At 40.1% G+C, this 230,686-nt stretch carries 185 protein-coding genes, 2 tRNA genes, 1 pseudogene and 2 riboswitches (1 of these 190 cut by a window edge); of the genes and pseudogenes, 59 read left to right on the top strand and 129 right to left on the bottom strand.

Annotated features, from left to right (window positions below; all coding sequences use genetic code 11):
• On the bottom strand, nucleotides 1-176 hold the 5' portion of the coding sequence (gene aspS, locus J8L86_RS14405) for an aspartate--tRNA ligase (protein WP_211030881.1). It extends 1,606 nt beyond the left edge of the window; the window shows 176 of its 1,782 coding nt (coding positions 1-176); it begins with the start codon at nucleotides 174-176; its stop codon lies beyond the left edge, outside the window.
• 261 nt (nucleotides 177-437) lie between these two features.
• Nucleotides 438-3,263 carry a transporter substrate-binding domain-containing protein gene (locus tag J8L86_RS14400; protein WP_211030880.1) on the bottom strand — a complete coding sequence of 942 codons (2,826 nt, stop codon included), beginning with the start codon at nucleotides 3,261-3,263 and terminating at the stop codon, nucleotides 438-440.
• A gap of 292 nt (nucleotides 3,264-3,555) precedes the next feature.
• Here J8L86_RS14400 and cmoA point away from each other — a divergent pair, with 292 nt between their 5' ends.
• The 8 genes from cmoA to J8L86_RS14360 all read left to right on the top strand — a co-directional run bounded on the left by cmoA (nucleotide 3,556) and on the right by J8L86_RS14360 (nucleotide 12,443).
• Nucleotides 3,556-4,287, top strand: coding sequence for a carboxy-S-adenosyl-L-methionine synthase CmoA (cmoA, locus tag J8L86_RS14395; protein WP_055025903.1), 732 nt, complete (start codon nucleotides 3,556-3,558; stop codon nucleotides 4,285-4,287).
• Nucleotides 4,284-5,276 (top strand): tRNA 5-methoxyuridine(34)/uridine 5-oxyacetic acid(34) synthase CmoB, encoded by a 993-nt coding sequence (gene cmoB, locus J8L86_RS14390; protein ID WP_055025902.1) that lies wholly within the window; start codon nucleotides 4,284-4,286, stop codon nucleotides 5,274-5,276. The genes cmoA and cmoB overlap by 4 nt, the downstream gene beginning before the upstream one ends.
• A 69-nt stretch (nucleotides 5,277-5,345) precedes the next feature.
• A complete protein-coding gene (locus tag J8L86_RS14385) occupies nucleotides 5,346-6,110 on the top strand; it encodes an ATP-dependent zinc protease (protein WP_055025901.1) in 765 nt (254 codons plus the stop codon).
• An 8-nt stretch (nucleotides 6,111-6,118) separates the two neighbouring features.
• On the top strand, nucleotides 6,119-7,624 hold the full coding sequence (locus tag J8L86_RS14380) for an inactive transglutaminase family protein (protein WP_065108205.1): 1,506 nt from the start codon (nucleotides 6,119-6,121) through the stop codon (nucleotides 7,622-7,624).
• Nucleotides 7,624-8,580, top strand: a complete 957-nt coding sequence (locus J8L86_RS14375; protein ID WP_055025899.1) for an alpha-L-glutamate ligase-like protein — start codon at nucleotides 7,624-7,626, stop codon at nucleotides 8,578-8,580. The genes J8L86_RS14380 and J8L86_RS14375 overlap by 1 nt, the downstream gene beginning before the upstream one ends.
• A gap of 4 nt (nucleotides 8,581-8,584) precedes the next feature.
• Complete coding sequence (locus J8L86_RS14370; protein ID WP_211030879.1) at nucleotides 8,585-10,369, top strand: hypothetical protein; 1,785 nt, start codon at nucleotides 8,585-8,587, stop codon at nucleotides 10,367-10,369.
• Entirely contained in the window at nucleotides 10,347-11,471 is a 1,125-nt protein-coding gene (locus J8L86_RS14365; RefSeq protein ID WP_211030878.1) for a DUF3541 domain-containing protein, read from the top strand. The genes J8L86_RS14370 and J8L86_RS14365 overlap by 23 nt, the downstream gene beginning before the upstream one ends.
• Before the next feature lie 75 nt (nucleotides 11,472-11,546).
• Complete coding sequence (locus J8L86_RS14360; RefSeq protein ID WP_211030877.1) at nucleotides 11,547-12,443, top strand: LysR family transcriptional regulator; 897 nt, start codon at nucleotides 11,547-11,549, stop codon at nucleotides 12,441-12,443.
• A gap of 48 nt (nucleotides 12,444-12,491) precedes the next feature.
• On the opposite strand, the gene J8L86_RS14355 is transcribed toward J8L86_RS14360, so the two are convergent.
• From J8L86_RS14355 to J8L86_RS14315, 9 genes are all read right to left on the bottom strand, one after another.
• Nucleotides 12,492-13,739, bottom strand: coding sequence for a putative metalloprotease CJM1_0395 family protein (locus J8L86_RS14355; RefSeq protein ID WP_211030876.1), 1,248 nt, complete (start codon nucleotides 13,737-13,739; stop codon nucleotides 12,492-12,494).
• Between the two features lie 38 nt (nucleotides 13,740-13,777).
• Nucleotides 13,778-14,062: a chemotaxis protein gene (locus tag J8L86_RS14350; protein ID WP_211030875.1), complete on the bottom strand. Its 285-nt coding sequence runs from the start codon at nucleotides 14,060-14,062 to the stop codon at nucleotides 13,778-13,780.
• A gap of 130 nt (nucleotides 14,063-14,192) precedes the next feature.
• Complete coding sequence (gene thiH / locus J8L86_RS14345; protein WP_211030874.1) at nucleotides 14,193-15,302, bottom strand: 2-iminoacetate synthase ThiH; 1,110 nt, start codon at nucleotides 15,300-15,302, stop codon at nucleotides 14,193-14,195.
• Nucleotides 15,303-15,374: 72 nt separating this feature from the next.
• Nucleotides 15,375-16,139 carry a thiazole synthase gene (locus tag J8L86_RS14340; RefSeq protein ID WP_065108212.1) on the bottom strand — a complete coding sequence of 255 codons (765 nt, stop codon included), beginning with the start codon at nucleotides 16,137-16,139 and terminating at the stop codon, nucleotides 15,375-15,377.
• A 1-nt stretch (nucleotide 16,140) separates the two neighbouring features.
• Entirely contained in the window at nucleotides 16,141-16,344 is a 204-nt protein-coding gene (thiS, locus tag J8L86_RS14335) for a sulfur carrier protein ThiS (RefSeq protein ID WP_065108213.1), read from the bottom strand.
• A 29-nt stretch (nucleotides 16,345-16,373) separates the two neighbouring features.
• On the bottom strand, nucleotides 16,374-17,243 hold the full coding sequence (locus tag J8L86_RS14330) for a HesA/MoeB/ThiF family protein (RefSeq protein ID WP_211030873.1): 870 nt from the start codon (nucleotides 17,241-17,243) through the stop codon (nucleotides 16,374-16,376).
• Complete coding sequence (gene thiD, locus J8L86_RS14325; protein ID WP_211030872.1) at nucleotides 17,236-18,918, bottom strand: bifunctional hydroxymethylpyrimidine kinase/phosphomethylpyrimidine kinase; 1,683 nt, start codon at nucleotides 18,916-18,918, stop codon at nucleotides 17,236-17,238. Before thiD ends, J8L86_RS14330 begins: the two co-directional genes overlap by 8 nt.
• Before the next feature lie 3 nt (nucleotides 18,919-18,921).
• The gene (gene thiC, locus J8L86_RS14320; protein WP_211030871.1) at nucleotides 18,922-20,940 is read right to left on the bottom strand and encodes a phosphomethylpyrimidine synthase ThiC; all 2,019 of its coding nucleotides are present in this window, start codon (nucleotides 20,938-20,940) and stop codon (nucleotides 18,922-18,924) included.
• Between the two features lie 223 nt (nucleotides 20,941-21,163).
• Nucleotides 21,164-21,262, bottom strand: a riboswitch (TPP riboswitch).
• 197 nt (nucleotides 21,263-21,459) lie between these two features.
• On the bottom strand, nucleotides 21,460-22,767 hold the full coding sequence (locus J8L86_RS14315) for a hypothetical protein (RefSeq protein WP_211030870.1): 1,308 nt from the start codon (nucleotides 22,765-22,767) through the stop codon (nucleotides 21,460-21,462).
• A 335-nt stretch (nucleotides 22,768-23,102) separates the two neighbouring features.
• On the opposite strand from J8L86_RS14315, the gene J8L86_RS14310 reads away from it, so the two are divergent.
• The 3 genes from J8L86_RS14310 (at nucleotide 23,103) to J8L86_RS14300 (ending at nucleotide 25,029) form a co-directional block, all read left to right on the top strand.
• On the top strand, nucleotides 23,103-23,783 hold the full coding sequence (locus tag J8L86_RS14310) for a hemolysin III family protein (protein WP_211030869.1): 681 nt from the start codon (nucleotides 23,103-23,105) through the stop codon (nucleotides 23,781-23,783).
• Nucleotides 23,784-23,881: 98 nt separating this feature from the next.
• Complete coding sequence (locus J8L86_RS14305) at nucleotides 23,882-24,226, top strand: MGMT family protein (protein ID WP_055025886.1); 345 nt, start codon at nucleotides 23,882-23,884, stop codon at nucleotides 24,224-24,226.
• A 20-nt stretch (nucleotides 24,227-24,246) separates the two neighbouring features.
• The gene (locus J8L86_RS14300; protein ID WP_231919039.1) at nucleotides 24,247-25,029 is read left to right on the top strand and encodes a DUF3108 domain-containing protein; all 783 of its coding nucleotides are present in this window, start codon (nucleotides 24,247-24,249) and stop codon (nucleotides 25,027-25,029) included.
• Between the two features lie 193 nt (nucleotides 25,030-25,222).
• Here J8L86_RS14300 and J8L86_RS14295 read toward each other — a convergent pair whose 3' ends face one another.
• Nucleotides 25,223-25,999: a class II glutamine amidotransferase gene (locus tag J8L86_RS14295; protein WP_055025884.1), complete on the bottom strand. Its 777-nt coding sequence runs from the start codon at nucleotides 25,997-25,999 to the stop codon at nucleotides 25,223-25,225.
• A gap of 241 nt (nucleotides 26,000-26,240) precedes the next feature.
• Between J8L86_RS14295 and fadE the strand changes: the two genes are divergently transcribed.
• The gene (gene fadE, locus J8L86_RS14290) at nucleotides 26,241-28,688 is read left to right on the top strand and encodes an acyl-CoA dehydrogenase FadE (protein WP_065108220.1); all 2,448 of its coding nucleotides are present in this window, start codon (nucleotides 26,241-26,243) and stop codon (nucleotides 28,686-28,688) included.
• A 304-nt stretch (nucleotides 28,689-28,992) separates the two neighbouring features.
• Nucleotides 28,993-29,973, top strand: coding sequence for a DUF1254 domain-containing protein (locus J8L86_RS14285; RefSeq protein ID WP_211030868.1), 981 nt, complete (start codon nucleotides 28,993-28,995; stop codon nucleotides 29,971-29,973).
• Nucleotides 29,974-30,028: 55 nt separating this feature from the next.
• Here J8L86_RS14285 and J8L86_RS14280 read toward each other — a convergent pair whose 3' ends face one another.
• The 5 genes from J8L86_RS14280 to dapA all read right to left on the bottom strand — a co-directional run bounded on the left by J8L86_RS14280 (nucleotide 30,029) and on the right by dapA (nucleotide 36,980).
• Nucleotides 30,029-30,364, bottom strand: a complete 336-nt coding sequence (locus J8L86_RS14280) for a Fis family transcriptional regulator (protein WP_211030867.1) — start codon at nucleotides 30,362-30,364, stop codon at nucleotides 30,029-30,031.
• A 133-nt stretch (nucleotides 30,365-30,497) separates the two neighbouring features.
• A complete protein-coding gene (locus tag J8L86_RS14275; protein WP_055025880.1) occupies nucleotides 30,498-33,590 on the bottom strand; it encodes an efflux RND transporter permease subunit in 3,093 nt (1,030 codons plus the stop codon).
• Entirely contained in the window at nucleotides 33,587-34,669 is a 1,083-nt protein-coding gene (locus J8L86_RS14270) for an efflux RND transporter periplasmic adaptor subunit (protein WP_065108224.1), read from the bottom strand. Before J8L86_RS14270 ends, J8L86_RS14275 begins: the two co-directional genes overlap by 4 nt.
• A gap of 322 nt (nucleotides 34,670-34,991) precedes the next feature.
• Nucleotides 34,992-36,092, bottom strand: a complete 1,101-nt coding sequence (gene bamC, locus J8L86_RS14265; RefSeq protein ID WP_055025878.1) for an outer membrane protein assembly factor BamC — start codon at nucleotides 36,090-36,092, stop codon at nucleotides 34,992-34,994.
• Complete coding sequence (gene dapA, locus J8L86_RS14260) at nucleotides 36,093-36,980, bottom strand: 4-hydroxy-tetrahydrodipicolinate synthase (protein ID WP_211030866.1); 888 nt, start codon at nucleotides 36,978-36,980, stop codon at nucleotides 36,093-36,095.
• 355 nt (nucleotides 36,981-37,335) lie between these two features.
• Here dapA and J8L86_RS14255 point away from each other — a divergent pair, with 355 nt between their 5' ends.
• Both J8L86_RS14255 and bcp read left to right on the top strand, forming a co-directional pair.
• Nucleotides 37,336-37,863 (top strand): ACT domain-containing protein, encoded by a 528-nt coding sequence (locus J8L86_RS14255; RefSeq protein WP_055025876.1) that lies wholly within the window; start codon nucleotides 37,336-37,338, stop codon nucleotides 37,861-37,863.
• A gap of 22 nt (nucleotides 37,864-37,885) precedes the next feature.
• Nucleotides 37,886-38,356 (top strand): thioredoxin-dependent thiol peroxidase, encoded by a 471-nt coding sequence (gene bcp / locus J8L86_RS14250; protein ID WP_065108226.1) that lies wholly within the window; start codon nucleotides 37,886-37,888, stop codon nucleotides 38,354-38,356.
• Nucleotides 38,357-38,445: 89 nt separating this feature from the next.
• On the opposite strand, the gene J8L86_RS14245 is transcribed toward bcp, so the two are convergent.
• From J8L86_RS14245 to dnaQ, 5 genes are all read right to left on the bottom strand, one after another.
• Entirely contained in the window at nucleotides 38,446-40,452 is a 2,007-nt protein-coding gene (locus J8L86_RS14245; RefSeq protein ID WP_211030865.1) for a sodium:proton antiporter, read from the bottom strand.
• A gap of 236 nt (nucleotides 40,453-40,688) precedes the next feature.
• Nucleotides 40,689-40,765: transfer RNA gene (locus tag J8L86_RS14240), tRNA-Asp, on the bottom strand.
• Between the two features lie 50 nt (nucleotides 40,766-40,815).
• A tRNA-Asp gene (locus J8L86_RS14235) sits at nucleotides 40,816-40,892 on the bottom strand.
• A 430-nt stretch (nucleotides 40,893-41,322) separates the two neighbouring features.
• Nucleotides 41,323-42,618, bottom strand: a complete 1,296-nt coding sequence (locus J8L86_RS14230; RefSeq protein WP_211030864.1) for a TIGR03503 family protein — start codon at nucleotides 42,616-42,618, stop codon at nucleotides 41,323-41,325.
• Nucleotides 42,619-42,621: 3 nt separating this feature from the next.
• Complete coding sequence (gene dnaQ / locus J8L86_RS14225) at nucleotides 42,622-43,356, bottom strand: DNA polymerase III subunit epsilon (protein ID WP_211030863.1); 735 nt, start codon at nucleotides 43,354-43,356, stop codon at nucleotides 42,622-42,624.
• A 68-nt stretch (nucleotides 43,357-43,424) separates the two neighbouring features.
• On the opposite strand from dnaQ, the gene rnhA reads away from it, so the two are divergent.
• Nucleotides 43,425-43,898 (top strand): ribonuclease HI, encoded by a 474-nt coding sequence (gene rnhA / locus J8L86_RS14220; RefSeq protein ID WP_080915567.1) that lies wholly within the window; start codon nucleotides 43,425-43,427, stop codon nucleotides 43,896-43,898.
• A gap of 5 nt (nucleotides 43,899-43,903) precedes the next feature.
• Here rnhA and J8L86_RS14215 read toward each other — a convergent pair whose 3' ends face one another.
• Nucleotides 43,904-44,629, bottom strand: a complete 726-nt coding sequence (locus J8L86_RS14215) for a class I SAM-dependent methyltransferase (RefSeq protein WP_211030862.1) — start codon at nucleotides 44,627-44,629, stop codon at nucleotides 43,904-43,906.
• A 315-nt stretch (nucleotides 44,630-44,944) separates the two neighbouring features.
• On the opposite strand from J8L86_RS14215, the gene gloB reads away from it, so the two are divergent.
• Nucleotides 44,945-45,721 (top strand): hydroxyacylglutathione hydrolase, encoded by a 777-nt coding sequence (gloB, locus tag J8L86_RS14210; RefSeq protein WP_211030861.1) that lies wholly within the window; start codon nucleotides 44,945-44,947, stop codon nucleotides 45,719-45,721.
• A 143-nt stretch (nucleotides 45,722-45,864) separates the two neighbouring features.
• Nucleotides 45,865-47,382: a LysM peptidoglycan-binding domain-containing protein gene (locus J8L86_RS14205; protein ID WP_065108231.1), complete on the top strand. Its 1,518-nt coding sequence runs from the start codon at nucleotides 45,865-45,867 to the stop codon at nucleotides 47,380-47,382.
• A gap of 177 nt (nucleotides 47,383-47,559) precedes the next feature.
• Here the strand turns inward: J8L86_RS14205 and J8L86_RS14200 are convergent, their stop codons facing one another.
• From J8L86_RS14200 to J8L86_RS14190, 3 genes are all read right to left on the bottom strand, one after another.
• The gene (locus tag J8L86_RS14200) at nucleotides 47,560-48,105 is read right to left on the bottom strand and encodes a BsuPI-related putative proteinase inhibitor (RefSeq protein ID WP_055024484.1); all 546 of its coding nucleotides are present in this window, start codon (nucleotides 48,103-48,105) and stop codon (nucleotides 47,560-47,562) included.
• On the bottom strand, nucleotides 48,105-49,925 hold the full coding sequence (locus J8L86_RS14195) for an AsmA family protein (protein WP_211030860.1): 1,821 nt from the start codon (nucleotides 49,923-49,925) through the stop codon (nucleotides 48,105-48,107). The genes J8L86_RS14200 and J8L86_RS14195 overlap by 1 nt, the downstream gene beginning before the upstream one ends.
• A 62-nt stretch (nucleotides 49,926-49,987) precedes the next feature.
• Complete coding sequence (locus J8L86_RS14190) at nucleotides 49,988-50,482, bottom strand: putative 4-hydroxy-4-methyl-2-oxoglutarate aldolase (protein WP_065108233.1); 495 nt, start codon at nucleotides 50,480-50,482, stop codon at nucleotides 49,988-49,990.
• A gap of 184 nt (nucleotides 50,483-50,666) precedes the next feature.
• Here J8L86_RS14190 and J8L86_RS14185 point away from each other — a divergent pair, with 184 nt between their 5' ends.
• Nucleotides 50,667-50,981, top strand: a complete 315-nt coding sequence (locus J8L86_RS14185; protein WP_055024481.1) for a hypothetical protein — start codon at nucleotides 50,667-50,669, stop codon at nucleotides 50,979-50,981.
• 363 nt (nucleotides 50,982-51,344) lie between these two features.
• Here J8L86_RS14185 and J8L86_RS14180 read toward each other — a convergent pair whose 3' ends face one another.
• The 21 genes from J8L86_RS14180 to J8L86_RS14080 form a co-directional block, all read right to left on the bottom strand.
• Complete coding sequence (locus J8L86_RS14180; RefSeq protein ID WP_065108234.1) at nucleotides 51,345-52,991, bottom strand: methyl-accepting chemotaxis protein; 1,647 nt, start codon at nucleotides 52,989-52,991, stop codon at nucleotides 51,345-51,347.
• Between the two features lie 367 nt (nucleotides 52,992-53,358).
• On the bottom strand, nucleotides 53,359-54,507 hold the full coding sequence (locus J8L86_RS14175) for a GGDEF domain-containing protein (RefSeq protein ID WP_211030859.1): 1,149 nt from the start codon (nucleotides 54,505-54,507) through the stop codon (nucleotides 53,359-53,361).
• Nucleotides 54,508-54,735: 228 nt separating this feature from the next.
• Nucleotides 54,736-56,343 (bottom strand): glycoside hydrolase family 43 protein, encoded by a 1,608-nt coding sequence (locus J8L86_RS14170; protein WP_211030858.1) that lies wholly within the window; start codon nucleotides 56,341-56,343, stop codon nucleotides 54,736-54,738.
• Between the two features lie 260 nt (nucleotides 56,344-56,603).
• Entirely contained in the window at nucleotides 56,604-57,662 is a 1,059-nt protein-coding gene (locus J8L86_RS14165; RefSeq protein ID WP_065108237.1) for a LacI family DNA-binding transcriptional regulator, read from the bottom strand.
• Between the two features lie 269 nt (nucleotides 57,663-57,931).
• The gene (locus J8L86_RS14160) at nucleotides 57,932-58,414 is read right to left on the bottom strand and encodes a GNAT family N-acetyltransferase (protein ID WP_065108238.1); all 483 of its coding nucleotides are present in this window, start codon (nucleotides 58,412-58,414) and stop codon (nucleotides 57,932-57,934) included.
• Between the two features lie 64 nt (nucleotides 58,415-58,478).
• The gene (locus J8L86_RS14155; RefSeq protein ID WP_247663409.1) at nucleotides 58,479-59,462 is read right to left on the bottom strand and encodes a Gfo/Idh/MocA family oxidoreductase; all 984 of its coding nucleotides are present in this window, start codon (nucleotides 59,460-59,462) and stop codon (nucleotides 58,479-58,481) included.
• Between the two features lie 339 nt (nucleotides 59,463-59,801).
• The gene (gene xylA, locus J8L86_RS14150; RefSeq protein WP_211030857.1) at nucleotides 59,802-61,118 is read right to left on the bottom strand and encodes a xylose isomerase; all 1,317 of its coding nucleotides are present in this window, start codon (nucleotides 61,116-61,118) and stop codon (nucleotides 59,802-59,804) included.
• A gap of 72 nt (nucleotides 61,119-61,190) precedes the next feature.
• The gene (gene xylB / locus J8L86_RS14145; RefSeq protein ID WP_211030856.1) at nucleotides 61,191-62,645 is read right to left on the bottom strand and encodes a xylulokinase; all 1,455 of its coding nucleotides are present in this window, start codon (nucleotides 62,643-62,645) and stop codon (nucleotides 61,191-61,193) included.
• A 1,073-nt stretch (nucleotides 62,646-63,718) separates the two neighbouring features.
• Complete coding sequence (locus J8L86_RS14140) at nucleotides 63,719-64,252, bottom strand: cell division protein ZapC (RefSeq protein ID WP_065108241.1); 534 nt, start codon at nucleotides 64,250-64,252, stop codon at nucleotides 63,719-63,721.
• A gap of 187 nt (nucleotides 64,253-64,439) precedes the next feature.
• Complete coding sequence (gene pyrD / locus J8L86_RS14135; RefSeq protein WP_055024472.1) at nucleotides 64,440-65,462, bottom strand: quinone-dependent dihydroorotate dehydrogenase; 1,023 nt, start codon at nucleotides 65,460-65,462, stop codon at nucleotides 64,440-64,442.
• Between the two features lie 65 nt (nucleotides 65,463-65,527).
• Nucleotides 65,528-70,372, bottom strand: a complete 4,845-nt coding sequence (locus J8L86_RS14130; protein ID WP_211030855.1) for an NAD-glutamate dehydrogenase — start codon at nucleotides 70,370-70,372, stop codon at nucleotides 65,528-65,530.
• Nucleotides 70,373-70,640: 268 nt separating this feature from the next.
• Nucleotides 70,641-72,995 carry an MMPL family transporter gene (locus tag J8L86_RS14125; protein ID WP_211030854.1) on the bottom strand — a complete coding sequence of 785 codons (2,355 nt, stop codon included), beginning with the start codon at nucleotides 72,993-72,995 and terminating at the stop codon, nucleotides 70,641-70,643.
• Nucleotides 72,996-73,127: 132 nt separating this feature from the next.
• Nucleotides 73,128-74,138 carry a YCF48-related protein gene (locus tag J8L86_RS14120; RefSeq protein ID WP_211030853.1) on the bottom strand — a complete coding sequence of 337 codons (1,011 nt, stop codon included), beginning with the start codon at nucleotides 74,136-74,138 and terminating at the stop codon, nucleotides 73,128-73,130.
• Nucleotides 74,139-74,186: 48 nt separating this feature from the next.
• Nucleotides 74,187-75,551: a DUF1329 domain-containing protein gene (locus J8L86_RS14115; RefSeq protein WP_211030852.1), complete on the bottom strand. Its 1,365-nt coding sequence runs from the start codon at nucleotides 75,549-75,551 to the stop codon at nucleotides 74,187-74,189.
• Between the two features lie 13 nt (nucleotides 75,552-75,564).
• A complete protein-coding gene (locus J8L86_RS14110) occupies nucleotides 75,565-77,616 on the bottom strand; it encodes a DUF1302 domain-containing protein (protein WP_055024467.1) in 2,052 nt (683 codons plus the stop codon).
• A gap of 315 nt (nucleotides 77,617-77,931) precedes the next feature.
• The gene (locus J8L86_RS14105) at nucleotides 77,932-78,147 is read right to left on the bottom strand and encodes a DUF2835 family protein (RefSeq protein WP_065108246.1); all 216 of its coding nucleotides are present in this window, start codon (nucleotides 78,145-78,147) and stop codon (nucleotides 77,932-77,934) included.
• A gap of 140 nt (nucleotides 78,148-78,287) precedes the next feature.
• Complete coding sequence (gene pepN / locus J8L86_RS14100) at nucleotides 78,288-80,843, bottom strand: aminopeptidase N (protein WP_211030851.1); 2,556 nt, start codon at nucleotides 80,841-80,843, stop codon at nucleotides 78,288-78,290.
• A 94-nt stretch (nucleotides 80,844-80,937) separates the two neighbouring features.
• On the bottom strand, nucleotides 80,938-83,052 hold the full coding sequence (gene prc, locus J8L86_RS14095; RefSeq protein ID WP_192022583.1) for a carboxy terminal-processing peptidase: 2,115 nt from the start codon (nucleotides 83,050-83,052) through the stop codon (nucleotides 80,938-80,940).
• Between the two features lie 22 nt (nucleotides 83,053-83,074).
• Nucleotides 83,075-83,710, bottom strand: coding sequence for an RNA chaperone ProQ (gene proQ / locus J8L86_RS14090; RefSeq protein WP_055024463.1), 636 nt, complete (start codon nucleotides 83,708-83,710; stop codon nucleotides 83,075-83,077).
• A gap of 268 nt (nucleotides 83,711-83,978) precedes the next feature.
• A complete protein-coding gene (locus tag J8L86_RS14085) occupies nucleotides 83,979-84,437 on the bottom strand; it encodes a GAF domain-containing protein (RefSeq protein ID WP_211030850.1) in 459 nt (152 codons plus the stop codon).
• Nucleotides 84,438-84,455: 18 nt separating this feature from the next.
• Nucleotides 84,456-84,749 (bottom strand): YebG family protein, encoded by a 294-nt coding sequence (locus tag J8L86_RS14080; protein WP_065108251.1) that lies wholly within the window; start codon nucleotides 84,747-84,749, stop codon nucleotides 84,456-84,458.
• 214 nt (nucleotides 84,750-84,963) lie between these two features.
• Here J8L86_RS14080 and J8L86_RS14075 point away from each other — a divergent pair, with 214 nt between their 5' ends.
• The 3 genes from J8L86_RS14075 to J8L86_RS14065 are packed head-to-tail and all read left to right on the top strand — an operon-like array spanning nucleotide 84,964 to nucleotide 88,859.
• Nucleotides 84,964-85,593, top strand: a complete 630-nt coding sequence (locus tag J8L86_RS14075; protein ID WP_211030849.1) for a paraquat-inducible protein A — start codon at nucleotides 84,964-84,966, stop codon at nucleotides 85,591-85,593.
• Nucleotides 85,583-86,233, top strand: a complete 651-nt coding sequence (locus tag J8L86_RS14070) for a paraquat-inducible protein A (RefSeq protein ID WP_055024459.1) — start codon at nucleotides 85,583-85,585, stop codon at nucleotides 86,231-86,233. Before J8L86_RS14075 ends, J8L86_RS14070 begins: the two co-directional genes overlap by 11 nt.
• Complete coding sequence (locus J8L86_RS14065) at nucleotides 86,220-88,859, top strand: MlaD family protein (RefSeq protein ID WP_211030848.1); 2,640 nt, start codon at nucleotides 86,220-86,222, stop codon at nucleotides 88,857-88,859. Before J8L86_RS14070 ends, J8L86_RS14065 begins: the two co-directional genes overlap by 14 nt.
• A 191-nt stretch (nucleotides 88,860-89,050) precedes the next feature.
• Here J8L86_RS14065 and J8L86_RS14060 read toward each other — a convergent pair whose 3' ends face one another.
• Entirely contained in the window at nucleotides 89,051-90,277 is a 1,227-nt protein-coding gene (locus J8L86_RS14060) for a spore maturation protein (RefSeq protein WP_211030847.1), read from the bottom strand.
• Nucleotides 90,278-90,375: 98 nt separating this feature from the next.
• Here J8L86_RS14060 and rsmF point away from each other — a divergent pair, with 98 nt between their 5' ends.
• Nucleotides 90,376-91,818: a 16S rRNA (cytosine(1407)-C(5))-methyltransferase RsmF gene (rsmF, locus tag J8L86_RS14055; RefSeq protein ID WP_211030846.1), complete on the top strand. Its 1,443-nt coding sequence runs from the start codon at nucleotides 90,376-90,378 to the stop codon at nucleotides 91,816-91,818.
• A gap of 329 nt (nucleotides 91,819-92,147) precedes the next feature.
• Here the strand turns inward: rsmF and J8L86_RS14050 are convergent, their stop codons facing one another.
• From J8L86_RS14050 to apbC, 8 genes are all read right to left on the bottom strand, one after another.
• Entirely contained in the window at nucleotides 92,148-92,936 is a 789-nt protein-coding gene (locus J8L86_RS14050) for a YchF/TatD family DNA exonuclease (RefSeq protein WP_211030845.1), read from the bottom strand.
• Nucleotides 92,937-92,980: 44 nt separating this feature from the next.
• Nucleotides 92,981-93,307, bottom strand: coding sequence for a PilZ domain-containing protein (locus J8L86_RS14045; RefSeq protein WP_055024454.1), 327 nt, complete (start codon nucleotides 93,305-93,307; stop codon nucleotides 92,981-92,983).
• Nucleotides 93,308-93,319: 12 nt separating this feature from the next.
• Nucleotides 93,320-94,279 carry a DNA polymerase III subunit delta' gene (gene holB / locus J8L86_RS14040; protein ID WP_055024453.1) on the bottom strand — a complete coding sequence of 320 codons (960 nt, stop codon included), beginning with the start codon at nucleotides 94,277-94,279 and terminating at the stop codon, nucleotides 93,320-93,322.
• A 34-nt stretch (nucleotides 94,280-94,313) separates the two neighbouring features.
• Nucleotides 94,314-94,943 carry a dTMP kinase gene (gene tmk / locus J8L86_RS14035; protein ID WP_080915550.1) on the bottom strand — a complete coding sequence of 210 codons (630 nt, stop codon included), beginning with the start codon at nucleotides 94,941-94,943 and terminating at the stop codon, nucleotides 94,314-94,316.
• On the bottom strand, nucleotides 94,940-95,950 hold the full coding sequence (mltG, locus tag J8L86_RS14030) for an endolytic transglycosylase MltG (protein ID WP_065108258.1): 1,011 nt from the start codon (nucleotides 95,948-95,950) through the stop codon (nucleotides 94,940-94,942). Before mltG ends, tmk begins: the two co-directional genes overlap by 4 nt.
• Nucleotides 95,951-95,956: 6 nt before the next feature.
• The gene (gene pabC / locus J8L86_RS14025) at nucleotides 95,957-96,802 is read right to left on the bottom strand and encodes an aminodeoxychorismate lyase (RefSeq protein WP_065108259.1); all 846 of its coding nucleotides are present in this window, start codon (nucleotides 96,800-96,802) and stop codon (nucleotides 95,957-95,959) included.
• A 247-nt stretch (nucleotides 96,803-97,049) separates the two neighbouring features.
• Entirely contained in the window at nucleotides 97,050-97,688 is a 639-nt protein-coding gene (gene udk / locus J8L86_RS14020) for a uridine kinase (protein ID WP_055024449.1), read from the bottom strand.
• Between the two features lie 9 nt (nucleotides 97,689-97,697).
• Nucleotides 97,698-98,813, bottom strand: a complete 1,116-nt coding sequence (gene apbC / locus J8L86_RS14015; RefSeq protein ID WP_055024448.1) for an iron-sulfur cluster carrier protein ApbC — start codon at nucleotides 98,811-98,813, stop codon at nucleotides 97,698-97,700.
• 155 nt (nucleotides 98,814-98,968) lie between these two features.
• On the opposite strand from apbC, the gene metG reads away from it, so the two are divergent.
• Entirely contained in the window at nucleotides 98,969-101,011 is a 2,043-nt protein-coding gene (gene metG / locus J8L86_RS14010) for a methionine--tRNA ligase (RefSeq protein ID WP_211030844.1), read from the top strand.
• 83 nt (nucleotides 101,012-101,094) lie between these two features.
• Here the strand turns inward: metG and J8L86_RS14005 are convergent, their stop codons facing one another.
• Entirely contained in the window at nucleotides 101,095-103,032 is a 1,938-nt protein-coding gene (locus tag J8L86_RS14005; RefSeq protein WP_211030843.1) for a monovalent cation:proton antiporter-2 (CPA2) family protein, read from the bottom strand.
• Nucleotides 103,033-103,059: 27 nt separating this feature from the next.
• The gene (locus J8L86_RS14000; protein WP_211030842.1) at nucleotides 103,060-103,827 is read right to left on the bottom strand and encodes a Nif3-like dinuclear metal center hexameric protein; all 768 of its coding nucleotides are present in this window, start codon (nucleotides 103,825-103,827) and stop codon (nucleotides 103,060-103,062) included.
• A 198-nt stretch (nucleotides 103,828-104,025) separates the two neighbouring features.
• On the opposite strand from J8L86_RS14000, the gene J8L86_RS13995 reads away from it, so the two are divergent.
• On the top strand, nucleotides 104,026-104,388 hold the full coding sequence (locus J8L86_RS13995) for a hypothetical protein (RefSeq protein WP_065108262.1): 363 nt from the start codon (nucleotides 104,026-104,028) through the stop codon (nucleotides 104,386-104,388).
• 106 nt (nucleotides 104,389-104,494) lie between these two features.
• Here J8L86_RS13995 and J8L86_RS13990 read toward each other — a convergent pair whose 3' ends face one another.
• Nucleotides 104,495-104,920 (bottom strand): glycine zipper 2TM domain-containing protein, encoded by a 426-nt coding sequence (locus J8L86_RS13990; protein ID WP_225442266.1) that lies wholly within the window; start codon nucleotides 104,918-104,920, stop codon nucleotides 104,495-104,497.
• Between the two features lie 119 nt (nucleotides 104,921-105,039).
• Between J8L86_RS13990 and aat the strand changes: the two genes are divergently transcribed.
• From aat to infA, 3 genes are all read left to right on the top strand, one after another.
• Nucleotides 105,040-105,747, top strand: a complete 708-nt coding sequence (gene aat / locus J8L86_RS13985) for a leucyl/phenylalanyl-tRNA--protein transferase (protein ID WP_065108263.1) — start codon at nucleotides 105,040-105,042, stop codon at nucleotides 105,745-105,747.
• The gene (locus tag J8L86_RS13980) at nucleotides 105,737-106,450 is read left to right on the top strand and encodes an arginyltransferase (RefSeq protein WP_211030841.1); all 714 of its coding nucleotides are present in this window, start codon (nucleotides 105,737-105,739) and stop codon (nucleotides 106,448-106,450) included. The genes aat and J8L86_RS13980 overlap by 11 nt, the downstream gene beginning before the upstream one ends.
• Before the next feature lie 85 nt (nucleotides 106,451-106,535).
• Entirely contained in the window at nucleotides 106,536-106,754 is a 219-nt protein-coding gene (gene infA, locus J8L86_RS13975) for a translation initiation factor IF-1 (RefSeq protein WP_011496276.1), read from the top strand.
• Nucleotides 106,755-106,887: 133 nt separating this feature from the next.
• Here the strand turns inward: infA and clpA are convergent, their stop codons facing one another.
• Complete coding sequence (gene clpA, locus J8L86_RS13970) at nucleotides 106,888-109,146, bottom strand: ATP-dependent Clp protease ATP-binding subunit ClpA (RefSeq protein ID WP_055024441.1); 2,259 nt, start codon at nucleotides 109,144-109,146, stop codon at nucleotides 106,888-106,890.
• Nucleotides 109,147-109,205: 59 nt separating this feature from the next.
• The gene (gene clpS / locus J8L86_RS13965) at nucleotides 109,206-109,514 is read right to left on the bottom strand and encodes an ATP-dependent Clp protease adapter ClpS (RefSeq protein WP_055024440.1); all 309 of its coding nucleotides are present in this window, start codon (nucleotides 109,512-109,514) and stop codon (nucleotides 109,206-109,208) included.
• A gap of 196 nt (nucleotides 109,515-109,710) precedes the next feature.
• On the opposite strand from clpS, the gene cspD reads away from it, so the two are divergent.
• Complete coding sequence (gene cspD / locus J8L86_RS13960) at nucleotides 109,711-109,917, top strand: cold shock domain-containing protein CspD (RefSeq protein WP_055024439.1); 207 nt, start codon at nucleotides 109,711-109,713, stop codon at nucleotides 109,915-109,917.
• A gap of 247 nt (nucleotides 109,918-110,164) precedes the next feature.
• On the opposite strand, the gene J8L86_RS13955 is transcribed toward cspD, so the two are convergent.
• Complete coding sequence (locus J8L86_RS13955) at nucleotides 110,165-112,390, bottom strand: NADP-dependent isocitrate dehydrogenase (protein ID WP_211030840.1); 2,226 nt, start codon at nucleotides 112,388-112,390, stop codon at nucleotides 110,165-110,167.
• A gap of 284 nt (nucleotides 112,391-112,674) precedes the next feature.
• Between J8L86_RS13955 and J8L86_RS13950 the strand changes: the two genes are divergently transcribed.
• The 6 genes from J8L86_RS13950 (at nucleotide 112,675) to J8L86_RS13925 (ending at nucleotide 118,333) form a co-directional block, all read left to right on the top strand.
• Nucleotides 112,675-113,322 carry an rRNA large subunit pseudouridine synthase E gene (locus J8L86_RS13950; RefSeq protein ID WP_065108266.1) on the top strand — a complete coding sequence of 216 codons (648 nt, stop codon included), beginning with the start codon at nucleotides 112,675-112,677 and terminating at the stop codon, nucleotides 113,320-113,322.
• A gap of 35 nt (nucleotides 113,323-113,357) precedes the next feature.
• On the top strand, nucleotides 113,358-113,837 hold the full coding sequence (locus J8L86_RS13945; RefSeq protein ID WP_065108267.1) for an NUDIX hydrolase: 480 nt from the start codon (nucleotides 113,358-113,360) through the stop codon (nucleotides 113,835-113,837).
• Between the two features lie 140 nt (nucleotides 113,838-113,977).
• Nucleotides 113,978-115,096, top strand: coding sequence for a tRNA 2-thiouridine(34) synthase MnmA (gene mnmA / locus J8L86_RS13940; protein ID WP_211030839.1), 1,119 nt, complete (start codon nucleotides 113,978-113,980; stop codon nucleotides 115,094-115,096).
• 3 nt (nucleotides 115,097-115,099) lie between these two features.
• Entirely contained in the window at nucleotides 115,100-115,720 is a 621-nt protein-coding gene (gene hflD / locus J8L86_RS13935) for a high frequency lysogenization protein HflD (protein ID WP_055024434.1), read from the top strand.
• A gap of 40 nt (nucleotides 115,721-115,760) precedes the next feature.
• A complete protein-coding gene (purB, locus tag J8L86_RS13930; RefSeq protein WP_065108269.1) occupies nucleotides 115,761-117,131 on the top strand; it encodes an adenylosuccinate lyase in 1,371 nt (456 codons plus the stop codon).
• 71 nt (nucleotides 117,132-117,202) lie between these two features.
• Nucleotides 117,203-118,333 carry a cupin domain-containing protein gene (locus J8L86_RS13925; protein WP_065108270.1) on the top strand — a complete coding sequence of 377 codons (1,131 nt, stop codon included), beginning with the start codon at nucleotides 117,203-117,205 and terminating at the stop codon, nucleotides 118,331-118,333.
• 84 nt (nucleotides 118,334-118,417) lie between these two features.
• On the opposite strand, the gene lpxM is transcribed toward J8L86_RS13925, so the two are convergent.
• The 4 genes from lpxM to pheS form a co-directional block, all read right to left on the bottom strand.
• Nucleotides 118,418-119,353 (bottom strand): lauroyl-Kdo(2)-lipid IV(A) myristoyltransferase, encoded by a 936-nt coding sequence (gene lpxM / locus J8L86_RS13920; protein WP_080915538.1) that lies wholly within the window; start codon nucleotides 119,351-119,353, stop codon nucleotides 118,418-118,420.
• Between the two features lie 194 nt (nucleotides 119,354-119,547).
• The gene (gene ihfA / locus J8L86_RS13915) at nucleotides 119,548-119,847 is read right to left on the bottom strand and encodes an integration host factor subunit alpha (protein ID WP_055024430.1); all 300 of its coding nucleotides are present in this window, start codon (nucleotides 119,845-119,847) and stop codon (nucleotides 119,548-119,550) included.
• A 4-nt stretch (nucleotides 119,848-119,851) separates the two neighbouring features.
• Nucleotides 119,852-122,239 (bottom strand): phenylalanine--tRNA ligase subunit beta, encoded by a 2,388-nt coding sequence (gene pheT / locus J8L86_RS13910; RefSeq protein ID WP_211030838.1) that lies wholly within the window; start codon nucleotides 122,237-122,239, stop codon nucleotides 119,852-119,854.
• 15 nt (nucleotides 122,240-122,254) lie between these two features.
• Nucleotides 122,255-123,238: a phenylalanine--tRNA ligase subunit alpha gene (gene pheS, locus J8L86_RS13905; protein WP_055024428.1), complete on the bottom strand. Its 984-nt coding sequence runs from the start codon at nucleotides 123,236-123,238 to the stop codon at nucleotides 122,255-122,257.
• Nucleotides 123,239-123,638: 400 nt separating this feature from the next.
• Here pheS and J8L86_RS13900 point away from each other — a divergent pair, with 400 nt between their 5' ends.
• Nucleotides 123,639-125,147, top strand: a complete 1,509-nt coding sequence (locus J8L86_RS13900) for a methyl-accepting chemotaxis protein (protein WP_211030837.1) — start codon at nucleotides 123,639-123,641, stop codon at nucleotides 125,145-125,147.
• 132 nt (nucleotides 125,148-125,279) lie between these two features.
• Here J8L86_RS13900 and J8L86_RS13895 read toward each other — a convergent pair whose 3' ends face one another.
• The 10 genes from J8L86_RS13895 to yceD all read right to left on the bottom strand — a co-directional run bounded on the left by J8L86_RS13895 (nucleotide 125,280) and on the right by yceD (nucleotide 133,339).
• The gene (locus J8L86_RS13895; RefSeq protein WP_065108274.1) at nucleotides 125,280-126,152 is read right to left on the bottom strand and encodes an NAD(P)-dependent oxidoreductase; all 873 of its coding nucleotides are present in this window, start codon (nucleotides 126,150-126,152) and stop codon (nucleotides 125,280-125,282) included.
• A gap of 53 nt (nucleotides 126,153-126,205) precedes the next feature.
• Nucleotides 126,206-126,691, bottom strand: coding sequence for an acyl-CoA thioesterase (locus tag J8L86_RS13890; RefSeq protein ID WP_055024425.1), 486 nt, complete (start codon nucleotides 126,689-126,691; stop codon nucleotides 126,206-126,208).
• Nucleotides 126,692-126,971: 280 nt separating this feature from the next.
• Nucleotides 126,972-128,216: a beta-ketoacyl-ACP synthase II gene (fabF, locus tag J8L86_RS13885; RefSeq protein ID WP_055024424.1), complete on the bottom strand. Its 1,245-nt coding sequence runs from the start codon at nucleotides 128,214-128,216 to the stop codon at nucleotides 126,972-126,974.
• Between the two features lie 197 nt (nucleotides 128,217-128,413).
• Nucleotides 128,414-128,647, bottom strand: coding sequence for an acyl carrier protein (gene acpP / locus J8L86_RS13880; RefSeq protein WP_011496723.1), 234 nt, complete (start codon nucleotides 128,645-128,647; stop codon nucleotides 128,414-128,416).
• Nucleotides 128,648-128,806: 159 nt separating this feature from the next.
• The gene (gene fabG / locus J8L86_RS13875; RefSeq protein WP_065108276.1) at nucleotides 128,807-129,553 is read right to left on the bottom strand and encodes a 3-oxoacyl-ACP reductase FabG; all 747 of its coding nucleotides are present in this window, start codon (nucleotides 129,551-129,553) and stop codon (nucleotides 128,807-128,809) included.
• Between the two features lie 9 nt (nucleotides 129,554-129,562).
• Nucleotides 129,563-130,489: an ACP S-malonyltransferase gene (fabD, locus tag J8L86_RS13870; protein WP_211030836.1), complete on the bottom strand. Its 927-nt coding sequence runs from the start codon at nucleotides 130,487-130,489 to the stop codon at nucleotides 129,563-129,565.
• Nucleotides 130,490-130,613: 124 nt separating this feature from the next.
• Nucleotides 130,614-131,573, bottom strand: a complete 960-nt coding sequence (locus J8L86_RS13865) for a beta-ketoacyl-ACP synthase III (protein WP_055024421.1) — start codon at nucleotides 131,571-131,573, stop codon at nucleotides 130,614-130,616.
• Between the two features lie 9 nt (nucleotides 131,574-131,582).
• Complete coding sequence (gene plsX / locus J8L86_RS13860) at nucleotides 131,583-132,611, bottom strand: phosphate acyltransferase PlsX (RefSeq protein ID WP_055024420.1); 1,029 nt, start codon at nucleotides 132,609-132,611, stop codon at nucleotides 131,583-131,585.
• Between the two features lie 15 nt (nucleotides 132,612-132,626).
• On the bottom strand, nucleotides 132,627-132,797 hold the full coding sequence (gene rpmF / locus J8L86_RS13855; protein WP_011496728.1) for a 50S ribosomal protein L32: 171 nt from the start codon (nucleotides 132,795-132,797) through the stop codon (nucleotides 132,627-132,629).
• A gap of 17 nt (nucleotides 132,798-132,814) precedes the next feature.
• A complete protein-coding gene (gene yceD / locus J8L86_RS13850) occupies nucleotides 132,815-133,339 on the bottom strand; it encodes a 23S rRNA accumulation protein YceD (protein WP_055024419.1) in 525 nt (174 codons plus the stop codon).
• A 240-nt stretch (nucleotides 133,340-133,579) separates the two neighbouring features.
• Here yceD and J8L86_RS13845 point away from each other — a divergent pair, with 240 nt between their 5' ends.
• On the top strand, nucleotides 133,580-134,191 hold the full coding sequence (locus tag J8L86_RS13845) for a nucleoside triphosphate pyrophosphatase (protein ID WP_211030835.1): 612 nt from the start codon (nucleotides 133,580-133,582) through the stop codon (nucleotides 134,189-134,191).
• Nucleotides 134,192-134,359: 168 nt separating this feature from the next.
• Here J8L86_RS13845 and J8L86_RS13840 read toward each other — a convergent pair whose 3' ends face one another.
• Both J8L86_RS13840 and rluC read right to left on the bottom strand, forming a co-directional pair.
• Nucleotides 134,360-135,016, bottom strand: coding sequence for an HAD-IA family hydrolase (locus tag J8L86_RS13840; RefSeq protein WP_065108278.1), 657 nt, complete (start codon nucleotides 135,014-135,016; stop codon nucleotides 134,360-134,362).
• The gene (rluC, locus tag J8L86_RS13835; protein ID WP_055024417.1) at nucleotides 135,013-135,969 is read right to left on the bottom strand and encodes a 23S rRNA pseudouridine(955/2504/2580) synthase RluC; all 957 of its coding nucleotides are present in this window, start codon (nucleotides 135,967-135,969) and stop codon (nucleotides 135,013-135,015) included. The genes J8L86_RS13840 and rluC overlap by 4 nt, the downstream gene beginning before the upstream one ends.
• 605 nt (nucleotides 135,970-136,574) lie before the next feature.
• Between rluC and rne the strand changes: the two genes are divergently transcribed.
• Both rne and J8L86_RS13825 read left to right on the top strand, forming a co-directional pair.
• Nucleotides 136,575-139,901: a ribonuclease E gene (gene rne / locus J8L86_RS13830; protein ID WP_211030834.1), complete on the top strand. Its 3,327-nt coding sequence runs from the start codon at nucleotides 136,575-136,577 to the stop codon at nucleotides 139,899-139,901.
• 191 nt (nucleotides 139,902-140,092) lie between these two features.
• Nucleotides 140,093-141,652 (top strand): SulP family inorganic anion transporter, encoded by a 1,560-nt coding sequence (locus J8L86_RS13825; protein ID WP_065108281.1) that lies wholly within the window; start codon nucleotides 140,093-140,095, stop codon nucleotides 141,650-141,652.
• 107 nt (nucleotides 141,653-141,759) lie between these two features.
• Here J8L86_RS13825 and J8L86_RS13820 read toward each other — a convergent pair whose 3' ends face one another.
• The gene (locus J8L86_RS13820; RefSeq protein WP_211030833.1) at nucleotides 141,760-142,680 is read right to left on the bottom strand and encodes a bifunctional methionine sulfoxide reductase B/A protein; all 921 of its coding nucleotides are present in this window, start codon (nucleotides 142,678-142,680) and stop codon (nucleotides 141,760-141,762) included.
• Between the two features lie 181 nt (nucleotides 142,681-142,861).
• On the opposite strand from J8L86_RS13820, the gene J8L86_RS13815 reads away from it, so the two are divergent.
• On the top strand, nucleotides 142,862-143,701 hold the full coding sequence (locus J8L86_RS13815) for a 2OG-Fe(II) oxygenase family protein (protein WP_055024413.1): 840 nt from the start codon (nucleotides 142,862-142,864) through the stop codon (nucleotides 143,699-143,701).
• Between the two features lie 118 nt (nucleotides 143,702-143,819).
• Nucleotides 143,820-144,764: a ribosome biogenesis GTPase YlqF gene (ylqF, locus tag J8L86_RS13810; RefSeq protein WP_065108283.1), complete on the top strand. Its 945-nt coding sequence runs from the start codon at nucleotides 143,820-143,822 to the stop codon at nucleotides 144,762-144,764.
• 51 nt (nucleotides 144,765-144,815) lie between these two features.
• Here ylqF and J8L86_RS13805 read toward each other — a convergent pair whose 3' ends face one another.
• Entirely contained in the window at nucleotides 144,816-145,289 is a 474-nt protein-coding gene (locus J8L86_RS13805; RefSeq protein ID WP_211030893.1) for a low molecular weight protein-tyrosine-phosphatase, read from the bottom strand.
• Between the two features lie 145 nt (nucleotides 145,290-145,434).
• On the bottom strand, nucleotides 145,435-146,274 hold the full coding sequence (locus J8L86_RS13800) for a DNA ligase (protein ID WP_211030832.1): 840 nt from the start codon (nucleotides 146,272-146,274) through the stop codon (nucleotides 145,435-145,437).
• A gap of 215 nt (nucleotides 146,275-146,489) precedes the next feature.
• Between J8L86_RS13800 and J8L86_RS13795 the strand changes: the two genes are divergently transcribed.
• The gene (locus J8L86_RS13795; RefSeq protein ID WP_119968301.1) at nucleotides 146,490-146,864 is read left to right on the top strand and encodes a diacylglycerol kinase; all 375 of its coding nucleotides are present in this window, start codon (nucleotides 146,490-146,492) and stop codon (nucleotides 146,862-146,864) included.
• A gap of 43 nt (nucleotides 146,865-146,907) precedes the next feature.
• Here J8L86_RS13795 and J8L86_RS13790 read toward each other — a convergent pair whose 3' ends face one another.
• The gene (locus tag J8L86_RS13790; RefSeq protein WP_211030831.1) at nucleotides 146,908-147,753 is read right to left on the bottom strand and encodes a LysR family transcriptional regulator; all 846 of its coding nucleotides are present in this window, start codon (nucleotides 147,751-147,753) and stop codon (nucleotides 146,908-146,910) included.
• Between the two features lie 545 nt (nucleotides 147,754-148,298).
• On the opposite strand from J8L86_RS13790, the gene J8L86_RS13785 reads away from it, so the two are divergent.
• Nucleotides 148,299-149,186, top strand: coding sequence for a hypothetical protein (locus tag J8L86_RS13785; RefSeq protein ID WP_055024409.1), 888 nt, complete (start codon nucleotides 148,299-148,301; stop codon nucleotides 149,184-149,186).
• A gap of 193 nt (nucleotides 149,187-149,379) precedes the next feature.
• Complete coding sequence (locus tag J8L86_RS13780; protein ID WP_211030830.1) at nucleotides 149,380-150,405, top strand: GGDEF domain-containing protein; 1,026 nt, start codon at nucleotides 149,380-149,382, stop codon at nucleotides 150,403-150,405.
• Here the strand turns inward: J8L86_RS13780 and J8L86_RS13775 are convergent.
• From J8L86_RS13775 to pdsO, 3 genes are all read right to left on the bottom strand, one after another.
• Nucleotides 150,397-151,008, bottom strand: coding sequence for a class GN sortase (locus J8L86_RS13775; protein ID WP_211030829.1), 612 nt, complete (start codon nucleotides 151,006-151,008; stop codon nucleotides 150,397-150,399). The two genes, J8L86_RS13780 and J8L86_RS13775, sit on opposite strands and share 9 nt — an antisense overlap.
• On the bottom strand, nucleotides 151,005-153,512 hold the full coding sequence (locus tag J8L86_RS13770) for a marine proteobacterial sortase target protein (RefSeq protein ID WP_211030828.1): 2,508 nt from the start codon (nucleotides 153,510-153,512) through the stop codon (nucleotides 151,005-151,007). Before J8L86_RS13770 ends, J8L86_RS13775 begins: the two co-directional genes overlap by 4 nt.
• Before the next feature lie 80 nt (nucleotides 153,513-153,592).
• Entirely contained in the window at nucleotides 153,593-154,408 is an 816-nt protein-coding gene (gene pdsO, locus J8L86_RS13765; protein ID WP_211030827.1) for a sortase-associated OmpA-like protein PdsO, read from the bottom strand.
• Between the two features lie 230 nt (nucleotides 154,409-154,638).
• Between pdsO and pdsR the strand changes: the two genes are divergently transcribed.
• The 3 genes from pdsR to J8L86_RS13750 all read left to right on the top strand — a co-directional run bounded on the left by pdsR (nucleotide 154,639) and on the right by J8L86_RS13750 (nucleotide 158,773).
• A complete protein-coding gene (gene pdsR, locus J8L86_RS13760; protein WP_065108291.1) occupies nucleotides 154,639-155,331 on the top strand; it encodes a proteobacterial dedicated sortase system response regulator in 693 nt (230 codons plus the stop codon).
• Nucleotides 155,331-157,496, top strand: a complete 2,166-nt coding sequence (pdsS, locus tag J8L86_RS13755; RefSeq protein WP_211030826.1) for a proteobacterial dedicated sortase system histidine kinase — start codon at nucleotides 155,331-155,333, stop codon at nucleotides 157,494-157,496. Before pdsR ends, pdsS begins: the two co-directional genes overlap by 1 nt.
• 80 nt (nucleotides 157,497-157,576) lie before the next feature.
• Nucleotides 157,577-158,773, top strand: a complete 1,197-nt coding sequence (locus tag J8L86_RS13750; RefSeq protein ID WP_055024402.1) for a cystathionine beta-lyase — start codon at nucleotides 157,577-157,579, stop codon at nucleotides 158,771-158,773.
• A 144-nt stretch (nucleotides 158,774-158,917) separates the two neighbouring features.
• Here J8L86_RS13750 and J8L86_RS13745 read toward each other — a convergent pair whose 3' ends face one another.
• From J8L86_RS13745 to yegD, 4 genes are all read right to left on the bottom strand, one after another.
• The gene (locus J8L86_RS13745; RefSeq protein WP_211030825.1) at nucleotides 158,918-159,562 is read right to left on the bottom strand and encodes a CatB-related O-acetyltransferase; all 645 of its coding nucleotides are present in this window, start codon (nucleotides 159,560-159,562) and stop codon (nucleotides 158,918-158,920) included.
• A gap of 252 nt (nucleotides 159,563-159,814) precedes the next feature.
• Nucleotides 159,815-160,297 (bottom strand): zinc ribbon domain-containing protein, encoded by a 483-nt coding sequence (locus tag J8L86_RS13740; protein ID WP_211030824.1) that lies wholly within the window; start codon nucleotides 160,295-160,297, stop codon nucleotides 159,815-159,817.
• A gap of 260 nt (nucleotides 160,298-160,557) precedes the next feature.
• Nucleotides 160,558-160,980: a CreA family protein gene (locus tag J8L86_RS13735; RefSeq protein ID WP_055024496.1), complete on the bottom strand. Its 423-nt coding sequence runs from the start codon at nucleotides 160,978-160,980 to the stop codon at nucleotides 160,558-160,560.
• Nucleotides 160,981-161,072: 92 nt separating this feature from the next.
• The gene (gene yegD, locus J8L86_RS13730; protein WP_065108296.1) at nucleotides 161,073-162,437 is read right to left on the bottom strand and encodes a molecular chaperone; all 1,365 of its coding nucleotides are present in this window, start codon (nucleotides 162,435-162,437) and stop codon (nucleotides 161,073-161,075) included.
• Nucleotides 162,438-162,765: 328 nt separating this feature from the next.
• Here yegD and ppk1 point away from each other — a divergent pair, with 328 nt between their 5' ends.
• Entirely contained in the window at nucleotides 162,766-164,892 is a 2,127-nt protein-coding gene (ppk1, locus tag J8L86_RS13725) for a polyphosphate kinase 1 (protein ID WP_211030823.1), read from the top strand.
• A gap of 1 nt (nucleotide 164,893) precedes the next feature.
• Nucleotides 164,894-166,408 carry a Ppx/GppA phosphatase family protein gene (locus J8L86_RS13720; RefSeq protein WP_247663407.1) on the top strand — a complete coding sequence of 505 codons (1,515 nt, stop codon included), beginning with the start codon at nucleotides 164,894-164,896 and terminating at the stop codon, nucleotides 166,406-166,408.
• Nucleotides 166,409-166,559: 151 nt separating this feature from the next.
• Here the strand turns inward: J8L86_RS13720 and J8L86_RS13715 are convergent, their stop codons facing one another.
• Nucleotides 166,560-167,537 (bottom strand): rhodanese-related sulfurtransferase, encoded by a 978-nt coding sequence (locus tag J8L86_RS13715; protein ID WP_211030822.1) that lies wholly within the window; start codon nucleotides 167,535-167,537, stop codon nucleotides 166,560-166,562.
• Nucleotides 167,538-167,815: 278 nt separating this feature from the next.
• Here J8L86_RS13715 and J8L86_RS13710 point away from each other — a divergent pair, with 278 nt between their 5' ends.
• Together J8L86_RS13710 and J8L86_RS13705 are read left to right on the top strand one after the other, a co-directional pair.
• Complete coding sequence (locus tag J8L86_RS13710; protein ID WP_065108299.1) at nucleotides 167,816-168,541, top strand: glutathione S-transferase; 726 nt, start codon at nucleotides 167,816-167,818, stop codon at nucleotides 168,539-168,541.
• A 210-nt stretch (nucleotides 168,542-168,751) separates the two neighbouring features.
• A complete protein-coding gene (locus J8L86_RS13705) occupies nucleotides 168,752-168,958 on the top strand; it encodes a hypothetical protein (protein WP_055024395.1) in 207 nt (68 codons plus the stop codon).
• Nucleotides 168,959-169,014: 56 nt separating this feature from the next.
• Here J8L86_RS13705 and J8L86_RS13700 read toward each other — a convergent pair whose 3' ends face one another.
• The 11 genes and pseudogenes from J8L86_RS13700 to hinT all read right to left on the bottom strand — a co-directional run bounded on the left by J8L86_RS13700 (nucleotide 169,015) and on the right by hinT (nucleotide 177,870).
• On the bottom strand, nucleotides 169,015-169,563 hold the full coding sequence (locus J8L86_RS13700) for an NAD(P)H nitroreductase (RefSeq protein WP_055024394.1): 549 nt from the start codon (nucleotides 169,561-169,563) through the stop codon (nucleotides 169,015-169,017).
• A gap of 95 nt (nucleotides 169,564-169,658) precedes the next feature.
• A complete protein-coding gene (locus tag J8L86_RS13695) occupies nucleotides 169,659-170,249 on the bottom strand; it encodes a DoxX family protein (protein ID WP_055024393.1) in 591 nt (196 codons plus the stop codon).
• A 93-nt stretch (nucleotides 170,250-170,342) separates the two neighbouring features.
• Nucleotides 170,343-171,188, bottom strand: a complete 846-nt coding sequence (locus J8L86_RS13690; RefSeq protein ID WP_055024392.1) for a DUF6279 family lipoprotein — start codon at nucleotides 171,186-171,188, stop codon at nucleotides 170,343-170,345.
• A gap of 45 nt (nucleotides 171,189-171,233) precedes the next feature.
• Nucleotides 171,234-172,238, bottom strand: coding sequence for a phosphotransferase (locus J8L86_RS13685; RefSeq protein ID WP_211030821.1), 1,005 nt, complete (start codon nucleotides 172,236-172,238; stop codon nucleotides 171,234-171,236).
• Nucleotides 172,239-172,246: 8 nt separating this feature from the next.
• A complete protein-coding gene (gene pnuC, locus J8L86_RS13680) occupies nucleotides 172,247-172,906 on the bottom strand; it encodes a nicotinamide riboside transporter PnuC (RefSeq protein WP_211030820.1) in 660 nt (219 codons plus the stop codon).
• A 41-nt stretch (nucleotides 172,907-172,947) separates the two neighbouring features.
• Nucleotides 172,948-173,208, bottom strand: coding sequence for a YkoF family thiamine/hydroxymethylpyrimidine-binding protein (locus J8L86_RS13675; RefSeq protein WP_211030819.1), 261 nt, complete (start codon nucleotides 173,206-173,208; stop codon nucleotides 172,948-172,950).
• Nucleotides 173,209-173,340: 132 nt separating this feature from the next.
• Nucleotides 173,341-175,527 carry a TonB-dependent receptor gene (locus J8L86_RS13670; protein WP_055024388.1) on the bottom strand — a complete coding sequence of 729 codons (2,187 nt, stop codon included), beginning with the start codon at nucleotides 175,525-175,527 and terminating at the stop codon, nucleotides 173,341-173,343.
• A 74-nt stretch (nucleotides 175,528-175,601) separates the two neighbouring features.
• A riboswitch (TPP riboswitch) is annotated at nucleotides 175,602-175,711 on the bottom strand.
• Nucleotides 175,712-176,027: 316 nt separating this feature from the next.
• On the bottom strand, nucleotides 176,028-176,420 hold the full coding sequence (locus J8L86_RS13665; RefSeq protein ID WP_080915507.1) for a YcfL family protein: 393 nt from the start codon (nucleotides 176,418-176,420) through the stop codon (nucleotides 176,028-176,030).
• Between the two features lie 60 nt (nucleotides 176,421-176,480).
• The gene (locus J8L86_RS21330) at nucleotides 176,481-176,927 is read right to left on the bottom strand and encodes a PaaI family thioesterase (protein ID WP_055024494.1); all 447 of its coding nucleotides are present in this window, start codon (nucleotides 176,925-176,927) and stop codon (nucleotides 176,481-176,483) included.
• 192 nt (nucleotides 176,928-177,119) lie between these two features.
• Nucleotides 177,120-177,503, bottom strand: a pseudogene (locus J8L86_RS21325) (PaaI family thioesterase); the annotation flags it as partial.
• Nucleotides 177,504-177,513: 10 nt separating this feature from the next.
• Nucleotides 177,514-177,870 (bottom strand): purine nucleoside phosphoramidase, encoded by a 357-nt coding sequence (hinT, locus tag J8L86_RS13655; protein ID WP_055024386.1) that lies wholly within the window; start codon nucleotides 177,868-177,870, stop codon nucleotides 177,514-177,516.
• Between the two features lie 226 nt (nucleotides 177,871-178,096).
• On the opposite strand from hinT, the gene J8L86_RS13650 reads away from it, so the two are divergent.
• Complete coding sequence (locus J8L86_RS13650) at nucleotides 178,097-179,854, top strand: PDZ domain-containing protein (RefSeq protein WP_211030817.1); 1,758 nt, start codon at nucleotides 178,097-178,099, stop codon at nucleotides 179,852-179,854.
• A gap of 73 nt (nucleotides 179,855-179,927) precedes the next feature.
• On the opposite strand, the gene J8L86_RS13645 is transcribed toward J8L86_RS13650, so the two are convergent.
• From J8L86_RS13645 to htpX, 16 genes are all read right to left on the bottom strand, one after another.
• Nucleotides 179,928-180,779 carry a CsgG/HfaB family protein gene (locus J8L86_RS13645; protein ID WP_055024384.1) on the bottom strand — a complete coding sequence of 284 codons (852 nt, stop codon included), beginning with the start codon at nucleotides 180,777-180,779 and terminating at the stop codon, nucleotides 179,928-179,930.
• 1 nt (nucleotide 180,780) lies between these two features.
• Nucleotides 180,781-181,188 (bottom strand): curli assembly protein CsgF, encoded by a 408-nt coding sequence (locus J8L86_RS13640; RefSeq protein WP_055024383.1) that lies wholly within the window; start codon nucleotides 181,186-181,188, stop codon nucleotides 180,781-180,783.
• Nucleotides 181,189-181,203: 15 nt separating this feature from the next.
• Complete coding sequence (locus J8L86_RS13635) at nucleotides 181,204-181,791, bottom strand: curli production assembly/transport protein CsgE (protein ID WP_231919042.1); 588 nt, start codon at nucleotides 181,789-181,791, stop codon at nucleotides 181,204-181,206.
• Nucleotides 181,788-182,420 (bottom strand): LuxR C-terminal-related transcriptional regulator, encoded by a 633-nt coding sequence (locus tag J8L86_RS13630; RefSeq protein WP_055024382.1) that lies wholly within the window; start codon nucleotides 182,418-182,420, stop codon nucleotides 181,788-181,790. The genes J8L86_RS13635 and J8L86_RS13630 overlap by 4 nt, the downstream gene beginning before the upstream one ends.
• 142 nt (nucleotides 182,421-182,562) lie before the next feature.
• Nucleotides 182,563-184,149 carry a hypothetical protein gene (locus tag J8L86_RS13625; protein WP_065108306.1) on the bottom strand — a complete coding sequence of 529 codons (1,587 nt, stop codon included), beginning with the start codon at nucleotides 184,147-184,149 and terminating at the stop codon, nucleotides 182,563-182,565.
• A 46-nt stretch (nucleotides 184,150-184,195) separates the two neighbouring features.
• Nucleotides 184,196-184,735, bottom strand: coding sequence for a hypothetical protein (locus J8L86_RS13620; protein ID WP_055024380.1), 540 nt, complete (start codon nucleotides 184,733-184,735; stop codon nucleotides 184,196-184,198).
• 343 nt (nucleotides 184,736-185,078) lie between these two features.
• Nucleotides 185,079-186,953: a bifunctional protein-serine/threonine kinase/phosphatase gene (locus tag J8L86_RS13615; protein ID WP_211030816.1), complete on the bottom strand. Its 1,875-nt coding sequence runs from the start codon at nucleotides 186,951-186,953 to the stop codon at nucleotides 185,079-185,081.
• 69 nt (nucleotides 186,954-187,022) lie between these two features.
• Nucleotides 187,023-188,489: a NarK family nitrate/nitrite MFS transporter gene (locus tag J8L86_RS13610; protein ID WP_055024379.1), complete on the bottom strand. Its 1,467-nt coding sequence runs from the start codon at nucleotides 188,487-188,489 to the stop codon at nucleotides 187,023-187,025.
• Between the two features lie 11 nt (nucleotides 188,490-188,500).
• Nucleotides 188,501-188,827, bottom strand: coding sequence for a nitrite reductase small subunit NirD (gene nirD / locus J8L86_RS13605; protein ID WP_065108307.1), 327 nt, complete (start codon nucleotides 188,825-188,827; stop codon nucleotides 188,501-188,503).
• Nucleotides 188,824-191,481 carry a nitrite reductase large subunit NirB gene (gene nirB, locus J8L86_RS13600; RefSeq protein WP_211030815.1) on the bottom strand — a complete coding sequence of 886 codons (2,658 nt, stop codon included), beginning with the start codon at nucleotides 191,479-191,481 and terminating at the stop codon, nucleotides 188,824-188,826. The genes nirD and nirB overlap by 4 nt, the downstream gene beginning before the upstream one ends.
• A 329-nt stretch (nucleotides 191,482-191,810) precedes the next feature.
• Complete coding sequence (locus J8L86_RS21320) at nucleotides 191,811-192,440, bottom strand: ANTAR domain-containing protein (RefSeq protein ID WP_055024376.1); 630 nt, start codon at nucleotides 192,438-192,440, stop codon at nucleotides 191,811-191,813.
• Nucleotides 192,441-192,442: 2 nt separating this feature from the next.
• Nucleotides 192,443-193,783, bottom strand: coding sequence for a glycosyl transferase (locus J8L86_RS13590; RefSeq protein ID WP_211030814.1), 1,341 nt, complete (start codon nucleotides 193,781-193,783; stop codon nucleotides 192,443-192,445).
• Complete coding sequence (gene cobA, locus J8L86_RS13585; RefSeq protein WP_211030813.1) at nucleotides 193,776-194,630, bottom strand: uroporphyrinogen-III C-methyltransferase; 855 nt, start codon at nucleotides 194,628-194,630, stop codon at nucleotides 193,776-193,778. Before cobA ends, J8L86_RS13590 begins: the two co-directional genes overlap by 8 nt.
• Nucleotides 194,630-197,512, bottom strand: a complete 2,883-nt coding sequence (locus J8L86_RS13580; protein WP_211030812.1) for a nitrate reductase — start codon at nucleotides 197,510-197,512, stop codon at nucleotides 194,630-194,632. The genes cobA and J8L86_RS13580 overlap by 1 nt, the downstream gene beginning before the upstream one ends.
• A 342-nt stretch (nucleotides 197,513-197,854) precedes the next feature.
• Nucleotides 197,855-198,190: a cytochrome c3 family protein gene (locus tag J8L86_RS13575; protein ID WP_055026312.1), complete on the bottom strand. Its 336-nt coding sequence runs from the start codon at nucleotides 198,188-198,190 to the stop codon at nucleotides 197,855-197,857.
• Nucleotides 198,191-198,502: 312 nt separating this feature from the next.
• On the bottom strand, nucleotides 198,503-199,366 hold the full coding sequence (gene htpX / locus J8L86_RS13570) for a protease HtpX (RefSeq protein WP_055026313.1): 864 nt from the start codon (nucleotides 199,364-199,366) through the stop codon (nucleotides 198,503-198,505).
• Nucleotides 199,367-199,806: 440 nt separating this feature from the next.
• Between htpX and pepE the strand changes: the two genes are divergently transcribed.
• Nucleotides 199,807-200,517: a dipeptidase PepE gene (pepE, locus tag J8L86_RS13565; RefSeq protein WP_065108312.1), complete on the top strand. Its 711-nt coding sequence runs from the start codon at nucleotides 199,807-199,809 to the stop codon at nucleotides 200,515-200,517.
• 175 nt (nucleotides 200,518-200,692) lie between these two features.
• On the opposite strand, the gene J8L86_RS13560 is transcribed toward pepE, so the two are convergent.
• From J8L86_RS13560 to bioB, 9 genes are all read right to left on the bottom strand, one after another.
• Nucleotides 200,693-202,948 carry a TonB-dependent hemoglobin/transferrin/lactoferrin family receptor gene (locus J8L86_RS13560; protein ID WP_211030811.1) on the bottom strand — a complete coding sequence of 752 codons (2,256 nt, stop codon included), beginning with the start codon at nucleotides 202,946-202,948 and terminating at the stop codon, nucleotides 200,693-200,695.
• A 485-nt stretch (nucleotides 202,949-203,433) separates the two neighbouring features.
• Nucleotides 203,434-204,942: an efflux transporter outer membrane subunit gene (locus J8L86_RS13555; RefSeq protein WP_082972176.1), complete on the bottom strand. Its 1,509-nt coding sequence runs from the start codon at nucleotides 204,940-204,942 to the stop codon at nucleotides 203,434-203,436.
• A complete protein-coding gene (locus tag J8L86_RS13550) occupies nucleotides 204,935-208,102 on the bottom strand; it encodes a multidrug efflux RND transporter permease subunit (RefSeq protein ID WP_211030810.1) in 3,168 nt (1,055 codons plus the stop codon). Before J8L86_RS13550 ends, J8L86_RS13555 begins: the two co-directional genes overlap by 8 nt.
• Entirely contained in the window at nucleotides 208,102-209,325 is a 1,224-nt protein-coding gene (locus J8L86_RS13545; protein WP_055026317.1) for an efflux RND transporter periplasmic adaptor subunit, read from the bottom strand. Before J8L86_RS13545 ends, J8L86_RS13550 begins: the two co-directional genes overlap by 1 nt.
• Nucleotides 209,326-209,667: 342 nt before the next feature.
• Nucleotides 209,668-210,177 (bottom strand): AAA family ATPase, encoded by a 510-nt coding sequence (locus J8L86_RS13540; RefSeq protein ID WP_211030809.1) that lies wholly within the window; start codon nucleotides 210,175-210,177, stop codon nucleotides 209,668-209,670.
• A 119-nt stretch (nucleotides 210,178-210,296) separates the two neighbouring features.
• Nucleotides 210,297-210,974: a dethiobiotin synthase gene (gene bioD / locus J8L86_RS13535; RefSeq protein ID WP_211030808.1), complete on the bottom strand. Its 678-nt coding sequence runs from the start codon at nucleotides 210,972-210,974 to the stop codon at nucleotides 210,297-210,299.
• A gap of 11 nt (nucleotides 210,975-210,985) precedes the next feature.
• The gene (locus tag J8L86_RS13530; protein ID WP_065108317.1) at nucleotides 210,986-211,759 is read right to left on the bottom strand and encodes a methyltransferase domain-containing protein; all 774 of its coding nucleotides are present in this window, start codon (nucleotides 211,757-211,759) and stop codon (nucleotides 210,986-210,988) included.
• Nucleotides 211,760-211,812: 53 nt separating this feature from the next.
• Nucleotides 211,813-212,931 carry an 8-amino-7-oxononanoate synthase gene (locus J8L86_RS13525; protein ID WP_211030807.1) on the bottom strand — a complete coding sequence of 373 codons (1,119 nt, stop codon included), beginning with the start codon at nucleotides 212,929-212,931 and terminating at the stop codon, nucleotides 211,813-211,815.
• 43 nt (nucleotides 212,932-212,974) lie between these two features.
• Nucleotides 212,975-214,027, bottom strand: a complete 1,053-nt coding sequence (gene bioB / locus J8L86_RS13520; protein ID WP_055026322.1) for a biotin synthase BioB — start codon at nucleotides 214,025-214,027, stop codon at nucleotides 212,975-212,977.
• A 109-nt stretch (nucleotides 214,028-214,136) separates the two neighbouring features.
• On the opposite strand from bioB, the gene bioA reads away from it, so the two are divergent.
• From bioA to J8L86_RS13505, 3 genes are all read left to right on the top strand, one after another.
• The gene (gene bioA / locus J8L86_RS13515; protein ID WP_211030806.1) at nucleotides 214,137-215,477 is read left to right on the top strand and encodes an adenosylmethionine--8-amino-7-oxononanoate transaminase; all 1,341 of its coding nucleotides are present in this window, start codon (nucleotides 214,137-214,139) and stop codon (nucleotides 215,475-215,477) included.
• A 666-nt stretch (nucleotides 215,478-216,143) separates the two neighbouring features.
• The gene (locus J8L86_RS13510; RefSeq protein WP_055026324.1) at nucleotides 216,144-219,122 is read left to right on the top strand and encodes a TonB-dependent receptor; all 2,979 of its coding nucleotides are present in this window, start codon (nucleotides 216,144-216,146) and stop codon (nucleotides 219,120-219,122) included.
• A 374-nt stretch (nucleotides 219,123-219,496) separates the two neighbouring features.
• Complete coding sequence (locus J8L86_RS13505; RefSeq protein WP_055026325.1) at nucleotides 219,497-220,378, top strand: NAD(P)-dependent oxidoreductase; 882 nt, start codon at nucleotides 219,497-219,499, stop codon at nucleotides 220,376-220,378.
• A gap of 131 nt (nucleotides 220,379-220,509) precedes the next feature.
• Here J8L86_RS13505 and J8L86_RS13500 read toward each other — a convergent pair whose 3' ends face one another.
• A complete protein-coding gene (locus J8L86_RS13500) occupies nucleotides 220,510-221,112 on the bottom strand; it encodes a glutathione S-transferase family protein (protein WP_247663405.1) in 603 nt (200 codons plus the stop codon).
• A gap of 39 nt (nucleotides 221,113-221,151) precedes the next feature.
• Nucleotides 221,152-224,577, bottom strand: a complete 3,426-nt coding sequence (locus J8L86_RS13495; RefSeq protein WP_211030805.1) for a PAS domain-containing hybrid sensor histidine kinase/response regulator — start codon at nucleotides 224,575-224,577, stop codon at nucleotides 221,152-221,154.
• 187 nt (nucleotides 224,578-224,764) lie between these two features.
• Between J8L86_RS13495 and acs the strand changes: the two genes are divergently transcribed.
• From acs to J8L86_RS13480, 3 genes are all read left to right on the top strand, one after another.
• Nucleotides 224,765-226,717 carry an acetate--CoA ligase gene (gene acs, locus J8L86_RS13490; RefSeq protein ID WP_055026328.1) on the top strand — a complete coding sequence of 651 codons (1,953 nt, stop codon included), beginning with the start codon at nucleotides 224,765-224,767 and terminating at the stop codon, nucleotides 226,715-226,717.
• A gap of 222 nt (nucleotides 226,718-226,939) precedes the next feature.
• Entirely contained in the window at nucleotides 226,940-228,697 is a 1,758-nt protein-coding gene (locus J8L86_RS13485) for a DEAD/DEAH box helicase (protein WP_211030804.1), read from the top strand.
• 67 nt (nucleotides 228,698-228,764) lie between these two features.
• Nucleotides 228,765-229,025 carry a GrxA family glutaredoxin gene (locus tag J8L86_RS13480; RefSeq protein WP_211030803.1) on the top strand — a complete coding sequence of 87 codons (261 nt, stop codon included), beginning with the start codon at nucleotides 228,765-228,767 and terminating at the stop codon, nucleotides 229,023-229,025.
• 100 nt (nucleotides 229,026-229,125) lie between these two features.
• On the opposite strand, the gene J8L86_RS13475 is transcribed toward J8L86_RS13480, so the two are convergent.
• Nucleotides 229,126-230,277 carry a DcaP family trimeric outer membrane transporter gene (locus tag J8L86_RS13475; RefSeq protein WP_065108323.1) on the bottom strand — a complete coding sequence of 384 codons (1,152 nt, stop codon included), beginning with the start codon at nucleotides 230,275-230,277 and terminating at the stop codon, nucleotides 229,126-229,128.
• Nucleotides 230,278-230,686 lie beyond the last annotated feature (409 nt).

Here is a 230,686-nt window from a genome sequence, read left to right as displayed (position 1 = left end):
ACCTTGAACACATCTTCTAAGTCAGGATCGTATACAACCTGAACAATCCCTTCTCTGTCACGAAGGTCTAAAAATATAACACCGCCTAAATCACGGCTACGGTTAACCCAACCGACTAAGGTGACTTCTTGACCAAGATGAGACTTATTGACGTCTCCACAATAATGACTGCGCATTTAACTCTACCCTTTATTCGGAAATAGGTGTCTAAAAGAATGTATTTTTGCATTATATTAAAATAATGCTGGCAACTATAGCACTTATAATACGCCAATTTAGCGTTTAATAAATGAGTGCGTAATTTTTGCTAGGAAGTATCAATCAGTTTACTGCAATTGGCTAGAGTTTAGGAAAAACTTAGCAGCATAAGCGTGCAAAAAAGCAGCAAACAATAATGTTTTGGCTGCTTTTGGCCATTTTTGAGCCAATGGCAACGATTAGCTGTGTTTATCACCACCCTGCTTTTTCACTGTATACATTTTTTTATCAGCGAACTGTAACAATGAAATCGGGTCATCACCATCATCTGGATAAACGGCGATGCCAATACTTGCAGATGCGGTTAACGAAATCTCTCCCACCTTAATTGGCTCACTGAGCACGTTTAAAATGTTGTCGGCGACTTTGGCTGCACATTGAGCACTTTCAATTTTATTAAGCAAGATAACGAACTCATCACCGCCAAATCGCGACACGGTATCTGACTTTCTCACCACCGTCTTAAGCAAGTCAGCAATGCCTATCAATAGCGCATCGCCAATATGATGGCCATATTGATCGTTCACCATTTTAAATTTATCTAAATCGATAAATAACAACGCAAACTTCACCTGCTCTCGGTGATGGCTATTAATTGCGCAAGCCAAACGGTCATCTAATAATCCTCTATTAGGTAACTTGGTCACAGGATCATGTTCTGCAATAAATTTTATTTTCTTTTCAGCATTCTTGCGACGAGAAATCTCAAGTTTAAGGCGCTTATTACCTAAGAACACAACAAACGTAATCACACTGATAATCAGCAAGCCAAATAGCACAATGTTGAACCACTTTTGGTACTTGTCAGCTTCTGACCGTAAATCGACTGCGACCCAGTCTTGGTATAATTGCTGCTGTTTAGTTTCATCAATGGTTTCAATTGCTCGATTTAAAATCGGTACCAGTTCTTTTAATTTTGGATAGACACCAATGTGACTTTTTTGCTCAGTTAAATCAGCAACCAAGGCCATTTTCAAATCAGGAAAGCCCCCTTCATTAAGGGCGTAAGCCAGTGTAACAACCTGTTCAATGAACAAGTCTACGTGACCGGAAGACACTGCACTCAAGCCACTTTTCGTGCTTTCTACTTGCACAATTTCAAGGCCTGGAAATTGTTGCCTTAAAATATTTATCACATTGTAATCTTTAACCACAGCAATGCGCTTACCATTATATTGGCTTAGGTTAAACAATGGTTGCTGGGTTAACGTGGTGGCAATTGCCCAAGGTGACGGCCAATAGCCCTCAGTGAATTCAAGATTTGGTTCACGATGGCTATTTTTCGCCATACTCCCGACAAGGTGAATTTTCCCCATTTTTAAATCTTGATTGAGCATGCTCCAGTTCTGATACGCAACTGGAATAATGTCGATACCAAGCTGATGGGTAATAATGTTGACGACATCTTTATTAATACCAGAAAATTCACCTAGTTCATTTTGATATTCCATTGGAGCCCATTCGGTTAAGTAACCTAACTTAATGGCACCTAGTGAAGCTAAGTATTGCTTTTCCTTATTACTGATATAGATTTTTTTATCAATAGTAGAAAACGTCCTATCGGCTTTATTGAGTAGCCATTTTTGCTCTATTTTCGCCATTTCATACTGACTAATCAGCTTAAAACCATTGGCAATTCGCTCTGCAAGCTCAACATCTTCTAAATTTGTGAGGTTATAAATATTGGTATCAAAGTCTACGGCATTAAACTGATAAAACTCAGACCAAGATTTATGGTTAAGTAAATAGTGCGAGGTATACGCGCTCGATGCAACGAATCCAACAATATCGCCGTCGCGACTGGCCTTTATTAATTGGTCGATTGAGTCGTAATAACGAATTTGCGCATTAGGAACTAATTTTCTTAATTCGATGATGTAAGGCGATGTCGCAAATAAACCGATACGCTTTCCATCAACTTCGCTAATGTCTTTTATTTCTTTTTCATAGCTAAAAAATCGACTTTTTACAGAATAGATATGGTTAGCCCTATTAAGCCCCGTATTGATTTGATCGCTTTCCGGGTAGCCAATATGCACATCAGCATGACCTTGCTTAATCAACTCGATGCTGCCGTTCATATCACTTGGAATAAAATCAATAGCAATGCCTGTTTTTTCAGACCATAAACGCCAAAGATCAACAAACAAACCATGGGGTAGACCATCTAATCCAATATCAACGAAAGGTTCGACATTCATCTGCATCGCAATGACAACACCACTTGATTCACGACGATAACCAAACCAACGCTTTTCAATTTCATCAACTAACTGCGTGGGTATTTGCTCAAAACCTTGATTAATCGCAGGTAACCAAGCTGCATTTTTTATCTTTACTGCAGGAGACAAATCAATTTCTTTGATCAGTAATCTTGATGAAATATGAAAGTTATTAGCTAATTCAAAATTGATTGGAATGCCATTGTAATAACCCTGTATAGCAGCAAAAGCATATAACTCACCTGCTACCACAGCATCATATAGCGCTTGTTTGGTTTTAAAATATTTAAAGGTTAATTTAGGTTCTATGGCTAATAAATCGGCTTCGTGAGAAGTGCCTTCAATGATGCCAATTTTAAAAGGCTTAATTTCAGTAATGGATTTTTTATTTGCGATATCTTTATGCAGGTATAAATAGGAATGAAGTGACGAAACTTTATCAGCGTAGGAGAATTGTCGCAGTCGCTCTTCTGTCACCGCCATACCAATATGTAAATCAACATCTCCATCTGTTAAGGCTTGTAAAGACTGATGCCATTGCATGGGTTTAAATGTCACTTTGGTACCTGTGACTATTGACCACTCGCGCCATAAATCAACCATGACCCCTGCAGCGTTACCTTTAGCGTCGACAAATTGATAGGGATAAGCATCCTCACTCATAGATAATGTCATACTACTTGGTAGCGATTCAGCAACAGAAGAAGTGCCTTCATTGGCTGAAACGAAGAAGAAAAAAGGGATAACCAGTACTATTACTAATAATGTTCTAATTAACTTCAAGCGCATTCCTTTGTAAATTGTCCCAACTCTACAATGATTTATAATGAGGTTTACCACTTTATCAGTGATTCCCTTCTGTAAAAAATTTATTAAGAACTTCTACTAACAATGTAAAAGTTTTTACATTTATGTTCATCATACCGATTTATATCGACCATTTGACCTCTTACATTAAAAAATTATGCAAAATTAGCTAAATAAATAAAAAAATACAAAAAATACCAATAGGATACTTGCTGCTATTTGCTAGGATTAGCTAAAATGAAATTACGATTTTTTCAAGTTACTGCAGATGAATTCTCAACAAGACACAATTTATGCTTCCGCTAGCGAACAAATATCAGATTTTCAGTTTGATAATCGTGTAGCAGGTGTTTTTAACGACATGATCCGTCGCTCTGTTCCTGGTTATACCCAAATCATTAGCACCATAGGTGATTTTGCTAATCGTTACGTCACACCAAAATCTAACGTTTACGATTTAGGAAGTTCATTAGGTTCAGCTACGCTAAGTATTCGTCGTCAAATTGAGCAGCGTCAATGCCGTATCATTGCCGTTGATAATAGCGAATCAATGGTGTCTCGTTGCCAAGAGAATCTATCAGCCTACGTTAGCGATACCGAAGTCGAATTAATTTGTGGTGATATAAGAGACATCGAAATATCAAACGCATCAATGGTGGTGCTTAACTTTACATTACAGTTTTTGCCTGTAACGGATAGAGACGCAATCATCGCCAAAATTTATCAAGGACTATTGCCAGGTGGTATATTAGTCATATCAGAAAAATTACGCTTTGAAGATGCTACTATTCAGACATTACTGGATGAGCAACACTTAGACTTTAAACGTGCCAATGGATATAGCGAATTAGAAATTAGCCAAAAGCGCAGTGCATTAGAAAATGTCATGCGCCCTGATAGCTTATCTATGCATCAACAGCGTTTTGCCGATAATGGTTTTAGCCATTCGACAGTGTGGTTTCAATGTTTTAACTTTGCATCTATGGTGGCAATAAAGTGATTAGTTTTAGTTCTTTTTATCAGCAAATAGCAGACTCGAATCTTCAACATTGGTTAGAAGAACTTCCAGCAATATTAGGTAAATGGCAACGTGAACATAAACACGGCAATTTACCTAAATGGGAAAAAGTACTCAATAAGCTACATTACCCAGCGCCAACTACAATAGACCTCTTCAATGGTGTACAAATTGGAGATGGCTCGCAATTAACTACGGGACAAGCTGAAAAGCTAAAGAATTTGCTCGGATTATTTCAACCTTGGCGTAAAGGACCATTTCAAATCCATGGTATCGACATTGACACTGAATGGCGAAGTGATTGGAAATGGGACCGAGTAAAAGAACATATTTCACCACTTGAAAACCGCACGGTTTTAGATGTGGGTTGTGGCAGTGGTTACCATATGTGGCGAATGCTTGGTGCTGGTGCTAAACGTGTGGTTGGTATTGACCCTTCACCACTATTTTTATGCCAGTTTGAAGCGGTTAAACGCCTAGCAGGTAATGAACACCCTGTTCATTTATTACCACTAGGCATTGAAGAGTTACCTCCACTCGACGCCTTTGATACCGTGTTTTCAATGGGAGTCCTTTACCACCGCCGTTCACCTATAGATCACTTGCTTCAATTACGCGACCAATTAAGAATGGGTGGCGAACTTGTGCTTGAAACGTTAGTCATAGATGGTGATGAAAATGCCGTTCTTGTACCAGAAGATAGATATGGCAAGATGAATAACGTGTGGTTTTTACCCTCTGTAGATGCACTCATGCTATGGTTAAAGAAATGCGACTTTACCGATATTAGATGTGTAGACGTAGATATTACATCTATGGCAGAACAACGTTCTACGCAGTGGATGAAGAATGAATCTTTAGTGGATTATCTTGACCCTAATGATGTGAGCTTAACAGTAGAGGGTTACCCTGCTCCTAAAAGAGCCACAATCATAGCAATAAAAAATCAACCCAATCATGATTTAGTCTAACCTTACACTGGTTAGTAATAACAAATAGTAAAAACAATAAATTCAGATGTATTAATAACAGGAATTGTCATGTTAAAGCAGGTAATCGTTTTATCAATCACCGCTACTTTAATGGCCGGTTGTGCAAGTAAAGACAAAATCACGCCAGTTGGAAGTGATGAGTTAAATGCAAATTTAGCTTCGTCTCAAACTGCCATCATTGAAGCCATTAATGCACAATGCGCCCACTCTACCGCCGAGATGCAAAGCTTAAGCGCTGAAGTAAACGATCTAAAATTACAGATTACCGATGCACTAGCAAAACAATCTAAAAAAATGAATGATGATGCAGCAGCACTTGCTCAGCTCAGTGAAGCTCCGCAATGTCCTGAATCTGCAGTGTCTGACAAAATCATGCTTGGTGAAGTTGAACATGTTTATGTCGATGAACTTAAGGCGTCATTTGAAACACGTATTGATACCGGTGCAGAGTCTTCATCATTAGATGCCAGAAATATCGTTCTTTTTGAGCGAAACGGTGTTCAGTGGGTTCGTTTTGATGTGATGACCAATGGAAAAGATCAACCAGGTAATACATTTGAGCATAAAGTTGAGCGATTTGTACGTATTAAACAAGATGCAGATGCGCCAGACGATAGACGCCCAGTAATCCATGCTCATCTAAAAATTGGCAAATATGCAGCTGAAACAGATTTGAACTTAACCGACCGAAGCCATCTTGAATATCCATTACTGCTTGGTCGTAAGTTTATGAAAGACATTGCAGTTGTTGATGTCGGCCAAATTTATATTCACGGTAAAAAACCGCAACAAGCAGCGACTAACAGCCAATAGGACTTAAAATGCATTCTCGTAAACCGTTTTTTATCTTTGTCGCCCTACTTTTTATATTTGGCATTAGTACCAGTATTTATCGAAGTGTTGAGCATAACGTACCGTTTTTTCCGGGCAAACAAGTTCAAAGCTGGTCAGTTGAAGCCAAAGTGATGTTCAATGGCACAGACAAACCTGCTGAAGCATCTTTGTCTTTACCACAAGATCCCGCATTTGACGTGCTTGCTGAAAATGCCACATCTGCGGGTTATGGCCTAAACATCTCTGAAGGTGAAGATCGCCGTGCCGTGTGGTCAATACGTGAAGCTTCAGGCCGCCAATCTCTATACTACCGCGTCACATTAGTGCCTACGGGTCAGTTATCAGTCGATGCAGAAGAAGAACCTGTGACTCCTGAACCATACCTTTGGCAAGTTACAGAGCGCGGTGCTGCTGAACAAATTATCAATGATGTATGGGAACGAAGCGCCAGTAATCTGTCTTACGCGCAACAGCTTATGTCTGTGATTAATGACAGTAATCAATCTCAAAATCTCGCTCTGTTGTTATCGGTAAACACTCGTACCCAACTATTTTTACATATGATGCAATCTAAAGGGGTTCCTGCTAAACAAGTTAGCGGCTTAATGCTTGAAGATCAGCGTCGTCGTCAACAATTAAATCCCTATGTTCAAGTCTACCAAGATGGTGAGTGGGTATTATTTGACGTTGAAAATAATAAACAAGGCCGTCCTGAAAACTTGGTTCTTTGGCAGCACAATGGCTTATCAGTACTCGATGTAACTGGGGGGAGTAATTCACAAGTTAACTTCTCAATGTTACAAGAGACTCGCTCAGCCTTAGCGACTTCTATCGATATGATGATGAATAGCGATAGCTTAGACTTCTCTTTGTATCAATTACCACTTGAAGAGCAAAGCACCTTTAAAGGCATCCTATTAATTCCTATTGGTGTGTTAGTCGTCGTATTCTTACGCGTCATTATCGGGATTAAAACGTCTGGTACGTTTATGCCAGTATTAATCGCCCTCGCCTTTATACAAACTACATTATTGACAGGTCTAATCGGCTTCTTGCTAATTGTGGCGTTTGGTTTGATGATTCGTTCTTACTTATCGCAGCTCAACTTACTGCTAATATCCCGAATATCGGCCGTCATCATTGTGGTTATTTTCATTATTGGCTTATTTACCCTTATCTCTTATAAGGTTGGGCTTAGTGAAGGATTAACTATTACCTTCTTCCCGATGATTATTCTTGCTTGGACGATTGAAAGAATGTCGATTTTATGGGAAGAAGAAGGCCCTAAATCAGTCATGATGGCAGGTGGCGGCAGTCTATTTGTCGCAACCTTAGCTTATTTGGCAATGAGTAACACGCTAATCCAACATTGGGTATTTAACTTCTTAGGTATTCACTTGGTGATTTTAGCCTTAGTTCTTGTGATGGGACAATACACAGGATATCGCTTAACAGAGCTTAAACGCTTTAAGCCTTTGGCTGGAGATAAGTAATGAACTTTGCTTGGCCTTGGGAGTTACGCCGAAATGGCGTGTTAAACATGAATAAGCGCAATATCGATTATATTGGCAAATATAATCCACGTAAGTTTTACAAGCGTGTTGATGATAAATTGATTACAAAGCAGCTTGCGCTAGCTAACGATATTGCGGTGCCTGACTTAATTGGTGTTGTTGAAGAACAACATAAAATTAATGAAATCCCACAAATGGTTTTAGGACGAAGTGGCTTTGTTATCAAACCCGCTAAAGGATCTGGTGGTAAAGGGATTTTAGTTATTACCCATGTAGAAAATGGACGTTACTACAAACCTAATGGTGATGAAGTTACCCCTAATGAAGTCTACCGTCATGTATCAAACATATTGAGTGGCTTATTCTCCTTAGGCGGCAAGCCAGATGTCGGTATTGTTGAAGGCTTAATTCAATTTGACCCGGTTTTTGACGGTTTCAGTTATGAAGGCGTTCCAGATATTCGGTTGATTATTTTCAAAGGCTACCCCGTCATGGGAATGCTTCGATGTTCTACAGCAGCCTCAGACGGCAAAGCTAATTTGCACCAAGGCGCTGTTGGGGTTGGTTTAGATATCGCGACAGGTAAAAGCCTGCATGCTGTTCAATTTGATAAACCAGTACTTAAACACCCAGACACCAACTTTGAATTATCAAAAATTCAAGTACCCAATTGGGACACACTGTTACATACCGCATCAAGCGCTTATGAGATGTGTGAACTGGGTTATTTAGGTACCGATATGGTATTAGATAAAGAACGTGGGCCTTTATTACTTGAGCTCAATGCACGTCCCGGACTTGCGATTCAAACAGCAAATGGAAAAGGGATTGTAGGAAGACTTAAACATGTCGAAGGTCTAAAAGGACCGACGTTATCAGTGGAAGAACGCGTCGCTTATGCAAAAGAACACTTTTGTAGTAATCCTAGTTTTTAGTCTTATGGCAACTGCTCCGGCAGTTGCCAGTCCTTTAAACCTCTTCATTCAGCAATGTTTGCAATTTAAGCCAACATTATCTCAGCTTGATACTCAAGCCAGTGCTTCAACTCAAGCTGTTCAATTTGAGCAGCTCACTCTGGGCTTTAATAACATCAATGATAGGTTAAATTACTATCGTGACTTAGCCCAAGATAATCAACGTGAAAGCATCTTAATGTGTCAGCTACATCTTGCTGATGAATTACAAGCCATGCTCAATTCTCCTAACTTAACGAAGTTGATCAGTAAGCTTGAAAATGATGAGCCTACCTACGCCAAATTATCGTTAAGACTGGCCACATTAAAAGCCACACAGTTAGATATTAACCTCAAGTCGCAACTCCATAATGCGCAAGCAACAATTAGGCGAAACTTACAAAGCCAACATCTCTCAATGGTATTTAATCAATCTGGCTGTGAATTACCTCAACCAATTAACTCAGCGACAGCGGAAATCAAGTCAAAAGAAACGCTCGACATGAGTAACGTAGAAACTAACGCAAGAAATAAGAAAGATTTTGATATCAGTTTAGCAAAATACCTTATTTTACAACCTGATGAACAATGCAGAAAAAGTGCTTGGATTGCTTACCAAACAAGAGCGAAAGACAAAAATAAAACGCCACTTGCTGCAATTAAAACAATTAAAATGGCATCTAAGGCCGCTAAGCCATCAATTTACTCAGCGCAATATTACGACAGCAGTTTAACCTCTGCACAAATCACAAGATTTTTAAACTCTCGAACAAACAACATCAATGTAGCCCCATGGAATATTGGCCAGTATCTCGCAACGCTGCCTCATCAAGCATATCAGGGCACAACGTCAGCGTTAACGTTAATCGAACAAAGCATGGACGTGCTAAGTGACTTTGGCGTTACATTCGACGTGATTAAACCTTATGCTCATAAGCTCGATAATAATCTATCCTCGCAACAAACTAATATTTTAAACGTTACCGGTACAGATAAAGATACAGATACAGAAAATCTCACGTTAAATGCAAATCAAAATACGACTATACGTGTTTGGCATAACAAGCGTTTATTAGGCGAGTTATTTATCCACCCTAGCGAAAAAACAGCGACCCACACCATACGTTACCCGGTGATCGGCCATCAATATGCACAGGTTAGCATCAGTTATCGAGAAAAAATCAAAAATAGAAGACAAGCATTAAACGTTATTGACGCGATAGCGCAAGCTATTTCGGGGCTTGCTAGAGGCAGCCAATTTTACTTAAACAATAAATTTGGTGCTTCAGCGGACCACCATCAACTTGGTCAGCATTGGTTAAGCCAATATATACAACTGCGTGTCCCACACTTGCAAGCCTCGGCGCGTGAGCAAGCAGCTAGCGTTTATCAGCAGCAATTAAGAGTGTTTAGAAGTCAGTTAATAATGCAGTTCTATTCAACATCTCATTTAGACACAGCAAGATTACACAACACTTTTTATAATAGTTTTAATTCACACTGGTATGAAGCGGCAGATTTAACCTATAGTTTTAACGGCATTGCTAACGAAGGCATCGAGTATTATTTACCGCTATGGTATCAAGCACTTGTTAATGTCATTATTCACTCTCGTAAATCGTCAGTAACAGCGCGTCAAGTTTTTGAAATTTTTATTGTTAACGAAGATAATTTAATTCTCAGCGAGCAATTGGCCATTATACTAGCGCCACCCACTGATATTTCATCCATCATCAGGAGAACCATAAATGACGGCAATTCGAAAGATTAAATCATTTGCTTGTTTAGCTAGTTTTTCTTTGTTACTCACCTCTGGTGCAAGTTTCGCTAAAACTGGTGAATCCAACGATCACCAGCTCACACATGAACAAGTACGAAGTGCAATTCAAGTGAACCTAGAACAAAACATGTATTCTTTGCCGCCAAGAATTCAAGGGCATTATGGTTTAAGAATGTATCGAATAACAGGTGATGAAAAGTATTCTAATGCTGCCTTAATTGATCTTATTACCATTACTGAGCGCCAAAACTTCTTTGCTTGTAACGTAGATAAACCTAATTTTATCAATGAACAAAGCCAACAAGCGATTAGCGTGTTAGGTAAAGGCCCTCGAGCTAAAGCTCGTAAAAAAGCACTAGCTCCCTTCCCTGAATTCATTTTCTACAGTGATATTTTATTACGTTATGCAAGTAGAACTGATGAATTAGGCTTTATGGGACCTTGTCATCAGCAAATGGTTAAGGCAGTAAAATCATACGATTTAGCGCCAGCATTAACTGATCCTGCAATGATAAAAGCATGGGCAGCACAACTGGTAAACTATGTCTATTGGGCTAAACAGCTTAATGTTGGCGATTATGCCGCAGAATATAAAAAAGCGTTTATCGAGACTTACCCAAATGAGCAGGATTCTGAATTAGATAAAAAGCAATTTAGAAACAAACTCTACGGTATGACGCACTTTATTTTTGCTGCAAGCGGCTATTATCAACAAGAAGTGAGTCAAAAAGAATTCCAATGGATTTTAGACTATTTCGATAGCAATATTGAACGAATTTTAACTGACGCCACTGACGATATTATTGCCGAAGTAGGTATTAGTTTCTTACTTACAGGCCAGCGAGAGCATCCTGTGGTGAAGAAAACTCAAGATCACATAACCTCATCGTTTAATCCTGAGTATCAGCTTATTCCATCACCAAGAGGAAATCCTGATATGGTCATGGGAGAACATCGAAATGTGCTGGCAATGATGCTATTAGATTGGCCAAAAACGCTGCATAAAGGCCCATACTTAGCAAATATCAAAGCAACTCAAAAGTATTTGCCAGTGCAAGTCACTTCAAAAGAGAAGATTAAACCAAACAAGTAAGCTTAACTTGTTATATGGCGCGTTATACAACGCGCCATTTTTATATAAAATAGTAAAATACAAATAGAGAAAAAAATGAGTAGAGCTAAATCCACCCTAGAACAATGGCGAATAATACAATCAGTTGTGGATTACGGTGGATACGCGCAAGCGGCTGAAAAACTGAATAAAAGTCAATCTTCACTTAATCATGCAGTCGCTAAATTACAATCGCAGCTCGGTATTCAGTTACTTGAAGTTAAAGGCAGAAAAGCCTACCTAACTGAGCAAGGCGAAGTATTACTAAGACGCTCCCGTCATTTAACTCAAACTGTGGATGATTTAGAGTTACTTGCCAGTAATTTAGGACAAGGTTGGGAGCCAAATTTAACCATTGCTCGAGAACTCATCTATCCGATGCACTATTTAGTCGGTGCATTGCAAGCCTTCTTACCACATAGTCGGGGCACTCGAGTCACTATTATCGATTCTGTCATTTCTGGTACTCATGAGTTAATTACGCAACAACAAGCAGATATCGCTATTTGTGGTGTCCCCCCGAAAGGCTTTATTGCAGAATCTATCTGTGAATCAGAAATGATATTAGTATGCGCCCCTGAACACGCATTAGCACAACAATCAGTGATTAATGACGATCAAGAATTAGCGCAACATTTGCAAATCGTTATTAAAGATACTGCGAAAGAAAAAACCATCGAGACAGGTTGGCTCAAGTCAGAACAACGCTGGACGGTAACTAATTTTCATGAGGCCATTACCATTTTAAAAAATGGGTTGGGATTTTGTTGGTTACCCGCTTATTTAGTCAGTGAAGACATTGCTAATAAGTCACTACATAGATTGTCATTAATCGGCAGCACAAGTCGGAAAATCCAACTTTCACTGGTTGTACCCAACCGTGATAGACAAGGTCCTGCTAGCCAATTATTGGAGTCGCTGATTCTACAACAGCATGGGCTTACTCGACTTTAGGCTTTTATTAAATAGACGGTAACGCTGTAGCATATTGCTAATAATTGATTAAACAGCGATATCAATGGCTGATAAACGTGTATTGGTTTCACGTTCTGATTGAGGGTTTGCTTGAAAGTTTGATTGATCAGACAATGTGGAATTAAGCTGTTCAAGCTCTAGTCCACTATTGAGGCTGTCACCATCAACATTGTTAAAAATCTGACCTAAGTCATTAATATGTTGAGTTTCCTCTGTCGACATTACTTTTTCTTGTCGCTCGACTATAAGCTCTTTTTTGGCTTCATTTAATTTTCGAGTTGCTTCTGCAGCGACTTGTAAATCTGCTGATGAAGGCTGAACGGGTGCCATTGCTGCAGCGTAAACTTTCTGCATCTTAGTAACCGTAGCTTGAGCATCCCCTTCTATCACGCCGACATCAATGTTTACCTTACCTTCTACTGCATAACGCTTACCATCCGGACCTTTTTCGTAGGTATATTCAGGAGAGTTAGCATAATTGCCACCGACTGCTGCATGAGCTTGTTCGTGAGTTTTAACTTCAAGATCTCTTGCTGCAAGTGCCTTGATAATTGCTTCATCTTTTTGTTGTTGAACCTTTTCCTGATCAGCTTGTTCTTTTTCTGCCTGCTCTACTTGGTCTTGCTTTTCTAATTTATCTTTCTCTGCAGATTGTTCTTGTTCAGTCGGCTCTTGCTGGCTAGAACTTGTGACCGCTTGTTCTGAGTTCACAGATTGAGAAGTGTCAGCATTAGGATTAATGATGGGATCCTGTTCCGTTGATTTTTCATTCTCTAGCATGACAGTAGCGCCTTGATTGATATCACTCGCTCCCATTAGCCCCGCAACATTGACTGCACCGGTTTTTAAATTGTAGGTCGCGCTATTTTCTGATGAAGTTTGAGAAATAGCAGTCTGTGATGAGGCCCCCGTAGGAATTATCGTTTGAAATGCTAGCTTATCAGCATGGCTTGAACCATCCATCTGACGAATTTGAGAAGGTGATATTTCAGGCGCATGTAACGCTGTAGGTTCACTCTTACTTGACGTCAGTAGTGCAGTCTTTGAAGATGCGACTAGGGTTGATGGTGCAATAAACGTTGGCGTTTTTGGACTTGATGCTTGGATTGTTGATTGAGTTAATACTTGAGCAGATTGACTTGAAGCTTGAGTTGAAACCAGGCTTGATGAGGTCGTGGTCTTTTCGGAATTTGAAACTGCCGTTAACGGCGTTACAGCATTCCTAGCTATAGCTGATTGGCTATATTGAGTGACAGTTTGTTCAGTTTGAATCATTTTAGGATTCAAACTGTGGCTAACCGCATTAATCATAATCAAACAGATAAATCGATAATTGTGCCAACATTTTCATTGGCGACATTAATGACCTCTGCAGATGCTTGACCATGATTAACCGCTTGTTGAGCATCAATTAGTGCTGACACTTTATCTGTCGAATTTGATTGACTGCTCAAGCTAACTGTATCTTCAGCTAAATAGGCCGAAGGTGAAGTTTGAACCGGTTCTGGTTTAGCCACTGTGGTGGTTGCCTGAGCAAGGTCATTCTGAGCCCCTTGAAGGCCTTGAACACCTGAACTCATTGCTGAAGGTATTTGCATACTCGTTGCCCCCTAATTTGTAGACAATCAAACTAACAACAATTATCAAACAAAATTTGCACTTTGTACAGTGAGAGCGAGCTTCAATTTTCTTCCCTTGAACAAAGAATATTGTTTATCAATCTACCTTCTAGCACCAAGCTTTTTCCCAATCTTTCCAAACAGGGTTTAAGCCTATAGTACGCATAGTATTTGCCATTTCACTGGCGCTACGTTCATCGCTTATTTCAAACTGATCCAATTGTGTATTAGGGTTTTGATACCCCCCAGGCTCTGTTGAGCTCCCTGCACTGATATTGGTGACGCCAAGCGGCAATAAATTGTTCCTAAAGCTGGGTTCTTCACGTGTTGACAAGCTAATCTCAAGTTGTGCATTGAATAATCTGAATGCACAAATCATTTGCACTAAGCCTTTATCAGTTAATTCAACTTTCGGGGTCACACCACCAGTACAAGGTCTTAACCTTGGTAGAGAAATACTATAACGAGAACGCCAGAAGCGACGTTCTAAATACGATAAATGATACCCCATTAACAGTGCATCTAAACGCCAATCATCCAAACCAAGTAATACTCCGAGACCAATTTTATCGACACCAGCACTAGCTACACGCTCAGGTGTCGTTAACCGATAGACGAAGTCTTGTTTTTTACCACGCGTATGATGCTTAGCATAGGTTATGGGTTGATACGTTTCTTGATAGACCATAACAGCATCTAAGCCTAATGCTACAAGCGCTTGATACTCTTCTGTTTTCAATGGCTGCACTTCAATAGCAACATAACTAAAATGTTGCTTAACTATTGGTAAAACATGGCTAAAATAGTCAATTCCAACTTTGGTTTCGTGTTCACCTGACACCAATAAGATTGAATCAAAACCACGTTGTTTAATGATCGAAATTTCTGCTAATAACTCATCATCAGACAATGTTTTTCTTTTCAATTTATTACTCATTGAAAAGCCGCAATAATCACACTCGTTAGCACATAAATTAGATAGATATAGAGGTAAGTACATACCAATATTGGCACCAAAGCGTTGTCTTGTTATCTGATATGCTTGCTGCGCCATTTGCTCTAAATATGCAGATGCTGCTGGTGATAGCAGTGCCATTAAGTGGTCGATATCACGCTGCGGGGCAGCAAGTGCACGTTCAACATCATTTGCTGTGCAGGAATATAACTGCATGGACAACTTATCGAGGTCTAATTGTTTAAAATAATCACTAAAACTCATCGTTTCATCCTGATAAAAAATCTACCGTCCATCAAATAACCTCTAAGGTTGATGAAAAACTTCTCAGTTTGATCAGTTCTCTAAAAACTGTGTCAATGGACTGGTATGTTCAGCATGTTTTGTCACACTACCAAGACCTGCAAGATAAGCCATACGCCCAGTGTTAACAGCATCTTTAAAACATGTCGCCATATGTTGAGGATTGGCACTACTCGCAATTGCTGTGTTAACTAACACAGCATCAGCTCCCATTTCCATTGCCCGACACGCTTGTGAAGGCGCACCTATCCCAGCATCGATAACGACTGGAATATTAGCTTGCTCTATGATGATTTCTAAAAATGGTTCTGTCGCTAACCCCTGATTGCTGCCTATTGGGCTACCCAGTGGCATCACAGCAGCGCAGCCAACTTCTTCAAGTCGACGACATAACACTGGATCTGCGTGAACATATGGCAACACCGTAAAGCCTTTTTCACATAACACTGAGGCTGCAGCAAGCGTTTCTATAGCATCAGGCATCAGGTATTTAGGGTCTGGGTGAATTTCAAGTTTAACCCAATTAGTACCAAGCATTTCTCTAGCTAACTCAGCAGCAAAAATGGCTTCTTTCGCTGTACGAGCGCCAGCGGTGTTAGGCAATAGTTTCACCCCCATTTCTTGTAAAGGCGTGAGTAAGTCATCAAAGTTCTTGCTGAGATCGATACGTTTCATGGCTAATGTGACCAGCTGCGATTGCGAAGTCGATAATGCAGCTAACATGGTTTGAGTATCAGAAAACTTGCCAGTTCCGGTAAATAACCGAGATTCAAATTGGTGATCGGCAATAGTTAACATGTCAGCCTCCTGCTACCGCTGAAAAAATATCTATTTTATCGCTATCTTGACACTCAATTTGAGCCCAGCGACTTCTTGGTACCACTTGTTCATTCAGCACTAAAGCCACTGTTTTAGGATTAATTTCCTTCGACTCAATTAACTGCAACAAACTCGGGTTATGACCTACTTCTTCTTGTAATCCATTAAATTTTATCGTAATCATATATTCCAGCCTTACCTAGCTCAGTTAGGTTAACTTGTATAACAAACGGGACATTCAGCATCTTGACTCAGCGTAACTTGACGCCATTGCAAACTGCGAGCATCAAAAAGATGTAGCAGCCCTATTAATGATTGTTTCGCGTCATCGTCACCACTAAGCCATTGCAATCCCATCAGTGTTTGCATTGATGCGACACTAAGCACTGCTGCATTTAATACACCGAGAACAGAACACTTTTGAGCCATTAAGGTATCTTCTGGGAACAGACATTGAAAACAGCCACTACGGTTATTTGGCAGTGCTTTTGCTGACTTAGTTTGTGTTGAATTAGCTTGTGTTGAACTTGCTAGTGACGTGTCATGCATAGATGCGGTTACTGATAAAGGCTCATAAGCCGGCGCAACACACAATAATTGCCCCTGGTAACCACTAATAGCAGCACTGATTAAGGGTATTTGATACTTAACCGCGACTTTATTATTCAGCAATCTAGACTCGAAATTATCAGTACAATCGAAAATGATATCGACACTTTGCAGTACATCAGCATCCTGTTCAGTGAAGCGTTTTTGGCGGGCTGTTATTGTGCAGTCTTCATAAGCTAACGATAGTTTTTGCGCGGCAACGGTTACTTTAGCTTTACCAATATCCGAATCTGTAAATAACAGCTGCCGAGGTAAGTTAGAAAGTTCAACCTTGTCATCATCAAATAATATTAATTCAGCGATACCTGCAGCAGCGAGTTGTTGAGCCACAGCATGGCCTAAGCCACCGACTCCAATGACTACCGCCTTACTCATTTGCAGTGTTTGCTGCCCCAACTCACCAAATTCAGGCAGTAATATTTGCGCAGAAAAGCGCATAAATTGCTGGTCACTCAGTTCATAAGCCTTACTCATCGCACACCTCTTCTAACTGAGGTCTACGAGTGACTAGATCTATAGGGCTATCACTCGCACGATGAGGACTAAACTCTGGTGCTAACCATTGTTTATACAGCTTTAAATAGGCGCTAGCTGGCTCATCTGCGGTTGTTACGGCTCTTACTACAGCAGCACTGTCTACACCTGTGTGCTTAATTTGTGCGAGTACCGATTCATTGATCCCACCTATTGCTACGGTTGGACAAACATGTTTTAACAACTCAGCATAAATCGAAAGCTTTTCTAAACCTTGCGGTTTTGAAGGCATCACTTTGGTTGTGGTGGCAAAGATATGCCCCAGTGCGATATACGAAGGTTTTAATTGATTGGCCAATAAAATTTCGAACACACTGTGGCTAGAAAGACCTAATGCAATGCCTGCACTTTTAAGGGCTGGTAAATCAGCGAGAATCGCATCTTCTTGCCCTAAATGCACCCCGAACGCATTATGTTTTAGAGCCAGTTGCCAATGATCATTGATAAATACTTGCGCATCGTATTGTCTACCTAATGCAATAGCTTGCTTAATATCTCGCTCAAGCTGCTCGCTAGAAACAGGACCGTCGGCTTTAATTCGTAATTGTACGGTCGTGCAATTCGCTTGCAGTAATTGCGCTAGCATCGCTATGTCATCAACAACAGGATAAATGCCGATATCACGTTGCAAACGCACAAACTCATTAGCTTGTGCATCATGGTTTAACTCGCTATCGAGCAATAATGTATTATTGATATAATATGCAATCTTAGGATAAAAACTAATATCACTTGGCCATCCTGTTTTTGCTACAGGACCTGCGCCCTTCCCATAACTAACACTATAGGTTAAGCCTTTTAAAACATATGCTTTTGCCATGACAATCGCATCATGCAAAACAAAACCTTTGGCCATAAAAGCAGCTATTGCACTTGAAAGCGTGCAACCAGTACCATGATTATTCGCTGTTAATACTCTTGGCGCGGTTAGCCAATATCGCTGAAATTGGTGTTCTTCACTGACACCTAAAACTGCCTCACAGACAAATAAATCAATGGCATTATCACCTTGCCAACCATGAGTATCACCACCTTTAGCCAACACATGACAATCTAGATATTCACTTAACCAACATGACGCTTGATAAAAGCCATGCTGAGCATCAATATCAATATTCGATTGGGTTAGCTTTATAAGTTCATGGGCATTGGGGGTAATCAAATCCACTAGCCCTTTGAATGGAGTAAAATCTAACTCAGACTCACTATTGAGGCTGTCTCCAGAGCTTGCGACCATAACCGGATCTAAAACGATAGGGATAGTCTTAAAGGCCAATGAACGACATTTAAATGATTTTATCCAACGGGCTATTAATTCAAGCTGTTTTTGATTGGCAATTAAGCCAATTTTTATTGCTGATGGCGCTAAATCCTCGGCCAAAGCATTTAGCTGGCCGAGTAACATTTCTTGAGAAACAGCGTCAACCAGCGCAACAGTCATGGAATTTTGCGCCGTCAATGCTGTGATAACACTGCAACCAAAGCATGACAAATCATTAATTGTCGCTAAATCGGTTTGTATACCAGCGCCTCCACCACTATCAGAGCCAGCAATCGTCCAAACGATAGGCTTGGCACTTAGTGGTTGTTGACGCTGTTGATGAAATTGGTTCATGAATCACCCCTCAACAGACTCAGATTCCAATTCCATTTCAAGCTTATCGCTCGTCTTATTGAGTGGTTGATAGATTTCTGAGCCTGTGGCTTTAAATTCAGCTGACTTTTGTGCCATTGCCGCTTCAATATGCTGAGGATCATTAACCTGAGAAGCACTAAATGCAGTTGCATCTACCACTGAAATGGTTTGAGAAACCCCAGTATTACCTGCTTCACGTTCTTGTTTGGCAGCGTAATCACGTACTTCTTGCGTGATTTTCATCGAGCAGAATTTAGGGCCACACATTGAGCAAAAGTGCGCAACTTTAGCGGATTCTTGTGGCAATGATTCATCGTGATACGCTCTTGCTGTATCAGGGTCTAAACCTAGGTTATATTGATCTTCCCAACGAAACTCAAAACGGGCTTTAGATAAGGCATTATCACGAATTTGTGCGCCAGGGTGCCCCTTGGCAACATCCGCAGCATGAGCCGCAATTTTATAAGCGATTAACCCTTGCTTAACGTCTTCTTTATTTGGCAGACCTAAATGCTCTTTAGGCGTGACATAACACAGCATTGCAACGCCATACCAGGCCATTTGCGCAGCACCAATACCTGACGTAAAGTGATCATATCCAGGAGCTATATCTGTAGTTTGAGGGCCTAACGTATAAAACGGCGCTTCATCACAGTGAGCCAATTGTTTTTCCATATTCACTTTAATGAGCTGCATTGGTACATGCCCAGGACCTTCGATTATGGTTTGAACATCATACTCCCACGCCACTTTAACCAATTCGCCTAATGTTTCTAATTCTGCAAATTGCGCTTCATCATTGGCATCAGCAATACTGCCTGGGCGCATGCCATCACCTAGTGACAGTGACACGTCATATGCGGCGCAAATCTCACAAATTTCTCTAAAATGCTCGTATAAAAAACTTTCTTTATGATGACTTAAACACCATTTCGCCATGATCGAACCGCCACGAGAAACAATGCCAGTCAGTCGTTTTGCAGTCATTGGCACATAGCGAAGCAATACCCCTGCATGGATCGTGAAATAATCAACCCCTTGCTCTGCTTGCTCAATCAAAGTATCTCTAAACACTTCCCATGTTAAATCTTCAGCAACGCCATTAACTTTTTCAAGCGCTTGATAAATGGGTACAGTTCCAATCGGCACAGGCGAATTACGGATGATCCATTCACGGGTTTCATGAATATAACGACCAGTGGATAAATCCATCACCGTATCGGCGCCCCATCGAGTTGACCAGACAAGTTTTTCTACTTCTTCTTCAATAGACGAGGTCACCGCTGAGTTGCCAATATTGGCATTCACTTTAACCAAAAAATTTCGGCCAATGATCATTGGTTCAGCTTCAGGATGATTGATGTTAAGCGGGATAATTGCTCTACCACGAGCCACTTCTGAACGAACAAATTCAGCAGTTATTGGCTGGCCTATACTTGCCCCAAAGGCTTCACCTTGAGCTTTTTGAGTTAAGATCTTATCGGTAACCTGCTCCCGAGCCATGTTTTCACGAATCGCGATGTATTCCATTTCAGGAGTAATAATCCCCTGTCGAGCATAATGCATCTGCGTAACACACTTGCCCGTTTGGGCGCGTTTAGGAGACACTAAAGCCTCAAAACGTAAATGGTCTAACCCATCGTCAGCTAATCTTTGCTGAGTAAAATTAGAGCTAACCCCTTTAAGCTGCTCAGTATCTTCACGCTCTTCAATCCATGTTTGTCTAAATTTGTTTAAACCTAGACGGACATTAATTTTGGCATCAGGATCTGAATAAGCCCCCGCGCAATCATAAACTTTTATTGGTGGGTTTGACTCGGTAACCGGATTCTCATCATTGCCACCAATAATGGTGTCCGTTTGATGAATTTGGCGCATGCCGACTCGCAAATCATCTCGAGAGCCTGTCAGATAAATTTTCTCAGAGTTAGGATGTTGTAGTGGTTTTAGCGTATCAATAAACGCTTGGGCTTGTTCACGGGTTTGACGACGATTTGACATTAGCAACCTCAAAATTAATTAAATAAATAGAGTTGCTTGTCTGGAGAATGATGTTGATGACGAGCGAGTTATAAAAACTCTGTAATTTGCTGATGACGTTTACTCAAAAATGATCCTTGAGCGTAAACTTTCTATGCTTTTACATTAGAAATAATTTGCTAGAAACAAAGCATAAACGGCTTTATTTTGAAGCGAATCATTTACACGCTAAGCAAAAAAACGAGCAAATTAACTGCTTGTTTCCTTCGCAGGTTTTAACCTGATCAGGTTCAACGGATCCCGAATAAACGGTCTCAGCCATAAGGCACTCCGACAAGATGTCAGCAGTATACTCAGCTTAAATAACAAATTACAAGTGAATTTATATAAAGTTAATTCGCCTTACGTTCAAAAATTACGCTCCATTAATTGACTGATATTATTATTTATATTTCAAAACCAACTTACTAAAGTATAAGTTGAATGAATATTAATGACAGCAAATAACTTAAATAAACCTCCAACAAACGAATAAATCATTTAGGGAAGTCGAATTTTAGCTAACCTTTTCTCAATTGACTTTGAAATGGCTTTCTTCATTTTGGCACTATCACAAGGCTCTGCATAACCTAACCCTTCAGCATGAGGATTTATTTGCGTAGGCAGTTTAACAACACGATAGCAGGTATCACCTTGACGCATAATTCGATTCGGATCTAAACGGTGATCAAATGTTGTTGCTTGACGAGTATCTTCAATAATAATGAGTTCAATATCTTTCATCTCCGGTGTCATTTCACTCACACTTGCACCACTTTTTGATGTTGCATTGTGTGCTTGATTACCGATTAATAAATCCAGCGATTGCTGATTCAAATTTTTTAACATGTCATGGCTCGCTTGATTAATAATGGCGAGCTTGTCATTACTACCAATCCCTATTGCCTTTGATTCGGACGAAAACAAATCACTGTCAAAAAGATGATTATCGCTATTCACTTGCTCAATATCTTGCAAGTACATACTTTCAACGTTATTCCAATTAAACGCTTGTTCTGGCTCACCTTGTTGTAACAGTGAAGATTCCGCTTTAACGGTATCACTTAATTTAACCACCGCTTTGAGTTCAGAGTCCTGTTGTGATTGAATGTGTTGCGTTGTCACTTCAACAACAGGTGCTTTTTCTGGTTCAGGCGCCATTGTTTTTTCTTGACTGGCAGTTGCAGCATTCTCATCTAGCTCAGGTGCTGATTTTTGCAAATCATTTTCTTTTATCGATGCTTCTTCAGCTTTATGTTCTCGCTGCTTATCTGATGCCTCATCAATCGCTGGTAGTTCTGTGGCAACATCTTGAGTATTTTGTTTTGGCGTTTCATCTTCTTGCTGCAAAGATGCCTGTATTGCGGCTAGCTGCTCTGCCGTCATAAAGTAGGCGTTAATTTCTTTTTTACTTGGAGTTTCTGCCACATTTTCCTGTGACTCAACAACCTCGACAAATGCATCAACCGTTTTGTCTGCGACTTGCATTAATAACCAAAAACCTACTATGTGAACGGCTGAAATTCCAATGATCATCAGAGCCATTTTCCAATGATTTATTGGATTAACAGCTTTATTATGACGTTCATGTTGAGATGAAATAACAGGGGGTAATACAGGGGTGACAATCGCGTGCTCATCTTGAGCGAGAGTCAAAGACGACTTAATAGAGTCAGCTTTATTCGAGATAACTGCCAATTCATATTGATTAAACTCAATTGGCACAACCTCTTCACTACGAGACTCTACTTTAAAAGCTTTATCAACATGTGCTTTAGATTCAACAGAGTTGTCTCGAGGTTGTTTCATTAGCGCTTCCTATCGCATTATGATGGTTAACATTTAGCAGGTCACTTACTCTTTATACTGGCAGCATGAATACGGCTTAATGAATATTAGCCCTATGAATTCAATCATAAAATAACCTATATAAATCATTTAACATACTCAGTTAACCTCAGATACTAAAGATTAAATTTAGTTCAATTCTTATCCGCATTTCCGACTATTTCTACTCATAATTATCTAAGCTACTGAAAATAAACGCCATAAATAAGCTTACACGTGTAAGCCAAAATGGTGGTTTTTTCAGATTTAAGCTGTTACTCTAATTTCCTATTTGCTTATCTAGGTCGTATGCAACAATGTCAATTGAGTTAAGAGCGCAACAACAATTAAATCAAACAAGCAGTCATCAGGCTGACTATTGTGCTACTGAAGAAATGGCTAATAGTCTCACTCATGGGCTTGGTGTTGTTGCAGGTATCGCAGCATTTTCCGCAATGTTAATAAAGGGATATGGACAATTAACGACTTTTGAATTACTTGGTGTTGCTATATATGGTTTAAGTATTGTATTGCTGTTTCTTGCATCAACCCTATATCACTCTAGTACCAGTCCAATTTGGCGAAAACGATTCAAAATGGCGGACCATTGTGCAATTTATACCTTGATTGCAGGTACATACACACCTTTAATGCTCATTAGCCTTGATAGTGAACAAGCCAATATTGTTTTAGCATCCATTTGGCTATTAGCGCTAGGGGGTATCATTTTTAAAACCTTGTTTATAGGAAAATTTAAAGCCTTTTCAGTCATTCTATATCTCATCATGGGGTGGTTGTGTGTCACCGTAATGAGTGATTTGATAAAAGGTATGACAGATTTAGGTTTCAATTTGCTCCTTGCAGGTGGTGCATTTTATAGCGTTGGCGTGGTATTTTACGTAAATAAACGTATTCCTTACAATCACGCTATTTGGCATCTCTTTGTCCTTGCTGGTGCGCTATCGCATTTCTTGTGTATTTACTTAACTGTCATTTAATTATCATTTACTTCGCATTAAAAATATAATCATCTGAGGGTTTCCTATAACGAATTGAATGATTTATGCTGTTGTTTTTACTGCTATAGAACATAGTTATGACCACCCTATCCCCGAAACAACGAATTTGGTTTATCGTTAACATGATCCCATCTGGAAATGTGTTAGCCTATGGTAAAGTAGCCGATCTCGCAGGACTTCCAGGTCGTGCCCGATATGTATCTAAAGCATTAAAAGAAGCACCTGAGCATCTTAACCTTCCTTGGCACCGTGTCATCAATAGCCAAGGCAAAATTTCATTTAAACTCAATACCCTTCATTTCCAAAATCAACAAGAACGACTAAGATCAGAAGGAATAGAAGTGAACAAAGGCAAGATTTCATTGTCGAAATTTGAGTGGAAACCAGACATGGCAACCTTGGTTTTGTCCTTACCTTTTTAACATCATGTATAGGTCTAATTTTGATTAAGATATGTTCTGTAATACTCACAGGTATGATGACTTTTTCAAGCCCCGTAATCGCTGCAGAGCCTGCTGAAACAAGTTCACATCAAGACTTTTTGAAGCCATTGACTCCACATAATGCGGAATACAAAGTCTATTATGGCAGTATTGAATTAGGTAAAGCACGCTATCAATTACCTGCAAGTAGTGACGGCTATTATGAATATCGTTTTGATAGTGATGTCAGTTTGTTAATGCTCTCCGATGTACGCAATATTAAAAGTGAATTTCAGTTAGTAGAGGGAAAAATAAAACCCATTCGCTATATGAGTGAACGCTCGGGTACTGGCAGCGACTACAGTGAGCAAACTGCATTTGCAGCGTCACAAGGTGTCATTCATACAATATATAAAGAAGAGAGAGAAAAACTTGAATACGCAGAAAATGTGCTTGATCCATTAACCGCACAACTGCAATTTAGAATGGATATGTACTCAAACCCTAAAACATTACATTACGATATGGTCAAAGAAAAAGAGTTTGATGACTACGAATTTAAAATTGTGGGTAAAGAGCAAGTCATTATTGATAGTGGTACATATCAAACGGTCAAAATTGAAGTGGTTCGTAACAGTAAAAAGCGACAAACGTTTTTTTGGATGGCACCTGATTTAAATTATTTACCTGTTCGATTAAGCCATTTTTCTAAAGGCAGTAAACAACTGGATATCCAATTAGACAATTACCATTTTTTTGAATCACAAAAAATGGAAGCCCCAACGGTACATTCTAAGGAATAAGGATATGCTGACTTAAGAGATAATTGCTTTTCGTCAGTAATATTCACTGAAGCAACTATCTCTTAAAAGCTATCTCTTAAAAGCTATTTCTTAAAACAGCCTCTTAGAAACAATGCTTGTTAAACAATCTCTGTTAAATCATTCGCCCTATATAGCAGACTATTTTAGGTTCAGTATAAAACCATAAGTATTGTTAACAGACTTGTAGTTCACCTTGTCTAAACAACTTCCATTCGCCTGGCGATAATATATGCCATTGCTCGTTATTGGTCAGTGGTCTTGTCGCAATAACCGTAACAACATCATTCGGTGTGGTTTCTTTATCAAAATCGATTACGACGTCTGTATCAATCAAAGTAGCTTTACCAAACGGTGCTCGACGAGTGATATAACATAAGTTGTTGCTGCAATAGGTCATCAAATCAACCCCATCACTTAAAATCATGTTAAATACACCTAAGGCACGTATCTCATCCGCAAGCCCTGAAATGAAACTAAAGACCTTTTTCATGTCTTCTGGTTGCTTATGGCCAAATTCAGCTAACACCTGTTCCATAATCCAACAAAAAGCTAATTCACTGTCGGTATCCCCAACAGGCTGAAAACGTTCAACAACAAACTTATCTTGATAGTCTGAAAGCTGACCATTATGAGCATAAGTCCAATACTTCCCCCATAATTCACGTGTAAAAGGATGGGTATTTTCTAAAGAAACACATCCACGATTTGCTTGACGAATATGGCTTACAACTATTTCACTTTTAATAGGGTATGATTTAATTAACTTCGCAATATGCGACTCGCTACTTGGGCAAGCATCTTTAAAAGTTCGACTGCCCTTACCTTCATAAAAAGTAATTCCCCAGCCATCAACATGTGGGCCAGTCACCCCACCTCTTTCAGCTAAACCTGTGAAACTAAACACAATATCAGTTGGAACATTAGCGCTCATCGCTAGTAATTCACACATGAAACACGCCTTAAAAATGTTTTAAAAGTCAAAAAATTACCTAATGACTATTGTACCTAGTGAAAAACTTTTTGTGGATATTTATTGCTTAAAATATTTTAAACAATTGTTTGAAAAAACTTGTAATCGTGGTCAGTAAGGTTTAATTTTATGTGATACAGGTCTGACCACGTTCAGTTCTGTGAATAGGATCATTAATTTGTAAGTGCTCAATTTTTTGAGGGCTTTAAGGAGAAAGACTTTGACTACCCTTACCTGGATCATCGCCATGATCGCAGTTCTTGGCGCCGCAACTTACATGCGGGTGTCGTTATTAACGGCAACAATCGCTGCAGCTGCTGTCATGTTCATTGGCAGCGTATTAGATATTGTTGGTGGTGTAACATGGATAGTATTTTTAGCCCTCGCATTACCACTGAATATAAAGTCTTTTCGTCAAAACTTTATCTCTCGTCCACTACTTAAAGTTTATCAAGGCATCATGCCTGAAATGTCTTCTACTGAAAAAGAAGCCATCGAAGCGGGAACAACTTGGTGGGAAGCAGATCTGTTTGCGGGTAACCCAAACTGGAACAAGCTTCATAACTACCCTAAAGGACGATTAACCGCAGAAGAGCAAGCCTTCCTCAATGGGCCAGTTGAAACCGTTTGTAAAATGGTTAATCAACATCAAGTTTCACACGAACTTGCTGATTTACCACAAGATGTATGGCAATACCTTAAAGATGAAGGCTTCTTTGCCATGATCATTAAGAAAAAATACGGTGGTCTTGAGTTTTCTGCGTACGCACAATCACGTGTATTACAAAAATTAGCCGGTCTGAGCAGTGAACTTGCGTCAACTGTCGGCGTGCCAAATTCATTAGGGCCTGGTGAGCTATTACAGCACTATGGTACCCCTGAACAACAAGATCATTACTTACCTCGTCTCGCTAAAGGACTGGAAGTTCCTTGTTTTGCATTAACAAGCCCTGAAGCTGGTAGTGATGCGGGTGCAATTCCTGATTTTGGTATTGTATGTAAAGGTGAGTTTGAAGGCGAAGAAGTGTTAGGCATGAAGCTTACATGGAACAAACGCTACATTACCCTAGCCCCTGTTGCCACGGTTCTGGGTTTAGCATTTAAACTTCGAGATCCAGATGGACTATTAGGTGATACTGAAGATCTAGGTATTACCTGTGCGTTAATCCCGACAGATATTCCAGGCGTTGAAACGGGTCGTCGTCACTTCCCACTAAACTGTATGTTCCAAAATGGTCCAACACGCGGTAATGAAGTATTTGTACCACTTAGTTTTATTATTGGTGGTCCAGAAATGGCCGGCCAAGGCTGGCGCATGCTAGTTGAGTGTTTATCTGTAGGTCGTGGTATTACCCTACCATCTAATTCTGCAGGTGGTGTTAAAACTGCAGCGTTAGCAACTGGTGCATATGCACGTATTCGTCGTCAGTTTAAATTACCGATTGGTAAGCTTGAAGGTATTGAAGAGCCAATGGCACGCATTGGTGGTAACGCTTATCTGATGGATGCTGTGAGTTCGTTAACGACTGTTGGTATTGGTTTAGGTGAGAAACCTTCGGTTATTTCAGCCATTGTTAAATACCATTTAACCGACAGAATGCAAAAGTGCGTTATTGACGCTATGGATATCCATGGTGGTAAAGGTGTTTGTCTCGGCCCCAATAACTATTTAGGCCGTGGTTATCAAGCTGCACCCATTGCCATTACCGTTGAAGGTGCAAACATTTTAACCCGCTCAATGATCATTTATGGTCAAGGTGCAATCCGTTGTCATCCATATGTATTAGCTGAAATGGAATCTGCTTTTGATACCACTTCAGGAAAAGGATTAAGTAACTTTGATAATGCCATTTTCGGTCATATTGGGTTTGCTATGTCTAACTTTGTTAGAAGCTTTTGGATGGGGTTAACGTCAAGTCGACTATCTAAATCACCTTATAGCGATAAAACAAAACGTTATTATCAACATATGAACCGCTTTAGTGCCAACCTAGCTTTGCTATCTGATTTAGCGATGGCAACCTTAGGCGGTAACCTGAAACGTAAAGAACGTATTTCTGCTCGATTAGGTGATTTGTTAAGTGAACTATATCTCGCATCTGCAACTTTAAAACGTTATGAAGACGAAGGACGTTTAACTGAAGACTTACCTTTAGTTCAATGGGCAGTAGAAGATTCACTGTATAAACTACAAAGCTCACTTGATGATTTATTAGATAATTTCCCTATGGGTCTTGGCATTGCACTTCGTGCTGTTATCTTCCCATTCGGTCGCCCATTAAAACGTCCTAGCGATGTGCTTGATCATAAAGTTTCTAAGATCATGCAAACGCCATGTGCGAGTCGTGACCGTTTAGGTCAAGGCCAATTCTGGACTCCTTCAGAGCACAACGTTGTGGGCATTCAAGAACAAACCTTACTTGATATCCTGGCTTCTGAGCCAGTGTATGACAAGGTATGTAAAGCAGCTGGCAAACGTCTACCATTTATGTGGTTAGATAAGGTTGCCGCAGAAGGTAAAGCACTAGGCGTGTTAAGCGATGCTGAAGTAGCCTTACTCGAAAGAGCTGAAGTTGGGCGTTTGAAAACCATCAATGTGGATGATTTTGACCCAGAAGAACTTGAAGCAAAAACTGCTGCCGTAGCTAATCAAATACAAGCAGCGTAATGCTAGTTAATTTGTTTTAGTCTATTAAAGCCAAAGGGAAAGCATCTGCTTTCCCTTTTTTATACCTAAAAATGCCCCGCTAACGTACATAAAGTCATTCATTTTGCACCCGAATACAGTGTATTCAATCGAAACCATTCTATTAAGCAGTGCTTTGACAGCACCTGTTAAATTAACTCTATTACAAATAGACAAATTTCCCTTGTTGTCAGCCAATTAGCACTAGCTTAATTGTCATTTGTTATAACTGCGCCAATGAGTTAGCTTAGATTCTAAACAGATCACTTACTCTCAAGGAAGAACTATGAAAATTGTATCCAAACTTGCTGCTATTGCGATATTAACCTCAACCAGCGTGAGCGCTGAACCTATCATCGTCAATCAAGATAACTTCCCTCAGGCTTACACCAACCTTAGATTTGCTGCGATAATTGAAAAAGCGGGTGGCTTAAACACGTTCTTAAAGATGCCAGTTCCAAGTAGTGATCCGACACAGCAATTCGTTGTGAGAATGAACAGAGATACAGCTTATTCAACTTCTGTTTTCGATTTATCTAGCAGGAAGGTTTATATCACCATCCCGAAAACGGATAAATATGTCACCATACAAATCGTCGATGAAAACCATGAAACACAACGAATGATATATGGGCCTGGCAGACACTTAATCACCGCTAAGACAGATCATGCATTCGTCATAGTCCGTACTCTTGATAGTGAATTACGTGACAATATTGTGTTAGAGGCGCCGAAACCAAAGCCATTCAAAACAAAAAACTGGGATAAACCATCTTTCCAAAAAACTGAAGAAGAAGGTAATGCTGATTTCAGTGATGGTTATTACCAAGCTGGTGCTTTTAGTAATGTTGAAAGCGGTCAAACTCCATACATGAACTATGTTGGAGTTGCAGGTGGCTGGGGCGGCGCAATGGTCATGGATAACATTTATCAAACCAGCCCCTATTTTGACGCTAATGGATGTTATGAAACCACATTCGTCAATCCAGAAGCAAAATACTTTTGGTCAGCGACTGTTTATAACGGTGACGGATATATGTTTAATGACGTAGCCAATATATCAAGTGAAATGAACCCAAAGCAAAATAAAGATGGAACTTACACCTTGCGTTTTGGTTGTAAAGGCCAGCCAAATAATATTCCAGTATTAGAAGGAAATACCACTGGCAAATTCAATGTCTTGATGCGCCATTATGGCCCAAGTGACATGGTGAGCAACGGTGAGTATGGCTACAACATGACTCAGTTTATTAGAAAGGCAGATTAATGTTAATTACCTAATCAAAAGATTAATTATTACGAACTGAATTAAGCAAAGAAAATTAATTCAATCGCTTTGCCCAATTGCCATTATGCTGCGCCTCACAACGTGTTTCGCTATCAAACACAATTTGTTTGGTTTGCAGCTTAATGCCCTGCTGCTGTAATTGATGGATAATCAAATTCTGGATATAAACATCTTCCTTGTTTAACACTAAATCTGTCAGTTGAGCATCATTTTCAAAAATACAGACGACTTTTAATGAGGTCGGAAATGCATTGAAATTAACCGTATGAGTTAGCCATTCAAAACCTGGATATAGCTCAAGTAGCCTATCGCAAACTTCTGTCAGTGTTTGAATAATTTGTTTTTCTATTTTCTTATCTGATTTTTTCATATCATCACTTCTCCGTTGGCAACCTTTCCGACAATCATCGAGTAACTTTCCTTTTAGCTTTATGAATTTGCAATAAAAAAGCCAGTTTTATATAACTGGCTTTTACCTAATAAACCGAAAGCTAAATGGCTAATTAATTTTTTAATTCTTCATCTAACAGTTTAGCGATAGCTTCAGGTGAGCTACTGTTTCGAGCAAAAATACTATAAGCTACAGGTATCACCAATAAGGTGAAGAAGGTTGCTAATAAAATGCCTGAAAGCACAACAACACCAATCACAAAACGAGTTTCAGCTCCTGCACCACTTGATAACACCAAAGGAATTGCGCCTGCAGCTGTGGTAATACCCGTCATTAAAATAGGTCTTAGACGCTGCGCCGATGCTTGAACAATCGCTTCATCAAAAGCAATCCCTTTATCTCGCAATTGGTTAGCAAACTCAACAATCAAAATACCATTTTTAGCTGCCAGTCCCACCAGCATAATAATACCAATCTGACTGTAGATATTGATGCTTTGGCCTGTAAACCATAAACCGATTAATGCCCCTAAGGTAGCTAATGGCACAGTTAACATAATCACCATTGGATGCACATAGCTTTCAAATTGCGCCGCTAATACAAGGAACACAATACCGAGTGCTAAAACAAATACAAAGTACATAGAATTACCAGAACTTTGATAATCTAACGATTGTCCTTTGTAGCTGATGACAGCTTCAGCTGGAAGATAAGTATGGGCAATATCGTTTAAGTAATCTAACGCTTCGCCTAAACTGTATCCATCCGCTAAATTCGCTTCAATGGTGATTGCTCGCATTCGGTTATATCGATTTAACGAACTTGCATCAGCATATTCTTCGACCTTAACTAGGTTAGATAACGGCACTAACTCACTGGTTCTATCCGAGCGAACATAGATATTTTCAAGATCAGAGGCTGTATTTTGATTGTCACGATTACCTTCAATAATGACATCATACTCTTCACCGTCACGCATAAAGGTTGTCACCAAACGTGACCCTAGCATTGACTCTAAAGTACGACCAATATGTGAAATAGACACGCCTAAATCTGCAGCACGATCTTTATCTATCGCCACTCTTAACTGCGGTTTGGTTTCTTTATAATCATGGTCAAGCCCAACGAGCATCTGATTTTCAGAGGCTTTTTCTAATAACATATCTCGCCAAAGTGCAAGCTCTTCGTAGCTCGGGCCACCTAATACAAATTGCACAGGTTTACCGACACCACGCCCAAACGCTTGTCTCATGATCGGGAATGCTCTCACCCCAGCTAAATCAGAAATTCGACTACGGATATCGACAATAATTTCATTCGCAGGTCGTCTAACAGACCAATCTTCTAAAACAATAATCGCCATGCCGTTAGAAAAGTCAGCCGCGGTTCCAAAGCCCCTTGGTGCACGAATTAACAGACGCTTAATATCACCAGACTCAACTAAAGGCATCAACCTACCTTCAATTTCATCCATGTACTTTTCAATATACTCAAAACTTGCACCTTGAGGGCCGTTAACGACTAGGAACATTGAGCCCCTATCTTCACTTGGTGCAAATTCTTGCGGAATTTTATTAAGCAAATAACCACTGACAGCAAAGGCAACGACCACAATCAGACCAATTAAATACGGCTGCTTAATCGCGGAGTTAAGGTTCGACTGATAAATTGATGACAGATAATCCATTAAGGCATCAACTTTTTTGACTAACCATGAGCTCTCACCAGCAGGCTTTAATAATTTAGAGCACATCATTGGGCTTAAGGTTAATGCCACTAAGCTCGAGAATATGACCGCTGCGCTCATCGTCACAGCAAACTCTTTAAATAGTTTGCCTAAATCACCGTCCAAAAAACTTATCGGCATAAATACCGCAATCAAAACAAGAGTTGTAGCAACAACGGCAAACGCAACTTCTCGACCACCAAGGTAAGCCGCCTTCAACGGTGAGTCGCCAAGTTCAATACGGCGGTGAATGTTTTCAAGCATCACGATGGCATCATCAACCACCATACCAATCGCAAGGATCATCGCTAACAGCGTTAACAGATTAATTGTGTAGCCAAGACTATAAAGAACAATAAATGTTCCCATGAGCGATACAGGCACGGTTAGCGCTGGAATTAACATCGCCCGCACGCTACCCAAGAACAGATAGATCACGATAATGACCAAGATCATAGCAATAAAGAGTGTCTGATAAACCTCTTTAATTGAAGCTTCGATAAACACTGAGCTATCGTATGAGCGTTTAATTTCCATTCCAGCTGGTAGAGTTGGATTAATTACATCCACTAGTGCATTAGCCGCACGCGCCACTTCTAACGTGTTAGATGTTGACTGCTTAGATACACCGAGTCCAATCATTGATTCAGTGTTACCACGGAACATAATACGCTCTTCTTCAGAGCCGATTGCAACCTTGGCGACATCACCCAACTTGACTAAGTAACCATCGTCACCTTGGGTAATCACTAAATTGGCAAAGTCCTGTTCGGTTCTAAAACTTCTATCAACTCGCACTGTAAAGTGACGCTCTTTTGATTCAATAGAACCAGCAGGCAACTCAACGTTTTCTGAGCGAAGCGCGGATTCAACGTCCGCTACCGTCAAGTTTCGAGATGCCAATGCTTGGCGATCAATCCAAATTCGCATGGCATACACTTTACCGCCACCTAAACGAATATTGGCGACACCGTCTACGACTGAAAAGCGATCAACTAAATAACGACGTGCGTAATCGGTAAGCTGCAACGTTGTCATTTGATCAGAGACAAGGTTTAGCCACATGATCACTTCATCACCACCGTTAGCTTTCTCAACCTCTGGCGGATCGGCTTCTTCAGGTAAATTGTCTAATAATCCAGAGATTCGATCACGTACATCGTTAGCTGCCGCTTCAATATCTCGACCAACATCAAACTCTAACGTCACTGAAGAGCGACCGTCACGGCTTGTTGAGCTAACATGCTTAATCCCTTCAACCCCACTAATCCTATCTTCAATAAGTTGGGTAATACGACTCTCAACTACCGTGGCACTCGCACCACGATAACGGGTATCAATAGACACAACTGGCGGGTCAATATTGGGATATTCTCGTAAGGGTAGCTTTTCAAAAGACACTAAACCCAAAATGATAATCAAAATACTAATTACAGAGGCTAATACCGGTCTTTTTACTGAAATATCAGTTAATATCATGCGGCGTTCTCCGCTCCGGCGACCTTAGCAAAGTTAAATGCTTCAGCTGCTTCTGTTTTTACCTCATCGCCAGGTCTCACCTTTAATAGGCCGCGAATAATCACAGGTTCATCAATCACAAGTCCATCAATGATTTCTACCCAGCCACGATTTCTAATACCTAAAGAAACTTGTTTACGTTCAACAATATTTTCATCATTCACTATGTATACATAGTGCTTTGATTGAATGGGAATAATGGCTGACTCAGGTAATAGCAAGGTTTCACGGTTTTGCTTGATTAGTTTCACCTTCATCAACATACCCGGTAACAATGCAGAATCTGCGTTATCTATAATCGCACGAACAATAACAGCACGGGTTGATGGATTAACTCGGCTATCTATCGATGTGACTTCGCCTTTAAAAATACGATCAGGAAACGCAATCGCTTTTGCCTCAACACTCTTGCCTAACTGTAACTCTTGAATAAATCGCTCAGGTACAGAAAAGTCGAGTTTAATTTTACTGACATCATCTAACGTGGTTATTTGTGTGCCAGGAGAAACTAAACTACCTACGCTCACTTGCTTTAAACCAAGGCGCCCAGAAAATGGGGCATGAATGGCTCTGTCTTCTAATGCCGCTTTAGCTTGTTCAAGTTCCGCTCTGGTGGTGTCAATTAATGTTTGAAGTCTGTCTCTTTCAAGCTCAGCAACCGTTTTACTGGTTACTAGGCTTCTAATACGGTCAAGTTCACGAAGGTTATCAGTAACTTTGACTTCAGCAGCTCTTACTTTTGCAACTTGCTCACGATTTCTTAGTTGTACTAACAAATCACCTTTAGAAACAATATCACCATCATTAAAATTAATGCTTGCGACCTGCTCAGTGACTTTCGGGGTAATGGTTATTGATTCAAACGCTTTGTTTGTTCCAATCGCTTCAACTTCGTCACGGACAGGAAGCATGGCAACTTTAGCCACAACGACATTAGGGATAGGTTTGACACGTTGATTAGATTTTTCAGGAGCCATGGTTGATTGATAACCAAACCAAGCCAGAGCTAATGCTACGAGTAATATAATTGTTTTTTTCATCGTTATTCCGTTCATCCCTCTATCGAAAGAGGTTTGATGTTAGCGAGTATCAGTTTTGTGGCAAACGTTAGTTTACCTAGCGGTAACCCGGTATCAAGGCGTTTTACCTTTACTTACAAATTACACATTTAATTAACATTCAACTTCAGTACGAAATAACCTGAATCTAAGTTCACTTTTGGTGAATTATCCTAACCTGTCATGTAAACCTAGCGTTTTCGCCAACTCAATTGGCATTTCTAGCATAAAAAAAAAGAGACACATAAATGTGTCTCTTTGTAAGTATGTATGTCTGTGAAGCAAAACAAACAATAATGGGTGATTATCTCACCTTACGGTCAGCTTCCATGGCATCGCTAAGTACTCGGTATACTTCAGTGATGACTTCATTTGATAATGGATCACCTACCGCATTTTTAGCAAAAATCTTCGTTTGCTGTTTATCTTCTGTAGGCTCTAGTTCAACACGGTAATTACCGCGCTCTAAAGGTAACTTTTCATCACCCCATAATGAGCTCCAGAATCCTCCGCTTTCTTCAAGCACGATATAAAATAAGCCTTCAGCATTATTCATATCGACTATATCAAAACCAAGCTCTGGTAAAACTATTCGTAGACGGTCCCAAGTTTTACTGTAATCCGCTTCAGCAATCCAATAAGCACCTTTATCTTCAGTTTCTGCCACTAAATCTAAAGTAATACCTAGACTCTGCTCGATACGGTCAGCTTTAATTTGCTTATCACGAGTAATACTCATGTAAGCAATAGAGTTATTCAGCATATCTATTGTGTAGCGACGTTTATCTTCACCACTTAAGAATACTTCTTGATCTTCACCGTCGTAAGATTCTTCATGTTCGATAAGATCTATGCTCATACTACCTGAACGGCCATGAGGACTAACATCAACATCGTAACGGTAGCGTTGGCGTAATAAGTAAACTTTATCTTCACCAAACCAACTTGAATCAATCACCTCACGGTTTTCAATCCAGCCTGTTTCTATAACGCCTTCTTCGTAATCTTCTTTTTCAATTGGCACTTCGTACTTATTTAAGAAGCCTTTTAAGTTTTCAAACACTTCTTGTTTTAAGTCTTTAGTTGTTGCGATAGATTCAACGATAACTTTAATATTATCGCTGCCCTCTTCCACACGTGTGCCTTCAGACATCGGCAATACAAGTAATGGAGGACGAATATCTAAACGCTTACCAACCAGTTCTTTATTAACTTCACTACCTGGCTCAGGAATATCATACTCTTTGCCATAAGTTGGTGTTTTAAGCCCTTCAGGTATGATTAATAACGGCGCAGCTTTGGCATTAACAAAGTCATCATTGCCATTTGCAATACGTCGATCTGTCGGAGTGCTACATGCAGATAGTGCTGCTATAACGAGAATTGGGGTGACTTGCTTCAACATTTATTGGTTTACCTCTATCTGGGCTTGCTTCATCGCTTCTAACAACAGACCATGAAACTGCTCAGAAAGTTCAGTTAAAGGTAAACGAATATGTCCTTGGCTAATTAAACCCATTTGATGAGCGGCCCATTTCACAGGAATTGGGTTTGCTTCACAGAACAAGTGTTCATATAAACCTTTCATTGGCTGGTTTATACTTTCTGATAACGCTAAATCGCCAGCCAGTGCAGCTTCGCACATAGCCTTAAAGGATTTTGGAACGATATTGTTGGCAACGGAAATGACCCCATCACCACCAAGTAATAAGAAATCTCTAGCCGTAGCATCATCGCCACTGTAAAGCTTAAAATCATTACCACATAATTCACGCAATTTAGCGACACGGGTTAAATCGCCAGTGGCTTCTTTAACACCGATAATATTTGGTACTGAGACTAATTCAGCGACGGTTTCAGGTAACATATCAACAGAAGTTCTGCCGGGTACATTATATAAAATCTGAGGAATATCTGTGCAAGCTGCAACGGCTTTATAATGTGCAATAAGCCCTTTTGGCGTTGGCTTATTGTAATATGGGGTCACGCCTAACATGCCTACGATGCCTGAATCGGCCATAGATTGAGTCAGCTCAATAGCTTCGGCAGTGGCGTTGGCGCCATTTCCGCCAATAACAGGAATGCGTCCTGCTGCAAACTTAACCGTTTGCGCTACAACTTGTGCATGTTCTTTCATCGGTAAAGTCGCTGACTCACCTGTTGTCCCAACGGCGACAATCGCATCTGTGCCTTGGTCAATATGAAACTCTACCAGCCTTTCAAGACTCGCGTAATCTACTGTGCCATCACTATTCATTGGTGTGATTAAGGCAACGATGCTTCCGTTTATCATCTAAATTCCCCAAGGTTTCAGGATTCGCTATGTTACTTATGCCTACTACTAATGACAAGCATTAACGGGGCTCTTAAATGCATTTATCTAAAACGTTTCACTATTCGCCAAAAATAGGCTAATAATTTGCGTAAATATCAACGTTGTTTACAGAAGAAATAAACTTTATTTCCTTATAAATCAACAGTTATTAAAATATATTCACTAAACTAGTCATAATTCAAACAGATTAAAGGCAAATACACACATACTTATGTGGTTTTCTTTTAGTTATGGTAGCATTACAACCCGCAAAAAAACTTTGCGTTAGCTCGCTAGTTTACGCTCTATGATATCGAAAAAGTGAGGAAAATCCATGACCAACTATCTGGTCGTTACTGCTATGGGTGCTGATCGCCCAGGTTTAGTTAGTCGTCTATCCCGTTTAGCCAGTGAATGTGAATGTGACATCGTTGATAGCCGCATGGCTTTATTCGGAAACGAATTCACCTTAATCATGATGATTTCTGGCTCGTGGGCTGCCATCACTAAGATAGAAACTCTATTACCTGGTTTAAGTGTTGAGCTTGAATTATTGATGGTAATGAAGCGTACCTCTAAGCACACCCCTAAGAATTTCATTTCACGAATTGAAGTTAGTGTAAATGGGCAAGATCAGCGCGGTACCATGAAGCGTATTACCGAGTTTCTTGCCGACCGCTCACTGGATTTAGCCGCAGTTCGTTCTCACGCTGATGACGATAATCTCACTCAGACAATTTTATTCACCATCAATGTGCCTGAAAAAGTTGATCTGGTTAAGCTTGAAAACAGTATCCATGAACTCGCAGCAGAACTTTCGCTAGATTGTTCAATCAATCACATGCAAGCAAGTGAAAAATAAGTAATCAAAATAAGGACTATTAATGAATACCCTAACCGTTGGTGATTCAGCACCGCAATTTAGCTTACAAAATCAGTTTGATGAAACCGTATCGTTAAGTGATGCATTAAAAAATGGGCCAGTATTAGTTTATTTTTACCCAAAAGCATCAACACCCGGTTGCACAGTACAGGCACAAGGCTTACGTGACAGTAAAGCTGAGTTAGCAAATCACAATGTTACGGTTTTCGGTTTAAGTCCAGATCCCGTGGCCAAGCTGCTTAAATTTAATGACAAGCAAGAATTAAACTTCTCACTACTTAGCGATGAAGACCACGCTGTTGCCGATGCATTTGGTGTATGGGGTGAAAAGAAATTTATGGGTAAAATTTACGACGGTATCCATCGTTTAAGCTTTTTGATTGGCCAAGATGGCAAAGTTGCCCATGTATTCGACAAGTTCAAAACTAAAAATCACCATGAAGTGGTCCTTTCGGTATTAGCTCAGCAATAACACTAAGATATCGAGTGAAAACCTCAATAAAAAAGCTTCGTTTCGACGAAGCTTTTTTTGTTGGTAATAATGACGTTTAATCTACAAAACTATTGCTTTGTTGCGTCCTTTTCATTAATTGCATTATTCACTGAAGTGTCAGCTTCTGCATCACCTTCTGAATCAACTGCAGTTAACGTTTGATCAGTTGGTGCTTCTTCATTGTTTAGCTCTGCTGTTTGCTCTTGTGAGTCAAGGGTCTTTTGAGCAGCTTTATTGGCTTGTTCTTCTGCTTCAGCTAAATTACGTTGAATAATCGCTTGCTCTTGCGCTTCTTGTGGTAACAGGCTAATTAACTCAATTCCAACGGGTAAGTCAGTGTCTTCACCTGTGACAATTTTAACTTTTTGCTCTTTGGTTAAATATATCAGTGGCATTGCGGTTTCACCGTAACGCTCCCTAAAGTGAGTCAAGGTGAAGTTTTCGGTAATGTTAGTCACTTTAATTACTGCGCCTTTTGACATATAGCTCGCAATGCGGGCATATGATACAGACTCCCCAAATAAACATAATCGTTTTAAATATGATTCTGACAATTGGTGTCTTGCGCTACCACCTTCGGCGTTATTTAGGCCGTATACTTTTTTAACGCCAAATAAATCCTGAAAATGAAAGCTTACCAATGGGTTTAATTGTCGATAAGGCGATAGAATTAGCACTCTGCCGATACCACTTAAATCCATAAAGTTTTCAGCATGTTCTGATGCAGGGTTACCAAAGTACACCGGAATATTTGCCATTCTTGCTTGGCGAATGTTGTCCCAGTTATTATCTGCCAATACCACTTTAACATTTTTATCAGTCAGAACTTTTGCTAGTTCTCGAGAAAACTTAGACGCGCCAAATAATAGCAATCCCTGAGATGAGTCAGCCTTAACCCCCAAAAACTTAGCCCAAGGGCTCGCAGTAAGACTTTGAATAACCACAGTGCCAATAATGATCAAGAACACTAACGGTACGATTGAACTTGCTCCGTTAACGCCAATGGCTTCCAATTTAATAGCAAAGAGTGATGATATGGCAGCTGCCACAATACCTCTTGGTGCTACCCAACTTAAGAACCATTTATCAGCCCGAGATAAACTTGTCCCAATTCCTGAAATCCAAATACTCAGCGGACGGGCAATAAATAAAACGACCAATAATACACCGACGCCTCCCCATCCTAGATCCAACATCGCTGTCGAATTTAATCGTGCGGCGAGTAAAATAAACAGTGCCGAAATCAACAGTACAGTAAGTGTTTCTTTAAACTCTAAAATATCGGCAATGTCGACGCCACGCATATTGGCAAGCCATATCCCCATGACCGTCACCGTCAATAACCCCGATTCTTCTTGAAGCAAGTTCGATCCAACAAACATACCCAGCATGATGGTTAATACTGCGGTATTTTTTAGATAATGGGGAAATACATTGGTTCTTAGCGCAATACCGATGAGGTAGCCTGCAATGGCGCCCATGCCAAAACCAAGTAAAAGTGTCATTCCTAAAGCTGACAAAACATGCGTCGTAGGATCTGCTGCAGCGGCGACAGCAATATACTCATAAACCAGAACAGCGAGAATCGCCCCAATAGGATCAATAACGATACCTTCCCAGCGTAATATGCTGGCAAGGTTTGATTTAGGTCGTACGGTGCGCAGCATGGGAACAATCACTGTTGGGCCCGTAACAACAACTAATGCGCCAAACAACATAGCCATAGGCCACTCAAAACCTAATAACCAATGTGCTGCTGGTGCAATACAAGCCCATGTAATAAAAGCACCAAAAGTCACTAAATTGGTCACCATTCTGCCGTGATCTTTGATTTCTTTAAAATTAAGTGTCAGTGCGCCTTCAAATAAAATGACCGCCACACCTAACGAAATGATAGGGAAAAGTAAATCACCAAAAATGGCATCTGGATTTAATATATCTAGACCTGGGCCAAGTAATAACCCGCAAAGAAGTAGCGGTAAAATAGCGGGTAAACGAAACTTCCAACCTAACCATTGACACAATAGAGACAAGACGCCAATTAACGCAAGCATGCCTGTGATGTGTTCTACCATGTTATTTCCTTATAAAGACACTAAATACTTATGCCATCAAATGTTGACGCTAATACCTTTAATAAAATACTAAATGTGATTATAGAGCAAGCGGTAATTGACAGTTTGATAGCATTTTATCGAATTTGATTAACATTGAAGAGCTAGTATTAAGAGTGGCAATAAATATTGTATATTCAGTAGGTTAAATTGAAGACACAAAAAAGCCCTTGTCTTACGACAAGGGCTAATCTGTTTGGCGGAGCGGACGGGACTCGAACCCGCGACCCCCGGCGTGACAGGCCGGTATTCTAACCAACTGAACTACCGCTCCTAAACTGTGTCACCTGTATATACAGATAAACAAAATTTAAGTAACTTAACTGGCGGAGCGGACGGGACTCGAACCCGCGACCCCCGGCGTGACAGGCCGGTATTCTAACCAACTGAACTACCGCTCCACTTAAGTTGCGAAGAATAATAAAGTTGTCGAGAAAAACCGTCAACCATTTTTTTGAACTTTTTGTCTGTTTAGTTAAAAAATGCGCAGCAAAGGCTAAAAGATACACTTATTGATGATAAAACTGGCAAATCGAATAGCGTTAATATTTCAAGCGGGACAGGATTCTAACGACAAGCAGGCCTGATGGACTAAAAAACTTACTGTTAAATTAACTAAAATCAGTTTTAGTTTTATGAGAATAGTAGAAACATAACGCATGAAAATACAAAGGCTAAAAAAGCCTGTGGACAAAACATCAATACACAGTCGGTGTTAAGGTTGTTATTGCTGAATTAGCTAGCCGCTTTGCAGCGGCTATCTGTAAAGTCGTTTACCACTCAACTCATCCTCCTTATAAAGAGGATGTAAATCCAACCATCAAAATAACACTACTTTTCATCTGGCATTGTTAAATCAAGATCATCAAGAGACGGGACATCCTCCTTCTCGCCTCCCTCTTGCTCTAATCGCAGCTTAGTCGCAGCTAATGCTTTATTAAGCGCTTGTTTTTTCCGCCAAATGATTAAGCCTAGAATACCAATGACTAATAAAGTGCCATTAACGACAAGGATCCAAAAGATAGCTTCTTCCTTAGCTGCAGCTTCTTCATTTGCAGCTTGTATCGCTGCTCGTCTAGCGAGCTCTTCAGCTGAAGGTGGCGGTGCTGGCGGTTCGATGAGATTAAAAAACTGCTCGGGTAAATCGAGCACTATTTCTCGTCCTTCGACTGTTGTAGATACCGCAGTGCCTTTAATTCGGTAACTACCAAAGTCAGTCACTTGAGGGATCGAAATCAATGTTTCAGTACTCGTCACTTCATTAAAGCTTAGCGGTAATTTAAGCCCTGCGGGACCAACAATATCAAAGTGAAAATGCGTTTGTTCCAGCTTTAATGCTTCTTCATTGACCAGCGCTTGAATCTGCCAAATACCATTGAGCTTATCTTCTGGCTCAATAATGTCGACTTCAATTGGTTTTTCAGACAAATAGAACGGATAACTGACTTCTCGCTGAAAGATATTATTACGAGCTTCAACTGTTAAAGTGTAATTACCCCAAGGCTGATTTAAATTCTTTTTACCAGTGAACACACCATCATCAGGTGCTTCATCTAATCCTTCGCCATTGTCTTTATACGAACCGACAATGATTGTGCCCGTTGTAAAGTTGGCATCGGTGTTTTTATGATGGCTTGCAAATTTTGTGGTCCACTCCACCATAAAATCTAAGCCAGGTAATCTAACGGTTAACCCGTCACCTAATAATCGTGCAGTGACTTTTAGGCGTTCACCTTGATATAAAGGCTGCGGAATGGGTTCAACTTCGATTTCCAGTTCTGAAACTTTCTGAATACTTGAGCCTTCAGCAAGACTACCCAGCAATTGCCAAGGGCCAGGCATAGGCTTGGTGATTTTAATCATATCGCCAGTAAAGCCATCAACCCACTTAACTGATTCAGGGTGACGGTCTGAATACCATTTTGAGCCGTCAGGTAAAATGACAATGACAGGCGCAGTGCCGTATTCTCGCTGTACTAACAAGGTTAACTCATCAACCATATGATCAATTCGAAAACGGTTTTTGAGTTCACTCGCTTGAGTGTATGGAACAGCAAAAGCCGATTGAGATATCAAATTCCCAATCAGCAAAATAAACAATAAACAATACGGCTTTAATGCGGTCATCGGCTACGCTTCACCTCTCCAGAGGCACTTTCCTGACTTTTGAACTAAATCAAGACGTTGATCATGTGATACTAGTTCATCGGCCGTTGCAGAGATCACTTTAAGATTAAACTCATTTTGATTGATAAGCTGAATGCCACCCGCCTCTTGACCCGCTTTTTCATTGGACAAATTAAACTTAATTTGTCCACCCGTCATGATTAAATAAACATCTGCGAGGATTTCAGCATCGAGTAATGCACCGTGATAGGTTCTTCTTGAGTTATCAATGCCATAGCGCTTACATAAGGCATCCAAGTTGTTCTTTTGACCAGGATGTAAATGCTTAGCAACGGTTAATGAATCGAGAATGCCACAGATGTCGGCAGTTTTCGGTCCGTTAGGCTGCAAGTTAGCAAATTCATGATCCATAAAGCTGATATCGAAGGGAGCGTTGTGTGCAACAATTTCAGCTCCATCAATAAAGTCGATAAACTCTTGAGCAATTTGATGAAAACGCGGCTCTTTGGCAACCCTTTCGTCAGTGATGCCATGAACTTCAATTGCTTCAGGGTCAATTGCTTGACCTGGGTTGATGTATTGGTGATATGTACGGCCCGTGAGTTTTCTATCTATGACTTCTACACAACCAATTTCAATAATGCGATGTCCAATATATACAGGGCCACCAGCTTGGTTCATACCTGTTGTTTCGGTATCTAAAATAACCTGACGGCTTGCGCTAGAAATAATATTCATAGGTAACTCATTAATAAATGTTTAGGTATAATTGCCAGAAATAAGGTCAAACGTATGGTAACAATTCAATGTCAGAACTAAAACTTATCAAAATCTATACTGACGGCTCATGTTTAGGAAACCCAGGTCCTGGCGGATACGGTATTGTAATGAAATATAAACGCCAAACCAAAGAAATGTCTGACGGATTTAAGCTTACCACCAATAATAGAATGGAGTTGCTCGCGCCAATCATCGCATTAGAAGCCTTGTATGAGCCCTGCCAAGTCATATTAACCAGTGATAGCCAATATATGCGACAGGGTATCACGCAATGGATCCACGGTTGGAAAAAAAAGGGCTGGATTACCTCAACGAAGACCCCAGTAAAAAATGTCGATTTATGGAAACGTTTAGATAAGGTCAGCCAAATCCATCAAATGGATTGGCGTTGGGTTAAAGGTCATGCTGGCCATGCAGAAAACGAACGTTGTGATGATTTAGCTCGATGGGCTGCTGAAGCAAAGCCCGAGCAAGAAGATGTCAATTATAATGCAGACTAGCCATATTATTGGTTAGCCTGTTTAGAATGACCCGTTCGCCCCGCTGTTGATGCTTGGGCCCATTGCGGCGCTCGAGCTTTTTTCTTTTCTCGTATAGGTGTTAATGGCGAGTCCATTTTACGTGCAACGATTAAATAGACGCTGCCGATTCCTGGTAGCCATCGCTCTAAGCGGTTTTGCCACCAACTACCTTGATTGATATCGCCTATTAAAGGGTGATAAATAAACCGTTCATCTTGAAGTATTTGATAACCGAGCAAGCCTAACCAATCTTTGACTCGAGCAGGCATAAAAAATTGCCCAGACCAAGGAATTTGAGTTTGGTACTTAGGTAACAATTTACCCGCAAATGCCGTGCTTACCGGGTTTAGGCCACAAATGAAAATATAACCACCACAAATCATTACCCTATCGACTTCACGTAGTAGTCGATAAGGATCTTGTTCAAACTCAATTAAGAAACTCATTAAAACCGCATCCATTGATCCACTTTGTAAAGGTAAGTGATGTGGATCAGCAATAATCGAAGCACCTTCTTCCTCATGAATAGAAAAATGGCGAGAGATATTACAATTTAAGCTGGAGATTTGATGACTTAAAGGGCCTAATTTTAATAAATGGTAGCCGAATATTCTTGGCCACCAACTTGCTAAGCGCTGTTCTACAGCCAATTGTATTTCATCACCACAGGGTAATTGATGCCACTGTTGCGGTTTGTGGTGAATCGACATAAACGCCCAGCCCCTTATAAATACATATCGATAATTGAGTATAACGATTTATAACCCAAAGTCGTCAAGGGATAACAAAATATTTATTGTTTTGAGATCAATAAGTAAAATTGATGACATTCTTTATTCTAGTGGCAATAACGTCGCCTTTACTTCTTGTTAAATGACAGTGTTTAATCAAAGTCAACATATAGAGTGCACTGTTTATTGAGAGAGTGTATTCACCCAACAAGGCCCATCATACTGTTGATCAACATTTGGCGAGCTTCCAATAATCCGTTACTCTGTATCGACATATTTTACTAAGGTTAAATCATGCTTTCTGTTAACGCTATTCCCGCATTTAATGATAACTATATCTGGTTAATTCATCAGCAAGGAACCAATAAAGCTTACGTTGTCGATCCTGGATGTAGTCAAAGTGTGTTAGATCATATCAATGACACAGACCTTGAATTAGTCGGTATTCTAATCACACATCACCATGCAGATCATACTGGCGGTATCGCAGGTTTACAGCAAGCTTACAACGAACAACTAAGCGTATATGGTCCTCAAAAAGAAAACATCTCAGGCGTAACTCATCCTATTGAATGCGAACAAGCCCTGACATTACCTTTTATCAATTCGTCAGTGCAGGTACTTATGGTACCAGGACATACACTCGGCCATATCGCCTATTGCATTGATGATGCTCTATTTTGCGGAGATACCTTATTTAGTGGCGGCTGTGGTCGATTATTTGAAGGAACGCCTGAGCAAATGGCAGCGTCATTGGCAAAATTGACCAAACTAAATGGCAACACAAAAGTGTACTGTGCACATGAATACACCCAAGCTAACATCACTTTTGCGGTCGCGGTAGAGCCTAATAACACAGCTTTACTGCAATACGAGCAAAAAGTTGCAGCAGCAAGACAGAACAATATTTCAACAATCCCGTCTACCATTGCAACAGAATTAGCAATTAATCCATTTTTACGAAGTGATAGTACAGAAATCAAACAATCTATTTCAAAGCAGTTTAATCAACAAAATTTGACTGAACTACAAACATTTACTCTTCTCAGAGAATGGAAGAATCACTTTTAGTTTAGGCTTGATATCCCACGCAGGTTAACTTAACAAAGACAATTAGCGCATTTTGCTCTACAATGCCGCTTCAATTTTGACCAATACTTTAGGCTGACGTACTAAACATGTCAGTTTTGCAAGACTTAGGAATTTCGTTTTTGATGCATAAATCTTTATATTTTATCGTTGGTGGTGTGGCCTTTTTAAGTGGCTGTCAAACACTAACAACACCTAAGCCGGCTAAAGAGCCTATTACCATTCAAAAGCCAGTAGAGTCTGAAGAAACGGTCGTTAAAGTTGAAAAGCCCGTCGAGATCACAGATGTATGGCAACGCATTAGCCTACAGATGAAAATGCCGATTGATGACCAAAAGCTCGTCAATCAATATCGTGACTGGTATTTGGCGAACCCAAGGCATTTGGAAATCGTTTCACAACGGGCTGAGCCATACTTACATTACATTGTAGAAGAGCTTGAAAAGCGTGACATGCCAATTGAAATTGCGCTATTGCCCATCGTTGAAAGCTCATTTGACCCATCTGCTTATTCAGCAAGTGCAGCTTCGGGGCTTTGGCAGCTCACGACCCCAATATCGAATCATTTTGGGGTAAAAAGTGATTGGTGGTACGACGGACGCAGAGATGTACCTGCGGCGACGACTGCTGCGTTAGATTTTCTAGAATATCTTTACGACAGAACTGGCGAAAACTGGTTGTATGCCATAGCAGCGTATAACACTGGTGAAGGCAGAGTAAATAATGCCGTTCGCAGAAATAAAGCCGCAGGTAAAAGCACTGAATTTTGGGCATTATCATTACCTCGAGAAACCCGACGTTACGTCCCGCAACTCATCGCTTTATCCGATGTCATCAAAAATGCCGATAAATACGGCATTACCTTAACACCTATCGCTAATGAGCCACATATCGCCGTTGTCGATACCCAAAGCCAAATTGATTTAAAACTGGCTGCTGATTTAGCGGACATGAACATAAACCAACTTAAAGCACTTAACCCTGGTCTTGATCGCTGGGCCACGTCACCAGAAGGCCCGCACACTCTAGTGCTGCCTTATGACAAAAGAGATGTATTTGAGCAAAAACTGGCGCAACTTGACCCAAAAGACAAGCTCAATTGGCATCGTTATAAGATTCAATCAGGTGATACTGTCAGTCATATCGCCAAACGCTTCGATACGTCAGCATCGTTTATTCGCTCAAGTAATAATCTTAAAAACAACAATATTCGAGCTGGCAGATATTTAATTATCCCAGTGCCACCTGAAGGCGCTGATTTAACAACAGATCAGTTATTAGCGCAAAATCAATTAACACCTAAGAATATCACTTATACAGTGAAGTCTGGCGATTCACTGTGGGTTATCGCAAAGCGTTACAATGTCTCGGTCGATGATTTAATTCGCTGGAACCGTCTGCCTAAAAATGGCGCGTTAAGTATTGGAAAAGAACTGACAATTGGTAGCCGTGCATCAACAAATGCAACTGAGCGAACAGTTAACTACAAAGTTCGCTCAGGTGATTCACTTGCCCGTATTGCCAATAAATTTAACGTATCTGTAGATGACTTAATCAAGTGGAATAAGTTACATAACACCAAATATATTCAGCCTGGACAGATGTTACGTTTAATTGTTGATGTATCAAAAGTGAACGCTTAATTGAGTTACGCTATTCATTACTGATTACAACAGTGCTGATTCGTTAAGCTTGAATCGGTTACTTAAACCAAAAATGATTGGTTTTATTTACCTACTTAAATCCCACCAATAAAAATGGCAAGTGATAATATCACTTGCCATTTTTTTACGCTGATTAGTGCTAATGGAAACGAAATGCTAGTTAACAACCAAAGGTGTTGAACCTGCATTTATCACTGGCATTGCACTTTCTTCAGCTTTACCGGCAAACTTGACACTGAATCGATATCCCGGTCCTGACACTTTTGCCATCACAGCAGCAGGTACACTAAAACGAGTTTCAATTGTTTGTGCTGGCGCTAACGTAACAGTACGCAATGCTTGGGTATACATCATATCCTGAGAAGAAGACCAAATTTGTTGACCTTTAGGATCATAAAGTCCTAAATCAGCGGTCATCCCTGAATTAAACATCAAGCTAACAGGATAACTCTGACTGTTAGTTGCCGTATGTTTTACCGACATTGCTTTAGTAGAGTCTGTATAGGTTTCAGCTTCTAAAAAGCCGACTAATAAGGTTTCTGCCATTGTTGATACTCCAGCACCAAGCGAAATTGATTTTGCTTTTACGACACTTTTAGTCTCTTTCGCAGTATCGACATCCGTGTTTTGTGCAGTGACATCTGTACTTGTTGTACTACAGCCCACTAACAGCAAACTTAAGCAACCTATAAAACGTTTCATTAAAACCCTCCTAATTTTTTGAACAAGCTATCTTTAAGCTTATCGGTTTCACCTTTTATTTTGGCATCAAATAACGCACTCGTGTCGATACCAAATTTAGGGTCTTGCATGCTACCTGTAATCGTTAACGGAATATCAACGCCCGCTAATGCATCTTTTTCTCCACCCTGTCCTGCTAAAGAACCCACTAAAGACGTAGTTAATTTATAATCTACTGTTTGTGAGTCTATATTGGCATTACCATTACCGCTTAAACGTATAAGTGGTGATGACATCGCTAAATCAGGGTTGGTCAGTACTGCATTATTTAAATCAAAGCTACCTGTCAGACTTGTAAAATCTGTTTTTAACTCTTCAGTATTTTTCGCAGAAAGATCACCTTTGAGTTTATCTTGCGCACTGCGGATCATTTGCGGAATATTAACCCCATAAAGTGAACCATCAGCGATTTCAAAATCCCCTTTCGCTAATAGGTTTTTCTTTATATTGTCAGGGATTAAACTTTTACCAGAGCCTTTAACTTTGAAGTTTGCTGCACCTGAAATTAAATCCACATCAGCAGCGTCTTTTAGTAGCGGTCTGAATTGTACGCCAGTCAATGATTCTTCAAAGTGATAACTTGCGACTTTTTGGCGTGCATCAAGTTTTGCCGTTGCTTGAATACTACCTTCATATAGGTTTGCAGAAAATTCACTCAAATTGGCGATACCATCTTTAACTGTGGCGTTCATTTTCCAATTTTGAGTCAGTAAATTAGCCACTTTAATTGACTTAATAGTGACGCCCATAGTCACATCAATGGTTTTCAATGCGGATAAGTCAGGCTCTGTTGCAGGTGCCGTGCTCGCCACCTTTTCTGTTTCTGCTGGAGTTTGCTCATCAGAAGCGGGCATTAACTTATCCACATCGATATCGCCAAAGTCCATTTGCATGTTTATTTTCGGGATTTTTGCACCATAGTTGACACTTAGCTTACCTGTAGCATCAATTTCCATTGCAGATAATTTGCTAATAATGACTTCTACGTTTTGTGAATCAAGTGCAACGGCTATATCTGTCACTAATTGCGTGGATACTTGATTATTAGGAATGCCCTTACCGCTGACATCAGTATTAACCGTGAAGCCGTTAATGGCTAATTTAGACAAGTCTTTACTGACATTTAGCTTACCTTCACCATTACTGTTAACCGTCATATCAGGAAGCTGTGCTGAAAAGTCATATGCAAAGTCAGCGTCATTACCCAATGAAAACTCACCCAATGTTAAGCTATTAAGCTTGAAGACTTGAGTCGTATCTGTCGTTTCATCAATCAGATTAATAGTGGTATTGGTGATTGCTACTCCGCCAATTTGTAAGCTTTGTAGTTCAACACTTGTTTTAGCAGCTGAATCAGTCGTTTTGTCTTCTGCCACAGCTGCCGAACTGTCACCACTCAAACCATCGATACTCGTGGTACCGTCCTTTTGCGTTATCATATTGACCGTTAAGCCATCTAATGAAAGCATCGCAATTTCAACTTCTTGGCTTAATAACGGCATTAATTCTACGTTGGCAACAGCTTCATTCACTTCAACAAAGTTGTTAGCAGAAAAATTTTCTGGATTTGATAATGATATCCCACCCAATTTTATGCCAATCGATGGGAATACACTCCAGCTCAAATCATCCTTAATGACAAATGTACGTCCAGTTTGATTTTCAACCGCCTCAACAATTTGCGGCTTAAAACTATTCAAATCAAAAAATACCGTTAAGTACACTGCGAGTATTAATATTACCCCAGCCACGATACCTAACAGCCATTTAAGTGCCTTCATGTTTGCTTCCTTGTCAGTAAATTGGTTCTCAATTTAGCGTTACTATGTTGTTATGTAACAGTTTAGCTCAAAACCGTTAAATCTAAAGGTTTTTCAGCAATGGCAATACCATTGATATCAGCATAGATCATCATCTTGGGTTTAATATCGACACCAGCAATATTGATGGCAGCATCAATTAAACCGACATCTTTTTTCTCAGTTTTAATTGGGTTTGTCGCAAGTGCCTGCACACCAATATCTATGGTAGCGATAGTACCTGCATCTCTGATTGCGCCATAAATGATTATCCCTTCCCATTCATTATTAAATGCAGACTCCGCAATCATATCGCCCAATAAGGCCCGTCGACAGACGCCACCACCATCAACCACTAGCACTTTACCTTTTCCCGGTGTAGCTAATACTGACTTAACTTTAGAGTTATCTTCAAAACATTTAACGGTGACCACTTCGCCATAAAAAATAGTTTTACCACCATAAGAGTTCCAATTCGATTGAACTAAAGTCAGTTTATTTTCGTAATGGTCAAATAAGTCGGGTAATAAATCTAACATCTCACACTCCATGTACTAAAATGAATAGGTTACCTCATAATATAAACGTCCATAGCTATTGAAACAATTCATTAATCTGAATAAACTGTCGCCTATACTTTACTTGTTCATGGATGAAAACATTGCAGTATTTGAATTTCTCATTTATTGCGAAATACCAATTAACTTTTAAGTAGTTTTCAATATGACTGATATCAATTTACAAAATGTAATAAATGCGTTCGATGAATTAGATTTTGAAAATAGAACAACTAAAAATCTTGAGAATGCACGTAATAGAATGCAAATGAAGACGTATTTATCTTCTTTGGATTACAGTTTACGACGCTTAAAAATCTTAGAAGAAGTGGTTTCTGAAATTGTCGAAGAAAAACAAACTGAATTGGTAAAGCAAGAACATATTCAAACCTACAAAGCAAAAATCATCCAGTTATCAAGAGAGTATAAAATCTCGTATCAAGACGTTATCAACATAATGAATAAGTTGAAACACCAGTAATGACTGGGCTTACTAATTAATTGGCTTAATACCGATTCATCTTCCTCGATAACTACCCTTTGCTAACTACTATCGACCATCGTTGATTTATATGTGCTGTATTATATATGCAGCATTAAATCTCCACTCCAGTCTAGCACTCATTTCTAACCCCATAAGTGGTCTATCAGATAGCTTATGTTATTTTTAATGTGTTTAACGCAAATATCAATTAGTCAGCTATGTAAATTAACCATAAACAGTTAACAAAAATGAAATAAATTTGCATTTACAAGTTCGAATAAGAAAACCTTGTTGAATATTTCCAACAAGGCTTTATTAGTTTATAAATGCGAGGTGTTCATCAATAAGACTATTTATGGTTTACACTTTAAACTGCCCTACTATGTTTTCAAGCTCATTTGAGCCTTTTGCTATATTGTCACTACTATCCAGTAATTTCTCGTTATGATTTTTATTCTCTACCGACATATCATTAATGCGGGTAATATTCATATTTAATTCTGAAATCACTGCACTTTGCTCTTCTGTTGCACCTGCTATTTGAATATTCATTTGAGAAATATCCCCAATCGCTGACTTAATTGAATGAAGTGCTTGTTCTACTTTTTGCGTTTCACCAACGGTTTCATCTGACTGTGTTAAAGCCCGTTCTACTGAATGGTTTACATCTTCAATAGCCTCTCTAATAGCGTCAATAATGCCATTGATTTCACGGGTTGAATCTTGCGTTCTACTAGCAAGCGTTCTAACCTCATCGGCAACCACAGCAAAGCCTCGACCCGCTTCACCAGCACGAGCGGCTTCAATAGCAGCATTCAATGCCAATAAATTGGTTTGCTCAGCAATACCAACAATAACATCTAATATTTGCCCAATCTGGCTTGAGCTAACTTTCAGGCCTTTTGCAACAGATTCGGTTTGTTGTAGCTCAGAAGACAAATCACCAATTTTTGACATTGCCTTATCTACAATCATGGCAGTATTGTCGGCTTCAGTGTCGGCAATATTTGCACTCTGTGCAGCAGCTTGTGCATTTGACGCAACTTCTGCGGCTGTCATCGACATTTCATTTATCGCAGTAGCAACATTTTCGGTTTCCATTTGAACATTACTCGACACTTGATTCGCATCAGATGATATAGATGCAAGCTGTTGAGCAAGAGCTTGGCTTTGAGTGACATTTCCCGCAACTGAAGATACTAGATTTTGGATCTTGTCTGTGAAAATATTAAAATTATGGGCAATTTGGTTAAGTTCATCTTGACCATCTTCGGCTAATCTCAGTGTCAAATCCCCTTCACCTTTAGCAATATTCTCAAAAGCTGAAATAGTCTGTTGCATCGGCTTTGAAATACTTTTAGTGATAACAAACAAAATAATCAGGATCGGTAACCAAACCAATAAGAGTAAAAATAAATATTGCATCAAAAATTCAGTTTTTTGCGTTTGGATATCGTCGATATAAATCCCCGTACCAACGACCCATCCCCATGGAGTAAAACGTTCCACAACACTCATTTTAGGGCTAGGAGTATCTTGATTGGGTTTATTCCACATGTAGTTAACCGTGGCGTTTTTGGCATTATGAGTACGTTCAATCATTAATTGAAATAACGGCACATTATCAGGGTCACGCATTGATAACACATTTGTATTGATGAGTTTTTTCGCAAATGCGTGTTGTACCATGACCCCACTGGTATCAACGGTAAAAAAATATTCATTACCAGAATAACGTAAATTATCTAAGGCATTAATAGCAGCAAGTTTCGCTTCTGCCTCCGACATATCACCTTGCTCAGAAGCCAAATAAAACTGATTGATGACAGAGCTTGCGACCTCAATAATACCAGTAAGTTTGGCCTGCTTTTCTTGCACCAATACATTTTCGATACGGTTAAAAGCGAACAAAAACATGAGCACAGTTGCAAAAGCTGCAACCATAATCATGGCCATCAAGCGGTTAGAAATACTCGTTTTACGAAAAAAATGATCTATAGCATTCATTGTCGTTCACCGTATTATTAGAATAAATATCGAGACAAACTAGACTATGGTTAAAGCTAATGAATAAGTAATGAATTGATTGTTATTTCCCCAAACAATCATCATTCAAATTTAGCTTATCAACATACCTTATTCCTTATAATCGACCGATTAAAGAAATTATTTAGCAAAGCACATGAATAAAAATCAATCAATAAACTCAGCAACTATGCGTAAGCCGCAAATGATTCGTGGTGAATAGAATAATTAAATATAGAATAGTGAGAGGTGTTCGCGATGTAATAACGCTTGTCGAAAAGGTGTTCATCAAAAAATAATAGTAAACATTAAGCAAAAGTTAACTAAGGTCATCACTAGATGACGTGCATTACTGCGTTATCAATTGAATCTGATTTTTACCATTCTGTTTTGCACGATATAAGGCTTTATCACCATGAGAAATCAACTCGTTCAAATCCCAACGTTGTTTTACATCTATTGACGCCCCAATAGAAATCGTGACCCTGAGGTTGGTATTCGGCCAATACAATTTGGGAACATCATCTAAGATTTTCTCTGCAATCTGACATAACTGTTGCTCATTGAAGCACTGAAAAACAGATAAAAACTCTTCTCCTCCGTATCGTACATTCATTCCAGTATACCGACCGCAATGTTGACGTATAATTTGCGCTACTCCATAAATCACATTGTCGCCTACTTGGTGGCCATAGGTATCATTAATTGATTTGAAGTTATCAATATCTATCATTAACACGCTTAATGGTTTATTCGTGTGTTGTGCGCTTTGTTCAATTTGCGGACCATTTTTAGTTAAATACAAACGGTTTTTAAGCTCGGTTAATGGATCCGTAACTGTTTGCAACGCTAATTTTTTCTGACTTGCTCTAAGCCGTAACTGTTGGCTTCTAATTTGGCTAAACTGCTGGAAGCTTTTACGAGTTTCAGAATCTCGGCGTAAGCTAGCCACTAAACTAATTAGGAACACAGCAAAAAAGATAGATATTCTATCGAGCTCTTCAGCATAATCTTGTCCAATTCTATCTGGTGCGATTACCAGTAAATAACTCAACAACATCAGTGATAAACCAAATAGGCTCAGCTTAAATGGCATTCGAGATAATGCCCCGATGTAAACCATGACTAACACGCCACCTGATTGATAATCAAAATTACCTTGGGTCATCGCCAATTTTCCGATAGTAATAATCGACACGTATACCGTTAACACTAAAAACAGCTCGGCGAGCTCTAAATACTTGGATGCATAACGCCGCAAAGTAATTAACACCACGATGCAAAGTATCGATAAGAAGACTCTGCTGAGCGTCGCAACCCAAGCATGCTCAGTTATGTGCTGGTAATCTAAAAGGCCAAATAAAAGATAAATAGGAATGACAGATAACAAAAAACCGGAATACGGCAACATGACTTGATGGACGTGATAATGCTTAAAACGCAATAACGAAAAGCCGGTTAGTTTTTGATGAAAAGGCCGTAAAATAAAGTCGAACATAGACTACCCATTTTTCCTAAATTTTGCTTAAAAGCAGCAAAAACAGGTAAAACATTATTAATATTATGTCTTTATATATAGCAAAGTTTTCAAATACTAGCTACGAAATCATCCTCCATATGATTGAATAAATATGACATAAATTTACCACACCACTCAATAATGTGAATAACACAAATTCTATCGCCATGTTATTCACATTAAGTCAGAAAGTATGTATGTCCATTCCTATTGGTGGCGTTCTTTGTAGTCAAAGTAGCTAAACTCTGCAACTGTGTTTTGCCCAGTTAAATCTTGAGCACATAAACCAACAAATGCACCAGTAAAACTGGAACCTTCTCCTTTGCCTGCTTCATCAGAAATTAAACTGTAATCTAAAGACGCAATGTGAAACCAGTCAGCTCCATTTAATGAGTATTCAAATTTAAGTGTTTCATAGTGCACATCTGCTCGTAGATAAACCGATGACTGTAACAAGGGAATACGCTGTTCAAATATTGGAAATACAAGATCTAAACTTTGCTCACCTTCACAGCTCATAATATCTAGGTTTAGCCCAATTTTTTCATCATAAGATAAATATAAATAATGAAATTTATGAGCGTTGTAATAACAAATTAATCCTGCGGTTTGCTGAAAGTGGTTAGATTCAAACATGATTTTGGTTTGAGCAACAAATGAAAAATGACGCTGCCTTGTCGCAACCAACGCTTGCTCAAATGTGCTACCTAATGAATGCATTCCTGTCAGCAATAAGCTACCTGGTTTACGGGTTGTGCTTACAAAGTTTTCAGGGGTTGGACTTCTAAGCCATTGAAATTGATCCGCGATAAATCTATCTGTGAACTCATCTCTAAACGAGAAATCTCTCTGCGGTTTAGCTGTTAATCCAATTGGATTTAATTGTGCCTGCGATGAGTTAGTCGCTAACCTAAACCAACCATCATCGGTATATTGAACAGATTCTATTGCTGTTTCTCTGCCCATAGGACTGCGACGCTGTGATGTAGGTTGTTCAATATCAAGTGGTCTAGAAGTCAGATGGGCTAAATACCATTCCCCTTCTTTACTTTCTACTAAGCTACCATGACCATTACGTTGCAATTTGTGCTGTAAAAGAGGAACCGTTGCTACGATAGGACCTTGAGGATCAACGTCATAAGGGCCATCGATATGTTTTGAACGGGCCATAGTACAAACATGTTCGTACCCAGTCCCCCCCTCAGCAGTTAATAAATAATAGTAACCATTTTTTTTATATAAATGAGGCCCTTCAGTTAACCCGAACTCTGTACCCGTAAAAATAATTTTCGATTCGCCAATTAATCTTTCTGTTTTATCGCAATATTGTTGTAAAGCGATACCGCCGAAGAAACTTCTATCTGGCCGATAATCCCAAACCATATTCAATAGCCACTTTTTCCCATCGTCATCGTGAAATAAAGATGGATCAAAGCCACTACTATTGAGATAAACCGGACGAGTCCACTCTCCATCGATTGTTTCACAGGTAGTTAAATAATTAGGTGAATCTTTAAAGTTGCCATCAAATCGTTTGACGTTGGTATAAATAAGATAGAACTTACCATTATTGTGTGTAAGACATGGTGCCCAAATACCACATGAGTCTGGAACACCAGTCATATCTAATAAATCAGCTCGATTTAACGGTCGATGGACTAAGGTCCAATTAACCAAATCTGTTGAATGATAGATTTGTACGCCTGGATACCACTCAAATGTTGATACAGCGATATAGTAATCATCATTCACACGTACAATACTTGGATCTGGATTAAACCCTGGCAATATGGGATTAATATCGGGTAAATTCATAGCTCACCTTTTCAGTTTGATAAGTTAAATGCTTTCACACTCTTTTAATCGCCAATATAAAACAACTGGATGTTAACAGTATGATACAACTTGCATATGTTAACGATAACATATTACCAAATTAGCTTAGTGTCAATTTGACAAATAAAAGCATTGTAAATGATGAAGAGGGACAACAGACGAGGTGACACAAAAAAGCAGCAAATAATTGCTGCTAATAAAATTCACTTGGTGTGGTGTGGTCAGGCGTTAGGAATGAGCTATGACTTAACCCGGCTCGTTGAATCACGCTGTTTTAATTCAAAATCAAGCACGTGGCGTAAGTCAGACAATTTATCACTCAAGCCTTGATCAAACTTTCCTGTCGTCAACATTGCTATTGCAGCTTCTGCCATGGCTTCAATTGGTTGCTTAACCGTTGTAATGTTGGGCCAAATCGTCGTCGCTATTGGCGTATCATCATAACCTACGACACTAAGCTGCTGAGGGACTTGTATCCCTAAAGAATTTGCCACAGAGATAACCGCTGCCGCCATATCATCATTACTTGCGAAAATAGCTGTTGGCATATTATTACAAGTTAACAACGCCTTAGCCGCGCTTAATCCAGATTTATAACTGAACAAACCTTGCTCGATGTATTCTGGCGGTATAGTTAACTTATTTGAACGCATTGCATCTAAGAAGCCTTGATAACGTAATCGACTTGCTCCTACATCTGGATGGCCAATAATAAACGCTATATCTCTATGCCCTTGCTCTATCAATAGATTCGTCATTTCAAAAGCGGCTTGATAATCATCCATACAAACAAATGGGGATTGAGTCAGCTCGACATCAGGTGAAACACGAATGTAAGGAACGTTCAATGCTTTAAGCTCATTTAGAATTTCAATATTATTGCAAAATGGCGGCAATAAAATGACGCCATCGACACGGGTTTCTTCAACGAGATCACGAGTAATAGTCAGTTTTTCTACCTGAGTCCCTTCACATTCATCGACGACTAAATGATAACCACGCTGCCGACAGCTTTTTAACGCTGACATCATAAACTGACTGACATAACCACCTTGGCTAGGGTTTTCGTACAGTAATCCAATGAAGTAAGATTTTGCACTGGCTAAGCGACGAGCCGAAATATTTGGTCTGTAATGTAATTTATTAGCCGCCTCTTTAACTTTTAAACGCGTTTTATCACTGACCTTTTCATCATTGTTCAACACTCGAGAAACTGTCATTTTTGATACACCAGCTAATTCAGCAACATCCTGAATCGTGGACTTTGTTTTTGAATTACTCTTACTTATTGGACTCATTACAGACTCGTCAGCAGCTTAAAAATGTTACGAAATTCAAATGTAACAATACGAAGGAAAAAATAACAGGATTACTCAACAAATAACCCAGTTTGAACATATTAAAATTATCTGTTTATGCTTTATTAAGACAAAACATATCAATATAAAACGAATAGAAACATAGCAATAAGTAACATTAATCTTATAAAGTGCCAAACAAGAATAATTATGATACCGATAACTTACAAAAACGATTAATCATTGCTTGCGTCTTAAGCACTATGTTATTAAAAACGCTTAAGCATCCATATATCACAGCCACCATGAATAGTTCCTGTAAGAGGCTTATCTAAATGTGTAAATCCCATAGATTCATATAAAGAAATAGCAGCTTTCATTGATGCCAAGGTATCTAAATAGCACTGCTCGTATCCTTGAGATTGCGCAAAATCCAAACACACTTTAGTAAGTTTTCTACCAATGCCAAAGCCTCTTGATTCTGGTAACAGGAACAATTTTCGTAATTCACAAGTCTGCTCACTGTCATTAAACTTTGCTATTCCACCGCATCCCACAATTTGGCCATTTAATGTTGCTACATAATATTGGCTTTTATTTTCTAAAGAATAATAACGGCTCATTTGACTTACTTCAGGATCTGAAGGACCAAACCCCTCCCCAATTGCACCAAATTCTGTACCTACTTTTGCAATAATATCTGCAACGGTCTGATCTTGATTTGGTGTGATCGGTTTGATTTCAATATTCATTTTTACTCCACTCCAAATTAACTAGCACTTTGTCAAACTCAAAAGGTATCTTCGAGTCAAAAAACTATTGGTTTATTTGGGATTTGATCCATTCCATCCGTGCTTGAAATGCTAATGACATATGCTCAGTCACTATATTAGATGAGAGTTTACCTGCCAAAATATCGTTTGCAGCAGCTTCTATTTCAAAATTAAAACCGATACTTTTACGTTTATCAGTAAACTCCGAGATTAATTCATCTCCCTGATATAAAAAGCACTCACTTGCTCGCCAAAAATCTGGAATAGCAATATAACCTTTGTCACCAATGATGTAAGCCCAATTTTGTAATTTACATCTAAAAGATGTGGCTAAGGTGGCCGTTACATTTTCATATTCAAATATGAAAGCTGCATCATTTTCGATTCCATTAGGTGCCAGATGTGAGGTAACAAATCCTGATATTGGCGTTTCATTAATGAAAAGTTGAGTAATGGCAATAGGATATACTCCCATATCATATACACAGCCACCAGCAAGCTCTTTGGCATACTCTCTTGAGTTAGGTTCATAAGGCTGCGGATAACCAAAATCAGCTTTAATGTGCATTAAATTGCCAATATGTCCTTCTTTAACCCATTGCTTTGCTTGCTGAATCGCTGGTAAAAAATACGTCCACATTCCTTCTAACAAATAAACTTTTTTTTGCTTTGCTAATTGATAAAGTGCCTTTGCTTCTTCAGTAGAGATGGTTATTGGCTTTTCACACAGTACGGCCTTTCCTGCCAGAATTGCAGCCTTTGCTTGCTCGAAATGAAAATTGTGTGGGGTCGCAATATAAATAGCATCGACATTTTCATCATTGAATAAACTGTCATAATCTCCGTAAGATTGACAAATATCATATTGCGTCTTAAAAGCTTCAGCTCTTTTAGAGTCACGTGCTGCGATGGCATATAATCTGCTATTGTCGACATATGACATATCTGCAGCAAATTGATGAGCAATCCTACCTGCCCCAATAATTCCCCAGCTAACTTGCTTCATTTCTAATCCTTGTTTGTTCATTATTTATCCCACTCTGATTGTTCTGAGTCCCATGGATAAAATATAATCAATAATCTTCCGTAACTTTTTAAACCCAAATAATAGTCCAAGCTTATCCATTTAATGAAAGGCATGAGCAAGATTAACTTTTATCATTATCTATTTTTATACTATTGGCGATTAACGGTCACGACAATAAAAAAGCCGTTAATTAGTATTAACGGCGGTTTATCAATACGACAACCAAAGTTATCGCAACTCTTATTAAGCAAGCATTGCATTGATAAGAGCCAATAAAAAGTAATCAATATTCACAAGCGACCTTCTTGTAGAATGAGATTACGTCAAAAAGTATGAACATTAAAAAATAATGCGATTAACATAATTTTCTAATAATTCTTGCTGACCACTCTGTGGTTTAGGGTCAAGCTGCTTAGCTTGGGCAAATTCACTTAACCCTGCTAAATCTAGCTTACCATGTAAAATGTTTTGACCTAGTTCACCATCCCAACCTGCATAGCGTTGCGTAACCTTTTTCTCTAAGGTTGCATCTGTAAACATGTCAGCCGCTTTAAGCAATGCCACAGCAATCGTATCCATACCACCAATATGGCCGTGGAATAAATCATTTGGATCAATACTTTGACGGCGAATTTTAGTATCAAAGTTAAAGCCACCTGACTTAAAGCCACCCCCTTTCAAAATTTCATGCATGATTAATGTCATTTCTTCGACACTATTTGGGAACTGATCCGTATCCCAACCCAGTTGAGGATCGCCACGGTTAGCGTCGATAGAGCCAAACACATCGAGTGCAAAGGCATTAGCAATTTCGTGATGGAATGAATGTCCTGCTAGCGTTGCGTGGTTCGCTTCGATGTTCACTTGGAACTCTTTTTCTAAACCGTACTGAGATAAGAAGCCATGCACCGTTGCTGTATCGTAATCATACTGATGCTTAGTCGGCTCTTGTGGTTTAGGTTCGATTAATAGAGCACCTTTAAATCCAATTTTATGCTTATGCTCAACAACCATGGTAAGGAATCGAGCAAACTGTTCACGTTCACGCTTTAAATCAGTATTTAATAGTGTTTCGTAACCTTCACGACCACCCCATAATACGTAGTTCTCACCGCCTAGGCGTTGTGTTGCATTCATAGCAGTACAAACCTGGGTTGCGCCATAAGCAAACACTTCAGGGTCTGGATTCGTCGCGCCACCTGACATATAACGCTTATTACTGAATAAATTTGCAGTACCCCAAAGTAACTTCATGCCGGTCTCTTCTTGCTTTTGTGCAAGCACATCCGTCATTTCGGCAAAGTTATTCAAATATTCACGAATGCTGGCACCTTCAGGAGAAACGTCCACATCATGAAAACAGTAATAAGGAACACCAAGCTTTTGGAAAAACTCAAATGCGACATCGGCTTTTTGCTTTGCCATTGCTAAAGGTTCGCCAGATTCTAACCAAGGACGGTCAAAGGTATTAGCACCAAAAATATCAAAACCATTCCAACAAAAGTTATGCCAGTAACATGCTGCAAAACGCAGATGCTCTTTCATTGTTTTACCTAATACGACTTTATTTTCATCGTAATAACGAAAAGCCAAAGGATTAGTTGATTCAGGGCCTTCATATTTTATTTTGCTGACGCCACTAAAGAATTCACTCATAGTTCTCTCCAAACAGTAAGGTAAATACGCATTTAAAAAGTCACTACTTTTCAATACGCTTATTATTAATCATTAAAATAATGAATTTAGGTTTTGATAAATTTGGCTGAATTTTTCACGACGCTCTTTGTGATGGTTAAATTCGGCTTGATTGGGTTCATATGACTCAACTAATGTTGGTACAGGACAAATATCTTCAATATTGGCATTGGGTGTTACCGCGAGTTGCGCAAGTCTTGCAGCGCCTAGCGCGGGACCAACATCGCCGCCTTGTCGATAAACGAGATTTTGGCCAAGAATATTTGCCAATAATATGCGCCAATATTCACTTTTAGCACCACCACCTATCAAGGACACTTCATCAGGCTTTACGCCCGATGCATGCAATGCATCGCAGCCATCAGCAAATGCATAGCCCACTCCTTCTAACACGGCTTTAGTCATGTCAGCTCGTTCAGTTGAATGAGTAAGCCCAAAGAAAACACCTTTAGCGTGTGGATTATTGTGTGGCGTGCGTTCGCCACTTAAATAAGGTAAGAAAATAAGATCTGATTGATTATCTGATTGTTGCTGTGCTAATTCATTTAATAACTCAGGTACACTGACATTACCGACTAAATTTGCTAACCAACTCAAACAAGAAGCAGCACTCAATACCACAGACATTAAATGCCATGTACCAGGAAGCGCATGACAAAAACTGTGTACAGCACTATCAGGATTTGATTTATAGCCGTCAGTTACTGCAAAATAAACACCGGAAGTCCCAAGAGACAACATAGCTTGACCCGATTTAATAATGCCTACACCTACCGCACCTGCAGCATTATCGCCACCACCAGCAACAACTGGCACTTGTTTAATACCCCAGCGTTTGGCTAATTCTGGTTTAATGTAACCAGTGATTTCAGACCCTTCATAAAGAGTTGGCATGTGGTCACGAGAAAGGCCAGTAGCAGCCAATAAATTGTCATCCCAATCTCGCTTCGCCACATCAGTCCATACAGTGCCTGTTGCATCGGATAAATCAGATGCAAATTCACCAGTGAGAAGGTAACGAACATAATCTTTTGGTAATAATACTTTTGCGACCTTATCGAAAATCGCAGGCTCGTTCTCTTTAACCCACAATAACTTTGGCGCAGTAAAACCTGGCATAATCATGTTACCGGTAAGCTGACGAGCATTAGGCACTGATTCCTCAATACTAGAGCACTGCATTGCACTTCGACCATCATTCCATAACATTGCAGGACGAAGTACGTCACCATGATTATCAAGTAATGTTGCGCCATGCATTTGGCCTGAAAGTCCAATTGCTTTTAAATCTGCGAGTTGACCATTAGCAGCAAGTTTGTCCATTGCTGTCATCGCTGCCTGACCCCAAGACTCAGCAGATTGTTCTGACCATAATGGTTGTGGACGAGAAACGGTGAGCGACACACTCGCTGTATCTACAACAGTGCCGCCTTCAGTTACCAATACTAGCTTTATACAAGATGTTCCTAAATCAATCCCTAAGTACACAGTCTCTTCCTCGAACAGTTCTTAATTAAGGCTCATTGGAGAACAATACTTCGCCAAATGAAAGTAACATAAACATTACATTAAAATGTTACCGCTCACAATTAAAAAGTTACTTTTTCAAATAATTTTTGCAATAGTTTATAAAAACAGTAACTTGAAGAACATCCAACTGAGGTAAGCAGTCATTAAAAACTGAAACGTAGCAAAAGACATGAAATATGAGATTGTAGAACAGCGAGAAATATCAAAAATAATATCAATTCGTCATCCTTGACATATCTCCCCCTGTTTATTCATTTTTAGATTTAAGAACAAATAACTAAAGCTAAACACTGCATAATGGCTCGATTTAGTTAAGTGTATTTTAAACAGAGAGCTATGCTTTGCATCAAATATGTAAATGGTTCTTTATTCGGGTTTAGATAATAAGAGTGTTTAACAGCATTCAAGGTTAATAGAATTATTTTAAAGGCCAGTGTTAACTGTTAATGAAAGCTTTAGTGAAAGGAAGAGGGAAAGGGATACGCGTAGTAATAATATTAGCGCCGAAATTGACTGTAAGTTTTTAATGATGACAACATATCAGTCAGCTCAAGAGCTACTCACGATTTAACAGGCTTTCAATTAAAAGATAATTCATAAACAAAATAACCATTCGCTATCAGAAATATATCATGAGCTAAAAACCAAATTATGAGTAACACTGTCTATAACTATCAACCTCATTAACTGGCAGCCTCACTAACTAACAATGCAAATGAAAACGCATCGAAGCTATAGCTTAATAATTAACTTAACGAGCAATTTATCAGCAATATACAGTGACTAATTATCAGGTGATACTGAGCTTTTATTAATCAATATGTCTAGAGTTGCAACTGAAACCAAGATTGTGGGATAGGAAATAAAAGCTTAAATAAAGTAGAAGATATCGAAAAATGGAACAAAGAATATGAATTTATAAGTAAAATATAGCTAGCTAAAAAGAAATTAATCTATAGCATCTAGATTTTCATGCATGTAATGTATTCATTGAGAGATAAACTTGAACTAACTACCCTACTCTATAGCCGTTACGCAGCAACAACCTGTGCAATCTTCTTCAGCGGGTTTAATCGATTATGCATCACTTTAATCGTTTCAAATTGCTGTAAAACTTTAGTTTCGGTTAATGGGCACTCTTTAGATAGCACCATAACTAAAGCTGCTTGCAAACTATTTTCTACCACTAATACCAGTACGTTATTACCACTAGCATTTAACAGAAATAGTTTACCAACTTCGCAATAAACACATTCTTGGCTTATTTCAAAAAACCATGATTTCGGCATTTGTGGTTTAAGCAAAAAATGTGAGGCGGTAGCATTTAATGCAGTTTGAACAATCGCCGCATCAGACATATTGACAATTTTAGGTAAGGTTTCAAGCATGTGAATATAGAATTTAGCGTGCTCGACACTAAATTCTGATGTTATTAACGCATCAGGGATGAGAGATTTACTTTTATATGGAGTTAAGAACTCCATGTCAGGACCCAATGAAATACTTAATTGCTTATAGCATTCATTAAATTCCCACTGCCAGTCCTTATTTGGCATTAATAACATTTTTAGTACCTAATTATAAGAATACAGTCTGATAATAGATTATATTTCCAACAATATCAAAAGTTATTTAAAATAATTGATATAGAGATCAGAAAGTTATAACGATCGAAAGATCAAAAACGCGATCGTTATAACTCACTAAGATCTATTATTTAGATCTTAGTATGGTTTTTAAGCTATTAAGATCTTATTTCGCTTTATAAGCATTAACAATATCATTAATTAAACCAGGCCCTTGATAAATAAAGCCTGTATATATTTGAACCAATTGCGATCCTGCATCGAATTTAGCTAATGCATCTTCTGCACTATTAATTCCACCGACGCCAATAATTGGGATCTCACCGTTCAAAAATTCAGCTAATTGTTTGATCACTTTAGTTGAAAGATCAGTTAATGGCTTACCGCTTAACCCACCCATCTCATTTGCATTATCTAAACCAACGACTGCATCACGAGTTAATGTGGTGTTTGTGGCAATAGCACCATCAAATTTACTCTTTAATAAAGACTGAGCAATTTTTTCAATCTCTTCTGTTGTTAAATCTGGCGCAATTTTAAGCGCAATAGGAACATACTTATTATGTTTTTCAGCTAATTCAGCTTGCTTTGCTTTTAATGAACTTAATAAGTCATCTAAAAGCTCACCATACTGTAAAGTACGTAAACCTGGTGTGTTTGGTGAAGAAATATTTACTGCAATATAATCTGAATGCTGATAAACCTTCTCCATACAAATTAGGTAATCATTTTTACCTTCATCAACTGGGGTATCTTTATTTTTACCGATATTAACACCCACAATAATGTCAGTTTTCTTAGCCATTAAATTTCTAACTAAGTTATCAACACCTTTATTGTTAAAACCCATTCGATTGATAATCGCTTTAGCAGGTTTAAGTCTAAATAAACGTGGTTGTTCGTTACCAGGTTGAGGACGTGGTGTTACAGTCCCTACTTCAACGTGACCGAAGCCCATTGCATGAAATGCATCAATTGATTCGCCATCTTTGTCTAAGCCCGCAGCAAGCCCTACAGGGTTATTAAATGTAATTCCCATGCATGTGACTGGAGCAGCACTTACATTTTGACTATAAAATAGGTTTAAAGGGTTGTTTCCAGTGTTTTTTAAACTTCCAATAGCGATGTTATGCGCTACTTCTGGATCCATTTGAAACATTACTTTTTGTGCCACTTTGTAAAAAAACATGCTTTCTCCTAAACCTAAAAAAAGCCCCGGCTATTTGCCAGGGCTTGTTCACTTATTATAAATAATTATCTTGGGCCTTCGCAATGAAGGATCAATAAATTAAGTTCACGTAACGCCACCGAGAATTTTGCGAAATCATGGCTTTGAGACACTTTAAAGTCCGCTAGTAGATGGAACCAACGTTCCAATAACTTTTCATTATTATCAATCCACTGCTGAATGATTGTGTCTGCATTACACGTATCAGTACATGCCCTAAGTACTGTTGAGCTCAATGCTCGTTGCTGCCAATCAAGCTCTTCTCTGAAGGCTGCACGTGCTAAAGCTTGCCAATGATTCGATACTGGTTGATTGCTGATTTGTTCTAGGAACCAATGCAATTCAACTTTCGCGCCCAATCTGAAGTAAGTTTCTGCTACTAATTGAACAGTCTTTCCTTCGAGTTCAGCAATCTGAGCAATATCTAACGCTGAGAATAATGTACTCATTTTAGCAACAACTTGCGCTAATGACTCAGGTACACCTTGCTCTGTTAGTGATTTTATTTCACTTGAAATCGCAATCACTTCTGCAGCAATCATATATTGATCAACATTGGCTTTTAACTCTTCAAATACTGGTTTGAAGAATGCCACTGTTTGCTCAATGTTCTCACCTTTATTGCGGTGACGAATAAACCAACGACAGGCTCTACGCATATTACGACGTAGTTGATGTAGCATCTCACTTTGCACATCAGCCGATACGACGCCATTGAGCTCAGTGATTGACTGAGTTAACTCTGCTAGACCAAAAACTTCGCGGGCCATAGTATAGCAAATAGCAGCCTCTGCGACTGTGGCACCTGTCTCATCTTGCATGCGTTGAACGAAATTAAAGCCCATGTCATTAACCAATTCATTGGCTAATGATGTTGCGATAATTTCACCACGCAGTGGATGTGCAATCATTTTGTCAGCATATTTAGCTTGTAATTGCTGCGGGAAATAATCCGTAAGCAACTTACTTAAGAAAGTATCTTCGGTAATTTCTTCAGTCACTAATTGCTCTTTCAGCACCATTTTACCGTAAGCCACCAATACTGATAACTCAGGTCTAGTCAGTGGGCGATTATTCGCTAAACGCTCGGCAAGCTCATCATCAGTCGGTAAGAATTCAAGCGCTCTATCTAATTTGCCATCTTTTTCAAGATATTGGATATAGCGTATGTGCTCTTTTAACTGAGAAATGCCATGGGCCTGAGTGACTGAAATAGTACGAGTTTGGTCGTTACAATCTTGAAGTACAATTTCACCAACTTCATCGGTCATGTCTTCAAGTAAACGGTTACGTTGCTTAACAGTCAGTTCGCCGTCAGCAACCAATGTATTAAGTAAAATCTTAATGTTAACTTCGTTATCTGAGCAGTCTACGCCGCCAACGTTATCAACAAAGTCTGTATTGACTCGGCCGCCATTGGCTGCAAATTCAATACGACCTAATTGTGTCGCACCTAAGTTACCGCCTTCACCAATGATTTTAGCTTTCAGTTCATTACCATTTACTCGAATAGCATCATTAGCACGATCACCAACTTCAGCATGTGTTTCTGAAGTTGCTTTAACGTAAGTTCCGATACCACCATTCCAAATTAAATCGACACGCATTTTCAGTAATGCTTGCATCAATTGATTTGGCGTCATGGTGTCTAAATCAGTTTCAAGCATCGCTTTAATTTCTTTAGTCAGCTTCAATGATTTGGCTGAACGTTGGAAAATAGCACTGCCCTTAGACATTAACTTGGTGTTGTAATCTTCCCAGCTTGAACGCGGTAAGTTAAATAAGCGTTCACGCTCAAGATAACTTTTCTCCACATCCGGATTTGGGTCAACGAAGATATGCATATGGTTAAATGCAGCCACTAATTTAGTGTGACGCGATAACAGCATACCGTTACCAAATACGTCGCCCGCCATGTCGCCAACCGCTAAGCAGGTAAAGTCTGTGGTTTGACAGTCAATGCCTTCTTCACGGAAGTGACGTTTAACCGACTCCCATGCCCCTTTTGCAGTAATGCCCATTTTTTTATGGTCATAACCATTACTACCACCCGATGCAAAGGCATCACCAAGCCAGAAATCGTATTCGATAGCAATTTCATTAGCAATGTCAGAGAAAGTCGCTGTGCCTTTATCTGCTGCAACAACAAGGTAAGCATCATCTTCATCGTGACGAACAACATCTTTTGGTGGCACGACATTACCTTCGATAATGTTATCGCTTATATCGAGTAAGCCACGAATAAATAGACGGTAACATGCTTGACCTTCATTAAAGAAGGCTTCACGTCCCCCATCAGTAGGGAGTTGTTTACAAACAAAACCACCTTTAGCTCCCACTGGCACAATGACGGTGTTTTTAACTTGTTGTGCTTTTACAAGGCCGAGTACTTCGGTACGGAAATCTTCTCGTCTATCAGACCAACGTAATCCACCACGTGCGACTTTACCTCCACGTAAATGAACACCTTCAACACGCGGCGAATACACAAAGATTTCAAACTTTGGTAATGGGCGTGGCATCTCTGGGATATCTTCTGGCGAAAACTTAAACGAGATATAAGGCTTATTGATACCTGTTTCTAAAGTTTGATAGAAGTTAGTACGCAATGTGGCATTAATTAAATCTAAATAACGACGAATAATACGATCGTCATCCAAACTTGAAACATCTTCAAGACGTAAATCAACTTGCTCTAGGAACTTGCTCAAGGTACGAGTTTTAAGCTTAGGATTGAATTTACGAATAAACATTTTAACCAACAAATCAGCAATTTGTGGGTAACGATTGAATGTTTCTTCAATGTAAGACTGACTGAAAGTCGCATCAATTTGGCGCATATATTTTGCATATGCACGTAAAATAGACACTTCGCGACCGGTTAAGCTAGTCGCTAAAATCATGCGGTTAAATCCATCGTCTTCCAGCTCTTTATCCCAAACTTGAGATAATGCATTTTGGAAGCGATCTTGACTGTCTGCCAAATTATCGACTGCAGCACCTTGAACTGTCATTAAGAAATCTAAAATCCAGTATGTATGACCATCAGCTGTTTTCACTTCATATGGGCGCTCGTTAATCACACGCAAACCGAAGTTTTCAAGCATAGGTAACACATCAGAAAGATGAATTGGCTCATCTTTATGGAACAGTTTTAACCTAACTTTATTGTCATTTAATGCCGTTTCTTGAGGCTGATAGAACAACATTCCTAACTTATGTTCATCATTTAATGCTTCAAGGTGTTGAATATCAACCACAGCTGAACTTGGTAGAACATCTTCTTTATAGCTTGGTGAAAATGCATTTAAGTAACGCTTGGTTAATCCAGTACCAGACTGTTCACCTAAGGCATTATTTAAAGAACTGTGTAATTTATCTTCCCAAGAGCGAGCAGCTTCAATTAGGTTTTTCTCAATAGCTGCCACATCGACATCCATATTATTATTATCAACTTTGATGATGTAATGCGTACGCGCTAAAGTTGATTCAGAAAAGTAAGTAGTAAATTCAACATCTTCACTACTGTTAAAATGCTGAGCTAAAATACGTTGTGTATCTTGACGTAACTTAGTGTTGTAGCGGTCTTTTGACACATACACTAAACAAGATAAGAAACGACCAAAGCCATCTTTACGGACAAATAATTTTAATTTGTCACGATCTTGCATTTCCAGAACACCACGAGCTATATCAGCGAGTTGATTTTCTTTAGCTTGTATTAGCTCATCACGTGGTAAGTTCTCAAGGATATTCATCAAGGCTTTATAGTCATGGGAGCGAGGCGCTAAACCTGATTGCTCCATAACACGCTCAACTTTACCCGCAAGCAAAGGAATTTCGCGAGGGCTGCGGTTATATAAGTTAGATGCATATAAACCTAAGAAGCGATCTTCACCAATCACGTTTCCGGCTTTATCAAAGCGTTTAATCCCGACATAATCGACATATGCTGGGCGGTGAACACGACTTTTAGTCGAGCTTTTCGTTAATACGAGTAAGCTAGAATCTAATGCTTCTTTACGGGCAGATGCTGAGAACGTTGACAGTAATAAGCCACGGTCACTATGTTGATTGCTTGAACGTCCCATCAAACCAAGGCTTGATTCTAAATCTGGAACAAGCTCAACATCACCTTCTACTCGCTTAAGCTCATAATAACGATAACCTAGCAGTGTGAAATGATGATTATTCAAGTAGGTCAAAAAGTTAGTCGCTTCTTCCATTTCGGCTTTTTCACCAGGAAATGGCTGCTTAGGTAACTTTTTAATGGTTTCTGATAATTTGTCAGACATCTGTTGCCAATCATCAACAGATGACACGACATCGGCAAAAACTGACTCAAGTTCTTTACCAATGGCTTTAATATCTTTTTCACTGCTTTGACGGTCAATTTCAATTAAAAATACCGCAACATTTTCAGTTGCTTCTGGCGCATCTTTAATAAATGACACTTCTTTAACCAATTCCTCATCACGTTGTAAAGCAAGTGGTGTATGTAACACCATATGCGCCGTAATGCCCATGCGGTTTAATGCCATAGTCACTGAATCAACCAAAAATGGCATATCAGGTTGAATAATTTCAATAATACTATGGGTAGACTGCCAGCCATGTTTTGACTGACTTGGGTTAAACACACGGATGTGGCTGTTGGTTTTAGCTGATTTGTTTAGCGCATTCCAAAGGCTTAATACTGCACCATAAAGGTCGCTGTCATTACGAGCATTTAAGTCGTCTTTAGACATATGTGCATATATACAATTGGCAAATTGCTCAACTTGTTTAGCTTGAGAATTAGGGATTTTTTTATGAATTAAATTGACTACATTTTCTAGTAGTACTGAAGGCATTGCATCTTTAAAGGCCATGTTGCAGTTTCCTTAAGCGTTTATGGCAGCGCTTTTATCATTATATTGGATGCTTCGGCTTGTTGATTCAGTTTTAGAACTGAGATCTGGAGCAAAGTTTATTACTAATTTAATGCTATTTCGAGCACTATTTTAGTGGTAGATCCTCTAAAATCCTTGTTAACACAGCAATTATAGTCACTATTTGACCAATCAAGCGTTTAGATAGAGTAAGTATGCAAAAAAAAAAGAGGAGCTAAGCTCCTCTTTATAATTCTAAACCGTTTACCTACTTGGGTTTGCGCCAAAATACTGCTGATAATGCAGGTAAAATAATTATCGCCCCCAACATATTCACTAAAAACATGAAAGTTAACAAAATACCCATGTCCATTTGGAACTTAAGTGCCGAGAAGAACCAAGTACTTACACCGATGGCTAATGTTAAGCCAGTAAAGATAACCGCACTACCTCGTTCAACAAGTGCTTCGAAATACGCTTGTTGAACTGCCATTCCTTGGGTTAATTTGCCGGACATGGTCGATAAAATATAAATACCATAATCAACACCAATCCCGACACCTAACGCAATAACAGGTAACGTACTCACTGCAAGACCAATATCTAACCAAGTCATTAATGCTTGAGCTAAAGTCGACACGACATACAAAGGCACGATGACTGCTACGGTGGCTTTGATTGAACGGAAACTTATCAAACAAAGAACAAATACAGCGCCATACACATAAATCATCATAGGTAATTGCGCTTCACTGACAGCTTCATTGGTGGCTGCCATTACTCCTACAGGTCCTGATGCCAGTTTAAATTGCAAGGTATCAGTGTTTAGTTGCGCAGCAACTTGTTTAACTTTTGCAGTGACAACTTCAATCGTTTCTGCTTTATGATCTTTTAAGAAAAGAAACACTGGCATAACTGAACAGTTACCATTAAGCAAACCAGATGTAGTAGGCACTCGCCCTACAGCTTGAACCAAACTTGCTGTAGTACGTGGAAGCACTTGCCATTTAGGATTACCTTCATTAAAGCCAGCATTCACCTGCTTAGACACCGATGCAAGACTTGCTGTTGACTCAACACCTGGCGTATTACCAACCATCCATTCAAATTGGTCTATCTCATTAAGAATCGAATGATAAGTACACGCTTCAGGTGTCGCCTCAACAATTACCGTCATGTAATCGGTAGTAATTGAGTAATTATCGGTAATATGGAAAGTATCTTGGTTATAACGCGAATCAAGGTGCAATGCTGGCGCTCCGCCTTGTAAGTCACCAATTTTCATATTGCTGGCTTGCTGAAAACCAAAGGCATAAAGCAGTGCCGTACAGACTAATACTACACTGGCATATTTTGGCGTTGCAAAGCGTGATAGCGACTTCCACAAACCTTCAATTTTTGCTTTTTTAACTGGGTCTTCTTTTTCTGGCTTTATCGTGGTGTATGAAATGACCAGAGGCAATAAAATGAGATTGGTTAAAATGATAACCGCAACTCCTAAGGATGCTGAAATAGCAAGCTCACGGATAATGCCGATATCGATAGCTAATAAGGTTAAAAAGCCCACTGTGTCAGACAGTAATGCGACGCCACCTGGAACTAATAAACTACGAAAAGCTGACGCTGAAGCGGCTTTTGTATTTTGACCATCAATAACACGACGTCTAACAGCATTAATCATTTGTACGCCATGACTTACACCAATAGCAAATACCAAGAAAGGGACAAGAATTGACATAGGGTCAAGACCGAAACCCACTACCGTTAATAATCCCAATTGCCAGCAAACCGCAACCAAGCTACAAATCAAAGGTAATAAAGTTAACATTAATGATTTAGAAAAAAGGTAAACCATGACGGCGGTGATTAAAATCGCAATCAAGAAGAAAAGTAAAACGCCTTTTGCACCTTCAGCGACATCACCAGCCATTTTAGCAAAACCAATAATATGAATTTTTATCGTATCAGTTTCGTATTTACCCCGTAGCTCTTCTTCAAGTTGCTTAGCAAATTGAATGGTATTCAATGGTTTGGTGGTAATATCTTTTTCTGCGCCTTCAGACTCTGCCATTTCTTCGTCAGTTTTGGCCACAAAATCCATCAACTGAGCCGTTAACATGGCTGATGAGTAGTCATTTGATACTAAACGTCCAACAATCCCTGCCTTTTCAACGTTATCGCGGACTACATTTAAGCCGTATTCATCATTACGAAAGTCTGCTGGAATGACAGGGCCGCCAGCAAAACCGTCTTCAACGACTTCAGTAAAGCGAGTTGATGGCGAATAAAGTGATTTAACTTGAGAACGTTCAACTCCAGGAATGAAAAATAATTGATCGTGAACGTTTTTAAGTGTTTCGAAGTATTCAGGGTTAAAAATATTGCCACTGGTATCTTCAACAGACACCATAATTCTATTCGCCCCACCAAAATCTTTTTGATGTTTGGTATACGTTTTCATGTACTCATGATTCAGCGGAATATTTTTGCTGAACGCCGCATCCATTTTTAATTGGCTAGCTTGGTAACCCAAAAAAATTGTAATGAGTATGAATGACAAAATCACCCACATACGGTTTCTGAAAAGATGGGTTTCAAATCCATTGACCAGTTTTTCTAACATCTTATCGGCCCTATTATTGTTGTTTTATTTTTATGTTTATCTAACGTAAATCAAATATCAGTCTAAAATGAATTTCAATGTCAAAGCCTAGAACTTATCTTGAATAACTCGATTAAACTTAGCCTAAATTATCTATTTAAGCTGAAATAACCCTTTAGAACCTGCAAACCAAAGTTCACCTTTAGCGTCACTTTCGATTGCTACAATGTTTTCGCCTTGTCTTCGAGTGACAATGTTAGCGGCATCGTTAGAATCAAGCTCAATCACCACCCCAGCGTTACCCACTAAATAGACTAAGTTATCTTTAATATAGGCATTATTAATGGATGACTTAACAGGCAGTGCGATTTCATTCCACTGAGTAAATTGTTTATCAGTTTTAAACACGTGACCACGAAGCCCCATGACATAAATAGCATCGTTTGTTTCAATAGCATTAAACATAGACCCCTCATAATAAAAATCTTTGGTCTCAAATGTTTGGCCATTATTATTTGAAGTTGCTACTAACCCAAGTTCACCAACCATGAGCAGTTGAGTATCACTTAATTGAATAACACGGTTAAAATGCGGTAATAATGCAGCTCGCTCTGATAAATACAATGCTTCATCTTCTGCTTTTAAATCTGCTAAATAGGAAACATCTTCCGGAAATAGTAGCTCTTCATGAAACTCTTCCTGCCATTGCTTACCACCATCGGTTGTGCGATAAAACAAACCATAAGCACCCACTGCGATGCCTTCATTTTCATTGAAGAATAAAATATCAAGTAATGGCTTTTCTACTTCGATAGACTGAAACTGTACTTGCCAAGTCAACCCGCCATCTTCGGTGTGAATAATGGTGGCATCATGGCCAACTGCCCATCCCTTTTTATCATCAAGGAAAAACACTTTAGTTAATTGTGAGATGACTGGCGTAGCAACTTGTTGCCATTGATTATCTTGCTTAACAAGCACATGTCCTCTTTCTCCCACGGCAACAAGGCTGTTACCTGCTTTGGCTAAATCAAGAACAAGAGAAGATTGCGCTAAAGGTTGGAGCTGAACAGAAAGTGGATCGAATTGAGCATGGACTGGCGCTTGAGCTAAAAAACAACTGGCACTAAAAGCGACAACATTGCGAAGTGTGCGGAACGACATACAAACTTCCTTAGAAATTGTAGGGGCGCATTGCGCCCCTATTTGGTCTTAACGAATACCTGCACGGCGAAGCGCATCAGGCGTGAAGTTAGCTTCAGAAAGGTTTGCATCAAAATCGTACATGCGCCCTTCGTTGTCTAACCCCATCGCTAAGTAACGACGAGATTGTAAATCATGGAAGATTTCTAACGTGCTCCAATGGGTCGGAACTTCATAGTAGTTAATCGAGTGCGCAGTACCTACACGGTATAACTCATCACGGTTATCGTACATATCCGTTAGTGAAACCTGCCAAGAATCTTCATCGATGTAGAAAACACGTGTTTTATAGATATGGCGCATACCATCTTTAAGGGTCGCTTTAACTTCCCATACACGGTGTTTTTCCCAGCGCGCAAACTCTGGATTAATATGGCCAGGCGTTAAGATTTGATCGTATTCAAGTGCGTCAGAATGAAGCTTGTAATCATTATATGGGATATAAAGCTCTTTCTTGCCGACTAATTCCCAGTTATAACGCACTGGAGATCCGTTAAACATATCAAAGTCATCAGTGGTTCTTAAACCATCTGAAACAGTACCTGGAGTATCAAAGGCAACGTTTGGTGCTTTACGTACACGACGTTGTCCAGTGTTATAGGTCCAAGCCTGACGTGGAAGCGCTTCTTGATCCATCGTTTCTTTTACAAGTAGTGCCGTACCCGCTAGACGCGCAGGTTGACGTACAACTTGCTTGAAGAAGAACAAGGTGTTCGACTCTTTTAATTGATCTAACGTCACTTCTGGACGACTGTAACTGAAACGAATTTCTTCAGCAGTTTCAATTAATGTGTACGAACCACTTGCTGTTGGAGCCGCTTGGCTACGTGCAGTTTTAATATCAACACCACGATAGCGAAGAATATGGTTCCAAATGACCTCTAACCCGTTATTTGGAATTGGAAAAGGTACACTGATCGACGCACCACTTACACCATTACCATTTGCTACAAGTTCAGCATTTATTGCATTAGCCTTAGTTGCATCATAAACATACTGAGGCAGCGAGGCAGTACGGCGAGTCTCGTAAACATTCATTTTGTATGTATCTGGATACAGTTCAAAAAGCTTGTTTTGGCCCGGCGTTAAAAATTCAGCATATTGCGCTTTATTTGCATTAGTAATGGTGAATAAAATTTTATCTGAAGGAAAAGGATCTGGATGATGCATTCCTTTTTCATATCCAGCAACTGGAGATGTAATGCCGTTATCCCAAGCAGGGATAGAACCATCAGCATTACCTGCTTTAACAGCACCTACTGGAGTAAGCTCGTTACCCAATTTCGCTGCTTCAGCTTCAGATACTTTCGCCATCGCTGCAGGAGCGCTAAACGCCATGATTACTGCAGCCGATAATATCGTCAGTTTCTTCATTATTATTGTCCTTCTAGATAGAATACTTGACGTTAAACGAGACATAATCTCGGTCAGTCATTGCATTAGTTGTTCCTACACCACCAAAGAAGCTGTTGTAAGAAATATCAGCGCCCCAACGACTGCGGTAATCAAAGTTAACACCGACAGCGACAGACTTACGACCTTCAGTAAATAAGAACATTGGATCGGGTGTAATACCGTCAACATCATGTGAGAAAATCACACGTGGTGACATATTTACACCTGCGAAGATATTATTGTAGTCGGCTTTAGCCACTAAGCGATAACCCCAAGCAAAATCAGTTGGGAATGGATTGGTTTCAGGACCATCGTGCAGAGCTTCGATAATACCTGGCATATCAGGATTACCACCAGAACGAGCGGTACCAGGACCATTTAAACGAAGCTCATCAAAGCCAGGCATGTCATGGATCCATACACCACCAATCTCAGCAAGCATCGTCAGGTTATCCGTACCTAATGTCGGTCCGAATAAATGAGTAAATGTTGCCTGTGCTTGAGTTGTATCAGATAAAATGAAACCATCAATGGACTCACCAGGTTTAACACCTTCAATTTGTGAGATACCATCTAAGTCAGGTCGAAGACCCGCTTCAGCCAATTGTTGAGGCATACCAGCAAACAATAACTCTACGTCGTCAATTTGTAATGGCTCATCAACACGGTGAGCAATTTCACCCGCAACCGAAGTATCACCCACTAAAGTGTTAAAGCTGAAACCATAAAGTTGAATATCTTCAGGATAAACAATTTGCGCTTTAGTGAAGGTTTCCATGCTTAACAGCAATTCACGGTCAATTTCACCGCCACTTGCAGCTAAACGACCATAATCACGAGCAACCGCTTCAGAAGTAAAGTTAGAAGCTGTACCACTAATTAAAGGACGGCGGCTATGGTAATTCATGTAATACAGACCAAATTCAGTTTCACCTAAACTTGGCGCATAATAACCTAACTTGATACCATATTGACCATCATCACTTGGCTTGGCTTCATCTTGTACTAATGCAACCTTAGTCGCATATGGCACCATATAAGCGGCATAAGCTGGGTCGAAGTTAGCAGCAGCTGCAGCGCCGTATAAAGCAGAATACTCAGACATTAAAAATTCCATATTAATGTCAGGGTTGGCATTAAAACCTAATTGAGCATTTTGGGCATAACCACCAAAACCTGCAAAATCATTGGTTGCGAAGTTAGAACCAGGTGTAGGTACCCAAATTGGCTCCCAGTCATATTGGTAATAAGCTTCAACCGATAAATTATCTGTAATACCCAAAGAAGCCCACACCATACCTTGTGGACGGAACGCTTCTTTAAGCTCTGCACCTGGTGCATTCAAAATGTTTAAATCCACAGCATTAATAACACCAATGCCATGAGGAATTAGGGTGCTTTCGCCCCAAGAAACCACTTGGTTACCAACACGAACAGATAATGGGTTTTGGCCATCATTTAAGTCCCAGTTAGCGTAAACAAAGGCATCTAATAAGCGAACATCTTTACACTGCACTTCTGATGCGCGGTCATCTTCACACGGATCAAATTCGTTACCAGTAAGAGGATCGTTAAAATCATAATCACCATCGTTTAATTTACGATCGTAAAAATACATTCCACGAACAAATAAACCATAATTTTTGTATTCCAACGATAACTCGTGTAAGCCTTTAAAAATTTCTGAGGTGGTATCACCTTGAGAATAAAGTAGGTTACTTAAGTCATTGTTACTTGAATATGAGCCTGGTTGGCTCCAGATTTGAGAAGTGGTGTACTTTGGTGTTTGGCCAAAAGGCGCACCAAAAGCAGAATAACCAGACCAATCAAATTGTGGCTGGTTAACTTTACCGATTTGCCCTTCCCAATCACGCTCAGACACACGCCAGCTAGCCCCGACTGTCCAAGTCGAGTCGAAAGTGCCTCGTACTTCACCCCAATCAAATGAAACAGCACTAGCGCTACTGCTCATCCCTAAAGTCAATGCCGACATCACCCCCAAAGCGAGTGCCGACTTGTTAAAGCGTCTTTTAACAATATTCATTTTTGCTTCTCTCCGTAACCTGCCGGATTCGTTGTTATAGGATTTGAACCAACATTTTGTTAGCCTGCAGGCAACACCATTGTTACAGCAATTAACATCATTGAGCAAGTTCAAAAAACAGAAAATTTGTTAACGAATTGGTGTAGTTAGGAGATTTTTTGAGAGATTAAACTGAACTTTATTTGAATTAGATCACACGAATTGACTACTAGATGATATTAGTTAATAAATAACAAATAAAATCATAAAGTTAATTGAAACAAGACTTAGCTAATTTACTTTTTTAAAATCAATTGAACGTTTGAAGTATTTACTCTAAATTTTATTTAGAGAAATAAATTTTCCAGAGGCATCCAGTTGCAAAACGAACTGACCTTGAATACCAGAAGTGGTAACAAATGGTCTGAAATATTTACCATTAATGTGTAATAGTTTGCCTCTTACATCCCTCACCTCAACATTTTTTACATAGCCTCGGTAATAAGGAAGGAAGTCTTCAAAACTAATATACATGGTAAAAGTAAATTGCATGGTGAGAAACAAACTCTAGGCGCTGTGATATGAAAGGTAATGCTAATTAATTTGGCAGGTATTGTCACTCGGTAATTGAAGTAATTAATATGAAGATTACCACTGATAACATCACATTATCAGTGGTAATTTATTAAGGGTTAAGCGAGGGCTTTTTCAACTTTTTCAAATAAATCTTTTGATAAATTAGGTAAGTCTTTTAAGCGAAGTAAGCACTGTTTCATTTTTTGCTGACGTTCGAGATCAAACTTACTGAATTGAATCAGTGGCGTTATCATTCTTGCTGCCGTTTGTGGATTCAGCTCATTTAACTTAATTAAAATATCAGTCAAATACTCATACCCAGAGCCATTTGCCTCATGGAATTGATAAGTGTTTGCCGCCACGAAGAAACCAATCAAAGAACGAACACGATTTGGGTTATTAAAACTAAAGCTTTCATGCTTGGTCAGTGATTTGATAACCTCGAGTACCTCAGGTGTATTTTGAGATGCTTGTAAGCTAAACCACTTATCCATCACTAACGGAGTCGATAACCATTTTTGTTCGAAATCTTGCATTAATGCATCTTTGCAGCTTAATTGACCAGAAACAGCGGCTTTAAGTGCTGCTAAGCTATCGGTCATATTGGCTGCTGCTTTATATTGTTCAGTCACTAACTCTTCATATTCAGAAGACACTCGAGACAACAAGACTAAACAGATGTTTTTAAATGCACGTGCTGCAGGGTTATCTTCAGTAATTAATGAACGATAACGCGTGACTAATTCATCTAAGCAAGCTTCAGCAAGCTCATCTACAACAAATTCTCTAGCAGCTTGTAAAGCATCTAAGTTTACCGTATCAACTTGTTCAATAAGCGCCGCAGCTGTTGGGAAAGCAAGTATTTCAGCAACTAGCGCTTTATCGATATTCTCATCTAAAATTACGCCTCGAATCGCTTCAATCACTCTTGGGTCAAGATGCATTGATTCTTTTGCTGAAAGGCTTTCCACATTTTGCCAAACCGCTTGGCTGAATAAACCAACAGATGCTTCCCAACGAGCGACTTCACTGGTTGCAAATCGAGTTAAGTGCACTAATTGATCGACATTAAATTCATAATCTAGACGCACTGGCGCTGAAAAATCTTGCAGTAATGAAGGCACTGGCATTGACTCAATACCATCAAAGGTGAAGGTTTGCTCAGCTTGCTTGACTGCCAACACTTGATTATTTATCGACTGACCTTCGGCATCTAATAATTCTACGCTGAAAGGTATATGCAACAACTTGCCTTTCTCGCCTTGTGATTGCACTGATTGTTTAACTGTTAACTGATATTGCTTTTTATCGGCATCAAAGCTGTCTGTCACGCTAACAACGGGGGTACCTGCTTGGCTGTACCAATTTCTAAATAAACCTAAATCGATACCGCTCGCTGATTCCATAGCGTTAACAAAGTCATCGCAAGTCACAGCTTGTCCATCGTGACGTTCAAAATAACACTTCATGCCTAATTGGAAATTTTTCTCACCTAAAATGGTGTGCATCATGCGAATGACTTCAGCACCTTTGTTGTAAACAGTCACGGTGTAAAAGTTATTCATCTCAATGACTGATTCTGGACGAATTGGATGCGACATTGGGCCTGCATCTTCAGCAAACTGCTGATTTTTCATAACGCGGATTGCTTGAATACGATTAACCGCACGGGAACCTAAGTCAGAGCTAAACTCTTGATCTCTAAATACAGTTAAGCCTTCTTTCAAGCTTAGTTGGAACCAATCACGACATGTGACACGGTTACCCGTCCAGTTATGGAAATACTCATGACCCACGACAGACTCGATACCATGATAATCTTCATCGGTAGCGCTTGCAGTGTCAGCTAATACGTATTTGGTGTTAAAGACATTCAAGCCTTTATTTTCCATGGCGCCCATGTTGAAAAAGTCAACAGCAACAATCATGTAGATATCTAAGTCATATTCTAAGTCAAAACGGCTTTCATCCCATGCCATCGACTTTTGCAGTGATACCATTGCATGATTAGCTTTGTGTAAATTACCTTTATCGACAAACACCTGTAACTTGACTTCGCGGCCGCTACGAGTAACAAACTTATCTTCTAATAAGTCAAAATCACCCGCAACTAGCGCAAAAAGGTAGCTTGGTTTTGGAAATGGATCTTCCCAGCGGACATAATGACGGCCTGCGGTTGTTTCCCCCTTCTCGACAAGGTTGCCGTTACTTAACAAGAAAGGAAATGCAGTTTTGTCCGCTTCAACTCTCACAGTATAAATAGCAAGGACATCTGGACGGTCTAAGAAATAAGTAATTCTTCTGAAGCCTTCGGCTTCACACTGGGTACAGTATGCGCCATCAGACATATACAAGCCCTCTAGGCTAGAATTAGCCTCAGGATCTTGTAAGGTCACTAGGGTTAATTCAAAGTCATCAAGGCTCGTTTGAATCACTAATTCGTTATTTGCTTCTTGATATTGAGCTTTGTCACCGTTTATCAAAACAGACTGTAAATTTATTTGCTCACCAACCAAGATTAAATTTTCGGTATGTTGACCAACACGTTGCACCTTACTGGTGGCTACAACTGTGGTTTCATTGCCCTTTAAATCGAAATTTAAATCAATATGGCTAATGGTATAAGCGGGTGCTTGGTAATCTTTTAGGTGTTTTGCTTGAGCTTGAGTCATAAATAATCCTTGAATAACACTTAGCAAATTATGCGATAAATTTTACTTAATAAAAAACGCGCTTAAAGCGCGTTTTTTTCTGGCGAAATAATGATTACTTCGCAGCTAGTTTTTTAGCATCAACCATATCTAAAGTGATTAATGCTGTTTCTTCTAAGAACGCATCTGGCACTTCTAATTCATCTTCATCTGACGCATCTGTTTCACTTTCAGCAGCTTCGCTTTCTGCAACTTCAGTTGTTTCAGTCTCAGTAGATTCTTCATCTTCATCATCTAAAGACGCAAGAGGCTCTAGTCCATTCTTAACGCGGCGTTCATTGGTACGATCAAGAATACGTTTTTCGTCTTCTTCACGTGATGCAATACGCTCACTTTCAACTAATGAAATCGTCTTATCGTTATGATGCTTTTTAAATTCTGCTATATCATCAAAAATATAACCAAATTCGACATCCGTTTTAATACGTTGCTGATGCTTAGTATCAAGCTTGGTAATCAGCTCAGGATAGATATTGCCAAGTGTTCCGTATTGCGCAACTGGCACTTTATCCCAAGGTAAGGCGTTTTTCTCTTCAGATTCACCATATTCGCCCGGCTCTAAGGCACTTGGGAATTTAATGTCAGGTGTTACACCTTTAAGCTGAGTACTGCCACCATTAATACGATAGAACTTTGCGATAGTGTATTGAACATGACCAATTGGTTTTTCATACATGTCGTAAATGCGGCCAAGGCTCTTGTGTTGTTGCACAGTACCTTTACCAAAACTTGCTTCACCAACAATGAGTGCACGGTCGTAATCTTGCAGTGCTGCAGCAAAAATTTCTGAAGCTGAAGCGCTATAGCGATCGACCATTACTGTTAGTGGACCGTTATAAGCACTCTTACCGTCGTTATCACGATTTTGAGTTACGCGGCCATTGGCATCACGAATTTGAACCACTGGGCCCATATCGATGAATAGTCCGGTAAGCAAAGTAGCCTCGGTTAACGCACCGCCGCCATTGCCACGTAAATCGATGATAATGCCTTCTACATTATCTTCTTTCAGTTTGGCAATTTCTTTTTCTACATCTACAGATAAGTTCATGTAGAAACCAGGAATTTGAATAACCCCGACCTTACGGTTGGCATACTCACCTTCTGTTGGTTCAACAACTTTAGATGTTGCAGCTCGGTCTTCTAAGCGAATTTTATCTCGAATGATAGTTACTTCGAAAGTTTTCGCATTAGCGCCACCTTTTTTAGGTAGTATTTGTAAATTAACCTCACTGCCTTTTGGCCCTTTGATTAATTCAACTACATCATCTAATCGCCAGCCGATAACATCAACAATTTCACCGTCTTTTTGGCCTACACCAATGATTTTATCTTCAGGTGATAGTTTTTCACTACTAGCCGCAGGGCCACCAGCAACAAGACTTTTAATGACAGTGTAATCGTCATCCATCTGTAATACAGCACCAATGCCTTCGAGGCTTAGGTTCATTTCCATTTGGAAACGTTCAGCATTACGAGGAGATAAATAACTTGTATGAGGTTCTACTGTACGCGCAAAGGCGTTCATCACACCTTGGAAAACATCTTCACTGTGAGTTTGGCTCAGACGCTTGATAGCATTGTTATAACGCTTACCGAGTACTTCGACTGTTTCTTCCCAGTCTTTACCAGCAAGTTTAAGATTCAATGCATCGTATTTAACACGCTGACGCCAAAGCTCATTAAGTTCAGCTTCATCTTTTGGCCAAGCAGCTTCTTCACGATCGAACTCATAAGCATCACCAGCTTCGGTAAAGTCGAATTCTTTATCAAGTAAAGTTAACGCATAGGCAAAACGTTCATAGCGACGTTTTTGCAATAAAGAGAACATATCAAAGGCAGGAGCGATATTGCCCGTTTTGACCATATCGTCAAACTGAGTTTGATACTGCTTGAAGCTATCTACATCAGCTTGGGTAAGCACATTACGTCTGAAATCTAACTGTTGCAGATAACGGTCATAAATGAGCTTAGAAAAAGCATCATCAAGTTCAAAGCGATGGTAATGAGAACGGGTAAATAAATTCGTTACTCTTTTACTCGCAACCTTATGTTGAGGCTCTTGCTCAAGTTTGGGTAACTCGTTGATTTGAATAGTGGGTGAAATTGCCCAAGCCGAAAAACCGACAAATAAAGTGGCAATCGACGCAGCCAAAGTGAGTTTTCGCATCAACAAGTTACTCCTTAAATGATCACGATAATAAAATATGCTCGGCACGTACTTTAACGACTAAACCAGAATCAAGCTGTACATGGACATCTTCTTTCTTGATATCAGTGATAACGCCGGCAACTGGGTTTTGCCCTAACTTCACACTAACACGTTGTTTTTGTTTAAGCTCGTCAAATTTTGCTGGCACATAATTAACTTTTGGTTCAGCAGGCTTTTTCGCTTTTGCTGGACGGTCTTTCTTAACTGGAGCAGTTTTTGCTGAAGGTGCTTTTCTAGCAGGCTTCTTTGGATTTGCTTTTGCAGCTTGTGCTTGGCGTTTCGCCTTTGCTTTCTCTTGGCCTTCTTTTAGGGTTTGCTGAGCATGATCAATATGCTCTTGCTCAAGCTCACCACAATCTTGGCCATCTAAGTCGATACGCTGTACGCCAGCTTTAACGCCTTTAAGGTAGCGCCAGCTACTTGTATAACGTCTAAGTGCAACACGTAATTGTGTCTTACTTACTTTAGAATCATCAGCCAACCTTTCAGCTAAATCTTGAAACAAACCAATTTTTAATGGCTTAGTTTCACCTTCTGCAATAAAGCATAAAGGAAAAGTTTCATATAAATACGCTAAAACTGCGTTGGTGTCGGTCAACTTGTCTGTTGATTCCATTTTTACTTCCACGTTATATAAGGGGACTGGTTAATAGCTTTCTTGGCTAGTACAGTCGTTTGTCTTTCGTTAAACAGAGTCTTGCTTAACGTTCAAATTAGCACTTCCTACATGATTGCTAAAGCAATTGAAACATGCCTTAACAAATTAACTTAGTTAGCTGCAATTTTACAGTAAATAAATTTTCCAGTAGTTAATGCGTGCAGCTCAGTATTATAAAGCGCATCACAGCGATTGCGACCTGCAATTTAGATTATTTGTTCGCAAATTAAGCAAATAAGCAAGATTCGAAGCTTTTTACTAAGATTTCGAGACCTTTTTGATCGTCTGTATCAAAACGATTCAACAATGGACTGTCAATATCGAGCACGGCAACCACATCATTTCCGTTATGAACCGGCACAACGATTTCTGAATTACTGGCTGCATCACAAGCAATATGCCCTTCAAACTGGTGTACATCTTCAACAAGTTGAGTCTGATTTAGTGCCGCAGCTGTCCCACAAACTCCTTTGCCTATCACAATACGAGTACAGGCAACTTTACCTTGAAACGGGCCTAAGACTAATTGGTCTGCTTTTTTAATGTAAAAGCCAACCCAATTTATATTGTCTAAATTATCATTTAACAACGCCGAAAAGTTTGCCATGCCAGCAATCAGATCATCTTCGCCTTCCATTAATGCTAATACTTGACGGTTCAATGTGTCATAAAACTCAGCTTTCATTGTACTTCCTAAAATATTTTATTCTGTTGGCGCTTTTTTATTAGTTTTTTTTGTGGCTGCTTTATTGGCAGCTGGCTTAGGTTTTACTACGCCTTTTAATAAATTAGCTAGCTCATCTTTATTAGAAGCTAAGTAAAAAGCAAGCTTCTCCACACTATTCTCGTCAATTTCGAGTTCAGCGCTAGTAATAAAAGGAACTAAGTTATCAGCAATGTCGAGCATTTTGTCATAGGCATCGGCTTCCTTTTTAGATGTAAATGTCATCTTTTCCACCCCTTCTCTTACCACGACAAACTTTGTAATTACCGCCATGATTAACCTCTTACTGTTTTTATATACAGTGCATAGAGTGTCATAGAACTAACTTCTGATGCAAGTATTCTGATTATTCTGGTATTATCTGATTTTATTGTATCTTGAATAATTGACGTTTTGACTATTTAAAGCCATATTTTGTGCACTTTAGTCAGATATTGTTCAGTAATTTAGAGCTCTTAATTATATAGATGGATGGTTTGCGCTTTATATGCCAAAAAATGTAGATCAAGAGAGCATCGTTTTATGTCGCTCTTGTGACTTAGCAGTTCAGCGCCGTGCGCTACCTTCGAATGTCAGAGCCCTATGTCCTCGCTGCCATACGGCACTCTATGATGTGCCATATTGCTCTATTAACGGCATGCTAGCTTTGTGTATGACCGCGCTACTTTTTTTTATCCCAGCTAATTTTTTACCCGTTTTAGAAATCCATTTTTTGGGTAGCATCCGTGCAACGACTGTCTACGAGACAGCCATCGCAGTTTGGGCACAAGGTTATTGGATTGTCGCTGTTGCAGTTATTGCCTCAGCAGTGATTGCTCCTGGCTTATTGATACTGTCGATATTGCTACAAATCATTATCGTAAAAAACAAATTACACAGCTACTTTTGGCAACGAACCTATCGGCGTTTGCTGAAAAACCAAGCCTTACTCACCCAATTATCAATGTTAGAAATTTATGTCATTTCTTTCTTGGTGGCCGCATTCAATTTATCTGACTTTGCGGATATCTATTTAGGCATGGGAACTTTTTGTTTCGGAATGTTATTTTTGGTTATTTTGTTTTTGCAACGTGAGTATAATCTGGAACATATGTGGAAGCTGACTCATGACGAATAAAATAGAACAAGCTAAAAGCAATGATTACCAGCAAGGTAAAGATATCGGTATGACCTTGTGTGGGGTATGTCGCAACATTAACCCTATTGAGCAAGGGTATTGCAGCCGCTGCGAATCAAAAATACAACCTCGTAATGAACAGAGCTTGCAACAAAGCTGGGCGTTATTAATTACTGCAGCGATTTTATTAATACCAGCCAATATTTATCCAATCACTATGCTCACAAACCAAGGCAAAGTGACTTACGATACTATTTTTACTGGGATAGTACATTTAGTGCATTCGGATATGATCCCTATTGCTATTATCGTATTCACCGCCAGTATTTTAGTACCATGGCTAAAAATTGCTGGACTAGCGATATATTTAACTGCGATTAGTTTTAACTTACCAGTTTCAAAAAAGAAGCTCATGGTGGGGTTTCATATTATTGAATGGATTGGCCGTTGGTCTATGTTGGATTTATTCGTTATTGCACTGACAGTTGCGGTAGTCAATATGGGTCAACTTTTAGATGCTAAACCCGCTCCGGCAGCAACCGCATTTGCACTCGTTATCTTACTGACTCAATTGGCAGCTAAGGTGCTTGATACACGTTTACTTTGGGATCGCTTGGACAAAAAAAATGACACGAATTGAATCACCAAAAGTCGTTAAAAAGAAACTTTTCTCTCCGATTTGGTTACTTCCTATTGTTGCCCTGGTATTGGGGGCTTGGCTAGGTGTTAAAAGTATCAAAGAGTCGGGAATTGAAGTTCAAGTGCACTTCCCTAGTGCGATCGGTATCGATATCGGTAAAACCCTAGTTAAATATCAGGGATTAACGGTCGGTAAAGTCACCGATATCAGCATTGATAAAGACCTTTCTGGCGTCAATGTTAAAATCATTATGGATTATCGCTCTGATCCATTTTTAAACAAAAACACCCAGTTTTGGCTTGTGACTCCAAAAGCAAGTATCACCGGGATAGAAGGATTAGATACCTTATTTTCAGGTAACTATATTGCTATTCAGCCAGGAGATGGTAGTTCGGCATCTGAGTTTGTTGCTTTAACAGAAGCCCCTACGATGATCCCCAATGATGAAGAAGGCATTGTTGTAAACCTTACCACTTCAACACTAGGCTCCCTTGATGTCGGCTCAATGGTATTTTACCGCCAAGTGCCAGTTGGCAAGGTGGTTAACTACCGCTTAATCGATAGTGAGACCATTACTATCAGTACCTTTATCGAGCAGCAATACGCACACTTGGTCAATCAAGAGTCACAATTTTGGAATGTCTCTGGGCTCAAAATCGATGCCTCTATGTCAGGGATTAAGGTGAATACCGAAAGTTTGGCATCATTACTTGCTGGCGGGATCAGTTTCAACTCAGATACAAAAGCGGACAAAGCAGTTAGTGGCGATACCTACGTACTTTACCCTGATGAAGAAAGTGCAGTTAAAGGGATTGAATTTGTACTTACCGCCGAGAATGCAGATGAGATAAACCAAGGTTCAGCACTGGTTTATCGTGGCGTTGAGGTGGGCAAAGTTCATCAAACTCAATTGACTGAATCCGGCGTTAAATTTTTAGCCAAGTTTGATGTGCAATATCAGCACTTATTAAATGCCGATAGCCAATTCTGGATTGCTGGTGCCGACATTTCGCTTGAAGGTGTGAAACATGCAGCACGTTTATTAACTGGGAGTGTCGTCAATGTGCTCCCAGGCACCAGTGACCAAGCGTTACCAGAGCTATTTACTTTACAACCTGAAGCGCCAGATTTGCTTCAAGCGCAAAAGCTCACCATACAACTCACTTCTGATGAGCACAGTGGCTTAACTGCAGGCGCAGAAGTTAGATTTAAACAGATGCCTATTGGTACTATCACTGAAGTGACATTAACCGAAGACTTTACCGGTGTTCTGTACCAAGTCGAAATTTTACCTGAGTTCGCCTCACTATTAACAACTGATAGTTATTTTGTCACAGAGTCAGCGTTAAGTATTGACGCATCTTTAGACGGCGTATCTGTAACAACAAGAGATTTAAACACTGTTATTGAAGGTGCGATTTCCTTAGTTCAAGGAAAAAATAAAGCATTAGTTACCCCGAAGGCAAAATTTGCCTTGTATCGTTCTAATGATGATGCACTTGTCGCCCTTAATAAAAATAACATCACCACATTAACACTCGACAGTATCGATGGCGCGGGGTTATCTGCAGGTTCTCCTATTTATTACAAAAAAATGCAAATCGGTAGTGTTAAAGAAGTTTATTGGAACAGCAATACAGACCAATTCTCGATTCGTATCGCAATACAAAATAAGTTTAAACAGTTGATTAAAGACTCAAGTGTATTTTGGCGTAACGATGCAGCAAATATCAATGCAAGCTTGTCTGGTATCGAAGTCGATGTGGCACCTTTAGAAGGTGCACTCAAAGGCAGTATTAGCCTTGGTTTACTTGATAATGACCAACCAGGCAATGTATCTCGCTTGTATGACTCTAAAGCCTTAGCGCTTAAACAGGCTAAAGCCATTACCTTAATCGTGCCTGCCGAAGCAAAAGTTTCTGAAAAAGCAGCGATTCGCTATCAAGGCCATCAAATTGGTGTAGTGCAGCAGGTGAAGTTAAATCAAAACCTAGATACGTTAACAGCAAGTGCCTATTTATACGGTGAATATGCTGATCACTTTACTAAAGCGGACAGTGAATATTTTGTGGTTGATGCGCAAATATCTTTAACGGGTATAACAGCCCCAGAAACCCTAATCACCGGCCCTTACATCGGTGTTTTACCGGGCAATCAAACTGATATTAGCGATAACTTTACCGCACATTTGTCAGCCCGATATGATGCAAATATCGATGCTGATGCAGTCACGTTAGTCCTTGAAGATAGTCAACTGGGTTCTATCAAAGTGGGTACCCCTATTTTCTTCAGAGGTATTTCTATTGGCCAAGTTGATGGTTATTCATTATCAGAAAACGGCAACAAGGTATTGATGTACTCGCATATCGAAAAGCAATACACGCACTTAGTTAATCAAAGCAGCCGCTTCTGGGACGCATCCGGTATCAAACTTGAGGTTGGGATTTTCTCTGGTGCACAAATCGAAACCGGTTCACTAGAAACACTGCTTTCAGGGGGAATTTCTGTTGTTACCGAAGACATCACTACCCCAGCAAATCAAATCGCTTCAGGTGCGAGATTTAACCTTTACAACAAGATGAAAGAAGAGTGGCGTAGATGGCAGCCAGAACAAGTGAAGCCGTAATCATTAAAATGACACTATGTAAACTGAACTAGGTTGGTTTTCGAGTTACATTAGATTAAGTGACGTTAGCTTCAAGGAACATTTAAAAAGTCGGCATTTGCCGACTTTTTTCTAATCAAACATCAATAAGCTCATAAAAACCTGAATTCACAATAAACGCTTAAATAAATTGGTAAATATCTGACGTTCACTTAACCATAGAACCAATAGCACACTGCAATAGCAGCAATTATTCCGCCGACATCGGCAGCCAAACCACAGCCCAGTGCATGGCGGCTATTACGGATCCCTACAGAACCAAAGTAAACAGCTAACACATAAAAAGTGGTTTCTGTGCTACCTTGGAAAATTGCCGATAATCGACCAGCAAAAGAGTCAACACCATGATGTTCCATCGTTTCTAACATCATGGCCCGTGCGCCGGAACCACTAAAAGGCTTCATTAACGCAGTAGGCATGGCATCAACAAAACGATTATCAAACCCCATCATGGACACAAGACCAGCAAGCCCCTGTAATGCATAATCTAGCGCACCGGATGCCCTTAACATGCCAATCGCTAACAACATCGCTAATAAATAAGGTATTAACGCTATAGCTTGAGAAAAACCTCCTTTGGCACCTTCTACAAACTCATCGTATATTGCGACTTTCCGGTAGCCTGCAATTAAGATAAAACTCAAAATTAATAATAATAAAATCCCGTTACCGAGCGCAGTAGAAATGGTACCAATGGCTGATGCTGATAAGGTTAGCAGATAGAATACACTTGCGGTTAATCCACTAAATAGAACTGCGCCATACCCCAACACCACGGTATTTAGCAATGATAACCGCTGTACTATCGCCACCACAGTCAAGCCGACAACGGTTGATGCAACCGTTGCTAATAATATCGGTAAGAAAACGTCAGCCGGAGCTGCCGCGCCCTGCTGCGCTCGATATAGAAAAACGGTTACAGGTACTAAAGTCACAGATGAAGTATTTAATACCAAGAAAAGAATTTGTGCATTGGTCGCGACAGTTTTATCTGGGTTCAAGCTTTGTAAGTCGTGCATGGCTTTTAAGCCAAGTGGAGTTGCTGCGTTATCTAGACCAAGCATATTAGCTGTCAGGTTCATCGTCATACTGCCATAAGCGGGATGACCTCGAGGTACCTCTGGCATTAATTTAGATAATAACGGTTCAAATAATTTGGCGAAAACACCAACTACACCGGCTTTCTCTCCTACTTGCATTAGCCCCATCCACAGAGCAAGCACTCCGATTAAGCCAATAGATATCTCAGCGGCGAGTTTCGCACTACTAAATATGCCATTTACAGCATCACTCAATACTCCGACATGACCATTGAATAGTTGAATAACAATCGCAATAGCAGCCGTTACAAAAAAGAACAACCAAACTCGATTCAGCACTTAATACTCCATCATTATTGCCCGAGGAACTCACGGTGATAAATGCATGATATAATCTAATCCATAATTACACAGTTGTTTTATCGAATTTTTTTACTATGGCGCAAATTAACCCAAATTACCTCACTCACATTTCTTCAGAACTACCTGAACATCTTGATCTAGATGAGTTTATTGCAGCGTGTCAGCGCCCACTTAGAAAGTCCATTAGAGTCAACACTCTCAAAATTTCTGTGGCTGCTTTTATCGACATAATGAAGCAAAAAAACTGGAGTTATGAACCTATCCCTTGGTGTAGTGAAGGTTTTTGGATTACTCACTCTGAAGATCAGCAACCAGGTAACATGGTAGAACATATACAAGGGCTATTTTATATTCAAGAAGCTAGCTCTATGTTGCCGCCCGTAGCACTATTTGATAGCACAGATAGCAACATACTTGAGACGGTACTCGACGTTGCCTCTGCACCCGGTTCTAAAACCACACAACTCGCTGCCCTAATGAATAACCATGGCTTACTCATAGCAAATGAATACTCATCAAGCCGAGTTAAAATATTACATGCTAATGTGCAGCGTATGGGAGTGAATCAATGTGCCCTTACCCATTTTGACGGTAAAGTGTTCGGTGAATACTTATATGAAAAGTTTGATGCTATTTTACTTGATGCCCCGTGCGGCGGTGAAGGCACAGTACGTAAGGACCCGAACGCCCTAAAGCATTGGCAATTAGATGACGTTACTGACATAGCTGAAACACAGAAAGTCCTTATAGAATCAGCATTATTAGCGCTCAAGCCTGGTGGAACTTTAGTGTATTCCACTTGTACACTCAGCCAAATCGAAAATCAGCAGATTTGTCACTATATTCAGCAACAGTATCCAGATGCGGTTGAGTTTATGCCACTTAATGGTTTATTTCCTGGTGCTGAAAAAGCATGTACTGAAGAAGGCTTTTTACATGTTTGGCCACAGATTTTCGACAGTGAAGGTTTTTTTGTCGCTAAAATAAAAAAAATAACCTCAGTACCAAGATTGAAAAAATGCCCCAAACCACAACGCAACTTCCCGTTTGTATCGGCTAATAGCAAACAAGTAATGGCTATCAAAGCCTACTTCAGCCAACAATTCAATATCCAGCTTCCTGAAAATTATACTGTGATGCTGCGTGATGATGAGTACTGGCTATTCCCTACTAAGTTCAACGAGTTTATTGGTTTGATGCGCTTCCAACGTATCGGGTTTAAGCTCGCAGATGTGATGAAGAAAGGCTTTAAAGTTAAGCACGAAGCTATCATGGCGTTAAGTCATTATATCCAAAATACAGAGCGAGTCATTGAACTGAGCCGCGCTCAAGCCATTGAGTTTTTGATGGGCAGAGACATTTCAACTCTAGAGATTGATGGGATTGAAAAGTCGGCAATGGGAGAAATGTTGGTTAGTTTTAATCAAACACCATTAGGTGTCGTCAAGCATTTAGGCCATAGATTAAAAAACAATCTACCACGTGACTTGGTTAAAGACAAAATAGATAAAGTTTAATAAAATCAAACAAATAGAAGCAAAATTCGAATTGAGCTGTGGCTCGTTTTATACACTAGCGTCATCCCAAAGTAGGTTATTCGCACAATTATCGTTCAATAAATGTGCAATATGACAAATGATAACTATAATTTGTGAATCAAGTTGTGCTAGCGAAACATTCCTTAATGTAGACCACAATACAACTTAACTGAATGCAACTTAACTGAGTACGACTTAACTGATTTACTGAGAATAGCCTCTCAACAGTAGCGCAAGGCTCTTTTATGAAGAGCCATTCCCCTAGACCCAGAACAATTGGATAGTTTTGGGTCTTTTTTTGTCTGAAACTAGCGACCAATGAGTTTCGCTGCATCTGTGAAAAGGTTAAAGAAGTTGTCAGAGGTATAACGAGCTAACTCTTCATATTTCTCACCACGAAGTTCAGCGACAAATTCAGCGACATCACGCACATAAGCTGGTTGATTCTCCTGACCTCTGTGCGGGACGGGCGCTAAATACGGTGAGTCAGTTTCAACAAGTAATCTATCTTGCGGCACTTGTCGAATAACACTGCGTAATTCACCAGCATTTTTAAACGTCACAATACCAGACACTGAGATATAAAAACCTAAGTCAATCGCCGCCTTCGCCATCTCCCAGTTTTCAGTAAAGCAATGTAATACACCACCAACTTTATCAGCGCCGCCTGCTTTTAACATTGAAATAGTGTCTTCACGGGCATCACGTGTATGGACAATCAGCGGTTTATTCACTTCAACAGCCAAGGCAATTTGCTGCTCGAAACATTGTTGTTGCAGCGTTTTCGTTTCTGGTGCGTAAAAATAATCTAAACCAGTTTCACCAATTGCAACCACCTTTTTATCAGTCGCAAATTGTTTGATTTCAGCTACATTTAGCCCTTCTTGAACATCTAATGGGTGCACACCAGAAGAAAGGAATACGTTATCGAATTGCGCCATTTTCTCACGCATTGATTCGAAACCTTGTTGGCGTACATTAACGCATAACAGGTAATCTACACCGCGAGATTTAGCAGCGTCGATGATAGCTTGTAAACTAGGTTGATCTGGCGCCGCTTTTAAACGGTCCAAGTGGCAATGAGAGTCAATTAACATGGGTATTTTATCTAAAACGAAAATAAGCCAGCAAGAATACCTAGCTACATAGTGCAGGTCAAATCACTTGAAGAAAGTTCACTTGAAAGCAATTTTTCAATATGGTGTTTATGGCTTTCAGGATCGGTTTTAATTTTGACACCAATACCTGCTGGCCTGCCACCTGATGCGCCTAAAGGGTTAATCCAAACCACAACACCTTTAAAATCGGTCATTTGAGATGTACCAGGTAATTTATATGAAATAGACAACTCTTGCCCTAAAAAATGGCTTTCAGTCGTTGAAATAAATAAACCCGCAGGTTTAATAAAAGGCATATAAGCTCTGTACAATTGGTGCAGAGTATCAAAATTTACCACAAGATCGGTCATAGTCTCAGTCTATTATTTAAGATGAATAAGTTGTCTAAATTCGAGTATATAGTCTTGGCATAATGCTGGGGCATTAATACTCGCCATTGTCGTTAATCGCTGACACATTTGTGCCACTTTCGAAGACAAACCAATAATGTTACTTGTCGCTAATGGATCTATCTTTTTACTTTTTAACACATATTGTCGCAAGTACAAATATAAAACATTAAGTGCGTCAACAATTTGCTGTTCAGAAACCTTGATTAAACTACCACTAAGATGACCTGACTGAATACTTTTAGCCCAATCTTGTCGGAAAGTTAATAGCTTATGATAATGCTCATTTTCTAAACTCTCAGCCAATTTTAACGGTCCACCCATCATACCTAAACACCAAGTGACATCATGTGTTTTTTGGCCTTCTGGTGCAGGAGGCAGTAGTTGGAATTGATTTAACCAATCAAGCACTTGTTGCTTGTTAGGTTTAAGGTAAGCCACCTGTTGGCAACGACTTTTAATTGTAGCAAGTAATCGAGACGGCACGTCAGTTTGTAAAATAATTAAAATATTATTCCCAGGTTCTTCCAATGTTTTTAATAGTGCATTTGCTGAAGCAAGGTTGAATTGCTCACTATTTTGAATAATTGCAACCCGTTGACCACCTTGCTGCGCTGTCACCGTGAGTTTTTGGCACAAGTCCCGTATTTGATCCACTTTAATTTGTGTACCATCAGCTTTAATAACATGACAATCTGGGTGTGTTCCTGCTTTAAACAATAAACAACTTTTGCATTGCCCACATGCGCCAACAGGTGTTAGTTGAGTGCACATTGCAGCTTCAGCCATTTCCCTAGCAAGAATATGCCCGCCATACCCTTGTTCAATGCTTACCAGTTGCGCATGAGCACTATGACCACTAAGTCGCTCGTTAACAAAACGCGTAAATGGCGCATCTAACCACGGAAGTTGGTTCAAATAAAATGCCTGCATTATTGGCTCACTGTTTGTCGTGAAGTGGTGCTATTCAAGATAATCTTGCCGTTAATTCTGTCGTAATTTGTTGATGCACTTCTTCAAGGGTTTTACTGGCATCAATAACAATAATAGAGTCATCTTTTGCCGCAAAATCTAAAAATGTTGCTCGTGCGCGTTCAAAAAATTCGATTTTTTGAACTTCAATTCTATCCAGTGCACCACGATTTGCTGCTCGCTCAAGCCCAAGTTTTGGCTCAATATCCAAGTATAAGGTCAAATCCGGTTTAAACCCTTTTAAGGTAATATCACTGATTGATTTTACAAGCGGCATCAACCCTCTTCCACCGCCTTGATAGGCTAAAGATGACAAGTTATGGCGATCGCCTAATACCCATGTATTGTCAGCAAGTGCAGGCTTAATTACATTGGCAATAAGCTGAGCCCTTGCAGCATAAAAAAGTAAGCATTCTGCTTCATCACATAAAGGATCGGTTTCATCGGCAACTTTTACTAAATCGCGCATTTTCTCAGCTAATGGTGTTCCACCAGGCTCACGAGTACACACCGGCGCTTTTCCGGTATGGGAGGTAATGAGTGTTTTTACAAGTTCAATCGCACTTGATTTTCCTGCGCCTTCGAGGCCTTCAATTACGACAAACTTCGCTTTTTGTTCGATCATTTTCTGTTTCTCTGATACTCGTTAACGGCACGATTATGTTGTGCTAATGTCTCTGAAAATACATGACTACCGTCATTTCTTGATACAAAGTATAAATACTTCACGTCAGCTGGTTTCGCAGCGGCAAAAATAGCAGCCTTACTTGGGGCAGCGATTGGTGTAGGCGGTAGCCCATTTATTCGATAGGTATTAAATGCTGTTTTCTCGCGTAAATCAGCGCGCGTGATATTTCCGTTATAGCGCTCACCCATGCCATAAATCACTGTTGGATCGGTTTGCAAGCGCATCCCAAGTTTCAATCTGTTATTAAACACTGCGGCAACCCAATCACGCTCTGATGGCTTACCTGTTTCTTTCTCAATAATAGATGCAATTGTTAGTAATTCATAAGGCGTCTTGAGTTTAAGTTCCTTATCTCGCTCTTCCCAAGCTTGCTCTAAGGTCTTTTGCATCATCTGATAGCTGCGATTTAAAATTGACTCAAGTGATTCGTTGGCTTGATATTGATAAGTTTCGGGAAAAAACTTTCCTTCAGGTAATCCTGAATCATCACCATTTTTTAGCAGCACTCGATTAAATACGTCCTCATCAAACGTTAAATGCGGCAAATCAGTTAATGCTTCATGCCATTCTTTAATGGTTTTACCTTCAATTAAGGTCAACGAAAAAGTCATTTCGTCGCCTCGGTTTAGTTTTGTTAACAATGACTCGATATTGTCTCCAGGATTAATTTGATATAACCCTGTTCTTATATGCGCATATTCAGGCTTAATTTTTAATAAATATTTAAATTTCCAACTATCAGAAAGCGTTCCGTTTGTTTCAAGTTCTTTTCCTAGCTTAGTAATATTCATACCTTGGGCAATCACTAACTCGGTCGGCTCTTCAAGCTTGAGTGCTTGTTTGGGGTAGGCCAAAATCTGTTGGTAGGCCCAAAACCCAACCACACACGCAACCGTAGTCAGTGTCATCAAAGATGTAAGAAGTATCGTGAGTGTTTTTTTCATATTATTTTATAGTGACAATGTTAGCTGGGTTAATAATGGTGTGGTGTACTGCCAAGGTTTATAGTGAGTGGTCGAGCTTAAGCTGGCATTAACTTGGCGATCAATAATTGAATTAATATTTACCATACCCAATAAACTATTGGTGATAAAGACATGGTCAGCGTTTTTAATATCATCCATTGTCACCTTTGTCGCCATGACAGCAAAATGATTATCTAGCAATGTGTTGATGACTTGCTCTCGCATTACGCCCGCCACACCGCTATCAGAAAGTTTTGGGGTAATCACTTGGTTACCTATGACCAAAAATATATTAGCCATTGAAGTTTCAACAACATGATTATCAGTATCCAAAATAAGCCAATCATCTGCTTTAGCTGTTAATTCATACTGTTTAATCAACACTTGTTCGAGGCGATTTAAATGCTTCATTCCCGCTAATAATGGCTGTTTAGCCAACTGTACGGATGAAACTGACAAACTAATGCCTTGCTGCTGCCAACCTTGGTAATGCTTTGGTATCTCATGCAGAGATATCATTTCAGTTATGGTCGGATTCGATGGGGCGGTATAACCGCGTCCACCAACACCACGACTAATTAAGAGCTTTATACATCCCTCACCGAGTGATTGTGCATGCTTTTGCAAACGGGACTGTAAATCAGATAAAACTGGAGGTTGGAAACCTAATCTAAGGCAAGCTTGGTTTAACCGAGACAGGTGCGCTTCAATAAACATCAACTGACTATTGGAAACTCGCATAGTTGCAAATACGCCATCGCCATATGCAAGCCCCCTGTCGAGCGCTTGAATAGTATTATCAGATTGTCCGTTCACAAATACTAAAGCCATGTTTTATCCTGAATCTATCCCTGCGGGTGAAAACTACTTTTTTACTTAATCTGTTATCAATTTACATCGATGAGTTATTGCAAGACATTTGTAACACCCCGCCGCAACGCCATATTTACGTATCTTGTAGGTGATAATTAAAATAACAAGCGGTGTAATACTATTTAAAAGCGTCATTAAAAAATAGGCTCTGAATTAGAGCCTATAATTTATCACTTAAACAAGCATCTGTATAAAGCGAAAAATATTATCTTGCTAATAGATGTTGAATTCGAGCTTTTAAAATATCCGTCGCAATTCTGTTTTTACCACCACGAGGTACAATGATATCAGCATGCTGTTTTGACGGTTCAATAAACTGTAAGAACATTGGGCGCACTGTTGCTTTATATTGCGCAATAACCGATTCCATTGTACGGCCACGCTCTGCAACGTCACGAGTTAAACGACGTAAGAAACAAATATCCAACGGTGTGTCCATGAATACACTCGCATCCATAAGTTCACGTAATTTAGGATCAGTTAACAATAAAATACCTTCTAAGATAATGACCTTTTTAGGCTGCATATCCAGAGTTTTACTCATGCGAGTATGTTCTTTGTAGCTATAACAAGGAATATTTACCTGCTCACCCTTCTTTAATTGTTTAAGGTGTTCAGCTAATAGTTGATGATCCAGTGCTTTAGGATGATCATAATTGGTTTTAACACGGTCTTCCATTGTCATATGACTTTGGTCACGGTAATACGCATCTTCATTAATCACACCGATTTGATCGGTGCCTAGGTCGCGTTTTAGTTCTTCAAAAATCGTTTGGGCAATTAAACTTTTGCCTGATGCTGAAGCACCTGCGATACCAATAATGACACATTGCTGAGAATTCATTACTTAACCTTACTCGTCGTCTGAAATACTGATTGAAACTGTGTTTTTGTTTTGCTGCTTGGCAAGTTGTGCACCCACTTTACGGGCAATTTCACGATAAATAGCAGCAACTTCTGAGTCTGGCTTACTGGCAACCGCAGGGTTACCTTCATCCATTGACTCACGAATATTAATATTAAGCGGCAATGCGCCCAATAATGGCACTTCATAACGTTCAGCAATCTTGCTGCCGCCATGGGTACCAAAAGGATGTTCTTTATGACCACATTCAGGACATAAATGAAAACTCATGTTTTCGATGATACCTAAAACTGGAATATCCACTTTTTGGAACATGGTGATGCCTTTTTTAGCATCTTCAAGTGCGATATCTTGTGGTGTTGTAACAACAACCGTGCCACTGACTGGAAACTTTTGTGACAGTGTTAATTGTATGTCACCAGTTCCTGGTGGCAAATCAATCACTAAATAATCTAATTCTGGCCACTGAGTTTCAGTTAATAACTGGTTCAATGCACCTGCTGCCATTGGACCGCGCCAAACAGCGGCTTCTCCATCACCTAGCATAAAGCCAATTGATTGAGCTGAAATGCCATGTGCAGAAGCTGCTGTCATCATTTTGCCATCTGGTGATGTCGGTTTAAAACCTTGAAGCCCCAACATCATTGGGATTGATGGACCATAAATATCAGCATCTAAAATACCGACTTCAGCGCCTTCTGCTTTTAATGCCAACGCAAGGTTGACAGCAGTTGTAGATTTACCGACACCACCTTTACCAGAAGCCACAGCAATCACTTGCTTGATATTTGGAATAGGTTCTACTGAAGCAATGGCTGAAAACACGCGAGGCTGGAAATCAATTTCGCATTCGACTTCGTCGATGGCGTCTAACACGGCGAGCTTTTTTGTCACATCCATAACCGTATCGCGATATTGCGTCATACAAGGGTAAGGATATACCAAGCCAAGAAGCAGTCGTTTGCCTTCTATCGCAAGCTTATTAACACAACCTGCAGACACTAACCCTTCGGCTAAATATGGATCTTGATATGCATCTAAAATACTCAATACTGGACCAAGAAGGTCATCACTTAATTGATAATCTGTATGCGAAGTAGACAAAAGCAGAACTCCCAGCGAAAAATTTGCCCAAGTGTACCAGAATTAGAGAAAAATGAGCGCTAATTTAGCCGTTTTTGTTGTTGTTTGATGAAATAATCACTTTGATCGGTTAGTATCTTGACCATATATTTAGTGTAATCGATTGTTGAGACAAAATGACAAATTCACAACGTAAAATCCTGGTGACAAGTGCCCTCCCATATGCCAATGGTCCTATCCATTTAGGTCATATGCTTGAGTATATTCAAACTGATATTTGGTCTCGTTACCAAAAGCTTCGTGGACATGAATGTCACTATATTTGTGCTGATGATGCCCATGGCACCCCAATCATGCTCAAAGCTCAACAAATGGGAATTACCCCAGAAGAAATGATTGCTCAAGTACAAAAAGAGCATGAACAAGATTTCGCGGACTTTAATATTCAATTTGATAACTTTCACAGTACTCACAGTGATGAGAACCGTGAATTAGCCAGTGATATTTACTTAAAATTACGCGATGGCGGTTACATCAAAACCAAAACCATCTCGCAATTATATGATCCTGAAAAAGAAATGTTTTTACCGGATCGTTTCGTTAAAGGCACCTGCCCTAAATGTAAAAGCGAAGATCAATACGGTGATAACTGTGATAACTGCGGTGCAACTTACAGCACAACAGATTTAATCAATCCTTACTCTGTTGTATCAGGTGCAACTCCAGTCATGAAAGACAGTGAACACTTCTTTTTTGACTTACCAGCATTTGAAACCATGTTAGGCGAATGGCTTTCATCAGGTTCTTTACAACCTGAAATTGCTAACAAATTAAGAGAATGGTTCGACCAAGGATTACAACAGTGGGATATCTCACGTGACGCGCCGTATTTTGGATTCGAAATTCCAGAGCAACCAGGCAAGTTTTTCTATGTCTGGCTAGACGCCCCAATTGGTTACATGGGTTCATTCAAAAACTTATGTGATAAACGTGATGATCTGAACTTTGACGAATACTGGAATAAAGGTTCAAGCACCGAGCTTTATCACTTTATCGGTAAAGATATCGTAAACTTCCACGGTTTATTCTGGCCTGCAATGCTTGATGGCGCAGGAGTGCGTAAACCTACGAGTGTTTTTGCTCATGGTTACGTCACAGTGAACGGCGCAAAGATGTCTAAATCAAAAGGCACCTTCATCAAAGCCCGTACCTACTTAGATAACTTAAACCCTGAGTACCTTCGTTATTACTATGCCGCAAAATTAAATAGCCGTGTTGATGACTTAGATTTAAACCTTGAAGACTTCGCTCAACGTGTAAACTCAGATCTAGTCGGTAAATTGGTAAACTTAGCATCTCGCACGGCTGGTTTTATCAGTAAACGATTTGAAGGTAAGTTAGCTAAAATTAACGATATGTCGTTAACAGAAGCCTTCTTAGCTAAACAAGATCTTATTGCTGATTTATATGAAACCCGTGAATTCGGTAAAGCAATGCGTGAAATCATGGCACTTGCCGATATGGCGAACGCTTATGTTGCCGATGCTGCACCTTGGCAGTTAATCAAAGACGAAGCAAAACAAGAAGAAGCGCATCAAGTTTGTAGTAATGCACTTAACTTGTTCCGTATTTTGGTGACTTACCTAAAACCAGTGTTGCCTCAGTTAGCTGAAAAAGTTGAAAGCTTCCTGCAGTTAACCTTAACTTGGGACAATTTAAACCAAGATTTAGCAGGCCACGAAATCGCTAAGTTTAAAGCGTTAATGCAACGTATTGAAATGAAGAGTATTGAGGCGATTATTGAAGCGTCAACTGAAAATCTTCAAGTTGCAGAAACCAAAGCCCCTAAAGCTGAGCAAGTGCAAACAGAACTTGAAAAAGAGCCGTTAGCACCTGAAATCACTTTTGATGATTTTGCTAAGGTCGATTTACGTATTGCACTCATTGCTAAAGCTGAGCACATTGAAAAAGCGAATAAACTGCTTCGTTTAGAGCTTGATTTAGGCGGTGAAACGAAACAAGTATTTGCTGGCATTAAATCGGCTTATGCGCCAGAAGATTTAATTGGTAAACACACTGTCATGGTAGCCAACCTTGCTCCACGTAAGATGAAGTTTGGCGAGTCTGAAGGCATGGTGTTAGCCGCAGGCCCTGGTGGCAAAGATATCTGGATTTTAGAACCACATGCAGGCGCTAAACCAGGCATGCGAGTGATGTAGTCTCTCGTGAGTTAATACAAAAAAGGCCGTCAATTGACGGCCTTATTATTTATCAGTCAGCTTCTAGCTAGCCAGAAAACATATTATGACATCACCTTTGGATTAGCATCTTCGCAAGCGTTAGCATTTTCAGGGTCACATGGCGCTTCTTGAGCAAAACGCTGACTTTTATAAGCCTCAGTATCAGCTTCAATTGCTTCTTTTAAACGCTCTTCATATTCAATAAATAGATTAATGAAATCTCCGCCAAACTTCTCACCGTCGGTGCGACCAGCCCATTCGTTATACAGTACTTCAGAAGCTTCTTTTTCCACTCTCATATACGTTTGTTTTTGTCGCTCGACCAACTCTGAAGAGAACCCCATTGCTTTCATTGATTCAGCGCCTACTTTCAATGCCGACCTGAATGTTTCAGACTCAACATAGTCCGCTCCAGCTTGACGTAATAAGTGACTGTGGCCACGGTCAAAAGCACGGCTGATCACTTTTAAGTGAGGATACTTGTGCTTAAGGTGCTTGACGAGCTCAACGCTACTTTGTGGGTTATCAATCGCTACAACAAATGCCGACGCTGTGGCAACGCCAGCCGTCTCAAGTAAATCAGGACGAGTTGCATCACCATAGTAAGCTTTCGTATTGATTTTACGTAAGTTGTCTACTTGGGTCGCTTGGTGATCCAGCACAACGGTTTTAACGCCATTAGACAGCAGTAAACGATTCACAATCTGTCCGAAACGACCAATACCTGCAATGATGACTGTTCCCTGCTCATCGACTTCATCTTGCTCGCGATCATTCGAGGTTTTCTCGTATTTAGGCAAAATGACTTTTTCGTAAAAAATGAATAACCCAGGGGTAAAGAACATAGATAACGCAACGACTATCGATAATGGCTGCGCAATTTCTTGCGAAATCACATGGTTTTGCTGACTAAAACTTAACAATACAAAGCCAAACTCACCTGCTTGCGCCAAGCTAAGAGTATATAACCATCTATCACTTCCTTTGATACGAAATATAAAGCTCAGCACTAATAATACCAACGCTTTCAATAGCATCACAGCAGCTGTGACGCCTAATATCACTCCGAGATAATTCCAAAGGATTTCAAAGTCGATACCTGCGCCGACCGTAATGAAAAACAAGCCTAGCAATAACCCTTTAAATGGACCAATATGTGTTTCAAGCTCATGTTTAAATTCACTGTTTGCAAGTACGACACCCGCTAAGAATGTACCAAGTGCAGGTGATACCCCTACTAAGCTCATTAGCGTTGCAATCCCAATCACCAAAAGTAAAGCCGCCGCAGTTGAAATCTCACGCACCCCTGAATCTGCAATAAACCTGAATACAGGCCGACTCAAGTAATGTCCCCCAAATACAACCAAGCCGATTGAAAGCACTAATACCAGCGCATATAAACCACCATGTAAGTCTGCAACCAAAGAAAGTTCTTCGTGGTGCTCAGCAGCAGCTGCCACTGAGTATTGCGCAGCTTCAACTAATTCAGGAAGCGCTAGGAGCGGAATAAGCGCAAGCATAGGAATTACCGCGATGTCTTGAAATAACAACACGCCAAATGCATTCTTGCCAGCCGTTGTTTTGGTTAAGCCTTTTTCATTTAATGTTTGTAAAACAATCGCTGTGGAAGATAAGGAGAAAATTAAGCCAATAGTTAACGCGACCGTCCATGACATTTCAAACATCATAGCAATAGCCATCACAATACCCGCCGATAAGCCGACTTGCAGGCCACCCATGCCCACTAATCGATGTCTCATCGACCAGAGCATTTTAGGTTCAAGCTCCAGACCGACTAAAAATAGCATCATGACGACGCCAAATTCTGCAAAATGCTGAATGGTGTTGGTTTCACTTCCGACTAACCCAACAATCGGTCCAATGACAACCCCTGCGATCAAATAGCCAAGTACGGAACCTAAGCCCATGCGTTGAGCAATAGGCACTGCGATAACCGCTGCTGATAAATAAATAAATGCTTGAATAAAATATTCAGTCATGGCGTTAACCTTTGGTTTTTCTATTGATTAAACAGGATTAACAATGTCAATAAACTGATGTGTCAAACCAAATTTTTCAGCTAAATGTTCACCTAATGCTTGAATACCAAATTGCTCAGTTGCATGGTGACCAGCAGCAAAATAATGGATTCCCTGCTCCATTGCACAGTGATACGTGCGCTCAGAAACTTCACCACTTATAAATGCATCAACTCCCAGAGCCGCAGCATGATCAATATAATCTTGCGCTCCACCAGTACACCATGCCAACGATGAAATTATTTGCTCATCATCGCCTATATGAAGTGGTTGGCGATATAATTTTTGATTCAATAACTCACTTAATTGTAGAGGCGAAAGTGGCGTTGCAAGTTTTCCTTTCCAAAGTAAATTTTGTGGAATATCTGCACACACTTCAACATCGACTAATCCCAACTTTTTAGCAAGTTCTGCATTATTTCCAATAGTTTCATGGGCATCTAGTGGTAAATGATAGCCGAATAAATTCATATCGTGACTCATAAGCGTTTTAATTCGCTTATATTTCATCCCTGTAAGCACTTCTGGTTCATTTTTCCAAAAAAATCCATGATGAACCAATATGGCATCAGCATTCACTGCAGCCGCTTGGTCAATGAGCGCTTGGCAAGCTGTTACCCCAGTGACTATGGTACTAATCGTATCTGAGCCCTGAACCTGCAGTCCATTAGGTGCATAATCTTTAAATTGGCTAACGCTAAGGAAATCATTTAGATAGTTGGATAATAGCTCGCGAGATACAGACGTTAATGACATAAAACTAACCCTAAAATTTTTGATATTAATAGTGTAACGCAGACCAATACTTATTGAAAAACCCTTGTTAACATTGCTTATTTGCTAAGCGATTTTGGCTTAAATTGGACTTTTGGGTACTTTAAACACTAAAATTAGCGCTAAGGGATGTTGAAAACATTAAATAAAACTATTCATTACAGAAAAATAGGTCTCAATATGTCAAACTTGACTAAAGAAGCGCTTATCGCCGAACTTAAAGCTGCTCTTGAAAAACAAACTTCAAAAACTGTTGAAATCGAGCAGAAAGGCAGCTGGTATAAAATTGATGGCGGCAAGTCTTTACGCTTTAGCGATCTTGAGAAAATGCACCTTGAAGTGACTCAAGGTCAAACAGAAGCACCTGTTGCAGAAAAAGTTGTCGCTAAAAAGCCTGCAGCTAAAAAAGCTGTTGCAGCCAAAACTGAAGCGAAAAAGCCTACTGCTAAAAAAGCCGACACTTCAGGCGGTAAAACACCTAAAGAACTATGGCGTGAAAAATTAGCAAATGCAGGTAAAAATACCTTACCTCGCGGTTTCTAATACAAGCTTACTGTTACTGAGCTAGCGACCAATCAAAAAAGGAGCCACTGAGGCTCCTTTTTTATTGCGCGAATCACACAAAAAATGTGATTTTACTATCCGTTCATTACATGGCTAAATCCACACGAACATAACCGGTTAAATACACAACACGCACTTCGTCACCTGCAACAAATGACATTCCAGGATCTAAGTCTTGTATCACCATAACTTGTGTTCCATCGTCTAAATTAATCATCATTTCAATTAGTTTATATTCAAGTGTACGAGTTGAGTTGCCGTATTGGTTGGCTGCAGCGCCACCAAGTAATGCGCCTAATACGGTTGCGACATCCTGTCCTGAGCCACCACCAAACTGATGCCCAATAACGCCACCTATTAATGCACCGCCAAAGGTTTTCCAGCCAAGGTTACGATCTTCGACTAATTGCGTTTGTGTAACGTGTTTAATTGATTCGACTTGGCCATAGATTACCTTTTCAACTGGCACTGCCTGATTACGCTCATATGCCGCTAGTGCTGTGCTACTCATTACCCCTGATAATATGACCAAAAGTGCACTAAAAACCATCACTGAGCTGTTTGTGAGTTTCAACATAAGCAAAATTCCGCTAACGTATAGATAAGACCTATTTAATAATATACTTAATTGTGAACTCACTGTCTTATTTAAATCACCTTCCTCAATTTCCTGATCCCATGCAAGCACTTGACGAACCAAATGGCTTACTGGCGGTTGGCGGTGATTTATCACCAACTCGATTAGTCGAAGCCTATTATCAAGGCATTTTCCCTTGGTTTAACGATGATGATCCCATCCTATGGTGGTCACCTCACCCAAGAGCGGTATTTACTCCACAAACTCAGCCGCTAAACAAAACAATGCGAAAATGCCTAAAAAAATCAACGTGGCGATTTACCATTAATCATGCCTTTGCAGAGGTAATCAAAGCATGTTCAGAACCAAGAGCCAGTGAGCAAGGCACTTGGATTTCAACCGATATTCAAAATGCCTATATTAAATTGCACTCTTTAGGTAAAGCTCACTCTATTGAAGTGTGGGATGATAAAACACTTGTTGGCGGTTTATATGGAATAGCGGTAGGCAGTGTATTTTGTGGAGAATCAATGTTTCATCGCCAAACCAATGCATCAAAAGCTGCATTTGCAATGCTTAATCAGCATATTGCCAAACATGGTTTTAAGCTGATTGATGCACAAATTATGAACCCACATTTAGAAAACTTAGGTGCGAAACCTGTACCTAGAAATGAGTTTTTACAAACCTTAAAACAATTACGTAATCAAGTTATTGATAATCAAGCTTGGGTTACTCAAGAGGTATATTTTGACATCTAGAAGCATCAGTGTCGGCATTAGTCACCCTTTTGATTGTAGCTATATTGATGGACTTCAAGAGCAGCTATTAATTATTCAAGAGCCACAGTTGGACAGCGCGCTATTTGAACAATTACTTGGCATGGGCTTTAGACGAAATGGCAACTCTACTTATAAACCACGCTGTCCGAGTTGCTCAGCATGTCAATCTATACGCGTTGTGGTGCCTGAATTTAAACTTTCTAAACGACAAAAACGCACCATCAAAAACAATCAGGACTTAACATGGCAAGTCACAGATGAGTGTTCAGCTGAACACTACGCATTATACGAACGTTATATCAGTGGCCGCCATTCTGATGGGCCAATGTATCCTCCGAGTGAAGCTCAATATAATGACTTCCTGCTGTGCAGCTGGCTTAAACCCACTTACATTGAAGTTTTTGACCAAGATAAACTCATTGGAGTGGCTGTAACGGATCAACTCAATAATAGTTTGTCAGCCATTTATAGTTATTTTGATCCTGACTATGCTAAACGCTCACTCGGCAGCTTCATGATCTTGTTGCAGTGTGATTTAGCCCTGCAACTAGGTAAGCAATTTGTTTATCTGGGCTATCAAATTGATGAAAATAGAAAAATGAATTACAAACGTTTATATCGTCCATATCAAATATTAACAGCGAATGGATGGCAACATATTGAAAAAGAACCCACGCTTTAGTGTTTCAATCCTTTACAGCAAGCGCTTTTTGGGGCATGATACTGCGAATTTTTTTTATATTTGAAGGCATAAAGGTAACCAATTAATGGCGAAAGAAGACAACATTGAAATGCAGGGCACAATCCTTGAGACCTTGCCAAATACAATGTTCCGCGTAGAACTTGAAAATGGTCATGTCGTGATTGCACACATTTCTGGCAAGATGCGCAAAAACTACATCCGTATTTTAACGGGTGATAAAGTCACGGTTCAATTGACTCCTTACGATTTAAGTAAAGGTCGTATCGTCTTCCGCGCACGTTAATTCTGCCTCATCTATTTAAAAACCCGGCTTGATTGTCGGGTTTTTTGTTGGCTAATGATTAACGTTGATGCAAACAAAAATGGCTATCTGTTTTCAGATAGCCATTTTTATTACCAGAATCAACACGATTAAGTTATGACACTTTTTCTTCGCATTCACAGCTAATAACAATTTCATTATCTTTAGCGTCGACTTTGGCAATACCGCCAGCCTCTAACTTACCGAAGAGTATTTCATCAGCTAATGGTCGCTTGATTAGCTCAGTGACAACGCGACCCATTGGTCTTGCGCCCATATTCTTATCGTAGCCTTTTTCAGCCAGTAAAGTACGAGCTTCATCAGTGACCTCTAGAGTAACGCGTTTTTCATCCAATTGAGCTTGTAACTCAATTAAGAACTTATCAACGACCTTGGCAATTATCGTCATATCTAAATGATTAAACCAAATAATTGAATCTAAACGGTTACGGAACTCCGGTGAGAAGACTTTATTGATTTCTGACATCGCATTTAAGCTATTGTCTTGCTGTTTAAAGCCAATCGAAGTACGAATAGACTCTTGGACACCAGCATTGGTGGTCATCACTAAGGTGACATTTCTAAAGTCTGCTTTACGGCCGTTATTGTCAGTTAACGTACCATGATCCATCACTTGCAATAGCAAGTTATAAACATCAGGGTGCGCTTTTTCAATTTCATCCAACAATACAACGCAATGCGGGTTTTTAATGACGGCGTCAGTTAATAGACCACCTTGCTCGTAACCAACATAACCAGGAGGCGAGCCGATTAAACGAGATACAGTATGACGCTCCATATATTCAGACATATCAAAGCGAATCAGCTTCATATTTAAACATGCGGCTAATTGATTGGTAACTTCGGTTTTACCAACACCAGTAGGACCTGCAAATAAGAAACTACCAACCGGCTTTTTCTCCGCACCTAAACCACTTCGAGATAATCGAATAGCAGAACTCAGCCCCTCAATGGCTTTGTCTTGACCAAACACTAACATCTTAAGGTTACGCTCTAGGTTTTTGAGTAAATCCTTGTCAGTTGATGATACGGACTTCTCAGGTATGCGCGCAATTTTAGCGATGATCGCTTCAATTTCAGGTTGACCAATGGTTTTCTTACGTTTGCTTTGCGGTAACATCACCATTCTCGCACCCGCTTCATCAATCACATCAATGGCTTTGTCTGGTAAGTGACGATCATTAATGTGCTTCGCTGATAAACTCGCTGCAGAACTGATTGCCGCTTGAGTATAACGAACACCATGGTGCTCCTCATACTTAGATTTAAGCCCCAATAAGATTTTAGTGGTTTCAGCCACTGACGGCTCATTGATATCGATTTTTTGGAAACGTCTTGCTAACGCTCGGTCTTTTTCAAAAATGCTTTGATATTCTTGGAAAGTCGTTGAGCCCATACAACGTAATGTCCCGTTAGATAATAACGGTTTAAGCAAGTTAGACGCATCCATTACGCCACCTGAAGCGGCACCTGCTCCAATGATGGTATGGATTTCATCAATAAACAGAATCGCATGTTCATTTTTACCCAGTTCTTTAAGCAAGCCTTTAAAGCGTTTCTCAAAATCACCACGGTATTTTGTGCCGGCAAGTAATGAACCTAAATCTAACGAATACACGGTTGCATCTTTAATCACATCGGGGACTTGCTCATTAACGATTCGATAAGCTAACCCTTCAGCAATAGCCGTTTTACCCACACCTGCTTCACCAACAAGTAGTGGATTGTTTTTACGTCGACGACATAAGGTTTGAATTGCACGTTCAACTTCATCATCACGGCCAATGAGTGGGTCAATCACACCATCCTTAGACATTTGATTTAAATCGGTTGCAAACTGCGATAATAAACTTCTGTCTTCAGCTTGTTCAGTTCCTTCTTCTGATGCTTCAGGGTTATTCATTTCCTGATTATCATCATCTTTAGGTAAACCATGTGAGATAAAATTGACCACATCTAAGCGGGTAATTTCACAGCGACGTAATAAGTAAACAGCTTGTGATTCTTGCTCGCTAAAAATTGCCACCAGCACATTTGCGCCAGTGACTTCATTGCGACCTGAGGACTGCACATGAAACACTGCGCGTTGCAGAACACGTTGGAATCCTAATGTTGGTTGAGTTTCTCGCTCTTCAGTGCTTTCAGCGATTAACGGGGTTGTTTGTTGAATGAAGTTAGATACTTCCTCGTGAAGACGAGTAATATCAGCGCCACAAGCCAGTAGTGCTTCTTTGGCCGATGGATTATTGATTAATGCTAATAATAAATGTTCTACCGTCATATATTCATGACGTGAATCTCTAGCTTGTTGAAACGCTAGGTTCAAGGTGACTTCAAGATCTTTGTTTAGCATAAGCACCCCCTAAAAATACTCATAAACTGCAGAGTTACCGATGGAGAAACAACTGTTCACTATGCGGCTTCTAATGTACACAGTAACGGATGTTGGTTTTCTCTGGCAAATTGATTTACTTGTAACACTTTCGTTTCAGCAATGCCAAACGAATAAACACCACATATTCCCTTACCTTGGTGATGGATAGCCAACATAATGTCCGTGGCCTGTTGTTCATCCTTATTAAAAAAACGTTGTAGCACTTCAATCACGAAATCCATCGGAGTGTAATCATCGTTATTTAACACGACTTTATACATTGAAGGTGGTTGTAGCTCCGATTCAACACGCTCTTCTGTGTGCTCTACGCTGCCTAATCTACCCATGTGTTAATACTAGCCTCTAGTTTGGTACAAGACCAATTGATATTATTAAATTAATTAAATGTTGTCATTTTGTTAATTTTTACTTGACATCTTTTCGTACAAATTTCATTCTGTTCTGAGGCGGCAATAAAAGACCGCTGATTAAAATAAGTTTTACTATCTTACTGGTAAGTAGACAACAGAAGGAAGTGGAAGTATGGCAAGCGGAACTGTTAAATGGTTCAACAACGCCAAAGGATTCGGGTTTATTTGCCCAGATCAGGGTGGCGAAGATGTATTTGCACATTATTCAACAATCGAAATGGAAGGTTATAGAACGCTTAAAGCGGGCCAACCTGTAGATTTCGAAACTGAGCAGGGCCCTAAAGGGATGCATGCTTCAGCCATTTCACCGACTAAATAGTCGTTGAAACTATAAAACAAAAAGGCAGAGATTTTAATCTCTGCCTTTTTTATTTCACATAAATAATGTAAATAATTTATCGTTTGCTTATAAATCAAACAAAAACGACCCCATCACCTTCAACTTAGCCTCAACTTTTACTTTGTCCATCTTAGATTTTAGCTCAGGTATAAAGCTGCAGAGATAAAAAAAGCAGAGACGTTCATCTCTGCTTTTTAATTAATCGCTCTTTTAAACCGATTATCGCTTAGCCTGTAATAAATGAATTAAGCAATTGGCTAGGACGCATCGCTTTCTCAGCTTTAACAGCGTCTAAACGGAAATAACCGCCTAAATCAACCGCTGGGCCTTGCGAGTCATTTAATTCAGCAACAATTGCAGCTTCATTAGTCGTTAATGATTCAGCAAGCGCGCTAAATTCAGAGGCTAAATCAGCATCTTTCGCTTGAGCCGCTAATGCTTGAGCCCAGTACATCGCTAAATAGAAATGACTACCACGGTTATCAAGCTCACCGACACGACGTGAAGGAGACTTGTTGCTATCTAAGAACTGACCAATGGCAGCATCAAGCGTATCGGCTAATACTTGTGCTTTCGGGTTATTTTGTGTTTGGCTTAAATGCTCAAGCGATGCCGCTAACGCAAGGAACTCACCTAATGAATCCCAACGTAAGTGACCTTCTTTCTCAACTTGTTGAACATGCTTAGGCGCACTACCACCCGCACCTGTCTCGAATAAACCACCGCCATTCATTAGTGGCACGATAGATAGCATTTTCGCACTGGTACCCAGCTCAAGAATTGGGAACAAGTCAGTTAAGTAATCTCGTAAAACGTTACCCGTTACTGAAATGGTATCTAAACCTTCATGTACACGTGCGAGTGTCGCACGGGTTGCAGCTACAGGCGCTAGAATTTGTAAATCTAATCCGTCTGTATCGTGATCTTTTAAGTAACGCTCAACCTTAGCGATTAACTGCGCATCGTGCGCACGGTTACTGTCTAACCAGAAAATTGCAGGTGTATTACTTAAACGTGAACGATTTACAGCAAGTTTTACCCAATCACGGATTGGTGCATCTTTAACTTGGCACATTCTGAAAATATCGCCAGTTTCAACATTATGGCTCATTAATACATTGCCATTACTGTCGATAACTTTCACTAAACCAGCAGTCTCAATTTCAAATGTTTTATCATGGCTGCCGTATTCTTCAGCTTTTTGCGCCATCAAACCAACATTTGGCACACTGCCCATTGTTGTTGGATTGAACGCACCATTGGCTTTACAGAATGCAATTGTTTCTTGGTAAACACCGGCATAACAACGATCTGGGATCATAGCCTTAGTGTCTTTCAACTGACCATCAGGGCCCCACATTTTTCCTGATGAACGAATAGCAGCTGGCATTGATGCATCAATAATGATGTCACTAGGAACATGTAAGTTAGTGATTCCTTTATCAGAATCAACCATAGCAAGTGCAGGACGCTTTGCGTAAACAGCTGCAATATCAGCTTCTACTTCAGCGCGTTTTGCTTCTGGTAATGTTGCAATTTTTGCGTAGACATCACCAAAGCCATTGTTAACATCAACACCGAGTTCATCAAACAATGCTTGGTGTTTAGTGAACACATCTTTAAAGAACACTTTAACTGCATGACCAAATAGAATTGGGTCTGATACTTTCATCATGGTTGCTTTTAAATGCAGTGATAATAAAACATCTTCTGACTTAGCAGCTTCAATTTCACGTTCGTAGAAAGCAACAAGCGCTTTGTTACTCATCACAGCAGTGTCGATGACTTCACCGGCTTGTAAAGGCAAGTCCTGCTTAAGCACAACATCTTGACCATCAGCTTTAGTTAATACAATGCTAACTTTATCTGCTTCGGCAACGGTGACAGATTGCTCGCTACCGTAAAAGTCACCTTCTTGCATGTGAGCAACGTGAGAAGCTGAATTACTTTCCCATTTACCCATTGAATGCGGGTTTTTCTTAGCATAATTTTTTACTGAGCCTGGCGCACGACGATCAGAGTTACCTTCACGTAAAACAGGGTTTACTGCACTGCCCTTAATTTTGTCATAACGGCTTTGAACTTCACGTTCAGCATCTGTCGTAGGCTCATCTGGATAGTTTGGAATATCATAACCTTTGGCTTGTAGCTCAGCGATACAGGCTTTTAGTTGTGGAATTGAGGCACTGATATTCGGTAATTTGATAATATTTGCTTCAGGCGTCCCCGCCATCACACCAAGCTCTGTTAACGCATCAGAAATTTTCTGTTCTGCTGTTAACTTTTCAGGAAAGTTGGCGATAACACGGCCTGATAAAGATATATCTCGGGTTTCTACTTTAACACCAGCAGCATTGGTAAATGTACGGATGATTGGGAGTAATGAAAGCGTCGCTAAAGCGGGTGCTTCATCAGTTTCAGTATAAATGATCGTTGGAGAATTATCTTTCATGCTTTTTCCTACATTATTGAAATAAAAAGTTTTTATAATTTTATTATTGTAATAACTATCTACCTTTCAACTGCATCAATCTATAAGCCGATGTCAGTTGTATATGGCACAAATCCCTATGAAATTAGAAAAATAATGTGTGGCTGCTTGTGTAAAAACGGGCACAGATCACATTTTTTAGGCCAACATCATAGACCATTATCTGTAAGATTCAAATTCCACTAAGGCCCAATGCCAAGTAAACTATACAAAATGAATCAATTTCATCCTAAATAGGCTTATGTATGTCAGCAAATGACAAACCCAAACGTTTTAGCACTAAACCTGCATTTTCCAAAGTAAATAAAAAACACCGTAAGCCGACTAAGCGCACGGTAAGTAAACCTGTTGAAAATCCGATAATAGTGTTATTTAACAAACCTTTTGATGTTCTATGTCAATTTACTGATGAATCAGGAAGACAAACTTTAAAAGATTTTATTCCGGTAAAAGATGTCTATGCCGCTGGCAGATTAGATAGAGACAGCGAAGGATTATTACTGCTGACCAATGACGGTAAATTACAGGCAAAATTAACACAACCGAATAAAAAGACTTTCAAGACATATTGGGTGCAAGTTGAGGGTGAACCTAGCGAACTCTCAATTACTGCACTACAGCAAGGTGTTGAATTAAAAGATGGAATGACATTACCAGCGAACGTTAAGGTGATTGAAGAGCCCACAGTTTGGGAACGAGTTCCGCCAGTTAGGGAAAGAAAGTCGATCCCCACTACATGGTTAGAAATACAAATTTGTGAAGGCCGCAATCGTCAAGTTAGAAGAATGACCGCTCATGTTGGCCACCCCACTCTAAGATTAATTCGCTATAAAATAGGTCAATGGAGTTTAGATGACTTGCCTAATGGTGCTTATAAAACCATTAAGCAGTAACACATTAATAATAAAAATGATGAGAGGACGACACCATGTCAACACTTCGCTATAAGCCTAATACGACTGTCGCCTGCGTAATCCATAGTCAGGGAAAATTTTTATTCGTTGAAGAACTCATTGATAACCAACTACGTCTAAATCAACCCGCTGGCCATATTGAAGCCCATGAAACACTCGAGCAGGCCTGTAGAAGAGAAGTTAGAGAAGAAACTGGGCTGGATGTTACATTAACTGGCCTTATAAGCATTTATCAATATAGTGCCAGTGAAGAATTAGCTTTTGTGCGTTTTACTTTTGCAGCTGAATGGCAAGATAACGACCAATGCATACCACTAGACAACGACATTATCGCGTGTCACTGGTTAACTTTAGATGAAATTAAACAACGTAAAGCGGTCCTTCGCAGCCCGTTAGTCATTAAATCCATAGATGACTTTTTACATAAAGCTCACAGCCCATTATCACTGATTAATAGTGACTTACAGGTGATAGCCGACAACAATAATGCATGATAGAATATGCGCCGCACAATTTAGAGATTTTCGTAAGGTATTTATCTACGAATAAAGACTGGGTTTGTTGACTTGAAAAGCACTCGACTCGACCACATGTTCATCTCTTGTATCCGTAATTTCACTGGTTTTTAGGTTTTATGACATCAATCAATCCCGATTCAAATGGTAAAAAAGTCATCGTAGGCATGTCCGGCGGTGTAGATTCTTCAGTTTCTGCATACTTGCTCCAACAGCAAGGATATCAGGTTGAGGGATTGTTTATGAAGAACTGGGAAGAAGATGACACGGATGAATATTGTCTTGCAGCTGAAGATTTAAAAGATGCGCAGGCAGTATGTGACAAGCTAGGCATTGAGCTTCACACAGTTAACTTCGCCTCTGAATACTGGGACAATGTATTTGAGCACTTTCTTGCTGAATATAAAGCAGGTCGTACTCCTAACCCAGATATTATGTGCAACAAAGAAATCAAATTTAAAGCATTTTTAGAATTTGCAGATGAAATTTTAGATGCTGACTTTATTGCGATGGGCCATTATGTCCGCCGCCGCGACAACGAAGACGGTACCACTCAAATGCTACGTGGTATTGATAACAACAAAGATCAAAGCTACTTCTTGTATACCTTAAGTGACCAACAGGTCGCTAAAAGTTTATTTCCCGTCGGCGAACTAGAAAAATATCAAGTACGTGATATCGCCAAAGAAATGGGCTTAATTACCCATGATAAAAAAGACAGTACAGGTATCTGTTTTATCGGTGAAAGAAAGTTCACTGACTTTTTAGGTACATATTTACCAGCGCAACCTGGTGATATTGAAACCGCTGAAGGCGAAGTCATCGGAACCCACCAAGGTTTGATGTACCACACACTAGGTCAACGTAAAGGGCTTGGCATTGGTGGCATGAAAAACAGTAATGATGATCCTTGGTACGTCGTTGAAAAAGACTTATTGCGTAATGTTTTGATTGTCGGCCAAGGTGGAAACCACCCTCGCCTGATGTCAAATGGCATGACAGTAAGTCAACTTCATTGGGTTGACCGCAAAGGCCCATGTTCACCCGCTAAGATTACCGTGAAAACACGTTACCGTCAGCAAGATGTTAACTGCACCGTGACGACTGAAGGTGATGACAAAATTAGCGTGATATTTGATGAGCCAGTAGCTGCTGTGACACCTGGTCAGTCTGCTGTTTTTTATGATGGTGAAGTCTGCTTAGGCGGCGGTATTATCGATACACTAATTAGAGGATAGAGCGTGAGCCAAGTATTATTTGAACGCACTATGGCGTTTGCAGGTATTTTACAAGCGATTGCTCAAGTTCAACATCTCGCGCGTCATGGCGATTCAGACGAAACAGCTCTTGCTGCGAGTCTGAACACCATTATGGTGACTGACCCAGATTCTGTTTCAGAAATTTATCAAGATAAACAAGCACTCAATAAAGGGTACCAACTGATTGAGAATCAGTTAGGTGATGGCAACAGCAAAGATGTTGAAACCACTCGTTACCTGGTTGGGATGCTCGCATTAGAACGTAAGCTCGCGCGCTCAGCAAATGGGTTAGGTATGTTAGCCGAACGTATCAACCAAGTGCATCGTCAATTACATCACTTCGCCATTACCGATGAACAAATCATTGCGAGTTTAGCGAGCATATACAGCGATGTGATCAGTGAGCTTGGCCCCAAATTACAAATTTCTGGTAATCCAGCTTGCTTGCAACAACCGCAAGTACAACAAAAAATCCGTGCTTTACTTTTATCAGCTATGCGTAGTGCAGTTTTATGGCGCCAACTCGGAGGCAAACGTCGCCACCTCGTTTTTGCTCGTAAAGCCATTGTGGATACTGCTATTAGTAGCCGTAAAAATAATTAATCGTATCACCCTACAACAAAAGTTCATCAAGGAGCTTCAAATGGATCTTTCTGCACTGACTGCTATCTCTCCGATAGACGGTCGTTATGGTAGCAAAACCACCTCTTTAAGAGGCATTTTCAGCGAATTCGGTTTAACTAAATACCGTGTTCAAGTTGAAATTAACTGGTTAAAACTACTTTCTAGTTGCCCAGAGATTGAAGAAGTTCCGCCATTCAGCGAAGAAGCATTAACTTTACTGGATAGCATCAAGGATAACTTCAGCGAAGAAGACGCGTTACGCGTTAAAACAATTGAAAGAACCACCAACCACGACGTTAAAGCGGTTGAATATTTCATTAAAGAAAAAATTGCAGACAACGCTGAGTTAGTTGCAATTGACGAATTTGTTCACTTCGCTTGTACTTCTGAAGACATTAACAATCTATCTCATGCGTTAATGCTTAAAGAAGCACGTGATTTAGTATTAGCACCTCAGTGTCTTGAAATTGTTGATGCAATCAAAAAATTAGCGGCAGAAAACAAATCTGTACCGTTAATGTCACGTACACACGGTCAACCAGCATCACCTTCTACATTAGGTAAAGAAATGGCAAACGTGGCAGTTCGTTTAGAACGCCAACTTAACCAAATCAACGCTGTTGAAATCATGGGGAAAATCAATGGTGCAGTTGGTAACTACAACGCACACATCTCTGCTTACCCTGAAGTTAACTGGCATGAATTGTCACAACGCTTTGTAACAAGCCTTGGTATTAACTGGAACCCATACACCACTCAAATCGAACCGCATGATTACATTGCTGAACTATTTGATGCTGTTGCTCGTTTCAATACTATTCTTATCGATTTCGATCGTGATATCTGGGGCTACATTGCATTAGGTCACTTTAAGCAACGTACTATTGCTGGCGAAATTGGTTCTTCTACGATGCCACATAAAGTTAACCCTATCGATTTTGAAAACTCAGAGGGTAACCTTGGTATTGCTAACGCACTTATGCAACATCTTGCTGCTAAGTTACCTGTTTCAAGATGGCAGCGTGACTTAACAGACTCAACCGTATTGCGTAACCTTGGTGTCGGTATGGCTCATTCATTAATTGCTTATCAAGCAACAATGAAAGGGATCAGTAAGCTTGAAGTGAATGAAGAAAACTTACGTGCCGAATTAGACAAGAACTGGGAAGTACTGGCTGAACCGGTACAAACTGTGATGCGTCGTTACGGTATCGAAAAGCCATATGAAAAATTAAAAGAGTTAACACGTGGTAAGCGTATTGATGGCGAACAACTTGCTACATTCATTGATGGTTTAGCGCTGCCTGACAGTGTTAAAGCTGAACTTAAAACAATGACACCAGCTAACTACATCGGCCGCGCTGAAGCGTTTGTTGATGAGTTAAAGTAATTTATAAACAGCTATCTGTTTAAATTAAGGAATGGCGACATCTCAGCAGAGCTGTCGCCTTTTTATTGACTATGTATACATTAAATTTTGATACTGCGGCGTTTGTCAAAGACACTTGGCAAAAAAAGCCTATTGTCATTAAAAATGCTTTTAATGCCTTTGAAGATCCGATTTCTGCCGATGAATTAGCAGGCTTGGCAATGGAAGAAGATATTTCTTCTCGTATTGTCCAAACGAAATCGGATGGTTGGAATGTCATACAAGGTCCCTTTGAGGATTATGACGAATACGGCGAAGACGGATGGCAATTATTAGTACAAGCAGTTAACCATTGGTATCCTGAGTCACAAGCTTTTGTTGAAGCATTCCGGTTTTTACCAGATTGGCGCTTTGATGATTTGATGGTGTCTTTTGCAACACCTAAAGGCGGTGTAGGACCTCATATCGATAATTATGATGTATTCATTATTCAAGGCGAAGGCGAACGTCGCTGGAAAGTCGGTGATAGAGGCGACCATAAACAACGTGGCGGCGATATAAATAGCCCATTAGTTGATGACTTTGAGCCAATTATCGATGTGGTTTTAACTAAAGGTGACATCCTTTACATTCCACCTGGTTTTCCCCACTGCGGCGAAACATTGTCACTGGCATTGAGTTACTCAATCGGTTTTAGAGCACCAAGCCAACAAGAACTGTTAACAGAATTAGCTGATGCATTGATTGACAATAATTGTGGCCAACACCGTTTTACTTCGAATGAAGAAGTCGCAAATAAAGGCCAAGTAAGCCAAGTACAACAACAAGGGATTATGGATTTATTAGCCCAACTGGCAAACGATCCAAACCAATATCAAACAATGCTTGGGAAAATGTTAAGCCAAAGCCGTTTTGAGCTAGACATTAACCCATTTGAACAAGCGATTAGTTCAGCAGATGTGATTGAAGCCATTGAAGACGGTGCAAGCTTACAACGCGTCGGCGGACTCAAAATTCTGTCACTAGAAAACGATAAACAAGCACAAATCTATATCAATGGTGAAGCTGTAAACGTTGACAATATAGAGAGTGAGATTATCGATATCGTCAGTAACGAGCATCTCATCTGTCAGTCAGTTTTACTGAACTGGAAAGATTTACCCGCAGTCATCACAATACTCACATTATGTGTAAATCAAGGTTGGTTATACTTCGCTGAATAGCGTGTAAAGGTCTTGAAGTATTAATACAAAAAAGGCGCTTACCCATTGGGTTAAGCGCCTATTGTATAATAGCGATTGTTACTGCTAATACAATTCAGACTGACCATTTGGCCTTGTTTTTAAAAACTTCAAAAACCACATGTATTGCTCAGGGTAAGCAATAATGACTTGCTCCACCATCTTATTAAGCGCGATGGCCTCATTATCCTTGCCCACCATATCTTGCTCATCAACTGCAGGCATTAATGTTAAGTTGAATTGATATTTCTCGGTGTCATAGCCAATCTTTACAGGAATAACCCTCGCCTTACCCGCCTGTGCAAGACGGCCAACCACTGGCAAAGTAGCTTTCTCCGTTCCAAGTAAAGGCGCAAAAACACTTTGTTCGGGTCCTAAATCTTCATCTGGTAAGTAAAAGAAACTGTTATCTTGACGTAATTCACTGATTAACGCGCGTATACCCGCTTCTCGCATGTAAACCCGCCCTTTTTGACTACTACGTAGGCGATTACTAAACCAGTTAAACAAACCGTTTCGGTGGGCTTTCGCCATGGTTACCATTGGTAATGCTAAATTTAACCTGATCCCAGCATAATCAATCGGCCAAACATGAGGCATAATAAAGATAATGGGTTGGCCCGCGTCCCTCGCAGCTTGCACATGTTCATAACCCGCTATCGTCACTCGACGTTTAATATGCTCATTCGACCTAATCAAAAGCTCAGCTTGTGACAACAAGGCTAAAACAAACATATCCACGTTTGCTTTAATTAGCGACTCAACTTCATCAGCAGACTTTTCAGGAAAACACGTTTGAATATTAATCCGTGCAACTTGAATAGGTTTTTTAGCAATTCGCATCACTAACTTTGCCAGTAAACGAGAAATGGGATCACGTACTCTGGCAGGTAAGATGCCAAAAATAAATAAAACAGCAATTGCTAACCATGAGCCCCAATATCTTGGGTGAAGTAAGGAAAGAGTGAACCGACGATCGAAATGTTTTGCTTGTCTAGCCAAAAGAAACCTCAGAGATTACAACAACACGAACAAAAAACGATATAAACAAAAGGAATGTTTCAACGTCATATAATACCAATTATATGATTCCAACGGCACACATTTTAACGCCATTCACGACAATCGTTGATGTTTTGCTAAATATACAAACAAAAAAGCCACTCTTCAGAGTGGCTTTTACAACGAAAGCGAAATTATTTCTTAGCCGAGTTAGATTCTTCTACTCGAGTTTTCAGCTTTTGTCCTGGACGGAAAGTCACAACACGACGGGCTGAAATCGGAATATCTTCACCAGTTTTTGGGTTCCTTCCCGGTCTTTGATTCTTATCGCGCAGATCAAAGTTTCCAAAGCCAGATAACTTGACCTGCTCACCACTTTCAAGAGCTTCTCTAATTTCTTCAAAGAAAGACTCAACCATCTCTTTGGCAACACGTTTGTTAATGCCCAGCGTTTCAAAAAGATGTTCTGCCATTTCGGCTTTGGTAAGTGCCATACTTTTAATCCCTCAACGATGCGTTGAACTCGGTCTTAAGTGCAGAGACAACTGAATCAACTGTTTCAGTAATGTCTTTTTCTTCAAGTGTACGAGTAATGTCTTGTAATGTAAGTGCGATTGCTAAGCTCTTTTTGCCAGCCTCTACACCTTTACCTCGGTATACGTCGAACAAGTTTAAGCCAACCAACTGATTTTCGCCAACTTTTCTTATCAAATTCATAACATTAGTTGCAGAAACTTCTTCATCAACAACAACAGCAATATCACGTCGATTTGCAGGAAACTTAGATACAGTCTGGGCTAGCGGCAAACTGGCATGCAGTAAAGCGTCCAGTTCTAACTCAAAAATAATTGTTTTGCCATTGAGTCCAAAAGGCTTTTCCAAACTAGGATGGACAGCACCAATGATACCAATAACTTGATTATTTCGTAGTATTTCAGCACATTGCCCTGGATGAAGAGCAGAATGTGTTGCACTTCTAAAAGTAAATTCAGAAGTTGAAACTGTCAAGCCGATAATTGATTCTAAATCACCTTTTAAATCAAAGAAGTCGACAGTTTTTGAGTCCATAGACCAATGTTCGTCATTTTGAACACCAGAAATTACCGCACCAATCATTGGTTCTTGTCTAACACCAGAATCTGCTTTGGCATCAGGTACAAAGCGTAAACCCGTCTCGAATAAACGCACTCGACCTTGTTGACGACTTTGGTTATAGCCTACTGACGTTAATAGTCCAGTGAACATAGATAAACGCATTGCTGACATTTCTACTGAAATAGGGTTCGGTAGAATCATCGCTGGCGCGTCAGGATGAACAAGGTTTTGCTGTTTAGGATCAACAAAGCTATACGTCACTGCCTCTTGGAAACCTCGAGCGACTAGCACATTACGTACTTTACGTAATGAAATATCAGCTTCTTTGTGATCAGACATGGTTAACGAAGCAACAGGCGCAATATTCGGGATATTGTTATATCCATAAATCCGCGCAACTTCTTCAATCAAATCTTCTTCAATCGCCATATCGAAACGGTAAGTTGCAGTAACAACGTCCCATGTATCTGCTTTGGCAGTCACGGTGAAGCCTAAACGTTCAAGGATTTCAGTCACATCAGTATCAGGGATATGATGACCTAAAATCTTATCTAGTTTGCTACGACGAAGCGTTAAGTTAACCGGCTTAGGTAAATTTGCTTCTGTAACAGCTTCTTCCACAGGGCCTGCTTCGCCGCCACAAATATCTAATACAAGGCGAGTAGCACGATCCATTACTTTGTGTTGTAGTTCTGGGTCAACACCACGCTCAAAACGATGTGAAGCATCGGTATGTAGCCCTAAGCGGCGTGATTTACCCATGATCGCAAGCGGAGCAAAGAATGCACACTCTAACAAGATATCTTGAGTCTTCTCAGTCACACCTGTTTTTTCGCCGCCAAACACACCAGCTAAGGCAATTGAGCCAGTGTCATCTGCGATAACTAAAGTGTCATCAGGTACAGTCACTTCATTGCCATCAAGCAATGTCAGCTTTTCTACACCATCACTTAAACGTACTTGAATCGCACCAGTTAGCGTTGCTAAATCAAACGCATGCATTGGCTGACCGTACTCAATCAAGACGTAGTTGGTGATATCAACGATTGGATCAATTGAGCGAATACCACTACGGCGTAATTTTTCTTGCATCCATAATGGGGTTGCGGCAGCAAGGTTAACATTCTTAACCACACGACCTAAGTATCGAGGACATGCTTCATCAGCAATAACATTAATTGCCACTTTATCGTCGATTGTAGCTGTCACAGCTTCCCATGTAGGCTCTGTCACAGTCTCACGATTTAATACACCAACTTCACGAGCAAGACCTGCCATACCAAGACAGTCAGCACGGTTAGCCGTTAAATCTACATCAATAACCGCATCGTTAAGATCTAGGTATTCACGTACATCTTTGCCAATAGGTGCATCTGTTGGTAATTCGATAATGCCATCACTTTCGATGTCGATACCTAATTCACCGTACGAACACAACATACCAAATGATGGTTGGCCACGTAATTTAGCTTTTTTAATTTTGAAATCGCCAGGAAGCACTGCGCCTACCATAGCAACCGCAACTTTTAATCCTAAGCGGCAATTAGGTGCGCCACAGACGATGTCGATAAGTTCTTCATCACCTACGTTAATTTTTGTTACACGTAATTTGTCTGCATCTGGGTGTTGGCCACATTCAACCACTTCACCCACAACGACACCACTAAACTCACCCGCTACTGCATCTACGCCATCTACTTCAAGACCTGCCATAGTGATTTGGTGAGATAAGTCTTCACGGCTTACTGATGGGTTAACCCATTCACGAAGCCAAGATTCACTGAATTTCATCTGTTTATTGCTCCGTTATTTGAATTGCTTAAGAAAACGTAAATCGTTTTCGAAGAAGGCACGTAGGTCGTTAACGCCGTAACGCAGCATCGTTAAACGCTCAACACCCATACCAAAAGCAAAACCAGAGTATTTTTCAGGGTCGATACCGACACTGCGAAGCACATTAGGATGTACCATGCCACAACCTAATACTTCTAGCCATTTACCGTTTTTACCCATTACATCAACTTCAGCTGATGGCTCAGTGAACGGGAAGTAAGATGGGCGGAAACGAACTTGCAAATCTTCCTCGAAAAAGTTGCGTAAAAAGTCATGTAAAATGCCTTTAAGTTCCGCAAAATTAACTTTTTCATCCACTAACAAGCCTTCAACTTGGTGGAACATTGGCGTATGAGTCTGATCGTAGTCATTACGATAAACACGACCTGGAGAAATAATACGTAATGGTGGTTTTTCATGTTCCATCGTGCGAATTTGAACACCTGAAGTCTGCGTGCGTAGCATGACTTTAGGGTTAAAATAAAAGGTATCGTGATCGGCACGTGCAGGATGATGTTCTGAAATATTTAGTGCATCGAAGTTATGGAAGTCATCTTCAATTTCAGGACCATTCTTAACTGAGAAACCAAGTTCACCAAAGAAAGTTTCGATACGTTCTATAGTACGTGTGACAGGATGAAGTCCACCCATCTCAATTGTACGACCGGGTAACGTCACATCGATTTTTTCAGCGATAAGTTGTGCTTCTAATTCCGCAGATTTTAAGCCTTCAATGCGTGCAGAAAGTTCTTTCTGTACAGCTTGTTTAGCTTGGTTGACTGCTTGTCCAAAAGCAGGCTTTTCTGCTGGGCTTAAGCTGCCCATTAATTTCATCATGTCAGTGATTTTACCTTTCTTACCAAGGTAATCGACACGGATATCATCCAATGCCTTTAGATCACTGGCCTTACCTATCACTTCTAAGGCTTGTTCTACGATCTCAGTTAACTGCTGCATTATATCTTCCACTGCATTCTTGCATATCAAATGCGTTAGGGCGCCTAAGGTTCAGGCGACATTATTAGTCTTAGTGTTAAAGCACGCTTTACACTTAGAGCATGGGGTTAAAACAAAAGATGGAATTTTACGTGAGCTAGGTTAATTTTACTAGCATTTATTACAATTTAAGCCAGTAAAATTGAGTATTTATACGCTTTTAGCTCATCAAGTCATGTATATGTTTAATGGATTGTAATGACACATAAATCTCACATCAAACTTAAGCAATTCACAACAGCTTCTATCTTGACTCCACCATAAAATATGAGCAAAAAGTCAGCAATTTATAATCCAACTAAAGTTTACCGAACAAGATCCGATATACATTAGTAGCGAGTCATATTATGTAGAGGCGTACATGAAAGAAGTAAAATTTAGATGGATTGACCAATTTTTAATAAAACTAACAATAAAGGCAAAATTCACCATTTTGGCTATGGTGCCAATTTTACTGATTTTGTTACTTACGATAGCGTTAACCACTAGTTTTAAAACGACGTTAGCAGAAGCAGAAATAGATGAAGCTATCGCGCTCAATAACAATTATAACCACGCTGTAGAAGTCGCACTAGACTTGCTTAATGAAGAACAAAAACAAACCTTTTTATCAAATATCAACGGCAATAGTAGCGCTGTCAATGTTTCATCATTAGGCCACCAAGCTCAACAAATGGCGCGTCAAGGTGGTGGCTCTATTGAAACAGCAGCTGGATTTGAAGTGCTGAGTAACATTAATAATCACGATATTGTCATCACCACATTAATCCCTCATAGCAATATAGAAGAAAAAGCAGGTAAAAATAATAGCTTAGCCTATGCTTTAACCGCTGTAATCATCATCATAATTTTGCTTTTTTCTTACTATATTTCAACCTTCATTGGTGGTGCATTGTATACCACAGTAATGGCATTGAGACGCGCAGCAGACGGTGACTTGAGTAGTCGATTAAACTTTTTTGAAGTACCTGATGAGTTTAGTTTATTAGCAATTAGTGTCGATACGTTAGTAGACAGACAACATAAACTTGTCCTACAAATGTCGCAGGCAACAGAGCAAATAAGGCAAGTTGTACAATCGTTTAGAGCAACTGCTGAGGACGGTCAAACAGTTGCAGTGAATCAGCGTCAACATTTAGATTCATTAGCGACTGCGATGGAAGAAATGACAGCAGCAGTAAAAGAAGTTGCCCGTAACGCAGAGCAATCGTCATCAGAGACACAAGAAGCAAATAATCAAGTTACCGCAGGCTCTGAAGACATTGCCACAACGGTGCAAGCCATTGATTTATTGTCAACAGAAATTGCTGACGCATCTGATGCTGTTAATGTATTAAATGATAACGCCAGTAAGATTGATGCTGTTGTTACAACAATTAATGCTATTTCTGAGCAAACCAACCTACTCGCTCTGAATGCCGCAATTGAAGCAGCAAGAGCCGGAGAGCAAGGAAGAGGCTTTGCTGTCGTTGCTGATGAAGTCAGAACACTTGCTGGTCGCACGCAATCTGCAACAGTTGAAATCAAAACCATGATTGAAGCATTACAGTCTGGCTCACAAAACCTGACTCAAGTGATGTCTCGCACCGTTGAGCAGGCTGAAGAAGGCAAGAAACATGTACTTCAAACAGGTGAGGATTTAGCAAGTATTGCTCATCACAGTGGTAAGGTATTTGAAATGAGTGTGTTAATTGCCACTTCTGCAGAGGAACAATCAGCAGTAGCAAACGAAATTGCATCAAACTTGATGGAAATCAGGAACCAGTCTCATAACGTTGAAGAAGCGGCCAATATGTCCGTTTCTGGTTGTGATGAACTTAATCGCACCGCGGAAGCGTTAGATAAGTTGATGATAGGTTTGAAGGTTTAACACCTCATAATTTGATAAAGCGCCTTTAACAAAGCCTTTAATTAAAAAGAGCTTTATAAAAAGCACCATAAACGAACAAGCGCGTTAACAATTCAGTTAACGCGCTTTTATGTCAAACGTAAATAATGACCGTTAACGGTTTTTTTCAAGTCTTGCTAACAAACTTGAGGTATCCCAACGGTTACCTTTCATTGCTTGTACTTCTGAGTAGAATTGATCAACTAATGCAGTCACTGGTAAATGGCTGCCATTTTTACGCCCTTCAGCAAGTGCAATGCCTAAATCTTTACGCATCCAATCAATAGCAAAGCCAAAATCATATTCACCCTGCCACATGGTTTGGTAACGATTTTCCATTTGCCAGCTTTGCGCAGCGCCTTTGCTGATCACCTCTACAACTTTTAATCCATCAAGCCCTGCACTTTTAGCAAAATGTAATCCTTCAGCTAAGCCCTGAACCACACCCGCAATACAAATTTGATTAACCATTTTTGTTAATTGACCGGCCCCGACTTCACCTAAAAGCTCAGCACAACGACTGTAGGCATCAATAACAGGTTTGACTTGTTCGAATACGTTTTGTTTTCCACCCATCATCACAGTCAACACGCCATTCTCAGCGCCAGCTTGACCGCCAGATACAGGTGCATCCATAAACTCGATATTTTTACTTGCTAATATGGCCGAAATCTCTCGAGCAACATCAGCTGAAGCTGTCGTGTGATCAACTAAAATAGCGCCATCAGCAATACCATGAATAACACCATTTTCGCCAAGAATAACTTGTTTTAAGTCATCGTCATTGCCTACACAAGTAAATACGATGTCTTGATCTTCTGCGGCTAACTTGGGTGTCAACGCTAATTGGCCATTGTAATCTTTAGTCCATTGCTCTGCTTTGGCCGTAGTACGATTATAAACCGTCACTTGATGCCCCTGTTTTACCAGATGCCCCGCCATTGGATAACCCATTACACCTAAACCAATAAAAGCGACCTTTGCCATACCTTTCCCTTATCATTGTTATTTATGAGATGAAAACGTATTGATTGTAACCTTTAAAGCGCTGGTTTTACATGGGCTTCCATTTCTGCACCAATGCGTTTACGCATGTCCATCAATCTTAGTGCAGAATCTCGTAACCGAATGTCATCCTCAGTTTCCGGGATCCATTCAGGTACGGAAGTCGGTTTACCGTCATCGTCTACTGCAACCATAATCACAATACAATGAGTCGTTAAGTGACGTTCAGGTTCTTTAGGATCGCCAGCTTTTACATCAATACCTAAATGCATAGAAGATGTGCCGGTATAAATAACTTTGGCGCTGACTTCAACAATATTACCCACATGAATCGGTTTTACGAACCTGATACCGCCTGCATAAACAGTAATACAGTATTTACCGCTCCAACCTGCTGCGCCTGCATAGGCTGCCAAATCAATCCATTTCATCACGGCGCCACCATGAACTTTGCCGCCAAAATTGACATCTGCTGGCTCTGCTAAAAATCGTAATGTAATTTCTCTGTCTACTCCGGCCATTATGCCTCCTAATTTTATGCACTGTCGCCAGTTTACGATATTTCTAATCAGAAGTGGTTAAAAACGCCTAAGTTTAAATAAATATCTCGATTGAATGAATAATTATAATTTAAACCGCAATAAATCAAACATTCTTCATTTTAATTCTGAAAGTGAGGCCTATCAGTAAAATAAACTTAAAAACGGTCGTTATAGTAAAAAGCAGGCCAAAAAAAAGCAGTAACCTGAGTTACTGCTTATTCACACTTTTAATTAAAGTAACACACTCACTTTGCACGCTTTACGCATCGCCTTTTTTAAATAAAAGCGAACCGTTGGTGCCGCCAAAGCCAAATGAATTACATAATGCATAGTCAAAACGATGCGCTTTAGCAGTGTGAGGCACAAAATCTAAATCACAACCTTCATCCGGATTATCAAGATTAATGGTTGGCGGTACGATTTGATCTCGTAAAGCAAGAATGGTCACAATGGCTTCTACAGAACCCGCAGCACCGAGCAAGTGTCCTGTCATAGATTTAGTGGAGCTGACTAATAAATTATAAGCATGTTCACCAAATACTGACTTAACCGCTGCAGCTTCTGCTTTATCTCCAGCAGGAGTTGAAGTGCCATGGGCATTGATGTAGCCCACTTTTTCATTGTCAATTTGCGCATCATTGATGGCATTTTCCATTGCTGCTGCAGCGCCTGCACCATCAGCTGGAGGTGATGTCATGTGGAATGCATCACCACTCATACCAAAACCAACTAACTCAGCATAGATTTTTGCACCACGTGCTTTGGCATGTTCGTATTCTTCCATAACCATTACACCAGCGCCGTCACCAATAACAAAACCGTCACGGTCTTTATCCCATGGGCGACTTGCTGCCGTTGGGTCATCATTGCGTGTTGATAATGCTTTTGCTGAACCAAACCCGGCAACAGCTAATGGACAAGTCACATCCTCTGCGCCGCCAGCAACCATGACATCTGCATCACCGTAGGCGATTGTACGCGCTGCAAAACCGATATTGTGGACACCTGTCGTACAAGCTGTTGTTACAGCAAAGTTCGGGCCTGTCATACCATATTTTATTGATAAGTGACCTGAAATCATATTGATAATGGTACTCGGCACAAAAAATGGAGACACTTTACGAGGACCAGACTTTAATAATGCGGCATGGTTTTGTTCGATTAATGGCATTCCGCCCATTCCCGCGCCAATCGCGGTACCCACTCTTGCAGGGTTTTCTTGTGACATATCCAAACCGGCATCGTTCATGGCTTGAATACCAGCAGCCATACCGTATTGGATAAATAAATCCATTTTGCGCGCATCTTTGCGTGATAAGTACTGTTCGACGTCAAAGTCTTTTACTGAACCGCTGAAACGAGTTCCGTATTCAGATGCATCAAATTTAGTTATGGGTGCAATACCACTTTTACCCGCTAATAAAGACTGCCAAGAAGTATCAACATCGTTACCCACTGGAGTAACTAGTCCTAGGCCTGTAATCACGACACGACGTTTAGACACAGTATTCACCTTTGAAATAAATAGGCATAAGCCAAATAAAGATAATTGGTTAATCCATCACCAACAAACAAGGTTAATTGGGCAGATAAGAATCGAGCAGAAGGATTAACGCGTTGAAAATAAGTCTAGTCGAAAAAAATCGACTTCAGAAACAAAAACAGGCGGCATAAATGCCACCTGTTTTTGTAAATCTGGGATTACTGATTCTTTGAAACGTAATCGATCGCTGCTTGAACAGTAGTGATCTTTTCAGCTTCTTCATCAGGGATCTCGGTGTCAAACTCTTCTTCTAGAGCCATAACCAATTCAACAGTGTCCAGAGAATCTGCACCTAAATCGTCTACGAATGATGCAGCTGATTTAACGTCTTCTTCTTTAACGCCAAGTTGCTCAATGATGATTTTCTTTACACGTTCTTCGATGTTGCTCATTAGTTTTCTTTCCTATTCAAATTACACACTTGCGTAAGATTGCGAGTAGTTTATTCGATCCAGCTGACAATGCAAGCTTAGTTTTCGTGGTCTAACCACGAAAATTATCATACTTTGATATCAAACGAGATTCAATAAAGTCGTTGCCATAAAAGGCGATTAAACCATGTACATTCCGCCATTTACATGCAGGGTTTCACCTGTTATGTAAGCAGCTGAGTCAGATGCCAAGAATAAAACAGCATTAGCAATTTCTTGTGCTTGTCCTAAACGTTCCATTGGAACTTGAGACATAATGGCTTGTTGTTGCTCTTCATTTAGCTCATCAGTCATATCAGTTTGAATGAAACCTGGTGCAATAGCATTAACTGTTATTTGACGAGATGCAACCTCTCTAGCAAGAGATTTTGTAAATCCGATCAATCCAGCTTTTGCCGCAGAGTAATTTACTTGCCCTGCATTGCCCATTGTACCTACAACTGAGCCAATATTAATAATGCGGCCATTACGTTTTTTCATCATAGAACGCATAACAGGTTTAGATAATCTAAACAGTGAAGTCAAATTGGTGTCAACGATATCTTGCCACTCATCATCTTTCATTCTCATCAATAAATTATCACGAGTAATACCCGCATTGTTAATCAGAATATCAACATCACCGGCTTTTTCTTTGATCTGGGTGAATAATTGCGCAACTGACTCACTATCGGTGACGTTTAAAACTAAACCATGACCTTTATCACCAAGGTAATCTTGAATTGCTGCAGCACCTTTCTCACTTGTTGCTGTACCAATAACTACAGCGCCAGCTTCAACCAGAGTTTCTGATATAGCGCGGCCAATACCACGGCTTGCACCTGTAACTAAAGCTACTTTGCCTGTTAAATTCATGCTAATGCTCATGTCTTTTCCTTATTGGATTAAAGCAGATAAAGACGCAGCATTATTCACAGCTTGCCCCTTTAACGATTTATTTATTCTTTTTGTTAACCCTGTTAGTACCTTTCCAGGTCCCATTTCAACAAGTTCAGTAACACCTTGAGAAGCAATAAACTCAATAGTTTCGCTCCAGCGCACTGGGCAATATAATTGGCGTACTAACGCATCTTTTATATCTGACTCTGATGTAGGAGCAGCAACATCAACGTTATTGATAACATTGATCGTTGGCTCATTAAACGTAATAGCTTCAAGTGCAGCAGCAAGCTTTTCTGCCGCAGGTTTCATAAGCGCACAATGTGAAGGCACACTCACAGGTAGTGCAACAGCCATTTTAGCACCAGCAGCTTTACATGCTGCTGCAGCTCTTTCAGTTGCTTCTTTTTCACCAGCAATAACCACTTGGCCTGGGCTGTTATAGTTTACTGGACTGACGACTGCACCATTGGCAGACTCTTCACAGGCTTTTGCAATTGAATCGTTATCTAGACCAATTACAGCAAACATTGCCCCTGTTCCCGCAGGAACCGCTTGTTGCATTAATTGGCCACGCAGCTCAACTAATTTCACTGCGTCTTCAAATGCTATTACGCCACCGCAAACTAGCGCTGAGTACTCACCCAAACTGTGACCTGCTAGTAATGCAGGCTTAGCTGCACCACTTGCTTCATACGCACGCCAAATAGCAACACTTGCTGTTAATAAAGCAGGTTGAGTTTTATCTGTTTCATTAAGTTTTTCAGCAGGACCATCTTGTGTTAACGCCCATAAGTCGTAACCTAAAACCGCACTTGCTTGAGAAAAAGTTTCTGTGACAATGGGAAATTCAACCGCAAGATCAGCTAACATGCCAACAGCTTGTGAACCTTGTCCAGGAAAAACGAAAGCCATATTTTCCATTATAATTATTACCTTTTTTCGTTCATGAAAAATGAAATAGAACTTCACCAATACTATAAATAAAAAGACACAGAAATCTATGTCTTTAAGTGTCTAGTAGCTTACTGGTGATATTACAAAAAATCTAGAATCTTACTAATGCACTACCCCAAGCAAATCCGCCACCGAATGCTTCAAGTAATATAAGCTGACCACGTTGAATTCGACCATCTCTTACTGCTTCATCCAATGCAATAGGCACTGATGCAGCAGAAGTATTGCCATGCTTTGCTAAGGTCAATACGACTTTGTCTAAACTCATATCCAACTTTTTAGCTGTTGCTTTGATAATTCTGAAGTTAGCTTGATGAGGTACTAACCAATCAATCTCAGATTTATCGATATTGTTAATTCGCAAGGTTTCAGTTACAACATGTGATAGCTGAGTGACAGCAAATTTGAATACATCATTCCCTTTCATTGTCATGAAGCTAACGGCTTCTGACGACTCTGCTGCTCTTGGTGGGAATGAACACTTTAATAAATCGCCCTGACGGCCATCTGCATATATGTGCGTTGAAATAATACCGGGTTGTTCACTTGCACCAATCACGGCTGCACCAGCGCCGTCACCAAATAAAATCACTGTGGTCCTATCTTCAGGATCACACAGACGTGATAACACATCAGCACCTATGACCAATACTTTCTTTGCTGCACCGGTTTTAACAAACTGATCAGCTACAGATAATGCATAAACAAAGCCTGAACACGCAGCGGCAATATCAAAAGCAGGAATGGTGTGAATGCCTAATAATTTTTGTATTTCACATGCGGCAGCAGGAAAAGCATTACTTGCGCTCGTAGTACCACAAACAATCATATCAAGTTCACTGGCCTCAACACCGGCCATTTCTAACGCCTGTAATGCTGCTTGATACCCCATCGTGGTCACAGTTTCATCTTCAGCGGCAATGCGGCGTTCAGATATTCCTGTACGCTCCACAATCCATTGATCTGAAGTTTCAACCATTTTTTCTAGATCGTGATTACTACGAACTTGCACCGGTAGATAACTACCAGTTCCGAGAATTTTTGTATGCATATAATGAGATCAGTTATTGATGTCTAAAAGAATCGTCTCCAAACGATCTTTAATCATTTCTGGAAGACGACGTTTCGCTTCTGTAGCAGCTAAATTAATTGCTTGTAAATATGCTGCTTCATCTGCATTTCCGTGACTCTTTACTACTATTCCGCGCAATCCTATCAGACTTGCACCATTATAGTGGTCGGGGTTCATCTTACTAAGCACAGATTGTATACGTGGAGCGAGGAGTTTAGACAACATCCGAACGAATAAACCTTGCGTTAAGCCTCGTTTTAACTGATGTACGAGTAACTTCGCTATTCCTTCAGAAGTTTTTAAAGTGATATTGCCGACAAATCCATCACAAACAATGACATCAACATTTCCAGTGAATATTTCATCACCTTCAATAAATCCTGTGTAATTGACTTGCTCGGTATCAATTAAGTATTGAGCGGCTTGTTGAACTTGATCATTTCCCTTAACGTCTTCTATTCCGACATTAAGTAATGCAATTTTGGGTTTGGCACGTTTATGGACAGCTTCACATAAAACAGAGCCCATGACAGCAAACTGAAAAAGGGTTTCAGAATCACAGGACACATTAGCGCCAAGATCTAATAGATATACAGGCTTACCTGTAACAGCAGGCAAACAACTCACTAAAGCAGGTCTATCAACACCCGGTAAGGTTTTGAGTAATATTTTAGCGAGTGCCATTAAAGCACCTGTATTACCCGCACTCACACACGCTTGTGCCTTGCCGTCTTTAACAAGCTCTAATGCAAGACGCATAGAACTTTGCTTACGAGAACGAATGGCATGAATAGGCCTATCACCCATGGTGATAACTTCAGTGGTATGAACAATTTGAATGCGTGCACGAATGGCACTGTCAATCTCAACTAAAAAGGGATCAATCTCGGCTTGATTGCCTACAAGAATTAATGATAGTTGGGAATTGAATTTAAGTGCCTGCAAGGCTGCAGGCACTGTGACGGAAGGGCCATTATCGCCCCCCATCACATCCAACGCGAGCGTCAGATCCGTCATAAGATTAGCAACAAATTACTTGTTGATAACCTTTTTACCGCGGTAGAAACCATCAGCAGTCACGTTGTGACGTAGATGTAATTCACCGCTAGTAGCGTCTACAGATAATTGAGCTGTGCTCAATGCATCGTGTGAACGGCGCATGCCGCGCTTTGAACGTGATTTTTTATTCTGTTGTACAGCCATTTGACTTGTCTCCTAGATTACTTGCTCTTCAGTTTTTCTAACACTGCAAACGGATTTGGACGCTCCTCTTGAGAGGGCTCGATTTCGCCTACAGCTATGTCACTTGTTCCTAGATTGCAATCAGCATTCTGATGCATAGGAATAATTGGCATAGCGATTATCAATTCATCTTCAATCAACTGATGCAGACGAACTTCACCAATTTCATTGCACTCAATCGGCTCATACGCATCCGGGAGCTCATCGATTTCTTCTTGAGTCTTACAAGGACTAAAGGAGAAGTCGACCGTAACCTCTGTGGTATATGGTGTCATGCAACGTTGACATAGCAGAGTGAGCTCCGTCACAGCCTTCCCGCTAAGGTAGACTATCCCCTGAATATCGACGCCACATTCTAACGACACTGTCACATCGGAACAATCGCCAGCACATAACTCGTTTAATCGCTTATTCTGTCTGCCTGGCACAATGCCTTCATAACGAAGACCACTGGCAGCAGTTCGAATAGGATCAATTGATACTGGTATCTTTACTGTTTGCATAAGGCGCGCATATTATAGTTTGAAAACGCTAGAGTCAAAGGAAATTTATCCAAATTGCGGTTAAATACATAACCAAACAAAATGAACGATTAACTAAAACGCCAACATTAAAATTGATCGAAGCGAAATATTACCTGTGACCGCGAGCGATCACAAGCGTGATCCGACTAAATTTACTGCATTTGAACGCAATTTTGACTTAATATAGTCGCAATTGGACAAATAGACGAATCGCACCCCATGAATACAAAAATCATCTTAGCTTCAACATCCATTTATCGCAAAGAAATCCTCAGTAAATTGCAGCTTCCCTTTGACAGTATTGCACCTGAAACAGACGAGACAGCACTAGAGAATGAAACCGCTGAAGAGTTGGTATTAAGACTAGCAAAAGCCAAGGCACTCGCAGGGGCTAAACTATATCAGCAAACAAATCAAACAAACGATGAGGCACTGGTCATTGGTTCAGATCAAGTAGCCGTTATTAATGGCAATATTATCGGTAAACCACTGACACAAGACAATGCAATCAAACAATTACAACAAGTTTCAGGTCAAGCTATCACCTTTTATACTGGCCTTAGTGTCATTAATAGCGATAGTTTACAAGCCCATTCCATCGTAGAACCCTTTACTGTTCACTTTAGGCAGTTAACCCTTGAAGAAATAACTCGTTACGTAGAGCTTGAGCAACCGTTATATTGTGCAGGAAGTTTTAAGTCTGAAGGCTTAGGAATTGCACTGTTTGACAAATTAGCTGGTGATGACCCAAATACATTAATTGGTTTACCACTGATTAAGCTTATCGCTTTATTAAAACGCCATGGATTAGACGTTCTGACATCTCAATAAAATACACAAATTATTTTTTACTAGAAAACCCAACCCCTTCCAGAAGTTTACAAGGCCCGTTTAAAAGCTTAATTAACCAAGAAATAGATAATAAAAAGCCGCAGATTGAGCTGCGGCTGATAGAAGCATGTTTTGCAACCGTCAACGAATATTTGTGAAAGAGTCGACTTATATATGCAACAGAATATCTTGCGGCGAATTAACTGTATTTGTCGGTGACTGGGTTAGTAAATCTTCTAGGCTATGGGCGCCATAAGTCACTCCAATACTATTCACGCCAGCATTATTAGCCATCGCAATATCTAATTTTGAATCACCTATCATTACCGTTTTACTTGGACAAATGTCCAATTCTTCAAGCAATGAAGTAATCATAGATGGATGCGGTTTAGATTCCGCCTCATCAGCCGAACGTGTTGCAATAAAATAATGACCTAAGCCTGTCTCAGTAAGCATACGGTCAAGGCCTGCTCGGCGTTTACCTGTCGCTATAGCAAGCGTCTGCCCATTGGCTTGAATCTGTGAAAGCACTGACTCAATACCATCAAATAAAGGCGAAGGCGTCGCGTTAATATTCATATAATAGTTTTTATAAGCTTCAAGCAATGCATCATATTGTTCAGGATTGTCAGGAAATAATTTTTCCATCGCAGGTAATATAGACAATCCAATGATGTCTCGAACTTGTTGCTCTGACGGCACAAGTAAATTCAATTCTTTGGCAACACATTGCATGCAATCAACAATCTTACCAATTGAATCCATTAATGTGCCATCCCAATCAAAAATCACTAACTCATACTGCTTAATTGTGTCTTGATTCATGCGCGTTTCAGCTTTTCCAATGTTGATTGTAATACGTCATCTAATGGCGCTTTCACTATTTTGACTTCATCATTTTCTGGATGAATGAATTTAAGTTCTGCCGCATGCAAAAATAGGCGATTTAACCCTTTTTCGCGCATTGCATCATCAAATTTTTGCTCACTATATTTATCATCACAAGCGATAGCATGACCCGCAAATTGACAATGAACACGGATTTGATGAGTGCGGCCAGTGACAGGGCTTGCCTTTACAAGGGTACAACCTTGATAACGCTGCATGATTTTATAACGAGTTTCAGAAGGCTTCCCCTCTTGATTCACACGAACAATACGTTCACCAGACTTTAGAGTAATTTTCAACAGCGGCGCTTTAACGACTTTATCTTTCGCTTGCCAATCACCACGCACCAACGCCAAATAATCTTTTTGCATGGTTTTTTTACGTAATTGATCATGCAAATGCTTTAATGCACTTCGCTTTTTAGCGATGAGGAGAACCCCTGAGGTATCTTTATCCAGACGATGTACTAGTTCTAAAAACTTTTGTTGTGGACGCAAAGAGCGTAAGCCCTCAATCACACCAAAATCCACACCACTGCCACCGTGAACTGCAATTCCAGCCGGCTTATTTAATACGATTAAGTGATTATCTTCATGAATAATGCGTTGTTCTAGCTGAGTCACTTTAGATAATTTAGGTGACGGCGCTGTTCGATAATCTTTCTCAGCCATTCTGACTGGTGGAATACGAACCACATCATCAATTTGTAATTTGTACTCAGGTTTAATGCGTTTTTTGTTAACTCTAACCTCGCCCTTTCGCACAATACGATAAATCATGCTTTTAGGGACACCTTTAAGTTTGGTGAGTAAAAAATTATCAATGCGTTGCTCAAAATGATCTTCATCAATGGTGACCAACTGAACTTTCGTGGGAGTTTCTGTATTCATGATGCGCCTATAGTAATTACGAGGCACATTGTACCCTAAGTTTTGCTTGGATGGGACAATAAGAATGTGTGGTTTTTATTGCTGTATAAATTGTTTATTGCTATATTTGCGCTGTGATTGAGGATAAACAGTGAATAAATTGTTCACAAGCTCAAATCATTACGGTGTTTTTTCAGTAGAATTCATGAGCACGACAGGTAGCAAGTCATTGATTTGCAAATTGTAAACATCACAATTCGATTAGTATCGTTTTTACAGTTAAACCGTCTGCTTAATCATTATTTACTAAGTTTTCCTGAAAACCTACGCCCCCCTATTCGAACAAATTTTAGCTTGTTATCAAACAGACAGATTCGTCTTGGGCATTACCGGAAAAGAAATTTAAATTTATGGGGTTTGTTGGCGATTAACAACGAATTCCTTGTTTTTGTAATTATTAAAAAATAAGCCATAAATAGGTCGCGACACGCAGCGAATGCGTCTTACAGCAATGCGCACCTAACTTGCCTAAAAACCAGCCGTGAGGCTTAGTGAACAACAATTTTAGGCCCGTAATGCAACGAAGTCTCGACGTTTGATGACCTTATTAGAAGAATTAAGTCATCATGAAACGTATGTTAATTAATGCAACTCAATCGGAAGAGTTGCGTGTTGCCCTAGTAGATGGGCAACAATTGTATGATCTGGATATCGAAAGCCCAGGCCATGAACAAAAAAAATCAAATATCTATAAAGGCACCATTACTCGCGTAGAACCTTCATTAGAAGCTGCGTTTGTTGATTACGGCGCTGACCGTCACGGTTTCCTTCCATTAAAAGAAATCGCTCGCGAATACTTCCCTAAAGGATACTCTTTCCAAGGCCGCCCAAATATCAAAGAAGTGGTATCTGAAGGCCAAGAAGTTATCGTCCAAATCGATAAAGAAGAACGTGGTAATAAAGGCGCTGCCTTAACAACGTTTATCTCTCTTGCTGGCTCTTATTTAGTTCTGATGCCAAATAATCCTCGTGCTGGCGGCATTTCGCGTCGTATCGAAGGTGATGAGCGTACTGAGCTTAAAGCGGCTATGTCAGAGTTAACTGTACCAAATGGTATGGGTCTGATTGTACGTACTGCTGGTGTTGGTAAAGATGCTGCTGAATTAAAGTGGGACTTAAAAGTTTTACAACACCACTGGGAAGCAATTCAAGAAGCAGCTCAGAGTAAACCTGCGCCATTTTTGATTCACCAAGAAAGTAACGTGATTGTTCGTGCAATCCGTGATTACTTACGTCGTGACGTGGGCGAAATACTCATTGACCATCCACGTATCTATGAAGAAGCAAAACAGCATATTGGTTTAGTACGCCCTGATTTCGTTGAACGTGTTAAGCGTTACGAGTCTGAAGTACCATTGTTCACACACTTCCAAATCGAATCTCAAATTGAGTCAGCATTCCAACGTGAAGTGCGCTTGCCGTCTGGTGGTTCAATCGTAATTGACCCAACGGAAGCACTAACTTCAATCGATATCAACTCAGCCCGTGCAACAAAAGGCGGCGATATCGAAGAAACAGCGTTAAACACCAACTTAGAAGCGGCAGACGAAATTGCGCGTCAATTACGTTTACGTGATTTAGGCGGTTTAGTCGTCATCGATTTCATTGATATGACGCCAGTTAGACACCAACGTGAAGTTGAGAATAGAATGCGTGATGCGGTTCATTTAGACCGCGCTCGTGTTCAGCTTGGCCGTATTTCACGTTTTGGCTTAATGGAAATGTCTCGTCAACGTCTACGCCCTTCTCTTGGCGAATCAGCAGCGCATTTATGTCCCCGCTGTCATGGCCAAGGTACAATTCGTAGTACTGAGTCATTAGCGCTTTCTATTCTTCGTTTAATGGAAGAAGAAGCCATTAAAGAGAACACGTCTCAAATTGAAGCTGTTGTTCCTGTTGATGTTGCTGCGTTCTTATTAAATGAAAAACGTAAAGCAATTCGCATTACAGAAGAACGTCACAATGTTGAAGTGTATGTCATTCCTGATTCTCACATGACAACACCTGACTACCGTGTATCTCGTTTAAGAAGCGACGATGAAGTCGTTGAATCAAGCTACAAGCGTGTAGAAAAGCCTGAAGCTAAATTATACGAGCCTCGCAAACTTGAACGTGCTGAAGCGCCTCAACCTGCGATTAAAGGTTTCGGTACGCCGAAAGCTGCAGCAAAACCTGCTGTAGAAGCAAAACCAAAAGCAACGGAATCAGCGCCGTCAGAGCCTGGTTTCTTCGCTAAAATGGTTTCTGCTATCAGCAAGCTATTCTCATCAGATGAACCTGCTAAGAAAGAATCGAAGCAGTCTGATAAGAATCGCAAAGAAGGTCAAAATAATCGCCGTAACCGTCGTAATGACTCTCGCCGAAATGACAACCGTCGCAACCGTAACGATAACCGCAGTGATAATCGTAATGATGCTGACAACAAAGGCAGAGACAACAAAGGCCGTAATAAGAAGGCTGACAGAGATGTTGCAAATAAAGAACAACAAGAAAAACGTCAGTCTAAAAACGACCAACGTAACAAGGCTAACAAGTCTGCAGATAAGTCTCGCCCAGAAGGAGAGAAGTCTCCTAAGCAAGAAGCTGCAAGAGAGCGTCGTCAACGTCGTAACATGCGTCGTAAAGTTCGTATCGAAAACGAACAAAGTGAAGCAAAACTAAATGAAGTTGAAGTAGCTGAAAATGCTAAATCTGCTGATGTAACTGCAAAGCCAAATGCGGAGCAATCAGCTAAACCAACACGCACTCGTCGCCCAAGAAAAGACAACAAGGCGAAAGTTGAAACTGAAGCGAATGCTGAATCTGTAGCTGTTAAACCCTCATTAGATGCCACGGTATCTAAAGTTGAAGCCAGCGCAGAAGTTCCAACTGAAACCACTATTGAAACTAAGGTTGAGCCAAAAGCTGAAACTGTTGTTGAAACAACTGACGCTGTAGCTGCAACAAATAATGCAGCCTCTGAAGCAACTGCTCCTGCTAAAGTTGAATCATCGGACGCTTCAGATGAAGCAACCTCAGAAGACAACGAAGAGAAACAAGGTCAACGTCGTAGCCGTCGTAGCCCACGCCATCTTCGTGCAGCTGGACAACGTCGCCGCCGTGATGAAGATGAAACAGCACCTTCTGCAGCCGTATTTACGCCTGTAGATGAACTAGAAAAGCAACTTGATGCTGAACAAGCTGCAGTAGAAGTCACTACAGAGCCAGCTCCTGCTGTTGAAGCTCCTACTTCTCAAACTGTAGAAACTGAAACACCAGCTGTGACTGACGATAAAGTTGAAGTTACGCAAGAAGTAACGTCAACTGACACTCAAAAAGTTGTCGAGGCTTCAGAGAAGGTTGAGACGCCTGTTGAGTCAGCTCCTGAAGTTGAAGCGCCAGTCGAAGCACCTGTAGCTGAAACTGCAGACGTTATCGAAACAGCACCGCAAGCAGAGACATCAAACAATGTAGTTAAACCTGCCGAAGTTGAAGCTAAGGTTGAAGTTGAAGCTAAGGTTGAAGCTACGGTTGAAGCTACGGTTGAAGTTAAGGCTGAGCCTGCAAAAGCTGAGGCTGTAAAAACTGAACCAGTAAAAGCTGAAACAGTAACTAAAGATAATTCAATTGCATCAGCACCAATGGCTAAGCCAGCTGCAATCGAACGTAAAGTGGTTACTGCACCAGTTGCTGCCGAAACTAAAACAGAAGCGAAAACTGATGCACCGGCTAAAAAGCCTGCTGCTAGTCGCTTTGGTTCAATGGTCATGTCAGAAACAACTAAACCTGTATCTGAAGTGCGTCAGCAGCAAGCTGTACCAAAAGGTCGTGAATACCAAAAATCACAACCTGATGCTGAAACGGTAAAATCAAAAGTAGCTAACAGCGCATCTTCTGATACCACTAAAGCATAAACTCAAATACTGAGCCTAATATAGGCTCCTAAAAAACCACGCTAAATAGCGTGGTTTTTTTTTGAGTCTACGTTGGTCAAATATAGTAATTAAACTGAATTAAGCTTAAATTCAGGTTTAGTGAAGCATTAAATTTTGTTAACATACGCACACTTTAATTTTCAAACACTTCAATTGTTTTCAGAGGCTAAATGTTCGATCTACTACGTCATAAAACCAGCAGTAGCAAAGCAGATATTCTATCTGGTTTAACTGTTGCTCTTGCGCTTATTCCAGAAGCTGTTGCTTTTGCATTCGTCGCACAAGTTGAACCTATGGTAGGTTTATACGCAGCCTTTATTATGGGGTTAATCACTGCTGTAATTGGTGGTCGTCCAGGAATGATTTCTGGTGCAACCGGTGCAATGGCTGTTGTCATGGTATCACTAGTTGTTGAACATGGCGTTCAATACCTATTTGCGGCGGTCGTGCTGGCGGGGATAATTCAAATATCTGCAGGTATATTTAAACTCGGTAAATTTATCCGTATTGTACCGTACCCAGTGATGATCGGATTTGTTAATGGTCTCGCGATTGTGATTTTCTTAGCACAACTTGGTCAATTCCAAGTAAAAGATGCTGCAGGCAACATGGTATGGCTAGGTCAAGAGCCGTTAATGATAATGCTTGGCTTAGTTGCTTTGACCATGGCAATTATTCATTTTTTACCAAAAATAACCACAGCTATCCCCTCTTCATTGGTGGCAATTTTAACCGTAACCGCATTAGTTGTTGGACTAGACTTAGATACACGCAATGTACTCGACTTTTTGAAAACAATGAGTGGTGATGAGCAAGCCACTATTGCTGGCAGCTTACCAAGCTTCTCAATTCCGAGTGTGCCGTTTACCTTAGAAACCCTTTATATCATTTTACCTTATGCCTGTATTTTAGCGGCAGTTGGCTTAATCGAATCGTTACTAACCTTAACGGTAATCGATGAAATGACAAACAGCCGTGGTCGTGGTAACAAAGAATGTGTTGGTCAAGGTGTGGGTAACATTACCAGTGGCTTCTTTGGCGCAATGGGCGGTTGTGCGATGATTGGTCAATCAATGATTAACATCAACTCTGGTGGTCGTGGCCGTTTATCTGGTATCACAGCTGCACTAGCTTTACTTGCGTTTATTCTGTTTGGTGCTGCGTTCATCGAAATCATTCCACTTGCCGCATTGGTCGGTGTAATGTTCATCGTGGTATTAGGCACGTTCGAGTGGGCAAGTTTTAAAGTCATGCGTAAAGTACCTAAGCATGATGCTTTTGTTATTGTGTTAGTGACAACGGTAACCGTATTTACTGACTTAGCCTTTGCTGTGTTTGTTGGTGTTATTGTGTCTGCACTTGTATTTGCATGGGAGCACGCTAAACACATCAACGTTGAAACCAGTACCGATGCTAACGATTGGAAAGTCTATAAACTGAATGGCCCGCTGTTTTTCGGCTCAGTTTCAAACTTCCTAGAGTTATTTGATGCTGCTGACGATCCTGAAGATGTGATTGTGGATTTCCAAAACTCACGTGTTGCTGACCATTCAGCATTAGATGCTATTGATACCTTGGCTGAGCGCTATGTTGCTGCTGGTAAACGACTGCATTTAAGACATTTAAGCCCTGACTGTAAAGAGTTACTACATAAAGCGCGTGACTTAGTTGAGATTAATGTTATCGAAGATCCACATTACAAAGTCGCAGATGATGCACTTGACTCATAAAATACATTAGCCTTTTAAAGCTAATTTATACATAAAAAAGGCGAACTATTCAGTTCGCCTTTTTTATGTTAATACGTTATTGATATATTAAAAACCGGCATCTTCACTTACTTTTTTAATATAGCCTCAAACTGTTTCATCGCTTGTTCGAACTTAGGCTTAATTAAAATTTGGCAATACGGCTGCTCTGCATTATTGGCAAAATAATTTTCATGAAAACTTTCTGCTTGATAAAACGCTTCAAACATTGTTACTTCTGTCACAATAGGTTTAGGCCAAATACCTTGCTGAATCAGTTTACTGATAGCAATAGTCGCAGCATCAACTTGTTTGGCATCATGAGTAAAAATAACCGAACGATATTGAGGGCCTTTATCATTGCCTTGACGATTTAATGTCGTCGGATCATGAATCGCAAAAAATACCGCAAGTAATGTTTGATAACTTATCACGCTAGGATCATAAGTCACTTGAACAACTTCTGCGTGGCCAGTAGTTCCACTGGTGACTGCTTCGTAATGCGCATCTTCAGTTCCACCGCCGCTATAGCCAGAAATTACAGATTCAACACCGTCTAGACGTTGAAATATCGCTTCGATACACCAAAAACAGCCAGCACCGAAAGTTGCTAACTCCATCGACTTTGCTTTTGCTGAACGTTCATTTTCAATTTCTTCTTTGCTTTTAAACACCATCGAAGTTGAATTGACACAATGACGTGTATTTTTACCCGTTAACATTTCGCCTTTAAAAACATGGCCAAGATGGCCACCGCATTCGTGGCAGGTAATTTCTGTGCGTTGACCATCAGCATCCAGCGTTCTATCTATAGCACCGTGAATTTCGTCATCAAATGCTGGCCATCCACAGTAAGCATTAAATTTAAATTCGCTTTTATATAATGGGTTTAAGCATTTTTTACATAAGTACAAGCCTTCTGCATCATGATTGACGTACTCTCCACTAAATGGACGTTCAGTTCCTTTTTGCTCAATGACATACTTTTCAAACTCAGTTAATTCGTTCATTTGCATCGTCCTAACTTCAATCTAGACCTTCATACTTTAAAGCAATTTTTCAGATATGGCAGTATGCCGAATAAAGATCACTAATTCGACTTATTAGACCTGTTTTTACTTCAAAAAATTGCGACAAAGTGTGACCAAGGTTAAAATCAGCATGGGTCAAATAAAACAATAAGTAGAAAATATGAAATTAGAAACCATTGATTACCGTTCAGAAGATTGCGCAAAGCAATTTGTTGAGTCATTACGTGAGACCGGATTTGGTGTTTTATCAAATCATCCTATTAGCAAAGAGCTCGTAGAAACCATCTATAAAGAATGGTATGAGTTTTTTCAATCAGAACAAAAACAGGATTTTCTGTTTAAACCTGAAACCCAAGATGGCTTTTTCCCAGCATCAATATCTGAAACGGCAAAAGGACATACAGTAAAAGATATCAAAGAATATTTTCACGTATACCCTTGGGGTCGTATTCCTGAATCATTAAAACAGAATATTCTTGCTTATTATAAACATGCAAATCAACTCGCCGCTGAACTACTCGGCTGGATTGAACAGTATGCGCCCGAGGACGTCGCCAAGCACTTCTCTATTCCTTTACCTAAAATGATTGAAGATAGTCAAAAGACATTATTAAGAGTGTTGCACTATCCACCAATGTTAGGTGATGAAGAACTGGGTGCAATCCGAGCAGCAGCTCATGAAGATATTAACCTTATCACTGTCTTACCAGCAGCGAATGAACCAGGATTGCAGGTTCAAACCAAGGACGATACTTGGATTGATGTCCCAAGTGACTTTGGAAATATCATTATTAATATCGGCGACATGCTACAAGAAGCCTCTGGTGGTTATTACCCTTCGACATCGCATCGTGTGATCAATCCAGAAGGCACTGATAAAACTAAATCAAGGATCTCTTTGCCACTTTTTTTACATCCTAATCCTGAAGTTGTGCTTTCTGAACGCTATACTGCAGACAGTTATTTAATGGAAAGATTAAGAGAACTTGGTGTAATTTAAGTTTGTTAACGTTTCCAAGTAGTTTAAAGCGTCTTTTGGCGCTTTTTTTTATCTTTTAGAGGCATAACAAGGTAGAATATGCCCCCCTTGTAAGTAGTGGTTTAAAAAAGGCAAACTCATGGCAATTCAATGGTACCCAGGACACATGCACAAAGCTCGCAAAGAGATTGAAGAGGCAATGCCTCAAGTCGATCTTGTCATCGAGGTTTTAGATGCACGTATTCCATATAGTAGCGAAAACCCTATGGTGTCAACGTTAAGGGGCGATAAGCCATGTATCAAATTACTCAATAAATCTGACTTAGCCGATCCTGAAGTCACTGCACGCTGGATTGAATACCTTGAACAAGAGCAAGGCGTTAAAGCAACAGCCATTACCACGCTTCAACCTGGGCAAGTTAAGAGCATTCCTGATATTTGTCGTAAATTAGTACCAACTCGAGACAAAGTAGAAAAAGATATACGTACGATGATTATGGGGATCCCAAACGTCGGAAAATCAACCATTATCAACACACTGGCAGGCAGAACTATCGCTAAAACCGGTAATGAGCCCGCTGTGACTAAACGTCAGCAGCGTATTAATCTCAAAAATGGCATTGTACTATCAGACACGCCAGGCATCTTATGGCCAAAAGTTGACAATGAATCAAGTAGTTACCGCTTGGCAGTAACCGGTGCCATTAAAGATACCGCAATGGAATACGAAGATGTTGCAATGTTTGCGGCAGAATATTTCTTACAAGCTTATCCTAAAGCGATTTGCGAGCGATACAAACTCGCCGAGCTTCCGGAAACCGATATAGAATTACTCGAAGCGATTGGCCGTAAACGTGGTGCACTTAGACCAGGTGGCCGTATCGATTTACATAAGGCGTCTGAATTATTACTGCATGAATTCCGCTCAGGAAAAACAGGCTTACTAACACTAGAAACGCCTGAAATGGCAGAAATTGAAAAAGCCGAAGTCGCTAGACTATTAGCTGAGAAAGAGGCGTTAAAGCAACAAAAACTTGAACAAGAAAAGCTGAAACGCTCAGGCAAGCGACACCAGCAAGGCTAAAGAACAAAAAAGGCTTACCACGCGGTAAGCCTTTATTTTGAGAAATCTTGTTTACGACATTTTCTTTGCCAACTGACTTAAACTCGCTTCAAGCAAATCAAGAACTAATTCAAAACCTTGCTCGCCACCATAGTAAGGATCAGGCACTTCCCTTGCTTCCCCTTCCGTATCTATAAAAGATAATATCAACTGCAGTTTATGTTGATATTGAGCAGGACAACGCCTCAATAAGTCATTAAGATTACTCTTGTCTGCCGCAAGTATTAAATCAAAATGTTCAAAGTCGCTATCGAGTACTTGCCGCGCCTGCATGTTGGTAAAATCTAATCCTCTCCTCTCACCTGCTGCTATAGAGCGAGGATCTGGTGGGTTGCCTTGATGATATGCAGCTGTCCCCGCCGAATCAATTTCTACCGCTAATGAAAATGATTTGGCCTGCGAACGAAACACCGCTTCAGCGCTGGGTGAGCGGCAAATATTACCTAAGCAGACAAACAATACCGATTTTATCTTACTGAAATCCACTTTACTGGTAACGTTACGTGTATTAGTCAAGCTCACTAAATTACTCCTCACCGTGTTAACGGCTCAATTCTATATAAACCTAGACATAAACTCTATTGCTCATACTTATTCATTACTCTTGTTATTCTTATTGTTATTGTTATTGTTATTGCGACTCTCTAACACGCAGAAAATGAGCGAACCGTGGAATGCCATTTTTAGTGAGTCCTAAATATTGATAAGTAATAATAGCGCCCAAAGGAGGCGGATTACGTCGTAGCTCATTAGAAAAACCAGAACCAAGATTGAACTGTTTTCCATTTGGCATTTCAACCTTAAGTGACCCCATCAAGCCTTCGAACTTTCCTTTGCCTTCATTAAAACCAATAACTCGCGCTTCAGCATCATATTTAGGTTTTAACTTTACAATATTCTGACTGCGGCCAATTTGATAATACCCAGATTTAAGATGAAGCATTAACCCTTCACCATTGTTTGCAATAACATGATCAAGTTGAGCCATTAATTGCGCTGTAGAGACAAGCTCCTGTTGCTCTATCGCCTCAATATATCTACTTTCTAAGGCTATTTGTTGCATTGCTTTTACGCGATCAACAAACATCCCCCCATGCTCTGGCAAGTCAAAAATCATATATTTTACCAACTTCCACTCAGCATGATGTGAATGTGAACTGCGAGCTAACGCTGATACCGCATCAAACTCACCTTGCTTAATCCAAAGTTCTCCATCTAATGCTGTTTTGGGGAAATCTGCAGTAAACCAATCGGGTAAAATCATGACTCTTCCCGAACGCGACAGCATTTGATTTCCATCCCAATAGCCTCTTACTCCATCAAGCTTTTCACTGATCAAGTATTGAGTAACATCGGTGTCGGTTTGGTAACGCATAGCGAGTTGGAGCGCGGGCTTATTATTAGCATCTACGGCATCTGAAATCAGCAAAGCCATAAACACAATTAAGACTGACAATATAAATCGAAACATAGTAGCATCCTTGCTAATTTGAGTGATGGCAATATCCTACCGCACTTATTTTACGGTTCTTTATTTATTGAACTCATTGATTATACTAACCATTTTAAAAACCAATATTTAAAATGATTAATGATTCAAATACAGTTTAGTCAAATATGGCTGATTTGCTTATTTAGCTTACAATGCTAGAGGTTTAGGACATATCATCAATAATTAGGTCACCTATGAAACCCACTAATAATCACGGTATTAAACGCATCATACGAGCAACAGGTTTTTCATTTAAAGGATTAACCAGTGCTTGGAGAAATGAAGCTGCTTTTAGGCAAGAACTAATATTATGTCTTTGCCTTGTTCCCATCGCTTTAATAGTCGATGTCAGTGTGATTGAAAAAATCCTCATGATCATGACACTATTTATTGTACTGATAACTGAACTACTTAACTCAGCGATAGAAGCCGTTGTCGATCGCATTGGCGATGAAATTCACCCACTAAGCGGCCAAGCAAAAGATGTTGCCTCTGCAGCAGTATTTCTCAGTTTATTATTATGTGGACTGACTTGGATAGGGATTTTAACTCATGCTTACCTGCTTTAACCTATTCACAATTTAGCGGTTAAGCCTGAATATGTTCAGGCTTTCATGCAATACGGTTTAATGAACTAATAACTTTTTCAATTTCATTCATTCGCTCACTTGTTAGCGCATAGGATGCATAAACGTGGCGCCGGATTTCTTTCACATCACAAACTCGATGCAATTTGCCGCAGGCAATATCCTCTGTCACCATAACTTCAGGTAAAAATGCACACCCTTTATTTTGGATAATAAAGTCATGGGCAATTTGCGCTGAACTCGTATGCAAAACGGGTAATGGAAGTGCTGTTAACTCTTGTGCATGAGTAATATTAAAAGCAGTGCCCCAATCCACTTTGACATAGTGCGAAAGAGCCAAATCAGAGATATGCAAATTAGCTTGAGTGGAAACAAGTAATAAATTTACTTGGCTTAAGGTAATTGTATCAATGCCATCTATATGGAAAGGATCAAAGCTTAATGCGATGTCCAGTGTCGTTTCTGCCATCTTTTTTGCCATCACAGCTGAAGTAATCACATCAGTACGAAGCGACAGGCCATGTTCAGTTTTATATAAAGGTTGTATTGCCGTTTTTAAATAGCTTTCCCAAATATTATTGCCCATGCCTATCGACAACTGAACACTGTGCTGCTCTATTAAGGAAACATCTTGCTTGGCGCGTTCAAGAGCAGTTAATACGGCATTAGCATGGGCTAACATTCGCTCACCCGCAGGAGTTGGTTTGATATTATTGCGTTCACGATCAAATAAAATAACACCTAGCAATGATTCAAGCTGTTTAAGCCTAAAACTGACTGCACTGCGGGTGATATATAAGTTATCAGCAGCCTTGCCAAAGTGACGAGTACGATAAACTTCAAGAAACGTTTTTAATAAATCAGTATCCATAATGGATTTTTACTCAATGTCTAACAAAACATAAACAGTCTAATCGCGATTTATAGCAAAATTATGGCAGCGTGTAATCAAGTTTAATTTACGCATACGAATTAAGTATAGGACTTAGCTGAAGCAGCTTTTCTTTAACCATTTGGGGAATATTTCTCCACACATTACTCGTTACATATTTGTTAACATACAGTCAAAAAGATGACATTTAAAGTTCTTCTGACACATTAAATAATGCTAATTTAAAGATGATTAAAACGTGCTAGCTAAATAAATAGTAATGAAAAAAAGCCGACAAGTAGTAACAATAAGCTATTGAAATAAAACGATTTAAAATAGACTTATGGTTCTATAGTTTTACCGCCAAAAGTTTAATACGAATAAATCGTGATCTTAGTTCTCATTTTTACAATTTTGCAGCAACAAAAGCTTCACATTTAGTTACATAATGTTAGTATGACTACATAATAAGATATAACCCTGATTAACAATAACAATAAAAGCACAGTTTACTGATTTAAGTAATTTTAAAGTGCGGAGAATAAATGTTAAAGCAAGCCTTCGTAGGACTTTTAGCTGCAGCCAGTTTTTCTGGCCATGTTAATGCAGATGAGTATAAATTCACCATAGGTGCTTTTTATGCCAGTTCCGACTCCACAATGCTTGTTAAAAGCGCCAAAGATACTAATAGTTATTATCTATTAGATTTCGAAGATGATCTGCTACTTACTGAAGATCAATTCCTGCCTTTTTTTGAATTCACATATAGTTTTAACGACCGCCACAATATCTATCTTGACTGGAAGTCACTGCACCGTAACGCTGATACACCTCAATTAGGGTTTGATATCGAAATCCCTGAGTTTGGTGATAACGATGATAATTTTTTAATTGATGGTGAAGCCAAAATTTCGACAACCTTAAATATTGATATTCTTCGTTTAGGCTATGGCTACGACATTTGGGAAGGTGATAATTATACAGTGGGTGCTTCAATCGGCTTACATACAATGTTTGTTGAAACCGTATTTGAAGGCAATATAGGCTTATGTGAAAGCCGAAGCGATCCAAATGCCTTGTGTGACACAGCGACTTTTACCCCTCGTATTGTTGATAATGCCCTTACCGCTCCGTTACCTGATGTAGGTGTTTACGGAAGTTATGAGTTTTACCCTGGCTGGGTATTTAATGCTCATGCACAATACTTTGCGATAAAATATGACAATGTAAAAGGTTCTTTAGTTGATATTCGAGCTGGGGTTCAAGCTATTATTTGTGAGAACTGGCATTTATCATTAGCCTATAATTATTATGATGTTGATGTTGATATTGAGCAATCTCGTAGTATCTTAGACACTGAATTTAGAACCTTTGATTATAATATTAATTACAGTTTCACTGGCCCAATGTTTGCGGTATCTTATTCTTTTTAATATAAATTGAGCATCCTATCTTAGGGTGCTGAGTTTGACGTTATTTTTAAATCATTTAGCAAGTTTAACGCGTTCAAGAAAACTAAGCCCTCATTGGTCAAATTGTATTTAATTCAGCTTGGCCTAAAATTAGTACAACGTTTAAAACTCCTGCCTTAATTCGCTAAGTGATGTATCAGAGATGAGGGATTAAATGTCTAACGAGCTACTGAAAACAGCGGCATTAAATTTAAAAAAAGCTGTCCCATTGATGCTAAAACATAGCATCCCTACCACGCCAACCAATTATGCTCTCTGGTATGCTTACGTTTCAGAGTCTAATCCAAAATTAAACATTGCGCTTGATGCTACGATTGCACAAAACCAACAGTACTCTCCGACTTCGAGCGAGTTACTATATCGACAACATATTGCCGATCCTGTTGAATTAGACGTAAGAAGCATGCGCCAGAACCTAGATGCAATGGTTTGCGAACTGTCTCAATCTCTTAAAGACACCAACCACGATACAACCACTTTTCAAACCAAAATCCAAAAAGAATTCAGCAAATTAGCAGAACTGGAAAATCAAGGCTTTTCGTTGGAACAAGTGATAAAAGTTGTCAAAAATATCGTCAGCGAATCTGCAAACATTCATTCAAGTACAACCAGTTTTACCCAGCAGCTTGATAAAGCACAATCAGAAATCAATGCCTTAAAACAACGTCTAGCGGAAACCGAAAAAGATGTGCTTTATGACGCATTAACAGAAGCATTAAATCGGCGTGCATTTGATGATGACATTTCTGCGTTGGTCAATCAGTCGCCTAATGGAGCTTGTTTAATCCTAATTGATATTGATCACTTCAAGCAGTTTAATGACACTTACGGCCACCAGCTAGGGGATTTAGTACTTAAAGTGGTCGCTAAACGCTTACAAGAATCTTGTCGAGATGGTGTAAAACTCTATCGATTTGGCGGTGAAGAATTTGCAGTGATTATTCCTAATAGCCAACAACGCGTAGCAAGACAACTTGCGGAAGCAATGCGCCGATCAATAGAAAAACTCAGTGTAAAAGACCGCCGTAGTGAAACTCGCATTGATAACATTACTGCGTCTTTTGGGGTTGGCGAGTGGAAGCACCAGCAAACCAGTAGTCAACTGATTGAAAGTGCAGACACTCTACTATATGAAGCTAAAAGGCTAGGTAGAAACAGGGTCATGCCAATCTCAAATTAGACGATGACTGCCGTTGACTTTTTTAGCCGTCACCACATAACGATAATCACTGTTGGCTGATAAATCTTCAAATGGAAAGCATGTAATCAAGGTTAATTGATTATCCGTTGTCATATCTAACACCTCGGTTTGTGTTTCGTGAACAATATCGGTACTTACAATAAGGTATTGCTGTAACACGCCTTGGGATGTTTGTAGCTCAACAATGTCGCCTCTTTTGACATTTTGTAAAGGCAGAAAGTGGGTGTCTCTATGCCCCGCAATGATGGTATTACCCTGCTCGCCAATCCCTGCTCCATTAAGCAATAAACTAGGGCCAAAAGCGAGGTTTCTGCCAGAAGCACCAGCTAGTACAAACATAGGCTGACCAATTGGGTAAAAATCATGTTCTTTATCAGCAAACAGTTTAAGCTTCCCAACTGGATGTGTGTCAGCCCAGCGCCAAGGTTTATGAGGACGTTGATCGGCTAAGGTTTTAGTCCACGCTTGTTCAATAAGAAATTGCGCAAAGTTTGCTTTAATTTGCATATACGCTCCATGTGATAAAAAACTCATTCCAATCAAGGCAACACTGCAAGGAATAATCCATTTCATAGAAATCATAAGCAAGCCTCCTCATTAGGTTTCTTCGGTAAAATCAATTTCTGACCTGGTAAATACCCTTTTAACCAACAAGCATTTAATAAGGCTATCAGTAACAAACTAAGCCCAATTAGCACATTCAAACGACTTGAGGTTGCGGTTTGTGGAAGCACTCCTACTGATTGATTTCTTCCTGCAGGCAGATGTCTCTTCACTTGTTTTTGCACGGCCATCTCTGCCATAGGTTTAACCGGTGTAGTATCAATGGCAACCAAACTCGTTTGTGAAGTCACTAAGTGATACTTCATACCAAGCGCTTCAACTTGTTTTTTAATCCGCTGCTGATTCGCTTGTGTGCGAGTTGCTTCAATAGCCTGAATTTGTGCATTAGCCCACAGCAAATCTAGCCCACTAGCATTGTGACTTGCAGAGGTATTGTCCTGACGTTTAATCTGTTTTTTCCAGTACTGACCTTGGGTATAACCCGATAAAATAAAGTCTTGTTGATTGTAAGCTGGCGACTTAACACTGACCAATATGGGCTCATTTGTGTACAAATCAGGAATTTGTGCTGGCCAATAATCCGGTATTGTCCCATCGGCATACGTCAAAGAGACATTGGTGGCAACTGGTTTTTCAATTTTTGCCATTAACTTAGTTATTTTTTGGTTCACTTCTGATGTATTACCAATATAAGTAAACGTACCTCGACCAAATAAAGCCGCGCGCTCCATAAAGTAAGAATTAGGAGCAGCGCCAATACCGACTGTAAATAAACGGCTTTGTCCTAACTCAGCTTCAATCTGCTGAAAAATGCCATGTTCATTACTCACTGCGCCATCGGTAATAAAAATAACTTGTCTTAAAAAGTGACTTTTATCAGATACTGCTTGTGCTTGCTCAACCTGTAACGCCGCTGATAAGGCTTTGCCAATTTCAGTTCCGCCATTGGCTTGCAACCCTTTTACAAACTGATGCGCACGGCCAATATTACTACTTGTGCCAGCGAGAGACTGCTGAGATAGCCGATTAACATTATGATTAAACTCATAAATATTAAACTTATCTTGAGCCCTTAACCCAGCTAATGCATAGAGGATAGATTGCTTTGCTTGTGAAAGCGCAGCACCCTGCATCGAACCTGAGGTATCAATCACTAGAATTAATTCTCTGGGTGTATGTGAGATATCTTCAGTATGCTTTTCACTTATCAGTGGCGGAGATAGCATCACAAGATCATATTGAACATCTTTCAGTCCAGATACATGAGGTGAATTATCATTTTTTGAGTTAGCCGAATCTCTCTTCTTCTGATGGGTTTGGCCCTGCTGAGAAAATACTGCAGCGATTGGTTGATAAGACTCTTGATGCTCTGCCCGCCATTGAAGCACAAAATCTTTATTCGCTTTTTCTGGCTTAGCAAACGAAATAAGCCATTGCTGATGATTCGAAAACGACTGAACTTGAGCTGCTTGTCGCACCTTAGCGATCTTGTGGTAGGGACTTGTAATCGCCTCTGCTTTCACATCAAAACCCGCATCTAAATTTACCGTCATACTCACCATTAATGCGTTATGATTTGACTCTTCCAGCCCCACATTCAAGTCTTGCTGCAAGTATGGGTCGGACAAGATTTCAGACTGAGTTTCGTCAATGAAATATTCAGGTAAGTAACGAGTGACGCTATCGGGTAACTTGCTCGAAAGAGATTGATAAGACAAATAAGAATGCTGTTTAATATCCGCGTTACTTTTTTCGGCTGATGACGCCAAGCCCTGTTGGCTATCTCGTCGTTGTAAATGCGCCGGTGTATAACGGGGGGTAATCGTCATAGGAAAGCGTAAGCTAAACATGCCTTCTTTATAATTCAGCTTCTCTTGATAAGTGATCTCTACAATTGCAGTTTCACTAGGGCCCAAATTAGCGATCTCAGTGGTAAAAATATTGGGCCGTTGCTGGCTCACTAAACTTGCTCTTTTACCTTGAGATTTTGCCTTTTCAAAGTTAGCTTTTGCTTGCTTTTTAGGCTGAATAACACCTTCAATACTACGATCACCAATAATTAAGCGCATACTGTCTACGGCACTGTTATGAGATAAAGGAAACACATAACTGCCATTTATCCACTCAGACGAATTATTCATAAAGGTTTGCTTAACACTCACCCGATTTGTCCAGCCAGAAACATTCATTGTTACATCCGTGCTTAACGGCAAACTTTCGTACTGTTGACCACCTTGCTGATAACGTAGTACTCCTTGGGTGACTTCTTGATACCGACTTTCAATCGGAATCACCGTTTCGAGCTCAGTTGTAACCGATGTAGCCATGGCATAAACAGGAAACAATACACTTAATACGATTAGTCCAAGTAACACAGATGCAGATAAACTGTAGCCGAGTATTGATTGACCACAGTTGTTACAACTTCTATCACTAGGAGTTGGCTTATTAGATTCATACCCTGACAAGCATGCCTTATCGGCAATGGCGTAGCAGTGTGCTTTTGAGTTGATACCTTTCATTTGCTCTCTCCATGAATTCAATATCGCCCTAAACCAATACCTAATGGCAACTTGCTCAAGGCGATAATGAAGTAGGTAAATTAGTTGGCAGCTAATGCTTCACCTACAGGCATAACTTTTAATGTCACTCTTCGGTCAAAAAAGTCATTTTCAAAGCTTTGTTGCTCATGTAATGGCGCTGAAGCACCATATGCTTGAGAATGTAATCGCTCTGCTGACACACCTTGACTCACTAAGTAACTTGTCACTTCTATTAATCGCTGCTCTGACAGAGCTTGATTAAATTTACTGTCTCCACGTCTATCGGCATACCCGGTTAAATCCAGTTTTAATTCCGGTGATAACGCCATCAAATACGCCACATCATCAAGTTGTTGCTCAAAATGAGGTTCAATGGTCGAAGAGCCCGTTTTAAACTGAACATTTAAGCCAATCGCTAACTCTTGTAACTGCTGCTGTTGCGCCGCTTTTAAGTCAGAGAGCTGAGCTTGAACATGAAGGTATTCATCTGTCACCTCAGCAAGCGACTGCTGCTTTTCATGTAATGCAGTAAGCTCTGAGGTTTGCATTTCGATAGATAATTTCTGTTGAGCTAATAACTCTTTTTGCGACTGAATTTCGGTATCGTCACCGACAGTTTTACCAATTAACGTACCTGCGAATGCTCCAATGATGGCGCCAACGGGTCCACCAACTACAGCACCAAGTACAGCACCTGATGTGAGACCAACCAATTCTTCTGTGTGCTCTCTTTCCTCATCCTGCACTACCAACTCAGTATTATCGTTATCATTGTCATAGGCGCTTGCATCGAAATGATTAACATCATCTGCTAGTGACACATTTGAAAAAGAAAGACTGCTGATGATAGCGATGGCGATTAGTTGTTTTTTCATGATATTTTCCTTTCAGTGTTTTAATGTGATTAATGAACTCAACAACTTGTTTACTGCGTGTCGTTAAGTTGATGTCACTATTAAACACCTCAGAAATGGCAACCTCAGGGCATAAAAGTGGCAATGTGCAGATGAAATGTGGCAACAATATGGCAATGTGTCTGAGGCGATTTTTTTGAAGTTAAAATCATGTATAGTCAGCCATATAAGCCAAAACAAAGATTAAATAGATGAAAAGAATCGCCATCGTTGAAGATGAAGTCGCTATTAGAGAAAACTACAAAGAGTTATTGCAGCAACAGGGCTATAGCGTACAGGGATATGCCAACCGACCTGCTGCGATGCTGGCATTTAATGCTCGATTACCAGATCTTGCCATCATTGATATTGGCCTAGAGAGTGAAATCGACGGTGGCTTTACTTTATGTCAGTCACTACGTTCAATGTCTAGCAGTTTACCAATCATTTTTTTAACCGCTAGAGACAGCGATTTTGATACTGTCTGTGGTTTACGTTTAGGCGCTGATGATTATTTATCAAAAGATGTCAGCTTCCCGCATTTAATCGCACGTATTGCTGCATTATTTAGACGTTCAGAACTTATCGGCGCAGCCAACGTTGAAGATAATTTAATTGAACACGGCGCGTTAACCATTGATGGTAATCGTATTCAAGTGTATTGGAATCAACAACCGATTGAGCTCACGGTGACTGAATTTTGGATGGTACACGCCATGGCGAAACACCCTGGTCATGTCAGAAGTCGCCAAGATTTAATGCAAGAAGCTAAGATATTTGTAGATGACAGTACAATTACTTCTCACGTTAAACGGATCCGTAAAAAATTTATTAGTGCCGACAAAAACTTTGATTGTATTGATACGGTTTACGGCATGGGCTATCGCTGGGACAGTGTCAATTAATGTTTAATATTCCCATTGGACTAAGGGCCAAAGTTGTCATTTTATCGCTATTTTTGCTGTGCTTACCTTGGCTTGGGTACGAGTATGTATGGGAAATGGAAAAGTACTTACGTCACGGCCAGGAAAAAACCCTTGAAGGTACAACTCAAGCTTTAGCCACCGCCTTACATGAACGGCCAAAACTGTTTAATCATCAAGCCAGCTTTTTAAGTCAGGTTGAAAAAGGTCGTGACTTATACGCCTACCCGCTTTCTGGCCCAATCCAATTAGATGGTAAGCTACACGATTGGCAGCAATACCAACATCGAATGATTAACTACTCTAAAGAGCACGTGATCTTTAATCGAAATGAAAACCAACCAGTCGATATTCACTTTACGCACATGGTGGGTAAATATGCCGGGTATTTATATGGCTTTTTTCAAGTCAATGACAAGCACGTGGTATTTCGTAATAAAAATAGTTTACGGGTCGACAAGAACGATCATTTAGTCATCGCCACACAAGCGCCAGATGGACAATTTCGTCGTTATATTATTGCCAACACAGAAGATGGTTGGTTAAGTGCGTTTGAGCTACCGCAAGATCCCACTTTATCCATGCCGGTTACTCCAGAGATCCGTATCCAAGGTCAATGGTTAAGTACTGCTGAGGGTTACAATATTGAGTTTCGCTTGCCGTTATCAATGGTGGGAAGCAAGCTTGGTTTTGCAATATACAATGTCGATGATATTAGAACTCGCACAGTTAATACAATAATTGGTACCTCAGCCATCGACTCAGTTGCCCATCTTGGTACGGTACTGGTGCCATCACCAGAAATTGAAAACATCATTAAGGGGATGAGCCATAACAGCTCTCGGATTTGGGTCGTCGATAACCATGGCAGAGTGTTAGCAAAATCTGGAGATATCCGTGCCAATAACAATGTTTGGTCATCCAGTTTGGCTGAAACTCAAACCAGTAGTGCTTGGAGTCAGTTTAAAAAAGATTACTTATTACCACTTTATTATAAAATCCTTACTAAGCCGCCACAGGACTTTGTCGACTCGTTGCAAGACTCTACCGAACTAAGCGGTAGTCATATTCAACAGGCATTAAATGGCAAACGAGGCTCAACTTGGCGTTTAACTCCTGACAATAAAGCGGTGGTATTGGCTGCTGCGAGCCCTATTTGGATTGATGATAAAGTGATGGGTGCTGTCATTGCTGAAGAAACCACGCATGGCATTCGTACATTGCGTAACCGTGCATTAGAGAAGCTATTTAATGTCATCTTAACGATTATGAGCATGGGTACGCTTGCCTTATTTATTTTCGCCTCAAGTATTTCTAGCCGCATACGTAAGTTACGAGATCAGTCAGAGCAAGCCATCGATAGCCAAGGCAGAGTTAGACAGCAAATTGTGCCTTCTAAAACCCGTGATGAGATTGGGGATTTATCACGAAGTTTTGCCAATATTGTCGGACGATTAGGCCAATATACTCACTACCTTGAAAACATGTCATCTCGCTTATCTCATGAGCTTAGAACACCTGTTGCTGTTGTTCGATCTTCACTTGAGCATTTAAGCTTGCAGCCACTTGAACCAGCAAGTGAAAAATACGTTAATCGTGCACAAGAAGGCGTTAGCCGCCTACATTTAATCTTAAATAACTTAAGCGAAGCCACGCGGCTAGAAGCAAGTTTGTCCCACGCCGAGCGCAGTGAATTTCCGCTGCAACAGGTTGTCAGTGGTTGTATGCAAGGCTATCAATACACTTATCCAGACAACGAATTTGCAATCGACATTGCGACTAACCAAATGATGATGAATGGCGTGCCCGAGTACATAGCGCAATTGATGGATAAATTAATTAATAATGCTATTGAGTTTAGTACTCAAGATCCCATACAAGTATCGTTAACTTTATCTGGCAAAATCGCTACCTTAAAAGTCACCAATAGAGGACCGTTACTGCCAGTCAACATGAGTGAGCAAATTTTCGAATCAATGGTATCGATCCGTCCTCAAGGCGTGCAAAGTAAGCCACACTTAGGATTAGGCCTATACATTGGCAGACTAATTACTGAGTTCCATAAAGGGACAATAAAAGCTGATAACCTTGCAGATGGAACGGGAGTTACTTTCACGCTCACCTTCCCTGTAACTGAAGTAAAATAACTTTATTTTAGCCGTATAGATGTTAGGATGGCTAAAATATCAAATACGCCTATCACCTTGTAAAGATTGGGAATGCATTTATGAGTCACCAGCAAGATAAATTAGCCACTCAAATTGTCAGTGTTGGCCGAGACAAAAAGTACACTAAGGGCATTATTAATCCGCCCGTATTTCGTGCATCTACTGTTGTTTTTGACACGATGGATGACATGCGTTTTGCGATAAAAAACAAAACTAATGGTGAAATGTTTTATGGTAGACGTGGAACACCGACTCACTTCTCATTCCAGCAAGCAATAAGTGAGCTTGAAGGCGGTGTCGGCACTGCATTATACCCTTCTGGTTCAGGCGCTATTAGTGGTGCTTTACTATCATTTCTAAAAAGTGGCGATCACTTACTTATGGTCGACAGTGCTTATGAGCCAACACGAGACCTGTGTAATAAGTTACTGGCAGGCTTTGGAATTGAGACCACCTACTACGATCCATTAATTGGCGAAGGCATCAAAGAACTTATTCAGCCTAATACCAAGGTTTTGTTCTTAGAATCTCCTGGATCAATCACTATGGAGATTCAAGATGTACCGACATTAAGTCGTATAGCCCATGAACATGATATTGTGGTAATGCTTGATAATACTTGGGCGTCACCAATCAACTCACGTCCATTTGAGATGGGCGTCGATATTTCAATCCAAGCTGCAACCAAGTACATTGTTGGCCACTCTGATGTCATGATGGGAACAGCGACAGCTAATGAAGCACATTGGGAACAATTGCGTGAAAATAGCTATTTGATGGGACAAACCACCTCGCCAGATGATGTTTATATGGCTGCACGAGGATTACGTACTTTGGGCGTACGTATGGCGCAACATGATAAAAATGCACGCATAGTCGCTAATTGGTTAGCAAGCCGTCCAGAAGTGGATCACCTCCGTCATCCTGCCTTTGATACTTGTCCTGGCCATGAATTTTTTGAACGTGATTTTAGTGGTGGTAACGGTTTGTTCTCGTTCGTATTAAAACAAGGTAACTTAGCTTCGGTCACTGCATTTGTAGAAAATATGCGCCACTTTAAAATGGGCTTTTCATGGGGGGGTTATGAAAGCCTCATCCTTGGTGTTTTTGGTATTAATAAACTGAGAACCGCCACTCAATGGGATAGCAGCAAACCACTTATCAGGTTGCATATTGGTTTAGAAGATCCTGAAGATTTAATTGCAGACTTAACCGCCGCTTTTGAGCGTTATGCAGAAGTGGAAGCCAAACGTTAACTCGTCAATTTAGTTTAAAAACGTTAGCGAAAATACAAAAAGGCCAAACATACTTGTTTGGCCTTTTTATTAAATGAGTGAAGCTTTACCGGTTTCAAGCATTATTCCACCAGCAATATGGCAGCACTTCAACCAGCAACTATCTTAGGAAATACTTTTATTAGCATCATAATCTAGTGCTTTCGCCTTTAATTGCTGTATATCTGATGCGCATAAATACCTTTTTAACGTTTCAAACTTTTCAGCAGGCCAATCATAAATGTTGAGCAGTGTCAGCTCTTCGATGATAGCAGGCTCAAAACGATATTTAACTAATCTGGCAGGAGAACCACCAACAATACTATAAGGAGCAACATCTTTAGTTACTACGCTATTCGCAGCAACGACAGCACCTTCACCAATGGTGACACCTGGCATTATCATGGCTCGCATACCGATCCATACACCATCATGAATATAAGTATCGCCTTTACCAATGTAAGCTTCATCGATGTAATCCATAAATGGGTACAAGCAAAACCAATCAGTTCGATGAGTGTGATTTCCTCCCATCAAAATGACGGCCTCAGCGCCAATACAAACGTAATCACCAATATGGAGCTTATCAATTTCCCATCTAGGCTCCCAATGACGACTGATTTCATCACCGTGTAAATACCTGACAACCGATTCTTCAAAACCATTATCCCAACTATCACTATAATAGCTATGTGTTCCCTTTATTGTGATATTGGAGTTAGTCACGACATCATGTAACAACTGAAATCTAGACCAGTGTCTTTCATGCATATATAACCTCAAGCTAATATTAAATAATAAAATGATTTACTTAACATTGAGCTCGTCAATGGATTCGAGGTTGATTTAATAACGGGATAAGTTGCATTGTGATACTCTACGATAGATACAGCTTACAATAACACACATGTATAGTGACTTGTAAAATATATTTATTATTCTAACTTTGACATCGTTTAACTTTGACATCGTTTTGGGTAAGTAACTGCCCGTACTAAACCTGATAGACAAAGATCAATTTGGCTAATTTGCATTCACAATTGATTGCAAGACTTTACGTAACTCATCACTATTTTGTTTCGATAACCCAAGAATGATACTCGGTTTTTGGCCACGTGTTTCTATTTCAATTTTATCCCAGATGATCCCACTTCGATAATTGAATCCAGCAATCTTATTCCAAGGCACTTCGTCAGTATTATTCCAAAGACGAAATATCCCCGGTGAGTTAATGGTAATTTTATCTTCATCGGTAATGATTTCTTGCGGCAACAAACGGAAACGAAACAATAATGAAGCAAGCACTTCTGCAGTAAAATGCATGGATATTTGTGTCACATCAACACTTATTTGGCTAAAACGATAATGACAATACCCGCATACTTTTGCCCCTTCAGGCAAGGTATGGCTGCAGTCTGGACACGTATGCCCTGATAAAAAAGATAAACAGGCAGCGCATTTTACTGCGCCGCTAGCAATGCTCGTTTTGCAATAGGGACAGTCCATATACCCTCACTCATGTATTTAACAGAAAACAGATTCATGCCTTAGGTTTGAGTATAGAAGCTTCGCCTTAAGCATGTTATTTGATATTTACTCATTAGCGACTATCAGATAATGCTTAATAGCTCATTGCTAGTCGTTAATGTTTATATCTAACAATGAGTGTCTAATAGACATCATCGACGCTATTTATCTGAATGTTATTTTCAAATTCCGACACTAAATCGAGTCAATACAAGCAGTTAATGCTATACAAAGCTAGACTAAATAGCAGGTTGTGCTTGCCTGTACGCTTTGGTTCCCCATAAAGGTACTGTAGATAGACTGTGCTTATAACTACCTGATGTCTCTTTGGTTGAGTACGACACATACATTAACGTTTGGTTTTCTTTATCAAAGATGCGACGTATTTTCATCGTCTTAAAAAAGATACTTTTCGACTTTTTAAAAACAATTTCACCCGATGCTGACATATCAATACCGGCAATCATTTCCGGTGTAATTTCACCCGTTTGGCGGCATGAAATAGCTGAATCTGATGGGTCTGAAAAGCTTAAATCAGCTTCAATACTTGCCACATGACAAGTCACCCCAGTCACAATGGGATCAACCATCATATTGAGCTTAATATCTTTAGTGGTAAACACCCCTAAACTGACTTTACCCACATCATCACTACAGCTCATTGTGAGGAAACTTGTTGCAACAATCAGTAAGGCTGACGATAGTTTTTTGTTTAAAAATAAGCTTGATTGAGAAAACATAAAGCGACTTTTCCTTAAGAGTTAAATTCTTTGCTTGCCCAGCGCACTAATCCACTGGTTACACTGCCAAAGTGATCGCCAACAACAATATCTGCACCAGTAAACTGATCAGCAATGCATTGATGTATCACCGGACTTTTTGCCGTCCCGCCTGTTACATAAACAACATCAGGTAACACACCAGCTTCACCTACCGCTTGCTTCATAATAGTGACTAACTTAGCAACGGGTTGCTCAACAGCGATTTCAAACTCATTTTGATCAACAGTGACGTCAAATTCTGGCTCTATAAACGTTAAGTCTGCAGCATACGTTGATGCTGAGGATAACCCAATTTTTGATTGCTCAGCTTGACGCACAAACTGATAACTCATTTGGTGCAACCTTAAGGATTTTAGTCGAGTCAGTAATTGTGGCTGTTGTGCATCCTTGATTAGTTCATCAATCAACTTAGCAGTAGACAATGCGCTAAATTCACGCTGCGCACTAATGTCATTCACAGCAACCCCATTCCAAAATGGTTGGCGAGGCACTGTTAAGTTATTTTTTAGTTTCGAGCCTAAACCAAGATGCGGCATAAAACAGTTCATAGCAACGGCAATATCTAAATCATTACCGCCAACACGCTGACCACTGTGACCAAGAACATCATCTGAGCGATCGGTTTTATGCTGACGCTCTGGTCCCATTTTCACCATAGAGCAATCAGTCGTACCGCCCCCCACATCCACAACTAACACGGTTTGATTGCTATCCATAGAGGCTTCATAATCCATCGCTGCAGCCATTGGCTCAAACAAAAAACGTACTTCGGTGAATCCAGCTCGTTTTGCGGCCGTTTCTAATATCGTTTGTGCTTGCTGATTACTTTGCTCACCACCAATACCTTGAAAGTTAACAGGTCGTCCAATAACGGCTTGCGTAATCGGTTCATTAATTAATTTGTTTGCACGGGACATAACCTCTAGCATCATCAATGTCACGATATCTTCAAACAAAGCAACTTGTTCTGGACGTAAACCACTGGCGCCAAGAAATGATTTTGGCGACCGGACATAAAAACCTTCATCAGGTAATTCCAGGTATGCGTCAATCGCTTCAGGCCCAACAAAAACCACTTGTTCGTCAGGGTAAATATCTAATTCATGGCGAACTTGGCGTGCACGGCTTAATTGTGATGAACGTAACTGGGCAAATTCTGGCTGAAGTTCTGGTGCAATGCGTTGATATACCGCTTCTGCGATTAACTCTCTATCCATTGCATATAAGGTAGAGGATAAAAAATGACTATCACCATTTATTGGAATTAAACTCACTTCACCATTTTTTTCTACACCAACAGAACAGTTTGCACTGCCATAATCAAACCCAATAAACATTTCTTACCACTCAAAATTTCAAATCAATGCTAAAAATAACACAAGCTTTATATCGGATCTTATAAAGTTTTGTGTTCACTGTTATTTAGCTGACAATTTCATCAATTGGTTTAATTTGCTTAATCAATTTGTTGCACTATTGAATTTACTGAAAACAGTGTTCGCCTCAATAACATCACAAAATTGTCATATTACTGCCTTAAAATACCTTTTGAACTTTATTCATATTAAACAGTGAATTAGCTATTCCACCCTACCGTATTATTTTCGCACCATTCGATTATGGCTTTTATGAAAGTATTACCGCAATGCTTTACAGGAGCAAAATGTGACTGAATCCCGTCATCTAAAATTCGTTGATAAAGAACTATCTTGGTTGTCATTTAATGAACGTGTATTACAGGAAGCTTATGATGTTTCTGTACCTCTCATTGAGCGAGTGAGGTTCTTAGGGATTTTTTCAAGTAACATGGATGAGTTTTTTCAGGTCAGAGTCGCTGCAGTGAGACGAGCGATACTCGTTTCTGGTATCAGTTCTAAACAAATTAAGTACCAGCAATTAATGAACAAAATTCAGGAAAAAGTATTCGACTTACAAGAGAAGTTTGATCAAATTTATCCTGTATTAATGAAAGAGTTAGCCCGCTGTAATATCTTTTTAATTAACGAGACTCAACTGAGTGAGTTTCACAGTGCCTGGCTTAAGAAGTACTTTAAAAATCAATTAAAGCGTCATATAGCACCCCATATCGTCACCGATGAAAGTGATTTAGTGCAGCACTTAGTTGATGGGACTACCTACTTAGTCGCTAGCCTGCAATCGGGCGATAATAAAGAGTACGCTTTGGTGGAAGTGCCCAATAAGAATGTACCGCGATTTTTAGAACTACCAACTGAAAAAACATCAAAAATTAAACACTTAATATTGCTAGATAATATTATACGTCACTGTATTGATGATTTATTTAGACCTTTTTTTGAGTTCGATACCATTCAAGTTTTCTCAATGAAAATGACCCGAGATGCGGATTACGATATCAGTAATGAGCTTGAACAGACAACACTTGAACGAATGACAAAAGGGATTAAAAAACGTTTAAATGCTCAACCCGTGAGGCTAGTATATGACCGCAATATGCCTGTAGATATGCTAGAAATGCTAAAGTCACACTTGCATATCAGCTCTACAGAGTGTCTTGTGCCGGGCGGCCGATATCATAGCTTCAAAGACTTTATGGACTTCCCCAATCCAAGTCGAAAAAAACTGGTAAACGAGAAGCTTCATCCTATTGATAGCAGTCAATTTTTAGCGTTTGACAACAGTTTTGATGCAATTAGGCATAAAGATATTATGCTTAATTACCCGTATCATAAGTTTTCTCATTTTACTGAATTAGTCAGACAAGCCGCTTACGATCCAGCTGTTAAATTCATTAAAATTAACCTTTATCGAGTGGCGAAGAAAAGCCACATTATGCAGTCACTGATTGATGCGGTTAAAAATGGTAAACAAGTGACCGCAATCATTGAGCTTAGAGCCCGTTTTGATGAGGAATCAAACATTAACTGGACTCGGCGCTTAGCTGAAGCTGGAGTGACTGTGCATCATGGTATTCCGAGTTTAAAAGTCCATTCAAAATTATGCCTCATAGGCCGTAAAGAGCATGGACAAACCCAGTATTATTGCCACATAGGTTCAGGTAACTTTAACGAAGGAACAGCCCGTTTTTATACTGACTTTTCGTTGTTTACCGCCAATCAAGATATTGCTGATGAAGTCAAACAAGTTTTTGATTTAATTGAAAGACCTTACCGTAAAGACGAATTTAATCATCTCATCGTCTCGCCTTATAACTCGCGAACACGCTTGTTAAGCTTAATCGATGATGAAATTGCACAAGCTAAACAAAACAAGCCTGCCAGTATTCAGCTAAAACTGAACAATCTGGTGGATGACATCATGATTAATAAGCTTTATGAAGCATCGAGTGCTGGTGTGAAAATCACCATGCTTATCCGTGGTATGTGTAGCTTAATTCCACAAATACCGGGGCAAAGCGACAACATTAAGGTTTATAGTATTATCGATCGTTATTTAGAACACTCACGGGTGATGTTGTTTCATGCAGGTGGTGAACAAAAACTGTTTATTGGCTCATCAGACTGGATGACCCGTAATATTGATGAGCGCATTGAAGTATCAACACCTGTATATGATAAGCAGTTAAAACAAATGGTTATTGCTATACTTTCATTGCAATTTAAAGATAATACTAAGTCTAGGGTAATTAATCAGCAGCATGATAATCGCTATAACCCTAGAGGAAACAAACGCAAACTTCGTAGTCAAGTTGCTATTCATCAATACCTTAATAGCTACGAAAAGAAAGTAAAAACTGCATTAGCAGTCAAACATAACAATAAGAACCAAGCAGAATTACCACAAGAGGCTTAAATTGGCTGATGTTATTGCACAAGACTCACAACATTTTGTCGCTATCGACATGGGGTCAAATAGTTTTCACTTAGTTATTGCACGTGAACAAGACGGGCTTTTGCAAGTGTTACATAAAGAAAAACGCCAAGTGCAACTAGCCAAATACCTTGATAATCACAATGTGTTAGCAGAAGTTGCAATCGAAAATGGCGTTCAATGCCTTAAAGACTTTAGTCAGCGTTTTTCAAACTTAGCGAAAGCCCAAGTCAAAATTGTCGCCACACACACCTTACGGGTAGCCAAAAATCGCCAATCTTTTTTAACCGCAGCCCGCAAAGTGCTGCCCTACCCAATTAATGTTGTTTCTGGTCATGAAGAAGCGCGATTAATTTATACCGGTATCGCCCACAGCCAAGTGCTTGAACAAAAAAATATAGTTATCGATATTGGTGGTGGCTCAACAGAAGTGATTGTGGGTAATGAAAAACGCGCTAAACACTTAGCCAGTTTAAAATGTGGCTGCGTTAGCTATAACAAACGCTTTTTTGTGAATGGACACCTTACAAAAGAAGCGTTTAAACAAGCAATTCAAGCTGCAGATAAGCAATTTTCAGGCTTAAGCCAAGTTTACTTTAATCAAGATTGGTCACTCGTGTTAGGGAGTTCAGGCTCAGCAAAAGCCATCACGCTCGCCATCAGTGAAGTAACTGATAATGGCAAAGGTATAACCAGTAAAAACCTTTTAGCGTTAAAGAAACACCTCATCAATGTCGGTAGTATCGACAAGCTTGAATTCGAGCTACTAGATGAAAGAAGGATCCCTCTTCTTGCTGCAGGTTTAGCTATCTTAATCAGTTTTTTTCGGCAATTGGGAATTGAACATTTGCAAGCTGCAAAAGGTGCCCTTCGAGAAGGTGTCCTCTATGAGCTTGCCAAGATTGAACAACAAAATGATATTAGGCAACGCACATTATCGAGTTTGGCTCAGCTATATCATGCTGATGTTAACCAAGCATCTAAGGTGACTAAAACTGCTTTAACCTTATTTGAGCAAGTCAGTAATTCATGGCAATTAGCAGATTATCGTTGGTTACTGGAAGGCGCTTGTCAGCTCCACGAAATTGGCATTTCGATTAATTCAAAATCACATCACAAGCACGGAAGTTACATTCTCGAAAATAGTGACTTACCGGGTTTTAACCAGCAACAACAGCAAATGTTAGCCTTGCTGGTAGGCAATCATCGAAAAAAACTAAACTATCCTGCAATGACGATAGCTGATGAGATTCAGCGCCAAGCTTTTACGCGCTTATTAACCCTTCTGCGTCTCGCTGTATTGTTTAATTTAGGCCGAACATCCAGCAGCAACCAACAAATAAAAGTTAAAGCGCAACAAGCAGATTTGACGATTAAGTTTTCGCAGCGCAAAGAGCAGGATAAAGAAGCAATTCAACGCAGCGAGTTATTAAGACAAGACTTATATGCCGAACAAAAGAAGTTAGCCACTATAGGGATTAATTTGAGCTTTAAGTAGGTTAAACTTTAACTCATAAGAATGCCCAAAAAAAGTACACGCTATTATTCATAACGTGTACTTAAATAGTTCTTGAATCTTGTTAGGCCTAATTAAAGAGCAGTAATTTGTTAATGCTTAGTAAAAGCAAACTGATATAAGAGCGCTTTAACTAGCTTTCGTTTTGCGCTTGTTTTTGGGTTTCTTTTTGTTTCCGGCGCTGTGCAATGACTTGTTTTACTTCACTACCAATATGCGCCTCACCACGTTGTTTTGCTAGTTGAACTTGACGTTCACGTTCAATAAAGCGCTGACGTTGCTCATCTGAAATTTTATCAATACAGTGCGGGCAACTTACCCCTTGAACATACGCGTCTGTTTGCATTTCTTCTTGGGTGATTGGCATACGACACGCATTACATTGGTCATAAACCCCTTTTTCAAGCTGATGGTTAACTGCAACGCGGTTATCAAAAACAAAGCACTCACCTTCCCATAAACTTTGTTCAGGCTTGACTTCTTCTAGATATTTTAGGATGCCACCTTCAAGATGATAAACTTCATCAAAGCCTTGCTCTTTTAGATAAGCTGTCGATTTTTCGCAGCGGATACCACCGGTACAAAACATGGCGACTTTTTTGTGTTTATTTGGGTCAAGGTTTTCTTTTACGTACTCAGGAAACTCTCTAAACGTCTCGGTAACCGGATTAACAGCATTTTTGAAGGTGCCAATTTGTACTTCATAGTCATTTCGGGTATCGACTAATAGCACTTCAGGATCAGATATAAGTTGATTCCAATCTTTTGGTTTAACGTAAGTGCCAACCACTTCACGGGGATCAATACCTTCTACACCCATGGTGACAATTTCTTTTTTTAATTTCACTTTGGTGCGATAAAACGGCATGTTGTCATCAAAAGATAACTTGTAAACAATATCAGCTAACCCGTCTTGTGTTGCCAACCATTCAAGAAGCCCATCTATAGCTTGTTGCGAACCAGCTACGGTCCCGTTGATACCTTCTTTTGCCAGCAGTAAAGTACCACGGATTTCAGAGGATTCCATTTTATCTAATAAAGGAGCACGAATCGCTTCGTAATGGGGTAAGGCTACAAATTTATATAAGGCACATACGACAACTTGTGACATGTTTTTCTCCGCTATCTGAAACTTAATTTCCAGTGCATGTTTAGTGAATAATTAACCGAATTATTGTTTCCAATACCGTCTGGCAACCGCAAGATGGTGATCGTCATCAAATAAAAGCGCAGAATTGTACCTTGCTCACAGCATCAAAGCCAAATAAATAAGACTTAGATCACAAATAAAAAATAACCATCGCAGATTTTAACTAACAATTATCGCCATAAGGACTTAAAATACTGCCAAATGACTCAATACTATGCCCTATAAAGAAGTCTACCCTCATGATTTTATACAGTTTCAGACGTTGTCCTTATGCAATGAGAGCCAGATTAGGCTTACATTTATCAGCACTCAACCCAGATGTAAGAGAAATTGAACTGCGTAATAAACCCGAAGCCATGCTGGCTGTTTCGCCTAAAGGAACAGTCCCTGTGTTGGTAATTAATGCACATCACGATGTTTCAGCTGGGGAAAGTGAGGACAAAAGTGCTAAACGCGCTGAAAATATATTGGAAGAAAGTCTTGATATTGCCCGTTTTTCTTTATCTAACTACCCTAATAAGTGCTCTGAATACTTATGCGACAATGCTTATATCTCGCTACTTGAATCATTAGATGATGAAAGTACTGAAAAACTGATCAACAAAAATGACATTGAGTTCAAACCTTGGTTAGATAAATATAAATATGCTGACAGGCATCCAGAGTTTGATGAAATATATTATCGCGATCGGGCTTGCGAATTTATTCAGTGCCTAGAAGAACATTTAACTGATAAAAATCAATTAATGGCAGATACACCGACATTTGCTGATTTCGCTATTTTTCCATTTATTAGACAGTTTGCTCACGTCAATAAACCTTGGTTTGAGCAAAGTCCATATCAACACGTTAGACGCTGGCTGACTGCCCACATGGAAAGTGAGTTGTTTAAAGCTGTGATGGTGAAGTATCCATTATGGCTTGATGACACCAATAAACAGACAAGATTAAAATCAGATAGTTAGCTCCATTATTCCAAAAGCTCGATAGATTGGTTATTTAATCAACGATAAATCAACCTTTTGTATATATATGCACAAACATCCTTGAATTATGAATAATGACTGCAGTAGTTTATGTCATCTATAAGATGGATTTTATATTGAAATAGCTGCTAAATAGTAAAATAGGATTAAGCTTAAGTTAGTCTTTTTGCAGCGCTCAAGGATGTAGACATGGAACAAATGGATTTGGTTGTGCTACTGATCATATTACTGATCATGTTGCACATTATGTTTTGCTATCGCGCAATCACTACTGGGGCTCATATTGACGACGTTAAACGTTATGTATGGGGCACCATAAGCCTATTTTTTGGGCCTCTAGGTTATTACCTGTTTCAAAACCTACTGCCGCTAGACTCGTTAGATCCGAGAGAATAACTTAATAAGTGGCTAACCATCTGTTGAGCCACTTATTATTCACAATTTACTTTCACCTATAAATAACGGGTAAATTGACGGCCTGGTTTTAATGGCTTAACCGGTGCTTTAACTGCTGGTGTACCTATATATAAAAAACCTACGATTTGATCATCAGCATTTAAGCCAAGCGCTTTATTCACAATGTCACTAAATGCAAAACTCCCCGTTCGCCACACAGCACCTAACCCCAACGAAAATGCAGCTTGCTGCATAGCCATCGTGGCGCAACCTGCTGCTATATGCTGCTCTAATACCGGAACTTTAGGATGCTCATGCTGTTTGGTGGCAACCGTAATGACCATTGGTGCGCGATGCGGCATTACTTTTGCCTTCGCTATATAAGCTTCATCTTTGTTTTTAGCTATTGCATCTTCTACAAACGCTTCGGCCAGTTTATCCAAACCATCACCGGTAGCAATAATAAACTCCCAAGGCGTCAATGCTGCATGATCGGGAACCCGAGCCGCTGCGTTAAGGATAAAATCAAGCTGAGATTCACTCGGTGCTGGTAGGGTTAATCGTGGTGTAGATTGACGAGTAAGTAATAATTCTGATGCGTCCAATGGAGTGTCCTTTTTACTGAATTCAGGAAGATATTAACAAAAATCCCACATTAACGTGGGATTTTTTAATCGCATTGTTTTTCAGAAAAGGCAGATTAAGATAAAAATCGTTTGCCAATAAAGTGATCAACACTGGTGTAGCGACCACCGCCAAGCATAAGTAATGCAAGCAACATGAACAAATACGTAATGGCAAACTCAATACCGTTATTAAGTATGACGAAGTTACCTGAGCTCGTCAGCCAGTCATAATTACCATGCTGCTGAAGAATCGACTTGGCTGCCGCCAGTTTTTCTGCGGACGCAGCAACATTATCATTCGCTAACCATGAACTCGCATCCGCTATAGCAAGCCAGCCATTATCAATATGTACAGCAAACGCCGCCACAAACATAGTGAACATCATTGGAATCGCAACTAATCGCGTCGCCAGACCTATTAACAATAAAAATCCACCAAAAAACTCTGTCCCTGCTGCCAACGCGGTCATCACTTCAGGAAAAGGTAAACCCAAGCCCCAGTCTGGGTTACCGAACCAAGCTGCTGTATCGCTAAAGTGTGATAGTTTGTTATAACCGGCTTGCATTAGCACTGGCGCTAAATAAATTCTAAGTGCTAATGGGGCCAAGCCTTCAATATGCTTCAAAAACCCTAAAAATTGTTGGTATAAATTTACCATGTTCATTCCCTTAAATAGTATCTTCTGTCTCACTAGACCTAATACGTAGAAAAAAACTTTCAACTACCACGACTAAAAATGCATTTCACATAGTGGGGTTTATTTAATTTCTTTAGATAAGTCACTTAAATCTTCAATTAATTCAGACATCTTACGAGTAAAATGTTTACGCTGTTTAGCACTTAAACTTTGGTTGATTTTAATAATAAGTTGGCCAAATAATTGGGTATTTTGTTCCACATGTTGTTGATAAGCTGCAGATTTTAATTCATCAGGATTGGTCATTAATAGACGCATTCTTTGTTCAAGTAATGCCGTTTCATCCCGCTGCTCGATTGCAACTTGAAATTGCCTTAACCAATCTAAACGGTACTCTAACCACATATCCAAGGTCGCCACACGTTGTTGATTATATTCAGCAACTAATGCTGCTTGTTCATCAGATACAGAACCTAACCAATCATCCATACGGTCTTGAAGCTTTTCATTTGATTCGTTAACTAATTGTAGTTGAGTTTTACCTGCATACTTTTGGTTAAGTTCTTGGTTATCTTTCTTGAGCTGAGCAATTAGCTCATCTGCTTGTTCATCACTAAAGCTGGATAAAATCGGTAATAAATCAGGTAACACAAAATTAAAAATACGAAACCAATGTGCTTTAGCGTCAACAACTTGTTGCTGCCACATTTCGGGCGTTAAGGTTTGATTTTCGATGGCGACTGATAAGGATGTTAATTGACTACTGTATCGAACTAACTCATCTTTTTGATGCCAAACCAGAAATTTATCCAGTAATACATCAAACTTTTCTTGCTGCTCATCATCGAAGGTAACGTATTCTTCAACTCGCCACTCGATAGCCCAATCAAGAAAAAAATAACTAAATTTGGTGGAACAACCCGCCAGAAACATCACCAGCAACAATGGAATCAATGACTTTTTCAACTTGCATTCTCCCTAATTAGCGATACTAAATTAAGAATAATAGGCTTATGAGATTAAAGATAGGTATTTGTTGAACAAGATAAAATATGATGCAATTTCTTCATCGTGCTCTTTGGCATCTAACAAGCTCCTGCCTGCCATCATTAACGCCCAAGCTGCAGAATACATCCAAAATATGTTCATCATTTGGAGCATGAATTTTGGCGCATCAACCGATAAATTAGGGTGTAATGACAAGTATTGTGATGTTAGTTCGTCCGTTTGTTGTGGTGTTAAAGGATGAGAAGCAATCACCGAGGCGAGATCAAACATCGGATGACTGGTTGCGCAATATTCAAAATCGATGCAAACCAGTTTGTCTTGCTTAAGTAAAAGATTAAAAGGCGTTAAATCACGATGACAAAATTGTGGTGAAATTAAACAAGACTCGGCATCATTAACCCAAACATCCATTTGTGGTTGCATGGCTAATAATTGCTGAAAGTTAGCGCGCCAATCAGCATGATATTGGGTTAATAATCCTGCCTGCTGAGATTGTGCTAGACGAAGTAAATCATCAAGATATATTTGCCACTGCCCTGACAAGCTCACCACTTTGTCGGGTAATGGTAGTGTTATAAGCTGATTGAGTAATTGCAATAGTAATGGGACGGGATCGACGGGGTAAATTGACTGAGTAGGTCTTACAGGCTGGTTAAAACCAAACTCATCGTAAACGGTTGACCAGTCAAATTGCACCTGCTGAATAAACTCACTGATATAAAAACGTTTGTCGTCACTGATCCATAATAATGTGGGCGCAATGGACATCGCCGCGACATTTTTCCAGCAATCGACTTCATTATTTCTATCACACCACTGCGCTATAGATAGGTTATCTCTAACAACCCAATCTTTGCCATCCATGTGCAAATGATAATTCGTGTTACTGAGTCCAGTAGATAACTTTTCAACCCGAGTACATTGTTGGCTAATCAATAATGCTAATGCTGGCGGTAAGGCCTGCTTTAGTGCATTTGGTAGATATTCCCAAGGTTCATCCTTGTTCATAACAATGATTAACAGGCACTTTTATTAAGTGATATGGATGTGACACCATTATCTTGCTGCATTTTTTTACGCCACATGAAGTAACCGCTAATGGCCATAAAGAGATATAAAATCAATAAACCAGACGTTAGCATTAAGCCTTTTTGCAAATATAAATAAATCGACAGCGAGTTAATCACCATCCAGTAATACCAGTTTTCAATCACTTTTTTAGCCACTAAGTAAGTCGTCATTACTGCAAAGCATGTTGTTAATGCATCAAGGTAAGGAAACGATGCTGAGGTGTTATTTGCCATAAGGTAGCCGACAACCAAAGCTATAACAGTAGTCACACCAATAATTATTAGGTGAGTTTTTAATGACCAACTGACAATAGGTAGCTCGGTATTGTTAGTCTCTTTTTGACCGTATCGCCATAGCCAAAAACCATAAACCGCCATCGCCATATAATAAACGTTTAACACCGACTCCATTAATAATGAGACTTTCCAAAACAACACTGTGTATATTGCCGTGCTGACAAACGCCGCAGCCCAGCACCAGATATTCGTTCTCATGGCTAGGACTAAATAGGCGATCGCCAATATAACCGCAATAGCCTCCCATCCCGTCATTGCTGACGCTTCAGATATCGCCGTTTGTATTGGTTGTAAAATCTCATCAAGCATAGTGTTAACTTCTTATTATTTGCTAATACAGCAGTTTTTAGTTATTCAGTGTGACTTAAATCCAGCTCACCACCGATGAACTTACACACAAATACCGCTTTGCCCCACTTTTGGTGAGCAGCTTCCATTTCTACAGCGAGCATAGACATCACATCTGCATATTCACCACATACTTGGGTGGCCATCGCATTGGTTTTTCTTTCAATATTGCTATAAGTATCTACACGGCCGATAAACCATTTAATGGGATCCAAGTAGTTTTCGTTAAATGGGTACATACTGATTTCAGCAGTTAATTTCATTCTACATTCCTCGATATTACACTAAATTAAATACCGCCATAGTTTAGCAAACTATGGCGGTATTTTACTGTTACATAGCGTAAAACTGTTGTAATTATTAAAGAAATTATCTTCAATAATGACTTATCATTTCTACATAAACTTCACATCTAATGTAATGCCTAATTGACGAGGGTCACCATATCTTACGTATTGCTTGTCGGCCCAATCGAGATCAGGTTCGTTACCGAAGTAAAAACCCCTGACGCCATATTGCTCATCAAATAGGTTTCTGCCCCATAAGTATGCTGACCACATTTGAGATTCATAACCAATTCGAGCATTGAAAATAGTATAGGCATCTGACTTAGATTCATTACTATCTGAGTAATAAAAGTCACTTTTACCACTCGCATTTAGGTTAGTAAACCAGCCAGAATCGCTCACATAGCTCATGCCTGCACTGTAAGTAAATTTAGGTGCATGTGCTTGATCTCGGCCCGTTAAATCAATAACGTTGCCATATTTATCATTATATTGATAATCACCATACTCAGTTTCTAACCAACCGACGCTACCATAAAATTGTATATTTTCAGTAGCATAGTAATTAAAGTCAGCCTCGGCGCCATAGTTTTTAGCACTGCCAGCATTTTCTGTGTATAGAATAAAGCGCTGCTGATCATCAGGATCTTGTTGAGATGCTGAAACTTGTTGGTTTTGACGATCCATATAGAACACTGCAACATTGGTTGCTACATCGCCATCAAACCATGTCGATTTCAAACCTAGTTCATAGTTATATAAGGTTTCAGCATCGAACTCTTTTTTGTCGGACAATTCAGGCGGCAATGTCATGTTAAAGCCACCCGCTTTGTAACCTCGAGCAATTCTAAAGTAAGCGTTATGATCATCAGTTAACACTTTAGAAATGGCTAAATGTCCGCCCCACATGTTCTCACTTGGGCTAAACTCATCGCCGTTACTGTCACTGTATTCGCTTTCTCTGCGTTCTAAACGAAGACCTGCAGAAAATACATAACCGTCACCAAACTGAGTGTCGGTTTGTCCAAAAATGGCATAGTTAGTTGCTTCATACTCTGACACTAAGACTTCATCTGGCCAGCCATTGTATTCAGAATATAAGTCATTATCTTCTTGAAGGTTCATGCCATATAAACCCACTAACCAGTCTGTAGAATCATTAAAGATTCGACCTGCATCATTTGAGCTAATGCGGAATTCTTGAGAAATGGTTTTACGATCGCCTTGTTTGTCCCAAGTGTAATCATAAACACATGGTTCAGTACCAATCACAGCCCAATTCTCGTCATAAGCTGGACATTCTTTTGATGCCCAGTAATCAGGGTTAGCCCAGTCACCATCGTAATTATGATGATGGTCTGTTTGTGCATATGAGGTCAATGAGGTTAATTCAAACGTATCGAATTGAGAGAAAATCGCTTTAAAGCCTACACCTGTGGTTTTTTGGCTGTCTACACCAGGTTTGTCAGTAATGGTTTCAAAACCATTATTGTCTAATGTCCATGCATCATAGCCATTGTCAAAATTTGCATGCAGTAAAGTTAAGTCTAATTGGACATTTTCAGCAGCATACCAGCGTAATTTTGCACGAGCGGTAAACTCATCACGGGCATTGGTATCTTCGCGCTCAAGATATGTATTATCGCGGTAGCCATTTTGTGAGTGCTGCTCAAGCGATACGCGATATAATAATTTGCCTGAATCGCTCAATGGGCCAGAGCTAAAACCAGAAAATGTTTGTAAGTCATCATCACCAAGTGACACTTGGGCGCCATGCTCAAAAACATCCGTCGGATCGTTACTTTTTAAATAAATTAAACCCGCTAATGCATTAGCACCGTATTGAGTACCTTGAGGTCCACGAAGGACTTCAACTTGTTGCATATCGTACATGCTAGAAACCATGCCGATACCCGAGAGGTCAATATCATCAACAATAAAACCAACCGATGAATTAGGGGCACCTTGATATTCTTCTTGCTCACCGACACCACGAATTTGAAAATATTTAGGACGCGAGCTGCCACCAGACCAGTTAAAATTGGCGATTGAATTTAATACGTCTTCGAAATGTTGAGCACCTTCATCTTGTAATTGTTGGCTATCAATGACAGTGACACTCGATGGAACTTTTTCAAGTTCAACACCACTAAAGTCAGCGTTAACAACAATCACTTCCATTTTTTCGGCATTAGGTGCAACACGTTCAATATTTTCAGTTTGAGCGACAGCTGAAGTAGATAAAGCGGCGAGAATGGCAACCGCCAAAGGCGATTTTGATTTAAATAAAGACATAGGACCTCAAATGTTCATTTTGAGATCCGGCAAGCATAGTGAATTAGTTTGTGCATCCATGACAAAAATAGCAAGTAAAGCATGCAGCCCATTCCTACGCCGGTATTAGCCGGATCAGGTTCTAAGGGTTTGTCATAAGACATCTCAGTTTACGAGAAAAGCGCAAACACCCCTTGGCGAGGCGGATTATAAACGATTCAACTAAAGTGCGACACTATTAGTGAACACTTTTCATTAACTAAATCAATACAAGCTGGCTTCAGAAACAATTGAATGATTAATAAGAGCACAAAATGCGTGATACTAGCACGAAGGCATGTAATAAATTGTGGTATTTAAACCATAAAAAAAACACCCTATTATTGGGTGTTTTATTATGAGTTTATTTAGCGGCTAAATTGGACTCAGTGAGAAGAAAACCAACGGCTAATGAATCACTAAATCATCACCAATTATGCACGGTATGATGCACGTAACGCTCTAAATAAGTGACGTTAGGATTAATTTGAAAACGCTTTTCTCACATACACTTCAAACCGGGTAGCATTGGCATTAGGCGCTAACGCACTCACCTGCATTTGCTGCTTACCGTGTAGTTTTAATGATTTCCAACTCACGCCTTCATCTTCAATAGTAAAGTCGTTTGCATCGTACCAAGTAAATTTATACTGCAGTCTTAAATCAGTAGACACTTTACTTAAAATCAGTGCGGAGCCTTGCAGTAAATCAGCTTGAGTGCGGACTCTGACTTGCTCAATACCAACTTCTCGGGAAAATGAATTATTGTCGACTCGAACAACACCATTAGATCCTGCTGATAATCCAGCGGTGTGATTTGCACAACCAGTCATCAACAAAAATAAGGTTACTATTACGATTGAAATCTTCATCATTTATCCTTTTAACACTGTGAATGTGAATCCCATAGGTATTAAAGCGCTTCAGTCATCTTATTATTGATCTAACAAGAAGTGCGCTCTTGCTGTCGCAATAAGCTGTTTTCTGTTTGTTTGCCAACAATTAATACTCACATTTGCAACTCTGCGGCCTTGGCGAGTAATTTTACACTCTGCAAACGTATCTTGATGCAAACCTGCTCGTAAATAATCAATTGAAAAATCGATTATTTTTGGCACCTTTTTAGCTTGCATAAACACCATTAGTTGCACGATAGCAGACATTTCCATAAAGCCAGCAATCACGCCACCATGAATGGCAGGTAAAATAGGATTACCGATATTGTCGTCTTTAGCGGGTAATTTAAACACCATTTCATCACCAAAGCGATTAACACTCATGCCGATGAATTGTGTATAAGGCACTTTCGCCAGTAAATAACTGTAGTCGTTTAAGTCTATTGCTCGTTTTACAATATCATGGACATTAATTTCTGCCGCCACAATATCAGTAAGACTTGCCTGAGTAGTTGCTTCTTTAATAAGTGTAGTCCCATTCTCAGTCGCTAACTCATTGACCTTGATATCTGATTCCCCCATTAATGCCTGACGAAACTCTTCCCCCACCATTTCAGGGCTAATACGCATAAAGGAACCAACAGCATGAGCAATGGGATCATCAATACTGTCTTGATAAGCAATTGCACGAGTAAAAGCAACATTAGAGGATAAACGATAGCACTCTGCAAAAGCGAAAATAGGCTTATCTGGCTCTGCAGGTTTCATATAATCAACCCGCAAATCTAACGTGGGTGATATTTCTAATGATTGATATTTTTCTAAAATCGCACTGACCACTGCCGTACCAGACGCAGTATCAATTAACGTAGTGACGACACCACCATGAATAACACCAGTATCAGGATCGCCAATAATGTCCTGACTATATGGCAACTCTAACAGTACATGGTGCTCACTGGCTTCAAGAACCGAGATTTGTAAACGACGACAATGTGCTAACTGGCCAACAAAACGCGTGGCCACTTCAGTTAACGGGAAAAACTCACTGTTTATTTTCATTAATGGCTACTTAGTCTTTACGGCTTAACATTGGGCCAAGTGGCTTACCGCCCACCAAATGCATATGAATATGGTAGACCTCTTGGCCACCATGCTTATTACAATTCATAATTAACCGATACCCGTCTTCGGCGATACCAGCTTCTGCAGCTAGTTTGGCTGCAACAGTCATCATACGTCCGAGTGCAAGCTCATCTGACGCTTTAATGTCATTAGCTGTCGGAATTAAGTGATTTGGAATGATTAAAATATGCGTTGGCGCTTGAGGGGAAATATCACGAAATGCAGTGACCAACTCGTCTTGGAATAAAATATCCGCTGGGATTTCACGACGAATAATCTTACTAAAAATGGTTTCTTCGGCCATGTGTCATCATCCTTTTATTATGCGTTAGTTAACGTGGGTAATCGCAATGCTTGGCTAGATTATCTTATAGTATCAACTGCAGTGTTTGTCACTCCAGTCAAAACCATAAACAGTTGTTACTATTCATGTACAGATGGATTTGCACATTAGTAATGAATTTGGCAGCATTGGGTTTCTTCTCGTTCTTATTTCTTTTCAGCAACACCTACTTACTTGGAAATTGCTCATGCATTATCACATCATTGCTATCGATCCTAAAGCACATTTGTTTGAAGTCACTCAAACTATTCAAGATGCAAAACCACAACAGATATTGTCTTTACCTTCTTGGCTTCCAGGCAGTTATATGATCCGTGATTTTGCCAGAAATCTAATTGAAATAACCGCAGTGGATGAGCAAAACACGCCAATTGAAATCGAACAACTCGATAAGCAAACTTGGCAATGTAAAAACTGTCAGTCATTTATTAAAATTTCATATCAGGTTTATGCTTGGGATTTATCTGTGCGCTCTGCTCATTTAGACACAACCCATGGTTTTTTTAATGGCAGTAGCGTGTTTTTAAGTGCCAAAGGCTTAGAGCATACCAAGCACACACTAACGATAGCCAAACCAGCCCTTGATGAACTTAAAGACTGGAAACTTGCCACCAGCATGAAAAGAACCGCTGGTGAACAATACGGTTTCGGTGAGTTTTACGCAGATAATTATGATGATTTTATCGACCATCCCGTAGAAATGGGCCCACTTGCAATAGCCAGTTTCGAAGCCTGCGGTGTGCCCCATGATGTTGTGTTAAGTGGTAAACATGATGCTTCATTGCCTCGTTTATGCCAGGATTTAAAAGCCATATGCGAATATCAAATCAACTTATTTGGCGGTCAAGCTCCTTTTGAACGCTACGTATTTTTAACGACTGTTTTAGGTAATGGCTTTGGTGGATTAGAACATCGTGCAAGCACCGCATTAATGTGCTCAAGAAAAGATTTGCCAACAAACATGACCCATGAGGTCAACAAAGATTATCGCGTTTATCTATCGTTATGCAGTCATGAGTATTTTCATAGCTGGAACGTAAAACGTATAAAGCCTGCTGAGTTTACCCCATTTGATTTATCTAAAGAGGCTTATACTGAGCAATTATGGGCTTATGAGGGCATTACCTCATATTTCGATGATCTATTAACTTATCGCAGTGGTTGTGTCAGCCAGAACCAATATCTAACTATGTTAAGTGAAATTATGACACGGGTTTACCGTTCACAAGGTCGCTTCAAACAAACACTGTCATCCTCAAGCTTTAATGCATGGACCAAGTTTTATAAGCAAGATGAAAATGCCAACAATGCCATTGTTAGTTACTACACAAAAGGGGCTTTATTCGCTTTATACCTTGATTTAACTATTCGCATTGAAACCAAGGGAAAACTCAGTTTAAACGATGTCATGTTGGCGCTATGGCATGACTATGGAGCTAAAGGCATTGGCACTCAGGGTGATACACATCAGCGTATTATTGAGAAGCTATTAAACCGTAACTGTGATGATTTATTTGTTTATTTAAATAATACCCAAGATATTCCACTTGAACCTTTATTGAATAAAGTTGGTATCACCATGACCTTGCGTACCAGTGCCGGTGCTACTGATTTAGGTGGCGGTGAAACTAAAGGGCTTAATATTGCATTTGGCGCTAAAACCAAAGCAGAGGCATTCGGTCTCAAAGTACTAACCGTTACCAACGACAGCCCAGCGCATCAAGCAGGCTTAAGTGCTGGTGACTTACTCATTGCAGCCAATGACTTACAGGTTGATAGCCAATTTGAACAGCAATTACAATCTAAAGAATTGGACACAGAGTTAGCACTACATTGGTTTAGACGAGATGAGTTAATGCAAGGCACAATGCCAATTAAACTTGCTATAAAAGATACGATTAGTTTATCTATCACTGATGAGAAAAAACTCAAAATATGGCTATAAACCTTCGCTAGTTCAATAAAAAAGGTGCCCTAAGGCACCTTTTTAGTGTTAGCTTAATGATTAAAAAGTTCGGTTAACCACGTTTAATTCTTTCGCTTACCCGGGCTTCACTATGCGCTTCTAACCAATATTTTTGTAAGGTTTCATTTTGCATACCTGTTGCAGAATCACCTAAACTCCATGCGCCTTTCCAGATACCATCTGCAATTAAATGTACTACTGCACTTTCGATTGCTGATGCTACACATAAACTGACAGGTTCGTTAGACGTGTAACCCGCTTCTGCTTCCAGCAATTCTTGCGCATCGATAAATTTAAAAACCCCTGCGGTGATTTCTTTTGAAATAACCGATTTAGTTGTAGTCACACTACTTAATAATCTACCCGTTCGAATATCAACTGCTCTTAGGTTAACGGTAATGCTATCAACACGATATTGGCCTGATGCTCCTATACCCAAGTAGCGCGCACCTGCACCACCTGTTTTAATATTGGTATCATAAGCCACAATACCGCCTTCCATTAAAACTTGTGCACTATTCAGTTGAGGTAACTTGCTTGCATCGCCTTTGAGTCCTGCTCTAACAATTTTTCGCTCTGTTAACAGGTTTTGTAGCCCTTCACGTTCAACTGGAATAAACCACGAAGAATCATTAAGAGATTGAGCTAGAAAAGCGGTCCCCGATTGCGGTACAGCAGTCGAAAAGTTACTGGATGGAATCGGCTTATATTGCCCAGTTTGATCACGAAAATCATAAACTGCCGCAACCATCGCACCTTGTGGAAAAGGTAAGCTAATTAAATCGTAATAAGTTTCACTTTTCGGCATTAAACTGGTTGTTGCATCAATATTCTCGAACTCTTCATCCACTGATGAACAAGCTGATAGCATAACCACAAGAGCCGATATAATAATCTTGTTCATATTAGCCTCCGGTACCAGTATCAACGATACCGCCGACTTCAATGATGGTTGTTTCGCCTGTTAAAATATCCGTGATGTGAACAATCAATGCGCCATCTTCATTCACAACGTTTATTTCAAAGTCATCTGTTAACAAGTAGCCTTCGCCACCATTTGCGGCGTCATTAAATAACTGTGACATTAACCGAGACTCTAAAGAACTGGCTAAACGCTCTAATGCCGTGGGCGGCGTATATCCTGAACCAGAGCTACTTTGATGATCATTTTGCGCTGCAGCATTTGCTAATAAGTATGAGCCGTTTAAATAACTACCACCAAAAGCGGGGTTAACAGGCTGATATATCAATTGAGTTGCTAAACACTCAACTGAAAATAATAATAAAATTGAGCTAAATAGTATTTTTTTCATTTTGGCGTTCCCTGCTTAGAATTCGTCAGGAGCAAGGTCAGGATCTAAAAGAGCCCCTAACACTGCTTGTTCATTTTGTTTTATTACCGCGGTATTCACTCTTTTAGCGGCATAATTAACTTGTTGTTCCAAATTTCGACTAATAGGCGAAATAAAAGTGACAAAGATTGTTTTTCGATTTTGTTGGATTAAAATTTTACTACCACTTCGCGCGGTAGCTTGCTCAATAACCGTAATTCCCGAATGCTTAGTCGCACCGCCAATATCCCGATAAGCACTCACAAATTCACGATAAAACTGATGCCCTATTCGTGTCATTGCTCTATTAAGGATCAAGCCCTCAATCAAGTCCGATTCACGTTTAGGTTTGGCATCACTGACAACGACTGTTTCGGTGTTTGATTTTTTTAAAGAGTTTTCTTGCGCAACAGACGCTTTAGATTCTGGGACAACTTCATCAGAAGCGGGTTTAATCTCAGGATTTGTTAACCCTGAGGTTTCAGATATCGCTTCCAATTTCTTATCTTCAGCCGCACTTACCTGGTTTGCAGTAAACACAAACGCACAAGCTAAACACAATAGAATCGGAAGCGTTATCTTCACACTCTCACCTCATGCATATGAGTTTGGGCCCACGCAATGGCTTGGCCACGGCTAGATACCCCAATTTTGCGAAATGCGCGGTATAAATGAGTTTTAATCGTTGATTCACTCACAAATAATTGGTTTGCGATATCAAGATTAGTGCTACCGGTCAATAAAGCTTGTAATACTTCTCTTTCTCGAATGGTAAGGTGTTCGCTTTCATCTTCATTCTCAAAGCCCATTAATGATTTATGTAAATCATTTGGAATAACACTTCTTCCTTTAAGGATCTCATTAAAGCCGCTACTAATTTCAGCTAAATCTGCATCGGTATAAAATGCGCCAGAAGTAGTTGCTGGATGAATTAAAAATTTAGCGTCAACCTGTTTAGGAAAATTGATAAAGACGGTTTTGACAACATAGTGCTCTCTCTCAATGAGCCTTTGTAATTGATAAGCTTGTTGTAAATCGATGGTGGCTAAATCAAAAACCACAAGAGAGATTTGCTGTTCAGACAGCTGCGAGCTCATCGTCGCAGGGGTTGCTTTCGCTAGTTTGACCAAGAACTCTTGTGGCCAACGACAATCAAGTAAATCAACAAGTAACCGCGAACGTGAAACAATCATCCAATTGATAACTTTAAACATCACTTACACTCCATGTGATTAAACAAACAAAGTAACTTACATCTGATACTGTACCTGTATCATTAAAGCCAGATTAGCAAGCTAATCTGGCTTTAACAATTAGCCTAAAGGGTGTTTAAAATCCCTTTTGTATACTTTAGTACTACATACCTTGAGTAACAGTTGCCATGTTGTTTGAACCCACTTGAGTCACAACTGCACTGTTGCCCATGTCAGTTTGAGTAACTAAGGTAGTATTCATGCTTCCATTGGCATAAACATCAGCAAAATGATCTGAACCTGTTTGCAAGATATCGATATCATTGCCAGAACCAAGCCATGACTCACCAATCGCTTCGTTCATATCACCTGTTTGTACGATATCGACCATTGAACCATTACTTGAACCGTCAGCATATGCACTGTTATCGTTACCAGTTTGAGTAATATTAACGGTATTATTGCTACCCCATGTTCCAGCACCATATCCTGTGCCATAGAAACTTGAAGAATTAGCGTTATCCGTTACAGAATTCCCATTACCAGTTTGAGTGATAGTAATAGTGTTATCTGCGTTATAACCAGTTTTTGCACCAGCATAGTTGTCTGCGCCAGTTTGGTAAACATTAATATCATTTGAAACACTAGAACCAGTTTGGCTAACTAAAGCCGTGTTAGAGTCACCACTTTGCATAACGATTGCAGTATCATCAGTACCCGCTTGATCAACTGTGGCAGAGTTCCCCATACCAGCTGCTGAACCACTTTGAGTAACTGTTGCAGAGTTACCAGAGTTACTTTGAGTTACATTTGCCATTTGATCATAATCAGATTGCGTTACAGTGGCAGTTTGACTAAATCCTGATTGAGCGACCATTGCTTGGCCATTCTCACCGTCCTGAGTTACAGTCGCTAAGCCACTATCACCCGTTTGATCAACATCTGCCATATTATTTAAATTAGATTGAGTAACATATGCTTGGTTGTCGTTACCCATTTGCATTACATTTGCATCGTTAGATAAACCAGTTTGAGTCGTATTTGCTATATTGTTGTCACCTTCTTGACTAACAGCAGCAACAGTATCATCAGAACTAGCTATATAACCAAAGTTCAATGTCGTTTGACTAACAACTGATTGGTTACCAGTACCATTTTGATCAATCGAAGCAACTGCACCATCTGAAGATTCTTGGATAATTGAAGCATTATTCAAAGGTCCACCTGCTTGAGTAATTGTGGCATCTGCATAATCAGACCAATGGTTATAAATGTCTGCAATATCACCTGAACCATTTTGATTAATTGTAGAGTTAGCTGCATCCCCATTATCCTGTAAAATATTAGCGTTATTGTTATCGCCATTTTGATTTACAAGTGAGGCCGCATTTGCACCATTATTGAAGCGCTGTTCGATAGCAGCTACGTTTTCATTACCAGTTGTGCTGATAATACCTGTCGCAGACTGTGTATCATCATGCTGAAAAATACTACCTTGGTTTAGATTACCTGTTTGAGTAATAGAGCCCATTGTTTCAGAAGTATCTTCTTGTGTTACTGACGCGGTATTCGTATCACCTGATTGAGTAATAAATGCATCATTATTTTCGCTGTTCAAAACTTGAGTAACAGTGGCACCATTGCCATTACCGGTTTGATCAACGGTTGCTTCATTATCAGAACTTGCATATGCACTGCTTGACGCTAAAATCGCAGCTGACACTAATATTGCTAATTTAGAATGTTTCATTATCGTATTTCCCTTTACTGTGTATTATTAATTAATTTAATCAAGGTTAATTACTGCAACATTGCTGAGTTACCTCAACGTGTTGCGAATTACCCCACTGGAGTACACCTACTGCATTCCCAGATCCGTACTGCTGGATCTCGATTGAATTCTCGTAACCACTTTGTTGTATTAAAGCTACGTTTCCTGTTCCTGTTTGCATCACATCTAAAAGTAGGTTTTCACCCTGCTGAGCAGATAAAACGACATTTCCAACACCGACTTGCAATATTTCAGCTTCTACATTGGCACCAAATTGCGATGCCAAGACATAATGTTGTGAACCTTGCTGGTCAATATTTATCGTATTTGTGAAACCGTTTTGAAATGTTCTAGATTGATTATCTACACCAGATTGATTTAAATTTAATGAGTTATCGCTACCATCCTGAACAGCTCGAGCAATATTGGTCCCACTTGCGAGTTCATCAAAATCACTTAAATCTGACTGACTGAAACTAGGAAAAGAAGCTAGACATACAGCAACAGATAACATCCCTGCTATTGTTTTAACGCGATGTAATTGTTCACGCTTGAATAAGTCCATGCTTCCTGCCCTTCACTTTGTAAAAGAGTTATTCCCTTTACATTTCCAGTGAATTTAGTATTACTCGATATAATGTGTTCTGAATCCACCCCGAGTATTAAAGGAACTTAGACCAATAGACTAAAATGTATCCTAACCCCCACTTTTGTACTATATGGAATTATCAAACTACACGAACTAAGACATTGATAAGTAATTAAAATATTAAAAAGCGCCATTAAAATGACATATAACGAAAGGTTGAGCTGCAAAGCAGGAATGGAAAACAAGATTAAGTATTGGACAAACAAGATTGACTAAAATGGATTACGAATTTGAGCAGAATAAACTTGATTTATACTCATCACACAAGTGATAAATACAGTGTCCAGATAAGCAAAATTACACTGACTGTTTGCCAAAACTTTACAGGGTTTCGCTCAATAAAAGGAATGCTTGTTCTAGGCTTAGCCTTTGCTGGCGTGGTTAAAGCGTGAATAAATTCATTCGTATCAACAAAACGAAATGAAGGCTCTATAGACAAGGCTTTTTCTAATGCGGTATCCATCCACTCCGGAACCATAGGGTTTGTTTTGAAAACAGGTACATAATTTAGCTTTAAGAAGTCGCTGCGCTGATGGCATTTTGCCAACTGACCTTTAAAAGGTTGCTCACCTGCTAACATTTCATACGCTATCACAGCAAATGAAAACAAGTCAGCACGCCCGTCAGCTTGATACCCTAAAATCACTTCAGGTGATGTGTAATCTGCAGTGCCAAGAATTTGATCGCGTTTTAGCGGCGTTGTTATTTCGGCAATACCTTTAATATGGCAAGCGCCGAAATCAATTATTTTCACCACCCCTTCACGAGTAATAAAAATATTATCTGGCTTTAAATCTTGATGTAATGTTTCTTTACGATGAAACGCGCGAATGCCTGTTTCAATTTGTTTGAGTAATTGTAATACATCTTCAACTGGACCTCGTTGATGTTGTGCCATCCAGTCAGCCAAACTTAAGCCTTCTAAATATTCTGTTAAATAATAGAGCGCCGACTTATTAAGGTGGTGATCAACGACTTTAACTACATGTTGACTATTGATTCGGTGGCCAATCCAGCTCTCAAGCATAAATCTCTCTATATATGCACCATCATCAATATAATTAACTGATGGAGTTTTCATACAACGTACTTCGCCTTGACTATTTTTGACAACATACACCTGGCTGCGCTGACTTTGGTGAATCACTTTTATAATTTCGTAATCATCTAAACGCATTCCTACTTCCATTGGAGGCGGAAAAGGACGGCTAGCAAGCTTGTGATAAACATCGTCTATCGCTTGAGTGGGTAATTGTGAAACTGAAATTAATTGAGCACTAAGGTTGTCTTTACTATCAAACTTGAAAGCTTTGTCAGTGAGTTGCTGACAGAAGTGCTCGCAAGCTTGATCTGAGATCGTGATATTATTTTCTTGAAATACAGCTAACATCTTTTTTAATTCATGATCAGTCAACACATCATGAATACCATCAGTTGTTAGTAAATATAAGTCACCAACCTCGACATTCAGCTGCTTATAATCAACCTCAAGGTTTACATCCATACCTAAAGCTCGGGTTAAATAGCTTGTATATTCATTTACTGATGTGCTGTGATCTCGGGTTATTTTAACTAATTCGCCTTGCCTGAATCGGTATATTCTAGAGTCTCCAGCATGCAACATGTGCGCAGAACAAGACTTAAATACCAAAGCACTAAAAGTGCAAACATAGCCTTTACGAGCATCTCTATAGTCTTGACCAAGACCATACAACCAACGGTTAAGTGCAGTTAATACTCGTGTACTTGACGTTAAAACACTCCAAGACTCGGGTGTTGAGTAGTAATCAGCGATGAAGTTAGATACGCTAATAGCCGATGCTTTCGCACCACCTTCAGCCGCACTCACCCCATCGCTGATAACACTCACAATACCTTTAGTGGTTAACATTAATCCGGTTGGAATTTTTATACCGATTGCGTCTTCATTTTCTGATTTTCGGCCTTTATCTGAATATTGCCCCGCATGCACTTCAAGAGCACCCGATATTGGTAATTGTTCTTGCTTATTGTTCGACAAAGTTAAACCAGTGTCTGATGATGACAATATAATGTCTTGTTCAACGTCGGTTTCTTTATCATGTCCTTTGTTAGTGACATGACTCAATGCTTGGTTTTTTAGATGTGATTGCATAAAACCCTTTAAACACCAACACCGTATCGCTCTAGTGATACGGTGTTAGTGATTGAGATAAATAAAAATCTAATTAACACTAATTAGTGTGACTTCACCTTTTTCATTCACCTCAGCCATATGACCTTTGGGCTCTGTCATAAAGAATAATGTGATGAAACCAATCACAGCGCTAATAGCAATAACGTAAAAGAATACAGAGGTTGAAACCATTGAGTAAACCGTTAAGAAAAACACCGCCCCAACATTACCATAAGCTCCTGTCATACCAGCAATTTGTCCAGTTAAACGACGCTTAATTAATGGCACGGCAGCAAATACTGCCCCTTCACCACCTTGAACAAAGAATGAACATGCCATAACCACAACAACAGCAAGCGGTAATGCCCAACTACCGTCTATTTGGCCTACCGCAAAGTATCCAACAGCCAAACCAGCGGTTAAAATGAGTAAGGTATTCTTACGTCCGAATTTATCACTTAACCAGCCACCACCAGGTCGAGACATTAGATTCATAAAGGCATAACTTGAAGCAACCATACCAGCTTGCGCCATGCCTAAGCCGAATGTTTCAGCAAAAAATAACGGCAGCATTGATACAACGGCTAACTCAGAGCCAAAAGTGGTGAAATACAGCACATTTAATACGGCCACTTGTTTAAAAGGATACCGCTCAAACTCTGGCACCTCGTTAACAAAAATATCTTTGTTAACTTGATAAGTTTGATAAATGTCCACCAGTAATATAAGTACTAAACCAGCATAAATTAACTGGGTTGTTTGCTCTGCTAACATACTCACGCCAGCAGGCGACAATTTCCATGCTAACAAGGCTAACGTAGCGTACATAGGAAGCTTCATAAATATCAATAAAGCAAAATCCCCTTTACTGGTGACTTCTAATCCACCTGCTTTTTTGGGTTTAAAATAAGTCGACCCCTTTGGTGTATCGGTGACATTAAAATAGTAAACAAATGCAAAAATTAAGCTTATTAACCCTGTTAAGCCAATCGCGTATCGCCATCCGTCTTCGCCCCCAAAAAAGATGGCTAATCCAGGTAAAGTAAATGCTGCTGCAGCTGAACCAAAATTACCCCAGCCGCCATAAATGCCTTCTGCTGTACCTAACTCTTTCGCTGGAAACCACTCACTGACGATGCGAATACCAATCACAAAACCAGCACCAATAAAGCCAATTAAAAAGCGCGCTAATGCCAACTGTTCAAATGAATTAGCCACTGCAAACATAAAACAAGGTATAGAACAAACACCTAAAAGCACAGAATAAGTTAACCTTGGGCCATACTTATCTGTCACCATTCCAATAATAATCCGTGCAGGAATGGTTAATGCAACGTTCAAAATCAACAAGGTTTTAATCTGTGATTTAGTTAATCCCAAACTATCAGCAATAACACTTAACAAGGGTGCCGCATTAAACCAAACCACAAAGGTAATAAAAAATGCAATCCAGCTTAAATGCAGCGTTTTCATCTTCCCCGAAAACGACAATAAATTAAATTTCTCAGAACTCATACGACATGTCCCTATGACTTAGCCAAAACCAATACTTGGCCAGCTTCCTTTTTAATTTCGTAAGGTGAAGCAACAAGTGCTTCATCTTCTAAACACACACCTGTCTCTAGGCTGTAATGTTGCTTATATAATGGCGATGCAACACAAAGCACTCCTTCCATATCGCAAATTAACCCACGGGCAAGTAGACTTATCCCAGTTGCAGGATCAACATTATCAATAGCATATAAACCATGCTTACCTAAATCAAAAATGGCAACTGCTTTGCCAGCAACCCAAGCTGCTACACCTGTTCCTTGAGGCAAAGTTGACTCATTACATACCGTTACCCAACTCATACTAGTTCCTCCACAGCTTCTTGCTCATTTTGTTCAGCAGTAATATCTTTAATCGCAATATTGCCAGCGCCAGATGATGCTGTATCGACTGGGAATCGTTGTTCGCGCACACGATGATATAGATGAGTTTCTCCCTCAGGTTTAGCTTCTGGGTTAACAAACTCATTGAAGCGAGCCAAAAACTCCGGTTTTTCAAGACTTGTTTTCCATTCACATTGATAGGCATCAACAACTCGACTCATTTGAGCATCTAATTCACTAGCAATCCCTAAACTGTCTTCAATTACTACTGATTGTAGATACTCAAGACCACCTTCTAGTGACTCCATCCACACTGAAGTACGCTGTAACTTGTCTGCTGTTTTAATATAGAACATCAATACTCTATCGATATATTGTATTAGTGTAGGCGTATCTAAATCAGTGGCAAATAAGTCACCATGACGAGGTCGCATGCCGCCGTTACCAGCCACATATAAGTTCCAGCCTTTATCAGTGGCTATCACACCTATATCTTTACTTTGCGCCTCTGCACACTCGCGAGTACACCCCGACACAGCAAACTTAATTTTGTGCGGACTACGTAACCCTTTGTAGCGATTTTCTAAATCAATGGCTGTTCCAACAGAATCTTGTACGCCATATCGACACCAAGTGCTACCCACACAAGATTTAACCGTACGAAGTGACTTACCGTAGGCATGACCAGTTTCAAAACCTGCTTCAATCAACTTCTGCCAAATGACTGGTAACTCTGATAATTTAGCACCGAACAAATCGATACGTTGTCCGCCGGTAATTTTGGTATATAAATCGTGCTCTTTGGCCACCGCACCAATCGCAATTAAGCCATCTGGAGTAATTTCACCACCTGCAATACGAGGCACCACTGAATAGGTGCCATCTTTTTGCAAGTTACCTAAATAAGCATCATTAGTATCTTGTAATTGCACATGACTGCTGTCTTGGTTAAGCACATATTTGTTTTGTAGCGAAGCAAAAATGGAAGCTGCAGCGGGTTTACAAAGATCACAACCAAATGTTGATGCTTCACCTGTTGCTGAGCGTTTACCGTGCTTAGAAATTAACGTATCAAAATCTTCAATACCTTCTACCTGGCACAAGTGATATAGAGATTGTCTATCATGCTCAAAATGGTTGCAAATGCCAGTATTACACTCAACACCTTCTGCAATAAGCGCTTCATCCATGACTTGCTTCACAAGTGCAGAACAACCTCCACAACCTGAAGCAGCTCGGGTACAAGACTTAATTTCTGCAATTGTGTGATTGCCTTCTTTTACAGAACTCACAATGTCCGCTTTTGTGACTTGGTGACATGAACAGATAATTGAAGTGTCTTTCAAATCTGCAGCTGACTCTTCACCTGTCATTAATAAATCAACGGCATTACCTTCAATTCCATCCTGAGATAAATAACAATCAAGCAAACGGTTATAGTCACTATTGTCACCAACTAACACAGCTCCTTTTAAGAATTTACCCGTTTCATCTAACCAAAGCTTTTTATAAATGCCCGATTGGTTGTCCGATAATTCCACAAACTGGGCATTTTCAAAGCCACGGCTTTCACCGATTGCAGCAACGTCGACACCAAGTAATTTGAGCTTGGTACTCATGTCTGCACCAGTAAAGGCAGTTGATGATGTTGCCGTATCAGTTAAGCTAGCCACGAGACTTGCTACTGCTACACGTGCCATTTGATATCCAGGTGCCACTAAACCAAAAATGCGGTTTTGCCATAATGCACATTCACCAATAGCGTAAACATCTGCTGCTGAAGTCAAACAATTATCGTCGATTGTGATACCGCCACGTTCTCCCATTTGCAATCCACTTGAACGAGCAAGCGCATCTTGAGGACGGATACCCGCAGAGAAAACAATCATGTCAGTTTCAAGAAAACTGTCATCATTAAAAGTCATACGATGCATCGCTGACTCGCCATCAATAATAGCGGTAGTGGCTTTTGAGGTATGAACGGTAACCCCTAGATCATTGATTTTACTCTTTAATAAATCACCCGCTTTATCATTTAACTGAACAGGCATTAATTGTGGGGCAAATTCAACAACATGAGTCTGCACACCAAGTGCCATCAAAGCATTAGCAGCTTCAAGGCCTAGCAGGCCACCACCGACGACGACACCCACTTTAGATTGACTAGCCGCAGCTTCAATATCTTGCAAATCTTCAATGGTACGGTAAACAACACAACGTTCTCTGTCATTACCATTAATGGGTGGAACAAAAGGATAAGAGCCTGTGGCTAACACTAAGCTGTCATAATGACTCGTGACACCATCTTCGGTGGTAATGCTTTTAGATTGTGTATCTAATTCAGTTATTCGGGTATCAAGGTGCAGCTTGATACCCCAATCTAGATAATCTTGCGCACTTGTTAACATCAGCTCATCAGCGCTGCCTGTTTCAAAGTATTTAGATAGTTGCACTCTGTCATAAGCTGGGCGTGGTTCTTCACCAAAAACCTCAACATCAAACTGCTTTTGAAGGCCTTGACTGCATAATTGCTCGATAAAATGGTGCCCGACCATACCGTTACCGATCACAACCAACTTAGGTTTTTTGTTGACCGTTGTCGGTGAATTCGACGTTCCTGTAGAATTAGCCATCGTTGGCTCCTTTTTTATTTTTGAAATCAAAAAACAAAAAGGCGCCGATCTCCGCAAGCAGAGATGGCGCCATTGCCTTTATTCCAATTTTTAAATTAAAACTTTATATACTTTGTTATTCTCATTGACTCTAAAACGGATGATAGTAAAGACGCCATTGCCTGCTATATCGTTTATCACGTTTTAAGTCATTCGAGCGTTAACGAATGCGTTTGAGTTAATTTCGGTATTATTCATTTATGATTATGTGTTGCATTGACTATGCCAATTACAATGTAAATATAAGTACATAAAAACAAAGGATTATATTTACAAAAGACTTACCAACACTAGGCTTTGCTGTTCGCACCATGGGCACACGCACCAATTTGATGCACACGCTTTGCTTCAAGTTGTTGCGCCGCTAAAATGATTTCATTGGCCATTTCAGCAAAACTGATCGACTTGTCCATAGCTTGTTTCTGAATCATTTTATGTGCTTGAGCCTCTGTCACTCCCTGACGTTGTAATAATGATTTAGCCCTTGATACACGTTTTAAGTCAGTGCACTTTTCATCTAACTCTTTGACTTTCTCAAGCATAGTTGAAGCACTATTAAAGCGAATTTTAGCCAAGCCAACTAATGACTTTAATCGTTTAGGTGTCAGTTTTTCTGGTACAAATGTCACTCGCCCACACTGTAATAAACTCTTTAATAATTCTTCATCCCATGCGTACGCATTAACAATAATTGGCAGTGCCGTTACCATTAATAAACGCTCAATGAATACCTGTTGCAGTGGCGTCAAAGACTCAGTAAAAAACACCAAACAAAGAGCATTGCCTTTTATAATTTGGCGCTCTAACTGACTCAAAGAACTTGCTTCCATACACGGGTCGATACTACTCAACTCCGACATACAATCGATAAACACGTTTTCATTAGTAAATGAAGGATCACGATATACTAAGTTAACCACGACTAAGTCCTCACTTCACGCTGCTTACTTTGATACTCTCTTGATGAAGAGTGATCGTATGCAGTTTCACAAATAGGATTAAAATCTGAATTACCAGAGATAAATTCTTGTTGAATATCATTTTGTTGTTCGTCAGCCCAGTCAACTTGATTACTACACGTTAACTGTTGATTATTAATGCTATTTTCAGACGTATCAAATTGGTGAGCATTATGAATAGATAGCTTATTTAATTGAGTGACATTATTTCTACATAACCAACTTTTACTTGCGTATGCTAAGGCTGTGTCAATTGCTAAATTCGGTGTTGATAGCATTTTCACTAATGCGACAGTCGCAGTAATACTGGCCATAGCTTGTTGTAATTGCCCATCAGTAAGTTCGCTTTCAGCAATATCTTCCCCGTGCCAAAGTTGTGCAAGCAAATAAGCTGGCAAGTCCGACTGCCCTACTTTAGCGCCAACAAATGCTTCAAGCTGAGTAGGAAGATCAACATGGTTCAATTCAAGTGTTTGCTTATCGCCATTTGCACCAAATCTAAGCAATCTTACACTTGTACTCACTCTTGGATTGATTTCTGTTTCACCTTGTAACCCCTTAAAAATCGCAATGTCGGCGTGTTGCTTTGCTAAAGTATCGCCAGCTTGCTGCTCTGCTAGTAACATTGCGACTTGTTGGTGCTGCTCATCTAAACCTGGGTGAAAATAACTACGTAAACTGAATGGTGCATTGGTAGGATTGATACAGCGAACTGACATTTGAATTAAACTACGTAGACCTAACTCCTGGTGCAAGCGGCGACAATCATTGAGTACAGGAACGATATCGGCAGAATTGACATAAATAATCCCTGTTTTTGCTAAATTAACTTTAGCTTGCTCTGCGGTAAAACACCGTGGAATGTCTAACGCCGAAATAAAAGACTCTACATGTCTTCGGTGAGGAAGAGACTGGCTGTCACCATGTAAAATAATCGTTTGGCCTTTGCGCGCGATGGTTTTAGCGGCTAATAATAACCATGGTAATTGCTCTCGCTTTCCAGCATATACCGGCCAATCTATGTCCGTATTAAGATCTTGCCATTCTTTGCCAACAAGCTGCTTTAGCCCAGAAGCAACGCCTGCAAGCTCTTCAACTGACTCACCTCTGACTCGCATTAGCATCATTGCAGCTGCCATTTGAGCAGATGATAGTTCCCCATTAGCGAAAGCCCTAATGAGATGAGATGCTTCGGCAAAATTTAAACTTCGGCTACCTTTCACGCCTTTGCCTAATGCTTTAACCAGCTTGCGGTTATCAAAGTCATCAGCATCAAGCTGTGTTTTTGAATGTTGTTCAACCATTGACGACCTCGGCCATTGATGTCGTACTGACATCAGCAAGTAAAGCAGCTAGCTCTTGCCCAACAGCAACCACTTCACCAATAATAATCAGTGTCGGGCCAGAGTCTTTAATTGTTTCAGCTTGTTCTGCCATCGTTGAGACATTGGCATAAGTCACTAATTGATTGGGTCTGCCGCCATTTGTGATAAAAGCAACGGGTAAATCAGCTGGCGCATCCACAGCGAGTAGCCCAGCTGAAATAGCCTTGGCCTGCTCTTTACCCATATAAAATACCAGTGTCGACTCAGCTGCGAGTAATGCTTTCCAATGTGTGGGGGCTTGGTCAAACTTAGTTCCCGTCACTAAAGTCACTGAACGTGCCGTTCCTCGAAAAGTAAGCGGAATACCCGTATTCGATGCGCAACCTAATGCCGCTGTTACTCCCGGTGTAAATCGGCTTATCAGGCCATTTTTTGCTAAAAATAGCGACTCTTCAGCACCGCGACCAAAGATATGCGGATCGCCTCCTTTTAGACGAACAACTTTTTTTCCTTGAAAGGCTAATTTGGCCAACAAGGAGTTAATATCATCTTGCTTATAACTAGGTTGGCCACAACGTTTTCCGACAAAGTGTCGTTCACAATCAACTGAAACGAGCGATAAAATATCACTGCTTACTAGGCTGTCGTAAACTAATGCGTCAGCTTGAGAAATAATTCTAGCGGCTTTAATGGTCAACAAATCAAGTTGGCCACAACCTGCGCCAACAATCTCAACCTCACCAGCAACTAACTCGCTGCTAGTAACTTTAGAAGGATTACTCCCAGCAACACTATGGTTCACTAATTGACTGATTGAATGACTCATCACGCCACCTCCTCTTGAGTTGATTTAGATTGTTTTTTATTTTTTACTGCCACAGTCTCTATAGCCATATCTTCAAGACCAAGTAGCCAAATATCACTTGCACATTGCACCACTTCACTATGGCAACTGCCGCATTGCTTGCCACAACCCAATTCTGACTGTGTCTGTTCAAGCGCTTGTTCAAAATCACCTTGGTTCAATATCGCTTCATTACCACTTGTTCGATGAGCAAACACCAAATTATCTAACGCTTGCAGCATCGAATCCTGAATTTTGGCCTCTGTGACACCAGTACATGCACAAATAAGCGGACTGTTACCAGCTTTAATCAGTTGATGTAATCGGTTCATTAGCCCTGTATCTACTGTTTCACCGATAAGAAGATGCATCGGCTCAAGGGCGACTTCAACTTGCTGCTTACTTAGCAATTTAAGCGACACTAATTGGCCCAGATTCATATTGCACTGCACATGAATAACTTGCTTATTCAGTAAGCTCACCGTCCATTTTAAAGAGTAACTAGTAGACTGAAAATTAAAGCCTTTCTCCGCATCATCAAAAGCGATGTGATAACACTCACCCGCTGACAAACTTTGCTGAACATTCCAACATGTGCCGGTAAATAACGGGTCATGCTCGCCAAAGATAACCCCTTGTAATGCCAGCTCTACTTTAGTAACGGTTGTTGCTTGGCATTTAAAGCCAGGTTGCTTCGATATTGGGTCTAACTGACTATTTAGTGCTTGATTCACTCCTTTACCAAGGGAGAACTGCGAAGACCAATGCATTGACATGAAAGCCATATCGGGAGATTGATTGTCGTCGGCAACAACCCTTGCCGTAGCTTGAACACTCGATGTGCTTTGATCGCAACTTGCTAAATCACGCTCAGCATCAGGTGTTGCAAAACACACTAAATCGCCTTCATTTAAATCAAGCTGTTGAATTTTGATTGGATGTAACGCGACAAATGGCTCAGGAATACTCGCCCTAAGGCTGGCAATGTGGCCAGTGCGAGTCATGGTATGCCACTGATCTCGACTGCGGCCACTATTGAGCAATACTTGATGTTGACCGACACTCGACTCTGACTTGAGCGGCTGTGTTGCAATAAACTGCGCTTTAGTAGAAGGCGTTGAAAAAAGCCCATCTTGATATAATCGACGCTCAGTTTGTCCAAGCATTGCGGCACTTGTTACTGGCCATTGAGTTGGCGCTAATCCGTCGTACTCAGCATCAGTTAATTCACTCATGCCAGAGATATCAAATTGCTTTTCAGGAAATTGTGCTTTTACTGCTTTTGAAAGCTGAGCAAACTCTTTAAACACAGCCGCACTGTTTGAGAATGTAAATGCTGCGCTATACCCCATTCGTTTTGCGACTTCAGCGAGTGCCCACCAATCAGGTTTTGCATTGCCTTTAACGGGTATAAAGCCACGTTGACGACTGATAACACGTTCGCTGTTAGTGACAGTGCCACACTTTTCTGACCAACCTAAAGCAGGTAATAATATGTCGGCCTGTTTTGCTGTTGCGGCATCTTGGGTGATATCTGATACCACCACAAATGGGCAAGCATCAAGTGCCTGCTGTACTTTGGCAGTGTTCGGTAATGAAACTAACGGGTTTGTTCCCATGATCCATACGGCTTTAATTTTGCCATCAGCCATCGCATCAAATAATTCAACTGCAGTTAACCCTTTATCTTTAGCAATGGATTCGGTTTGCCATACATCTGCTAATAACTGTCGTTCAGGAGCAGAGAATCCCATATGGCAAGCAAGCTGTGTGGCAAGTCCACCGACTTCTCGCCCGCCCATCGCATTAGGCTGACCAGTTAAAGAAAAGAAACCACAGCCAACTTTACCAATATGACCAAGCGCGAGATGGCAATTGATGATTGCATTCGTCGAATCGGTACCTGAAGTAGACTGATTCACTCCCTGACAACTGGCAGTAATGACTTTCTCATGGGCAATAAATAACTGATAAAATTGGGTTAATTCGCTTACCGTTAAGCCTAAAGACGATGCAAGCTGGTCAGTTTTAACAAGATCAGTTTGTGAAGATAGGGTGTGAAGTACATCATCAAAACCTTCTGTGTGCTCATCAATGTACGTCTTATCTTGAGCCTCATTTTCAGAAATAAATTGCAATAAACCATTAAACAACAGACTGTCAGTGCCAGGCGTAATTTGTAAATGAAAATCTGCTTGAGCCGAAGTGGCCGTTTTAGCTGGGTCAACCACAATGATTTTTGTACCAGATTGCTCGCGCGCTTTAATCATTCGTTGAAATAAAACAGGGTGAGTCCAAGCGCTATTCGCCCCAACTAACACAATAACATCCGCTTGCTCAAAATCGTCATAACAGCCCGGCACAACATCTTCACCAAAGGCACGCATATGCCCACTCACTGCAGATGACATACATAAACGTGAATTGGTATCTACATTGGCTGTACCAATAAAGCCTTTAGCAAGCTTGTTTGCAACGTAATAGTCTTCAGTTAGCAACTGACCTGATAAATAAAAAGCCACAGAGTCTGGCCCGAACTCAGCAATTGTCTTTGTAAAAGTGTCTGCAATTGTTGTTAACGCCACATCCCAGTCAATTGGCTTACCTGACTTACGTTTGGGATAACGCAGTGTATTAGGCTGAACCAAGCTTTCTAGTAACCGTTCGCCTTTAGCACATAACTGTCCTTTATTAGCTGGATGTTGCAGATCACCCTCAAGGTTATACATGGGTGCACTTGCTTTTGAGTTTTTCTGCTCATCGTTAACATGCGGCGTTACCTCTGCAAGAGGCGAAACACTAACACCACAGCCTATTCCACAATAAGCACAACTTGTTTGGATACTAGACCGGATATGAGACATGCAACTTCCTTTTACTGACAAAATTCTATGTCAATAACATCGCAAAAGTTGTGCCAATAGCCAAAGTGATGATTTTAAAGATGTTTTAAATTTGAGGGTAAGGTTTCAATCAAAAACTGTTCTAGATAAGTGCATTATTTTGCACCAATTAAGCGCAAACCATTGAAAACACAGCAATTTAAATACCTCTTTAGGGGTAGTTTAATTATAAGTCACTGAACATGCAGTGGGTTTTTGATATACAAATATCAGTCAATTTAAGGCGCTTGAATCAAAGCAAAAAAAAGCACCGTCATTAACGGTGCTTTATTCATCAGTTGTTACACAGTTCAACTAGCTCAATTACTGAGCAGAACGACCATCATCATGACAACTATCACAAGTTGGTACGTCACCCACATTCATATCATGTGGCGCGTGACAATCGGCACACATTAACATGCCGTCATGCGGTGCATGATTATCATCCATTTCAGCTAATGTGCCATGACAGCTTTGACACTGTTCAAACTCATACTCACCATCAGCAGATGGTTCACCATCAGCGTGACAGCTTTCACAGCCACCCATTTCGGCATGGAAATCAGCTAAGTTTTCATCTGACGCAAACGCGTTTGTTGACAATGTCAGTACAGCTAAAGCTGCTGCAAACAAAGCCACAAGAATTTTATTGCTCACTATAATACCCTCCATTTGTGATAATAAAGAAAACGATCATCAATTAGCTTTCTTAGTTATCGGTTATCAGCACGACATTTTGACTCAATATTTTGGCTCAATACTTTGACTCTACAATAAACTTAGCTAACACTGCTTAATTTAGCAACAGTAAATACAACTACCCAAGCCTAACATTGAACCTTCTCCCTTAACATGCGTCACGCGATGTAACCACAAGATTAAAGTGGTCATCATTCTACTCGCACAATTTCAAAAAGAAAGTATTAAAAAAGGAGCCCTTGGGCTCCTTTTCGCAATCTTATTAATGTATTAGCTGTTTTTAAGTGCGCTAATGCGTTTGTCTAACGGCGGGTGACTCATTAAGAATTCAGCCATTGAACGCTTACCATTAATACCTAATGCAGCCATTTGTGCTGGCATTGCACCTGTTTCTGGCCCTGTTTTTAAACGCTCTAATGCAGCAATCATTTTATGCTTACCTGCAAGTTTAGCTGCGCCTTCATCGGCTTTAAATTCACGAATACGTGAGAAGTAAGCCACAATCATTGACGCTAAAATACCGAATAGCATGTCCATGACAAAAACTACGGCCATGTACGCAAACATACCTAAACCTTCACCATCTTCGCTGTTATTAGCAACGACGTTGTTAACAATGCCAGCAACAACACGAGCGGCAAAAATAACGAAGGTATTAACAACACCTTGAATTAAGGTCAATGTCACCATGTCGCCATTGGCAACGTGGCTAACTTCGTGCGCTAATACGCCTTCAATTTCGTCTTGAGTCATACCATAAAGTAGACCAGAACTCACCGCGACCAATGCATTGTCTTTACTTGGACCTGTGGCAAAAGCATTCATTTCTGGTGATTGGTAAATCGCCACTTCTGGCATTTTGATACCCGCTTGCTCAGCTTGACGGGCAACGGTTTCAACTAACCAACGTTCAGTGTTATCACGTGGTGTTGTAATGACTTCACACCCCATGGTCTTTTTAGCCATCCACTTAGAAATCGCTAAACTGATGAATGCACCACCAAAACCGAACATGGCAGCAAAAATTAATAACCCGCTCATGCTTGAGGTACTCACCCCAAGTAACGACATCACAATCGAAGCAACTAGCAAAATTGCTAAGTTGGTGCCAATCAATAACATAATACGTAACATTACAACTCCTATCTGGCACTAACGCCGCTTAAAACTTTCTAATAACGTACAACCATGTCTTCATGCATGATTGTTTAAATCTTTTGCCAATTCTACTTTTTACATTGAGTGTATGGCGATAGCTCAATGCATAATGACATAATATGTCCTGTTAGGTTATTTTCAAGGTGTCATCGAAAAAAATGACATAAAATGACAAGTTCTTGAAAATATCACATCAAGCCTAATCTCAGCTGAATGGTCTTCGTTAAATTATGACTTAATCGCTATCAGAGATAAGAAGAGCGCAAAGTCTAGGTAGATAAGATTAATCCAAGCTTAAATTTATCCTCCATTAATCATTTTCCATCCACTTAGGTTATGGTTTGTAATTAATCTTTGTTAATATCCAATAAATATAAGAATAACTAGCGATTAATTAAACAGTTAAGGAAATCGAAATGGCCGTAAATGCATTAATGCTCAGCAGTTCACGTGAAGGCAATACTCCCTATTTAGCCCATGCCATTGAGTTCATCAAACCGCTTACGACTCACGCAAAAAAATGGGTGTTTATTCCCTACGCAGGCGTGAGTGTCGATTATGATAAATATCTTGCAATGGTCACCGAAGGTTTAGCCCCACTGAATATTGAAGTCAGTAGCATTCATCAATACAGTGACCCAAAACAAGCGATAAAAGATGCAGATGGAATTTTAGTTGGCGGCGGTAATACTTTCCAATTATTAAACGAGTTATACCGTTACGATTTGGTGCATTTATTAAATGAGCAAGTGAGCAATGGTAAGCCATATATCGGCTGGAGTGCTGGCTCAAATATTACAGGGCTGAGTATTCGCACCACAAATGATATGCCAATTGTAGAGCCTGCTTCATTTACTGGCTTAAAACTGTTGCCATTTCAACTAAACCCGCACTACACCAACTATCAAGCACCTGGTCATAACGGTGAAACTCGAGCGCAGCGATTACTTGAATTTACGATTGTCGATCCTATTACGCCAGTTATTGGTATTCAGGAAGGTACAGCCCTTTGGCGTCAAGGTGATACTCTCTCACTTGTCGGTGAAAAAGACGCATATTTATTCCATGGTAAAGAACAAGAGGTCGTCATTCCTGTTGGCAGTGATTTAAGCCATTACTTGGATTAATCTCTCATTAATACTGGGTAGGTTCTGCATAAAACCTTAGCGATTGAATCATACCTAACCAAAAAAGCCTTAAATTCATATTGAATCTAAGGCTTTTTAACGCTTTTAACGCTTTTAACGCTTTTAACGCTTTTAACGCTTTTAACGCTTTTAACCGCTAAGTTAACTCAGCGATTTAGAAAGTATAATTAACTTTAAGACTGAAATAACGGCCCGGTTGCGTGTAATTATCTTCTGTCACACCTAAATTAGACATTAAAAATTTAGATTGACCAGCCACATCAGCGTAATCAATGTACTCAGTGTCAAATACGTTAAATACCCCGCCACGTAATGTCCAATTATCACTTAGCATGACATTAGCCGTGATATCAAATACTGCGTAACCAGCTGTATTGTAAACTTCGTTAAAGCCCATATCTGGCATGCCCGGAATTGGAGGGAAGATATCTAAGTCAGTTGTTCTGTCCATGTTATCAGCAAAACGAACCGTCAACCCAAAATCCACTTCCTTATTAGCAAGGTAAGTGTAGTAATTCATCCCAACATTACCTTTGAGCGGACTAACTGAATTTAAATAATCACCGTTTTGATCTTCACCATGGGTGTAAGCAATGTTACCCCATAGTTCAATTTCATTTGTAAACCAGTGGCTAAATGACGCTTCAGCACCGTATAAAGTCACTTCATCGTAGTTGATATATTGATACTCAAGTGACTGAGGTAGTGCGCAGCCGAAAATACCGCCACACCCAACAAATTCCCAATCAATATAGTCTTTGGCTTGTGTGTAGAATGTGGTCAATTCGTAACGTGTATCACCATGATGACCACGAACCCCTATCTCAACAGTATGGCTTGATTCTGACTCTAAATCGTAGTTTGCTTGAATCAATACAGGGAATGGCATTTTGCCATCTTTAACCTCAAGCTCACCCCATTTTTGATCAGGTGTTGGCATTTTATAACCGTACGCATACTGAGCGTATACGTTGACGTTATCGGTCATATGGTACACAAGACCTAACTTAGGTGACCAAAAGCCATCGCTCATCTCTTCAAAATCAGCAGGATCACGACCAGCATCTTCAGCTTGTTGTTGATCAGGTGTATTGCTGAAGTAATCGTAACGCAAACCTAAAATGGCATTTAACTTACCATCGTAAAAAGTAATATCATCTTGAATGAAAGCACCAACTCGTAAGCTTTTAGTATCTGCAAAAGAGAAGGTATCCGTATCAGATGGCGACCAGCTACCATTGTCATCAATCACTTGATAATCACGAGGGCGGCTCATTTCTGATTGTTCAACATCGAGGCCATAAATAATATTGTGATCGTGACCCGTTAGCGATAATGATTTAGCAAACGTACTTGCAAATCCAACACGGTACTCATCAAATTGGTAATCTCTTTTCTCGGTAATGTCACGAATACCGCCTTGGGCGCCATCATAATAATCACGTTTTTCAGTTTGATCAGTTTTACCGTAATACAAAACAAAATCGACACTATCGTGGATACCACGGTCTTTAGTCGAACGAAGACGCAAAGAGGTATTTAACGCCTGTGTTTGACGGTCGTAGTCAATTGAACTTAAGTTATCTAAGCTGTTTTCCCAGCGATCTAATTTCTGGTTCATGTAATCCACGGTTAACTGTAAGTTAGTGTCATCATTGAAGTGATATTTGCTTTTTACGATAAAGCTATCAGTGACAAGATCACTATCAGGCAAAGTACCATCGTAGTTTTGCTGCTCTTCACCTTCACGGCGTTGATACGTTACTAAGTTATCAAAATTTCCTGCAGAAAATGCACTAGTAAAACCCGCAGTGTACTCATCATTCATACCTGTGTAACCAGCATTCGCCGAGAAGTAGTAATCTTCACCACGTAAATAGTCATCAGCATCTTTAGTGGTCATCACAAGAACACCACCTAATGCATCTGAGCCATACATCGTTGATGCAGCTGCTTTTAATACTTCAACTTGTTTTAAGCCTTCGACTTCTGTCAGGCCACGACCTGTACCTTCAGCACCTGGGCCTAATGGTGATGCGTATTGATTATTTACACGAACACCATCTTTAACCATCATCACACGGTTTCCGCCGATACCGCGAATAGTCACTGAGCTAGGTTTGCCTGCGCCACCTTTAACATCAACAGCGGCTTCATTTTTGAACAGCGTTGCGAAATCTGAACTCATGTTGCGAGCAATAGCTTCTTCATCAATTACAACAACTGAACCAGCAACTTGATCTAATGTTTGCTCAACACGTGAGCCAGAGATAACAATCACTTCATGGAAGTTAGAGATAGATTGTTTAATGTCTTCTTTAGATACAACTTCATCGGTATCTGCCATAACCTGAGGGGATAATGCAGCAGCAATTGCAGCACTAATTAATTTAACTGAAAGTGGTTTCATCAACGCTATCCTTAATTAAAACTTAATAGGAATTAATCTCATCTCGAATTGCGCAGGAGTCTACCATGAAGTATTTTTCACATAGCGATCTCGATCCCAATATCCATTTATCGTGAATAAACTCATTGAGAATTTTCGCTTATGTTTCATTGATGTAAAAACTTTTCAGAATAATATTTACCAATATGAGTCAAAGCTAATTTAAAAAATAACATTTGTCACTTTTTGCATCTAACATCAGTCGTCAAAGCAACACCATCTAAGTTAAGCTTTGGGTTTACATGCCTTTAATAGCCATGAATGTTGACTCAATAATGGTGATTGAAGAGGACTAAAGTCACTTTCAGTAAAATATGGAGTGAAATATGGAGTAAAATATGGAATGAGTACGTTGGCTCGCCAATATAATAGCGAAAGTATGACTCTGTATTTACTAGCATAAAACAGGTTTAGACAATGCTTACCTAAACCTGCTTTAGCAAGCATTAATCAGCGTTTTCTTGGTCAGTGATCTGGGCTAACTCTTCTTGAGTTAATACTCCTCCGCCAAGCGAGCGGTAAAGCGTAATCAGCGATAATAAGCGATCACGCTTAACTTGGCTTAAGGTTAACTCAGCACTAAATAAACTGCGCTGTGCATCCATCAAGTCCAAAGAACTTGAAACTCCATTTCGATAACGCAAAGTGGCTAAGCGAGTGTACTCTTTTGACGCTTCAACCAATTCTTGCTGTGCTTCAATCGCTAACTCTGAACGGCGAAAACTATTCATAGCGTCATTGACCTCAAAGTAAGCTTTGAGCACTGTACTTCGATAATTTAAGTGTGCTTGATTAAATGCTTCTTGTGAGATGTCATATTGCGCAGCGATACGACCGGCATTAAATATAGGCGCAGTAATGCCACCAAGTAATGACCAAGTAACACCTTGGCTATCAAATATACTGCTAAGATCATCGGTTTCAGTGCCATAACTGCCTGTTATAGTAAATTGTGGAAAAAAGGCAGTTTTCGCCACGCCGACATTCGCATTAGCGGCAATAAGTTCTTGCTCTGCCGCCTTGACATCTGGTCGCTGAGATAACATTTGAGATGGCACCCCCACAGTAAAGCTGGTCGGGAACAACTGGCGATAAGCTGTAATCTCCTGCTGAGTTTTAAGCACTAATGGATAGTCAAACTCACCCAAGAGTATTTTTAATTGGTTAGCTTTTGCTTTACGCTCGAAATCTAAGTCAGGTAAAGTGACTTTGGCACTTTGATACTCAACTTCAGCCTGACGAACCTGTAAACCTGAAATCACACCATTTTGTTTACGAAGTCTTGCTAGATCGCGCTCTTTTAAGCGTATTTCAACGGTATTGAGAGAAATTAAATATCGCTGTTCAATATCCAACCATTCATAGTATCGAGATGCGACATCACTAATCAGGCTAATAACCGCTAAATTTAACGCTTCTTGCGCAGATAGGAAGTTTGCATATTCAGCTTCACTGCGACGACGGTTCGCTCCCCAAACATCTAGCTCCCACGATACCGTGCCATCTAAAGTAAACTCGTTACCATGTTCAGGATCGGTATTGGTAATCGCACTATCAATAGAGCGCTCTGCATCTGCATTAATGCCAAAAGCTGGATATAAAGCTGAGTCTGTTACCGTGACTTCTCTTCGTGCAGCAATTAATCTTGAGCGTACAGTTTCTAAGTCTAGATTCTGCGCAAGCGCATGACTGATAAGCACTTGTAAATCTTCATCAAGATAAAACGCTTTCCAATTAGCAAGCCCCAAATTTTCTTGAGACTCTTGTGCTAAATCATCATGATACTGAGCTGGGACTTCAATTTCAGGCCGCTGGTAGTCAGGCCCCATAGCGCAACTGGATAACAGTAACGTTACACTCGCCCCAAAAAGGATAGACAGATAACTTTTTCCTTTGACTCTAATCCCATCAACATCACCTTGTGTCGGGGCAGATAAGCTGGAAAATTTAAGCATGGTTGCCCTCCTCATTCGTGTCCGTATTTTGCACTTTTTGCACAGGATTTGACTTGGTTTCATTTGAGACTTTAGATTTAAACCAACCCACTGTCGTGACGAAAAATAACGGCACCATGACAATACCTATGGTTGTCGCAAACACCATCCCACATAAAATTGGAATAGAAATGCTTTGCCTACTCACAGCTCCTGGGCCAACAGACAGAACCAAAGGTAATACCCCTAGAATAAATGCCATTGAGGTCATTAAGATTGGTCTAAAGCGCATATTGGCAGCCTCTAACGCTGCATCAATTCGACTTTTGCCCTCTTTATGTAATTGATTCGCAAATTCCACAATTAAGATTGAGTTTTTAGCTGCCATACCAATCAAGGCGATAAAGGCCACTTGGAAAAACAAGTTACTTTCCATACCACTCACTAAGGTGCCCAGTGCCGCTCCCAACATTGCAATGGGGGCAATTAGCAGTACAGCAATCGGGATTGTCCAGCTTTCATACAGTGCTGCTAAAAACAAAAAGACAAATAACATGGCCAAGGCGACCGCAATACTCGTTTGATTTGCAGATTGTACTTCTTGGAACGTAATACCAGTCCATTCATAACTAAACTCATTTGGCAGCATTGGTTTTGCTACTCGTTCAATCGCTTTAATCACATCGCCCGAGGCATATCCTTGTGCAGGCGTAGCATTAATCGAGACACTACTGAATAAGTTATAATGGGTCACCGCCGCAGGTCCAACTGAGTATTCATATTTGGCTAACACACCAATGGGCACCATAGCGCCAGATGCCGAGCGTACATAGTAATCTTTAATTTGCTCTGGAAACTGACGATATTGCTCTTCTGCCTGAACCTTCACTCGGTAGACTCTGCCAAATAAATTAAAGTCATTTACGGTAGATGAATCAGTAAATGTTTTAATCGTGCTGTAGATATCTGCCACATTCACGCCAATGGCCATCGCTTTTGCTTCATCAACAGTCAAATGCAGTTGTGGGATTGCACTTTGTAGTGACAAACTAGCTTTAGCGATTTCTGGTTGAAGTTTTAATGCTTCTATCAGTTCATCTGCTGTTTCAGTTAACCCTTTAAAATTGGTACCAGATGTATCTTGCAGCTCCATTTCAACTCCTGAGCCGTTACCTAAGCCCGGAACAGCAGAAGGAAGATAAATATTAAAGTCCGCCTCTAAGATATCTTGAAGTGAACCTTGAATGTCTTTCATCACTTTTTGGACTGTAGCATCTGACTCTGCTCTTTCAGCCCAAGGTTTAAGAATAACTTCAAATTGTCCATTCGCCTGATTTGAGCCTGAACGTTTATTTTCCCCTGCTAGCGTAAATGAATATGCCACCGCGGGATGAGCTAAAACATGAGATTCAGCTTTTTTAAGTACAGCTTGAGAGCGATTAACCGTTGCACCGTCAGGCAAGGACATATCAATGAAAAAGCGGCCTTGATCTTCATCAGGCATAAAACTTGACGGTAAAGACGTCATAATGAAATAAACCCCACCAACCATCAATGCAAACAGTAAATAACTGCGTTTAGCATGCTTGGTTGTCAACGCCACCAGCGATACGTATTTGGTGGTACTCATATCAAGTTTATCGTTCATCCACTTGAAAAAACCAGAGCTCGGCTTATCGCCAGGTTTTAACAATAACGCACATAATGCAGGTGACAGTGTTAAGGCAACCACTGTAGAAATCAGCACTGCGACCGTAATCGCAACAGCAAACTCGCGATACATGATCCCGGTTATGCCAGATAAAAACGAAACTGGTACAAATACCGCAGCTAATACAAGACTGGTCGCCACCAGCGCCCCTGATAATTCCTTCATCGCAACGCGAGTCGCTTCAACCGATGATAGGCCCTTCTCGTTCATTAACCGCTCAACATTTTCAACCACCACAATGGCATCATCCACCACAATACCGATGGCCAGTACCAGCGCTAATAAACTCACCGTATTTATCGTAAAACCAAAAGCTAACATTGCTGCCAATGTGCCAATCAAGGACACAGGTACAGCAATCGCAGGAATTAAAGTGGCTCGCACATTTTGTAAGAATAAAAACACCACTAAGATAACCAAAATAAGCGCTTCTACTAGGGTTTTAACCACTTCATCAATTGAGTTTTCAATAAAGACAGACGCATCAAAAAAGACTTCCCAATTCATACCTTGAGGGAATTTTTCGGCCAGTTTCGCCATTTCTTTTTTAACGTTTTTAGTGACCTCTAGCGCATTGGCTCCTGGTAATAAATACACTTGTAAAATGGTCGCGTTAGCGCCATTTAATTGAGATTGTAATGTATAAGCAGAGGAGCCAAGTTCAATATCGGCAATATCCCGCAATCGAACGATAGAGCCATCATTATTAGCTCTTACTATGATTTCTTTAAACTGAGGAACGCTACTCATACGGCCCGCAGCGGTAATAGGTAATGTCATACTCAGCGCATCACTATTAGGCTGAGAGCCAATAGTGCCAGCTGGCGACTCTTTGTTTTGCGCTTTTATTGCACTAATAACATCAGCAGTCGTTAACCCATAGCCTGCCATAGTGTCAGGTCGTAACCACACCCGCATTGAATAACTGCGCGAACCAGTATTACGAACACGACCGACACCTGGAATACGTTTTAATGCAGACTCAATGTTAATTGTGCCGTAGTTACTGAGGTAAATTTCGTCAAAGCGTTCATCAGTTGAGGTTAACGCAAGCTTTAATAATTCAACAGAGGCTTCTTTTGACACTGAAACGCCTTCCGTTTGCACATCAATTGGCAAACTACCTGTAGCTTGTTGAGTCGAATTTTGAACATCAACAGCTGCCAAGTCAGGATTGGTTCCAACATCAAAAGTTATTGTGACATTGGCACTTCCTGAATTAGTACTTTTTGAACTCATATAAATCATGTTAGGTAAGCCATTGAGCTCTTGCTCAAGTGGCGTGGCAACAGATTCTGCAGCGGTAGTAGACGTTGCACCGGGGTAAGATGCCGATACTTTCACCTGAGGCGGCGTAATATAAGGGTATTGGTCAATAGGCAATTGAAACATGGAAATAAGGCCAAGCAACACAATAACGATTGATATTACGCATGCATAAACGGGGCGATTAACAAAAAACTGAGCCATTATTTTTGCTCCTGTTCTTGTTCCAATATCTGTTGCTGAAGCGCTTGCTCTTTTTCAATTGCATCTTCTTTTTTTAGATATTGTTCTGCAGTTAACGGCTCTGCGAGTTGGCCATGTCGAACACGATGCATGCCTTCGACAATGACTAATTCACCTGCTTTTAAGCCACTCTTAACCACTACACCTAGTTGGCTTTGGTGTTCAATCACAATGAATCTGCGTTCGACTTTATTATTTGGTAATACCACCATGACATACACGCCTCCTTGCTCAACTTGCGTTGCTTTTTGAGGGATCACGATGGCATCTTTCATTTCATTCAACTTGATGCGCACATTGGTGTATTGGCCAGGTAGAAGCTCTCTATTGGGGTTTGGTAATTCTGCTCGCACTTCAAAAGTGCCCGTTTCAGGGTTTACTGATGGGTCAGTAAAGCGAACATTACCTAAGTATCGATATTCACTGTCATCAGGCAAGGTGATAGTGACAAAACCTTCAACCGCTTTACCTTCTGCTTCTGCTTCTTGTTGCTCAGAATAACTGGTCATGCGTCGGCGAGCATTGAGGTAATCTAATGCTGACATATTAAAAGTCACATAGATTGGATCAACTTGTTTAACACGGGTCAATAAAGACTGGCCATTACTGCCAACCAATGCCCCGATATCAACTTCGGAGCGGCTCACTAATCCTGAAATTGGTGAGGTGATTTGGGTATAACTTAACTCAAGCTCAGCTTCTTCAAGCTCTGCTTTACTTGCTGCAAGACTTGAACGAGCCTGAGACAATATCGAAATCGCATTATCAAAATCTAATTGGCTAGCAGCATCTTGCTCATACAAAGGCTTTAAACGTTCAACATCTCGTTGTGACTTATCTAAAACAGACTGCTGAGACTCCACATTCGCTTTTAAACGGTTTACCACAGCCAAATAAGGTCGATTATCAATACTGTAAAGTAAGTCGCCTTCTTTAATGGCGCTCCCTTCAATAAAGCTTTTATCCTGCACAAAACCATCGACACGCGCCCTAACCTCAACATCGAGTGATGCCTTGGTTACACCGACATAATTACCGAATAAAGGCACCGTTGCCGTATCCACTTGTTCAACCACAACCAATTTGGGTGTGATAACAGGTTCTGGGGTTTCACAACCCATTAATAAGGTTACTGCTGCGAATAAAGAAAATGTCGCACGAGTTGCAGAGTTAAATTTTGCCATATCTATAACCTAAACCTTTTGTAGTGAACCGACGCTTCATTGTTTAAATTTTGTTAGTAAGATATTACTACATGTGATTGGGAAATGTTTGAAAAATCGGAGTTTTATTTAGAATTAAACATAGCAGAAAAATAGTCATCGTTTTTACTTATTGCGCTAATACCTCTGTTAAATAAAATAGAAGCGAGTCTCATTAATGACTTCGCTTTATATTAGTTAGAACCAATTAACGCTTAAGTCATATATCATCGCCAAAGTTCAACCTTCTTTATTAACAGAAACAATCACGCAAACTCTTGCTCAATTGAAAAGATATCGTTGAATTTTAGACAGGCCAAACTATCAAGTCATATTGTCGAGTAACACGCGAGCGCTCACATTGGATTTAAACATCATTTTCGTGGCTTTCACGTCACGATATAAACGCTCGTGCGCTGACAGTGAAAAGGTATCTTCTCGAGTCGTATATTGGCGAATCCAATCAATTAACATTGGCAAATTAGCATCTTGTGCTTGTTTGTCGGGATATTTGTGCGGCTCCCATGGACGTCGCTTTGCATTATCAACACATTCACTAACTGGCAGGTTTAGAAAAATAGCTTCTTCAGCAAAAGGAGCGACTAATGCTAATAAGTCAGCATAGCAGCCTTCAATCACCCAATTTGTATTCTTGTCTAAAAATGATTGAATATGAAGCTGAGATTGTTCGAGGGGTAATCGAGTGGGTGGATGAGATGCTTGCCACGCAATGGTGTCTAAATCTAAGTGAGAAAGCTGGTGACGCTTTGCTAAGGCACAAGCCAACGTCGATTTACCTGAGCCTGAATTACCGAAAATAATAACTTTGTTCATATCTCACCCTAGAAACGGTTCAATCACATTGACGTAAAACAAAAATTAAGTGGCGTTTTTACTACCTGATTCAATAAACTCATTCAATAAACTAATGAATTAACCTGACTTTTTTAAACTTACAATAAATTAGTGAGTGTAATAAATTTTGCTGCCTGTGCTGCACTTGGCTGACTTAAATGAGGAATATAGCCCAGAAATGGAGCCGACATTATTTGCTGTAAACTGGCTAAATTTTCTTGCTGATTAGCCATGTTAGGATCGACTTGATTCGCAACCCAACCCGCTATCTTTAACCCATCAGCCACCACAGCTTCTTGAGTTAACAATGCATGGTTCAAACAGCCTAATTTCATCCCAACCACCAAAATAACACCTAACTCGTTGTTAGAGTGTAATCGCTTAACTGAGTCTGACAAGAACTCACCATTGCCAAGGGGTAATCGCCAACCACCCGCACCTTCAATCAAGCTAAAGTCTGCACTCAATAGCGCCGCCAAAGGTAATGACTCCACAACCCCTTGCGCGGTTAACTTGACCCCTTGCGCGTTTGCTGCAATGTGTGGCGCGATGGCAGGTTCAAATGAAACAGGATTAATCTGCGAATATTCAAGTTTAATACTGGACTGAGCGATTAACGCTAATGCGTCGCTATTTCTTAGCCCTTGGGACGTTTGTTCACAACCTGAAGCTATCGGTTTTACACCTATGGTTGAGCCATTAGCGGCATGCAGCAATGCTGAAGAAACTAATGTTTTACCACTATCAGTATCTGTACCTGTGACAAAATAGAGCATCGCAATTCGCCTTATTTTTTAATCAAATGTAAGTAGGTAATTTGGTATGTCAGTGGAATACCTTGCTCAACTCTCAGTGATTCCGCTTTCTCAGTCAGTGCAAGCCAGTCTTGGCGGCCTCGTAAACTCACTGAGCCTTGCTTTTCTTTAGACTGAGTTTGCTGATGTGACTTAACTGACGCCCCAACTCCTTTGATGGAATACAATAAAGTGCGTAAGTCTGTAAAATATAAACTCTCACTGCAATGCTCAGCGTTTTCAATCTGCCAGTGGTGCTTATTTGCTTGAGCGACGATGTCATCAAAATGAGAAAAATCATTGTGCCCCAGCCCCAATTTGCTTAATTCAGGTAAACTGCCCGCAGACACAATACTAATTAAACAATGAGCACCTGGCTTTAATATACGATAAAACTCACTTAGCACTGCGGGTAAGTCTTCACACCACTGCAATACTAAGTTTGAATACAAACCATTAAATTGATTGGCACTAAGCGGTAATGCTGCAGCATCGGCACATAGCGTATGGTAATCAGGAAAATCTTGCTTCACCATAGCTAGCATTTCCGATGACAAGTCAACCGCCATTACCTGCTTGATTTGATTTTGCTGTGGATTAACTAAAGTAAAATCAGTACCAGGACCACAGCCGATATCAACAATATCTCCAGATAAAATTTGGTGTTTCAGTAATTTTTCTGCTGTTCTTCTTTGCAACACATCATGCTGTTTATAACATTTGGCCGCTTGAGAAAACTTTTCAGCTACTGGATTTTTAAAAGTCATCGATACTCTCAAATAGGAGATAACTGCAAATTGGCAGTGTATAAAATATAATTTTAATTGTGTGGATGGATTAATCTAGATAATGCCATGACCAACTGATTTATCTGTGTTTTTGTGTGCTGTGTATTAAGTGTAATTCGAAGCCTTGCTTGACCTTTGGGCACGGTGGGCGGTCTAATCGCGCCAACAAGTAACCCTACCGCCCTCAATTGCTCCGCAACCATAACAGTCTGCTCACTGCTGCCGATAATAACGGGTTGAATAGCGGTTTCAGACTCTGTTAAATCGATTTTTTCTTGCGCGCAAGCCTGTTTAAAATAGTGAATATTGTCTTGAAGCGAATTAAGCCGATGAGGTGAACTTTGGGTGAGTTTCACTGCCGCGAGCGCTAAGTGTGCATTAGCAGGCGATAGTGCTGTTGAATATATATAGTGACGAGATTGAGCAACCATGTAATCAATCACAGCTTGACTGCCTAATATCGCAGCGCCTTGACAACCTAATGCTTTACCGAAAGTCACAACTTGTATATCACAATATTGGCTAACGGAGCTGGCAGCCAATACCCCAAAACCATGCGCATCATCAACAACTAACCACGTATTATACTGTTGGCACAAGCCTTTTAACTCAGCTAACGGCGCTTTGTCACCGTCCATACTAAACACACTTTCGGTCAGTAATATTGATTCGGGATGACGAGTTAACAACTGCTCAGCATGCTGTAAATCATTATGCTTAAAGCGTTTAAGGCTTGCACCTGAATCCTTTACGCCGTCAATCATTGAAGCGTGGATTAACTTATCCGCTATGACGACATCATTGCCATCGACAAGTGTTTTAAGTAATGCTTGATTTGCACTGAATCCAGAGCAAAACAATAACCCAGCTTCATGTCCTGTGACCTCACACAAGTGTTTCTCTAAATCATGATGCGCTTGACTGTAACCTGAAACTAAAGGTGACGCCTTACTGCCCACACCATAACGATTTGCACCTTGATTTAAAGCGGAAATCATTTCAGCACTGGTGGCTAAACCTAAATAGTCATTGTGACTAAAGTCAATTACATGTGAAGAAACGCCTGTCTGATTACGCTTTCTAAGCAAGCCATCTTGATCCAGCTGTTGCATGCGCTGATTGATCTTATCGAGTAACGGATGACTTGCCATAAATACAGCCTGCTTTTATAACGAACAATTCTCTAGAAAAATCTTAAATCGCACCAGCGTCAAAGAACTGCTTAGTCGCCTTATCTTTTTTAGCATTGGCCTTAGCTAATAAAGCGCTATCAGATTCTATATTGGCAGAGGGGCCTTGTTCAGGATGAAGACCTAAACGCTTAAATAACGTCATGTCATCATTTTCTTCTGGATTCGGTGTGGTTAATAACTTGCAACCATAGAATATCGAATTGGCGCCTGCAAAAAAGCACATAGATTGCAGTTCATCAGTCATGTTTTCACGACCTGCCGATAAGCGAACTCGTGATTTAGGCATAATGATCCTAGCCACAGCGATGGTGCGTACAAACTCAAGTGGATCGAGATCATCAATTTTTTCAAATGGTGTTCCAGCTACCTTAACTAACATATTAATTGGCACTGAATCAGGGTGCTGCTCAAGATTTGCTAACTGTTGTAAAAGCCCTGCACGGTCAGTCGCTTTCTCGCCCATGCCAACAATCCCGCCAGAACACACTTTCATGCCTGAAGCACGTACATTAGATAAAGTATCAATACGGTTTTGGTAAGTACGCGTGGTAATAACATCACCATAGTATTCTGGCGATGTATCTAGGTTATGGTTGTAGTAATCAAGACCCGCATCAGCAAGTTCATCTGACTGCTCTTTTGACAACATACCAAGTGTCATGCAGGTTTCCATGCCTAATGCTTTTACATCCTTAACCATTTGCGTTAAATAAGGCATGTCACGCTCTCGTGGGTTTCGCCAAGCTGCGCCCATACAAAAACGAGAAGCGCCAGCGGCTTTAGCACTTTTAGCCTCAGTCAACACCTTTTCAATCTCTAATAAACGCTCTTTTTCAAGACCTGTATCATAACGAGCACTTTGAGGGCAATATTTACAGTCTTCTGGGCATGCGCCGGTTTTTATCGATAATAAACGACTAATTTGTACTTCGTTAGGATCAAAAGTTTCACGATGAATACTGTGTGCTTTGAACAGTAAATCATTCATAGGTAAAGCAAATAATGCTTCAATTTCTGCTTTGCTCCAATCGTGACGGATCGCTGACGATGACATGGTTAATCCTTTTTATTCATTTTATATTCGCTTGTTGTTGGGTTAGGATACCTTGAGCATGTAAACTGTCAATGCTACCAAGCAACACAACTTGACTAACGGTTAAAATATGAACAACCCATTACAACAATCTTCAGCTAATATTGATTTCGAATTTGATAAAAAGCATATATGGCACCCTTATACTTCTATGCATAACGCGGCAAAAGTAACCGGTGTGGTTAGTGCTGAGGGATGTGAGTTAACCCTAAGCGATGGCCAAGTTGTTATTGATGGCACCAGTTCTTGGTGGGCTTGTATCCATGGCTATAATCGTCCTGAAATTATTGAAGCCATGCAGTATCAATTAACCACATTAAGCCATGTGATGTTTGGCGGTATTACCCACGCACCTGCCGTTAACTTGTGTAAGCGCCTTGTGGATATGACGAGCCCTAATCTGACTAAAGTATTTTTAGCTGATTCAGGATCAATTGCAGTTGAAGTTGCGATGAAAATGGCAATGCAATATTGGCAAGGTAAAAACCAATTCAAAAAACAACGAATATTAACGGTTAAACGCGGCTATCACGGCGACACGTTTGCCGCGATGAGCGTATGCGATCCAGATAACGGTATGCACACCATGTTTGGTGACGCAGTCACCGAGCAATTGTTTGCCCCAGCGCCGACGTCTTCTTTTGGAGAAACTTTAGCAGATAATGATACTGCTGCACTCGAAGCCATATTACAGCAACATCACCACAATATTGCTGCACTGATTATTGAGCCTATTATGCAGGCAGCGGGTGGGATGCACTTTTATTCTGCTGAGTATTTAAAAGCAATTCGACAACTTTGTGATCAATACAATGTACTTTTAATCCTGGATGAAATAGCCACAGGTTTCGGCAGAATTGGAAAGTTATTCGCATATGAATATGCCGAAATCGAAGCTGATATTTTATGCTTAGGCAAGGCGTTGACAGGGGGGTACATCAGTTTAGCTGCGACAATTTGCAGCGATGAAGTCGCTAATGGCGTTAGTGACTCCCCTGCCGGTGTTTTTATGCATGGTCCAACTTTTATGGGTAATCCACTCGCTTGCTCTGCTGCAGATGCCAGCTTAAAAATATTACAAACGGGTCAATGGCAACATCAAGTGGATGCCATCGAAAAGCAAATGAAGCAAGAACTAGCCGAAGCAATTGAATTTGAACATGTCATAGATGTACGAGTACTTGGCTCAGTTGGCGTAATAGAAATGAACAGTGCCATTAACACCGGGGCACTACAGCAAGCATTTATTAAGCTTGGCGTATGGATAAGACCTTTTGGTCATGTACTGTATATCACTCCGCCATACACGATTAGCTCGGAGCAATTAACCACATTGACCCAAGCTTTGAAAACCATCGCTAAAAACATCACATTAGAGCAAGCTACGGCTGATACATTCAGTAATGGCTAATTATTTATCTGTGCAGCAACTCGCTTCAATTAATCATATTTTAACTGCTATAACCACTATCGTTAGACTTTTAAATTGATTAGAGCCAGAAATATATAAAGTCGCCAGACCTAGAAACAATTTCTAGTTTGGCTACTTAGCCTCTGCAATCATGCGCCGCATACCATAAAAGCGACTCATTAAGCTGATTGATACTAACTCCATGTTTGAGTTATGACTTCACAATCAGTGTTACCCTGTAAATTTTTCGAATACAATTAGCAAATACGATTAACATGTGCATATTGCAAGACACCACACCAACCAATATTACCAAAAAACATTACCAAGTAGACTTACCAATTAAGACTCATCTGTAGAAAAAACCAAAAAAGTTACATTGTTTTAATATAATCAAATCAACAATCTGATGATTAATTCAGCACTAATCGCTACTTTTAGCGACTAACACCTAACCAATCAACTTAAAATCTGACATAAACAAGCAGCCAACACTTTTATCCCTATTTAGCTGTCATTAAACCTCACCGCCAATCATTACCAGATTGGTAATAACATGTTGCATTAATTGGTAACGTGTTATATAAATGTTTCTGTTGTTTAAAATAACAACAATTGGTCATACCAAAAAAGGCAAGACCAAAGGGAATAATTTTCGGGGGAATTATGAAGCTCAACAAAATAAGTGCAATGTTTAGTGCGACTAAAAATAAATCAACTAATATAACGATTTTTGGTGCGACACTAACAGCTCTACTGTCTATGCCGACCTTCGCTGCTGATGCTGAAACTCAAAATGCAGAAACAGACGAAATTGAAGTCATTGCAGTTAAAGGGATATTTGGCAGTTTAAAAGCAGCTAATTTACTAAAGCGAGCCGATGATCGTATTGTCGATGCTATTGTTGCAGAAGACATTGGTAAATTACCTGATAATAACATTGCAGAAGCCCTGCAACGAATTACAGGTGTTTCTATTGGAACTGACTTCGGGGTGGGTGAGTCAGTAACAATTCGAGGCGTATCTGAAAACTTGATACTACTTAATGGTCGCTCTACTGCAGGTGCTGGTCGTGGCGGTATTGGATTGGATGACTTTCCTTCAAGCTTTTTGAAAACAGTTGAAGTCATTAAATCACCTACACCTGACATGATTGAGGGGGCTTTAGGTGGTACGGTAAACATGCAAACTATTCGTCCATTAGAGCTGTCAGAACCGCTTGTGGCAATTACGCTTGATGGCGAATATTCAGATAAAACAGAAAATACTGCACCAAATTTTTCAGCTGGTATTGGTAATAACTGGGATTTAGGTGATGCAGGTACATTTGGTGCTTCAGCTAACCTTGCTTATTTAGACCGTGAACTACGCCGTGATGAATATTTCAACAAAGTTGATTTGCTCGATAACATCGATATTAACGGTGACGGCGTTGTTGATGACTCAGGTGGACCTAATGGCAAATACTTACGTAGAACGCAAAGCACGTTAGAGCAAAAAACAGAAGAACGTGAACGTACAGCTTATGGTATTTCACTACAATGGGAACCTGTTAGTGCTGAAGCCAACATTTATCTTGATTTGAATGCAACTAAACTTGATGGTGGCCAATCTGCATACTCTATCTTAGATGTGGGTGGTAGCTCTGTAGCAAGAAGTGATTCTTACTATGACGCTAACGGTCAGCTACATAATTACGATTTAGATGGTGTCCTTGTAATTCCAAAAACTTGGAGTGACTTTACAACATCAGATACCACCTCTCATGCCCTAGGTGGTGAGTGGTTTATCACTGATAACATTGAATTATCTGCTGAATACTCAATATCAAAATCTAAAGAAAAACAAACAGCAAATGAATTTAACTTACGACCAATTGAACGTACAGATCCTACCCTTGATCTTGTAACACATACCAGTACAGGTAGTTCGTTTACGGGCAGTGGCATTCCTGGTTACACATATGCTGATTCAGGTATGTTAACTAACCCTGATAACTTAGTATTTCGTGAATTCTTCCATAAAACACTTGAAACTGACAATGAAGAACAAGCATTACGCTTTGACTTCAAAATCTCTGACATTGGTGTAGATTGGGTATCAGCGGTAAAAGCTGGTGTGCGCTTTACTGACCGAGATTATAGTGCCAACCGCTATGACCTAAAACCTATCAACGGCAACACTACCCTTAAAGATTCTTATAAAAAAGCAACCAATGCTGACGGACTCTATAGCCCTATTTGGATTGATAATCCTGTACTGGCTGACAGCATGAAAATCGTTAACATGAGTAATTCATTTGACCAAACAGGTGTAAATGGTCAAAACGATTTAATGACTTACAATGTTTATGATGCTGATTTACTACAGAACACTGAAGCCACTTACGCATTAGTTCAACAAATGCTGCAAGGTACTTCTTATGCCATGAACGGCTCATTAGCTGACAACATGGTAGAAGATAATGGTGCATATAAAGAAATTAACGAGAAAACCAGCGCTATCTATGCTCAATTCCATTTGGATTTTGATGATTTAACTGCTGTATTTGGTGGTCGTTATATTCAAACAGAATTAGAGTCTAGCGTTGTTGCTTCTGTTGATGCCAATGGCAACAAAATTCTTGATACTGGCGAAAACGATTATTCAGATTTTCTCCCTAGCTTGAATGTGACCTATACCCTTACAGATGAAACCTTAATGCGCTTTGCTGCTGCAAAAGTTATGCGTCGTGCAGACTTTGATGAGCTAAGCCCAGCATTATCAATTGATAACTCATTAGTGACGGGTACTCAAGGTTCTTACCAACTAGAACCATACCGTGTGACTCAATATGACTTATCTGTTGAACACTATTTTGGTGATGGTGGCATTGTTTCAGCTGCACTTTTCTATAAAGACGTCAATTCATTTACACAAACAGACAGCAGCTGTTTAGCTGACCCAAGTACTGTAGATGGCCAAAACACGACTGAATGGGGCAACGTTTGTTTACTGGATACTGCAGGTCAAAGCCAAGGTGACGTAAACTTTGCGACCGAGGCACAAGGTTTAGCCTACGTTGACTCAGAAAAAGCTGCGGGCAGAACAGGTATTGTTGTTGATACTGACGTTAATGGTGGCAGCGGTGAAGTAAAAGGTGTTGAGCTAGCTTATCAACAACAGTTTACCTTCTTACCAGGTTTCTGGTCTGGGTTTGGTGTCAATGCCAACTATACCTATGCTGATAGTGAGCAACCTGACGGCAACCCACTGCTAAATATTTCAGAGAATACAGCTAACGGTCAAGTGTACTGGGAAAATGACGACCTTCAATTCCGTCTAGCATATAACTGGCGCGATCGTTACTTATATTCTCAAGCAGAGAAACGCGTTCAAACAGTTGGTGCATTAGGTTATAACGTATTTAACCAAAATGACCCATCAGCAGATAACTTTGATGCGACTGTGGGTAACAACTACCGTGAAGCTCGAGGTCAATTCGACTTTTCTGCAAGTTGGGATATCAATGAACACTTCACTGTTGTTGGTAATGTTGTGAATTTAACTGGGGAACCAATTGAATACACTACAGAGCTAGATTCGGTATGGAAGTACAGTGAATCAGATCGTCGCTATACTGTTGGAGTTCGCGCTAGATTCTAATAAGCCACACTTAATAAGAGCCTTCCGCTACGGGTAGGCTCTTTCTTCAACAATCACCTTTCCATTAATGACAATAAATTTAGCGAAATTACATAACAACACAACTTAGCTTCACAGGTTAACTTACCAATTTAACTTTTGGTAAACCAAAACCCAACAAATTGGTTGACAATAAATTTATTATTAACTAATATTGGTAATAAGCTCGATTTAGATAATATTTACAAATACTTAATAGAATAGAGCATGTAAAACAATTAATTGCATATTCAAAAATGGACAGTTAATCCATGCAGCTAATTGACTAGCACTATTAAGCGTTGAGCAATCTTTGTTACTCAGATAAACATATATAAAAATTTTAGGAGTTAGATATGACAAAGCCAATCATTGGTTTCATCGGCCTTGGTCTTATGGGCGGCAACATGGTTGAGAACCTACAAAAGAGAGGTTATCAAGTCAATGTAATGGATCTAAGCGCTGAAGCTGTTGCACGTGTTATTGACCGTGGCAATGCAACTGCTTTTACATCAGCAAAAGAGTTAGCTGCTGCCAGTGATGTTGTTCAGTTTTGTTTAACGACATCAGCAGTGGTAGAAAAAATTGTATACGGCGATGATGGCGTATTAGAAGGTATTAAACCTGGCTCTGTGCTAGTTGACTTTGGTACATCTATCCCCTCTTCGACTAAAAAAATTGGTGCTGCACTTGCTGAAAAAGGTGTCGGCATGATTGATGCGCCTTTAGGCAGAACACCTGCACATGCTAAAGACGGCCTACTTAACATTATGGCTGCTGGTGACATGGATACTTTTAATAAAGTGAAACCATTACTAGAAGAGCAAGGCGAAAATGTATTCCACCTAGGCGCTTTAGGTGCAGGACATACAACTAAATTAATTAATAACTTCATGGGTATGACAACGGTAGCAACCATGTCGCAAGCATTTGCGGTGGCAAAACTTGCAGGTGTTGATGGACAGCAGTTATTTGACATCATGTCAGCAGGTCCTTCTAACTCGCCGTTCATGCAATTCTGTAAGTTCTATGCTGTCGACGGTGAAGAAAAACTTGGCTTCTCAGTTGCAAATGCCAATAAAGACTTAGGTTATTTCCTTGCAATGTGCGAAGACTTAGGGACTAAATCTCTTATTGCTCAGGGCACTTCTACTAGCTTACAAGAAGCGGTAGATGCAGGTTTAGGTCAAAATGATGTTCCTGTCATTTTTGATTATTTCAGTAAGTTAGAAAAATAATATCGACATCGATATTCCTAAAAGATTGATTGTTCTATTAGCTACACCGTTTAACTGAGTTTAAAAAGCCCCTTATCTAGTTTGATACGGGGCTTTATTTTTCTAGTCGCATGTTCTAAAAATCAATGTAATTAATCTTGCATACCGACAAAGCCTGGCTGTTGTTCAACATTACTCAACCACTGCCTTATATTCTCAAAGGGCGTTATATCAAAGCCACCTTCATGGGCGACATGGGTATAAGCAAATAAGGCAATATCGGCTAAACTGAATTGTTCTCCTAAGATAAAGGCTTTGTTGGCTAACTGTTCATCTAGTAATCTCAACACTTGTCTACCCTTAACGTGTAAAAGATCATATTCAGCTTGCCGCTCAATCGGCATGTTCTGATAAAGGCGAATAAAGCGAGCAACGGCTATACAAGGTTCGTGGGTGTATTGCTCAAAGAAAAGCCATTGATACATTAATGCTTTATCAAACTCATCAGTCGGTATCAGCCCAGACCCTTCTGCTAAATACCCTATAATGGCATTTGACTCTGCCAGCACCCTTCCATCATCAAGCTCAATAATAGGCAGCTTCCCTTGAGGTGATTTTTTCAAAAATGTTGCCATTTTAGTTTCACCAGCCATTATATCGATATCTCGCCAACGATAAGCTTGATTTAGTAACCTTAACGTTAACTTTACCTTGTAACAATTTCCCGACTTTACGTCACCATATACAGTTATCATCTTCATCCTTGCTTTGGTTAAATCTCACTATTTCATCACCTATTTTACTAGGCTTGAAATCAACGCTCTTAATGCAGCAGGTTTCACCATTTTAGCCATGTAGTGATAGCCACGCTTTTGTACATCATCAATGAGATCTTTGTTGGTATTAGCAGTGATTAAAATGCCCGGCAAATGCTCACCGTATCGAGAGCGAATTCCATCCATTGCATCCACACCGTTTTGATCATTATCTAAATGATAATCTGCTAAAACGATATCTGGAGCTACCCCTTTGAGGCCTAATTTAATGCGTGCATCAGCCAAATCCGTGGCACAAACAACATCACATTTCCAACGAGTCAGTAAACTTTCAAGTCCCGCTAAAATGGCTTCTTCATTATCAATACATAGCACTTTCACCCCTGCTAGAGGCTGAGTTGGCGTCGGTACCGGTTTCACGACTTTCTCTGTCACCGTTTTGCCCAACGGCACCATTATAGAAAATACCGATCCTTGTCCTAACTTTGATGTCACTAAGATTTGATGGTCCAGCACTTTACTGATTCTGTCAGCAATAGCTAAGCCGAGCCCTAGTCCACTAACGTTGCGACTACTTGGATGATTTAAACGTTTAAACTCTTTAAAGATTTCTTGCGTTTCATGTTCATCAATACCGCAACCAGTATCAAGAACTTGAATTTCAATAAAATCACCACGATGACGACAACCAAGTAATACTCTTCCGCCTTTTGCATAGCGATAGGCATTGGTTAAAAAGTTTTGTAACACCCGTCTTAATAGGGATAAATCAGAATTAATCGTTGCATTACACGGCATCATATTAAATTTGATTTGATTGTCAGCAGACATGGCTTCAAATTCAACGGCTAAGCCATTTAGTAATTCTCCAAGAGAAAAATCTCGACGATTCACCTCTACCATATCTGAATCTAATTTAGAAATATCCAGCAAGTCAGTTAATAATTCGCCAGCGGTGCGAAGTGAATTATTAATATGAGAAAGCGTGGTTTTTCCTTCCAAATCCAAATTCGGATATTGTGCAAGCGATGCTGTAAACAAACGAGCCGCATTTAAAGGCTGCATTAAATCATGCCCAACAGCGGCTAAAAAACGACTTTTAGAGGCATTCGCCATTTCTTCCTGGGCTTTTGCTTCAAGGAGTTCACTATTGAGCATCGCGAGCTCATAAGTACGCTCTTGTACTCGAGATTCTAATGTTTCATTCGCTTCTAATAAGGCTTTCTCTTGCTTGCGATATTGAGTAATGTCGGTAAAGGTCATCACAAAACCGCCATCAGGCATTGGGTTGCCCTGAATTTTGATCACTTTCCCGTCTTTTCGCTGCCGCTCAGATGTGTGCTCAGTACCATTACGCATATGTTGCACGCGTATATCGACTTGCAACTCTATGTCTCCCTCACCACAGTAGCCTCTGGCAGCATTAAAACGGATCACCTCGCTAATTGGCATGCCCTGTTGTAAAAAACCTTCAGGGTAATCGTACAGCTCAGCATATTTAAAGTTCCAAGCAACTAAATTCAAATCTTTATCGACCACACTCATGCCTTCATAAGCGTGCTCAATTGCGCCTCTAAGCATATCTTGGCTTAAAATAATCTTAGATGATGCTTCATCTACCAAACTGAATACTTCATCAAGGGCTAAGTCACGACCTTGTAATACTGAATCCATTACCAAAGAGGCACTAGAGGCACCTAATACCCCAGCAAGCATATGCTCTGTGTGTGACACTAAAGATTGGTCAGCCATTTTATGCCATGAATCACTACGCACAGCATCTGGGGAGAACTTACTAAAGCTTTCATATGCTCTAGTTGGGCTGACAAATCGACTGGCGAGAATTAACAAGTCTTGCTGGGAAATGGCAGTGTGTTTTCTGTTAGCGTCTTTTTTGTTTGAATCAGATTGAAGTGAGCCCGGATTGATAAAATGGCTAGCTTGAATACGCTCAGCGACACCCGCTCTAAACCATAATGAGCCTAATATATAACAAATAATATTAGCTAATAGGGCAATAAGCGTATCGTCAACCTCTGGGCTAATTGAGGCTAATAAGCCTGTTTCTTGCCCTAAACCAACACTGCCTTCAAATAAGATATAACACCATAAAGAAAACCCAACCGCTAAGCCTAAGAATACCCCAGAGCGATTACCGTACTTCCAATACAATCCACCGAGCAAAGCTGGTGCAAGCTGAGCGAAAGCACCGAATGACAATTGTCCTAAATGAGATAATGACTCACTATTACCGAACAATAAGTAACTTAAATAGCCTAATGAAAGAATAATAACGATGGCAAGACGGCGAGCATTAAGTAAAAAACGAGCAAATTGATTAAAATTAGTTCCACTCACTTTATTTGTGCGTAGCATGAACGGAACAATCCACTCATTACTGATCATAATACTTATCGTTACCACAGCAACAATTACCATACCCGTTGCCGCAGATAATGTACCTAACAACGCAATCACCGCCAGTACCGGTTGATCTAGTGCTAAAGGAAGATTAATCACGTAAGTGTCGGCGGCCACACTGTCGCCGAGCAATAATGTGCCAGCTAAGGCTAATGGCGCCACAAACAAGCCAAACATGGCGAGATATAATGGGAATATCCAACGTGCTTTTTTAAGTACAGACTCTTCAGCACATTCCACCACCATGACATGGAATTGCCTTGGCATACATAAAAATGCGGCAACACCCACAAACATCTCAGGCAAGAAAGAAGTAATATTTAATGAGCCATGTTTAATAATGTCTTTTTCTGCCGCCTGTTGCCAAATATCACCAAACCCATCAAAAAAGCCAAAAGTAATCACAAAGCCAACAATTAAAAAAGCAGCTAGCTTCACTAATGACTCGAAAGCAATAGCGACCATCATTCCAGGGTTATGCTCTGTTGCATCAAGCTTTCGTGTACCAAATAAGATAGCAAAGATTGCTAAAATAAATGTCATGACCATGGGGACGCTGACATCATTTAATGGCATGTTTTCAGGTTGAAATAAATTCAAGCTAAAGACCATCGCTTTTAACTGCAAAGCGATATAAGGCATGATCCCAAATAAAGCAATAAGTGTCACAATTGCAGCAAGGGTTTGAGATTTTCCATAGCGCGCGGCAATAAAATCTGCAACAGAAGTGATATTTTGCGCTTTTGATATGGCGACTATCTTACGAAGCATGCCAAAGCCTAAAGTAAAAACCAAAATAGGCCCTAAATAAATCGGTAAAAAAGACCACAAAGCATTAGCAGACTGCCCCACCGTGCCTAAAAAACTCCACGACGAACAGTAAACCGCTAGACTTAAGCCGTATATCCACACTTGCACCTTTTTGGTGATTTTACTAAACCAGCGTTCAGCTCCCCACGCTAAGATAAACAGCAAGGAAACATAGCAAATTGCAATTACAGCAACGACTAAGGTCAAATTCATAGCATTCTCTTTAATTATTTTTATGCTTAATATTTGTGCAATAAAACCGTTTCACGAATATGTCATGCTAACATGCGCAACAGGTTAAATATTAAGGATATTTTAAAACTAGACCAAGGTCTAATAGTGTTAACCTCACCTTGCAGACAATACTCTCGTAACGCTAATTTTGACAAAGGGAAGCCCTATGAGCTCGCAGTCTCTCTATAAAGTACCAGCAGATTTCGCCAACAATGCACTGGTAGATAACGATAAATATAAAAAAATGTACCAAGAATCAGTGGTAAATCCAGAAGGATTTTGGAGAGAACATGGTAAGCGTATCGATTGGATTAAGCCTTACACCAAAATCAAAAAGACCTCTTTTGATGATCATAACCTGTCTATCAATTGGTTTTATGATGGCACATTAAACGCCTCTGCAAACTGTTTAGATCGCCATCTTGAAAAAAATGGCGATAGAGTTGCCATTATCTGGGAAGGCGATGATGCAAATGAACAGCGTAAAATTACTTACCGTGAGTTACATACTGATGTGTGTAAATTTGCCAATGCACTTCGCAGCCAAGGCGTTTGTAAAGGCGATGTCGTCACGATTTATATGCCAATGGTGCCAGAAGCTGCTGTAGCCATGTTAGCTTGTGCTCGCATTGGCGCTATTCACTCAGTGGTATTTGGAGGTTTCTCTCCAGACTCCATTGCATCTCGTGTTATTGATGGCAAATCAAAAGTATTGATTACTGCCGACGAAGGTATTCGTGGTGGTCGTAAAATTCCTCTTAAACGTAGTATTGATGATGCACTGAATAATCCAGATGTTGATTGCGTCGAAAAAGTTATCGTACTCAACCGCACAGGCGGAGATATCGATTGGGTTGAAGGTCGTGATATTTGGTGGAGCGATGTAATGGCAACAGCTTCAGAGCATTGCCAAGCCGAAGAAATGGGCGCTGAAGACCCGCTTTTCCTGCTTTATACATCAGGCTCAACTGGTAACCCTAAAGGTGTGCTGCACACAACCGGTGGTTACATGGTTTATGCATCAATGACACACGAATATGTATTTGATTACAAAGAAGGCGAGGTTTATTGGTGTACTGCCGATGTCGGTTGGATTACTGGCCATTCCTATATGGTTTATGGCCCACTGGCTAATGGTGCAACGATTCTTATTCATGAAGGTGTACCTAATTCTCCAGGTCCATCGCGTTTAGGTGAAATGATTGATCGTCATAAAGTGAATATTCTTTATACCGCACCGACATTAATCCGTGCACTGATGGCTGAAGGCAAAGAGCAATTTGACGGCTTTGATGGCAGTTCGCTTCGTGTAATGGGCTCAGTAGGTGAACCTATCAACCCTGAAGCTTGGCGCTGGTATCACGAAGTCATTGGCCATGAGTCTTGCCCAATTGTTGATACTTGGTGGCAGACAGAAACTGGCGGTATCTTAATTAGCCCACTTCCTGGAGCAACCGATGCTAAACCAGGCTCTGCGACTCGCCCATTCTTTGGTGTGCAGCCAGCCCTAGTTGATAACATGGGTAATATTTTAGATGGTGCAGTTGAAGGTAATTTGGTCATTCTCGATTCTTGGCCAGGCCAAATGCGCACGGTTTATGGCGATCATGACCGTTTTGCATTAACGTATTTTAAAACTTTCCGAGGCATGTACTTTACTGGTGATGGTGCCCGTCGTGACGAAGACGGTTATTACTGGATCACGGGTCGTGTGGATGACGTTATTAACGTATCCGGTCATCGTTTAGGTACCGCCGAAGTTGAAAGTGCCCTTGTTTCACATGAGCTAGTTGCTGAGGCCGCAGTAGTTGGTTACCCCCATGACATCAAAGGTCAAGGTATCTACGCTTATGTGACCTTAACTAAAGGTATTGAAGAAACGGAAGAGCTTCGTCAAAACTTACGACAATGGGTTCGTAAAGAAATCGGCGCGTTAGCTACCCCAGATTTGATTCAATGGGCTGGTGGTTTACCTAAGACTCGCTCTGGCAAAATCATGCGCCGTTTCTTGCGTAAGATTGCAGCAAACGAGGTAACAAACTTAGGTGATTCTTCAACACTTGCAGATCCTGCGGTAATCGATACCTTGATAGAATCACGCTTGAATAAAGCGGAATAATATCCTAATCAATTAACTGTCCTACCCACCTTGAGAAATCCTAACCAGATTCTCGTTGCCCCCTCAATTGAGGGGGCTTTTTTATATCAATTTTTTATACCGCCTAAATTAAGGGCTTTATTTCATGCTAGAGTAACCATTTATATCACTAGCAATGTATGCTCCGTGAATGCGATGAATTTCATTATTACTTTGAACATTATTCAATAACGATAAAAACCTATGACAGCTGTAATATCCCTTCGTGATTACCAACAAGATTCTGTTGATGCCGCTATAAAACACTTTAAGCAAAGTAATGACTCCGCTGTATTAGTATTACCAACAGGTGCTGGTAAAAGTATCGTGATAGCAGAACTTGCAAGAATAGCTAGAGGCAATGTTTTGATATTGACTCATGTTAAAGAGCTAGTCGCTCAAAATGCAGAAAAAGTGGGATTACTGACTCAAAATGCCAGTATCTATTCAGCTGGATTAAACCAAAAAAAAGCGGTAGGTAAAACGGTTGTGGCTAGCGTTCAATCAGCTGCTAGGGCACCTGAAAAATTTAACCAAACTTTCTCTTTGGTTATTATTGATGAATGTCACCGTGTTAGTAACGATGAAAATAGTCAGTATTGGCAGTTATTGAATCATCTGAAAAAAAATAACCCGCAACTAAAATTACTAGGCTTAACGGCAACACCATACAGATTAGGACTAGGCTGGATATTTCGCCATCATTATCACGGTAAAGTCGGCAACACAGAAAAACCTATTTTTGAACAATGTATTTTTGAATTGCCCATGCGGCCACTCATTAAACGTGGGTATTTAACAGCACCTAAGATATTCGATGGCTTAAGCGCACAATATGATTTTAGCCAGGTAACCCCTTCAGAGACAGGCGAATATCCACAAAAAGAAGTCGATGATTTATTAGATCATCAAGGCCGAGCTACCACAGCAATAATTAAGCAGGTTGTGCAACTAGCAGAACACCGTAAAGGCGTGCTCATATTTGCGGCAACAGTGCGTCATGCAAAAGAAATAATGAAGTTACTCGATGATAGTGCAGCTTTAATTACCGCTGACACCCCTCATACAGTGCGTGATGATATTATTTCACGGTTTAAGCAGCAAAGTCTTAAATACATTGTCAACGTAGCGGTACTTACTACAGGCTTTGATGCTCCCCATGTAGATTTAATTGCTATCTTAAGGCCTACGGCCTCTGTGAGCTTATTTCAGCAAATGATTGGCAGAGGCTTACGCTTAGCAAAAGACAAAGAGGATTGCCTAGTCATTGATTATGCGGCTAATGGATATGATCTTTATTTTCCTGAAGTTGGCCAAGTCAAACCCAACAGTAAATCTGTCCCAGTACAAGTACACTGCCCCGTTTGCCAGTTTGCTAATACTTTTTGGGGTATTGTCGATGCCGACGGTGATATTGTTGAACACTTCGGACGACGCTGCCAAGGGTTAGTCGATACAAAACAGGATACACATCAGCAATGTGATTTCAGGTTTCGCTCTAAATCCTGCCCTGATTGTGGCGCTGAAAATGATATTGCAGCGCGCATTTGCCAAACATGCCTGTCAACACTCATTGATCCAGATAAACGATTAAAACAAGTTTTATCCTCTCAACATCATCATTTATTCAAATGCCAAGAGATGCATCTCATCGAAGATAATAAAAAGCTGATAGTGAAATATTTCGATATTGACGCTAATGAATTTAAAGAAAGCTTTAGAATGGAAACACCTGCTCAGCGGCGCGCCTTATATGCAATTTTTATTGCTCCACACTCGCTCACGCCTGGGATGAAACATCCACAATTCTCATCACCTCAACAAGTTGTTGAACACCAGAAACATTTTAAAACGCCTGATTTGCTGTTACTAAAAAAACAAAAGCATAAGTGGGAATTAGTGGAAAAGTTTTTTGATTATAAAGGACGATTTAAAACCATTAATGAAAACAGTTTTGTTTGAATTGAATCAAATTATCAATTCGATAAAACTTATGGTATAAATCGTCAAATCAAAAAAAGGAGTCACTATGTTTGTTGTAATTTTTGGCCGTCCAGGCTGCCCTTATTGTGTTCGTGCTGTTGAACTATCAGAAAAATTAACTGAACAGCGTGACGGATTTAATTTCAAGTATGTCGACATTCACGCTGAAGGTATTTCAAAAGCTGATTTAGAGAAAACGGTTGGCAAGCCTGTTGAAACAGTGCCGCAAATCTTTGTCGATGAAGTGCATGTTGGTGGTTACACTGAATTTGAACAATATGTACGTTCAAACAACTTATTGGGCTAATTAGATTAAAAAATCAATTATGCACAAATGAAAAAAGGGTTAATTCAATGAATTAACCCTTTTTTGATGTCGTAATGCTACCTTAGAAAATTATTAGGTTTTAAAGCACGTATTTAGCAGAGAACAAAATACGGCTTAGATCACCATCACTTCCATTTTCACGTTCGTTTTTCGCGTACATATATTCAACACCAAAGGTCAAAGGCTTGGTTGGTGAATACAATAAGTTAATATAACTTGAGTAAGACTCAGCATTTACTAAGCTACTCGATAGCATGGTATCGTTATCAGCTTTAAATGCTGACACAGTGACACTCGTACGCCACTTGTCATTCCACCAATGGCGGTAAGCGGCATAGCCACCGTAAGAGCTTATCGCTTGTATTTCGCCGTTAGCATCAAGATTACCAGCATTGGCATAATTCAACGCCATATAACGCCCTAGGCCTTCACCGTAGGTTGCTGAGAATTTAAAGTCATCGTTTCCGACCGGGATAATACCGGCAATACTCGCACCGTAACCCATTTCAGTTGAATCTACCGCCTGCCCATCAACATTTTCTTCAACATTCAATTGACGTAAAATACCAGCCACAGAAATAGCAGTCCCGCCTTCTGTCTTAAAGTTATAACGAGCAACAACATCTGGCACAATGCCACTACCACTGGTGAGTCGTGTTGCCGTACCAAATTTATTTACAGTCGTTTCCGGGTTTTCGACTGCTATTTGAAATCCACCATTTGTATAGCGAATCATCGCTTGTCTAACAAAAGGTGTACCTTCGGCTGCACCAACAAAATCTAAGTTTTCAGGCAATGCGCCAGGATTTTGGAACGTTGTCCATGTTTGACCGACTGTCCAGTTATCATAACTAATAAAAGCTTGTCGAATACGTGGTGAATAACTGTTAGATACACGTTCATTACCGTCAGTATGAGTCATGAAATCTAATTCAATAAAACCTGTTAACTTATGACCATCAAAATCTGAAACCGTTTTAAAATTAAAACGAGTCTCTCGCGCCTGAAAATCGACAACTTGTTTACCATTACCCTCTTCGCCATAAATAGTACCAGGCACATAAAATTGACGAGATAAACTTCCTGAATCGGGTGCGCCATTACCATAGTCACTGAACATCACATCAGCTTTTACGTAGCCCCCAAACTGCATATCAGTATCTGCATAACTAACATTACTTAATGCCAGCATTGAACAACCGATTAATAAACCATATTTTGCTTGTTTCATCATGCTCTCCCTGTTCTTATCATCTAAAGCAATATGACCCACTTAACAAACAAGCAACATTAGCAATAGGTCTATTAGACAAAAGTAGATGAGAAAAAGCTAAAATGATTAGCAGGTTTGCAATTAAATGGTAGATAACATTAGCAATTTGAATACGTTAAGACTGCCCAGTAAAATTAATAGCTAAGCAGTATTCTTGTGAACAAAAGAATACTTATTCATGAGGCGATAAAGTTGACAAAAAGTACAACATCAACATACAAGAGTTGAGTTTATAGTAAGGCTGAATAAATTAAAAAAGCTTGAATATGAATAGATTAAAAACGGTAGGACAATAGAAGAACTGAATTAAAGCCGAACAGGCAATCTCACTTTCAGAAAAGTGGTGGGTCGTGAAGGATTCGAACCT

The organism is Shewanella sp. MMG014 (genome assembly GCF_018100775.1).
GTDB classification, from domain to species: Bacteria; Pseudomonadota; Gammaproteobacteria; order Enterobacterales; family Shewanellaceae; genus Shewanella; species Shewanella japonica.
The sequence above is the reverse complement of the archived record's forward strand: the minus strand, read 5'-3'. Positions and strand labels throughout refer to the sequence as shown.

What these genes read in the sequence shown, in the direction of transcription:
- mltG (WP_065108258.1), bottom strand. Translation starts at nt 95,950, where the DNA reads ATGAAAAAAACACTCACGATACTTCTTACATCTTTGATGACACTGACT.
- pdsO (WP_211030827.1), bottom strand. Translation starts at nt 154,408, where the DNA reads ATGAAAAAACAACTAATCGCCATCGCTATCATCAGCAGTCTTTCTTTT.
- rpmF (WP_011496728.1), bottom strand. Translation starts at nt 132,797, where the DNA reads ATGGCTGTACAACAGAATAAAAAATCACGTTCAAAGCGCGGCATGCGC.
- J8L86_RS14340 (WP_065108212.1), bottom strand. Translation starts at nt 16,139, where the DNA reads ATGTTAACTATTGCCGATCACCAATTTGAATCTCGGTTATTTACCGGA.
- J8L86_RS13545 (WP_055026317.1), bottom strand. Translation starts at nt 209,325, where the DNA reads ATGGCAAAATTTAACTCTGCAACTCGTGCGACATTTTCTTTATTCGCA.
- J8L86_RS13895 (WP_065108274.1), bottom strand. Translation starts at nt 126,152, where the DNA reads ATGGCAAAGGTCGCTTTTATTGGTTTAGGTGTAATGGGTTATCCAATG.
- J8L86_RS14245 (WP_211030865.1), bottom strand. Translation starts at nt 40,452, where the DNA reads ATGGTAGAACACATCACAGGCATGCTTGCGTTAATTGGCGTCTTGTCT.
- rne (WP_211030834.1), top strand. Translation starts at nt 136,575, where the DNA reads ATGAAACGTATGTTAATTAATGCAACTCAATCGGAAGAGTTGCGTGTT.
- J8L86_RS13630 (WP_055024382.1), bottom strand. Translation starts at nt 182,420, where the DNA reads ATGTTTAAAGTTATCAATTGGATGATTGTTTCACGTTCGCGGTTACTT.
- J8L86_RS13770 (WP_211030828.1), bottom strand. Translation starts at nt 153,512, where the DNA reads ATGAAAGGTATCAACTCAAAAGCACACTGCTACGCCATTGCCGATAAG.
- J8L86_RS14175 (WP_211030859.1), bottom strand. Translation starts at nt 54,507, where the DNA reads ATGTTCGACTTTATTTTACGGCCTTTTCATCAAAAACTAACCGGCTTT.
- J8L86_RS14075 (WP_211030849.1), top strand. Translation starts at nt 84,964, where the DNA reads ATGCCAAAAAATGTAGATCAAGAGAGCATCGTTTTATGTCGCTCTTGT.
- J8L86_RS13795 (WP_119968301.1), top strand. Translation starts at nt 146,490, where the DNA reads ATGAAACCCACTAATAATCACGGTATTAAACGCATCATACGAGCAACA.
- J8L86_RS13640 (WP_055024383.1), bottom strand. Translation starts at nt 181,188, where the DNA reads ATGAAAAAAATACTATTTAGCTCAATTTTATTATTATTTTCAGTTGAG.
- J8L86_RS14070 (WP_055024459.1), top strand. Translation starts at nt 85,583, where the DNA reads ATGACGAATAAAATAGAACAAGCTAAAAGCAATGATTACCAGCAAGGT.
- cspD (WP_055024439.1), top strand. Translation starts at nt 109,711, where the DNA reads ATGGCAAGCGGAACTGTTAAATGGTTCAACAACGCCAAAGGATTCGGG.
- pdsS (WP_211030826.1), top strand. Translation starts at nt 155,331, where the DNA reads ATGTTTAATATTCCCATTGGACTAAGGGCCAAAGTTGTCATTTTATCG.
- J8L86_RS14180 (WP_065108234.1), bottom strand. Translation starts at nt 52,991, where the DNA reads ATGAATGCTATAGATCATTTTTTTCGTAAAACGAGTATTTCTAACCGC.
- J8L86_RS13955 (WP_211030840.1), bottom strand. Translation starts at nt 112,390, where the DNA reads ATGAAAGATAATTCTCCAACGATCATTTATACTGAAACTGATGAAGCA.
- J8L86_RS13865 (WP_055024421.1), bottom strand. Translation starts at nt 131,573, where the DNA reads ATGCATACAAAAATTCTCGGAACTGGTAGTTATCTACCGGTGCAAGTT.
- J8L86_RS13900 (WP_211030837.1), top strand. Translation starts at nt 123,639, where the DNA reads ATGAAAGAAGTAAAATTTAGATGGATTGACCAATTTTTAATAAAACTA.
- nirB (WP_211030815.1), bottom strand. Translation starts at nt 191,481, where the DNA reads ATGGCTAATTCTACAGGAACGTCGAATTCACCGACAACGGTCAACAAA.
- J8L86_RS14385 (WP_055025901.1), top strand. Translation starts at nt 5,346, where the DNA reads ATGTTAAAGCAGGTAATCGTTTTATCAATCACCGCTACTTTAATGGCC.
- J8L86_RS14005 (WP_211030843.1), bottom strand. Translation starts at nt 103,032, where the DNA reads ATGACTGAATATTTTATTCAAGCATTTATTTATTTATCAGCAGCGGTT.
- J8L86_RS14080 (WP_065108251.1), bottom strand. Translation starts at nt 84,749, where the DNA reads ATGGCGGTAATTACAAAGTTTGTCGTGGTAAGAGAAGGGGTGGAAAAG.
- J8L86_RS14105 (WP_065108246.1), bottom strand. Translation starts at nt 78,147, where the DNA reads ATGCAATTTACTTTTACCATGTATATTAGTTTTGAAGACTTCCTTCCT.
- J8L86_RS13615 (WP_211030816.1), bottom strand. Translation starts at nt 186,953, where the DNA reads ATGCAATCACATCTAAAAAACCAAGCATTGAGTCATGTCACTAACAAA.
- J8L86_RS14195 (WP_211030860.1), bottom strand. Translation starts at nt 49,925, where the DNA reads ATGAAGGCACTTAAATGGCTGTTAGGTATCGTGGCTGGGGTAATATTA.
- J8L86_RS14295 (WP_055025884.1), bottom strand. Translation starts at nt 25,999, where the DNA reads ATGTGTGAATTACTAGCGATGAGCGCTAATGTTCCAACTGATATTGTG.
- J8L86_RS14065 (WP_211030848.1), top strand. Translation starts at nt 86,220, where the DNA reads ATGACACGAATTGAATCACCAAAAGTCGTTAAAAAGAAACTTTTCTCT.
- J8L86_RS13550 (WP_211030810.1), bottom strand. Translation starts at nt 208,102, where the DNA reads ATGGCTCAGTTTTTTGTTAATCGCCCCGTTTATGCATGCGTAATATCA.
- J8L86_RS13845 (WP_211030835.1), top strand. Translation starts at nt 133,580, where the DNA reads ATGAATACAAAAATCATCTTAGCTTCAACATCCATTTATCGCAAAGAA.
- J8L86_RS14000 (WP_211030842.1), bottom strand. Translation starts at nt 103,827, where the DNA reads ATGTCATTAACGTCTGTATCTCGCGAGCTATTATCCAACTATCTAAAT.
- fabD (WP_211030836.1), bottom strand. Translation starts at nt 130,489, where the DNA reads ATGGAAAATATGGCTTTCGTTTTTCCTGGACAAGGTTCACAAGCTGTT.
- J8L86_RS13705 (WP_055024395.1), top strand. Translation starts at nt 168,752, where the DNA reads ATGGAACAAATGGATTTGGTTGTGCTACTGATCATATTACTGATCATG.
- pepN (WP_211030851.1), bottom strand. Translation starts at nt 80,843, where the DNA reads ATGACTCAAGCTCAAGCAAAACACCTAAAAGATTACCAAGCACCCGCT.
- acs (WP_055026328.1), top strand. Translation starts at nt 224,765, where the DNA reads ATGAGCTCGCAGTCTCTCTATAAAGTACCAGCAGATTTCGCCAACAAT.
- J8L86_RS13670 (WP_055024388.1), bottom strand. Translation starts at nt 175,527, where the DNA reads ATGTCTTTATTTAAATCAAAATCGCCTTTGGCGGTTGCCATTCTCGCC.
- gloB (WP_211030861.1), top strand. Translation starts at nt 44,945, where the DNA reads ATGCTTTCTGTTAACGCTATTCCCGCATTTAATGATAACTATATCTGG.
- J8L86_RS13495 (WP_211030805.1), bottom strand. Translation starts at nt 224,577, where the DNA reads ATGAATTTGACCTTAGTCGTTGCTGTAATTGCAATTTGCTATGTTTCC.
- J8L86_RS14370 (WP_211030879.1), top strand. Translation starts at nt 8,585, where the DNA reads ATGGCAACTGCTCCGGCAGTTGCCAGTCCTTTAAACCTCTTCATTCAG.
- J8L86_RS13790 (WP_211030831.1), bottom strand. Translation starts at nt 147,753, where the DNA reads ATGGATACTGATTTATTAAAAACGTTTCTTGAAGTTTATCGTACTCGT.
- J8L86_RS13780 (WP_211030830.1), top strand. Translation starts at nt 149,380, where the DNA reads ATGTCTAACGAGCTACTGAAAACAGCGGCATTAAATTTAAAAAAAGCT.
- J8L86_RS13945 (WP_065108267.1), top strand. Translation starts at nt 113,358, where the DNA reads ATGTCAACACTTCGCTATAAGCCTAATACGACTGTCGCCTGCGTAATC.
- udk (WP_055024449.1), bottom strand. Translation starts at nt 97,688, where the DNA reads ATGAATTCTCAGCAATGTGTCATTATTGGTATCGCAGGTGCTTCAGCA.
- J8L86_RS14275 (WP_055025880.1), bottom strand. Translation starts at nt 33,590, where the DNA reads ATGATATTAACTGATATTTCAGTAAAAAGACCGGTATTAGCCTCTGTA.
- J8L86_RS13665 (WP_080915507.1), bottom strand. Translation starts at nt 176,420, where the DNA reads ATGATGAAGATTTCAATCGTAATAGTAACCTTATTTTTGTTGATGACT.
- J8L86_RS14120 (WP_211030853.1), bottom strand. Translation starts at nt 74,138, where the DNA reads ATGTCGTTCCGCACACTTCGCAATGTTGTCGCTTTTAGTGCCAGTTGT.
- J8L86_RS13745 (WP_211030825.1), bottom strand. Translation starts at nt 159,562, where the DNA reads ATGCATGAAAGACACTGGTCTAGATTTCAGTTGTTACATGATGTCGTG.
- J8L86_RS14185 (WP_055024481.1), top strand. Translation starts at nt 50,667, where the DNA reads ATGACTGATATCAATTTACAAAATGTAATAAATGCGTTCGATGAATTA.
- J8L86_RS14045 (WP_055024454.1), bottom strand. Translation starts at nt 93,307, where the DNA reads ATGACCGATCTTGTGGTAAATTTTGATACTCTGCACCAATTGTACAGA.
- J8L86_RS13695 (WP_055024393.1), bottom strand. Translation starts at nt 170,249, where the DNA reads ATGAACATGGTAAATTTATACCAACAATTTTTAGGGTTTTTGAAGCAT.
- J8L86_RS13750 (WP_055024402.1), top strand. Translation starts at nt 157,577, where the DNA reads ATGAGTCACCAGCAAGATAAATTAGCCACTCAAATTGTCAGTGTTGGC.
- J8L86_RS13505 (WP_055026325.1), top strand. Translation starts at nt 219,497, where the DNA reads ATGACAAAGCCAATCATTGGTTTCATCGGCCTTGGTCTTATGGGCGGC.
- J8L86_RS13925 (WP_065108270.1), top strand. Translation starts at nt 117,203, where the DNA reads ATGTATACATTAAATTTTGATACTGCGGCGTTTGTCAAAGACACTTGG.
- J8L86_RS13485 (WP_211030804.1), top strand. Translation starts at nt 226,940, where the DNA reads ATGACAGCTGTAATATCCCTTCGTGATTACCAACAAGATTCTGTTGAT.
- rnhA (WP_080915567.1), top strand. Translation starts at nt 43,425, where the DNA reads ATGTCAGAACTAAAACTTATCAAAATCTATACTGACGGCTCATGTTTA.
- J8L86_RS13800 (WP_211030832.1), bottom strand. Translation starts at nt 146,274, where the DNA reads ATGTTTCGATTTATATTGTCAGTCTTAATTGTGTTTATGGCTTTGCTG.
- J8L86_RS13610 (WP_055024379.1), bottom strand. Translation starts at nt 188,489, where the DNA reads ATGAGTTCTGAGAAATTTAATTTATTGTCGTTTTCGGGGAAGATGAAA.
- prc (WP_192022583.1), bottom strand. Translation starts at nt 83,052, where the DNA reads ATGCGAAAACTCACTTTGGCTGCGTCGATTGCCACTTTATTTGTCGGT.
- pdsR (WP_065108291.1), top strand. Translation starts at nt 154,639, where the DNA reads ATGAAAAGAATCGCCATCGTTGAAGATGAAGTCGCTATTAGAGAAAAC.
- thiC (WP_211030871.1), bottom strand. Translation starts at nt 20,940, where the DNA reads ATGTCAAATCGTCGTCAAACCCGTGAACAAGCCCAAGCGTTTATTGAT.
- J8L86_RS13815 (WP_055024413.1), top strand. Translation starts at nt 142,862, where the DNA reads ATGAAATTAGAAACCATTGATTACCGTTCAGAAGATTGCGCAAAGCAA.
- bamC (WP_055025878.1), bottom strand. Translation starts at nt 36,092, where the DNA reads ATGTTGAAGCAAGTCACCCCAATTCTCGTTATAGCAGCACTATCTGCA.
- J8L86_RS13715 (WP_211030822.1), bottom strand. Translation starts at nt 167,537, where the DNA reads ATGTCACAAGTTGTCGTATGTGCCTTATATAAATTTGTAGCCTTACCC.
- J8L86_RS14230 (WP_211030864.1), bottom strand. Translation starts at nt 42,618, where the DNA reads ATGACCGCATTAAAGCCGTATTGTTTATTGTTTATTTTGCTGATTGGG.
- clpS (WP_055024440.1), bottom strand. Translation starts at nt 109,514, where the DNA reads ATGGGTAGATTAGGCAGCGTAGAGCACACAGAAGAGCGTGTTGAATCG.
- dapA (WP_211030866.1), bottom strand. Translation starts at nt 36,980, where the DNA reads ATGATAAACGGAAGCATCGTTGCCTTAATCACACCAATGAATAGTGAT.
- pyrD (WP_055024472.1), bottom strand. Translation starts at nt 65,462, where the DNA reads ATGTTTTTTTACAAAGTGGCACAAAAAGTAATGTTTCAAATGGATCCA.
- thiD (WP_211030872.1), bottom strand. Translation starts at nt 18,918, where the DNA reads ATGAACCAATTTCATCAACAGCGTCAACAACCACTAAGTGCCAAGCCT.
- J8L86_RS13995 (WP_065108262.1), top strand. Translation starts at nt 104,026, where the DNA reads ATGTCAAACTTGACTAAAGAAGCGCTTATCGCCGAACTTAAAGCTGCT.
- yegD (WP_065108296.1), bottom strand. Translation starts at nt 162,437, where the DNA reads ATGTTTATTGGGTTTGATTATGGCAGTGCAAACTGTTCTGTTGGTGTA.
- J8L86_RS14215 (WP_211030862.1), bottom strand. Translation starts at nt 44,629, where the DNA reads ATGTCGATTCACCACAAACCGCAACAGTGGCATCAATTACCCTGTGGT.
- proQ (WP_055024463.1), bottom strand. Translation starts at nt 83,710, where the DNA reads ATGGAATCAACAGACAAGTTGACCGACACCAACGCAGTTTTAGCGTAT.
- bioD (WP_211030808.1), bottom strand. Translation starts at nt 210,974, where the DNA reads ATGCTCTATTTTGTCACAGGTACAGATACTGATAGTGGTAAAACATTA.
- pheS (WP_055024428.1), bottom strand. Translation starts at nt 123,238, where the DNA reads ATGCAGCAGTTAACTGAGATCGTAGAACAAGCCTTAGAAGTGATAGGT.
- J8L86_RS14380 (WP_065108205.1), top strand. Translation starts at nt 6,119, where the DNA reads ATGCATTCTCGTAAACCGTTTTTTATCTTTGTCGCCCTACTTTTTATA.
- J8L86_RS14110 (WP_055024467.1), bottom strand. Translation starts at nt 77,616, where the DNA reads ATGAATATTGTTAAAAGACGCTTTAACAAGTCGGCACTCGCTTTGGGG.
- mnmA (WP_211030839.1), top strand. Translation starts at nt 113,978, where the DNA reads ATGACATCAATCAATCCCGATTCAAATGGTAAAAAAGTCATCGTAGGC.
- J8L86_RS14280 (WP_211030867.1), bottom strand. Translation starts at nt 30,364, where the DNA reads ATGAAAAAATCAGATAAGAAAATAGAAAAACAAATTATTCAAACACTG.
- J8L86_RS14130 (WP_211030855.1), bottom strand. Translation starts at nt 70,372, where the DNA reads ATGGCCTTTAAAGATGCAATGCCTTCAGTACTACTAGAAAATGTAGTC.
- J8L86_RS14160 (WP_065108238.1), bottom strand. Translation starts at nt 58,414, where the DNA reads ATGAATATTGAAATCAAACCGATCACACCAAATCAAGATCAGACCGTT.
- J8L86_RS14350 (WP_211030875.1), bottom strand. Translation starts at nt 14,062, where the DNA reads ATGCAAATACCTTCAGCAATGAGTTCAGGTGTTCAAGGCCTTCAAGGG.
- dnaQ (WP_211030863.1), bottom strand. Translation starts at nt 43,356, where the DNA reads ATGAATATTATTTCTAGCGCAAGCCGTCAGGTTATTTTAGATACCGAA.
- plsX (WP_055024420.1), bottom strand. Translation starts at nt 132,611, where the DNA reads ATGACGGATCTGACGCTCGCGTTGGATGTGATGGGGGGCGATAATGGC.
- J8L86_RS14305 (WP_055025886.1), top strand. Translation starts at nt 23,882, where the DNA reads ATGACCACCCTATCCCCGAAACAACGAATTTGGTTTATCGTTAACATG.
- J8L86_RS13560 (WP_211030811.1), bottom strand. Translation starts at nt 202,948, where the DNA reads ATGAAACCACTTTCAGTTAAATTAATTAGTGCTGCAATTGCTGCTGCA.
- J8L86_RS14200 (WP_055024484.1), bottom strand. Translation starts at nt 48,105, where the DNA reads ATGAAACGTTTTATAGGTTGCTTAAGTTTGCTGTTAGTGGGCTGTAGT.
- purB (WP_065108269.1), top strand. Translation starts at nt 115,761, where the DNA reads ATGGATCTTTCTGCACTGACTGCTATCTCTCCGATAGACGGTCGTTAT.
- pheT (WP_211030838.1), bottom strand. Translation starts at nt 122,239, where the DNA reads ATGAAATTCAGTGAATCTTGGCTTCGTGAATGGGTTAACCCATCAGTA.
- acpP (WP_011496723.1), bottom strand. Translation starts at nt 128,647, where the DNA reads ATGAGCAACATCGAAGAACGTGTAAAGAAAATCATCATTGAGCAACTT.
- J8L86_RS14330 (WP_211030873.1), bottom strand. Translation starts at nt 17,243, where the DNA reads ATGAGTAAGGCTTATGAACTGAGTGACCAGCAATTTATGCGCTTTTCT.
- thiH (WP_211030874.1), bottom strand. Translation starts at nt 15,302, where the DNA reads ATGAGTTTTAGTGATTATTTTAAACAATTAGACCTCGATAAGTTGTCC.
- J8L86_RS13990 (WP_225442266.1), bottom strand. Translation starts at nt 104,920, where the DNA reads ATGAGTAGCACAGCACTAGCGGCATATGAGCGTAATCAGGCAGTGCCA.
- htpX (WP_055026313.1), bottom strand. Translation starts at nt 199,366, where the DNA reads ATGTTACGTATTATGTTATTGATTGGCACCAACTTAGCAATTTTGCTA.
- J8L86_RS13475 (WP_065108323.1), bottom strand. Translation starts at nt 230,277, where the DNA reads ATGAAACAAGCAAAATATGGTTTATTAATCGGTTGTTCAATGCTGGCA.
- clpA (WP_055024441.1), bottom strand. Translation starts at nt 109,146, where the DNA reads ATGCTAAACAAAGATCTTGAAGTCACCTTGAACCTAGCGTTTCAACAA.
- J8L86_RS13510 (WP_055026324.1), top strand. Translation starts at nt 216,144, where the DNA reads ATGAAGCTCAACAAAATAAGTGCAATGTTTAGTGCGACTAAAAATAAA.
- J8L86_RS13775 (WP_211030829.1), bottom strand. Translation starts at nt 151,008, where the DNA reads ATGATTTCTATGAAATGGATTATTCCTTGCAGTGTTGCCTTGATTGGA.
- J8L86_RS13645 (WP_055024384.1), bottom strand. Translation starts at nt 180,779, where the DNA reads ATGAACAAGATTATTATATCGGCTCTTGTGGTTATGCTATCAGCTTGT.
- bioB (WP_055026322.1), bottom strand. Translation starts at nt 214,027, where the DNA reads ATGTCATCGTCAGCGATCCGTCACGATTGGAGCAAAGCAGAAATTGAA.
- rsmF (WP_211030846.1), top strand. Translation starts at nt 90,376, where the DNA reads ATGGCGCAAATTAACCCAAATTACCTCACTCACATTTCTTCAGAACTA.
- J8L86_RS13555 (WP_082972176.1), bottom strand. Translation starts at nt 204,942, where the DNA reads ATGCTTAAATTTTCCAGCTTATCTGCCCCGACACAAGGTGATGTTGAT.
- J8L86_RS13840 (WP_065108278.1), bottom strand. Translation starts at nt 135,016, where the DNA reads ATGAATCAAGACACAATTAAGCAGTATGAGTTAGTGATTTTTGATTGG.
- thiS (WP_065108213.1), bottom strand. Translation starts at nt 16,344, where the DNA reads ATGATTACGATAAAATTTAATGGATTACAAGAAGAAGTAGGTCATAAC.
- metG (WP_211030844.1), top strand. Translation starts at nt 98,969, where the DNA reads ATGACAAATTCACAACGTAAAATCCTGGTGACAAGTGCCCTCCCATAT.
- pabC (WP_065108259.1), bottom strand. Translation starts at nt 96,802, where the DNA reads ATGGCTTTAGTATTTGTGAACGGACAATCTGATAATACTATTCAAGCG.
- J8L86_RS14140 (WP_065108241.1), bottom strand. Translation starts at nt 64,252, where the DNA reads ATGTTATTAATGCCAAATAAGGACTGGCAGTGGGAATTTAATGAATGC.
- J8L86_RS13590 (WP_211030814.1), bottom strand. Translation starts at nt 193,783, where the DNA reads ATGGTTGAACAACATTCAAAAACACAGCTTGATGCTGATGACTTTGAT.
- J8L86_RS14270 (WP_065108224.1), bottom strand. Translation starts at nt 34,669, where the DNA reads ATGAAAAAAACAATTATATTACTCGTAGCATTAGCTCTGGCTTGGTTT.
- J8L86_RS14170 (WP_211030858.1), bottom strand. Translation starts at nt 56,343, where the DNA reads ATGAATTTACCCGATATTAATCCCATATTGCCAGGGTTTAATCCAGAT.
- J8L86_RS13650 (WP_211030817.1), top strand. Translation starts at nt 178,097, where the DNA reads ATGCATTATCACATCATTGCTATCGATCCTAAAGCACATTTGTTTGAA.
- nirD (WP_065108307.1), bottom strand. Translation starts at nt 188,827, where the DNA reads ATGAGTTGGGTAACGGTATGTAATGAGTCAACTTTGCCTCAAGGAACA.
- J8L86_RS13675 (WP_211030819.1), bottom strand. Translation starts at nt 173,208, where the DNA reads ATGAAATTAACTGCTGAAATCAGTATGTACCCATTTAACGAAAACTAC.
- J8L86_RS14190 (WP_065108233.1), bottom strand. Translation starts at nt 50,482, where the DNA reads ATGTTAGATTTATTACCCGACTTATTTGACCATTACGAAAATAAACTG.
- J8L86_RS14365 (WP_211030878.1), top strand. Translation starts at nt 10,347, where the DNA reads ATGACGGCAATTCGAAAGATTAAATCATTTGCTTGTTTAGCTAGTTTT.
- J8L86_RS14375 (WP_055025899.1), top strand. Translation starts at nt 7,624, where the DNA reads ATGAACTTTGCTTGGCCTTGGGAGTTACGCCGAAATGGCGTGTTAAAC.
- J8L86_RS13530 (WP_065108317.1), bottom strand. Translation starts at nt 211,759, where the DNA reads ATGACTTTTAAAAATCCAGTAGCTGAAAAGTTTTCTCAAGCGGCCAAA.
- J8L86_RS13580 (WP_211030812.1), bottom strand. Translation starts at nt 197,512, where the DNA reads ATGTCTCATATCCGGTCTAGTATCCAAACAAGTTGTGCTTATTGTGGA.
- J8L86_RS14285 (WP_211030868.1), top strand. Translation starts at nt 28,993, where the DNA reads ATGAAAATTGTATCCAAACTTGCTGCTATTGCGATATTAACCTCAACC.
- xylA (WP_211030857.1), bottom strand. Translation starts at nt 61,118, where the DNA reads ATGAGTGAATTCTTTAGTGGCGTCAGCAAAATAAAATATGAAGGCCCT.
- J8L86_RS13890 (WP_055024425.1), bottom strand. Translation starts at nt 126,691, where the DNA reads ATGGCCGGAGTAGACAGAGAAATTACATTACGATTTTTAGCAGAGCCA.
- cobA (WP_211030813.1), bottom strand. Translation starts at nt 194,630, where the DNA reads ATGAGTCATTCAATCAGTCAATTAGTGAACCATAGTGTTGCTGGGAGT.
- pepE (WP_065108312.1), top strand. Translation starts at nt 199,807, where the DNA reads ATGGCCGTAAATGCATTAATGCTCAGCAGTTCACGTGAAGGCAATACT.
- hinT (WP_055024386.1), bottom strand. Translation starts at nt 177,870, where the DNA reads ATGGCCGAAGAAACCATTTTTAGTAAGATTATTCGTCGTGAAATCCCA.
- J8L86_RS13710 (WP_065108299.1), top strand. Translation starts at nt 167,816, where the DNA reads ATGATTTTATACAGTTTCAGACGTTGTCCTTATGCAATGAGAGCCAGA.
- J8L86_RS13625 (WP_065108306.1), bottom strand. Translation starts at nt 184,149, where the DNA reads ATGAAACATTCTAAATTAGCAATATTAGTGTCAGCTGCGATTTTAGCG.
- holB (WP_055024453.1), bottom strand. Translation starts at nt 94,279, where the DNA reads ATGCAGGCATTTTATTTGAACCAACTTCCGTGGTTAGATGCGCCATTT.
- J8L86_RS13820 (WP_211030833.1), bottom strand. Translation starts at nt 142,680, where the DNA reads ATGAACGAATTAACTGAGTTTGAAAAGTATGTCATTGAGCAAAAAGGA.
- bcp (WP_065108226.1), top strand. Translation starts at nt 37,886, where the DNA reads ATGAATACCCTAACCGTTGGTGATTCAGCACCGCAATTTAGCTTACAA.
- infA (WP_011496276.1), top strand. Translation starts at nt 106,536, where the DNA reads ATGGCGAAAGAAGACAACATTGAAATGCAGGGCACAATCCTTGAGACC.
- J8L86_RS13480 (WP_211030803.1), top strand. Translation starts at nt 228,765, where the DNA reads ATGTTTGTTGTAATTTTTGGCCGTCCAGGCTGCCCTTATTGTGTTCGT.
- J8L86_RS13785 (WP_055024409.1), top strand. Translation starts at nt 148,299, where the DNA reads ATGTTAAAGCAAGCCTTCGTAGGACTTTTAGCTGCAGCCAGTTTTTCT.
- J8L86_RS14315 (WP_211030870.1), bottom strand. Translation starts at nt 22,767, where the DNA reads ATGAAACAACCTCGAGACAACTCTGTTGAATCTAAAGCACATGTTGAT.
- pnuC (WP_211030820.1), bottom strand. Translation starts at nt 172,906, where the DNA reads ATGCTTGATGAGATTTTACAACCAATACAAACGGCGATATCTGAAGCG.
- rluC (WP_055024417.1), bottom strand. Translation starts at nt 135,969, where the DNA reads ATGAATACAGAAACTCCCACGAAAGTTCAGTTGGTCACCATTGATGAA.
- J8L86_RS14050 (WP_211030845.1), bottom strand. Translation starts at nt 92,936, where the DNA reads ATGTTAATTGACTCTCATTGCCACTTGGACCGTTTAAAAGCGGCGCCA.
- J8L86_RS14255 (WP_055025876.1), top strand. Translation starts at nt 37,336, where the DNA reads ATGACCAACTATCTGGTCGTTACTGCTATGGGTGCTGATCGCCCAGGT.
- J8L86_RS13620 (WP_055024380.1), bottom strand. Translation starts at nt 184,735, where the DNA reads ATGGACTTATTCAAGCGTGAACAATTACATCGCGTTAAAACAATAGCA.
- tmk (WP_080915550.1), bottom strand. Translation starts at nt 94,943, where the DNA reads ATGATCGAACAAAAAGCGAAGTTTGTCGTAATTGAAGGCCTCGAAGGC.
- yceD (WP_055024419.1), bottom strand. Translation starts at nt 133,339, where the DNA reads ATGCAAACAGTAAAGATACCAGTATCAATTGATCCTATTCGAACTGCT.
- J8L86_RS13825 (WP_065108281.1), top strand. Translation starts at nt 140,093, where the DNA reads ATGTTCGATCTACTACGTCATAAAACCAGCAGTAGCAAAGCAGATATT.
- J8L86_RS14115 (WP_211030852.1), bottom strand. Translation starts at nt 75,551, where the DNA reads ATGAAGAAACTGACGATATTATCGGCTGCAGTAATCATGGCGTTTAGC.
- J8L86_RS14125 (WP_211030854.1), bottom strand. Translation starts at nt 72,995, where the DNA reads ATGTTAGAAAAACTGGTCAATGGATTTGAAACCCATCTTTTCAGAAAC.
- ihfA (WP_055024430.1), bottom strand. Translation starts at nt 119,847, where the DNA reads ATGGCACTTACCAAAGCCGAAATGGCAGAACATCTTTTTGAAACGCTG.
- J8L86_RS13685 (WP_211030821.1), bottom strand. Translation starts at nt 172,238, where the DNA reads ATGAACAAGGATGAACCTTGGGAATATCTACCAAATGCACTAAAGCAG.
- J8L86_RS13950 (WP_065108266.1), top strand. Translation starts at nt 112,675, where the DNA reads ATGTCAGCAAATGACAAACCCAAACGTTTTAGCACTAAACCTGCATTT.
- J8L86_RS14360 (WP_211030877.1), top strand. Translation starts at nt 11,547, where the DNA reads ATGAGTAGAGCTAAATCCACCCTAGAACAATGGCGAATAATACAATCA.
- J8L86_RS14205 (WP_065108231.1), top strand. Translation starts at nt 45,865, where the DNA reads ATGCATAAATCTTTATATTTTATCGTTGGTGGTGTGGCCTTTTTAAGT.
- bioA (WP_211030806.1), top strand. Translation starts at nt 214,137, where the DNA reads ATGAACAACCCATTACAACAATCTTCAGCTAATATTGATTTCGAATTT.
- J8L86_RS14155 (WP_247663409.1), bottom strand. Translation starts at nt 59,462, where the DNA reads ATGAACAAACAAGGATTAGAAATGAAGCAAGTTAGCTGGGGAATTATT.
- J8L86_RS13500 (WP_247663405.1), bottom strand. Translation starts at nt 221,112, where the DNA reads ATGATAACTGTATATGGTGACGTAAAGTCGGGAAATTGTTACAAGGTA.
- J8L86_RS13540 (WP_211030809.1), bottom strand. Translation starts at nt 210,177, where the DNA reads ATGAACAAAGTTATTATTTTCGGTAATTCAGGCTCAGGTAAATCGACG.
- J8L86_RS14310 (WP_211030869.1), top strand. Translation starts at nt 23,103, where the DNA reads ATGTCAATTGAGTTAAGAGCGCAACAACAATTAAATCAAACAAGCAGT.
- J8L86_RS13740 (WP_211030824.1), bottom strand. Translation starts at nt 160,297, where the DNA reads ATGGACTGTCCCTATTGCAAAACGAGCATTGCTAGCGGCGCAGTAAAA.
- J8L86_RS14355 (WP_211030876.1), bottom strand. Translation starts at nt 13,739, where the DNA reads ATGATTCAAACTGAACAAACTGTCACTCAATATAGCCAATCAGCTATA.
- fabG (WP_065108276.1), bottom strand. Translation starts at nt 129,553, where the DNA reads ATGAGCATTAGCATGAATTTAACAGGCAAAGTAGCTTTAGTTACAGGT.
- cmoA (WP_055025903.1), top strand. Translation starts at nt 3,556, where the DNA reads ATGAATTCTCAACAAGACACAATTTATGCTTCCGCTAGCGAACAAATA.
- J8L86_RS14085 (WP_211030850.1), bottom strand. Translation starts at nt 84,437, where the DNA reads ATGAAAGCTGAGTTTTATGACACATTGAACCGTCAAGTATTAGCATTA.
- ylqF (WP_065108283.1), top strand. Translation starts at nt 143,820, where the DNA reads ATGGCAATTCAATGGTACCCAGGACACATGCACAAAGCTCGCAAAGAG.
- J8L86_RS13525 (WP_211030807.1), bottom strand. Translation starts at nt 212,931, where the DNA reads ATGGCAAGTCATCCGTTACTCGATAAGATCAATCAGCGCATGCAACAG.
- J8L86_RS14165 (WP_065108237.1), bottom strand. Translation starts at nt 57,662, where the DNA reads ATGAGTCCAATAAGTAAGAGTAATTCAAAAACAAAGTCCACGATTCAG.
- J8L86_RS13735 (WP_055024496.1), bottom strand. Translation starts at nt 160,980, where the DNA reads ATGAGCTGTAGTGATGATGTGGGTAAAGTCAGTTTAGGGGTGTTTACC.